The sequence below is a fragment of the Paenibacillus sp. J31R122 genome (genome assembly GCF_056269185.1).
Genome location: NZ_JBWDNM010000008.1, coordinates 115,343 through 315,634 on the forward strand (window position 1 = coordinate 115,343; position 200,292 = coordinate 315,634).

Sequence of the window (200,292 nt, forward strand, 5' to 3'; positions counted from 1 at the left end):
AATGCAGGTGAACCGTTCGGTGAGAAAGTATGGCAGCTGCCATTAGTAGATGAATACGAATCGTATATGGATAGCACATATGCAGATGTATGCAACATCAGCAGCGGTGATGGTGCAGGTGCAATTACAGCTGCGTTATTTTTACGGAAATTTGTTCACCCTTCATTGAAATGGGCACATATCGACATGAACGGTCCGAAGGATTCGTCTTCCGCTAATGGTGAAAAGGCTGTCGGAGCGACAGGCTTTGGTGCGAGAATGCTAGCTTCGTATGTAATGTCGAGGTAAAAAGGAGAGTGACACTCCTTATTAATGTTTTGTAAACGCTAACAAATACAGATATAACATAAAACAACAAGGAAGTAGGCGTTGTAGCTAAATTTATTAACCAATATATGTGGGAGGTTATTTATGTTAAGCGTGAGGAATAAAAGAATTGTTAGCTTAATTCTGGTTATGAGCTTGTGGGTTAGCTGTATCTATATCGGTTTTCCTAATTCTAGTGCTTATGCTGAAGAAAGCAGTCAGTCTGCAACGATAACCGGATTAGTTGGGGAATGGAAATTTGACGAAGTGACAACGGGCGGCATATCACCAGACACGTTGTTGCGGAATAATGCAACACTTACTGGCGCTGCATTAGGAAGCGGCAAGGTAGGTAAAGCTTTATTATTAAATGGCTATAGTAATTACGCGACTGTACCGAATCAGAATTTGATAAACACAGGCAGTGATTTCTCCATGAGCCTGCTTGTTAATTTCAATTCTACCTATACGAATCGAAACGTAGTAATTGTTCAGCAGCAAGGTGAAGGTGGAGAAACGCTGCTGTCACGTAGACCTGATGGTAGATTACAATCCTCTCTTGGCGGTGAAACGACAATTGGAGATACACTGATTGAGCCTAAGAAGTGGTACCATGTTGCCATCAGCAGAACGGAAGATCAGGTTAAGCTTTATGTCAACGGAGCACTCGAAACGGTTTCGGATGATACGTTATTAGTATCGAATATTGGTGATTTTCGTATCGGGGCTGACCGGGAGCCGGAAGTGACGAATACATGGCCGGGGTACATCGACGAATTCAAGATTTATGACAAAGCTCTGACGGATGAAGAAATGAAACAGATTCCGGGTTTTAGCTGGCCTATTATTTCATTAAAAGGTGATTCAGAAATGGAGTTATCTTTGAATGATGCCTATGTAGATAGTGGAGCAACGGCGTCCGATTCATCAGGAAATGATATTACGGACAGTATTCAAACAACTGGACAAGTGGATACGAGCAAAGGCGGTATATATAAAGTAAAATATACGGTCCCTAGCTCTGATGGAGATGCAATTTCCAAAGTGCGAACTGTAACGGTTACACCTCCCAAAACGTTATCACGCGCTAGCCGGGTATTGATCGACAAAGGGCTGCAAATGCAGACTTGGATGAGAACGGATGCTTATCCGGACCTGAAATATGCTACCAAAGAGGAATGGAAGGGAATTAACTTCACCACAGCTACTTACTACGAGGAGCCAGGCTATAATAATAAGTTTCATAAGGAAGTGCCAGAAGCCCAATGGTCATATGTGAAAGGGTTGAAGGACCCAGACGAGAATGATGAGAAGGGTTTCCTGACTGATCCGCAAATAAAAAATTTGAATAATCTCATTACGATATGTTTTGGAGATGAAGAAACCTACAGTCCGAAAATATTGGAAACATTTACAGATTGGTTCAAATTGAGCCACAAACTGTATCCAGATGTACTTGCTCACAGCAACCAACAATCGCGTCAATGGCAAAGGGACGATTATGAAACCTATATTCGTACGGCCGAACCCGATCTGCTCACTTTTGATGATTATTTATTCACGACGACGGGCTCTGACAATAATCATTTTACAACAATTGTCAATAACATCAATGATCAAAGGACGATTGCTCTAAAGGGCCATGATGGAACTGGGCAAAGTCCGATTGCTTTCGGGCAATATTTGCTTGGCTTTAAGACAGGTGGATATTCAGGAGACACAGGTACCTATATCATAACCGAATCGCAAATATATGGCGTTCCATTCGCGACACTGACGTTGGGCGGCAAATGGCTCAGCATGTTCAGATGGGAGTATGACAGTAGATACTTCTTGTTATTCGACAAGGATAGAAAGCCTACAGAGCAATATTATCAATACGCCGAAATGGCCAAACAAATTAAAAACCTCGGCCCGCATCTTGTACGGTTAAATAGTACAGATACTTCTATTGTACCTGGACAGCATAAGGATGAAAATGGAAAAGTAGTGAAGAACTTAACACCGAGAGAAACTCCAGTATTCGATAAAAATAGCCAGTTGAAGCATCCCTATTTAAGGAGTGTAGTTGCGAAAAATACTAGTGTAGCTGAAGGTGACACAAGTGATAAGGAAAAGCTTAATGGCGATGTGTTGCTTGGTTTCTTTGAGCCGCTGCCGGATACTAAAGACTTTTTCAAATCGGATGATATAGAATATTTTATGGTTATGAACGGATTGACCTTAGGTAATGGTAAACCGGTAGGGGAGCAGTATGGTAAGGGTACGGAGACAGAACAAACAATTACGGTACAATTAAATCTAGCTAAATACAGCACGGATGCTATCAAAAAAGTAAGTAGGCTTACAGGTGAACTCGAATCTGTGGTATTAAAGCCATTGGGTGGAAACCTGTATGAACTAAAAGTCGTTCTAAACGGCGGAGTAGCGGATTTATTCCAATTGGATAAAGCTAAAGTTAATGCTAGCTATATTGCTGCGCAATCGCTAAGTCTTCCTGAGGCATTTGGTATGGATGCGGGAGAAACGATAGCATTAGAGGCTGTTGTATCACCTGCAGAAGCAACTGAGAAAAGTGTGGATTGGTACACATCAAATGAGCAGGTCGCAACAGTAGATACAAATGGAAATGTAACTGCGAAAGCTGGAGGGAAAGCAGTTATTACAGCACTTAGCGTAGATGGCAACAAGAAGGCAACTGTCACCATCACAGTTTCTAGTGTTAATGTTCCTGTAACTGGGATTACGGTTACTCCATCTACTGCTAAGCTCTTTACAGAAGAAACGCTCAAGTTAAACGCTGCGGTCTTACCAAACAATGCGACAAACAAAGCATACGATTGGTCTAGCAGTGACATAAATGTAGCAACTGTAGATCAAAATGGCAACGTAAGTGCCAAGGCACCAGGTTTGGTAGATATTACGGCCAAAACGTCAGAGGGGCTTTTTCAAGCTAAAAGTACGATAACGGTATTGGATATGGAAAGCGATGCGTCATTGTCAGAGTTAATCGTCGATGACGGAAGAACAAATATTGCTTTTGATAGTGAGGTTTTCGATTATACGACTACGATCAATTCAAAGGTAGATACAATTACGCTGCAGCCACGGCTGAAAAACAATGAAGGCACGATTACAGTAAATGATACAACAATCGTCAGTGGACAGCTAGTAACTGCGGAGATACCGATGGGGAACAGCAAAATCGTCATCGTTACGTCTGCGGCGGACGGAATTACAAAGAAGACCTATACGCTAACGGTAAAACGGAATAAAAATTTAGCGCTTGAAGCTACGGTTGTAAGTGCGACATATTTAAATAAAGAAGGAGAAGCAGCTGACAGAAGCCGAAATGATTACGATAACGCAAGTGAGCATTCACCGCTGAAGTTTGCTGATGGAAAAATTGAGACTTATTTCCAAAGCGTAGAATATAAAAAGAAAGAATCGGGAGATCTCTGGGGGCTAAATGGTAAGGGGGAGTTTGATCCGGCGAATCGAATCATGCTCCAATGGGACGATGATAACCTTCAAGATTTCAATAAGCTTGTCCTAGTTGTTAACAATGCTCAGCAGCAAGGGTTAACCGTCATGGATACTCAGACAACTGTAGACGGTATTATATGGGATGAGCTCAATAAAAGTGCCTACAAACCGACCTGGCAAACAGACAGTCCGGACATTTACGAGAAAATAACGATCGATTTACCGAACTACAAGGAATTTTACAGCCAAAACGGAAAAGATTACAAAGGATTAAAAGGAATATTTTTACTGCTGTGGGCAGCGAATTTAAATGCAGATCACAAATATGCCATCAGTGAGTTCGAACTGTATAATGAGCAGGATGCGACAGAGCCTGTTAATTTGATAGTTAGCGATATACCTGCAACGGGTATTCAGATCGAACCTGGATCATTGGATCTACTGGTAAATGATACAGCGAAGCTAACTACAGTGTTCACACCAGCTAATGCAACCGATAAAAAAGTGGAATGGTCAAGCAGCGATGAGCGCGTTGCAACCGTGAGTCAGAAGGGGATCGTTACCGCAATCCAAGCTGGAAAGGCAATTATTACGGCAAAAACTAATAATGGTAACCTTACCTCAACAAGTGAAATCTCAGTAACGAACCCTAATGGTGACGCATCCTTGGCATCTCTCAAAGTAAATGGTGGCAACACGGATATATCCTTTAACAGCAGTACTACCGACTATACATTAAACCTCGATCCAAGTGTAGATACGATCACATTGGTGCCAGAGCTGAACAAAACAAACGGAACAATGAAAGTCAACGGCATTTCTGTGAGGAGCGGTCAGTTGATAACAGCCAAAGTGCCGATGGGGAACAGTAAGATCGCTATTGTGACCCTAGCGGCGGACGGATTCACAACGAAAACCTATACGCTAACGGTAAAGCGGAATAAAAATTTAGCGCTTGAGGCTACAGTTGTAAGTGCGACGTATTTGAATAAAGATGGAGAGCCAGCTGACAAAAGCAGAAACGATTACGATAACACAAGTGAGCATTCGCCGCTTAAGTTTATTGACGGGAATGTTGAGACTTATTTCCAAAGCGTAGAAAATAAAAAGAAAGAATCGGGAGATCTCTGGGGGCTAAATGGTAAGGGCGAGTTTGATCCGGCGAATCGGATCATGCTGCAATGGGACGATAATAACCTTCAAGATTTCAATAAGCTTGTTCTAGTCGTCAATAATGCACAGCAGCAAGGATTAACTGTCTTTAACATTCAGACGTCTGTAAATGGTACAGAATGGGATGAAATTGTAGGTAAGGCCTCTAAACCTACTTGGCAAACAGACAGTCCGGATATTTACGAAAAAATAACGATCGATTTACCGAACTATAAGCAATTTTACGAAAACGAAGGAAAAGACTACAAAGGTTTAAAGGGCATATTTTTACTGCTGTGGGCAGCAAATTTAAATGCGGATCATAAATATGCCATCAGTGAGTTCGAACTGTATAATGAGCAGGATGCTACGGAGCCTGTCTTATTGACAGTAAGCGATATACCAGTCACTGAGCCTTCAATAGTTGCTAACTGGGTATTCTCAGAAGAAAATGTGCAGTCCGGAACATCAATTGCAGCGGGCAATTTGGTTATTAAAGACAGGAGTGGTAATGGCAATAATCTTAGAATGGCTGTGGCTGGAAATCCGACAGACAAAAAGCTGTCTTTTACTGCCGAGGGTGCTCTTGATTTTGCAAATGCTAAAAAAGAAGGACATTATTTGACTACAGTAAAAGATGCCCCAATGAATATTGAAACTTTCAAAAATGGCTTTACTATTGAGGCGGAATTTAAGCTTGGCTCCAGTATCAATAACTGGATGGGTATACTGACTCGCCAAGGGAATAACACATTTGATCCTGGCGAACAAGAGCCGCTTTCAACTCTCTCTATTTCCAATGTTCCAGAAGTTCAGTGGGCTAGTACGCCTGGAAGCTCAAGTTCGAATGAGATCATGTCGAATTGGTCGAACTCACTAACCTCTGTTAAAGCATGGGCGAAGTCAGAAGACTACACACACGTTGCGATCGTGAATGATGGTACGAAGACGCGCATGTTCCTAAATGGTATAGAATCCATTCGCAACCCTCAAACTGAGGAGATCATTAACGGGATCGCGGTTGAAGCGGGCAAGGGGTGGAATGTAGGAGCTTATGAATGGGATGGTGCACCAAGCAGTCTCTTTTTAGGGGAAATCAAACATATTCGTGTGGCTAGTAGAGCTCTGGATAAAAGCGAATTTATAAAGACGGAGTTCAACTACACAGTAGACTATGGGACGAATAATGATCTTCCTATGTTTGCACCCGATACGTATACATTTGCTATCATCCCAGATCCACAGTATGTGGTGCAATCAAAACCAGAAATTTTGGAGAAACAGCTTCAGTTTATTGCAGACAATCAAATAAGTAAAAATATCGCCATGACGTTAAATGTCGGTGACACGACCCAAAGCAGTGCGGCCAAAGAATGGGCTTCCGCCGATAAAGCATTTAAAATTTTGGATAATGCCAAAGTTCCATACATCGTTACACGTGGTAACCATGATACTAACGGTACTGGCTATATAGACACCATGGGTCCAAAAAGATTTGCAGGTACGGAGCACTTCAAGGGTGCTTCACCTTCAGGATTAAGCACCTACTCGATCATAACCGCTGGCAGCTACAAGTATATGTTCTTAGCGGTAGACTCAGTAGGGGATGAACTTAGTAACACGAATGAAAGAAACTGGGCAAAAACGGTGCTTAATGAGAATCCGAACATTCCAACAGTCATTTTCTCGCATGATATTTTGGATATCAGCAGCAGCGGCCAAGTGAGAGAAGGCATCAAAGGCACCTTATTTTGGAACGACCTTGTCAATGAAAATGATCAAGTATTCATGATGGTAGGCGGCCATATCAGTGGTGCAGGTCTGAATGTGAAGAAGAACGCCAACGGAAAAGACGTCTTGCAGGTGTTAACTGACTATCAATCGGATATCGCTGGTGGAAACGGTTGGACATCTTTCTTTGAATTTGATGAAAAGTCGAATGAGATTCGTGTTAAGACATTCTCGCCATATGTAGACAGCATTCCGGTAGAGGAGCGTTCATACCTTGATACGAAGTTCCTGATTGGCCCCGGGGATATGTACAGCATTCCATTCCATTTCAGCAGCAGATTTAGTTTTGCGAAAAACGATATTATTGATGTAACCAATCCAGCAGAAATATCTGTCTCGAATGGTACACCATTCAGCTCGATTGATTTACCTAAAAAGATCAAAGTGAAGTTAGTGGACGGAAAAGAGCAGGATGTTGATGTTACTTGGCAACAAGGTGATTACAATGCAACTACGGCCGGTACGTATACCATTACAGGTATACTAAAACTAACGGACGATATTTCTAATACCACAGGTAAGACAGCAAGCATTGTTGTGAAAGTAGCAGCTCCAGTAACATCACCACCGGTAATAATAATTCCTGATCTGACAAACGGCAAAGGTTCAATTAAATTGAATGTACCGATCGTTGATGCTAGAACAGGAGTAGCAAAGGCAGTGATAGAAGAACGAGACTGGAACAAAGCGCTCAGCACAGCTCCAACCGATGATAACGGTGTGAAAACCATTAAAGTCGAGGTGCCGAAAGCAGATAAAGCAAAAGCGTATGATGTTGAGATTCCAAAAGCAGCACTTAATTCTGTACAAGCGACGCATACGACCGAGATTACGACTGAATTTGGAACGATAACTGTAACTGCCAATATGCTGAACGGACAGGATTTGTCCGGAGTGAAGACCGTGGCGATAGTGATTACTAAAGTAGATCAAACATCACTTGATCCGGCTTTACAGGAACAGATCGGAGCTAGACCAATAATTGAAGTCGATGTTTATATTAATGGTGCTAAGGCTGCTTGGAATAATCCGCAAGCCCGAGTGAAAGTTTCTGTTCCATATAAGGCGTCTGATGCCGAGTTGGCCGATCCGGAGCATATTGTGGTAGGTTATATAAACAATGATGGTAAAGTGAGCGTTGTAACTAATAGTAAATATGATTCGGTAACAGGAACGGTCACTTTTACGACGAATCATTTCAGCAAGTACGCTGTTATGTTTGTCCACAAAACATTCGACGACCTTGAAAAAGTAAAATGGGCTAAAAAACAAATCGAAGTGTTGGCGTCCAAGGGAGTTATCAATGGCAAGTCTGAAACAAAGTACAATCCGTCAGCTACAATAACGAGGGCGGACTTTATCGTCCTACTAGTTAAGGCGCTTGAGCTAACGGCTGCAACCGATTCGAGTTTCACTGATGTAAATTCTTCAGCCTACTATTATAACGAAGTGATGATCGCCAAGAAGCTCGGAATTACTAACGGCACTGGGGGCAATAAGTTTAACCCGCTTCAACCGATTACAAGACAGGATGCGTTCGTTCTTCTTCATAAAGCGATGAAGGTCGCGGGGATAAAATTGAGTGACGGCACTTCTTCTGAACTGGATCATTTTAACGACAAGACAAAGGTTGCTAATTATGCGGCAGAAAGTCTGGCGATAATGGTCAAGAATGGAATCGTTCAAGGAAATGGGAATTCTGTTCTACCGCTAGCTCCATTAACTAGAGCGGAATCGGCGGTAATCTTGTATAACATGATCAACAAATAGCAAAGTGAGAAGTGCCGCTCGGGTTGAACAGGGCGGCACTTACTTTTTGTATCCAATGAGTTTGAATGATGATTGCTATTAACTGAAAGGGTTTTCAATAGTTGGAGTATGGTAGACGTAAGTAATTTTTTGAGGCTATTGTCAAACCGTATAGAATCAATTATACTGACTTCAATTACTATATGATAACGATACCAGAAATCAACTTGGCCCAATTATGGTATCGGTACCATATGGATTAAGAGACAAAGTATATGAGCCTAATCTGATGATTTGTTGGTGGTCGCTATGATGTATTGTCTGAACGATAAGGAAATCATTTTCAAGCTGCGATTGATGCCTGTATTTAAAGAGGAAGAATAGAATAAGCGTGATACTAGAGGAGTGTTTATATGAAAATGATGGAGATCCAGGGTGTGAACAAGCCGATGTCCCGGTTGATCATGGGAACGGGAGATCTAAGAGTATTGGACGAGGCAAAACGGTTGATGCTTGATGCTTACATTGAAGCTGGCGGCAATATGTTTGATACCGCCCATCAGTACAGAGGGAAAGAGCAGGTTTTGGGACAGTGGCTGGCGGAGAAGAAGATCAGAGAAAAAGTAGTTATTATGACCAAAGGTGCCCATCACGATGATGGGAGTCCAGGACCACGGGTGAATCCACAAGCCATCCGGAAGGATCTGGCCGAGAGCTTGGAGAGGCTGGGTACAGATTATATCGATTTATATGCCCTTCATAGAGACGATCCAACTGTAGAGGTCGGACCGATTATGGAGGAGCTGAATGAGCAGCTTGGGACAAAGAAGATTCGGGCGATCGGTGCTTCAAATTGGTCGTATCAGCGAATTCAGGAAGCGAATGAATATGCGGCAGCACATCAATTAGTAGGTTTTACTTTTAGCAGTACGAACCTGAGTCTTGCGAAGGCGAAAGAGCCAAGGTGGGAGGGCTGTGTTTCCGCCGATGAGGCTACATGCGACTGGCACGAACGCAACCAAGTAACCTTGCTTTCTTGGTCCTCTCAAGCGGGCGGTTTTTTCTCGGGCAACTTCTCACCGGATAATCTCTCAGATGCGGAAATGGTGAGAGTATATTACAACGATGAGAACTGGGAAAGGTATCGGCGCGCAGTGAAACTAGCGGAGCTGAAACAGGTATCTCCGATTCAAATTTCATTATCTTATGTTCTTCATCAACCTTTTCCGACATACGCGATCATCGGACCTAGGAATCCTGCAGAGCTTCATGACTCGGTACTTGCTATGAATCTACCATTAACACGCGGTGAAGTTGAATGGCTGGATTTAAAAAAGGAGGAAATTGCGGAATGATCAGACATCAATTAGCGGCTCAGCTTTATACCTTAAGAAATGAAGTGAAAAAGGACTTTCCAGCAGTATTGAAGCAATTAAGTGAGATGGGCTGGGCGGCTGTACAGATTGACGGACTGCATGGATATGAAGCACGTGAAATTGCTGCGGTTATGAAGGAAGTTGGATTACGAACCGCTGGTATGCATGTAGGGCTGGAACGAATGAAATTTGATTTGGATGCTGTATTGGAAGAGGCTCGCTTGTTCGAAACCAAAGATTTCATCTGTCACTCACTGCCGGATGGGCTGCAAAATCCAGAAGGATATGCAAGCGTGAAAAATGATTTGCTTGAAGTTGCAGCCAAAGTCGAGGGTACGGGATATCGTGTCGGCTATCATAATCATGATTTTGAATTTCATACTTTAATTGATGGCAAATTTGCGCTTGAATACTTGCTAGAGGATACGGCCATTTACGCGGAAATTGATACGTACTGGGTTCGCAAAGCGGGTCAAGATCCTCTGTCCTTCATCCGGAATTATGCGAATCGTATGCCGATCCTTCATCTGAAGGATATGACTGCGGATAGCAGAGAGACGTTCGCAGAAATCGGATCAGGGGTTATCGATTTTGCACCGATTCTCCAGTGGGGATTGCAAAGCGGAGTCGAGTGGTTTGCGGTAGAGCAAGATTATTGTACGGGCAGTCCGATGGACAGCCTGGCTGCCAGCTTAGAATACTTATTGAAATTGGAAAAAAGTCTCGTTTAAAACGAAAGCCCGCATCTGAATAACTGGAACTGTGGGCTTTTTCTCATCCAATCTATAATGAACCGAGGTTTTGTTGATGAAAACGATTCGCTTGACGATGGCGCAGGCTTTGCTGCGATTTCTGGATCAACAGTATTTGTCTGTGGACGGAGAAGAGATAAAGTTCGTTCGGGGTGTTATGGGCATCTTCGGACACGGCAATGTGACAGGAATTGGTGAAGCCCTTGAACGAGAATCTGGTAATTTAATGTTCGTTCAGGGTAAGAACGAACAAGGGATGGTTCACGCAGCTACAGCTTATGCCAAACAGAAGAACCGTCAGCAAATTTTTGCCTGCACGACCTCCATTGGCCCAGGAGCGCTCAATATGATGACTGGGGCTGCAACAGCAACGGTTAATCGGATACCTGTACTGCTGCTGCCAGGCGATAACTTTGCCTCCCGCCAACCTGACCCTGTATTGCAGCAATTAGAGGTATCCAGTGATTACTCGATATCTGCGAACGATCCATTCAAGGCGGTAAGCAAATTTTGGGATCGCATCGTTCGCCCGGAGCAGCTGATGTCATCACTTATCCAAGCGATGCGAGTTCTGAGCGATCCAGCAGAGACAGGAGCGGTCACAATAGCGCTTCCACAGGACGTTCAAGCAGAAGCCTATGATTATCCTGTAAGCTTCTTCGAGAAACGTATCCATTTTCTGCAAAGTCGTCCGGCTGAGCAGGCTGCCATCATACGTGCAGTAGATTTAATCACACGCAAAAAGAAGCCTTTGATCATTGCAGGGGGAGGCGTTCACTATGCAGATGCGACGAAAGAGCTGCTTGCATTCGCAGAAGCATTTGGCATTCCGGTAGCTGAGACGCAGGCAGGCAAAAGTGCGGTTCCATGGAATCATCCGCTCAGCCTTGGCGGAGTTGGTACGACCGGCACACTGGTGGCGAATCGGGTTGCTGCAGAAGCAGACTTGATTATCGGCGTTGGTACAAGATTTTCCGACTTCACGACCGCATCCAAATCCGCGTTTCGCAACCCAGATGCAGCATTTCTGAACTTGAATGTTAGTTCTTTTGATTCGGTCAAGATGGAAGCTGAATCTGTCACGGCAGACGCGAAGGCAGCGCTTGTCGCACTGCAAAAGGAATTATCGGATCGCGGGTTCAAATCCAGCTATGCTGATGGTTATATTAATACATTGAAAGTGGAGTGGGACAGTGAAGTTGATCGACTCTACGCCCTTGAGAGCGTTGATGGGTTAACACAGACAAGAGCTCTCGGAATCATCAATAGCTTTATCGGATCGACAGACGTTGTCGTTGGTGCTGCGGGCAGCCTTCCAGGCGACCTGCATCGTGTCTGGCGTACGACTGAACCTAAGACATATCACTTGGAATATGGCTTTTCCTGCATGGGCTATGAGATCAGCGGCGCATTTGGTGTCGCACTTGCCGAACCCGAACGTGATGTGTATGCGTTAGTTGGCGACGGAAGCTACCTTATGCTGCACTCTGAGCTGATTACGGCAATCCAAGAGGGCGTTAAATTAACTATCCTACTATTTGATAATAATGGGTTTCAATGCATTCATAACTTGCAGCGCGGTCATGGAAGCGATGGCTTTGGTAATGAATTCCGCTTCCGCTCCAAAGAAACGGGACGGTTAGATGGACCGTATATGCCAATCGATTTCTCACTGCTCGCCCGTGGTTTGGGTGCAGCCTCTTATATCGCCCGTACTGCCGAAGAGCTGGAGCAAGCGCTTCATAACGCGAAAGCGGAGCAAGGACCTGTTTTGGTGGAAATTAAGGTGCTCCCGGGTACAAATACGGATGGCTATGATTCTTGGTGGAATGTTGGTGTACCTGAGGTTTCTGTGAGTGACAAAGTGCGGAAGGCGCATGAACAGATGAAGCAAGACATCGGTGCGGCGCGTCCTTATTAATCGGAAAGAAGGGATACAATGGATACGATTACTTTTGCGGACGATAGAGCTTTGGATTTTGTAGCGATCGGTCGTCTATGTATTGATTTGAATGCCAATGAAATCAATCGTCCGATGGAAGAGACGATGACATTCACTAAATATGTCGGCGGCTCACCCGCAAACATCTGCATTGGCATGTCGAGACTGGGCATGAAAACTGCGTTCATCGGCAAGATTGCTGATGATCAGATGGGTCGGTTCATCGACCAATATTTGCGAAATAACGGGATAGACACTTCAGGCGTCTCCACGGATCGGACCGGGGCGGTTACTGGTCTTTCTTTTACAGAAATCAAAAGCCCGGAAGATTGCAGCATTCTGATGTACCGCAATAATGTGGCAGATCTGCTGCTCGCACCAAAGGAAGTCGACGAATCGTTGATCGCTCGAAGCAAGGCTCTACTCGTATCAGGTACGGCGCTGGCACAGAGCCCATCCCGCGAGGCGGTACTTCTAGCTCTTCGTTACGCTCGTAAACATGGTACGAAGGTGATATTTGATATCGATTACCGGCCATATACATGGGTATCCCCTGAAGAAACGGCCATTTACTATCATATGGCAGCTGAAAAAAGCGATATTATTATTGGCACGCGTGAGGAATTCGATATGCTGGAGCGGTTCGACGGCAATACGGAGCGCAGTGACGAGGTAACAGCGGCACAATGGTTCGGTTATCACGCCGAAATCGTCGTTATCAAGCACGGCAAGGACGGATCGATCGCTTATGGCAAAGATGGGAGCTCGCAGCGGGGTTCTATTTTCCCGGCTAAGGTGATCAAAACGTTCGGAGCTGGCGACTCGTATGCATCAGGCTTTATTTATGGTCTTATGCAGGGATGGGACGTCAGCCGCAGTATGACTTTCGGCAGTGCGTCAGCTTCAATTGTTATTTCCAGCCACAGCTGCTCGGAAGCTATGCCTACGGTCGAACAGATTGAACAATATATGCTTGCTTCCAAACAAGCTTAGTTGGAGAGGAGAACGGCAAATATGTCTCAAACAAAAGCACTCGTAACCTTATCTAATTTTATTGGAGGCGAATGGATCGCTTCTACCTCAGGTAAGTCGGACCCCGTGTTCAATCCGGCGACTGAAGAAGTTTTAGCTTATGTTCCGCTATCCTCCAAGGATGATGTGGATCAAGCTGTTCAGAATGCCAAAGAAACGTTTAAAACATGGAGTAAAACGCCGGTTCCGCGCCGTGCTCGCATTCTTTTTAAATATCAGCAGCTGCTGGTTGATCATTGGGAAGAGCTTGCTCAGATCATCACATTGGAAAACGGAAAAAATTATCAGGAAGCTCATGGGGAAGTTATGCGCGGCATTGAATGCGTCGAATTCGCTGCCGGGGCACCGAATCTCATGATGGGTAGACAGCTACCAGACATTGCTACAAATGTGGAGTCGGGTATGTTCCGTTATCCAATCGGGGTTGTGGGAGGCATTACACCGTTTAACTTTCCGATGATGGTTCCTTGCTGGATGTTCCCGCTTGCAATCGCGTGCGGCAATACGTTTGTTCTGAAGCCCTCCGAGCGGACGCCGTTGTTGGCCAATCGACTTGTGGAGCTGTTTAAGGAAGCTGGGCTGCCGGACGGCGTGCTCAATTTAGTGCACGGGTCACACGACGTCGTAAATGGATTGCTAGAGCACCCTGACGTCATTGCGATTTCATTTGTAGGATCCCAGCCAGTTGCAGAATATGTGTATAAAACGGCAACTGCACAGGGGAAACGGGTACAGGCGCTCGCTGGTGCCAAAAACCATACGATCGTGATGCCGGATGCTGACATGGACGGTGCTGTGACTCAGATTATTAATGCGGCGTTTGGCTCAGCTGGTGAACGCTGTATGGCTTGCGCTGTCGTTGTTTCCGTTGGTAAAGCGTCCGAGACGTTGATCGACAAACTGGTAGCTGCAGCTGACAAGCTGATCATTGGTAATGGAGTGGATAAGGATGTCTTCCTCGGCCCGGTTATCCGTGGTCCGCACAAGGAACGCACGCTTGGCTATATTGCGACGGGCATAGAAGAAGGAGCCGTTCTGCTCCGCGATGGACGCACAGATGCGGCGTCAAGCGGCGCCGGTTATTTCGTCGGACCGACGATTTTCGATCAAGTGACGAGTGAGATGAAGATTTGGAAGGATGAAATATTTGCTCCCGTGCTGTCAGTTGTCCGGGTGGATACCTTGGAAGAGGCCATTGAGCTTGCCAATCGTTCAGAACTAGCGAACGGAGCATGTATTTTCACGCAAGACGGCAGCCATGTTCGTCAATTCCGGGAAACCATCGACGCTGGTATGCTGGGCGTAAATTTGGGCGTACCTGCCCCAATGGCATTTTTCCCTTTCTCCGGTTGGAAGAAATCGTTTTATGGGGACTTGCATGCTAACGGACCAGATGGTGTCGAGTTCTTCACGAGAAAGAAAATGGTCACTTCGCGCTGGTAAGCAGCAGGGATATAGGAGGATCGAATGATTCTGATCCTCCTGATAAAATGCTAGGACAATGGATTGCAATACTCGAAGGGAGGCATTTGAGAATGAGTGAACTGATTGTAAAACCAAGCCAAACGCCAGATCAAGAAGGTAATATCCTTCGAGTTACGCCTGAATCTGCGGGGTGGGATTATGTTGGTTTTGAAGTGTTTACGCTTGGAGAAGGGGAATCGATGAGTCGTCTGACAGGGGAACGCGAGGCTTGCATCGTCCTTCTCAATGGAAAGGCTGATGTGTCCACAGCGAGGTCGGATTGGAAAAATATTGGTCGTCGCATGAGTGTGTTCGAGAAAATTCCTCCTTATTCCGTATACATTCCTTCCGAGGACTCTTTTACCGTTACCGCGCTAACTGATCTGCAAATTGCCGTATGTTGGGCACCGGGTGAGGGAACGCACCCTGCTCGATTGATCGAGCCGGAGCATGTAGGGGTTGAAAACCGCGGAGAGGGCAGTACGCAGCGGCTCGTTCATAATATTTTGCCGGAAACCGTGGAAGCGGACAGCTTGCTTGTCGTGGAAGTGTTTACGCCCGCGGGTCATTGGTCAAGCTTCCCTCCACACAAGCACGACCGTGATTTTCTGCCCGAGGAATCGCTGCTAGAAGAAACCTATTATTATCAAGTTCAACCAGAGCAAGGATTTGCGATACAACGTGTCTATACCGACGATCGTTCATTGGACGAAACGCTGACTGTGGGCAACGGAGAAGTTGTGCTTGTACCTAAGGGCTACCATCCTGTATCTGCTCCTCCAGGCTATGAAGTGTATTACCTGAATGTGATGGCGGGACCAGTTCGCATCTGGAAGTTCTATAATGATCCGGATCACGCATGGCTGATGCCTAAGCCACGATAAGGAAAGCGATAGCTATAATGCTACCTCTGAAAGAGAGCTATGCCGTTTTTAATGATGGCTAGCTCTCTTTTTGGTACGCCCAGCACGGAAAAAGAAGAACACAAGTACCCCTCATTTCGCCAATAGTGGCACATTGTCTGAATACTGGAGCCGAGTAGTACGCCACATTACACCAAAGTGGCTCGTCCGAGTAATAAAGCCCGAGTAGTGCCTCGCAGCTAGCCAATAGCGGCACACCGTCTGAGTACTGGAAGGAATCCAAGTAGTCCCCCACATTTCGCCAATAGCAGCTCATCTACTCCGAATAGGGGGAAGGCTAACCAATTAGCGCTTTTGTGTCCATTGCCTAATTTGCTATGCCCGCGTAGTTTCATTTTTTGCAATTAACAGAGTCCGTAATAGGATGAGCTTCGATTTAGTGTCAGAAAATGAACCTAATTGTTTGTGTTAGCTCGATCCATGTCCTCTTCCGGTGCATTAGTTTCACATTCTGAATCTAAAACAACCATAATTCCTTAATGACTCTCGTTAGTTTCACAATCTGAAACTAATCTAACATCTCCTCGAAGCCGACGGTTGAAATGCACTTTCATGGCACGTACTATTAACAAATACGTGATTACTCTTGATTACTCTTGGCTACTTCTAATTACACGCTTTACCTTGTTACTGAGCAATCATTTTCGTATTTAGATACCTTATATGGGTTAATCAACAGGCATGGAAAGATAGGAACGTAGTTAGCTTAACGATCACATCAGGAGGATTTGAGCGTAGCGGGAGAAGTGAACGTTTGTATGGGATCAAAAATTAGTACTAACTCACAATTTACATGGAACTTTGCGCAAACTACAGCTATGATAGATAAGACTACTCACAAGAGTGGAGTAGTAGTTATTCATTCTAGGTGGTGTTTAAATTGGATAATATCGGACAAGCCGGAAGCAGCACTAATCGAAAGAAGTTTCATTTCGATAATGTCTATTTTAATGATCCTCAATTATATGAATCTATTCTACTATTCCAAATCGGGGATTTATCCTGTGACGCAGGCTATGTCATTGGTGAGCATGTACAGCACTGTTATGAAATAAGCTATATTGTTTCGGGGAAGGGAATATACTATCGTGATGGAATTGCCTATCCTGTTAAGGCTGGCGATATTTTTCTGAATTTGCCGGGTGAGCAGCATGATGGCAAGGCTGATCCGATTGAGCCTTTCCGTTTTTTCTATGTAGGATTTAACTTCGCTGAAGGTGCAGACGTACAAAATTCTCTTATTCATATCAAGAAAATGTTTGATCATATTCAAAATCCAGTTACAGCAGATCATATTGGTATTCACGAGCATTTTGTAAGTGTATTCAATGAGCTTATCAATCTAAATAGCTACTCAACCCTAATGATCAAAAACTATCTAAATCAGATTATTGTATTAGCCTACCGTAATTTTTTTGAAAGCTGGAAACCCGATTACTCACCTCAAAAAAAGACAGACGAAAACAAAAAAATGGTATACGAAATTATCCATTACATAGATTATAATCTGCTTAAAATGACGGAGCTCACACAAATTGCTACAGAATTACATTATAGCTACTCCTATATTTCTCATATCTTTTCAAAAGAATTAGGACTTACAATTAAAGAGTATTATAATCGTAAACGGTTCGAGAAGGCTGTTGATTGGCTTAAAACAACAGATATGAACATCACTCAAATAGCGGAGAAGCTTCACTACCAGACTATACATACCTTTAGTAAAGCCTTTAGTAAAAACTTCGGCATTTCTCCAACAGAATATCAGAGCTTATACGCAAATCGTAAATAATGAACAATGGAATAACGAAAAGGGTTAAATAAAGGCTTCATACATTCTGATAAGATAAACTCGTTAGCACTTATGGGAGGGGTTATATTATGCGGAAAATGAAAGTAGCTGTAATTGGTTGCGGTGCGATAGCATCATCTCAACATATTAAGGCATATGCCAAAAATGATCTTTCAGAAATAAAGTACTTAGTAGATATTAGACAAGAACGTGCTGTTAAGTTAGCTGAAGAGTATAATGTGCCACACACGGAAGCAGACTTTAGAGCCATATTGGAAGATGAGGAAGTGGAAGCGGTCTCGATCTGCACTCCCAATACTTCACATGCTGAGATCGCGATTGCATGCCTAAACGCAGGCAAGCATGTACTCTGCGAGAAACCCGCGGCTATTAGTATGGAGTGGGTTCATAAAATGAAGGAAGCTGCTGATAAGAATGACAGAATTCTGAGCATAGGTGTAGTTAATCGTTTTAATACCGCTGTTAACAAAATTAAAGAGATGATTGAAGCAGGAGAATTGGGTAAAGTCTACCATATCTATTGTTCCTTTCGTTCGCATCGTTCCATTCCGGGACTTGGAGGTCCGTTTACTACAAAAGCGGGTTCCGGTGGCGGTGTACTCATTGATTGGGGCGTTCATTTCATCGATTTGATTTTGTATAGTTTAAATCAGCCGAAAGTATTAACGGTATCGGGCACCGTTCATGGCGAGTTAGGTAAAGAGATGGAAAATTACACGTATTTGAGCATGTGGGCAGGTCCTCCTGATTATAACGGTACTTTTGATGTGGATGATTTTGTAACAGGCCATATCCGTACATCAGGTCCCTCTATTAGTTTAAATGGAGCATGGGCTCAAAACATTGGAGAATCTGCGATGTTTGTAGAGTTTTTGGGGGATAAAGCAGGTGTGAAATTGCAATATGGCGGAGATTTTAAGATTTACTCTGCGAAGAATGGGATGCTGCTAGAGACACAGGCCTCCTGTGCCAAAAACGATATGTTCTATGATGAAATCGATGATTTCTTGAAGTCCGCTATGAGCAATACGAAGAACAGATCAAGTATCGATCATGTCCTACAGACTTCTGAAGTAATGGAAGCTTTGTATGAGTCATCTGAGCTTGGAAAAGAAATAGTGCTATGAAAAAAATTGGATTTATCGATTACTACTTAGATGAGTGGCATGCAAATAATTATCCGAAATGGATCAGTGAAAACTCGGCACTCACTGGACGCGATTTCGTTGTTGCTTATGCCTGGGCAGAGCAGGATAAGGAAGGCGGTTTGGACACTGCAAGCTGGTGTAATAAGCATGAGGTAGAAATGCTTCATTCGATGGAAGAGCTGGTTGAAAAATCGGACTATATTATTGTTCTTTCTCCTGATCATCCCGAGCACCATGAGAGATTATCCGAAATGGCACTCAAGTCCGGGAAGCCTGTCTATATTGACAAAACGTTCTCTCCAGATCTTCAATCAGGACAAAGAATGTTTCAACTGGCAGAGGAGAACGACACGCCTTTATTCACTAGCTCAGCGCTTCGTTTTACGAAAGAGCTGTCTGAATATGTGGGCAGCAGTGAGTTCCACAATTCGTTGGAGTATATAGCTGTTACAGGACCAGGACAATTTCAAAACTATGCGATTCATCAATTAGAAATGATTGTTGCGCTATTGGGCACTGGCGCACAGAAAATAAAAAGCTTATCTTCGCTCAATGGACGTTTATTGGTTCTGGATTACGCGGATGGACGTCGTGCTTCGATGCAGCAGATACAAGATGCACCTTTTCAGGTTTCATTGCAGTTGAATAACGGTGAAGGTGTAATTATTAGCCAATGTACTGATTTCTTTCCGAGATTCATTCATGCGATGTTGGAATTTTTTGAAACGGGTATTCCGCTTGTGCATAAAGAAGAGACTTTAGAGATTATGGGTATTCTAGATGCTGGGTATAAGGCGCTTGCGAATGATGATACTTGGATAACGATTGAGAGATAATTGAAAAAGACAGTTCGATTGATTAATCGAACTGTCTTTTTTTGTCGTTTATGAATGTTAGAAGTAAGATACCGAGGTACTATTGTGACCGGGCACTACCCCCACTTTTCCACTCTGAAGGGTATACGCCAAATTTACGTTTAAATTCGCTGCTGAAATGATGGATGCTGCCAAATCCACATTCTTCGGCCACTTCTTTAATAGTCATTTCAGATGTAGCTAAATAGTTTTTGGCAGCCTTCATTCGCAACTGTAAAAGGTATTGTATGGGTGTAAAACCTGTCTCCTGTTTAAATTTCTTAATAAGGTAGGTGGATTGATAATTAGAGATTTCGGTCAGTGTTTGCAGGGAGATTGGATGCTTATAGCTTGTTTCCATATGAAGCGTGAGGGTCTTGATGACATCCTTGCTTAAATTGTAGTAGCGTGATGAGTCTGTTTCCTTCTTGTAGGAGCTTAATTGTCTCTGTATGAATAACAGAATTTTCTCGACGTCGAGCATCAACAACTCCTCCCCATACGGCTCAGACAAGAAAGATAAGTTGAGGTTTGGAGAAATACCATCGATACAATATTGCATCTCATTGGGAATTAGTTGAATATCACTACTGCACTGCAACCGGTTCCAAAGCAAAATATCTTGCAAGATCGGGAAGTGCGATTCAACATCCGTCTCTAGCAGCTCGATATACCAAAAATGAGCCTGTTGGGATAATATCGTTAAATCATGAGGGGTATTGGGTGTAATAAGAAATAAAGAGTTATGCTGAATATCGTATTCATCACCAAGCCAGCGCATCTGGTAACTTCCAGAAGATAGATAAAGCAGCTCAGCAGCAGGATGAATACCGCCGGTCTTAAATTGTGATTGGGACTTGTGAGATATGTTTCCATAGTTCCGCAACCTCATGTGAAAGCCCCTTTCAGCACAGTGTAATTTTTTACAACTAATTAGATTAAATAACGATTGCATCAATAAGATTTTAATAGTGTGTCAATCAATCAGAGTAATATTTTGTAAATACATTATAGAGCTTGATTCTTATAATTGAAATAGAAATTCGTTTACTACAGAGAGGAAAGGCTGTGCCAAATCATGAAAGTACTGCAGATTATGAATAAGCATGAAGTTGAGATTCAAGAGCTGGAGATACCGATACCTGGAGATCATCAAGTGCTTGTCGAAATTGCAATCGTTTCCACATGTCCGCGCTGGGACATCAATATGTGGGAAGGGAAAGATATGTTCAACTATTTGATTGCACCGGATTACCCGCTGCCGATTGGATTTCCTGGTCATGAAATGGCTGGCACGATTAAGGAAGTTGGACGGGGAGTTAAACATCTTAAGGTTGGAGACCGGGTAGCGGCGTTGGAGCATATCGAAGGGGCAGGCGCTTACTCCCAGTACTTATGCTATCGAGAGGAGGATCTGATCAAGCTGCCTGACACGATTTCCTGGAAGAAGGCTGCTTCCTTCGAGCTGCTTAAATGTGTAATGATCGGTATGCTCCAATTCGGTGATTTGCAAGGTAAAACAATGGTTATTGCCGGCCTTGGTCCTGCGGGTATACTAGCTTTGCAAATGGCGAGAATTTGGGGTGCTTCGCGCGTAGTAGGCATCGACGTAAGTCCCGAGCGTGTAAAATTTGCTAACTCACTAGATCTTGGAGAAGTGATGCTGGTCGATGAACTGCAGGAGGAAACCTTTGATCTTGGTTATGATTGCGTAGGAGCTGCATCCTCCGTACAAAATGTGATGAAACACACCAATGATCATGTTGTCATATTTGGTGTTCTTAGAGGGGATCTGCAATATTCTGATCAATTGTGGCTCAAAGGGTTAAAGCTGGAATCCTACAAATACCGCACCCCTAGCAAAAGAGACCGCGAGCTGCTCATCGATCTGGTTGCGAACAAATGTATGAATATCGAATGCTTGCAAACACATCACGGTTCTTTTACAGCTTATAACCAAGCGGTGGAATGGTTGAAAAATCAAGAGGCGATTAAAGTTTATTTCTATCCAGGCGAGGACTTTGGAGAAACGGCAGTTTCTGGTGAATCCCAATGAAGGGCCGTGCAGTTGTCTTCACCGAGAAGCTAAAGGTTACGTATGAGACAGTGAATCTTCCGGCACCTGAGCCGGATGACGTACTTATTGACGTAGAATATTCCTGGATTAGTATCGGTACCGAATCTTCCTTTCTACGTTGCGAAAGAATCAGTGGAGAAGTTCCGTATCGCGAAGGAGATTCGTTGCCGTTCCCACAAGTATGCGGTTATCAGAAGGTGGGGACGATTATTTGGGCAGGAGAGAATGTCCAGGGATTGGCAATTGGAGATCGTGTGTTTGCAACGATGAGTAAGGTTGAGGGAATGGTCTTTCCAAGCGGAGGGCATGTCAACCCCGCTCTCACTCATGTAAGTCAGGTGTGGAAATTGCCGGCAGGGGCGGATCCAATCGCGTATTCCGGGCTCGTCCTCACTCAGGTCGGGTATAACTGCGGCATCCGCCCTCCAGTTGAACGAGGAGATTATGCGGTTGTCATCGGTGACGGTCTCGTCGGACAATGGGCCGCGCAAACGCTGCATCATCGAGGGGCAACAACTATTGTTCTAGGCAGGCATGAAGATCGGCTGTCCTTATTAGCGGATGGGATCGAAGGGGTGAACACGAGAACAAGCTCACTGAAGGATGCCCTGCATGCAGCAGATGGGGAAATTGCTATAATTGTCGATACTGTAGGTTCTCTTGAGAGCGTTAAGGAGCTCATAGGCTTAGCGAAGCAAGACAGTCATATAGTTTCTGCTGGATTTCTGGGTGAGGAAGGCCATATTGACATTCAGATGCTCCGACATAAGGAAGTAACGCTGCATAGCCCTTCCGGCTGGAATCAGCAGCGTATGGATGCCACATTGAGTGGAGTGTCGGAAGGCTGGCTGCAGACAAGCCCGCTGATTACGCACACTTTTCCTGCTCGGGATGCAGCTGATGCTTGGAGTTTGATCTTGGATCGTAACGCTTTAAAACTTGGTGTCGTATTGGACTGGAGGAAGTGATTGAATGTATACTTTTGATCGATTGAAGCAACGCCTACGTGAAAAAGCGGATAATGTTCGAGCCCGTGCCATTACTTATGTCGCTTTCGGCGATAGCGTTACTCAAGGTTGTATGGAGGACGGAGTGGTTGAGTACGAGAATGTGTATCACCAGGTTATTAAACGCGGTATGGAGCGGCGTTATCCCTCGACGGTGGTCAATGTGATTAATTCAGGCGTCAGTGGAGATACGATCGTAGATTCCCGTCCGCGCTGGGAAAGGGATGTACTGATGTACAAGCCTGATCTTGTGACGATCTGCTTCGGTCATAATGATGCCCACGGCCAACAAGAGGGGCTTACTGCATTCGTCCAGTCGATTAGTGAAATTGTCGCGCGGATCCGTGAAGAGACAGAGGCCGAAATTCTGATTATGACTCCTTGTATGATGATGAAGCGGGCTAACTCACGAATCACTGAGGTTCACAAACCACTCATTCCTTCATTCATTAAGCTCGCTGAAGACGGCATTCTAGAGCTATATGTAGAGGCCATCCATAAGCTTGCTGAGGAGTTGGAGGTTCCTCTTTTCGACAGCTATGCACTGTGGGAACAAATGGAACGGGATCTTATCGACATTCATTCCCGTCTTTCCAACGGAATTAATCACCCAGCACCGGAATTTCATATAGCGTGGGGCGAAGCGTTGGAGAAGCGGCTGTTCTTTTAAATGGAATTCCCGAAGACTTAAGGGCACATAGCTCTATTAAGTCTTTTTTTATGAACAGAATAAGATTAATATAAAAAAATAGCTATCCAGGTAGTCGACATTACTGTTGACATCAAATGGATGTTGCGTGATAATGCAAATATACTATAAATTGGAGCGCTCCCACATTAGGAGATAAAAGATGAAGCATACATTAGAATCCATTGCAGGTTTAGCAGGTGTATCAAGGGGAACAGTATCCCGGGTAATCAATGACCAACCAGGAGTGAAACCAAAGGTTCGGGAGAAAGTACTTGAGATTATTGAACAGACCGGTTATGTTCCACACCCGCAGGCAAGAAGTTTAGCAGGAGGCAAGACCGGTAATATTGGAGTGATTGTGTTTGGTCCGAAAGCTGATTTTTTAACACATCATATCTTTTATGAGGTGATTCAAGGCATTCAAGAAGATTCTGCGGCTAACGCATATGATCTCCTATTATTCGCTAATCGCAGCCACTCGGATCAGGAATATTGGAAGAGAATCGGCACAAGGCGGAAGGTAGATGGACTTATTATTATGGGGGAGCATATTCGTGAGGAATATTTGCTCTATTACCGACAGCAGAACATTCCTTATGTGCTAATAGGGAAAAGAGTGTTTGACCCGTTGCCGCTGGCATGTGTAACCTCGGATTATCGCAGCGGGGTTTATCAAGCAACTAATTATCTTCTGAAGCAGGGAAGACGCCAGATTGTTTACATCCAAGGTTTCTTAGATACCTATCATGAAAATGAGAGATATGCCGGGTACTGTCAGGCACTGCTTGAAGCAGGAATCGAGATTAATCCAGCACTCGTCATTATCGGCGAAGCGGATCAGGAAGAAGCGCGACTTCAGACGAAGCTGCTGTTGGAGAAGAATATTCCATTTGATGCCGTATTTGCGGCAAATGATTTGATGGCTTTTGGCGCTATGGAATCGCTCTTGGAGAGAGACTATCGAATTCCAGAGGATATTTCGGTTATCGGTTATGATGATATCCAAGCAGCACGCTATTTTTCCCCTCCACTAACATCGGTGCGACAAAATAAGAAAAAACTGGGGCAGGAAGCGATCGGACTATTGCTGGCTATTTTTCGCGGTGATATCGGTGAGGATGAGTCCAAGGACATTATTATTGACAGTGAATTAATTATACGCGGAACAACGTAATCATACGGAACACTTGTAACGCGGGCAGGCAATAAAACATCTTGTCTGTTCTTTTTCACCTAAAATGGGAGCGCTCCATAAAATGAAAGGGATGAAGCCTACAAATGTACAAATTGCATAAGGAATATGATGTAGCTGTTCTCGGCGGAGGACCGGCCGGAATTACTGCAGCCATTAGTGCCGCAAGAATCGGTGCCAAGACGATCATTGTAGAGCGATACGGATTTCTTGGCGGTATGTCTACCGCAGCGATGGTTTATCCATGGATGACCTTCCATTCTGCATCTGGTGAGCAAGTTATTAAAGGCATTGCCCAGGAAATTATTGATCGATTAATGTCGCTTGGTGCGTCTCCCGGACATTTGAGAGATACCGTTGGATTTACTCATACATTGACCCCTTATCATCCCGAGGTGTACAAAGTTTTGGCCTGCGATATGTTGCTGGAAGCGGGAGTAGAGATCCTTCTGCATACATCGGCTATCGATGTTACGACTGAGGGAGAGCGAATAAACAGTATTACTTTGTATAACAAAAGTGGAATTTCGACACTTAAAGCGAAAGTATTTGTCGATGCATCAGGAGATGGCGATATTGCCTACATGGCGGGGGCTCCTTGGGAGCAAGGAAATGCCGAGCAAAAAGTACAGCCAATGACAATGAAGTTTCGCATGAAGGGCGTCGATCTGAGCAAGGTTAAGCGATATATGCAGCAGAATCCTTCTGAATTTTACAAAAATTCATTGATCGCTGATTTGGATGTATTGCCCCTTACGGGAGTAATGGGTTTTTATAAAAAGTGGGAGGAAGCTGATCTTCCTATTCAGCGCGACGGTATTTTATTTTTTAGTGGACCAAGTGAGGATGAGGTGCTCATTAATGTATCTCGAGTGTCTGGACTTGATCCAACAAATAGCGAGGATTTGACCAAGGCCGAGATTGAAGGGCGCAAGCAAGTGCTGCTATTGGAAGCTTTTTTCCAAAAAACGATTCCAGGATTTGAGAAAGCAAGTGTTACAGCGGTAGGCGCACAAATTGGTGTGAGAGAGACTAGACGGATCATTGGGAAATATGTGCTGAACGGTACCGATGTGCTGGATGGAAAAAGATTCGATGACGTTATTGCGCGAAGTGGCTATCCGATTGATATTCATAATCCGGAAGGGAAAGGCGTCACCGCTAATTTCATTCGAGAGGGCGGTGCTTATGATATTCCTTATCGCAGCATTGTTCCGCTGAACAGTCCCAACTTATTGTTAGCAGGCAGATGCATTTCAACGACACATGAGGCTCAAGCTACAACACGTTTGACCCCTAGCTGCATGGCGATAGGTCAAGCGGCAGGGACCGCGGCGGCTTTGGCCGTGTTGCATAACTGTGATACAGCAGATGTTCCTATACGTGAATTGCAGATGAGGCTGTTAGAAGGAAAGGCTGAGCTTGGGCTAAAGGGGGGAGCTTGTAATCATGAATAAGCTTATGACTTCAAGGACTCATCCTGTGCTGTCTTTCGCAGCTAAAGAATGGAGCCGACTGCTGCATGCTTCTGGCACGAGGATGACCAATAAACACCTTAAAGAAGTTTGGATCGGAACATGGGAAGAGCTAAAGGTATGGCAGCCGGATTTACTTGAAAAGATTAATGGCGGTGAATGGAAAGACACTGGCTATTCGGACGAATTCGTCATTATTGAGACGGATCAACTGCTTTTTCTATCTGGTAAATCTGAGCGAGCGGCCTTATACGCTGTTTATCAATATGCTCAAGAGACATGGGGGATGCAAAAGGTATATCCAGAATTATCTTCTGAGTGTGCAGGTGAAGCTTTCCAGAATTCATGGTCTGAGGAAACCCCAAAACCTGCGGTTAGAGATCAAGTTCGGTGGTACGCTCCGAGAATGGAGAGGAGGGGCTTTGTATTTGAAACGATCAATGAACCGCAGTATTTATTAAAAATGATAGACTGGCTTGCTCATAATAAAATCAATGAAATGTTCTTTACCTTTTCTTTATGGGATCAAGTCGGTGACGAAATCGCACCCGAAATTATTAAACGAGGGATTATGGTCACGCTCGGCGGCCACAGTATGAAGTTTTTTCTGGAAAAAGAAGAAGACAAAGCCCCTAACCCAGCAGCGGATCACCCTTATACGGCAAAAGATCAATTGAACTTCCATGATGGCGATTGGCAAACAGAAATGCTGCAGGATATTGCAGAATACTGCGGTAAAGTACCAAATCTAACTCGAATATCAATGTGGCCGGAGGATGTGGCAGATCGACAAACGGAAGGATTTCTTAAGCATTACATGCAGTTTACAGAGCAATTGAAAGAATGCATTCGTAAAACTGGGCTTAAGGTGGAGGTGGAGCATATCGCCTATAATGCAGGCCTAGCCTGGAATATGCTCGAACGGAGTGATGCAAAGCCTTCATTACATATAGATACGATATTCGCTTTCTGGGGACGGAATTATAGATATGGTTATGAGGACAGTCCACATGTTGGCGATCGCAGAGCAAGAGAGGCGTTAGAGGATTGGGTACAGGAGCTTGATCGAACAGATCGTAAGCTGACTATCTTTGAATATTATAGCGATCATTACATGCTTTCTAACCTATTTCCTTTTCTGCCGCATCGCATCATGAAAGACGTAGCCTATTACGAGAATCTGAACCTGGACGGTATGGTGAATCTTGTCGTTCCCTATCGGGGTCCAGATCCCTACCCTTGGAAGTGGGTACATGGATTTAATAGTTATATTTTTTGCAGTGCACTTTGGAGTGACAATCTCGAAAAAATCCTTAGCGATTATTACTCCTTCTATCCTGAGAATGAGAGAGCGTCAGTCAAAGCATTATTTGAAGTGATCGAAGCTAAGCTGCCAGAAATGACATCATGGAATATTCCTTTATTTCCAGCAAGAGCTGTTGATCCAGAAAAGGCTATCGCAAATAAAGAGCAAAAGGAGAGGATGCTTGCAACTTTGTCGGATATAAAAAGCAGTATTGAGATCGTCTTGCAGCAAGCTGAGCTTAATCCGGATTGTGAACCTTATCGATATGGACAGCATATTGTCGATTACTCAGAGAATCTATATCAACGTTGGCTTGAAAAATGATTAGAGATGTAGGAATGCGGATGGCGTTTCATAAAGGAGGTGAGAGCGATTCATCCGCTACTATCGTTCAGTCAGATTATCAAAGTAATAAATTGTTGTAAGCGGTTTCTATACTGTGTTCGCTCCGAAAAATACTTACAAAATTTAATTTGAGGTGATTAATATGAAGAGAAATTCATCTAAACGTTTGCTTTCAATTCTACTTAGTCTAGCGCTAGTGTTCGGAATGATTCCCATATATGCGAATCCAGCCGCAGCGGCGGATGATGTAAATGCCGGGCTCGTGAACCAAGGGTTTGAGTTGGACATGGTGGATGGCAAAATTCCAGGGTGGAGTAAAGACGCAACAACGGTAGGACTGATAGAACTTAGTACTGCTCAAGCTAAAAGTGGTTCGAAGAGCCTTCGTCTTCATGATATGGATAGTAATGCTACATCTCCAGGTTTACGAGTATTAAGTGATAAGATTAAAGTCAAACCAGGGGAGAAATACACGGTAAATGCATCAGTGTATGTCATACAGCAAACAGCAAGTATCGTGCATGAAGTTCAATACTTCAATGAAAATGATGTTGAAATCCCACCGAGACAACAAGTATTTAATGCTAAAGCCGCTTTAACATTGAACGCTTGGAATGAGATAGTAAATGTCTCAATTGCTCCAGCTACAGCATCATATGCGAGAATTGGTTTTTATTCGGGTAAAACTAGCTTGACGGATGCTTATTTCGATGATGTAACATTCATCCCAGAAACACCTGAAACACCTGAAGAAATACCAACAGCACTAACCAATCCTAGCTTTGACTTAGATTTAGAAAATGGTAACATTCCCGGTTGGGAATTAGGCACAGGAACAACAGGAGAATTCAACTTAAGCGCTGACATCTATCGCAGTGCACCGAAGAGTCTGTATTTCAAGGATTCTTCAGTTACTACGGGATTGAGAGTAGTAAGCAATAAAGTTGCGGTTACTCCCGGTGAATCGCTAATCGTTAAAGCTAATGTCTACGTTATTGAACAATCTCATAATATTGTTGGACAAATCTATTACTATAATGCCCAAAATGAACAGGTTCTAGCTATTCAAGACTTGTTTGGTGCAGTTACATTGGGCAATAAAAAATGGACTGAAATGCGTTTGTTTGGCATTGTCCCAGCGGGAGCAGCCTATGCTAGAATTGCTTTTTATTCAGGTGATCCCAGTATAACTGAGGCCTATTTTGATGATATCTCCATTGAAGTCATGCCGCTGGAAGAACCTTTAGACCGCCAATATGGAGCACCTGTTGACCTTGGGCCAATGGTAAATGTAAGCCTTGGACAATCTGGAGCTATTCAAACGAATGCCAATGGAGAAAATGAAGTATACTTCGTAACTAATGGCTTGCCTGGAACATTCTATGTTGTCGATGGTGAAACAGGAAAATTGAAGTTTTCAGAAGTCATCCCAAGCACAGAAGCAACATGGGCGATGACCGTAGGATCTGACAAAAACGTGTATTTCGCCAGCACTATGAATGGAATGCTGTATCGTTATCTGCCAGTAGAAAAGAAAGTAGAAGCACTGGGTTATAATTCTGCCGACAACTGGGTATGGGATATTGAAGAAATCGACGGTAAAATTTACGGAGGCACGTACAATACGGAATCACACGGTAAATTGTTCGAGTACGATATTGCAACAAAACAATTCCGTAATTATGGTACGGTCCAATCTGGACAGCAATATGTTCGTGGAATTGCTGTAGATGATGAATACATTTACGCAGGACTTGGAACAACTGTTCAATTGTTCAAGGTGCATCGTGAAACCGGTGTTAAAACAGAAATTAATATTCCTGGGCATACGGGCGAGACAAACACGATTGCAGATGTATTCAAGATCAAGAACAAGCTCTTTGTTTCTGTAAGTACCATTAATATGGTTGTTATAGATATGGATACAAATACGATCGATAGTAGTTTCCAATATAGCAACATGATTTCGGAGCCGTATCCTGATGATCCAAATCTTATTTATTACAAAGATGTAACGAAACTATATAAGTATAATATCAGCACAAAGAAATCGACTGAGATTCCACTTCCTTCACCGCTTCCTGATACAACACGTGTCAAAGACATGGCATGGATCAAGATGAATAGTGGAGAGAAAGCTGGAAAAACTGTATTGGCTATGGTGACTCAATATGGCGAATACATTCTCTATGATCCTATCGATCATTGGGTTTCATTCGTTGAGCTGGAAATCGACCCGCAGCCAGTTCGAATTCAAGGGATTGAAGTAGGCTTTGATGGCAGATTGTACATGGGTGGCTATCAACGTGGAATGAGTGTGTATAATCCATTCACGAACAATATTGATGTGAATGTTTCTTCTTTTGCTCAGCCGGAAGGCATTGGATTTATGAATGAAAAGGTTTACTATGGTACCTATGTTTCTGCAATTATGTATAGCTACGATCCAACTCAACCAATCGTACTGAAACAAAATCCTGAGTTAGAATATCAAATTACTCATCAGGATCGCCCATTTGCGATTACTTCTGGCAATAACAAACTATTCGTCGGTACGGTACCTGATTACGGTTTCCTAGGCGGAGCTTTAGCTATCTACGATGAAGCTGCAGATAAATGGTCACAGTATGATCAAGTTGTGAAAAATCAAAGTATAATTGGATTAGCTTACAAAGATGGATTGCTATATGGCAGCACTACTGTATGGGGTGGCTTAGGCATTGAACCTTCTGAACCTGAAGCCAAAATGTTTATTTGGGATGTAGCAAAAGGACAAAAGATCGAAGAGTTTACAATCGATATTCCAGGTATCGATGAAGCTCCTCGTATGATCAGTGAGCTTTCCTTTGGACCAGATGGATTACTCTGGGGTGCGGTAGACGGTACTATTTTTGCAATGAATGTCGATACCAAAGAAATTGTGAAAAGTAAGATGATTCGACCAAGTACGTACAATACTAGCAAGTGGATGCCTTTTCACTTAAGATGGGCACCAGACGGTTTGTTATATACGACATTATCTCGTAAAATCATTGCTATTGACCCAGATACACTGAAGTACAAGATTATTGTTAACGATTTTCTCAATAGTATGACTATCGGTATTGATGGAAGCATCTACTATGCACCGGATGCAGGTGCGAAATTATCACGAATCGCGATACCGCAAACCGATGCTACTTTATCAGCTTTAACTTTAAATGGAGAGTTGATTGATGGCTTCTCGCCAGGCGTATTGAAATATAGTCAAAAGTTATCGTCCACAGCGGTTGTAGAAGCTGTTGCTACACAAACGGGAGCAACGGTAACGATAGAAGACAGGCGTAATACAGAAAATGTAACAATCATCCATGTAACGGGAACAGACGGAAAGTCAAAGCTGGAGTATAAGCTTAACTGGCTAGAGTCTCCGATTGAACCGACATATCCAGAAGTTCCCGTAGATCCAGTTGATCCGAAAACACAAGTTATAAGTGGGGATAGCCTGCAAGCTAATGAGCAGGGAGTCATTTCTATCAAAATTGAGGAAGGGAAGACATCCGTAATACTTCCTATAAATGCGGCGAAGATCGTAGGTAAGCATTCCATTATTTTGACGAGGGATAAATTTACAGTCGGTCTTACACCGGAAATATTAAACCAACTGCAACAATTAGCGTCTTCAGAAGGATTGCAGGATGTACAGATTAAATTTTCCTTTGATGCAGAAGCAATATTGACACAGCAAGCATTGCTCGACAAAGCAGGAAAGAGCAACCATGCTAGTCTTAAATCTGCGAGTGAAGTGTATGACTTCAAATTATCGATTATAGGTAAGAATGGAAAAGAAGCGATGCCTGATGTTTTCGACGACTCAATGACCCTCATGTTAAAAGTAAAAGAAGCTTTGAAAAATGATCTAGTCGGTGTGTATATGATCGCCGATGATGGCACGCTTACTTATGTGGGTGGAAAAATAGAAAACGGCCAAATCAGAGCAGATGCTCAGTCTTCTGGCAAGTACGTTGTATTAGAATTTGAGAAATTGTTCGATGACATTCCCGCGGGTCACTGGGCAGCTAATGCAATTAAGAAGATGGCTGCAAAGCTTATTGCAAAAGGAGTGAGCGATACAAGCTTTGCACCTGACCGAACTGTTACCAGGGCAGAGTTCACCGCTCTTATTGTCCGCGCATTGGGATTAGAGCTTAAGGACACAAATTACTTTACAGATGTAGTTGCCGGAAGCTGGTATGCTTCAGCAGTAACAGCTGCCTCAGAAGCAGGAATTGTTAATGGAATGAGTGCTACGCTGTTCGAACCAGAACGCACGATTACAAGAGAAGAAATGGCGGTTATGCTGCTTCGGGCATATGAACGTCAACAAGCAGTTAAATATGATTTATCAGAAGCAGCCCAATTTACTGACCATGCTAGCATTAGTTCGTGGGCTAGCGCATCCATTAATACAGCATTCGAGCTAGGCCTAATCAACGGTCGTGGGAATGGTCGATTCGTACCAGAAGGACAGCTGACCCGCGCTGAAGCTATTCAAGCTATTGCCAATATGCTGAACAAATAGCTTAATAGTTGAACAAATAGTGTATGACATTAAACAGCCTGACTCGCTTTTTGCGAGTCAGGCTGTTTTTGTTTCACTTCAGCATTGAGCATACTTGATAGGATGAGTAGGAGTCGACTATAGTAACCTTACATTTATTTACACGTGTAAATTTACTCGTGTAAACAAATACATATGCCAGACGAATCTATGGTACCGTTGAAGAAAATGTCACAAAGCACCAACTCAGAAACTGATAGCAGTATATATGAACAGGAATAAATAATATATATAAATAGTATATTCCTTGTACGGATGGAATGGAGGATCGGGAAGAGGAACTTCGAAGCTTATTGATGGGACAAGTGGTTGGAGTTTTTCTGATGGGCCACCTTCAAGGAAGTTTCTTCGTCAGAGCATCAACCTGTCAAGACAACCCAACTAAAAAGTGATCACAAGTGGAGGTATATAGTCATGAAATCCAGCATCTCGGCTAAAGTAATGATGATATATGGGATCGTTTTTTTGGTTATTATCACTTTGACCTTTTGGTTATCTTATACAGGAACTATTGGTAAGCTGGAGAGTGATTTAGAGGATGCGAATCATGCTTTGTTGAAGCAGGTCGATCAGAAGATCGAGGTGACTTTTCGTCAGACGGAAAAGGATCTGCTAACGCTTATGGATGAGCTCGAATTTTTATATTTTATGTTAGACAGCTATTTGGATGATTCACAGAGATATAGTAATTTCTACGCATTAAATACGAAGTTGAAAAGCTTTATTAATTCTAATCCCCATCTATCCTCCATTTTTGTTTATTCAGCTGTAAGCGGTAATATTTTGACGGACAAAGCCTATTTGAAGGATACTCCACTAGTTGATAATTGGTTGGACGACTATAAGGACATGCCGGAGTATTTCAAATGGCTAACTACCCATCAGGTATGGGACGGAAACGGGAACCAAGATGTAGTTACATTGGTGCGATCCTATCCAGCTCTCAGCAAACCGGGGTACCGCAAAGGTATGATAGCCGTAAATATTAATGAAAAAGTGTTATACGATATGATTAAAGCCGTCTACGAGGATAGTAAAGAAGGCCATATGTTTATAATTGATAGCAATGGAAACGTGGTGACTCACGACGACAAGTCTCAGATCTATCGTAATCTCAAGGAGCTTACTTATATTAAAAGCGCTCTCTCCAAGACAGGCAGCGGGTCCTTCACAGGTAAGCTTAATGGAGTCAAACAATCGATATTTTATCGCGATTCCAATTATACGGGCTGGAAGCTAATTAGTATCCTTCCAGAATCACAAATCTATGAACCGATTAAGGTTACCCGGAATCTGCTGATAGCCTTTGCTATGTGGATGGTTTTACTTGCATTGATCGTACTGTTTTATGTGAATCGGTGGACATTTAAACCGCTTGATCGATTGGTCGGCAAAATGTCTGGGACATATAAGGATGACCAGATACAGGAAAGTTCTACTGCTGGTTTAACCTATCTGGAAAAAGTGTTCGACAAGCTGGTGCTGGATCGATCGGATCTTGAGCAGCATGTTCGTGATTCGAAGCCGGTACTGAAGTGGAGAATCATGATGGATATGCTAGTTGGATATCGAACGGATTATCAGGCTGTGCGCCATCATCTTGAATTTGTCGGTGTCCATTTGTTTCCAGAGAGGTACCTAGTCTGTACGGCTGAAATCAGTAAATTAGGTGCGGATTTTAAGACAAGGGACGAGACGCTTTATACCTATGCGTTCTGTAACGTGGCAGAGGAAATTATTAATTTAGAGAATGCAGGAGTTGCCATTGATTTGGGAGAGGGGCGTGCAGCAGTCATACTCAGTTTTGCGGAAGGGGATACTGAGCAGAATCACTTGCGCTCGCTTGCGATAATGGAGCAGATACTCGACGTTACGAAGAAGCAATTCGACCTCATTGTAACTGTGGGTGTTGGCCGCGGCTGCAGTGAGATGAAGGAAATTCCCCGGTCATATGACGAATCTCAAAAGGCGCTTCATTATAAGATGGTGTTCGGTAATCATTCGGTCATTTCTATTGAAGACCTACAGCCTTTAGACAGTCAGGATTATTATCGGCTGAGCAGAATGTCTGATCGGATTACGGATGCGTTGAAACAGACGGATATCGCTAAAATGAAGGCTTATGTGAAGGAAATATTCTGTGAGGCGATAGACAGCAATCTGCCACCTGACCTTATCCGTCAGCTATCCTTTGATCTCATCATGAAATCGGTGCAGTCGGTCGAATCAATTGGGATCGACTTGAAGGAGCCCTTGAGTAGACTAGACAGCATATACGATTTGATTAACCGCAGTGAGAACTTGAACGTGGTGGAAAAGATCGTAATCTCCTTTTTAGAGGAAATTGCAGCTAAAATCAATGATAAGCGGACTCAGCGTGGCAGTAACAATACCATTGATCGGATGCAAATGTATATCGGAGATCACTTTCATGAAAGCGATCTCTCATTGGATAAGCTTGCACAAAAATTCAATCTAAGCCCGACTTATATTTCCAAGCAGTTTAAAGAATACACAGAAAGCAATTTTATTGATTATTTAATCGGAATAAGGATTAGTGCCTCCCAGAAATTGCTATCGAGTAACAAAGGCATGAAAGTGAACGAGATCGCTGAAGCGGTTGGTTATATGAATGTCCGCAGCTTTCTGCGAACGTTCAAAAAGTATTCAGGGAAAACTCCGTTAGAATATCGGGATTGGGCGGCTAAGTCATTGGACGAGAATGGGAGTGAACTGTAATAATCATGAGACGTGTACCGGTGTTTCCTTCAATGTGGAGGAAGCTCCTGTACACTCTTTTTTTTTTTCGTGAGAGTAAAACCCCGCGTAATTACAAGGGATTTCGGGTGTCGCCATAAGAAAATGAACCTCGAACAAAAATGGTGAACTGGTGAATGATAAGAATTGCCATGGTGTACATAACGTGTCTATATCCACCTACCTCTTCCTGCGTTACGATCAAATTGCTTTCATGGATTGGGGCTTTCATCAACGAAAGGGTGAACGATATGAAGGATAGACGACCAGAGTTCGAAACGGCGCTGGATCATAGAAATTCGATAAGTACAAGAAAGAACTCGCTGATGCCTACTTACCGAAACCGTTTGAAACGTGATCGTCATTTGTACCTGATGCTGATGCCTGTAATCGTATTTTACATTTTATTTAAATACGCACCGATGTTTGGCGAGATTATAGCTTTCAAAGATTATCGATTAGCTGACGGCATAATCGGAAGCAAATGGGTTGGATTGAAGCATTTTCAAAGCTTATTCCTAAGTATCGATTTCTGGCGAGTTCTTCGAAATACGTTGGTGTTGAACGTATATAGTCTTGTTTTCGGATTTCCAGTACCGATTATACTTGCTCTTATGCTGAACGAGGTGCGCAAAGAATGGTACAAGAGAACGATACAAAACTTGTTGTATTTGCCGCATTTTATATCATGGGTTGTATTGGGCGGTATCTTCATCGCTATCCTTTCACCAAGTACTGGCGTCGTTAACTCGGTTCTCGAGCATGTATTCGGTATCGAACCCATTTATTTTATGGCTAGTTCGAGATGGTGGCCTGCAGCCTACACGCTGTCGGGTATATGGCGAGAAGCAGGATGGGGTACAATTCTTTATTTAGCTGCTATGGCTTCGATTGACCCTCAGCTTTATGAAGCAGCCAAGATCGATGGAGCGAATAAGCTCCGTCAAATCTGGCATGTTACGCTCCCTGGTATCCGCAGCACTGTTGCGATACTTCTCATTCTACGTATGGGCCATATGATGGATGTCGGTCTGGAGCAAACATTGATTCTACAAAATCAGTCTGTATTGGATGTAGCAGATGTAATTAGCACCTATGTGTACAGAGTTGGTTTGCAAAATATGAATTACAGCTATACTACCGCTTTGGGTTTGTTCCAGTCAGCGGTTGGCTTGATTCTAGTAATAGGTGTGAATAAGTTAACCCGAGCGTTTGGGGAAAAGGGGCTATGGTAACTGATGATAATTAAAAATAACAACAAATCTATCTGGTCTCTTTTGGGTTCGGCTGGCAATTATGTTCTGCTCGGCTTCCTTTCACTCCTTGCCTTATATCCATTTTGGTATGTCATTGCCGCATCCCTAAGCAGCAGCAGAGCGATAACAGCGGGTGAAGTTTCATTATGGCCTGTTGAATTCAACGTAGAAGGGTATGTACGGTTATTCGATGATGGTCAGCTATTGGTCGCAATGTGGAATACGGTCGAGGTCACCCTTGTAGGTACGCTGCTGAATATAGGATTGACGATATTAGCCGCGTATCCTCTTTCCAGACGGAGACTAATGGGACGTAGTGCTTTGCTTATTTTCATTATTATAACGATGTTGTTCATCTCGGGAGTTATTCCGAACTTCATACTCGTAAAATCACTGGGACTCATGGATTCCTATTGGTCATTGTGGCTGCCCGCTTTAATTAGCACTTACAATATGTTTGTCATGAAAACGTTTATGGAAGGTTTACCTGAGGAAATTGAGGAGTCCGCGGCTATCGATGGCGCAGGGGACTGGACAATTTTGGCTCGGATTATATTACCTCTATGCAAGCCGATAATTGCTGCGCTCTCTTTGTTTTATGCAGTGGGTTGGTGGAATTCCTATTTCAATGTGCTGTTATATATTACGAAGAGTGTCCAGCAGACTTTAACACTGAAGCTCTATCAAATGATCCTTCAGGTGAATCAGAGTCTATTGAATAACGGCGGTGGGAGTGAAGGTGTTGAGCAGGTGATGCTGACACCGGAAGGGATCAAAGCAGCGGCTATCGTAATTGCAGTTACCCCTATTCTAATTGTATATCCTTTCTTGCAGAAGCATTTTGTTAAAGGGGTCTTAATTGGATCCGTAAAGGGCTAATATCATCGGACTATTTGTCCTTGATATAAATATAATTATACGATAAGGGGATGAAAAAATTGAGAATATGGAAACAGGTTGGGAAATCGGTTCTGATGGCAGGTTTATCACTTTTGATGTTAGTAATGGCAGCTTGCAGCTCTAATGGGAAGTCAGGGAACCTGTCTGAATCGGCTTCGCCTGTAACAAGCCCTGCAGCTACATCAACTACAGATGCTGCCGCATCAGGTCCTAAGAAAGAAATAAGTATTTCAGCTTTTGACAGGGGAAGTGTGCCTACAGAAGAAGGGAGTTATGAAAGCAACCGTTGGACAAAATGGATCAATGAAAATTCTCCGGCAACGGTTAAATGGATTCCAGTCGACCGGGGTCAAGCTCAGCAAAAGTTAAATACGCTAATCGCTTCTGGAAGTGCTCCGGATTTGATCTGGGAATATGACAGAAACTATATCGCTCAATTGGCTAATCAGGGTGCCATTCAGCCCATTGACACTTACATCGAAAAATACAGCACGACCTTAAAGAAGTATTTAGAGGAAAACCCTGATTTGAAGTCTGCAATGACAATAAACGGAGAAATGTATGCGATTACGAGTAAAAGGAGCATAGAGTCAATAGCCAACAATGGCATGTGGATTCGGCAGGATTGGCTTGATAAGCTGCAACTGAAAGCACCTACGACTGTGGAAGAATTAATTGAGGTAGCTAAGAAGTTCAGAGACGAGGACCCGGATGGTAACGGTGAAGCCGATACAGTACCGATTGTTTTTAACGGTAACGCTGTCCAAATCATGCGCGCTTTCTTCTTCACCAATGAGAATCAATGGTACTTGGAAGATGGTCAAATGAAGTACGCGAGAACATTAGATCGCTTCATTGATTCACTTGCCTATCAGAAATCATTATTCGACCAAGGATTGATTGACAAAGAGTATATTACCGACAGTAACTTTCAGCGTGCACGTCAGCTGTGGACGACCGGTAAGGCAGGGATTTATTTCGGTAACTGGAGTATGGATAATGAAATCCGAGATCTAAAGACGAATGTTCCTGATGCCAAGTTGGCCCCACTGGAGTCTGTGTCGAGCAAATATGGGAAAAACGGTTTGTATCAAGAATTGCCTTCCAATGTCTTGGTCGCTTTCAATAGTGACATGGATGAGGATAAAATCGAAACGGCCGTCAAATTTCTTGACTGGATGCTGGAAGAGGGTTGGTACAGCATGAAGTTCGGCGAAGAGAATGTCCATTACAAGCTGGTGAACGGTGAGGTTCCGCAAAGGCTGGATGCAGATAAATATCGGCAGGAGGTAGCCTATGCTAACGAATATGCAATTCTAAGTCAATGGAACACGAAAGCGGAATGGATCCCGCTCATGGCTGCTCAGGATGCCCTTTCCCAAGAAATTGCTCAGGTCAAAGCGCAAGCATTAGAAGTAGCGCTAAAGAATGAATACCGCAGGGATATCGCGTTTAGTCCGGATCTACCGGAAGTGAGCCAACTGATTGCAACTTTCGCTCCTATTGCGACACAAATTGAAGTGAAGGTAGTAACTGGCGGAAAGTCATTAACCCCTGAAGCGGGTATGGAGCAGGTCCGTAAGGAGTGGAAACGTCTGGGCGGAGAAAATGTAGAGAAGCTAGCGCAGGAATGGTATGAAAAAAATAAGGAGTTTTTGAAATAAACAATTGTGATATCAGCTGGAGGATTCATTCGAATGAATCAGATTCAATAGAATGAGTCCCACTTGCTGATAAACCATCCTACATTAAAGGAGTGGTATTTACGTGAGCAGAAGAATGATAGCGCTTACTAAACTGATTGTTTTTACCCTCATTTTTTCTTTATTCGTAATACCTGCTTTACCGGGCATGTCAGATCTCAAGGCCTATGCCAATGTAAGCACCCCCGAATTGACTATCGGTGATTTCGAAAGCGCTGACGAGGCATGGGACTTCTTAATAGGAAGCGGTGGGGCGCTTGGAAACGGCGAATTCAGCCTGGATTCTGCGTACGCTCAGTCTGGAAGCTCCTCTGGAAAGCTGCAGCTTAATTTCAGCAGCAATTCGACGTATACGAACAGCTATGTTTCCTTAGAGAAGTACTTATTCAAACGCATTCTGCCTGTGGATGCTGTGGAACTCAGCTTCTGGGTGAAAACAGCAGATATGGCTAAATTCGATCTGATTCTGGTCGATAATTCGAATCAGAATCATCAACAGACGATCGTGCTGGCGCCGACTACAGAGTGGCAGAAAGTCACGGTTAGCTCCTTTACATCAGGGATCAACTATACAAAGTGGGGCGGGAAGAATGATGGGCTTTGGTACGGACCTTTAAAGAAGATGAACTTTAAGCTGACTAAAGCTTCGATGAAAACGGGGAAAACCGTTGGCACCCTCTTGTTTGACGACATTCGGGTTAAGGTCGAAGCCCCCGAGCTGGCTATTGCCCAAGTTCAAGTCGGTAACGTCTTCGCAGGAAGCCAATCGGGGGCTTTTGACATCCTGACGACTGGTGATTCTATTCAGTGGAGTATCTTTAATGCATGGGGAGAACCGGCATCTTCAGGAAGTGCTCCTGTAGCGGGAGGTAAGCTGCGGCTTAACGTGCCGGTTCCTGAAGACGGATATTATAGGCTGAAGTTAGAAGCTTATCTAGCGGGTACCTTGGTCAAAACGATGGAAACGACGTTAGCCACGCTTCCCGAGTTTGATCTTTCGGCGGTGACGGAGTCTCCGTTCGGCATCCAGACACATTTGGGAATCAATTGGAACAAAGAAATGATTCCGCTTCTCAAATATGCAGGAACCAAAAATGTACGTGACTCCTTCTTTTGGTCAGAAGTAGAGATCAATATAGGCAAGTACTCGTTCAATCCGAAGTTCACCCTTCCTATGCAATCTTTTAAGGAGTTCAGCATCGATCCGTTACTCTCCTTCGCGTTCAGTAATAAATATTACGACGGAGGCCAAACGCCTTATACAGAGGAAGCTCATACCGCATACGCGAACTATGTGAAGGCCATGCTGGAAAAGTTCGGCAGCCAGCTGGATTCGGGAGAAATATGGAATGAATTCAACCTCCCTCACTTCGGCGGCAATGGTCCCGCGGCCTCAAGGTCGGACATCTACTTTAATATGCTGAAGAAAGGTTATGAAGCTTCCAAATCGGTTCGTCCGGATTTTAATGTTGTTGGAGGAAGTACGGCAGGCATTCCCTTAGACTGGCTGGAAAACGTTTTCAAGCTTGGCGGGCTGGATTATATGGATACGCTTTCCGTCCATCCGTATCGCTTTCCGCAAACGCCGGAAGGGCTGCTGGAGGAGATCGACATGCTCAATCAGCTTGTGCACGATTATAATAACGGTGAGACCATCCCCCTTTGGTTTACGGAGATTGGCTGGCCAACCCATTTAAATCCAACAGGTGTTGATGAAAATACACAGGCGGCTTATTTGATCCGCACCTATGTGCTGAGTATCGCGGCGGGTGTCGAGAAAGTATTCTGGTACAACTTGATGAATACCGGAACGGATAAGCTCTATAATGAGCATAATTTCGGTGTCATCCACAATACCGGTGATGCGCTGGGATCCTATACGCCAAAACCTGCCTATGTTGCACTATCTACGCTTACGAGACAGCTAACGGGAGCTAATCCTGTGAGTCAAGATGTAGTGGAGGGCATTTATCACTATACATTCGATAAAAATAACGAAAAGATTAATGTCCTGTGGTCACTGGATAAAAAGGATGTAACCTTGAATACGCAAGCTCCCCTTACCGTGACGGATATGATGGGGCGGAAGAGCACTTTTACGCCGTTGCAAGGAAAAGTATATCTTACATTAACTGGCGAGCCTCTATTCATTCAAGGCGACATCGGCAGCGTGGTTCAAACCAGCCCATTTTCCCTGCAAAGCAAACCTGCTTTTACCGGCGATCCGGTAAAGCTTACGCTTCGGGTTAACGACTTTGGACAGCAGGATGAGCTTATCGCTAAGGTCAGCTTCCAAGGTGTAACCCAAGAAATCTCCGTGAGCGCTTCCGGCGATTATCCGGTAGAATTTCCAGGGATAGACCAGGTCGGGACCCGAATAGCGACGGCTGAGGTATACGCGGCTGGTGCTGTGATCGCCGGTTTATCCGATACAGTCAAGATACAGCAGGCCGAACAGGTATTGTCTAAGCATGTGTTGAAAAACGGTACGGACGTTATGGAAGTAACGATCGTGAACGAAAGACCAACGGAACGCCGCTTAACGCAGGTCGACTGGAGCATTGGAGCTACTACCGGTTCGGAAGTCTATGATGTGACCATACCTGGAAATACCATGCAAATCATTGATTTACCGTTGTCCGGACTGCCGGAGGGAGCGTTACTACCTTATCAATATAAGCTCTACATGGAAGATGGAGCTATACTGAGAAGCGATGGAACCGTCAAGCTTGTTCCATCCTCGGCAAGGGTTCCGCTTCCGTTCCGAACACTGGAGCATGGAGAAGACCTACAGGATTTGGTAGGCATCGATCTTGTAGCAGATGTTAATTCGAGAATTTCTGCATATAACGGCACAGAAGATTTCAGCGGTAAGCTTTGGTCCACGTATGATAACGATCATCTATATTTGTATGCTCGCGTCCATGACGATGTGTTCTCTCAGCAGAAGCAGGGTGATGCGATCTGGGAAGGGGACAGCATACAGTTCGCCATATCTGCGGGTATGCCGGGCGAGAATCTACAGTGGTACGAATATGGAATGGCATTAACCACGCAAGGTCCCGAGCTTTATAGGTGGATGGCACCGCAGGAGGTTGTGACCGGTTCCATAATGAATCCTGATCTACAAGTAACAAGAGATGAGACTGCAAAGGATACGATATACAAATTGGCATTACCTTGGAGTGACTTAGCTCCTATCGTTCCGACTGATGGATTACTTAGCATGTCCATCGTTGTCAACGAGAATGACGGTAATGGCCGTAGGGGTTATGTGGAATGGGGCAGCGGTATTGGTTCAAGCAAGCAGTCCTCTTTGTTCAAGCCGATCCAACTGGAGAATGCTGACCAAACAGTGCCCGTGATTGCGATATCCGGTGTACTAGATGGAGAGAGCTATACCGATCAAGTGACGCCTATTATATCCGTGGAGGACACGGGAAGTGGACTAAAGCAGAGGAACGTGTCGATCGACGGAGTGGAATGGACGGAAAACACCGCTATTACAGTGAGCGGAGCACACACGCTGATCGCGACAGCTGAGGATTATGCGGGGAATGTGGCAACTGAGACTGTCCATTTCAAGATTTATTACGGTACAACGCTCGAAGTATCGAATACGGAAGCACCAACCGGAGGTGAAGCAACGCTGAAGGCGACGCTTCGGGATCGTGAGGGAGTATCCCTTGTGGGGCAATCGATCACGTTCCAAGCGAACGGAACGCCAGTGGGTGACGCCGTTACAGATGCGGCAGGTGTAGCATCTCTCGCCTATCCAGTTAACAGCGGAGCTGGTACCGGCCCAGTAGAAGTGAAAGCCATATATTCACAGAACGATGATGTATTCTTACGTGGAAGTGAAGATATCGGGACGTTAACCCCGTATGTGCCTGCTTCCAATGTACCGGGTAAGCCTAGCTTATCCCACAATAACAATCATGACACCGGACTCAGAGACGGCGATTACATGATCACAATGAACATGTGGTGGGGCGAGAACGGGAGGTTATACAAGCTCTATGAGAATGGTAAATTGATTCATTCGCAAGCGTTGGAAAACGCGACTCCGAATGCTCAGAAAGCGGTTGTACAAGTGACGGGCAAGCTCAATGGAACTTATGTTTACACCTGTGAATTGATTAACGATAAAGGCATGACCGGATGTAAACCGATGACAGTGAAAGTTACGGATGCGAACCCAGGGAAACCGGTGCTCTCTAACGACAACTCGGACCATGACGGGATGTACCAGGTAACATTAAACATGTGGTGGGGGACAAACGCAACGGAGTACCGTCTTTACGAGAACGGACAGCTAATCGAAACAAAGCCGCTGACCGCTGAAACTCCTAAAGCTCAATCTATTATCACCCAGATTACAGACAGAATTTCCGGTGTTTATGAATATCGTGCTGAATTCGTGAATGAATTGGGCGTAACGGGGAGTGATGTCATGAAAGTAAAAGTAAAATAATTTTTGATGACGATAGCAGGAGAGATGCAGTCTCTATAATTGCGCAGATCTCCTGTTCTGTTACAAAGAAAGCAGAGATGAATAGTCACACGCCGGTTATAGACGAATGGTCACACGAGTGCCGATCGGTACAATTTGTGATAAAGCAACTACGTCGTCGTTATACATGCGTATGCATCCATGCGAAACCATCCCGCCAATAGAGGATGGATCGTTATTGCCATGAATGCCATAATGAGGCCTGGATAGTCCCATCCAAAAAGCGCCGAACGGACCGCCAGGGTTCGCTTGTTTGTTTATAATCGTATATTCTCCAACTGGCGTTTGGGTGAGCATTCTGCCGATACCAATAGGATAGGAATGAACAACTATATTATCATCTAATAAGTGAAGCATAAAATCAGATAGCACAACGATAATTCGATAGGTTGCCATTTTAGCGCCACTCCTTCTGATCTATATTATGTAGCGGAAGGAGTGGATGCTTCAATAAAATCAAAAGAGGCTGTCCAAGGTAATAAACCTTAAGGGACAGCCTCTTTATTTTCTGTTTTTAGTGACCGGATGCTTCGTGATCGTTAGAAAGCTTTAACACATCAAATATTTTGAACAGCAGGCTAAGTACGATAGCGACTACCGTTGCAAGAGCCATACCTGATAAGGAGAAATCTCCAATCGTAAGCTTAACTCCGCTTAGGCCAGTAACCAATACGACAGTCGTCAGGAAAAGGTTAGTTGGCTTGCTGTAATCCACTTTCGCTTCGATCAGCATTCTGAGTCCTGAGGATGCGATAACCCCGAACAAGAGCAATGAAACGCCGCCCATGACTGGTTCTGGGATTCCAGATATAAGTGCCGAAAATTTACCGGAAAATGAAAGGAGGATGGCAATTACTGCCGCGCCTCCAATAACGAAGGTTGAGTAAACCTTTGTTATGGCTAACACGCCGATATTTTCACCATAGGTTGTATTCGGCGTTGATCCGACAAAGCCTGATAGCAATGTTGAAATACCGTTACCTAACATAGAGCGGTGAAGACCCGGGTCTTTTGACAAATCTTTGTTGACGATATTGCCAGTAACAACTAAATGACCAATATGCTCTGCGATAACGACTAACGCCGCAGGGGCAATTGCCAAAATTGCCGATAACTCAAATACTGGAAACGTAAATTCCGGTGCTTTAATCCAGCCATTGTCAGCAACTGCAGAGAAGTTTGTGAAACCCATGAAGTATGCGATGACGTAGCCTGTAACGATACCGATCAAAATCGGGATGATACGCATAAAACCACGGAATAGAACGGAGCCAAGTACCGTTACTGCTAGTGTGATCGTTGAGAGCAAGACCACTTTAGGCTGAAGTACCCAGCTGGCGGGGTCCGGGTCACTGGGTTTAACGATCCAGCCAGCCATTCCTGCTGCGACTGGAATCAGCTCTAGCCCGATAATTGCGACGATTGCGCCCATAGCCGCTGGTGGAAATACGACATTGATCCAGCCTGTGCCTGCCATCTGTATAATGATTGCAACGATAGTGAATATGACGCCAGCTGCGATGAATCCGCCTAATGCTGCCGCATAATTGCCGCCGCCAGCAGACATATCGCCGATTACGGCGCCTGCAGGAGCGAGGAAAGCGAAGCTTGAGCCAAGATAAGCAGGTATTTTACCTTTACAAATCCATAAATACAGCAGTGTGCCAATTCCGTTCATCAGCAAGCATATTGCTGGATCGACACCGAGCAAATTTGGTACGAGCACGGTTGAGCCGAACATGGCAAATAGATGCTGCAGGCTAAGCATGATACTCTGGCCCATAGGAGGTCTCTCGTGAATCCCAATAGCTTTTTTCATGTTAAAGCTTGCCCCCATTTATTTTATTGTTTATGTAATAACCATTGTAGATTGTACAGATTAGAGTGGGGTTTTGGCAAGTATTATTTATAAAGCGAATATACAAATATCGACAAAATATATTAAATTAAGCAGGTCATACACCTGACATAGGCGAATACAATAAATAGGAAAGGTGTGTGAAAAGATGGAGATGTGGGTGATATGGCTTATTATCGCCGGTGTTTTAGTCGTCGTCGAAATGCTTTCGCTTACGTTTTACTTGCTTTGGCTTGCCATTGGGGCTGCAATCGCAGCGATTATCGACCTGATCTTCCCAGGGGCTATATTGCTGGAAGTAGGAGTTGGATGTGCGGCAACGCTTATTTTGACGGTATTTACTAAGCCGCTTACTCGTCGATTTCAGTTGTCGCGAGGCTATAAGGATGTTGTGGACGAGTTAGTCGGCAAGCAAGGAATCGTGCTGGAGGATGTTGCTGCAGACGCTCCTGGAATCGTTAAGGTTGGAAATGAAACATGGAGCGCAGTATCAGAGGAGCCGTTAATTAAAGGAGACTCTGTTGTTGTTATTAGTCGTGGAAATGCTGTGTTACAAGTTACTAAATGGGGAGGTTAATTGGATATGGGTTTAACAGTAACGATCATATTAGTCGTAATTGTAGTCGTATTTGTTGCGCTATCTATTAAAATAGTACCGCAGCAGAGGATTGGCGTCGTGGAACGATTGGGGAAGTTCAATCGCTTGCTTACGCCCGGTGTCAATATTCTGATTCCTATCGTTGACCATGTAAGAACATATCACGATTTACGTATTCAGCAAGCGAATGTGCCTCCGCAAACGGTTATTACAAAAGATAATGTACAAGTAAAAATCGATACGATTATTTTCTACCAAGTAACCGGCCCGGAACAAGCTACATACGGGATTTCCGATTATGTGTATGGTGTGCGCAATATTAGTACAGCTACTATGCGTCAAATTATAGGTAAAATGGAGCTGGACGAAACGCTGTCAGGTCGTGAGAAAATTTCTACTGATATCCGTGTTGCGCTTGATGAAGCAACGGAAAAATGGGGCGTTCGCATCGAACGTGTCGAAGTTATTGATATTCAGCCTCCTACTGACATTCAGGACGCGATGGATAAGCAAATGAAAGCAGAACGCAGTAAGCGGGCGTTGGTGCTGGAGGCGGAAGCAGCCAAGCAGGACATGATATTGCGTGCGGAAGGCGATAAACAAAGTAAAATTTTGAAAGCGGAAGGTGACAAGGAAGCGCGGATTCGCCAAGCAGAGGGGCAACGACACGCACAGGAGTTAGAAGCGCTTGGGGAGGCAAAAGCGATTCAGTCTATAGCAGAAGCGGAGAAAAATAGGATTGAGCTCATTCGCGCGGCTGGCTTGGATGAAAATGTGCTTACGTACCGTTCACTTGAGGCGCTTACCGATATTGCTCAAGGCCCAGCTAATAAAATATTTCTTCCAACTAGAGCCGTTGATACGTTAGGCAGTATCGGGGCTATTGGCGAAATGCTTAAAGCAGGTAAATCAGACTAACGGCTTGATGATGGTAATTACCATAAAGGGCAGGCCAAGGGGTTACACTTGACCTGCTCTTTTTACATGGAATCATAAACGATTTGCTTAGAAGGGGAGAGATGTTATTGAGCTTCATGGATCAAGACCAGAATCAGAACCAGAATCATAGTATGAGCGGCCGAAAGCAGCATGAGTTTAAACCGGGCACTATTAAAAAAATGGTTATTGGTATAGCAGCAGTAATCATTATCATTGCTCTTGGTTCATCTTCGTATTATACGGTACAGGAGCAGGAGCGCGCGGCTATTCTTACATTTGGAAAATATACGAGTGAGTCCTCGGCGGGTCTTCACTTCAAATGGCCTTATCCTATTCAACAGGTTATAACGGTTCCCGCGGAGCTGACGCAACGTATTCACATTGGCTATCGTCAAGAAGGGGACACGGCTGTTCCGGTCGAAGAAGAAGCGATGATGATTACGGGAGATGAAAATATCGTATCCGCGGACGCAGTTGTACAATGGAAAATAAGCAACATTCACGATTATTTATACAATATCGATGATCCGGAGCAGTTTCTTCGTAATGCGGCAAGCTCTTCGATTCGTGCAGTGATTGGCTCGGAGAAGCTGGATTATGCGATTACGGATGGTAAAACAGTTATTCAAGACAAGGTTAGGGAAAAGCTGCTTGAGCTGCAAGCTAAGTATAAAACCGGCATCCAAATTGTCGATATTAAATTTCAGGATATAGAGCCGCCAAGCGGACAAGTGGCAGAAGCATTCCGAGCTGTTACGAATGCGCGAGAAGAGAAAAATACGAAAATTAATAATGCCGCGAAATATGAGAATGATCGTATTCCTAAGGCTCGAGGCGAAGCGCAAGCCCTTCTTGAGAACGCGGAGGGTGAGAAAAAGTCCCGGATTTTGAATGCGCAAGGGGACGTGGCCAAATTTAACGCGATATTCAATGAGTATAAAAATAATCCAACTGTAACGGAAAGTCGGTTGATTTTGGAGACATTAGAGAAGATTTTGCCTAATGCTCAAATATTCATTACCAATTCGAATGGTGATACGGTTAATTACTTGCCATTAAATGAGCTGCTGCGCAGCGGTTCAACAAATTCCACAACTCCAACAACACCACCTGCAACAACTACTCCAGAAGGAGGCGCAGCAAAATGAAGAAAAACCAATGGATAGCACTAATCTCATTCGTAGTATTAATAATTCTGGCATCGGGTTCTATGTATATAGTCAAAGAAGGCGAGTATAAAGTCGTTCTTAGATTCGGGGAAGCGATGAGGGCAGTACCAGAGCCGGGATTGAAATTAAAAATACCGTTTATCGAAAATGTTTCTACACTTCCTAAATATCAGATGACTTATGAAAGCAGTCCAACGACGATTTTAACAAAGGATCAAAAGCCGATTGTCGTGGATAACTACACCGTTTGGCGTATTACTAACGCTTCGCAATTTTTAAGAACCGTTCAATCGGTTAGCGGCGGTATTCAACGTATCGATGAAGCGGTATATAACTCAGTTCGTCGAAAGCTTTCTGAAGTAAACTACGAAAACATCATTAGCGAGAACACGGAGCGGGGCAACATCAACGATGAGATAACGAAGGATGTTATTACAGCTTTAACGAGAGATAATTATGGGATTGAAGTAGTTGATGTACGCATCAAGCGTACCGATTTGCCAGAGGAAAATAAACAAAGCGTTTATAATCGGATGATTTCGGACCGTGAATCAATCGCTGCTCGTTATTTGTCAGAGGGTGATGAGCAATCACGGAAAATAACGTCTAAAGCGGATCGCACTGCGACGGAGCTTCTAGCACAGGCAGAAGCAGACGCTAAGAAGATCATTGCGGAGGGCGAGGGTGAAGCGGCTAAAATCTATAACCAAGCCTATGGCAAGGATCCACAATTTTATAATACCTATCGTACTTTAGAGAGCTATGTGACGACGCTGAAGAATGAACCAGTCATTATGCTGCCTATCGATTCACCGTATGCGAAGATTTTGCTTGGAAAATAAACATGAAAACCGCGTTTTATCCGATTTGTCGGATGGAACGCGGTTTTTGATTTCGAGTTCGCCAACTTTATTATTTTCATTAGGTATTTTTACTCCATCTACACATTAGCACAATTTTGTTATCTCCCTCAATCATACATTGGAGTGGAGGTGATTGATCATGTACAAGAAAAAGTACTCGAGTAAAAGTATTCGAGGAAAGCTAAAAGTATGCAGGTACTTAAAGTCAAACAAAAATCTGAAGCAATATGTACCGAAAACTGTGTCATTCAGTCGCAGTAATTTAGAGATGATGATCGATCGTTACAGTATGCTTTATGTAAAGCCTGATATAGGATCTATGGGTATAGGCGTATGTAAGATCAAAAAATCTGGTTCAAGCTATGATTTATATCAAATCATTAATAAAAAGCAAGTGCACAAACATTTCCGTTCTCTTTCAGACGTTTACAAACGAATAAAAGTATCAAAGCATTCCAATCTAATTATTCAAAAAGGGATTTCATTAGACCGCGTAAATAATGGCTCATACGATATACGTGCAATGGTACAGCGGCGCCCGGGCGGTACTTGGGTATTTAATGGTTTTTTTGCTAAGGTTGGCGTGGCTAACAAAATAGTGAACAACTATTACCAAGGCGGAAAAGTTTATACAATGCAGAAGCTTGGGAAGATGCAGGGTATATCCGCATCTAAAACAAGCAGTCGAATTAAAAAGTTGAAGCGGACCGCTCTCGAAATTGCGAATACGTTAAGCAAGAAACGCTCAGGTATGCATGAGATGGGTGTTGATTTTGCTTTAGATAATAAACAAAAACTATGGGTGCTGGAAGTGAATACGAATCATCCTCAGTTCTATCCGATTAAAAATATTGATCGTGGCGCATACAATAAAATGAAGAGTTTCGCGCTCAGCTATGGCAGGAAAGACACTTAATAAAGGATTGTTTTCATATTCATGGCAGCAGATCAAGAAATCGTTTGGCGGAGGCTGATAGCGGGACCCCTCGAAGCGTAGCAATACCAATGCTGCGCTGCGGGATAGACGGAAACAGCGGGATTTCAACAAGCTCGCCGGCTTCTAACTCCTCCGCTACATAGTTGCGAATTAAGAAGGCGAGTCCAAAGCCGCTGCAAGTGAATTGCGCAAGTAGATCAATGCTACCTAGCTCAAGCTCTGGCTCTAGTTTAACCCCCTGCGCTGATGCATAATCGTCAAGGAAGGATCGTGTGCTGCTGCCTTTCTCGAGCAATAACAGGGGATACTCACCAATATCCTCAAGCTGGAGAGCATGCTCCGCAAGTTGAGCATATGGATGTCCTCCGACTAAGCAGTCCTGCAAAACTGTGCTTTCCCGGAAATGCACCTGCTTATCTGCTGCTGGCAGGTGGACGATTCCGAAATCAATTTTCCCTTCCTTAAGCAATGCAATTGTTTCGGGTGTAGTCCGGTTGGTTACTCGGATACGGATTTGGGGATACTGTGCATGAAAGTGTTCCAAATGAGGCATTAAGTAATATTTACATAGTGTATCGCTAGCGCCAATATTGATCTCCCCGATTTGAAGGCTGTGCATTTCGGAGAGCTGTCTTTCACCTGATTGAATAAAGCTAAAGGCTTGCTCGATGTATTGGTATAATACTTGGCCCTCCGCAGTAAGCTTAACTCCTTTTGAAGTGCGAAAAAATAACTGCCCATTTAATTTTGCTTCAAGCTGCTTAATAGTATGACTAATCGCGGGTTGAGTAATATATAGTTGTTCTGCTGCTTTTGATAGGCTTCCTGTTTTGGCTGTCCAATAAAAAACACGGTACCATTCCATATTGACGGTCATAAGTCATTACCTCTTCTTATACCTGATATTAGTAATATGAATTATTCTAATGTTATTACGGTAATTATAATGATAGATGGGAGTTAAAAACAAGATCGGGAGGCGATTTTATTGACAGTTACAGCTATTGTAGGGGCCAATTGGGGAGATGAAGGCAAAGGGAAGATGACGGATGTGCTTGCAGCGACGTCTTCTTATGTTGTGAGATACCAAGGCGGCAGCAATGCGGGACATACCATTATAAATGATTACGGAAAATTTGCGTTACATATGCTGCCGTCAGGCGTTTTTTATCCAGAGGTTACTAATGTCATTGGACCAGGTACAGCGCTTGATATCGAGGTTTTGCTGCGAGAGCTGTCAGAGCTTATAGCCAGAGGGGTGCCAGAACCGAGAATTCGAATTTCGGAGAGGACTCAGGTAGTGCTGCCTATTCATCGATTATTTGATGAGTTGGAAGAAGAACGGTTAGGAGCAGGTGGATTCGGATCGACAAAAAGAGGAATTGCTCCTTTTTATGCAGATAAGTATGCTAAGCTTGGTGTTCAGGTCGCTGATTTGTTCGATCGGGAGCGTTTGCTGCAGCGTTTGGAGCAATCATTGGCATCGAAAAATGTTCTGTTAATGCATTTGTATGGACGTGACCCTATTCAGCCAAGCGATCTGATCCCTGAGCTCCTTGAGCAGGCGGAAAAGCTTCGTCCGTTTCTGTGCGATACGACAAAGCTGCTGCATGATGCTTATTCGCGCGGAGAAAATATATTGCTTGAGGGTCAGCTTGGCGCACTTCGTGATCCGGATCATGGCATTTATCCCTATTCAACGTCTTCATCAACGTTGGCAGGGTTCGCGCCTGTTGGTGCTGGATTGCCGACTTACGCTATTACGAGAGTCATGTCAGTAGTCAAGGCATACTCCAGCTGTGTTGGTGCGGGACCTTTTGTATCAGAGCTGGATGGGAGCGTGGCGGATGAGCTTCGAAGACGGGGAGGAGACGCGGGAGAATTTGGTGCGACAACAGGACGACCTCGCAGGATGGGATGGTTTGACGCCGTGGCAACACGCTATGGCTGTATGCTGCAGGGCTCAACTGAAGTAGCGTTGACGAATCTTGATGTGCTGGGTTACTTAGACGAAATACCAGTGTGTGTTGCATATGAGCTGGAGGCTGGCGAAGTAAGTGAATATTTTCCTGCTACGGCGAAGCTTAATTCAGCAAAGCCAGTGCTGCAAACGCTGCCGGGCTGGAATTGCGACATTTCAGATGTACGCTCTTTCGAACAATTGCCTGAAGCTGCTCAAAGTTATGTGTTGTTTGTCGAGTCAGCGATTGGGGTAAAGGTTGCGAGTGTTTCAGTAGGTCCTAGGCGTGATCAGCTCATCGTTCGGTAATAATGAAAAAGCAGTATCCTTTACCATCAGGATACTGCTTTTTCTTTACGCGGCCAAACGGTATAGCTGAAGCTGATTAAGAAGTCTATCCCGAGTATGAGAGACCACAATTGCATTGTTTTAAACAATGCTTTAGTAGAGCTCTCGTCACCTACAATAATAATCATCCCGTATAGTATAGCGATTCCGATAACCCAGGCCAGAAGATGATGAAGCCAAGCGATGCGCTCGTAACGGGCATGCTCCTTGCCGAATTTTGGTTTGCCAATCGGCTTTACTCCTCCTGCAAATCGATGTGCGTAACGCGCATCAGCCCACTTGATCATTCGATGTCCGAATGCGATGGAAACTCCGATATATACGGCTGCAACACTATGAATGAAGGTGGCGGTTGCTCCTCCTTGTAAATCATAAACGGTAGCGACAACGAGTACTAAATCGATAAGCGGTGTACAGAAAAGAAGGAGAGCACCGATCTTTTTTAGTCGAAAGGTGTAGCGGCATATTAATCCAGCAAGCACAAACAACCAAAACGCAATTTCGCATCCAATAATAAAAGCGGTAACCATGTGCAGTTCAACTCCTTCTGTTGAAAAATGTACAAGTTCTCATCTAGTAGTATTTCCAGCTGCGATACGTTTTTCCTTTAATAGATATACTAATTATAATGGAAACGGAAGCTGCTGTCGTGTCCGGATTATCGAGACCGTTGATAGAATGTGAAATAGATGTTTTTTTTTAAAAAAATTAGGCTTGCCAAAACTAATGGTATTAGTTTATATTAAAACTAATGGCATTAGTTTATGTGGGAGGCGAATTAGAATGAGGTTTATTCGAGAGAAAACGGTTGTTCAGTTAACTTACTTACCACGTCTGTTTCCGGTGAATTGTTATTTGATTGAGGAGAAGGATGGTTTGACATTGGTCGATGCGGCACTTCCTAACAATGTTAAGGCTATTATGCATGCTGCCGAACAAATAGGTAAGCCAATTACACGGATTGTTCTCACTCACGCGCATTCTGATCATATTGGTGCGTTAGATGGTTTGAAGGATCTGATTCCAGCAGCAAAGGTGTTTATTTCAAGCAGAGATGCAAAGCTTTTGGCAGGTGATCAAACACTTGAACCAAATGAACCTAATTTGACCATTCGCGGCGGTGTTCCAAAAAATATTCGTACCAAACCGGATGTGCTTTTACATGACGGTGATCAAATTGGTTCCTTGCTAGCGGTGGCGGCACCTGGTCACACACCTGGTTCAATGGCGTTTCTTGACACGAGGAACGATATCTTGATAGCGGGAGACGCTTTCCAGACTCGAGGCGGCGTCGCCGTTGCTGGTCAAATAAAACTTATGTTTCCATTCCCCGCAATGGCTACATGGGATAAGCGGAGCGGACTTGAAAGTGCTCGTCACCTGAATGAGTTGAAGCCGACCATACTTGCTGCTGGACATGGCAATATGATTACACAGCCGAAGCTTGTTATGGAGAAGGCAATTGCAGAGGCAGAACTTTCGTTAATGAAGAATTAACATGCGCTGTTGAGGTAACAGTTCAAATTAATTGGGGGGAATTCAAATATGTCACCTAGAAAAGGGTTGGATTTGCCGACTATTGTAGAAGCTGCTGCGCAAATTGCCGATACATTAGGCATCGAAGAAGTAACACTTGCAACACTTGCGCAAAAGCTTGGGATTCGCTCCCCTTCCTTATATAATCATGTGAATGGATTGCCTGGATTACGAGTACAGCTTGCTATATATGGCTTGAAAAAACTAACTGAATCGATAAAGGAATCTATTGAAGGAAAGACTGGAGATGAAGCCATATACGCCATTGCGGGTGCTTATATATCGTTCGCGCGTTCTCATCCTGGACTATATGAGCTGACATTACGTTCTCCTGACGCGAAAGAAGCGGATTATGCAGCTATGGGACAGTCGCTAGTAGAACTTTTAGTAAATACGCTTCAATACTATGGGCTGGACTCGGAAAGGGCAATTCATGTGGTGCGGGGTTTTCGCAGTTATTTGCATGGCTTTGCTTCCATTGAGCAAAAGGGCGGATTCGGAATGCCGCAGGATGTTGATGAAAGTATGAGGATTGTTTTGGCCTATTATTTGGCAGGGCTGCGCAGCAACCAATAACTATTGAGAACAACCAATCAGATACTGCCTTTTTCAGCAATTAAAAATAAGAGGCTGCCAACCATGTGAACGGTTATCCGCAAGCTGAACACTTTGAAGAAAGAGTTCCTCTTGCGGTTAACTGTTCAGTTTGCATGTTCGGCAGCCTATTTTTTAAGTCGATTTTCAGGAGGAAATGGTCAGTATGCCCGTTGGACTAAAGCGGCAGCTCCGATAAGACCAGCATCCTGCTGCAGCTGCGCTGGGACAATGGCAGTTTGCTTGCCAGAAGGGTTCAAGGCATATTTGGAAACATAAGATTGAACAGCAGTGAATAAGGTCTCTCCTACTTGCGATACACCGCCGCCGATAACGATTTTGTTCGGATCAAGTACGTTGATTAGCGATACGCAGCCCATTCCGATATAAGTGAAGACACGATTAATGAGTGCTGACATTTGTGGATCGCCTTGCGCCGCGAGTTCAAAAGCTTCTTTAGAAGAAGCTTCACGTCCAAGGATTTCTGTTGCTTGCCTTGCAATGGCGGTGCCAGAAGCAATCCATTCCCAGCATCCCGCTTGTCCGCATGAACAAACACCGCCAGTAGGATCAACAATCATATGACCAGCATCACCGGCATTACCGGTCGCACCTGTTAGCAGCTTGCCATGCAAATAGATGCCGGCCCCAATTCCAGTGCTTATAGTAATGAAAATGAAATGCTCGGAGTCCTGCGCAGCCCCCAGCCACTTCTCTGCTAGCGCGGCTGCGGTCGCGTCATTTTCCATTTTGATAGGTAATGGCAGTTGTGCTTGTAGTGCTTCCACAACAGGGAAGTCCCACCAGCTTTTAAGGTTTGGCGGACAGCTTAGCTTGCCGGTTTGCGTATCGAGCGGTCCTGGAGCTCCAACACCTATTCCCTTCATTTCTGCTAACGACAATCCTTGCTGCTCTGCGAGCTGTCTGACAGCATCGCCGATTCGCTTGATCATCTCCATAGGTGAAACCGATAAATCGGTTTTTAGAGAGCCTTTGGCTATAACAGTTCCTTGCTCATCTACGAACCCGAATGCTACTTTTGTACCCCCGATGTCTATACCAATTGCTATACTCACTAGTAAACCCTCCGATGAATGTTATGATTTTCAGCTGTAATAACGGCTTAATATAATCTTCTGCATGTTCATTTCTTTCATTAGAAAGTCTACCATAGTCCTGTTATAGTGGGAAGATGGCTGAATAAATAGAGCTTGAGACCGGCCAGGACGCTTGGTATTTTATGGCCGCAACTAATGCTGTACAAATAATTGTGAGTGTAGTAATATCCAAACAAATGAGATGCCAGTTTGACAGGATCCTTTGCCCCGCAAAGGATCTTCACGCATGTATGCCACTACACAGAAGAAGGTAGCAGAACAGATGGAGCCGGAAATGAAATCGAGTCCCCGTATTATTAAATTTGGACTTCCGATGACCACGAATGTTTGGAGAAACGCCCGGATAGACCTCGGAGCATCCTGTTTATTTAGTTTGTTTAATGTCGTAATGAATCAATTTTACGTCGCGTTTGCCATACAGCAAGGCGCAAGCAACCTTCAAGTTGGCTTGTTGTCAGCGGCTCCGGCAGTAGGTTTGTTGTTTTCCCCTATTTGGGCTAGCTGGATCGAGAAAGCGAATAATCCGAAACCATTCGTTATGATTCCGAATGCGATTGGAAGGATGCTGCTACTATTGCCTGCATTTTTTGCATATCCATCGGTTTATGTAGTTGTTGCACTCGTTTTCCAACTATTAATGGGAGTACAAGCACCAGCATATGCTGCGATGATCTCAAGAATGTATCCTTCCGATTTACGAGGCCGCTTAATGGGATATGTACGGATGGCAATGGGTATTATCATGATACCGCTGGCTTATTTTGTAGGGAGTTGGTCGGAAGCTTTTGGACCATCGGGGCCGCTAATTGCAGCTTCTATCGCAGGTATGATATCAATTGGTTTGTTCAATACATTGAAGATCCCTAATCAAATAGATACGAAGCCAATTATTGCTAAGGGCTCCAATAAGTTTCCACTTCAAGAGCAATGGAAGCTTGTCAAGGAAAATCGAACATTGGCTGTGTTTCTAGCCGCGACAACATTTGCTGGCTTTGGAAATATGCTAGCCATTCCGCTGTATCAGATTATTCAAGTTGATGTATTGGAATTATCTAATGTGCAGATTGGTTATGCGAGGGTCGCGTATTTTACAGCTTTGCTCTTAACCTTCTGGATAGCGGGCTGGATGATTGATCGCATTCCTATTAAATATACGTTATTATGCGGTATTGCAGCATACGCTATAGTGCCGATGCTTTATGGACTATGGGACAGCTATTCCGCTGTTATTGTGGGAAACGCAATTCAAGGTATTGGTGAAGCGATTTGGGATATTGGCATACTGGCGTTTGTATTCCGTCTTGCGCCCGGCCGTGAGGCGATGGTTTTCGGGCTGCATTTGATGGTGTTTGGAATTAGAGGCACACTGGGACCTGTCCTTAGTACGACGATGTCAGCTAGTGTTTCTCTAACGACTCTGCTTATAATCGCATCGTTGTTTGGTTGGATAGGAACATTTTTGTTTTTTAAAGGAAATTGGAAGCAAAAACTAACGGGTTAGGATGCATTTCTAGGGAATACTAGAATTGATAACTATTTTTAGGGGTGCTAATAAATTGAATACCGAAACATTGCGTTTGTTCGTTGCAATTCCTATCGATGAAACATGGAGAGAGCAACTGACTAAACAATCCACTTTACTCAAATCTAAACTTCTTTTTCAAAAATGGACACATCCAGAGGATTATCATATAACTCTAAAATTTTTTGGGGATACCCCAGTAGGACAATTGCAACAGATTGAAAAGTTATTAGTCAACGTTACTGAAAATACCAGTCCTTTTGAATTAAAGGGAGAAGGATGGGGAACATTTGGTTCTCAAGCTTCACCAAGTATTCTTTGGGCTGGTGTGGGTGGAGATCTTAATTCACTTAGAAACTTACACCACAAAATAGAAGATAGTTTAGCTGGACTTTTTCCCAAAGAAAACCGTTTATTTAATCCTCACTTAACAATTGCTCGTCGTTATAAAGGGAAAGAACCATTGTCAACTTCAATAGGTGAATATGTACCAGCTGCCTCAGAGTCAATGATCAGTTGGTCAGTTAAAGAGATTAAACTTTATCGAAGCTATCTCCAAAAAATACCAATGTACGAACCTGTCGCCTCATTAAAATTTGGCTTCGATTAAACCATGCTTAGTATGAAACATACACTTGAATATCTTGATTATAATTGCCGAACTGCTTGCCGAATATGCTAAGGCCCCCGCTATGATTGGCTGTCTCAGGCACACTGATGCGGAATTGAATGTCTTCACCATAACCGATTGCAAGATTATTGACCGTGCAATCCGACATGCGAACCCCATCGATGTAAGAGCCTTCCTCGTTAACCGTGATTTGTTTTAATAAACCGTGCTGGGTTCCGAAATCCCACCAAGATGGCGTATAAACGCCCTTTACTGATCCGAAATCCCCGGGGCATGTCCATAAGCCTAAAAAAGTACCATTGATATAGAAGGACAGATCAGATGGCCAATTTTCGTTGTAGTGAGGTGCTTCCGAGCAGATCTCCAGTGAGATGGATAGGCTTCGTACGGTTTGCTTGCCAACCAAATAATTAGGGATGCGATATTCAATAAAACCATTTGTAAACCACAAATGACAAGCTTTAACATGATCGGGATCAGAGAAATAGCGAGGGTCATCGAACATGCCTATTATTTTCGTATCGGAGGTTAATCCGCAGGTAGGCTTTACCTCATACGCGGAATATTGACCGATAGGTATAGAAACGGAATAGCGGTTTAGGTTAGGTTGTTCTTTCACTTTAAATTGCAGCGTGGCAGTATCCAGCGATAAGTGACATATTTTTTGACGTCCTCTCGTACTAGGTACACTTTCAGTCGTTATAATAGAAGCTTCCTCGAGTTTTTGTACATGCTTCGTTACAATGGCTGACGAGACCCCGAGCGCTTCAGCAAGCTCTTTAATATTCATCGAGCGATTATTTAATAATTCGATTATTTTCACTCTGCTATCAGATGAAAAACACTCAAGAAATTTCATATTGCTGCTATTTACCTCAATGTTCATGGAGTGCTCCTCATTCCGTCCGTTTTCTCTAACTATATAACTCAAAAGTTAATTATACAACTTTGTAATTTATTAAAACGATTGAAAATAATAAACAGAAAAAAGGACAGACATTGGTGTTGGCACCGAATTAGTCTGTCCTTTCACTATTTAAAAATATATTTGAGCTTAGTAGAGGGAGATAGTTAAAGTATCGCGCTCGTAGTAAGAGTGAAGCGTAGCTTCGCTGCCTACAATTTCAACGCTTATTAAAGATTTTATACAGGTTTTAAGTGCATTTTTACCAGTAGTCAATTTACGATTTAGCACCGTGGTCAGCTTCTCGATTGCTTGTTTATTCGTATCGGTTAAATATACTGGTATTGTTTTGTTTTGAAACATAAACATTGTCTTCATAGTATGAACCTCCATCCCGTGAAGGAATTTTTTATTATCATAACGTAGAAATATTAAATAAGTCTTAAAAAAGAGTGAGTATTTGGTTAAAATGTTGTTACTTTTGTTTAAAAACAGTACGTTTAACAGCTATCTGGCCACATGATGATTATCTTTTATCTTGTAATTCTTAGCGATATAATACTGCGAGCATAAGGCGCAGTCAACTGTTTTTTATAGAGCCGTTCACGTTTGCTGTGAAAGATCTTGGACAAATTGCTTCGATTGAAGGTATGGCTGCTGAAGTGAAAGGTAATCGGTTCAAATCAGCTTTTGACCAAAATCGCATAAGAAAATACTAATAAAATAGCTATTTTAAAGTTAGGGTTGTCTATATAATGAAGCTCATAAAGCAAAATCTAATACAAAAAATTAACGATATAAGGGAGTGCGACTCACATGGGAAGAATGGGTATCGGTTTACAGTTATACACGCTTCGTGATGCAACCGCAGTAGATTTCGAAGGTACGCTTCGAAAAGTAGCGGCAATGGGCTATGAGGGTGTTGAGTTTGCGGGTTATGGAGATATCAAGGCTGAAGACATGCGCGACTTGCTGCAGGAGCTCAATCTGCAAGCAATTGGCAGTCATATTGGACTTCATCTTCTAGAAGGGAACTTGGACGCTGAAATTGCCTATCTTCAAACGATCGGCGCTAAATACGCGATTTGCCCATGGCTTCCTGTAGATTCTCGCGATTCGGATGCATTCCGTCAGCATATTACAAATTTTGAGCAATATGGAAAGAGATTCAGTGAAGCTGGGATTCAATTCGCTTACCATAACCATGATTTCGAATTTGTAGTGAAAATTGATGGTCAAATCGTGTTTGACGCGATGTACGAGCGAATCGATCCTAAATATTTGCAGGTTGAAATGGATATTGGCTGGGTGCAATATTCAGGAGTGGACCCGCTGGCGTATATCGCAAAATATGCTGGACGTTTGCCGCTTCTGCATTTGAAGGATTTCTTGAAAGGCGAAGCAAGTAAGCAAATCGATACTGTAGAGCTAGGCCGTGGAGACCTGCCATTGCTGCCTATTATCGATGCAGCAGCTGCTGCTTCTGTCGAGTGGTTGATCGTAGAACAAGATACTTGTGCTAATCCGCCGCTTGAAGCTGTTGCTGAGAGCATGGAATGGATGAAGAAAAACTTTTTGAAAGTATAAGCTAGAATAATCAGTTGTACCTAATCCAACATAAAAAAAGGCAGGGAATTATAATGTCAAAAGTACGTGTAGCAGTCATTGGATGCGGCTCTATCTCTAAACACCGTCATATCCCAGAATATGCAGCTCATGAAAATGTAGAGTTTGTAGCATTTGTAGATCCAATCATCGAGCGCGCGGAGCATTATGCAGAACTGCATGGCGGTAAAGCATTTGCAGATTTTGAAACGATGCTTGCAGAAGTAAAGCCCGACGCAGTTAGCGTATGTACACCGAATGCGCTGCATGCTCCTATGTCCATTACTGCAGCTAACGCAGGCGCTCATGTGCTTGTCGAGAAGCCGATGGCGGTCACAGATGCTGAAGCTGAAGCTATGATCGAAGCGGCTAAGAAAAATGGTGTGCATTTGATGGTTGGCCACAACCAACGCTTCATGCCGCCGCATGTGAAGGCAAAGCAAATCTTGAAGAGCGGCGTACTAGGTAAAGTACTTACGTTCCGTACTTCCTTCGGACATCCAGGTCCAGATGGCTGGAGCATCGATGGAGCAAACAGCTGGTTCTTCCGTAAGCAAGAGGCTATTATGGGCGCAATGGGCGACCTTGGCGTTCATAAATCCGACCTTATTCGCTGGATGCTTGATGATGAAGTGTCTGAGGTTGCCGGTTTTGTCGGAACGCTTGATAAGCAAACGGATGTGGACGATAATTCTTCCTGCTTGCTTCGTATGAAGAGCGGTGCTATTGGCACCCTCGTTGCTAGCTGGACTTACTACAAAGGCGAAGACAACAGCACAATTCTATGGTGTGAAAATGGCGTAATGAAAATCGGTACGCATCCTGACGATCAAGTTATTGTGGAGCTGCGCAACGGAACTGTTGAAAAGCATAAGGTTGGCAATATTTCGACCAATGACAAACAGGAAACAAGCGGTGTTATAAACGCGTTCCTAGAAAGCATTTTGACAAATACGACTCCTGCTGTTAGCGGTGAAGATGGCCGTGCTTCCTTGAAAGTAATTTTGTGCGCGTTCGAATCACAAGCAACTGGTAAATTTATTAGCGTAAACTAATTTCTTATCGAATACCTCTGACAAACGAGCGAGAGCCGGATGACAGGGGTATTCTTTTTTGAACACTATCTTGCAATGAAGAATACTATGTGGTAAATTATGTTTAGTGAGAAAAGGTGCGGCAAGCTATTCTACATTAAACACTAGTAAGTATTAAAGTATAGTGGCTTGCGAAGTAAGTTTTGCATTCGCAAAACTAAGCTAATGCTTACGAAGTAAGTTTTGCATTCGCAAAACTTTTAAGAAAGGGGGAAATAAATTGAACATCCAGTTTAAAAAGGGAGTACTTGAAGTTTGCGTCCTCGTTCTGGCTACTCGGGGTGACCGTTATGGTTATGAGCTAGCCGTAAAAATATCAGAGAAATTCGAGGTGGCGGTTGGCAGTGTTTATCCGCTGTTGAATCGATTGACGCAGGAGGGGTATTTTACAACCTATTTGAAGGAATCGTCTGAAGGCCCGCCGCGTAAATATTATCATTTGTCACAAGAGGGCTGGGATCATATGCGTCGCTTGATTGCAGAATGGGATGATTTTACGAAAGCGGTCAACGAAATTATAGAGGAAGGAATTAAACCATGACTATTAAAGACAATTATATGCTAGAGCTTGAAAGCTTATTGAAGGTTATACCGGAAGCGAAACGCAAGGAATGGTTATACGATTATTATATTCATTTTCAGCAGGCCGTGGAAAATGGACAGAGTGAGGCCGATGCCGCACGCGAGCTAGGAGATCCTAGACTAATTGCAAATGAACTGCTACTTAGCTATAGAGTTGTTGAGGCAGAGACGAATAAAAGCTTCGGAAAGCTGTCTCGTGCTGTATTTTCCACTGTGGGCCTAGGTCTTTTCAATATTATTTTTGTCATTGGACCGTATATCGGAGTTGCAGCTGTATTGTTTGCCTTATGGGCTGTAGCAGCGTCACTTGCGATAGCAGGCATTGCTGTTGTCTTTGAAAGCTTATGGACGGGTACGCTTTCGATTGCGCAAGCATTATCCATTGGGCTCATTTGCGCTTCAATTTCAATGCTGCTTCTATTAGCGTTGAAAGTATTAACGAAGAAATTTTTTGCAGCTACTTTAAAATATTTACAATTTAATACTCGTATCATTAGGGGGAATTCTAAGTGAAGAAGCTTGTAGCGATAGCACTAATAATGCTGGGAGTAGGTATTATAGGAGCATTTTTATCTTTTGATTGGAAGAATATAAGTTCTTTCGGGACAGAGCCCATTATAATTGAGAAGACGATTCCTGCTTCTTCTTCAATAAAGTCATTAAATATTTATAGTTCGAGCATTAATACAGATGTCGTTAAAGGAACTACGGATGACATTAAAGTACGTATTGATGGCAGAGCAAGTAAAAAATATTTGGAACGCTTTAAGCTGGAAACTGAAGTTGAAGGGGACACAGTAAATATAGATGGTTCTTTTTCAGAAGCTTTCTCTTTCTCCTTTGGCATTAATATTGTAGACGTAGATATGGTTGTTGAGCTGCCTGATCGTCTTTGGGAAGCAGTAGACATTAAATCAAAGAGCGGAAATATAGACGTTGAGAGCCTGCAGGCCGATTCGGTAACGATAAAAAATAGCAGCGGCAATGTAGATGCCGATAAGGTGCAAGCGGAGTCGGTAACAATAGAAAACGGTAGCGGTAATGTGGATACTGAGCAAGTGCAAGCGGGTTCGTTAACAATAGAAAACAGCAGCGGTAATGTAAAAGCAAATGACGTATCTGCCAAAACGATATCACTGCTCTCTAAGAGCGGAAATGTAAAAGCGGAAAATTACACCGCTGAGCAAATTATCGCTAAGTCGCATAGCGGCAATATTAATATGGAGGACGGAACGGGAATTGTGGATGGTGAGTCAAAAAGCGGTAATATTCGTATCGAGGCGGTTGAATTGCTGCATGATGTTAAGTTGGAAACGCAAAGCGGAGAGGTAAGCATTAGCGTAGAGAAAGAACCAAAGTCAGCCGCGGTTCAATTCCGGACCAATTCAGGAGGCCGAAACATCAAATGGAAGTCGTATAATGTAGAGAATGACAATGATGATCTTTTTAGCGGAGTAATTGGAGATGGTAAAATAAAAATAGATGTACAAACGTCTTCAGGCGGCTTAAAGCTCACTGGAGGTTAATATTGAAAAGAGCTCCTTATTTGCTGGCTTCGGACAGCGTTTAGGGAGCTTTTTTTTATTGTTAAAATTGATGCGCTTGGTACAAGCAACCGGTTCGAATCTTTATAATTACGCATAACATATAAGAACTTTTGCTATGAAAGGAAGTGCAGCTTTATGGTAGTCGAACGTAAATACTTCCGAAGGTTCACTTATGCGGAATATGTAGAGTATTTGAAAACGCATACATCGAAGGTTAAGTTCTCAGAGGTTCATGTACACGGGACATGGAAGCCAACCATTGCGGACTACAACAAGGCGACGGATAAGATGAAAATTATTCAGGGTATGTGGAGATTTCATGCTGTCACGAATAATTGGGGTGATATTGCACAGCATGCGACCGTTGATCCTGACGGCTATATTTGGGAGGGGAGGTCACTGCTGATGCCTCCTGCCTCCTCAATTGGCTTAAATGATTCCGATGCAGATGTCATTCATCCTTTTATGTTTGAAATGATCGGTAACTTCGATATCGGTGCAGAGAAGCTAGAAGGCTCACAGCTCGCAACCGCAGTCAAGCTGACAAACGCCATTACAACCTTGTGGAAGCTGTCTGATGAAGACATCAAGTTTCACCGCGAGATGAATCCTCAAAAAACATGTCCGGGTAGTGCAGTAAATAAAGCCTCTTTTTTGAAGTTAGTGCGGGAGTGGAGGAGCTCAGAATTGAGCGTAGCTGACGCGAACACAATCATAGCTAATTGGCTATCGCCGGCATGGTTTGCTGCTAGTACGAAAGGGGAGAAGGATGAAATACATCGATTAGCAAATGAGTTGCGTAAAGCTAGCGGTCAACAGGTATAAGCGGCGATTATGTATGATTAGCACATTCTCATAAAGCAGTCATAGTGCTAGTTTGAGACCTATTTTTGCGTATTTACCAGTTATTGTGTCATGAAACACTCAAAATCCCATGATAAGATAAGTGGCGTCGGGAAGAACGATGCGCATACAAAACAAGCGCAACGCTCAACAAGAGCACATGTGCTAAACGTTTTGTATAAAAAAACATACTATCTAGGAGGATGATTTCATGAATATGCAACCAATACGTGTAGGTGTCGCTAGTATAATCGCAGCAACGATGATCGGTGTAGGTTTTACAGCTCCAACGGCAAGTGCTGAAGCTGCTGTGAAAAAGGACTCCACAGTTCAACTATTTTCTTTCAATAATGATGCAATTAAACAAATTGCTCTAAAATATGGTGTGGACTTGAGTAAGTTGAATCTTAACGGAATTACGTTTAACTGCCCGCAATTTGGCGGAACGAAGCCCGACGGAGGAACAAAACCTGAAACAGGTACTAAGCCCGACACAGGAACAAAGCCTGAAACTGGTACTAAGCCTGATACAGGAAATAAGCCCGATACAGGAACAAAACCTGATACAGGAGTAACTAATCCTAAGCCGACTACTCCACCGAACACTGGTTCAAACAACGGCAATACGGGAACTGACAGTGGATCGAATGCTGGTCTTAGCGCATTCCAATCCCAAGTAATAGATTTAGTGAATCAAGAACGTGCTAAAGCTGGTTTGACAGCTTTGAAAAACGATACGCTTCTGACTAAAGTAGCAACTGAAAAAGCAAGAGACATGGACGTCAACAATTACTTCAGCCATACTTCACCGACTTATGGCTCGCCTTTTGATATGATGCACTCATTTGGAGTGACTTATTCCTATGCTGGCGAGAATATTGCATCCGGACAAAGAACACCGCAAGAGGTTATGACAGCTTGGATGAACAGTTCAGGTCACCGCGCAAATATTTTAAACGGAAACTTCACTAAAATTGGTGTTGGTTATGTAAACGGTGAATGGGTTCAAATGTTTATCGGCTAGTTAAAGAGCAAGCATGATGAAATAGCTAAGCAAGCGTTAAGGGCGCATTGTTGGCCCTTAACGCTTTTTTATTAAAACGAATGGTTTACGTACATAAATTTGAGGAGGACTTTAAAATGAAAAAGACTACATTTGCGACAGCTGTAATAGGCTTGTCTTTAATGATGGCGGCAGGAACGGCGAACGCAGCTGCAAAAACACATGTAACGACCGATACGGATACATTTTGGAAGGTATCCAAGCAATATAATGTATCTCTTGATTCATTACTTGATGCAAACTCGACAATTGACCCGCTAAACGTATATAAAGGACTAAAGCTAACGATTCCGACAAAGGATATATCAGCTTCATCAAACTCGAATGCAACGGTGTTGAAACAAGCAGCTGGAGCAGGAACTACCGTAGAGGGTGTGGATGGCAAGACCTATTCCTACTCGAAAGCGCTTAATGTACAAGCTACAGCGTATACGGCAGCTGCTTCAGAAAATGGGAAATGGGGAGCGGTTGATTACTTTGGCAATAAGCTGAAGGTTGGAACGATTGCGGTTGACCCTAAAATGATTCCGCTTGGAACTAAGCTTTATGTTACTGGTTATGATTATAACGGCTTGCCAGCAGGCGGCATGATTGCGACTGCAACCGATATTGGCGGTTCCATTAAGGGCAATCGAGTAGATTTATTTGTTCCAGGTACAACAAGCCAAGCTCTTAAGTTTGGGATACAAGACATCAAGGTTTATATATTAAAATAATAGAAAACCCGGGAGCTTTTCCATTAGGACAAGTTCCCGGTTTTTATTATGTCTGAAATATGTCTACTATTAACGTTGCGCTGATTGGCTAACCAGCTCGGGTAGTGTAACCAGCTCATACCCTTTGCTGCGAAGCAGCTTAATAAGCCGGGGAAGTGCTTGGATGGTGCCGGATAAATCTTGCGTACTTCCCCCCCCAGCATGCTGCAAAATGATGGATCCAGGCTGCAATGTTTTTTTGATATTCATAAGAACGATATCACTGCTTGGATTGTTTCTCCAATCATTAGAGTCAACATCCCAATTAACGACTGTAAACCCGGCTTGCTTACTCCATTTCACCTGCTGAGGAAGCATTTCACCATATGGGGGTCTTATAAAATGCGGCGAATAACCAATTAGATTGTTAATAATCGTGTCGGTTTGCCAAATTTGTTTGCGATAATTAATGAGAGATAGCTTTGACATTACAGCGTGATCATAAGAGTGATTGCCAATGATATGTCCTTCATTATGTATTCGCTTTAAGAGCAAAGGATTTTTGACCGCGCGGTTGCCGACAACAAAAAATGTGGCGCACACATCATATTTAGCCAAAATATCAAGAATAGCGGGTGTCACTCTTGGATCAGGAGCATCATCAAAGGTTAAGGCAACACGCCTTTTATCACGCGGTCCATTCAAAATGTATGCGCTGGGAAACTGCTTGTGAAGCGTAACCCAGGACATGTCAGAGGCACGTTTCTTCTTTGTTGCTTTAGTGGGTTTTGATTGCTTTTGTTCTATATCGTTTGCGAAAACATTGGACTTTGCGATATGTGGATGATTCATAGTCGGTAATCCAATCAACAAAACGATTACAGCTATTGATGACATTACTTTACGAATTGTTGACCGCATGCTGTATCATTCCTAACGCAGGATTGTTTTGGCGCTACGCCGCTATTTTACCCAAGAAGATTACTTTCATACACTTTACAAGGATTTACAGGTGGCGTAAGATTAATACGATTAACATTTATCATGAAAAGGGGATTGTAAGATGCCAGCATTAGACATGCCAATCGAGCAGTTATACAACTATGAGGGGGTTAACCCGCGTCCTACTGATTTCGATGAGTATTGGGAACGAGCATTGGAAGAAATGAAAGCGGTTGATTCAAATGTTGAGCTTATACCAAGCAGCTTTCAAACGCCGCTTGCTGATTGCTTTGATCTCTATTTTACAGGTGTTCGCGGTGCTCGTATTCATGTGAAATATGTTCGTCCAAAAGGAATAAAAGAAGCACACCCGGCTGTTGTAATGTTTCATGGCTATACAGGCTCTGCTGGAGATTGGACGGATAAGTTATCCTACGCTTCGCAAGGCTTTTCAGTGCTTGCTATGGATTGCCGCGGTCAAGGAGGCACATCTCAAGATAGCGGTAATGTAATTGGAACGACGTACCAAGGACATATTATTCGGGGGCTTGATGATGCGCCCGATAATTTGCTATTCCGCCATATCTTTCTTGATTGTGCGCAGCTGGCTGGTATTGCGATGAATCTACCTGAAGTCGATGCCGATCAGGTGTTTGCAACGGGTTGGTCTCAGGGCGGTGCACTTACTGTAGCTTGTTCAGCGTTAGAGCCGCGGATAAAGAAGCTTGCGACAGTCTACCCATTCCTTAGTGACTATAAGCGGGTATGGGATATGGATTTGGCGAAGGATGCTTACCAAGAGATCCGTACTTATTTCCGCAATTATGATCCTCAACATAAACGTGAGAACGAGATTTTTACGAAGCTAGGTTATATCGATATTCAACATTTAGCTAACCGAATTCAAGGTGAAGTGCTGATGGGTACAGGTCTAATGGACTCGGTTTGTCCACCTTCCACACAGTTCGCTGCTTACAATAAAATCACTTCCGCCAAAAGAGTAGAAATATACCCTGATTTTGGGCATGAGGGTTTACCAGGCTTGCAAGACAAGATCATTACATTTTTTCTTGACGGACAGAATTGATCATGAGGATACTTCAGTTTAATCAAAATAATGAGGTTTGTTTGGGTATTAAAGTAGAAGCCGGTATTATTGATGTTGCTGCAGCAGCTGCGGCATTGAATATACGAGCGCCGAAGTCGGTTGATGAAGTGATTAGGGGCGGTGCAGTGCTAATTGCTGAACTCGAAGCTTTAACGGTCGAAGTCAGCCGAGACCACAAGCAAGCATCATATATACTGGATGAATCATCTCTTTCTTTTGCACCGTCTGTAAGTAATCCTCAAAAAATTATTTGCATCGGCCTTAATTATCGGAAACATGCAGAGGAAACGAAAGCTGACATTCCAACTTCACCTATTCTATTTAATAAATTTGCTAATGCACTTAATGCGCATGGTGGTTATGTACAGCTGCCGCATACGAGTAAAGAAGTAGATTATGAAGCGGAGCTTGCAATTGTTATTGGTAAAGAGGCGAAGGATGTGGATGAAGCGAATGCGCTGGAGTATATTTTTGGCTACAGCTGTGCAAATGATCTTTCTGCACGTAATTTGCAGCGCCGAACCTCGCAATGGCTGCTAGGCAAAAGCTGTGATGGCTTTGCACCGCTTGGTCCGTATATTGTGACTGCTGACGAAATTAGCGATCCAGATCATTTGTCAATTACCTGTCACGTAAATGGTGAGCAGCGTCAGAATTCCAATACGTCAGATATGATATTTTCCTGCAGAGCGATCATTAGTTATATTTCAAAGCATATGACATTAGTTCCTGGAGATGTGATTTTAACAGGAACGCCTGAAGGAGTAGTAATAGGTTATCCAAAAGAGCAGCGTGTATATCTAGCTCATGGAGATGTCGTGACTGTACAAATAGAACAGCTTGGTGAGCTAGTAGTAACGATGAATGGATGAAATTCATAATCATGTCGTTCCATGTATAATATAAGCAATTAGCTATATTACATGATAAATATGAAAAAGCCTACTCGTTCCGATATTCTCGGAGAAAACGAATAGGCTTTTTTTGTAGCTCTATTTCATTTTGAAAACTTGAATAGTGCGTTGAAGCTGAGTGGACATCGTGAGCATTCGCTCAGTTTCTTCAACAACGCTTTGGACTGAGGAAATTTGCTCGTTCATAGATGCGGATACTTGTTCTGTTCCAGCAGCTGATTGCTGAGTGATAGCCGAAATGTTTTGGATAGCTCCGGAAATTTTACGAGCACTTTCCAACATTACATCGCTTTCTTCTGAAAACTTATATATTTGTTCCGTAATGAATTGAACACTATGTACGATTTCTACGAATACTTGCTCGGACTCGCGAATTCGTTCCGATTGCAGATGAACAACCTCTTCGTTAACCTTCATGTTGGTGATCGTATGTTGTATACCATCATCAATGCTTTTGACAAGCTGGTATATTTGTTTGGTTGATGCTGATGATTCTTCGGCCAGCTTGCGAACCTCTTGGGCAACAACCGCAAAGCCTCTGCCATGCTCGCCTGCTCTTGCTGCTTCAATAGATGCATTAAGTGATAGTAAGTTCGTCTGTTCAGCTAAATCAGAGATCGTTTTTGTAACTGCGGATATTCCCTGCGCCTTACGAGCAAGTTCTTCAATCGTTTGTGACACTTTAGAGGTTGCCTCAACGTTGCGGCGCATGCCTTCTGCTTGTACTTCCAGCGCATGACGGCCTTTGTCAACAAGTTGAAGCGCTTGCTCTGAGCGTACGTTCATTTCCTTCGTTGAACTGGCGTATGCCGCTACCTTCATTTCAATCTCATTAATGGATTCGCTCATGTCAGTGACATCTTCTGAAATTTCATTAGCGCCTGTAGCCAGCTCATTAGAAGAAGCGGCAACCTGTTCCATTGCTGTCTTGATGTTATTGTTTTTGTCGAAAATACTCCGGCTTGTTTCCGCTACATGACGGGTAATACTAGAAGTTTCAGTTAAAATGTCACGCAGCTTGTCTACCATGCTGTTGAAAGCATGTCCTAGCTCACCTAGAGCTACAGAGGATGTAGTATCAATTTTTTGTGTGAAATCACCTTTTGAGATGCGGAAGGCTGCCCCAGACATTTCATCGAAGGATTGATTAATCGCCTTTTCTACAATGGAAGTAATTGGGTAAGAAACAATTGCAAGAACAACGATGACGATAATGCCTGCGACTATAGAACCACCAGAAAGCAATAAAACAAGAACCATTGCGATTGCAAAAAGGAATAAATTGAAATAGGTCGTGATTAAAATCTTATTGCGCACCGATAACGAATAGTAATATTGGATCATTATGTAAGCGCTCCTTTTATTAAGATTATCCATATTATAGCACTGGCTGCGAAATTGGTCTATCCTTGTCGATTTAATAATTTTTTATTTTAATTTAGTGACCGCAAACGGTTTTTCGGAAAATACGAATAACGTTTTCGGTGTAATTAGAACTAGGAAATGATACCATTATTTATGACATTACAAAATTAGGGTTGTAAAACATACATCATATTACAGTTACATTGATTCAAGTATGGTTTTTTGCCACAATTTTAAATACTTTTGTGGAAAATACATGTAAAAAGTGTGCAGGAATATGATTTGTATGGCCATTTCTGACGAATGGAGTCGAAATAATTAGAAAATTAGAAAAAAATATCGAAAACATATTGAAAATGATAAAAAGTACCTATATAATATGCTTCAAGACCTATATGGTAACAAATGCTAAATTTGATTAAAGGAGGAATTAAAGTATGGAAATGGATTCTTTGTCATTGGCTCGGCAAGTTGATTTTGTGTTTAGGCAGTTAGAGGTAGAATTAACAAATGCTACTGCGGGTACTGTATTAATTCACATTCGTAATAATGCTGTGGGTAAGTTCGGTCTAAGGCACCACCCAATTGAGAGCAAAAATGGGAAGTTTGAAGGAGAGAGTCAAGGATTGACGACGACACAGGTACAAGCCTTTCGCCAAATGGCAATTGATGCTCTGAAGTACAGACGCGATTGGTCGCATGGTGAAATTATGTATGATTTCGCGGTTCGCTCAAGCGCAAACTCCTGGTCGGCGAGTGTTTTGTATGAGTCAAATTACAACATGGCTAACTGGAATTCCCGCTATTATCCAAAACAGCAAGGGTTACGGGATTATAATTAAATATGGAGAGGGGGTGCTTTAAGTAGACAATTTACTTAAGGCACCCCCTTTTTTCTTATTATTTTCTCCAGGCATCATGCTGAGCAGCGTTATCCGATGAATGCAATCCATTCTTAGAAGCAGTGGCATCGCTTGAAGTATTAGTTGGTACAAAAATCCCAAGCAATAAAGGCAAAATAAACAATCCGTAGATGATTATATTTTTGATGATGGAGGGTGATGGCTCATGCTCGCAATCACAGCCTGCTGTCTTATTGCCCATACGCTTCTGAATCGCGGCATAAACCTGATAAACAGCAGTTGTATATAAACCAATTGCAGACAGCTTAACGTAGAGCTCCATACTAGGCTCAATATAGAGCATTAACTCACCAGATCGATCCAAATAAACGATAAACATGGCGAAGCCCGTTAAAATAGCTGCACGTAAAAGATGATGTGTCATAGGAGAGCCTCCATTATCCAAGCCCCGATAAACGTGAGGGGCGCTGCTAAAGCGATTAGTAAAAGAACAATTTTAAAGCGAAATGTAGTCAGCAGCATTAATGTATTTTTCAAATCAATCATTGGTCCGAAAACAAGAAATGCAAGCAATGGTCCAAAGTCGAACATACCGCTAAAGGAGGAGGCAATGAAGGCGTCGGACGTTGAGCAAATCGATAATATAAAAGCAAAGCTCATCATAAACACGTAAGCGAAAATAGGCTGCTCCGCAAAAGAAGTAAACGTACTTTTATCAATAAGGGTCTGAATTATAGCGGTAAGAAGGGCACCGAAAATAAAATATTTTCCCATTTCGAAAAATTCATCTGTGGAATGAGCCAAAATCGTTGCGAACCGGTTGCGAAAGCCTTTTTTGCTTCCACCGTGATTATGGTTATGTTGATGCTCATGAACATGTTCGTGATGAAGAATCTTTAATGTAGCTATTTTTTTAAGAGGACTTTTACGCATAAACTTGTACAAAATTAAGCCGATTACAACAGAAATTGCAAAGGCAAGTCCTATACGCAAATAAGCCATCTCGGGTGTTTCCCTGAAGGCGGTGAATGTTGATGCGTAGACGATGGGATTAACGATTGGACCAGCCAGCAGATAGACGATTCCTATGTATGCTGGCATACCTTTACGGATTAATCGCCTGACGACTGGTATCATGCCGCATTCGCAGAGAGGGAACAGCAGCCCAAGCAAGGCGCCAAACAGTACGCCTGCAACAGGATTCCTAGGTGTGAATTTTCGAATCGTTTCATCGGTTACGAATACTTGAAGGAGTGCCGAGAATAATACACCAAGTATAATGAAAGGAAATGCTTCTAATATGATGCTTATAAATAATATTTTGAATGAATACATGTTCGCTTCATTAAATAGATGCAGGGGCAAATCGCGCTGTGTAATAATTAATGCAAGCATAATGAGACATCCAACGGCAATGGAAGGTGTGCCAAACTTGAATATAAATTTTAGCATGCTTATTAATCCTCTCGTATTGTAAAGATTACGATTATGAATTTAGCTTATGCTGGTAAATTTAACATTAGGACAACTTTCTAAAATCTTGACATCGCTTCTTCTGAGAGTATAATTATTTTAAATGCAATGATGGGAACAAGTAAGCTCGAATGGACTGCGTACAGAAAGCCGGTGGTTGCTGCGAACCGGTGCAAGCCTCGATGCTGAATGGGCCCCGGAGCCTATGAACGGAACTCGGCAGCTGCTGAAGATGTTTGTACGGATGCTCTCCGTTACAGAGCAATTAAGGCTTATAGACAATCACTGCTGAGCAACAGTTGGTGAACTATAAGCGAATTAGGGTGGCACCACGGTCCCTCGTCCCTTGCGGCGGGGGATTTTTTGCGTTTTTTTAACTATAAAATATGAAATAAAAGGGGTAGAGGGACAATGAAAAAAGTACTTTCCGGTATTCAACCTAGCGGTCAGCTTACACTTGGCAATTATATCGGAGCGATGCAAAACTTCGTAAAGCTTCAAGAAACAGAAGAATGTTATTTTATGGTAGTTGATTTACATGCGATTACCGTTGCTCAAGATCCAGCAGCTTTAAGGGAGCAAACAGAAACAGTAGCCGCATTGTATATCGCTGCCGGTATTGATCCGCTCAAAGCAAATGTATTTGTGCAGTCCCATGTACGCGCGCATGCGGAGCTTGGATGGTTGCTCACGACATTGACTAATATGGGTGAGCTAGAGCGAATGACGCAGTTCAAAGACAAATCGGCTGGAAAGGATTCAATAGGAGCTGGCCTGTTCGTTTATCCGTCTCTAATGGCTGCCGATATTTTAGTTTATAATGCTGATCTTGTTCCTGTTGGCGATGATCAGAAGCAGCATTTGGAGCTAACGCGTGATTTGGCTCATCGCTTCAATTCCAGATTTGGCGATTACTTTACAATCCCAGAGCCTTATATTCCAGAGGTAGGCGCACGTATTATGTCTCTAGATGATGCGAGCAAAAAAATGAGCAAAAGCAATCCGAATGAAGGCAGCGCTATTAAGCTTCTTGATCCGCCGGCTGTCATTCGCAAAAAAATAAGTCGGGCTACAACAGATTCAGGAAGAGAAATTAAATATGATCCAGCAAATAAGCCGGAGATCAGTAATTTAATGAGTATCTACGCGCTTTGCGCTAACATGACAACCAATGAGATTGAGGCTAAATATGAGGGTCAGGGCTACGGTCCATTCAAGAAGGATCTTGCTGAGCATGTTGTAGCTGTTATCGAGCCTTTACAAGCTAGGTATAGTGAAATCCGCAATTCAGGGGAGATTCATAACATTCTGAAGCAAGGTGCGGAGCGCGCATCAATCGTAGCTGAGCGCACCTTGGCTGATGTAAAAGAACGAATGGGGTTTTTATTGCCACGCGGCTAGCAGTCTGAAATTTAACAGAGCTGATGCGATTTATCGCGTCAGCTCTGTTGTTTTCTGCGCATGCGAGCACGTACGATAAAACCAGCTCCGGTCGTTAATAGCGTTAGAATACTGAATAGTAAAACGAGCCAACCACTGTGACTAATTGATATAGCGGTGGCGCACATAAGTAGAGTAACTATTACGGCAAATAGTAAAGAAAGCGGTTTGGACATGGTGTCGTCTCTCCCTCACAAATCGTCAACATATTTTTTTAGATTGAAGCATAGATTCCCGTCACGTGCGCATAATAAGTTTGCAAGCTTGCAACACACATTAAAGTGCAGAGGACGAAAGGAGAAATACCTAATGGCAGGAAGCAGAAATCAACTTATTGTTCCACAAGCAAGTCAAGCTCTTCAACAAATGAAACTTGAGGCTGCTCAAGAGCTAGGCGTACAAATTCCTCAAGATGGCTATTACGGTAATGTTTCAACTCGCGATGCAGGCTCTCTTGGAGGCTATATCACGAAAAAGCTAGTACAAATTGCTGAACAACAATTGTCTGGCGGATCCCGTTAATCGCTTCTCATACACAATGATTAATCGAAGCCCAAGGCGTGCCTTGGGCTTCTTTTTATATTACACGTTTCGGAGCAAAAAAAAAAGGAAAGCCGTATCCCATTTAAAGGGAAGCGGCATTCCGATGATTTGTGCTAATAAGTATCCATACGCAATCTCTTCATTAAACGTTCATCACTGAGCCAACCGACATAGGAACCGATCGTTTCATGCTGCTTATTCATGAGCAGCACGCCTACAAATGGATATTGCTTTCGGTGGCGATAGCGGACATCAGACCATCTGACTTCATAGCCCCATTGATGTTCAAGCACATCGGCACATGCGAAGCTTGTAAAGTATAAGAAGGCGCGAATAGCGGGATCGTTTTTAGATTGCGCAACAGCGGGATGAGAGGAGCATTTCACATGATCGAGCCATTGTAAAGCGCCATTGCGCAAATTACCAATAATGAAGCTGCCATCCTTGACTTGCTTTACAACGTTCCAAACCGATAATGAAATAGTTGGAATTGCAAAATATATATCGCCGGCTTGGTGTTCTTTATCTATGGCAATGAGCTTCCGACCGGTGAATTTTGCTGCCAAGGTCCGCCACACATAGTAAATGGCAAGAAATACATACATGAGCGGAAATAATATGGCTGGATTTACGAAACCACCTGCCCAGAGTAAAATAGCTAGTACATGCACGGTGAAAATGATTGGATCGAAAATATGGATGATGTTCCAGGATATCCATTTTTCCGTAAACGGCCTCATTGCTTGAGTTCCATACGTGTTAAACAAATCGGTAAATACGTGAAGACAAACCGCAAGAAGCACCCAGCTTCCGATATGAAGCCAAGGCAATCCACCTTTATAGAGAAGCTGGATAATGCCGGTAATAAGAATTGTCCAAATGGCTATAGCAGGCAAGGAATGTGATATACCGCGATGATTGCGGATATAAGTGGCATTTCCTTTGAAACGAAGAAGAGTGTCTAAATCAGGCGCCAAGGAACCGGCAATAGTACCAATAAGGACGGCTGTCAGAATGGTTTGATTTGACGCGACAATGGGATCTACTGTTGCAAGTCCAGCAAGTCCGATACCCATGACAAGATGCGTACCTGTGTCCATGTGGGGTTCCTCCTAATTGAAATCATTAGGTGTAGTATCTTCGATTCGAGGGAATTTTATCATTCTAATTTAAAGGAGACTAGGGCAAATGTACATTTGTTTCGCGGAATATAAAATCATGTCTGAGCATCGAGATTCCTTCCTTTCCTATACAAAGAGCTTAATTGGTTTAACTGCAAGCATACATTTATATGAAGGAACTGATCAGTCAAACTTGTTTGTTGAGGTATGGCACGCGGATACGTTGGATGAGGTTGAACGAATCAAAAAAGAACGCTGCAACGAGCGTTCTCCTTGGTATCGTATATCGGACTGGATAGATGGGGGTACGGATAAATTACATATTTGGACGTTTAAGCCCGCACATGACTAACGTTCGGATATTAACGACTTGAGTTCGCGGTGCCAAGTGTTGCCATGCCGAGTGGAGTACTAGAGCTTACTACAGTACCTTGGAAAGGATACTCGTATGCAATTGGCTCATCAAACGTTACGTAATCTAAATTTAGAGTTAATAGTAAGTAGCGCATACCCGTTGTAGGATCGCTAATAATAATATGGTCGCGACCGGCCGCTTCAATAATTCCTTTAAAGATTTTAGCATTCCATTCGCGGTTATTTTCATAAGTCATATAGAAGGTGGCCATTTTGCCGCGATTAAGACGTAAAATATTTTCTACATAGGATTCCTCAACATTTGGTAGCGTAACGATGTTGCCTCCTTGCGGTGTAACAAAGGAGCCGCTTGGTACGTTTGGCGGCATCATTGCTGCTTGCATCATACCGGTCGGCATCATTCCTGTTTGCATCATACCGGTCGGCATCATTCCTGTTTGCATCATACCGGTCGGCATCATACCTTTTGGCATTACCGAGCTTGGCATAACTGAATTAGGCATTGCGGCAGTAGGCATCATTGCAGTAGGCATCATAGCATTAGGCATTACTGGATTTGGCATCGTCTGAGCTGGCAATGTAGTCGGGAAATTGCCGCCCATTTGCTGTGGATAACTGCCGTAGCCTCCATAACCTTGACCGTGCTGAGGAGCTATGTTTGCTGGACTTACCTGATTTTTGTGGCCATAACCGTTAGACATTCTGTTGTTCCTCGCTTTCGCATTTTAGAAAAATTGTAGGTTTAATAAACAGCAGGACAGTCGCCAGGTGTTGGGATAAAGAAGCAATGATTTTTAAAGCGACCGCTATTTGCCTGATCGTACCATGTATCAGGACAATTGCCTGCTGGCCGGAAAAACCAAAGCGCATTTGATGCGGGGTGTTGACGTTCGCCGTTAATAACCCGCTCTGCCAATCGTATATCTTTGTCGCGAGCAGACTGATAAAAGTAACCTTTTTGTGTAGCTTCGAAACCGCCAGGACTTTGATATACCATATCTGGGATAGAGCGAATGTTTCTGAAATCTAGACAATTACCAAGAATACGATTTACGCCGACATTGCCAACCATAAGCATTCCGAGCTCACCTTCACCCTCTGCCTCGGCACGCATGAGCCGAGCGAGCATTTTCGTATTCTCGGAATTTGTTTTAATGACTGCCATAAACGGGATGGTTCACTTCCCTTCGTAAACTTTTTTTGCAATTTAAGACGTGGAAAGTTATAGGCTTCTAACTACATTGTTATTGTATTGAACGTCAGCCCATTTGGTTACAAACGATTTGTCACAATTTGCGTGGCAATATGATGAACAAAAACTATGTACGTTGTCATTACCATCTTTTTTCGGTATGATTAAGAACGATTCATCAATGAAAGATAGACGCAAACGCGTCTTGTCGCATAACTCGGGAGGCTCGCTTCGTGCTGAAAGACTTAATTGATCTAACTAAACCAGGGCTGCTTCGGCTAAATATGTTCGCCGCATTAGGTGGTTTCTGGGTTGCTTCCAAATGGGATATTGATTTTATCCTGCTCATATGGGTGCTTATCGGCTCTACACTGATTATTGCATCCGCAACAGTTACGAATAACTATTGGGATCGTGAGCTTGACTTGAAGATGGAGCGCACGAAAAACCGTGCTTTGCCAACTGGTCGAATGGAGCCAGGAGCGGTACTCGCTTATGGTATTATTTTGGGAATTGCTGGCCTGGTTGTTTTATTTTCCATTCATCCATTAACAGGATGGCTTGGTCTGTTAGGATGGTTTGTTTACATTGTTATTTACACGATGTGGTTGAAGAGATCTTCGACCTGGAGCACGTCTATAGGTGGAATTTCCGGTGCCATGCCGCCTGTAATCGGCTATTGTGCAGTGACGAATGAAATAGACATTGGTGCTTGGTTATTGTTTGCTTTGCTGTTCTTATGGCAGCCGGCCCATTTCTGGTCACTCGCCATTCGCCGTGTTGAAGAATATCGGGCTGCGGGCTATCCGCTGCTGCCTGTTGTGAAAGGTATTAAACGGACAAAGCTGCAGATGATCCCATATGTTGTTTTGCTTCTTCCTGTTGTGGTTTTAATGTATACGTACGGATATGCCGGCATCTACTTCTTGATCATTTCTGTAATTGGAGGAATAGTGTGGCTGGTTCATACTTTGAAGGGAACTTCAGCTCCAGATACTGAGAAATGGGCGAAGACAAACTTCCTTATTTCTGTGAACTACTTAATGGTTGTATTTTTAGCTATGATTCTTAATACGACATTCTCATAATAGGTTTGATACCATATATCTTTCATAATTTTAAGGAGTGAATGTAGTGAGCTTCGCAAAAAAGCATGGCTTTAAAATTGCAGTATTGGCGCTTTGCGCAGTTATGGGCATTTATTTATTTTTTACTTACGTAATGGAACCGAAGCAGCCGCTTCCGAAATTAGGAGCTGCACCTGCATTCGAGCTTGCCGATATTGATGGGAAACAGGTATCACTTGCTTCTACTAATGGAAAAGCGCGAATCGTATATTTCTATTTTGCTAATTGTCCAGACGTATGTCCGCCAACTACCTTCCTCCTCTCACAGGTGCAGGATCAGTTGGAAGCGGAAGGTAAGCTGGGTAAGGAAGCGGAGCTCATATCCATAACATTCGACCCAGAGCGTGACACGCCTGAAGTTATTCGCAAATTTGCCAACAAAGTAGAGGCTAGCTTTGATAGCTGGCACTTCCTGCGGGGTGAGGAAGCTGCGACCGCAGAGTTAGCCAAAGGGTTTGGTATAATTGTGCAGAAGGCTCCGGATGGCTCCTTTGTCCACTCAAACGTTATTACAATCGTAGATAAAGATGGAGAAATTCGCAAACAATTTAATGGCAGCGACGAGGAATTAACGGCCGATCAAATTGTAAAAGAATTAAACAAGCTTCTCTAAAATTCGTCTTTACTCCATACAGAAGCGGGACTCTGCGCAGGATAGATAATAAGCGTATCGAGACCCGCTTTTTCTAATTGCAAGATCAAGTAATCCTCAGGTGTGTGCTCGACTCCAGAATAACCTTTTCGTGTGTAAATATGTTCAGCGTCAGGAAAGCTGTCACGAAGGAGACCGCGAATTCGTTTACCTGACGAATCGTTATCTGTAAATATGTATACCTGTTTATATCCGACTTGCATGCGCAGCTTCTCAAGCTGCTCAGTGCCTGGTGTTCCGAAAGTGCAGTAAATAGGGACCTCAGCTTGTAAAACGCGTCTCAAGCGGCTTTTATCATTTTTTCCTTCTACAATTATGGCAATATCCAAGGGGTCACCTCCGGTTGTACAAGCTCCTTCTATTTTACCACCAAATTTTATTTTTACCGATACAAAAAAACGGCATGCGTGACGCAGGCCGTTTTCCTGTGTTTTTGGTGTTGATAACTTATTAGTACATCCAAGCGCAAGCGATGATTACAAGTAATATGAAGAGCACAAGGATAGTGCCGATGTTTGAGTTGCCGTTATATCCATTACCTCTGCTTGCAGATTCTACATTTCCAGACATGCTAGGAGTCACCCCTTTTCCATTCACCAGCTTATGTGCCAGAAGCAGTGAGACGATAGTCATTACTGGTCATCTGCCATACGCTATTGTATGTGCATGTGAGGCGATAGCCCTGTGCTTCTACCCAATTCATGAAAAATGGGTGCGAGACGGCAGTGAACGAGAAATATAGAGCGGTAGTATAGTAACTGCAATCATAAGGCCGATAAAGGCGAGATAGTAGGGGGAAATATGATCTCGCAGCTGGCCTGCAGCCATAGGTCCAATGAAAGCTCCGATCGAGAATGCGATCGATAAGACAGAGAATGTTCTCCCATAACGCGCGCCGCCGCTTAGCTCAATCAGCAGCGTGGATAAGGCTGGCAGGATGACGCCCTTGGCCATACCGACAAAAAGCAGCATTACCGCAAACGGAGCGGGAGTGCCTGATGCGATGCAAAAGTAAACGATAGCTAAAATAAGTGAGCCCCATAATGTACGTCCAAATGCGGATACGCGGTTTAAGAAAAGCATGCTAAGCGTGACGAGTGCGCCGATGCTTACAACGGAGAACAGTAATCCGGTTGTCAGCATGGCTTCCTGTGTCTTGGCAAGCAACGGAAGCTCGAAAGATAGTATGCCTTGAGCACAGCTGATCGCTGCCGGCAGCAGAAATATAAGCCATGGGATTGGAGCAGCAGGCTCAAGCGGCAGCTTCGGTTGGTTTTTGGCAAGAGCTGCCGCGTCGTCTTCTGACAGCTGGGGCTTCAAGTGAATTTCCTTAATGAAGAAGAGAGCGCATATTGCCGTTACAATTAATACCCAGCCTAGTAAGCTAAAGGCGGTTGTAAATCCGATTTTAGCGACCAAGTAGGCTCCAGCAGCCGGAGAGACGACAGATGCTAATGTATGGACAAGTCCGTTACCGGCCATGAGCTTGCCCTGTTCGATCCGGTCGCTTGTAATTCGAGCGAGCAAGGAAAGACACGCTGGAGATAAAAAGGCAAGTACAAACCCGCTGATAGAACGCAAAATAAGAAGCTCCCATGGATTGGTAACATGCGATTGGAAGAGAAGGACAACGCCTGCTGCAAATAAACTAAATACGATAAAAAACCTGCTGCCATATCGATCAACGCCAAAGCCGGCAATGAGATTGCCGGGCAAATGTGTGATAGAGTACATCCCCATCATAAGACCGATAAAGGAAGGGGCAGCTCCGATAGAGATTGCGAAGGGAGTTAAAATGGGATATTGAGCATGTAAATCAAAAAATGCGATAAACAAAAATAAGTAAAGCCATATAGCTGTTTTCACAGGGCTGTTCCTCCTTGCGTAATACCTTCATACCTACTTGTACGTTTAAGTTGGACAGGATATGTCTGTTAAAAGGGTGGCAAGCGTTTACGCCCTGTAACTGGTAGGTTATAATATTTTGTAATGGGGTTACGCGCGAGTTATAATGGAGGGGATTGTATTGGATTTTTTGAATTTTTCATCGTATGACGTAGACACCTGGACGACCTTTTTCAAAGAGCATTGGCTCATATTAGTAATTGCACTCGTCGTACTATTTCTCATTATCCGTATTGTAAAGACTGTCGTGAAATGGGCGCTCGTTGCTGTAATTGTACTAGGTATTGTCGTTTATAGCGGCTACAGCATGGATGATTTGAAGGAAATCGGCACTAAGGTTGCAGGAACAGTGAAGCAAGAGGCGGTTAGCGCTATGGTAGGCGAAGCAAAGGATGCTACCTTCGAGTCGAATGCGGATGGTACCTTTACAGTAAAAACAAATAATGTAACGCTTATTGGTGAACCAGGCGTGAACGAGGTGACTGTCTCGTTCCGTGGAGCTCCTCTCGGCAAATGGGAGCTTGACAGCACGATACAAACCTTCATCGATCAAGCCAAGAAGAACGGGCAATAGAAATGAATAATTGGGATCAACTATTTCGAGAGCCGGAACCAGTTGCGATTATTGTTCTTTTACTGTTGCTTGGCTCGCTTGTGCAAGGGATGAGGAGAGGCGCATCGGGTTCTGCGAGGCGTCTTTTCTTTTTTATTTGGGAAGGTGTTGTCATTGTTGCTTGCTTATTGCTGGCGGGTCAGCTAGCCAAACGGTTATCACCATTGATCGCTGATTGGCTCGTTAGGACTGTAAACCTGCCGACGCGTGAGCTTGGCTCCTTCGAGCAAGCGTGGTTTACAATGCTAACGAGTATCCGTGACTTTGCACTGCTTCGGTATGGCGTACTATTCCTTCTAAGCTATTTGCTCCTGCGCGCATTTGCATCTTTCATCGAGCCGCTGCTAGAGAGGGTTGTTGAGGGGGCTCTAAGGAGCGGCAGGCATGACAATGAGCGTCAAATGTCAGGTCAGAAGCTCGCAAGCCGCGCTGTCGGTGCTATAATTGGCGCTGCTCATGGTGCGGGGCGATCATTTGTTTTTATCGCATTATTGTTCGTTTATGTTTCACTTCTGCCAAACGCATGGTATGCAGATCGAATAGCAGCATCTCCGCTTTATAAGCAGGCAGCCGCTTTGCTTGAACCTGTAGCAGGCAATGTGCTGGCAGGACAGGGACCGGTATTAACAGAAGCAGTACAAGCACAATTCCAGCAAATTTTGCAACGCAAGTATGAGATTATTGACTATGCTGTACCTGAAGAAATTGAGCAAGCCGCATTATTCGTAACGAAAGATGCGCAAACGAACGAGGAAAAAGCGCGCAAGCTATATGAATGGCTGGGTACTCGAATCGCGTATGATTGGGATAAAGCTAACAATTATGAAGAGCAAGGCATATGGAAAGAACAAACACCGTCACAGACATTTGATACGCGCAAGGGCGTATGTATAGATATAGCACGTTTATATGCAGTCATGGCTCGCTCAGCGGGCTTGGAGGTTCGGGTCGTTACTGGTATGGGGGCGGATGGCCGAGGCGGCTATGGTCCGCATGCTTGGAATGAAGTAAAGATTGGTGTGGGAGATGGCGATTGGATTCCGCTCGACGCGACGTGGGCGAGTTCGGGAGATTGGTTTAACCCGCCTCAGTTTGATAAAACACATATTAGAGATGCTTAGTTAACGAAATGCAGTAACTTTATTTTTAGATACGAGGATATGAGGTGATAAGCTTGCAAGATGATCCGCAAAAACGTGAAATTATAAATCGACGACATTTTTCATTTCGCTTAAACTTTTTCTTTTTTGTTACCTTTGCTTTGTTTAGTATATTGATTGTACAGCTTGCGATCTTGCAGTTCGTTGAGGGCCCTAAGCTTGCGGCTGAAGGAAGTAAGAAGGGGACTAGAGAAGTGCCTATCCCGCCAATACGGGGCAATATTTATGATTCTACTGGTTATCCAATCGCTTATTCAACATCAACACAATCTTTATATTTCACCATTCAATCACAGCCTGACAATTCTAAGGATAATTCATGGGCCAAGGTTGAAAAGGAAATGGCGAAAAAATTGGCGAAGGTGTTTGCTGAATACGGTGATCCGTCCAAGTCGATGACGGAAGATGATATTATACGCCAAATGGATCTTGATTTCCGGATTAATACGATATCCACACCGCGCCGGATCAAATCCGGTCTGACAAACAAGGAAATTGCTTATTTTATGGAAAATCGATCGTCCTTAAAGGGCGTAGATATTTTGGAGGAAAGCGTCAGAAATTATGATGATAGCTCCATAGCGGTTCAATTGGTCGGATATCTCAAGAAGTATAAGGGCGGTGTCAGGGATAACTTCAGCTTCTATAAGGAGAAGAGCTTAGAGAAGGACGCGAAGCTCAAATACTTGGAAGAAGAAGACGTTGGCGTAGATGGACTGGAATATATGTATCAGGACGTGCTTCGGGGGAAAAATGGATTGAAGTCCTATCCCGTCAACAATGCAGAACAAGTAATCGGTCCAATGCAGATTACGAACCCAGAGAAGGGTTCAGACCTTTATTTAACGATCAATAAAAATATGCAGTTGAAGACAGAAGCGGCAATTATGGAACATTTAAAAAAGATAAGAACCTCCTCTAATAGCTTTGAGAGAGCTCCTTATGCGGAAACTGGCTTTGCAGTCGCTATGGAGGTTGATACAGGTAAAGTAGTCACAATGGCAAGTATGCCGGATTACGATCCAAACATTTGGGCAGGCGGTCGAATTAGTCCAGCAGATTATGAAAACTTTGGGAACGTATTGAAAAATGGGACGATTAGTACGGTGTACGGCAAGTATTCAGATGCGGAGCGGGATAAGCATCCATCGTCTATTGTTCCGTCTGGCTCAGTCATAAAACCATTATCCATTTTAGTTGGATTAAATGAGGGATTGTTTACACCGACGACCATTTATAAGGACACAGGGGTATTTTCTTTCGGTAAAAAAGGGTATGAGACATTTATTCGAAATTCTCAAAACCACGTGTATGGGAACATTGATGCTGCGAAAGCTATCGAGCATTCATCCAATACCTTTTTGGCTTCGATGGTCGCTAATAAGCTTTATATGCGTGGCACGCAGAATGGCAAGAGCAGTATTGAAATTTGGGATGATTACATGAAGCAATTCGGTCTTGGAGTGTTAACGGGAAGCGGTTTGCCAAATGAATCAAAAGGTGTTATCGATTACTTTAACGAGGCTGAAAAAGCCAGTCCCCAGTCAGCACTTGTTTTTGCTTCTTTTGGCCAACAGGGACGTTATACGACGCTGCAGCTAGCGCAGTATGTTACTATGCTTGCTAACCATGGTAAACGATTGAAGCCGCAATTCGTTAACGAAATTAAGGATTCGGATGGGAATGTCATTCAAGGCTATACGCCAGAGGTTTTAAATTCGATCGATCTTCCAGAAGAATATTGGGAAGAAATTGAGGCGGGTATGTCGAAGGTTAGCTCGAAAGGCTTTGAAAATTTCGGTTATTCCTACATGCGTAAGACAGGTACATCTGAGCAAGATGTAGCGACTCGTCGAGCAGAGAACGCCGTCTTTATCGCTTACGCGCCGGCAGATAATCCAAAGCTTGCGGTTGCGGTGGTCGTGCCGGACGGAGGCTATGGTAGCTATGGTGCATCGCCAATCGCACGTCAAATCTTTGATGCGTACGATGAGGAGATTGGACTAACAGGAGTTCCGAAAAAACCAGCGGATAACACGGCTAATAACGCTGATAATGCGGTTACTGGCGGTGCAGCACAATAACTTTTTAAATAATTGATTTTAATTAAATGAGCTGTCCTTTAAGTAGCTATTGCTGCTTGAGGGCAGCTTATTTGTGTTTAAATAGGCACTCCGGGAACGGAAATAAATCAGCATCAAAAATAAATGTTGCACTAGAGAAACATTTTTGTGTATTATTAAAAAAAAGGCTTGAGGTAAAATAATGTTCATAAGGGCAAAAAGTTAATCATACTAATAGGCTATTACGAGGAGGTTTTACAATTGCGCAAAGAGTATAAGATGAATTCTGCTTTCCGTAGATTTATTATGACCATCCTTCTATTGACGCTAACTGTGATGCTTGCAACAGCATGCGGGGATAAGCAAGCAATGACTGGCGGGGATGGAAAGCTGAAAATTACAGCTACTACGGGGATGATCACCGATGTTGTTCAGCAAGTCGGAGGAGAATATGTTGTGGTTAGCGGCTTGATGGGTGCGGGAGTCGATCCCCATCTTTATAAAGCATCACAAGGCGATGTCAAAAAGCTCGATGATGCGGATGTTATTTTTTATAACGGTTTGCATTTGGAAGGGAAAATGGCTGAAATGTTCGAGAAGCTAGAGCAGCGCAAGCCGACGGTTGCCGTCTCCAAGTATTTGAAGGAGGAACAGCTTCATGCTAACCCGCAGCAAGGACAGGGCGGCCATGATCCGCATATATGGTTTAATGTGAAGCTATGGATCTCCGCTACCGAAGTTATTCGAGATACTTTATCTGAGAAGGATCCTGATCATAAAGATTACTACAAGAACAGAGCGGAAGCATATATCAAAGAGCTCGAGGAGCTTGATAAGTACGCGCGCGATCAAATTGCACTCATCCCGGAGAAGGATCGGATTCTAGTTACAGCACACGATGCCTTTGGTTATTTCGGAGAGGCTTATGGGTTAACTGTCACGGGTTTGCAGGGCATGAATACGATGTCTGAATACGGATCTAAAGATGTAAGCAAGCTGCGGGACTATTTGGTAGAAAACAAAATTAAGGCGGTTTTCATTGAATCGAGCGTTCCAAAAAAATCGATCGAGTCGGTCATTGAAGGCGCAAAGCAATTAGGCCATGAGGTTAAGATCGGCGGCGAGCTGTTCTCCGATGCGATGGGCGACGCTGGAACAGTGGAAGGTACTTATATCGGTATGGTGAAGCACAATGTCGATACGATTGTGAATGCCTTGAAATAAGCATGGAAAGTGAGTGATGAAAATGAGTCAAACACATACAGTTAGGACAACGAACATCGAAGCGGCTGCGCCGTTGACTATTTCTGGTTTAAGTGTTGCTTATCAGAAAAAGCCGGTATTACGAAACGTATCGTTTCAAGTGAAAGAGGGAGAGTTAGTTGGCGTTATCGGTCCAAATGGAGCCGGTAAGTCAACTTTGATGAAGGCGGCGCTGGGCTTAATACCAAGCATTGGCGGAGATGTGCTTGTATATGGCAAGCCCTATAAGCAGCAGCGGAAGATGATCGGCTATGTGCCGCAGCGTGAATCAGTTGACTGGGATTTTCCAACGAATGCGCTTGATGTTGTATTAATGGGCAGATATGGACATCTCGGTTGGTTTCGCAGACCTGGAGCGAAGGATAAAGCAATTGCACTAGAGTGCTTAAATAAGGTTGGAATGGCCGACTATGCAGGCAGGCAAATCAGCCAGCTGTCCGGTGGACAGCAGCAGCGGGTATTTCTCGCCCGCGCGCTAGCACAAGACGCGAAGCTGTATTTCATGGATGAGCCGTTTGCAGGCGTCGATGCCGCGACCGAGAAGGCGATTATTACGCTGCTGCAGGAGCTGAAGCTCCAAGGGAAGACGGTTATTGTTGTCCATCATGATTTGGCGACCGTACAGGATTATTTTGACACCGTTCTGCTGCTTAATGTGGAGCTTCAAGCCTTTGGTCCAACGGCGGAGACTTTCACTCAGGAGCAATTGCAGCGCACATATGGCGGTAGACTTGCCTTTCTTGATCGCAGCCTGCAAGCCCCGCTATCTACTGGCGGAAAGGGTGTGTGACCGATGGAAACGATATGGTCCATGCTGGCTGACCCGAATATGCAATGGATTTTCCTCGGTTGTACCTTACTGGGATTGAGCAGTGGAGTTATTGGCTGCTTCTCTTATTTGCGTAAGCAAAGCTTAATGGGAGACACGCTCGCGCATGCCGCCTTACCTGGAATTTGTATCGCGTTCATGTTAACAGGCATTAAATCGATCGCACTTTTTCTAGTTGGCGCAGGCATTGCAGGTTTAATTGCTACGTTTGGAATCGGGTACATTACTCGTCATTCCAAGTTGAAACAGGACGCCGCTATGGGCATCGTATTATCTGGATTTTTTGGACTTGGCATTGTGCTTCTGACTTTAATACAGCACGGGAATTATGGGAATCAAGCAGGTTTGGATAAGTTTTTATTCGGGCAGGCTGCTTCAATGATCGGATCAGACGTTATTACGATGTCAATTGTGTGCTTGGCTCTCGTCTCGATCTGCACCTTGTTGTTCAAGCAGTTTAAAATCATTTCGTTTGACCCTGGCTTCGCGCGAGGAATCGGCTATCCTGTCGCTTTACTAGAGCAGTTGCTTATGCTGCTGATGGTCGTCGCTGTAGTAGCAGGCATACAGGCAGTTGGTGTTGTGCTTGTTGCGGCATTGCTCATTACACCTGCTGTTTCGGCGAGATATTGGACGGATCGCCTTAGTTTAATGGTAATGCTGTCCGGCCTATTCGGTGCAATAAGCGGAGGGATTGGCACGTGGATAAGCGCTTCCGTTTCTAATTTGCCTACTGGGCCGGTAACTGTGCTGGCTGCGACATTGCTGTTTTTTGTATCGATTTTATTCGGTCCACAACGAGGCTTGTTAGCGAAGCGTCTGACCCGCAAACGGGTGAAGCAGCGTTATAGTCGTGACGTGGAGCTCCGTATACATGAGAACGCGAAAAAGGAGGCCGCGCTATGAGCGAGTTTTGGATCTTGTTGACAGGTACGCTCGTTGCCAGCTGCTGCGGTATATTAGGAGTATTTCTTGTATTACGTAAAATGGCTATGATTGGCGACGCTATTAGTCACTCGGTCATGCCGGGTATTGTTATTGCCTTTCTGATTAGTGGATCAACTGATTCGATGCTTATGATGTTTGCTGCGCTAGTCTGCGGTCTGCTGGCGACGTTTCTGATCCAAATGTTTCAAAACAGCGGGATCCAATCTGACGCTTCGATTGGTGTTGTATTCACGTCGCTATTTGCGATAGGTGTCGTACTTGTAAGTTTGTATGCTCGGCAGGTGCATTTGGATCAGGACGCAATTCTTTATGGTGAAATTGCTTATGTGCATTGGAACATATGGGTGCTCGGTGGAGTAAACATGGGACCGAAGGCCGTATGGTTGCTTGGATTTACATTACTGGTTATCGTTGCGGTAATCGGCATGTTCTATAAACAATTTAAGCTATGTGCCTTTGATTCAGCGCTGGCTGCTGCAATCGGCATTCCCGTCGCCGTGTTCCACTATTTGTTGATGGGTCTTGTATCTATGGCAACGGTCAGTTCATTCGAAAGCGTCGGTTCCATTTTAGTTGTTGGCTTGCTTATCATTCCAGCTTCAACAGCTTATCTGCTGACAGACCGACTTGGTGTTATGATTGTACTTAGCGTTGCGGTAGGAATCGCCAGTACCTTTATCGGTTATGGCGCTGCAGTAATGCTGGATGCTTCAATTGCTGGCTGCATGGTCTGCGCGGCATCTGTGTTGTTCGTCGTGGCCTTTCTGTTTTCACCTTCGCATGGAATCGTTATTAAGAAGCTTCGGTTGAGACAATTAGCATAGATTTGGTATGTATATATTTCCACTAAATATTCGTTTAATGGGAGAGATGAGGATAAAGACTCCTCAATCTCGTTCCATTAAACGAGTATTTTTTTTGTTTACATTTATAAAAATATAAATTATTGGTAACTTTTTCTGAATAGATTACGTATTATATTTGGGACATATTGGTTTTTATGTCTAATGTTATATAGAGTGATGGAGGAGGGCAGAGGAATCGTATTCAACAGCAATATTTAATAATCGAAGAGAGGTTGAATTTTACATATGAAATCATTTATCAAATTTGGTTTGTCGACTGCATTAATTGCCGCTTTGCTGACAGGATGCAGTTTTGGGGCGGGCAAAGATGGTTTGGACAAGAAGAAGGAAGCGACGTTAACAATAATGTACTACGATGAAAGTAACTTCTATCAGGAGTACGGGATGTTGTTCTCCGCGTTATATCCTAACGTTGATATTCAGATTAAATCGACCTCAGGTATTTATGCGGGAGAAAATGTAGATTATGAGGCTGCAACAATGAAGTTTATTGAAGATGAAAAGCCTGATATTGTATTGCTGCAAGCAGAGCAGTATAAGAAGCTTGCAAGCGAAGGTAAACTATACGACTTAGATCCTTCAATTGAAAAGGAAAGATATAATACAGAAGGCCTTATACCTGGTATGATCGATTATTTGAAAGAGCTGGGCGGCGGCAAGGTTTATGGCTTGACTCCAAATTTTTATAGCCAAGCTGTCTATTATAACAAGGATCTGTTTGAAAAATACAAAATACCATATCCTACTGACCAGATGAGCTTTAACGAAATGATACAGCTGGCACGGCAATTCCCAACGGAAGGGGAAGAGAAAGAGCGCGTATACGGGCTGAAATTCGGTTACAGTGACAACCTTTTTGAACTTGCAAATATGCTGGCTACTTCAGAGGGCATTCAGTTCGTTAATCCAACTAAGAAAGAAATGACGATTAACTCGGATGCTTGGAAAGATGTGTATCAGACAGCGCTTGACGCAGTAAATTCGAAAGTTCTTTATTTTGAAAGCCAAAATCAAGATATGGCGATGAGCAGCAGCACTAGCTATGAGGATCACATTCTGAGAGATCCGTTTATAGCCGGGCGTTTGGCAATGGTTTTTGGTGATAACAATTATATCGATCAGATTAAACAGGCCGAGGATAATGTTAAAGATAAATCACTAATCGTCAAAAATTGGGATCTAGTTACTGTACCCGTGAGTAAGCAGTATCCAGATCAAAGCAGTTATATGTCGTTTAACAATTTATTTGCAATAACGGAGCAATCACCTAATAAGGAAGCTGCTTGGGAATTTCTACAATATGTGACTAGTGATGAATACGCGAGAGTGAAGTCGAAATCAAGAAACTACGGTGGCTTCCCAGTGCGAACGGATTATATAAAAGATGACGGCGGGCATAATTTTGCGGCCTTCTATAAGCTAAAGCCGAGCACAATTAATGTCTACAAGGATTTTGATAAGCTGCCGAAAAACTTCTGGATGGGGTTTAATGGAGCGGCAGAACAGGAGCTTAAGCCGCTTAAGGCTGGCACGGCTTCAATCGAAGAAGTGCTTGGTAAGCTGCAGATAATTGGGCAGGAGCTGCTCTTGAAAGAAGATGCCGCAGCACCCGCTGAAGGAACTGAAATAAACAGTGCCGCTGGAGCTGAAGTTGAAGTTGAATCCCAAGCCCAATCCGAAAGCGTGACGATAACTCAGTGATTAGTTTTAACATTTTTTATTTATGACTTTTAAAGGAGCAGGTTTCGCCAACAGGCGAGGGCTGCTCCTTTTAATATATATGACTTTATAAGTTTTCACTTATAAATAGGCTTTATATATACCCGCGATACGAATGCTTTTGCCGCAAGGACGGTGATAGTTGTTTACGTTTGTTTGTTGATCTTGAAAAAGACTGCGGCTTTCATTTAGAATCTGCTATAAGTGTGCTAAAATAATTAATCAGTTGGAGTTAATTATTGAAGCGGAAATGCTGCGAGGAGGCACATTAATGGAACAATATAAGCTAATTGCACTTGACATGGATGGAACTTTGCTGAATGAGACGAGTGAAATTAGTACGGAAAATGCAGAGTGGATTCAAAAAGCAATGGATGCAGGCGTCACAGTCAGTTTTTCGACTGGACGGGGATTTCGAAGCGCGCTGCCTTACGCCGAGCAATTAAAGTTGGACACTCCGATGATTACGGTAAACGGCAGTGAAATATGGCATCGGCCGCATGTGCTTCATAAAAGAACACATATGAGTCCGGTTCATGTGAAAAGGCTGCATGAGCTTGCATTGGCTCATGGAGAGCCGTGGTTTTGGGCATATACGACTGAAGATATTTTTAACAAAGAGAAATGGATTAGCCCGGTGGGTGATTATGAGGCGCATCATTGGTTGAAATTCGGCTTTTATACGGAGGATGATCAAGCAAGGGACAAAATTTTAGCAGAGGTGGAAAGCTGGGGCGCGTTTGAAATTACGAACTCTTCTCCATCGAACCTAGAGCTTAACCCGCTTGGCGTGTCCAAGGCAAGCGCGCTGCATGAGCTGTGCGGAGTGATGAACATTGAGATGTCGCAGGTCATTGCTGTAGGCGACAGCTTGAACGATATAGCGGCTATTCGTGAAGCAGGGCTTGGTGTAGCTATGGGCAATGGACAGGAAGCTGTCAAAGAAGCAGCTGATTTTATTACTTTGACAAATAACGAGCACGGAGTAGCCGAAGTAATTAAACGATATGTTTTGAAAGGGTGATAGCGTATGGATATATTAGGGTGGGTATTGGTCATCTTGTTATTCGTAATCGGTATGGCGGGTACCATTTATCCCATTTTGCCAGGCGTATTAGCGATTTATCTCGCATTTTTTGTATATGGATGGTTTTTCTCGTTTGATGAATTTGGGATCTTTTTCTGGATCATCCAGACCTTAATTGTAATTGTGCTCTTTATAGCAGACTATGCGGTCAGTGCTTGGGGGGTCAAGCGATTTGGAGGCTCCAGGGCGTCTATTATCGGCAGTACGATTGGTTTAATATTAGGACCGTTCGTTATACCTGCTTTTGGTCTCATCATTGGACCATTTGCAGGAGCGGTAATTGGTGAAATGATTGTCGGTACAAGCATGGAACGCTCGCTAAAGGTTGGTCTTGGTTCAGTTGTCGGTCTATTTACGAGTGTAGTCGTGAAGGTCATTTTACAATTGGCGATGATCGTACTATTTATTTTGTGGCTCGTATTCTAATCGTTAAAGGGAGAGTTAAGCATGATTAAAGTTACAGTTTGGAATGAGTTTTTGCATGAGAAACTACATGATGAGGTAGCGAAAGTATATCCGGATGGTATTCATCAAGTGCTAGCTAAAGGTTTGGCCTGCGATGACATTGAGGTAGCAACCGCCACTTTGGAAGAGCCGGAGCATGGACTGACAGAGGAACGTCTTGCAAATACTGACGTGCTGATCTGGTGGGGACATATGGGTCATGACAAGGTTGAGGACGCCATTGTTGAACGGGTTCAGAAGCGGGTATTGAACGGTATGGGTTTAATTGTACTGCATTCAGGACACTTTTCTAAAATTTTCAAAAAGCTTATGGGTACTGGCTGTGACCTGAAATGGCGCGAAGCCGGTGAGAAAGAACGGATTTGGGTTGTAAATCCAGCACATCCGATTGCCGCTAACTTACCTGAATACATTACGCTTGAGAACGAAGAAATGTATGGTGAGCACTTTGACATCCCAGCGCCGGATGAGCTCATTTTTGTAAGCTGGTTTGAGGGTGGAGAGGTGTTCCGCAGCGGCTGTACCTTTAACCGCGGCCAGGGTAAAATCTTTTATTTCCGCCCTGGGCATGAAACTTATCCAACATATTATAATCCGCAAATTTTGCAAGTCATTCAAAACGGTATACGCTGGGCCGCTCCTTCTAACACGGCGACTCCGGTTCGCGGCAATCATCAGCCGCTAGAGCCAATTGCGAATAAAGAATAGGAGTGGGCATCATAGCTTCTCAGAGATTAGTAAAAGATTCGTTGATCAAAGGGACACTCATACTCGCGGCAGCAGCGCTGACGGCACGATTTCTTGGGCTGTTTCAGCGCGTACCGCTCGATTATATGCTTGGCAAGGATGGCCAAGTTGCATTTAGTGTAGCAAATCAAGTTTATCTGCTGCTGCTTATTGTCGCTACAGGAGGCATTCCGAGCGCGATCAGCAAGATGGTATCACAGCGTTATGCATTGGGAAGACCGGAAGAGGCTAAACGGATCTATAAAGCGGCGTTAGTATTCGGAGCCGTAACAGGAGTAATCCTTGCGGTACTTATGTTCACCCTAGCTCCGATGTATGCGGATATCGTGAAGAAGCCGAGTGCTAGCTTGGCAGTTCGAGCAATTGCGCCAGCTTTGCTGCTGTTTCCGATTATCGCGATGATGCGCGGTTATTTCCAAGGCAGACAGCTGATGGCTGCTGGTGGAGTATCACAAATCGTTGAACAAATTTTACGGGTATTTACCGGTATTGGTCTTGGTCTTATCGTGCTCGCTTGGGGTTGGGGCGATGCTTGGGGTGCTGCAGCGGTTACATTCGGCGGTGTGTTCGGAAGTATAGGCGCTTTTTTAGTCATGCTGTGGTATGCGCGCAAGCTCAAGAGGCAAGATTTAGCTGAAAGTAAGCGGAATGATCATGCTGGCAGCGATAGAGCTGTGCAAATGGGTTCTGTTATACCTTTCAGATCCATCTATAAAGAGATTTTCAGTATGTCTATACCGGCTGTCGTAACGGCGATGACCGTTCAGTTTCTATATACATTTGATTCAACCTTGTTCATGCGCCTAACTGAGGCGTTTTATAGTGAAGATATGGCCACCCATGTGCTCGCTGACTATACGATCAAAGCGATGTCGCTAGCCGGCATTCCACCTATTTTGGCCATTGCGTTGGGAGCTTCTATCATTCCAGTCATCTCGTCAGCCTATTCTGTGAAAAACATGAACGAGGTACAGCGGCAATCATCGCTTGTTATGCGAATTGTTTGCTTCACAGGTGTACCGATCGCGTTGCTGCTAACTGTTGCCGCTTATTCTGTTACGGGCTTTCTATTCAGCAGTCCAAGCGGAAGCGGAACAGTAGCTTTGCTTACAGCGGGTACGATTTTTCAGATTACGATGATGACAACTAACTCGATCCTTTATGGACTTGGCAAGCCGAAGCTGCCTATGAATCATACTTTCATCGGGCTCGGTCTCAAGGTGGTGCTTAGTATCGCTCTTGCACCGCTGCTCGGTGTATATGGGCTTATAATTGGATCGACGGTTTGTTTTATCGTCATTACGATTTTAAATGTAAGAAAAATCAACAAAGAAGTAAAGCTGAATGTGCTCGGACGCCGCTGGGCTGCTTACCTTGTTGCTATTGCTGTACCAGCTTTAGCAGGTTGGGGCGCCGAAAATGGCATTCTTGCTCTGACAGGCTCATGGCCGGATAAGCTTGCCTATATGGCTGCCGGAGCTGTAACTGCGCTTGTGGTCGGAGGTTTATATGTGGTATTGCTTGCTGCACTTCGAGTTGTAACTCCTGAGGATATCCGTTCGTTCCCAGGGCCGCTTCGCAAGCTGCTGACGCTGCTGCTTAAGCCGTTTTATAAGAAATCTCTCTAATGAGCATTATACATCGAAGCGTCTAGTGGACTTCTCAAACTTTTTACAAAACAAGTGCTTTCCAGTCATTTACAATAGTTAGAGTCTCCTGTACAATGAATTAAGTTTGTCAGTAATGAAGGCTTATTTCATTCATACTAAGGGGAGAAATGACGTTGATGAGAAAATTTGGTAGATCAAGCAGACTGATAGCTTTGCTGCTTACGTTCACGTTAGTATTTGTTGCAGGCTGTCAAGCCGTTGCTAACCTCGACCTGAACACCGTATTAAAAAACGCGATTAAAGTAACATCGAGTGAGGGGAAGCAATCGGTTGAGCTGAATCTGCAATTGGATGAAGCGGCATTTGACGATATGACTGAAGAGGAAACCGCACTTATAAAAATGATAACCAGTTTGAAGGTAGAGCTGGACAATGTAAAGGTTCAGGATAATTCACATGTTTCTCTGAATGGCAAACTGACACTTGGAGATGCAACAGCTATTAAATTCTCACTCAAGACATCTGACAAGGTTGCAGTTATTGAGCTTGAAGGGGCGAAACAGCCTTACGTGCTGGATTTGACTGGAGAGAGCATGAACGCTTTGTTGGATGATATGGGACTACCTACTGAGGCGTCGGAAGAAGCTGCACCAGTAGTGGATCAGGAAGCGTTAACTGTTATTGGTAAGCAAATGTTGGATTCAATAGCTGCTTATGCGATTAATGGCTTGCCGAACCCGGAACGCATTAAGGTAACAACTGTAAACGAACCTATTAATGGTATTTCTACATCCCTCATGCAGGTTCATTTTGACATGAATGGTCCTGAGCTTTGGACGTGGGTGAAGAAATACGTTGATGTGCTTGTAGCTGATCGCGCTGGTCTAGATGCTATGGTTGCTGGGGTAATCGATTTATTGGAGAAAAACCAAGAGCTATGGGCTGCTGCAGGTATGGTTAATCCATTCGAAGAGGGCGAAGATGAAGAGGCTCTAACGAAGGAAGAAATGGTGGCGGAAGCGACGGACGCGATTGCTGAAATGCTTGTAGAGCTGCAAGATCAGCTTAAAGCACTCGAGAAAGAAGATAAAGAAACCATTGATCAACTATTTAATAAGGATCTAACGATTAAGGCGGATGTTTATGTAGATAGCAAGCTTGATATCCGTAAGCAGGCGTATGAATTGAATTATACACCGGGCGATCAGGATGCACTCGACCTTTTCCCTTTTAAAGGTATATCCGTTAAATTTAATAGCGAGCTCTGGAATGTAAATGGTACAGTTAAAGCTGAAGAAGCTGTTGCACCAAATTCTGTATATGCTATAGAAGAAATGTACGGGATGCAGGGCTACCAAGTACTGAAGCAGTTCGATGAGAAATCAGCTATCTATGATATATTGAAAAACAAGCTGCATATTACGAAACAAACAGTTAGCTCGTTCTCTGACGATTATCATAACCCACCGATTATTACACCCGGTTATGTAACGATTGTTCCTCTTCGTGATACAGCGGAGGAGCTTGGCGCTGTTCTAGAATATGACCCGAAGACTAGAAGCATCGAAGTGTTCGATGAAGCGACTAATACGACAATAGTGGTGAAGGTCGGCAGCGACAAGGCGATCATAAACGGAAAATCCGTAAAATGGAATTTTCCTGTCACGACAATTAACAGCGTAACTTATGTGCCTGCGCGCAGCTTTGCTACAGCACTTGGAGCAACAGTAGCCTGGGAAGAATTTTATGATGATGTGAAAATATTTACGATCGAACGGGAACTATAATCTAGTCGGAAGAGCTCATTCATACTGACATATAGTTAATCAGTTAGGAGTGCTTTAAAATGAATAAATTAACGACGGATGCGGATTTTCGCGAGGCGATAGCTAGCGAGGGACTGACGATAGCGGTATTCAAAACTACCTGGTGCAAGGACTGTCATTTTATCGATCCATTTATGCCTGATTTGGAACGGCACTATGAAGGGCGAGTAAAATTTGTCGAGATTGACCGTGACGATTTGCCTGACCTTTGCTCGGAATTGAATATTTTGGGCATACCAAGCTTTATAGCCTTCCGTGAAAATCAGGAATTGATTCGATTCGTAAGTAAGCTTCGTAAGACGCGTGATGAGATTGAACAATTCGTTGAGCGCGCGATTCAGGTCAGCGATACACTGACACAAAACTAATCATTAGTCCGCACTGAATGAGGGTAAAACCTCTCTCAGTGTGGACTTTCCTTTTTTTGAGGCGGCCAATACCGGAAGTGTCACATTTTCAACATGGCTTTTGCTGTTTTTTATCGATATAATTGAATTGTTATAAAATGATGGAAACAGGTGATTTTATTATGGTAACCGGCCGTTTTCGCACGTTAGCTCTTGCTGCGTGCATCGGAATGCTTCTTGTACTACTGGGCGGGGCACTCGTTACAAACACGGACTCAGGCCGTGGCTGCGGTGATGATTGGCCATTATGTAATGGTAAATTTGTACCTTCTTATACTTTGGAATCATTAATTGAATATTCGCATCGTCTTGTTACAAGCTTTGAAGGAGTTCTAGTCGCAGCTACCTTAGTATCTGTAGTTAGAAAATACAGAAAAAATAGACAAGCTTTCAAAGAACCTCTTTTCTATGCTGGTGGAGCAATGCTCTTTACGATTATTCAGGCGCTAATGGGAGCTGCGGCAGTTAAATGGCCCCAGTCACCGGCAGTTATGGCCATTCACTTTGGGATTTCGTTAATTGCCTTTGCAGCAACTTTTCTTTTAGTTATTTGGAGCTTTCGGGTCAAGCATGGGCCTATGCCCATCATGCAAGTACCACGATCAATATTTCCACGAGTGCTCCTTACCTCTATTTATTGTTATATTGTCGTTTATTTGGGTGCCTATATTCGTCATACCGATTCCGGTGGCGGCTGCGAAGGATGGCCCTTATGTAATGGTGAAATCGTGCCTGAAATAAGTGGAGCAGCAGGGATCGTATTTATCCATCGTCTAGCCGCTCTTCTTCTAGGAATATTTCTAACTATGCTGTTCTTGCATATTCGTAAAGTAAGCACTAGCGAAGCTGGTCTAACGAAGCAGGCAGGTTGGACGCTCGGACTTGTAGTAACACAAATATTTAGTGGAGCACTACTTACGATTACAATTACCAATGAGGATTTATTTATCTTTACAAATTTATTGCATAATTTGATTGTTACGGGCTTGTTTGGAATATTGATAGATATATTAGTTCGTTCCTGGCGGCTAAGAGAAGGTAGCGGAAAATAGTTGCCATAATAGTCAAGCTGCTGCTTGCCTCGCTAATTAAGGAGGCAGGCTTCCTTTTTTTAGAGGAGAAAGGTTCATACTGTTCAAAATGTTGATTGGCGGAAAGCCTTATTTCTTTGAGGGAAGCGCTCACATTTATAATGCAGTACATAGGAGATTTTCCCGTTCAGACAACTCATTTTTCAATTCAAGCTGAGGATAGGATATGTTTACAAAATAGGCTATACTTTATAACATCTAGATTATTCTGTATGAGTAAGCTGCGTTTTTTAATTTTATGGAGGAAGGACTGTTCAATTATGCTGCGTTTCCTGTTTGACGAGCCTCCGAGAGACGCGAAAGGAACCCTTGCAGAAACGTTCCGTTTAATGGAACAGTTTGTGTCTATGCTGCCTAAAAAAATTACGGCAGGAGTAATTAGCGATCCGAAGTATTCGAAATATGAGATATGGACGCTTGGACTGAAATCGTCGCTTGACGAGCTGGAGCAAAGCCATTACGCTGCTATTAGGTATGAAAACTTAATCGCATCCGCTTCTATTCAGCAAATGTCAGAGCAGGAATTAACGAATTATAATCGATATATTTATTTTGATAAAAATGCGTTTATTCGAGTGTTCTCTTTGCTTGATAAGCTAGGCACGCTTTTAAATGAATTACTTGATATTAAGGCGGAACGCATCAAAGCTCATTTCTCTTATTTTACGGTATTACGTGCTATGCGAGAGCGGAATGTACATCCGGAATTAACCTGGAAGCTGAACGATGTGAAGGAGAAATACAAGGAGCCCATGAAAAGGCTGCGCAATCGCAGAAATACCGAAATTCATTATATGAATTCAGAAATGCAGGATGATCTAATTCAAAGTCAGCGTATGTATGGAGAAGAAACGAAGCTGGAAAATATTGATAAGCAATCAGCTGATTTGACACAAGGTTTATATTTGGCAATGGAATCATTGCTGCTCACGTTTCAATATGCATGCGGTTTAATGCGTAAAAGGCAACCATAATCACGGGGGGTGGGGAATGCTCGTGGATCTAAAGGGTAGAACAGCATTAGTAACGGGCAGCGCCAAAGGATTAGGTAAACGAACGGCGCTGCAGCTTGCGGGGCAGGGCTGCAATATCGTAATTAATTACTTCCAGAGCGAGCTGGAAGCACAACAGGTGAAACAGGAAGTTGAGAAGTTAGGCGTAAAGGCGATAGCGGTTCAAGCTGACATTTCGACGCCAGAAGGTGTAGAAACGCTTGCGGAGGCAACTGAAAGCTGGGCTGGCGGCGCTGACATTCTCGTGAATAACGCGGGTCCATTTGTACGAGAGCGACGCTTATTTAGTAATTATGATGAAGCGACGATTATTCGACTGCTGAATGGTAATTTATTAGGAGTAATGCTCCTCGACCATCGTCTATTGCCGGAAATGAGACGGAGAAAATGGGGTCGTATTATTCACTTTGGCTTTGGTCATGCGGGTGAAGCTAGGGCATGGCCGCATCGCGCGGTTTATGCGGCGGCCAAGACAGGTCTTGTGTCTTTTACGAAATCACTGGCCGTTGAAGAAGCGCCATTTGGTATTACTGTCAATTTGATTGGACCTGGTGATATTCGCGGCATGAACAAAGAACGCTCCATAGCTGAGGTTGAGGGCGAATATGATTCGGAATCGCCGATTGGCCGTCCGGGAGCAGGCGAAGATGTCGCGCGTGTCATTCAGTTTTTGTGTGAGATGAAATCAAATTTTTTGACTGGTAACGTGATTGATGTAACTGGCGGATTCGATCCGATTGTCGCCAATATTAAAGGGGTACACTGATATCACATACAAAAAAAGAGTCTTATCGATTAGCGAAGGAGCGAGACTCCTTGCATTCGATAAGACTCTTCGTCATTTCAACGGTTGAACTAGCGCTATCTTGCGACACTTACTGAGCTTAACCGCAATGACATATAAGCACCGTATAATGGTGTGTCTTATAGGTTCTTATATTTTTAGAATACTTGAACGACTTCAACTACACCTTCAACTTCTTCAAGAAGCGCGCGTTCGATACCCGCTTTAAGTGTAATTGTTGAACTTGGACAGCTGCCGCAAGCTCCCATCAGACGAAGTTGGATAATGCCGCCTTCGACATCAACTAATTCAACATCGCCACCGTCACGTTGTAAAAACGGACGAAGCTTATCTAAAACGTCTAACACTTCATCATACATAGTGCTTTGTGTTTGTTCACTCATTGCAATCATCTCCTTTCTCCCCTATTATAGTACAAAGTGAAGCAATTGAAAATGGATAGTAACTAAGTAAAGTTAGGTGAAGCATAGTGTTTAAAACAATGATCGAGTTTTGTGCCAGCAATATGCATCATGGTACAGACCGTATAATGAAAAAATTCGAAGAGAATGAAGATTTCGAAGTCATCGAATACGGCTGTCTAGGCAATTGCGGTGAATGTTATTTAAAACCGTTTGCGCTTGTAGACGGCGCCATCGTAGCCGTTGAATCGGTAGAGCTGTTGTATGATCAAATTTTAAAAGCAATCGAGCAGCAGGAAGCTGACCGTGAAGCGTTAGATAAGCTTCTTGAAGATTTGTAGTAGACTTAGCCTAAATGACGCTTGGAACGCCAGAGCACGCCGCTCTTAACGAGCCGAGGTACACGACCCATTATAGGCGTGCCGCCCATAATTCCGAAGCCGCTTTTTTTGCCAAGTGAGCCAAGCACGCCCTTCAGCTTAATCTTACCTAAACGTGGCGTTTTATTATGCCAAATAGCTTGCATAACCTCGGCAATTTGTTTTCCTTGCGCACCTGCCGCTTGCCCGCTCGGTGATAGCGGCAATGCTGCGCAATCACCAACGATAAATACATCCGTGTAGTCTGGCAATTGGTGATACTCGTTAATAATTAATCTTCCTTGATTATCCTTAGGTAAATTTATGCGCTGAACGAGCGGTACAGGCTGGATGCCTGCAGTCCACACCGTCACATCGCTATAAATAGGAGCAGTTGAATTACCATCATGCAAAATGCCGCCCTCCAGCTTTGTTAAGCCGATATTTCCGAGCATCTCTACATGATGTTCGGAAAACCATTCCGCAACATAAGATTGAAGCTTTCCAGGGAAAGCGGATAACACGCGAGGCCCGCGATCCAAAATCCGAATATTAAGGTCGGGGCGGCTCTCCCTAAGCTCGGCTGCGACTTCAACCCCGCTCAATCCGCCGCCAACAATTGATATTTGGCCGTATGGTTTAACTCCATTAAGCATGGCATACGTTTGTCTTGCTGCAGAAAAGGTTTGAATGCTTGTGGAGAATTGTTCAGCACCATCAATACCGTGGTACTTATCCGTGCAGCCAAGTCCAATGACGAGCCATTCATATTCAAGTGACTCCTCATCTTGAATATGAACGAGTTTTTGCTCCATATCGACGTCTAAAACTTCTCCATAAGTAATTGTGATTCTTGGGTCTACAGGAAATTTGACTCTAAGCTCCAGATCCGAAACGGTACCGGCAGCTAATGCGTAATATTCTGTTTTCAAGCCTTGAAAGGGCATTCGGTCAATCAAAACAATGGAAACGTCCTGTGGCAGCTGTTTCTCTAACAGATCGTTCGCGATAGCAAGTCCACCATAGCCTCCACCCAAAATAATAAGTTTTCTCATATTCGTTCCAGCTCCATAATTCTTGATGATAACTCTATAATGTGCTTTAAGGGTACTGATTACTCAATCATATATTTTTATTTCATTGTAAAATGTATCACGCTCAACCGGGATTCGACCAGCGCCTTTAATTAGCCAGATCAGATCCTCGCGCGTAATGCCTTCCGGTGTCAGCGCGCCCGCGGCATGACTGATCTTTTCCTTTACAATCGTTCCATGCGCATCGGAAGCTCCCATAGTTAGTGCAACCTGTGTAAGCTGAACGCCAATATTTATAAAATAAGCTTTAATATGCTGAAAGTTATCAAGCATTAACCGACTGATCGCAATCGTCTTCAAGTCCTCGAAGGCCGAGTTGCGGCGGCGGATACCAGCTTTTGGATTGATAGGCTGCATGGACAACGGAATGAACACGAGAAAGCCGTTCGTCTCGTCTTGAAGCTCACGAATGTGAATTAAATGGCGAATACGTTCTTCCTTGGTTTCAATCGATCCATATAGCATTGTCGTATGTGTTCTTAATCCAAGCTCATGCGCAGTCCGGTGCACCTGTAAATATTGTGAAACATCTGCTTTATCAACACGCATTTTTTTGCGATAGTGATCGGATAAAATTTCCGCGCCTCCGCCAGTTAGAGATTGAAGTCCTGCTTTAATAAGCTCTTCAAGCACTTCCTTATAGCTGAGTCCGCTAATACGGGAGAAGAAATCAATTTCCGCGGCCGTGTAAGCTTTAAGTGTCACTTCAGGGAATCTTTCTTTTAATGCTTTAAGTGAATCGACATAATATTGAAAAGGCACGTTCGGATTATGTCCGCCGACGATATGGAATTCTCTAACGCCAGGATGGTAATGCTTCTCCACATATTCAATCATTTGCTGACCGCTTAACGTGTAAGAGCCTTCTTCGCCCTCGTCTCTGCGAAAGTTACAGAACGCACAGTGCGCTTCGCACACGTTGGTGAAGTAGAGGCTCATGTTTTCAATAAAATAAACCTTTTTACCATTTTTGCGCATTGCGACCTCATTAGCGAGTTGTCCGATGGTTAGCAGATCATCCGATTGATATAAGAAAACGCCATCCTCCAGCGTTAGCCGCTGGCCATGACGAACTTTTTCAATAATTTGCTGCATCTGTTTGTCTTCAGTTGGGATAACGACATTCATGACGCTGCCTCCTTAATAAATGTAGTTTGTGAAAAAAATAACGTTCTTTTCCGAACAAGAAGCTGTAACTATTATAAACCTCATACGAAGTGCGGGCAATAAGAAAAGTCTTTTCGTATGACATAGGCTAGCAAATAAGAGCTTTAGGCATACTTATCTTGAGCGGGCAAACAAATTGGAGTATACTATTTATAAGTAAGTGAGCTTCATAGTGGAACAGATATTGATAAGCGGAGGGATGTAACATGATCACAATTAGTGATACAGCATCTGATAAAATAAAAGAAATGCTGGCAGAAGAAGGCGGCCCTGAGATGTTTTTGCGAATCGGCGTCAAGGAAGGCGGCTGCACTGGCTTCTCATATGGCATGGGCTTTGATGATGAAGAGCATGAAGGTGACAAAGCGATCGAAATGCAAGGTCTGAAGGTAGTCGTAGACGCGGATAGCATTCAATATTTAAATGGTCTAGTTATCGATTTTAAGGAATCGGGAATGAGCGGCGGATTTACGATTGAGAATCCAAACGCAAGCGCGACTTGCGGCTGTGGCTCTTCTTTCCGTACGGCGACTGCTGCGGGCAAGCCAGCTGCAGCGGGCGAGTGCTAATTGTTAAAGCTCAGCAAAATATAATGCAATTAAGGGTGAAGATGTTCTTCACCTTTTTTTGTGTCTTCAAGTCAACTAACGCAATAACATTTTTCGGATGATGTGAGGATACGTTGACGCAAAAAGAAAAAGGAGCCCTTTTACAGGCTCCTCTTCGACGGTGTTTGATCGTTCGAGTATCTTCAAATGACACACTTCACATGAATAGAAATACTTGGGCACCGCTGTTCACTTTCCGTTTTAATGGAATGCTACTTGGCGTGTGTGTTCAGAGATGCTCTGCGACACAACCCCTCGCTTTCATTTAGCTTAGTGATTAGTTAAATTCCTCTTGTAGTCCTAGCACCAAATGGTCCAACGGAACCACACCTCTCTTCACACCGTCAAATATATCATGCACAGGTTTCGAGCATCTTATACATCATACACACAACGAATTATGAAAATAATAAATTTCTTTCATTTATGTTGCAATTATGACGGTTAGGTTTGATTGGATGCTCCGTTCCTGCTATGTTAATAAAAGTTGGAATGAACAAATAGGAGGCACAACATGTATCGAATTTTCATCGTAGAGGACGATGTGAAAATAGCGGCGATTTTAAAAAATAATATGGAGAAATATGGATTTGAGGCAGCATCCGCCATTAACCTTCGCGAGCTGATGTCAGAGCTGGAGGCTTATGAGCCGCATTTAGTATTGCTTGATATCAATCTGCCGTATTTTGATGGCTTTTATTGGTGCAGACAAATACGTACCCGTTCGAGTGTACCGATTATATTTATTTCCGCTCGCGCTGGGGAAATGGATCAGGTAATGGCGATTGAGAACGGCGGGGATGATTATGTGACGAAGCCCATTCATTTGGATTTATTGATGGCGAAGGTGAAAGGCGTATTAAGGCGCGTATATGGCGAGTATTCGACTGAGGGTGCGGGTATATCAACAAGAGGTGATGCCGGTAGTGGGGCTGGAAGCGTTCATGGTGAAATAACTGCGAATGGACTTCGCTTGTTTTTAAGCCGTAATGAGTTGGAATGGGAAGGGCAGCGGGTCGAGTTGACCAAAAATGAACAGCTGCTGGCAGAAAGCTTAATGAAGCAGCCTGGACAAGTTGCTTCACGCGAGGAGCTGCTCGAGTCGTTGTGGGATGATGTGCAATTTGTGGATGATAATACGTTGACTGTAAATGTAACGAGGCTTCGCAAAAAGCTGGAGGAGCTCGGTCTGCCGAAGGCGATCGAGACCATTCGCGGAAAGGGATATAAGCTTTCCATAGGTAATGCCAAACAGGAGGAAGCATCATCATGAGGGGGATGTCGGCCCTTATTTTCTTGCGTGATCGGTTACTGTATTTACTTGTGTTTGCTCTTATTATTGGTATATTTATTGTTCTCATGCTGCTGGAGCGTGAACGAAATCCTGGTTTTATTGATCTAAATACGATTTATTATTTTGTTGTGTTGTCTATTGTTTTTGTATTGATGTGGATTGTAGCTGATTATATACGTCAGCGAGCTTATTTCAAGCAGCTGCTTGAAGCGATAGCTCGTTCAGGTGAACTGCAAGCTTCTTCAATCGTGCGCAGTGTGGTTACGAAGGAGCAGCAGCTCGTTACACATTTATTGGAAGAGCAGCATCGCTCCTATTTGAATGAACTTGGCAAGTATCGTCGCCAGCAGGAGCTGCATAATCACTTCGTGCTTCAATGGGTTCACCATATGAAGACTCCGGTATCGGTCATTGATCTACTGGCCCAAGACGCACTACAGGAGAAATTGATTCAGGAAGAGCAGAAACAGCTTGTTGTAAGTGTACAGGAGGAGACGGATCGTTTAACAAGAGGACTTGAGATGATGCTTTACACCGCGCGCTTGGATAAATTCGAGATCGATTTACATAGTAAAAAGCTTGCCCTGCATGAGCTCATCCGGACGGTTATTAACGCGCATAAACGGCTATGTATCCGCCATTCGATTTTCCCTCGCGTAGATGGTGAGTTGTGGGTAGAGACGGATGAGAAGTGGATGACGTTTGTGCTCAATCAATTTGTGAGTAATGCGATTAAGTATAGTAAAAGCAAGCTAGGCTCCAAGTCAATTGTATTTCATTTATTGTCTCACGAGGACGGAGGTGGAAGACTGGAGGTCATCGATGAGGGCATTGGCATCGCTTCTTATGATCTGCCGCGTATCTTTGATCCGTTCTTCACAGGTGAAAACGGACGAGCTGAAGGGGAGTCAACGGGTATGGGGCTCTATTTGGTTAAGCAGGTATGCAATCGGCTTGGACATGTATTAGGCGTGTCATCTGAAATTGGTGTGGGTACGAGGTTCATGATTACTTTCGAATCGCGCGGCATACATCGTTTGAACAACAAAGCTGACGACAATACTCGCCTATAGTGACAACTTTGTAACATTCCATACAGAAATGAAAGGGTAATCGATGGGTTCGAAGCCTCCCCTGGGCTATACTAGCATTATGAAGCAACCATAAAGATAGATTTGGGGAGGAAATATGGAATGAGCGTACTAAGAGCGCAAGGGTTAGGCAAAATATACAGCAGTAAAGGAAATGTAGTTTACAAGGCATTAGAAGACATTGAGCTGACGGTAGAGGCAGGAGAATTTGTCGGCGTAATGGGTCCTTCAGGAAGCGGGAAAACGACGCTGCTTAATATGCTGGCGACGATTGATCGGCCAACTTCCGGTCAACTCGAAATTAATGGCGTGAACCCAAATAAGCTGACGGATAAGAAGCTGGCGTTATTCCGTCGCCGCGAGCTTGGATTCGTATTTCAAGATTTCAATTTGCTTGATACGCTATCCATTAAAGAGAATATTATTTTACCGCTCGTATTGGAAGGCATGGCGCCAAAGCTAATTGAACAAAAGCTAATGCCGCTTGCAGAGCTATTGCAAATAACGGCTATACTAAATAAACGAACGTATGAAGTATCTGGCGGGCAGAAACAACGTGCTGCAATCGCCAGGGCTATCGTACATCAACCTTCGCTTGTACTGGCGGATGAGCTTACTGGTAATCTGGATTCCAAGTCGGCAAAAGACGTTATGGACTCGCTAAAGGATATGAACGAACGATTTAAAGCTACCGTTCTTATGGTCACGCATGATCCGTTCTCGGCAAGCTATTGCCAGCGGATTGTCTTTATAAAAGATGGCAAGTTTTTCTCTGAGATCCGCCGCGGCTCGAATCGACAAGCGTTCTTCCAGCAAATATTAGACGCGCTCAGCGTACTGGGAGGTAATTTCGATGACATTCCGTTCGCTCGCGCTTAGTAATATACGGGGAAATTGGCGGTCCTACAGCGCGTTTTTTCTGAGCAGTGTTTTTTCTGTCATGATCTTTTACATTTATGCGGCGTTTCTTGCACATCCAGACGTGGTGAGCGGTCATATTATGGCTGCATCGAAAATTCGTCAAGGTATGCTGTTTTGTGAATACATCATTGTGATCTTCTCATTCCTGTTTGTGCTTTACTCCAATTCGGCTTTTCTTAAGACAAGGCAGCAGGAGTTTGGTTTATTTTCATTATTCGGAATGACAAGGGCACAGCTGAGAGAGCTAGTTATCTATGAAAATGCAGCGATAGCCGTGCTTGCTATTGCATCAGGCATTGGGCTTGGGATGTTGTTCAGCAAGCTATTCTTCATGGCGCTTGCTGTTCTTCTCAAAATGAATGAGACCATTCCTTTTGCAGTTCCATTAAAAGCGGTAGGGTTGACAGCAGGAGGTTTTTTCGCTCTATTCATGCTCATCTCCATATGGACGGCGCTAAGAATCGGTCGTACGGAAATTATTGATTTGTTGAAGGCTGCACGTAAGCCAAAAGGCCAGCTGCTATTTTCACCTTGGCTGGTGGCAGTTGCGATTGTATGTTTAGCAACCGCATATGGATTGGCATATATCATGGACGTAAATACTTTTATGATTTTTACTCTTCCGATATTGGTTACAGTTATTGTTGGGACCTACTTCTTGTTTACACAGCTAAGTATTCTGTTGCTGCGTTTCATTCAGAAGCGTTTTGCTATTTACTACAATCGTACAAATATGATTATCTTCGCGCAGCTTGGTTATAAAATTAAGGATAATGCTCGCATTCTCTTTGTTGTATCGATACTAAGTGCCGTTATTTTGACAGCATTGGGTACCGTATATATTATGCAAATAAATGGTAAGGAAGGCATGCTTCAGAACTCACCTTTTTCTCTTGCCTATGTGGAGAAGGGGGTAAAAACGCATGAAGTTATCGATCCTTCCGAGTTGAAACGAATTGTAGCTGCGGATGGTTTTCGATTCGAAAAAGAAGCGAGGGTTGTAGGTCTTCCATTATTAAAATTCACAATTGATACGGATGGTGAAACAAGAGACTATAACTCGGATTCGATCATTATTTCGGCAACCGATTATAATAAACTGGCTCAATCACTTGGTCAGCCTTCAATTCAGCCGGAGAGCGGCAAGCTGACCCTCGCACAGCAAACCTATAGCACTAGAGGGATGGGCGAGGGTATTGTCAAAGGAAGTCTCAATGGAGCTCAAATCGAACTAGCGATGACAGGCACGGTTAATGCAAAGATTATGAACTGGACGGATAGCACCTTTTACACTTTCGTCTTGGATGATTTCTCCTATATGAAGCTGCAATCAGATATTCCAGAGGAGAAGCAGCTCGTTATGTACGGCTATGAGCTTAGTAATTGGGAGCGTTCTGCAAATACAGTAGCAAAACTAGAGAAGCTGGTTCCCGATAATATGAAAGGTCAAATCGATTTTAGACGTGCATCCAATTATGAGGAAATGAAAGAGACAGTCGGATTGACCTTATTCATTGGTATGTTTATTAGCCTACTGTTCTTTATTGCTTCTGGCAGTATGATTTATTTTAAACTCTTTACAGAGCTGCAGGACGATCAAGCACAGTTTAAGGCGCTCACCAGAATCGGAATGACCAAGGGAGAAATTCGTAAAATCGTTGTGACACAGGTCGGTATGGTGTTTTTCGTTCCGGTAGTTGTGGGAATATCCCATGCCCTGTTCGCGATGAAGGCGCTGGATAACATACTGGAATCTTCAAATTGGACGTACTCCTTCGTCGTAATCGGTATTTATATTGTGATGCAGACGCTTTATTTCCTCGCTGCATGCAGCAGTTATATGAAGAGCATGCTCCGTGGTGCGACAGCTTAAGCAGATACGCTAGAGAAAGGGATGATTTCGAGTCCCTTACATAATGGTTAGAAACCAGGCGATACTAACACAGACTGATTTGAACAACTGTGGAGGTGTTATCGTCATGAAGCACTTGATCGTATATTGTCACCCTAATCCGGATAGCTTCAATAACGCGATAGTAGATGCGTTCACGGAGACATTGAAGCAGCAGGGGAATGAAGTCGTCATTCGCGACTTGTATAAGATGGGATTTGATCCGGTCCTTAAAGGCAGTGATTTTGAAGCGCTCCACCAAGGTAATCCACCAGATGATATTAAAACAGAGCAAGAGCATCTGAAATGGGCAGACGCCTTCACGATGATCTATCCCATTTGGTGGACAGGTCTGCCTGCCCTAATCAAAGGTTACATTGATCGGGTGTTTTCATATGGCTTCGCTTATGCCTATGGAGAGGATGGCAGCATAAACAAGCTGCTTACTGGTAAAAAAGGTCTTATTATCAACACGCATGGCGCACCTTCGGAAATCTACAGCAAGAACGGCATGTATGACGGACTCAAATTGACATCGGATACTGGCATTTATGAGTTTTGCGGCATTTCGCCGGTAGGTCATTTATTTTTTGGGAGTGTGCGACAAATCGATGACGCAGCTCGTCTGGAAATGCTCGAGGAAGTCCAAGAGAAAGCCAAAACATTATTTGAATAATCGTAATGATAAATTGAATCGCAAAAAGCCCCATCTCGATAAAAATAGAGATGGGGCTTTTTGTTACAAGGGCTATTTTTTGCTGGAACAGGCAACAATAATAATGATTACATAAATAATCCGATTGGAATGATTAATATGATGAGTATCCATTGGCGGTTAGCCGAGCTTTGGGTGTTAAAGCAAAATAGAGAGCTGCTAGAGGACGAATTATTAGAATTAGAATGCTGTATGAAGCTTAATGCCAATTATGCGTTAAAGGTTGCTGAACAATATAATATGGCACTTATGGCCAGCATGACAAATGATTGGAGCTGGCTGCATGACATATCCGCTAACATTGAAAAATTAGAAAACATATATAAAGATAAGAAACCGCATTTTTTTGAAAGATGACAGTAATCTTTAGCTAGTCAGTTTTAGAAGTAATTCTTTTTTTCAGAAACATCAATTGGGGAATTTCTAGTGATTTCTCAAGTGCGTGTAGGATGGATACGACGACTATAAGTCCAATTAACGCTCCTGTAACGGATAATGGAACAGTCCATAGTACAGGAGATTGAGAAAAAAATGGAATAAGGGAAACAGCTACAATAGGTGGTGCATTCCATTTGAAGCGATGAATGAGCCAGAAGGTAATTAGTGTCGTAATAAGCATAGAAATAATGCCGTGATGGAGAAAAAACAAAGCGGATCCAATGAAAGAAGCAAGTAATGCACCAAAAGAAATCTTCACTAACGATAAAAAGTCAAATGGACGTGTAATACAAATGAACCCAAAGGCTCCGAGTGTTGGAAAAAAGATCATGTTGAGCTCAGGAACTCGTAATGAAATCCAATAGAGGAGCATAATGTAGGAGCCAATGGCTAAAGATTTAACAATCATTGAAAAGGACCCTTTCTTTGTGTTAATTATAGTTGAGTAAACTCCACCTCGATGTGTACAACCTCCGATCGGCTGCCAATGCGTATAGGAGGTCCCCATGATCCGAAGCCTGATGATACAATCGCATGAAGCCCGCCTTTGCGCAAATAACCCCAGTCAAGTTCAAACAAGCGTCGTGTGATGAGATGGTTTGGTGCCATTTGACCGCGATGCGTATGGCCGGATACGGAAAGATCAATACCATTTTCCGCAGCATTCGCAATATCGGATGGCTGGTGATCAAGCATAATCATTGGAAGGGACGTATTGATGGACGAGACTAGCTCGCTTATCGGAAGTCTTTTGTCAGAGGATCGGAAGCCGCTTGAAGCTTTATCCTTTCGTCCGATAATATAGAAGCTGTCATTGATCAGTACGGACTCATCCATCAGAACATGTATATCAATGGCTCGCATAGCATCAATAAACTCAGGTACTTTTCCGCCGATATACTCATGATTGCCAGTGACTGCATATACACCAAGCGGAGCTCTAAGCTTGCCAAGCACATCAGCCATATTTTTGCGAACAAAAGGTTCAATGTCATCGTCCAAAATGTCACCTGGAAGTAAAATAAGATCCGGTTGAATATGCTTCACCTTAGCTACTAATCGTTCCAAATGACGCTTGCCTACGATATTGCCGAGATGCAAATCGGAAGCCATCGCAATCCGCAGCTTATTCATAGCTCCAGCTTGCTTCGGAATTTGCACATGATACGTTCGAATGACGGGACTCCACGCATTCCAAGAGCCGCGGGCCAGAAGGGCAATCAATAATAATGAAGTTGCGATCCCCACGCCAACTATGTAAATAGATTCAGAAGCGCCAAGCGCTTTAAGGATCAACCCGAGTATATTAGCAATTGGCAAAATTAACACGCCATATTCCAGAATGGCAAACCAATACGAGCCAATCACCTTTAACGCTTCCGCAATAGGTTTAAGGAATGAGGAATAAAGTGAGCGGCCAATCAAATAGGAAAATGCGAGCAATCCGAAGCATGCTGTATATATTCCTGAATGACTCCAATCGAATAGGGTAGATAGAAATAACCAACCGTTCCAACCTATGTACCAAGTAATTCCGGAATACACAAGCAAAACACCTATAATAATAGCTACAAAACGAAGTTTCATTCTTCAACGCTCCTTGATTGCTCATCTGTTCGTACATAAGCTGAAACTACTATATCATATAGAGAAGATAGCAGCCAAATGGATACGAGCAGCAGGAACATGACGCATAAAGGCGAACGTATATATACGATAATTACATTTAATAGTAGACAGAGCAAATTGTAATAGACAAAGTTAATAATATTGAAGTTGTATGTAGCCTAGGAGGAGAGAATACAATGACGAATCCTGTTGTATCAAAGGAACAATTAGAACGAGCAGTTCAATTTATAAAAAATGAAGGAAGGCTGCTGGAGAAAGCTTTATATGCTTTTGAATTTGAACGGGGCTCTGCAGAGGCTGTAACGAGAGAACTAGCCGAATATCAAAATGTGGATGGCGGCTTTGGAAAAGGGCTAGAGCCGGATATTCGATCAGACGTATCCTCCGCTATCGCAACGACTGTCGCGTTGCAGTATTTGAAAACGGTAGAAGCAGGCAGTGATTCGCCGCTTGTTAAGGCCGCGATTAGCTATCTGGTTGATACCTATAATAAGACGCAACGAGCAGGCTGGGATATTGTGCCTCCAGAAGTGGAGCAGGCTCCTCGTGCTCCGTGGTGGAATTATAATGCGGCGCATGACGGATGGGGAAATCCAGCGCTTGAAATTGTCGGTTACTTTCATAAGTACGCAGACCTGGTGCCGGCGAATTTACTCGATGAGCTGACACAGCATGCCATTACCTATATTAATGAAGAATCAACGCGAAAAGATTTTCATGAGCTGCTCTGTTGTTTGCGTTTCGCGGAGCTTGTACCTGATTCGGTGCTGCGTGAAGTTAAATCGGCACTCGATGAAATGGTAATTAACTGCGTTACAATTGACCCAGATGGGTGGAACGGCTATTGTCTTATACCCTTACAGGTGGCTGAGTCACCAAAGTCGATTTATTATGAAAAACTAAAAGACAGCGTGACGTTGAATCTGAGACATTTAGTATCGAAGCAGCAGGCAGAGGGTTCATGGTCGCCGCCTTGGGGATGGGGGCAATATGAAGATGTTTGGCCGCAGGCTGAACGAGAATGGAAGGGCGTCTTGACGCTTGATGCGTTGCGCAGACTGAAAGCCTATGGTATCGTGTCGTCATAGATGAGTAGCATTTGAATAGGATGATTTTTGCGCTTTCGAGTGTGAATGTGCATCAATGGAATGGAGCGTAAAGCCTGATGAAATCATTGGTATTAGCAGAAAAACCGAGCGTGGCGAAGGAAATTGCTCGTGTTCTCGGATGCGGTCAGAAGCATAAAGGTTATATGGAAGGCCCTAAATATGTAGTAACCTGGGCTTTAGGTCATCTAGTAACGCTTGCAGAGCCCGAGGATTACGATAAGAAATATAAGACTTGGAATTTAGAGGATTTGCCACTGCTTCCTCCTAAAATGAATTTGAAAATAATGAAAGAAACCTCCCAACAATATAATTCGGTAGCACAGCTTTGCAAGAGGCAGGATATTGGCGAGCTTATCATTGCTACCGATGCGGGACGTGAGGGTGAGCTGGTTGCGCGCTGGATTATGGAGCTTGTTCGTTGGCGGAAGCCGTTTAAGCGGCTGTGGATTTCATCGCAGACAGATAAGGCGATTAAGGATGGCTTCAACAACCTGAAGCCTGGCAAGGATTATAATAATTTGTATGCTTCAGCTGTTTGCCGAGCGGAGGCTGATTGGCTAATCGGTTTGAACGTTACCCGCGCTCTAACGACCAAATATAACGCTCAGCTCGCGGCAGGGCGTGTTCAGACTCCGACGCTATCGATGATGATGGAGCGTGAGCAGGAGATTCAGTCGTTTCAATCGCAGCCTTATTGGACCGTAACAGCAGATTTTGGGATGTTCACGGCGCTATGGCGTGAGCAGGAGACGCATGACGGCAGACTTTGGGACAAAGCAGGCGCTGATGCGGTAGCAGCTCGTATCCAAGGTGGAAGCGCTAAGGTAGACAAGCTTCGTACGGTAGAGAAGTCGGAGTCACATCCGCAAGCGTACGATTTGACGGAGCTGCAGCGTGATGCCAACAAACGGCTGGGCTTCTCTGCCAAGCAAACGTCTAATGTGCTGCAGAAGCTTTACGAGCAGCATAAGCTAGTCACGTACCCGCGTACGGATTCACGTTACTTGTCCAGTGATATGGTTTCTACATTAAAAGGTCGTCTGGAGAGCATAGCGGTTGGTCCCTACACGCAGCTTGCGCGCAAGCTGCTAAAGGGACAATTGCAAGTGACAAAGCGAATTGTCGACGACAGTAAAGTAACGGATCATCATGCTATTATACCTACTGAGCAATTCGTTCAATTAGGAGCGCTCAGCAATGATGAGCGGAAGCTCTACGATTTGATAGTACGGCGTTTTATCGCATTATTTTATGGCCCCTACCGCTATGATGAGACGAGCGTAGTGCTTGCAGTAGGCAAAGATAGATTTTATGCGAAGGGCAAAATAGAGAAGGATGCGGGCTGGAAGGAGCTTTATCAGTCAGACTCCCGTTCGTCAAGTGAAGAGGAAGACGAAGAGGATGATAACAGTAATTCCGGGAGTAAAACCGATCGACAGCCATCGCAGCTCCTTCCCGCGTTAACCTTAGGACAAGCATTGCCGGTGAAGCAAGGGAAGGTGAAGGAGCTTCGTACGATGCCGCCTCCGCGGTACACTGAGGCTACATTACTTACCCGAATGGAGAAGCATAGCTTAGGTACTCCCGCGACACGAGCTGATATTATAGAAAAGCTGCTAGGAACGGATACTATTACGCGTACGCAAAATAGACTTATGCCGACTGGCAAGGGGAAACAGCTCATTGAGCTCGTTGTTAATGAGCTTAGAAGTCCGGCTTTGACTGCCAAATGGGAGCAGGAGCTAGAACGTATTGCTCAAGGAAAAGGCGATCCGACAGCTTTCATGCGAAATGTTCGCGATCAAGCGTCGAAATGGGTGTCAGAGGTTATAAGCGAGACAAAGGAATATAAGCCTCATAATCTGACTCACTCACGATGTCCGGAATGTGAGAAGCCATTGCTTGAAATTAACGGCAAACGCGGGAAGTCACTCGTTTGTTCGGATCGTGAATGCGGCTATCGACGCGCGGCGGAGCCGATGCTGTCCAACAAGCGTTGTCCGCAGTGTCGCAAGAAGATGGAAATTCATGATGGCAAGGCAGGGAAATACGCGCAGTGCCGTCCTTGTAATGTGATTGAGACACTCGGCGATAAGCCGGGCGGCAAAGTAAACCGCAAGCAAAACCAGAAGCTTATTGAGCAATTTAGCGATAACACGTCTCTATCAAACAGTATGGCGGATAAGCTGAAGGAAGCGATGGCAAAGCTGTCTGATAAATGATAAATAGCGTAGAAGGATTAAAGCAGATGAGCAGGCCGTTATAGGTCAGCTTATCTGCTTTTATTATTCTTTCAGCTAATAGGTTTAATTTCTAGGGTAATGTTTTTCGGGGAATCTATCAATTTGGCTGGCTAGGAGCAGTCTCATTAAGGACGTTAAATTAATCATTTAATAGATTACTAGATTGCGATTAAAGTTTTTTATGGAAATGTGAAAAAATTGCCCTGTGGATAACACTGTCCACATTATCCACGTTGCTATGCCTTGCCATACGACGTATATCCACACGGTATTCACACCGTATCCACAAGATGATGTGCACAACTAGGGCTGTTGTCCATTGAATTGCTCCATGCTACTATGAAAAAGAATTAACCATAAGATGGAAGAGAGGATGTGTAGTAATGGAGCTACTGTCTGACGAACTGCTGGTTGACACTTATTATGCAGCTATTCAATTCAAATTGGATACAGAATTTATTAGAATGCTGGCGATTGAATTGAAACGTAGACGTGTCAACCCAGAGGCTCGTAAAATTACTGCATAATTATAAAGTTGTGCAATAACTGTCGAAGTCTAGGTCCATTCCGTAATTGAAACCTCAGCTGTTAGATTGCATGTCGAACAAAATAGTATATGTTTGCAATCACAATCACTTTTACTTTGTAGAAAGCCATTGCTTAATGTTTCTCCTTCCTCAATTGGCTGATAGGGTGCATAAGGCCCCGTCCAATCCGACACACGACCACAATCGTTCATTGTTCCCTTGCAAGAGGTGCAGCTTTTTTGCAAGGAATGAATTCCGTTGCACACTGGACAAAACATAAGGGTATCCTCCTAGGCGCGCCTCGCATATGAATGCAAGAGGTGCATGAAATGAATCGCCAAGGATAGGATACCCTCTTATTTGTTTTTAAATAGGCAAATTTACAGCTTCATGTTGCTGCTATGTCCAGGAGACAGCTTTGCCGCTGGATCAACATAGACCTTCGCGTTATTTATAGCAGTTGGAGCCTCTCCAAATCCGACAGCAATAAGTTTAAGCTTACCTGGGTAAGTCGTTATATCGCCTGCGGCAAACAGTCCCGAAATATTTGTCTCCATCCGTGTATCGACAACGATCGATCCGCCTTGAATGTCAATGCCCCACTCTGCAATAGGTCCTAGCGAGGATACGAAGCCGAAGTTTACGATAACCGCGTCGACATCCAGCTCAATGGTTTCTTTTGTTTTGACGTCGCTTAAGGTTACTTTATTAATTCTGTCTTCCCCATGAAGAGCAGTAATTTCTTTTGGCGTAAGTACTTGGACCTTAGAATTCATAAGGTTTTCTACACTATGCTCATGCGCTCGGAATTTATCACGGCGATGAATGAGTGTTACACTCTCCGCGATAGGCTCCAACATGAGTGACCAATCAACCGCAGAATCGCCGCCACCGCTGATCAACACCTTTTGGCCTTGGAAGCGATGTAAATCACCTACAAAATAATGCAAGTTCTTCTTCTCATACTGAGCTGCTTCCGGGAGTTCAAGACGACGAGGCTCAAAGGCGCCGACTCCTGCTGTTATAATAACTGCTTTCGCAAAATGTGTTGCTTTATCTGTAACAATTTCGAACGATCGCTCGTCATGTTTAATGACGGCAGTAACTTTCTCTTCCAAGCATATTTCAGGCTTAAAGTGATTAAGCTGCTCGACCAAACGGTCTACTAGCTCTTGGGCAGTTACTTTAGGAAATCCGGCAACATCATAAATATATTTTTCAGGGTAAAGTGCAGCAAGCTGTCCGCCTAGCTGGGGCATGCTTTCAATAAGCTTGACCGATGCTTGGCGCATTCCGCCATAGAAGGCTGCGAACAATCCTGTAGGACCGCCTCCAATGATGACGATGTCGACAGGTGATTGTGACGTTTCATCGTTATTCAACTTTTCCACCTCCACTATAAGTATACGGTTTTCATTATAAACTTTTGCCCCAGAAGAAGGAAATAATTAATTTGTATAGAGTTCTAAAGTTTTTCGTTATTTTAGCACTTGAACTTTGTTTGAAAACTATGTAATATTTCTGATGTATGTTAAGTACGGAACTTATTTCGAACGTTGTCGAAAGATGTCGTGGTTCTGCTTGGATCAGGTTGATAAAATAGACCCATAGCGCACAAACTATAACCATTATAAACAGATATCGGTTAAGGCTTGTGTAATTTTTCACAATACAAATACAAAGATAACGGAATGGATGGGATCATACGATGAGCAACATACCCAAAATCGTGATTCTTGGAGCAGGATACGGTGGAATATTAACCGCTCTTCGTCTGCAAAAAGAACTGAACTACAATGAAGCGGATGTAACCTTAGTCAATAAACATGATTATCATTACATTACTACTCATCTGCATATGCCAGCTGCTGGCACGGATAATCCTGAAAATGCTAGAGTGAGCATTTCTAAATTAATCGATGAATTTAAAATTGATTTCGTAAAATCAACCGTTGTACAAATTCGCCCACAGGACAAAAAGGTTATTCTTGAGGATGGTACGCTTTCATATGATTATTTGGTAATTGGACTTGGCGGTGAAACGGAAACATTTGGTATTCCTGGTCTAAGCGAACATGCAATGAATATTCGCAGCATTAACTCGGCTCGTTTAATCCGTGAGCATATCGAATACCAATTTGCTCGTTTCAAGCGTGAGCCTCACCGTACTGATTATTTAACGTTCGTAATTGGCGGAGCGGGCTTTACAGGCATTGAGTTTATTGGAGAGCTGTCTGATCGCATTCCAGAGCTGTGCAAGCAGTTCGATGTGGATCCATCGCTTGTGAAAATATATAATGTTGAAGCCGCTCCAACAGCGCTTCCTGGCTTTGACCCTGAGCTCGTAGAATACGGCATGGACGTATTGACTAAAAAAGGCGTTACATTCCGCATCGGAACAGCGATCAAAGAATGTTCAGCTGGAGGTGTTATTGTTGGCGAAGGGGAAGAAATCAAATCGGCAACAGTAATATGGACCGGCGGTATTCGCGGTAACCGCCTGATTGAAGAGGCGGGCTTCGAAACCATGCGCGGCCGTGTGAAGATTGATGAATTTCTTCGCTCGCCAGGCACAGAAAACATTTATATCTTAGGGGACAATTCCCTTATGTTTAATCCAGAGGGCCGTCCTTATCCACCTACTGCTCAAATCGCGATGCAGCAAGGCGTAGTTTGCGCACATAATCTTGTTGCTTCGATTCGCAATCAACCGCTGAAGAGCTTCACATTCAGCAATAAAGGTACGGTAGCATCGCTTGGTAAAGGTGAAGCAATCGGAATTGCTTTCGGCAAGAAATATAAAGGCCGTACTGCGGCGTGGCTGAAAAAATTAATTGATATTCGTTACTTGTTTATCATCGGCGGAATTCCACTCGTATTGCGCAAAGGTAAATTTCTATAATGAGACACTGCAGCGTACAAGTACGCGGTTTGCTGACTAGAGATGAGCTTGATCGATACAACGCATTGATGGAAGTGGGTTCATTTCTAGAATCGCAAACTCGTTACGACTTGGCTTATACGGTGCAAAAGGAAGTTGACCTGCTCATTCAGCCTGCTATTGAGAGGCTGAAGGAAAAGGGACGAGAGCGCGATAGAGCTACCCAACAGTATTTGGAAGCGAAGCGGCTCGGCTTAGATGATAACGACGATGATGACGATGATGCTTAGATAGCTTCAATTTGTAAACCATATAAGGGCTTTCGCTAAGCAACAGTATACGGTTGTCTGGCGGAAGCCCTTCGTCATCAGTCGACAAAGAAGAGCGCCTCATGTGAGACGCTCTTCTTTGTCGTTAAAGCTTTGTCCTATTTATTGCTGTTAGATGCTAAGCAGCTCAGCAAATTTATCGGCGTTCAGCAGGTTGCCAACATAAAAATCACCGAATTCAGCATAACGTGCGCTAACCTCGTCGAAGCGCATTTCATAGATAAGCTTCTTGAACTGCAAAGCATCGTCAGCAAATAATGTGACACCCCACTCCCAATTATCGAAGCCGACGGAGCCTGTAATAATTTGTTTTACTTTGCCTGCATATTGACGACCGATCATGCCGTGGCTGCGCATCAACGTCTTGCGCTCGTCCATTGCAAGCATGTACCAATTGTCGTTGCCGTCGCGGCGTTTATTCATAGGATAGAAGCAAATATGGTTAGCTTTCGGCAATGTCGGCTTTAGTCTAGCTATAATATCCGGATTTTGCATCGGATCACTGCCAGGCTGTCCCATATAGTTGCTTAGCTCTACGATGCTTACGTATGAAAACATAGGGTAGGTAAAGCTGGCAAAGGTAGTCTTGTTGAATGCTGTTTCGATCGCATTTAACTCTTCTAGCGTTTCACGCAAATGCATGAACACGAAATCTGCTTTTTGACCGATAATAGAATAGGTAGCGGTGCTGCCTTGTTTATTTTCCTCTTGTACAGACCATTGCTGTAAAAATGTTTGAAGTTCATCAAGCGCTCTTGCGCGTTCGCTCTCATCGGCTAATCGCCAAGCTGTCCAATCCATGCTGCGGAAATCATGCAAGGCATACCAGCCTTCTAATGTTTGTGCTGCTTCACTCATAATTTAAATACTCCCTTCAAGCTCTTTAATAATGTTGCAACCATTGTAACGTAATCGAGCTGAGCAGAGCAAATGACGGTCTTGTGACATTTGATCCTATCTAATTGACTTCCTTATTAGCATTAATTAAACTAAGAATCGAGAGTCTGAAAGGGGAAGTTTGAATGCTTCAATTAATAATCGCAACCGTATTGTTTTTTGTTATGATGTTCGGTATTGGCTTTATTTTAAATATGCTTTTGAAAACAACCTGGTTACCGATTATTTTATTTATTATTTCGTTAGTACCGCTCGGCATATGGGCACCATGGGATAATCAGGCGACGCCGACTATTTCCAATTTTGCTCACTATACGATCGTTGATTACATACCCGTTATTGGAGCGTTAATTGGAGCTTATGTAAGTGGCTGGACTATTCAAGCGCTGCGAAAAGGCGGCTACAAAATGTTTTAAATGAAAATCCTCCAATCGGGGGATTTTTCTATTTTTCCACACGTCCGAGCGAACGTTTTTTATGCTAAAATGGTAGGATAGAAAGTAGTATGGGATGGAGTCGTTGTAATGCGTATTAGTAATATATTGCAGTTCACGGAACATCATCGTTATTATATATTCCGTGACTTTTCTTTAAGCAGCCTTGATTATAAAATGTTATCTCTTATCTACCAGCCGATGATTGGCGCATTTGCTGTCGCGTTCTATCAACAGCTATATCATGGTATAGCAGAGGGCTGCTCGGGATATTCGTCCTTAGAGCCGCAGCGGAAGTTGTTTCTCGGATTAGGGCTTGAAATGAATGAGCGGAGTCGCAAGCATTTAGTCGAACAAGCATCTAAACTCGAAGCAGTCGGTCTGCTGCAGACGTCGAGGTTAGGGATGCAGGAAAATGCGGACGTAATATATGAATATGAATTGGCGCAGCCCATGTCGCCTGCAGAGTTTTTTCGGAACATGCATTTGACTATGCTGCTGCGGGATAAAGTAGGCAAATACGCTGTGATTTCATTACGTGAATCGTTTGGCGCTAATGAACCGGATGAGCTGGCAAATGCGCAGCTGACGAAGGAAAATATATCGATGCCGTTTTATGAGCTGTTTAAGCTGAACATGCAATCGGTCGATAATGAGCTGGAGCAAGCACTTACGGAAGTTGCGCCTACACGGCAAGCTGTTGCTCGTCCTGCTCTAGCTACAGCAGCAATTCCGTATGGAGAACTTATATTGCGTTTCCCGCGAAACTCGGCGAATCGCCGCTATGTAGAGCGGCTGCGGGGTGATGAAGAACAGCTGGCGCAAGTAAATTATGTTGCTTACAAATATAACCTAACCGTAGCGGATATATGTCGTCTGCTCGACGAGGATAGCATTTTCAGCGATAACGGAGAGCTTAATATCGATGAGCTGCAGCTGAGAGCCAATCAGTTCTACCGTCAGGACAAGAAGCGAGAAGGAGACAGGCAGCGGACGCTTGCCCGTACTCAAGTCGTATCGAACGAGCCGGTAGATTCAGACGAGCTGACTGAAGAATTCGAAGTGCAGGAGCAAGATTATTTGCCGGTACCGAATCAACTGCTAGGTCGATGCGATATTCAACAATACAATATGCTGATGCGCAATGAGCCTCATACCCGGTTTTTGCAACGCTTTTTTCCAGGCGCTGTACCAGATTGGATCGAACGAGTATTTGAGCGGATTGATTTGAACTATAAGCTTGCAGGTCCTGTTATTAACGTACTTATTCATTATGTAATCGGAGCGAATGACGCTCAGCGCGTTACGAAAACATTCCTAGATGCTGTGGCATCTAACATGCTTGTGAAGCAGATTGATAATTTTGAGAAGGCAGTTCAGTATGTGCGAGAGCAAGCACAGGTCGAGCTGGATAAGGAGCGCCGGAAGGAATCGGCGAGCTTCGGCGGATCGAACGGAGCGTATAATGGCTCCAAAGGTGGAGGACGCGGCGGCAATAGCCGTGGTACGTCACGTAAGCCTTCCATTCCGATCGTACAGGATGGAAAGCCTGCCGCAACAGTATCTGCCGATGAGCTGGAAGAACTGCGCAAGCTGGCACGCAAATTAGACGGAAAATGATAAAGAAAAGATAGAAAGCTGACATATAAATTAGACGATTAATAGTAGAGGCGGGGTGAGCAGACGATGGAATCAATGGGCGAATTGCTGAAGGCTTGGCCTACAGGACATGCGATAACCGAACAAGCGGAGCAGAAAATGGCGGAGCTGCTCGCGGAACCACTTGTCGAGAAGCTGCTGGTGAAATATCCGGAGCTTGATGAACAGGTCATTCGTCTTAATTTGAATCGTGTTTATCAATATGTAACGGAGTATCGCAACTGCTCCCATTGTCCAGGACTGGATAAGTGCCCAAATGACTTTGAAGGTCATTATACTTTGCTTCAATCCGAGACTGTAAATGGGTATACACAGCTTTATGACCGAAAAGTAGCATGTAAGAAGTTTATGGCTCGTCAGAATGAGGATCACATAAGAAGCCGCATACGCAGCTTTTACGTTGACGAGACTGCTTTGCAGCGTGGCTATTCGTCCGATGAGATTTTGACGAATGATTTAGAGCGCGTGAAGGCGGTTGGTCAAGTACTGCGCTACATCGATCGAACGAAGGAAGAAGGGCTTCAGCAGGAGGGGTTATACTTAGCGGGACGTTTTGGAACGGGAAAAACGTTTTTAATGTGCTATTTGCTGCATGAGCTGGCGAAGGCCGGATATTCTGGCGTTATTGTCTATATGCCTGATTTCGTTGAGGATTTGAAAACACTTATGCATGAACCAGGAAAGCTGAAGGAAACGGTCGAGATGATGAAGGAAACTGATTTGCTCATCTTTGATGATATGGGAGCGGAAAACTTAAACCCATGGGTACGCGATCATGTGCTGGGCGCGATACTAAATTACCGCATGCAAAGGAAGCCGACGTTCTATACATCCAATTATGAGCTGGAAGCGCTGGAGAAGCACTTCAGCTTCACGAGCAAGGATGGTGATGAGCTGCACAAGGGTCAACGGATAATGGACCGCATCCGTCCTTATGTTGAGGTTGTCATGGTAACCGGTGAAAATAAACGCGGACGCAAGTAACAACGAACTCTTCTATACTTATAAACGAACGCCCCTCTGCAGGGGCGTTTTGCGTTTTTTACACTTCAAAAAGCTTTATCAATATTTTTTATGATTCTTATCATTTCCGTTTAAATTAACTATTGACAGTTTATGGTGCGCACTGGTAAGATTCTTTAATAACCAACTAAACAGGTAGGAATAATAAAATAACTACCGGACAACCGGAGTCAACACCTATTAGCGTAGAAACACAAACTGCTACTTTCATAAGCACAAACGTGTTTCTGCGAGCCTGTTAATACAAAATAGGGGTGTATGAAACTATGAAGAAAATGGCTCATCTCCGGTATGCTGTTATTATCCTGACTCTAGCGCTTGTACTCGCAGCTTGCGGTACCAATAACTCAGCTAATAAATCATCAAATAAACCTTCAAACGCATCGAACACGCCAACTACGGAAGAGACGGCCAAGGTAGAGCCTAAGCCGCCCGTAGAGCTCCTCAACGTATCCTACGATCCGACTCGTGAGCTTTATGTAGCTTTTAATGAGGCATTCTCCAAGCACTGGAAAGAAGAAACAGGCCAAGTGGTAACTATCAAGCAATCGCATGGCGGTTCAGGCAAGCAGGGCCGCGCGGTAATAGATGGTCTGAAAGCAGATGTTGTAACACTAGCGCTTGGTTACGATATAGATGCTATAGTTGAGCCTGGTTTGATCAACGCGGATTGGCAGTCCAAATTCGAGCATAACAGCTCGCCCTATACATCTACTATTGTGTTCCTTGTTCGCAAAGGAAATCCGAAGGGTATTAAAGACTGGAATGATCTCATTAAGGATAAGGTAGAAGTCATTACTCCGAACCCTAAAACCTCGGGTGGCGCCCGTTGGAATTACCTAGCGGCATGGGGCTATGCTTTGAAACAAAATGACAATGACGAAGCTAAAGCGCAAGAGTTTGTCGGAAAGCTATTCAAAAACGTACCTGTACTGGACTCCGGGGCGCGTGGATCAACGACTACTTTCGTTGAGCGTGGAATTGGCGATGTATTGCTTGCTTGGGAAAATGAAGCCTTCTTGTCGATTAATGAGCTAGGTCCGGACAAATTCGAAATCGTATATCCATCTCTAAGTATTCTAGCTGAGCCTCCTGTAGCCGTCGTTGACAAGGTGGTTGATGATCGGGGTACTCGTGAGGTGGCGGAAGCGTACCTGGAATATCTCTATACCGAAGAAGGGCAAGAAATCGCAGCAAAAAACTATTACCGTCCGATATCCGAAACAGTAGCAGTGAAATACAATGAACAATTTAAAAAGCTGGAGCTGCTGTCCATTGATAAAGATTTTGGTGGCTGGAAAGAGGCGCAAACGAAACATTTCGCTGATGGCGGCGTTTTCGATAAAATTTACACACGAGGATCTTAAGTTGCGATTAGAAGAAGAGTGGAGCTGACCTCACATGAAAGGTTCCAAGTCCCGTAACGTACTGCCGGGTTTTGGTTTGTCGCTCGGATTTACACTATTTTACTTAAGTATTATCGTATTGATTCCGCTAGCTGCCGTTTTTTTTAAAACGGCAGAGCTGAGTTGGTCCGAGTTTTGGAGTACCGTTACGAATGCTCGTGTAGTTGCTTCATACCGTATTAGCTTCACAACCGCTTTTTTAGCCGGATTAGTTAATGCTGTATTTGGCTTATTAATTGCTTGGATTTTGGTGCGATATCGTTTTCCTGGTAAAAAGATTATTGACAGCTTGGTTGACTTGCCATTCGCGCTGCCTACCGCTGTTGCCGGAATTGCATTAACAGCCATTTATGCTCCGAACGGATGGATAGGATCCATGCTGGAACCGCTTGGCATTAAGGTTGCCTATTCACCGATCGGTATTACGATTGCACTTATTTTTATCGGTTTGCCGTTTGTCGTCCGGACCGTACAACCGGTGCTGCAGGACATGGATAAAGAGACGGAAGAAGCTGCGGTTATGCTGGGAGCGCATCGGCTTCGAACCTTTTGGAAAGTCATATTGCCCGAGCTGCTGCCGTCGTTGTTAACAGGGTTCGCGTTGGCATTTGCAAGGGGGGTTGGGGAATACGGCTCAGTCGTCTTCATATCAGGCAATATGCCGCTGAAAACTGAAATTACACCGCTGCTAATCATGACCAAGCTTGAACAATACGATTATGCAGGAGCCACAGCAATTGCGTTAGTCATGCTCGTCGTGTCCTTTCTAATGCTGCTGGTCATCAATTTACTGCAATGGCGCATGAATCGCCGTACAGTGTCTGACTAGCAATAGGCTTACGAATGAAATCGTGTTTCGTAGAACCAATAGGAGGGGGCACAACCATGGCTGGAGCAATTACCGTACACACGACTGAAGAATCATCGAAGCGTCCGCAACATATAACCGAAACAGCGCCTGTTCGATGGCTGCTTATCGGAATCGCAATGCTGTTTCTCGCTTTTATTGTCGTTTTGCCGTTAGCATCTGTATTTGTCGAGGCGCTTAAGAAGGGTGTTGGCGTCTATATCGATTCGATAACGGAGCCGGACGCGATGTCAGCACTTAAGCTTACCTTGCTGGTAGCAGTGATTGCTGTACCAGTTAATACTGTTTTCGGCGTGGCGGCGGCGTGGGCAATTAGCAAATTCCGTTTTCGAGGCAAAAATATACTCATTACTTTAATCGACTTGCCGTTTGCGGTATCGCCGGTTATATCTGGGTTAATCTACGTGTTAATGTTTGGTGCGCAAGGTTTTCTCGGCCCTTGGTTCGATGAGCGGGGTATTCAAATAATATTTGCGCTGCCGGGCATTGTGCTTGCAACCGTTTTTGTAACCGTACCGTTTGTTGCTCGTGAGCTTATTCCGCTTATGCAGGCGCAAGGTGTGCAGGAAGAGGAAGCGGCAGCAAGCCTTGGAGCGAAGGGCTGGGTAATTTTCTGGAAAGTAACTTTGCCAAATATTAAATGGGGACTGCTTTACGGAGTCATCCTTTGTAATGCTAGGGCGATGGGCGAGTTTGGCGCTGTTTCTGTCGTATCTGGTCATATCCGAGGTGAAACGAATACATTGCCGCTTCATATTGAGATTTTGTATAACGAGTACCAATTTTCCGCATCATTTGCGGTTGCCTCGTTGCTCGTTATGTTAGCTGTTCTAACTTTAATTGTGAAAAGTATTGTGGAATGGAAGTCGTCTCAGCAAAAATCGTTAATATCCGAATAAATGAATATAATTGGAGGGGTTCAGCAATGGCAAAACCGCTAGAAGTTGATCAGCAATGGCTGGAGAGAATCGTGGATCAGGTAAGCGGGATTAGTTATGGGCATGTGACGATTACTGTTCATGATGGCAGAATCGTGCAAATTGACCGGACGGAAAGAACAAGATATGAAGGTCCCTCTCAAAAGCAGGCTCCGTCCGTGCAACAGCCCAAATCTCATGAAAGCCAATCCGTCGCTGAGGCACTGCGCATCGTTCAGTAACAAGCAGAAAAAAACTCCGTATCTTCGGCGAAAGCCAAGAGTACGGAGTTTTTTTCCATTCATTACGAGATGAGGAATTTGATTATAACAGCTGCGGCGAATATAACAGTCATTAGACCAAGCATACCACCGAAACCGAATACAACATCCATCAAATCGTGGCGCGGTTCTTCATTGAAGTGCTCGCGCGGATCTCTAATATTTTCCATCGTTGACGTCCTCCTTGAAAGACCGATTGCTTCAGCCACAACCATAAGCGGTCGTCTCTATTCAGTATCGGTTAATTCAGCTTTTATTAGTATACCCAAACTGAAGAACAGTTGTAAAGCCAATTGAGGTGACAATTGTAAGACAAAATACGTCTCAATTATGCTAAAATGTGAACAGGATCGAATGGTATTCGGAGGTGAGAGCATGGATGAGCAGCAAATGGTGCGGTCGCAGGAAGAACAGCTAGCGGCAGCTAAAGAAACGATACGTAATAAACTGGCATTGCTCCCGGATCAATCCGGTTGTTATTTAATGAAAAATAGCGAAGGCATCATCATATATGTCGGCAAGGCGAAGGTACTTAAAAATCGTGTACGCTCTTATTTTAATGGTAGCCATAATGGAAAGACACAGCGATTAGTATCAGAAATTCGCGATTTCGAATTTATTGTTACTTCCAGCAATATGGAAGCCCTTATCTTAGAATGTAATTTAATTAAACAGTACCATCCGCGCTATAACGTGCTTCTAAAGGATGATAAATCTTTTCCCTATATTAAAATAACAAACGAAAAGCACCCGAAATTAGAGGTAACACGGCGTATTGTAAAGGATAAAGGCAAATATTTCGGCCCTTACCCGAATGCGTACGCAGCGCAGCAAACAAAGAAGCTGCTGGATCGCTTGTATCCGCTGCGTAAATGTAAAACGTTGCCGGAAAAAGTATGTCTCTATTATCATTTGGGGCAATGTATCGCACCCTGCGAATTTGATGTGGAGCAGGAGTCATACGATAAAATGATTCAGGAAATAACTCGTTTCTTAAACGGAGGACAGGATGTTGTCAAGGTAGAACTGCAGCGTAAAATGGAAGAAGCGGCTGAGCAGCTCGAATTTGAACGGGCTAAGGAGTTTCGAGATCAGCTCATTGCTATTGAGGCGGTCATGGAGAAGCAGAAAATTACAATGTCTGACGCGCTCGACCGTGACGTGTTCGGATACGCGGTAGATAAAGGCTGGATGTGCGTTCAAATTTTGTATATGCGGCATGGAAAGCTTATTGAGCGTCATGGAACGACCTTCCCTTATTACGGAGAAGAGTATGATGATTTCATGACATTCGTGACGCAGTATTATAGCGATAATCCAGCGCTGCCAAAGCAAATATTACTGCCTATTCCACCGGAGCTGGTGCGAGAGGAGCTTTCACTAGAGACAGTTGCGGCAGAGGGGGAGGACGCTGCTGACTCTCGTGCAGATGATGCAATTGCTTCCTTGCATAACTGGCTGAAGGTGAAGGTGCTTATGCCTCAGCGTGGTCGTAAAAGCGAGGTAGTAACGATGGCTATAGACAACGCAAGGGTGATGCTTGATGAGAAGTTCCGATTAATCGAGCGTGATGAAGAACGAAGCGTCAAGGCATCCGAATCACTAGCAGGATGGCTCGGCTTGGAAGAGGTACATCGCATTGAAGCGTTTGACAACTCGAACATTCAGGGGACAAATCCAGTATCAGCGATGGTTGTGTTTACGGATGGGAAGCCTGATCGCAAGGAATATCGTAAATACAAGGTGAAGACCGTACAAGGTCCTGATGATTATGAAACGATGCGTGAGGTTATTAGGCGCCGTTATGAGCGAGTGCTGAAGGAGGAGCTTGCAGCACCCGATCTAATAGTTGTCGATGGAGGAAAAGGGCAAATATCGGCGGCTCTTGATGTGTTGGAGAATGAGCTCGGTCTATATATACCTGTTTGTGGTCTAGTAAAGGATGCGAAGCACAAAACAGCTCAGCTAATGACAGGAGATCCTGCAGAGATTGTACCGTTGCCGCGCGACAGCCAAGAATTTTATTTGCTGCAGCGCATTCAAGATGAAGTGCATCGATTTGCGATTACATTCCACAGGGAGCAGCGCGGCAAGTCGATGGTAGAGTCCAAGCTCGATTCCATTCCAGGTATAGGCGAGAAGAGGCGCAAGCTGCTCCTTAAACATTTTGGCTCCATCAAAAAAATAAAAGAGGCCTCAGTCGAAGACTTCCGGCCTCTATCTATAGGTGATAAGCTAGCTTCACAAATTATTGCCGCTCTTAGGGAAGAGCCGTTGTAACCAACGGTTTCGACCCTTTTTTTTATATGAAATATTCTTGATTATCTCTGCTAAACGAGCTTACACCGCCCTAGAAGGCGACACTTGTTTACGCTTGTTGTGGAAATGCTTAATGAAATAAGCGATCGGAATTGGAAGCAGTGTGAAAACTACGGCTGATATAATGTTTGGAGCTGTTCCAATCGTTATTAACGAGATTCCAACTGAGACACTGTTGAAAATAGCATGTGTGAACATCGATGTAATTAATCCGTATCTCACAAAGATGAAGCTGAATATAAGACCGATAATCATCAGCTCAATCAGACGAGTGGAGGACGGATAAAAAGGATAGGTGACATGGCCAAGCGCCCAGAAAAGTGTTGGCAAAAGTGCCGCTGCGAAAGTGTTTTTGAACCATTTGCGGAACAATCCGATGCCGAAAAATCGGAATACAGCTTCCTCTGAAATGGCGGCAGCCCAAGCGAGTACGGGCATCAGCCATAATATTCCCATATTATAAGGGGACTGTGTAGCGTCACTGGTACCCCAGGTTCCAATTAAGAGTTTTAATGCAATAAAGATAACCGCTTGTAATGCGAACAGAATAATGGCAAACATGTAGGACAAGCCCATGCTTCGCCATACATAATCACCATATCCCGGCTGACCGAAACGGGGCCAAAGATCGCGTCCTTGTGCTTTCCAAAGACCGTCCCCAGCGACAAGAGCGATATAAATTGATCCTGCCATCGGAATGGTAAACAATACGGTAAAGATAGCGGTAATAACGACCATTTGATCACTAGCATTCTCGCCCATAGAAGCTCTTATACCATCAAGCATATTGAGATTCATTATAATATAAGTAATGAAGAATATGATGGTGAGTATGATTCCAAACTTAAAAGAAGTGAATTTTCGATACAGCACCGCATAAATAATTGATAATACAAACAAGGCGAAGCTCATGAACATATAGCCAAATCCGGTAAGTAATCCTGCTAGTTTGTCTTGACCTTTCACATATTGGATATAATCAGCCGGTGCTTTAAAAGCAGGTTTATAGGTGGTGATGATGGACTCACCATTAACAGATTGTACTTTTACGTCTACAGCAAGCTTAGCATTATCAATTGTATAGCCTGTGGGGGCCACACTCCATTCACCATTTGGGTGAAACTTTTTATCAGCTATTTCTTCTGTGCAGAAACCTTGCTCGTTCAAGAAGGAGGTCACAAGTTGTTCATCAGCAAGCCCATCTCCACCAACAAGCAGGTTCCAAGAAACAACCTTCTCATCTTGCATATGAACATGGACGGCAGCTCTTCCGCCTTGAATGAATTTAAGGTCAACCTGATAAGTATCTGTTGGAAAACGTTTATCATATTGGTCAGAGTACGTTTTAACAAGCTCTTCCTTCGCTAGATAACCATTCATTATTTTATCGGTTTGATGGATAGCCTTAGCAGACTTTACCTTTAATCCGGTATATTCTTCAATAAAGAGAGTTGCCTTTTCCTCTGCTGCAGATTTGTCGATCACATGGGTTTCAAACTCGCCGGATGAAATGGAAGCAAGCATAGGAACAATTTCTATACTTACAAAAATAATGAAGCAAGCAATTGCTGCCCATAAAAAGCGTTTCCATTCATTTGGCTTGATGGAATCAATCATTGGTTCACCTCAACTGGTTAGAATAGATAGAGCTCATTCCATTACCATATCACATTGATCCCTGAATTATCCAGTCACTCCTTATGGATGATATCTGAATGGAACTGCAAGAATATATGGATACAGTTGAAAACAAAAGAAATAATGATGTTCTTCAAGTAAGCAGGCTGTTACCTAACAACATTGCCCTTTTTTGGCTCAAAATCATTGCTTTTGAGCTTTATGCAAGCTATGATCCTCTCCTGCTTTTGGATTATAATCGTGTAGCAATTGAGAATACAGACGAGAAGAAGGCTGATGGATGAAATTTAATTGGAATATATTGAAATGGTCGCCGCCGCGAATACTGGTTAGTGGATTCGCCCTTATTATATTAATAGGTGCTTTGCTGCTTTCTATGCCTTTTGCATCGGCCTCTGGTGAGCGTCTTCCTTTTTTGGATGCGCTGTTCACTGCAACATCGGCAACCTGTGTAACCGGCCTTGTCGTTGTCGATACAGGAACGTACTTCTCTGTGCCTGGTCAAGTCATTTTAATGATACTTTTTCAGCTTGGCGGACTCGGCTTTATGACGATGGCTACACTTGTTGCGCTTGTGCTTAGAAAGAGAATTTCATTAAAGGAGCGGCTTTTGCTTCAAGAGGCGATGAACCAAACGAGTATGGAGGGGATCGTTCGATTGATTCAACGAGTCATCCTCTATTCTTTATCGATTGAGCTAATCGGAATGTTCCTATTTGCTTCGAGATTCGCATTTGATATGCCGATTGGCAAAGCGTTATACTTCGGCGCGTTCCATGCTGTTTCATTGTTCAACAACGCGGGCTTTGACATTTTCGGCGGTTTTAGAAGCTTAACAGTGTACGTAGATGACCCAATTGTAACTTTTACGGGTATGCTCCTTATTATAACCGGAGGATTAGGATTTGTTGTAATGGCTGATCTTATGGAGTTTCGTAAAACACGCAAGCTTTCTCTGCACAGTAAAGTCGTACTTTCAATGACGGGATCATTAATTGCAATCGGAGCTATAGTTATATTTATATTTGAGTTTTCCAATACGAAGACACTTGGTTCATTGGATTGGAGCGGCAAAATTTTGTCCTCCTTGTTCCAGTCGGTTACACCTCGTACAGCTGGAGCCAATACACTTGATTATACGCAATTGCGTCAGGCGACCGTATTTTTTACCATTATTTTAATGTTCATTGGTGCTTCGCCAGGCTCCACGGGCGGCGGTATCAAAACGACTACCTTCATGACCTTGGTCGGTGCAGTTTTTGCGATGATTCGCGGCCGTGAAGATATAGTACTGTTCCGCTATAGACTGGGTAAAGATCGTATCTTCAAAGCTTTGACCATTACATTATTATCTCTGGCACTCGTTATAGTCGTAACCATGCTGCTATCGATGACAGAGGAACAACAATTTATTAATCTCTTATTCGAAGCAACATCGGCATTCGGAACAGTCGGTCTTTCAATTGGGGTGACACCTGAACTATCCAATATCGGAAAAATTATAATCGCAATAACGATGTTTGCCGGGCGGCTTGGTCCTTTGACGCTCGCTTATGCGCTTGGGCCTCGCACAGAAAAAGAGCTATATCGGCATCCAGAAGGAAAAATCACAATTGGATAGGGGTTTAAGCAAGTGGCGACGAAAAAAAGTCAGTTTGTTATTATAGGTTTGGGAAGGTTTGGGTCCAGTTTAGGGCGAGAGCTCGTCCAGCTTGGTTATGAGGTGCTCGGGGTCGACAAGGATGATGAGGCTGTGCAAGAAATGAGCAGTGTCTTAACCTATGCTGTAGCTGCGGAATGTACCGATGAAGAGACGCTTCGATCACTGGGCGTGCGTAATTTTGACTGTGGTGTCGTAGCTATCGGAGACGACATTCAAGCTAGTATTTTAACTGCTATCTTACTTAAAGATATAGGTGTGAAGAAGGTTGTGGCGAAGGCAATAAGTGAGCTGCACGGACGTGTGCTGGAGAAAATAGGCGTTGATCGAGTCGTATATCCGGAGAGGGACATGGGTATTCGGGTAGCGCATCAACTCGTATCACCAAATTTACTCGATTATATTGAGCTGTCGAAAGAATACACGATTGCCGAGCTTGCAGTGCCGAAGTGCTTAAACGGCAAATCGCTGCATGACTTGAATCCGCGCGCTCGATTTGGCTGCAGCATTGTAGCCATCAATAAGCCAGGTGGAATCATTATCGCTCCTACGGCAACTGATGTTCTAACAGAGAGTGACGTAATGGTCATAATCGGTACAAATGAACAAATCGAGCAATTCGAGGAAACTGTTATTCGTTAATTGATAAAGTACAGCACGGATTCAGAAGCTTATTATTGGAAATGATGAAGGAAAGCAGCTATTTTATATGCTGCTTTCCTTTTGATATGGAAATCTCGCAGCCATTTCATTAATCCATAGTCTAATTGAGGGACTAAGCGCTACAGAATCGGCGTGAATTAGCGACGTCGTACGTTTAGTATCTTGGAGCTCGCGAATAGGCAGTACAATGAGATCGTTATCTTCTAGTAACTGATGGCGCATGTAAGATTGAGGAAGCAATGTCGCTGCTCTGCAAGTATGCAGAAGTCTCAATATCGCTTCGAATGAATCGATTTCCATACGTACATCCGGTTGAAGATGATATTTATCGAATAGCTCATCAGTTAAAATACGATACCAAGTTCCTTTGGAGAACAAAATCATTGGCATTCCAGTTAAGTCCTGTATACCGAGTGCTCCTTTATCCGTTATCAATTGATTTCGCGGCAATACGAGCGACAGATGATCCTCAAATAGGGGAACGCATCGTACAGTTGAGTCTTCGATGCTTGATGCGACGATTCCAATATCTACTTTATGGTCTCGGACAAGCGATACGATTTCATGCGTTTTACCGGTAATCGCTTTAATATCGATTTCGGGATGCGTTGCCGTTAACGTTTGAATGAGATCAGGCAAAGTTGTTTGCAATGTCGTTAAGCTTGCGCCAATTGTTAGTGAGGTTCGACCAGTAATTGTAAATTCGGAAACGGTTTGCAAATACTTCCGATGCAGCTGACGCAATTCAATTGCATATTCGTAAGTTAGCTGACCAATTCGAGTGAGTTCCAGCCTTTTGCCGATGCGGCGAAACAGCTCAACACCAATCTCCTGTTCGAGCTTAGCAATTTTTCGGGATAAGGCCGGCTGCGACAAATTAAGCAGTGCTGATGCCTTGTTCATACTGGATTGCTCAACAATTACTGTGAATACATGCATTTCCTCATTCATCGAAAGATCTCCTTATGTTAATTTGTTATAAGAAATTATAAAAAATAAGCAATTCCATTATAAGATGAAATGGGGTAGGATGGGAAGTGTGGCAAAAGTGTGTCGAGATTTGTTGACGAAGGTACATGCTGGGGTTACAATGTAGAATGATTTGTTAAGATTATCGCACTCACAGTTTTGAAAGGAGAAGGAATCAAATGAAAGAAAATTCGTATTTCGCGCGCAAGCTCCACTCGCTTCTCGGGATTATTCCACTTGGTGGTTTTATCCTTGTGCACGGGCTGACTAACTATCAGGCATTTGAGCGCGGATCTGAAGGCTTTAGCAAGGGCGTAACTTTTATTAACAGTATGCCAATTTTGCCATTGCTAGAGATTTTCGGGATTTACCTCCCGCTATTGTTCCATGGTATTTACGGTTTATACGTCGCTTACCAATCAAACAGCAATACGGGACGCTTTAAGTACGGGAGAAACTGGGCATTTACAGCACAACGGATTACGGGGGTAATTACCTTCATATTCGTTTTCTGGCATATGTATCAGACTCGTATGCAAGTTTACCTTGGCAATATTACGCATGAGGAGCTAGGCTCAACGATGAATTTAATCGCAACCAGCCCGGTCTACTTCACGCTTTATGTAATCGGTGTTCTTGCAGCGGTATTCCATTTCAGTAACGGCCTTTGGTCATTCCTAGTTAGCTGGGGAATTACAATCGGTCCAAAAGCGCAACGTATTTCTTCCTATATTTGTATGGGTGTTTTTGTTGTCGTATCTGCGCTGTTTATTCTTTCGCTTATCGCGTTTAGCGGCGATGAATTTAAGGAAGCTGCGAATGCTGCATTGGCATGGACGAATATCGGATAGAATGAAGACAAGGAGAGCGAAACGTTATGTCTAAAAATAAAATTATTATCATTGGCGGCGGACTAGCTGGTTTGATGGCAACCATTAAAGCAGCGGAAGCAGGCGTGCATGTTGATCTGTTTTCTCTTGTGCCAGTTAAACGTTCTCATTCCGTATGTGCTCAAGGCGGAATTAATGGGGCAGTTAATACAAAAGGGGAAGGCGATTCTCCGTGGGAGCATTTTGACGATACCGTATATGGCGGAGACTTTCTAGCGAATCAGCCGCCAGTTAAAGCAATGTGCGATGCCGCTCCTGGCATTATTCACTTGATGGACCGTATGGGCGTTATGTTCAGTCGTACTTCTGAAGGCTTGCTCGACTTCCGTCGCTTTGGCGGTACGAAGCATTCCCGCACAGCGTTCGCGGGTGCAACGACTGGCCAACAGCTTCTGTACGCACTGGATGAGCAAGTTCGCCGCTGGGAAGCAGCTGGTCTCGTAAACAAGTTCGAGCACTGGGAATTCCTTGGCGCTGTACTTGATGACGATGGCGTATGCCGCGGTGTATCAGCCCAAGATTTGCGTTCGATGGAAGTACACACGGTTCGTGCAGATGCAGTAATTTTGGCATCAGGCGGTCCTGGTATTATTTTCGGCAAAACAACAAACTCCGTTATTAATACAGGTACAGCTGCTAGCGCGGTTTACCAGCAAGGTGTTAACTATGCGAACGGCGAATTCATTCAAATCCACCCGACAGCTATTCCTGGCGATGACAAGCTTCGCTTGATGTCAGAATCAGCACGCGGTGAAGGCGGTCGTATTTGGACGTATAAGGATGGCAAGCCTTGGTACTTCTTAGAGGAAAAATATCCGGCTTACGGAAACCTTGTTCCTCGTGACATCGCGACGCGTGAAATTTTCAGCGTATGCGTTGACCAGAAGCTTGGTATCAATCAAGAAAACATGGTTTACCTAGACTTGTCGCACAAAGATCCGAAGGAGCTTGATGTTAAGCTCGGCGGTATCATTGAGATCTATGAGAAGTTCATGGGTGACGATCCGCGTAAAATTCCGATGAAAATTTTCCCTGCGGTTCACTATTCAATGGGCGGCATGTGGGTTGATTATAACCAAATGACGAACATTCCAGGTCTATTCGCGGCTGGTGAATGCGAGTATCAGTATCACGGAGCGAATCGACTAGGCGCCAACTCCTTGCTGTCTGCTATCTATGGCGGTATGGTTGCTGGTCCGAAAGCGGTAGAATATATTAAAGGCTTGAAGAAGTCAGCTGAAGATCTTCCATCTTCCGTATTCGATCGTGAGAACAAACGCCAAACCGATAAATATAACAGCATTCTAGCGATGAACGGCAACGAGAATGCGTATGTTATTCACAAAGAGCTAGGCGAAATAATGACAAACAACATGACTGTTGTTCGTTTTAACAATAAGCTGGAAGCAACGATCGTTAAGATCAAAGAGCTGAAGCAGCGTTATGCGAAAATCAATATTAACGATACAGCGCAATGGAACAATGCGGGAGTGGCGTTTACGCGTCAATTGTGGAATATGCTTGAGCTCTCCGAAGCGATGACACTTGGAGCTTTGCTGCGTAACGAAAGCCGTGGCGCGCATTATAAACCAGAATTCGCGGAACGTGATGATGATCATTTCATGAAATCGACAATTGCGAAATGGACGAAAGAAGGACCTCAAATTTCATACGAGGACATCGATGTTAGTCTGATTACACCTCGTAAACGTGATTATTCTACGGACAAGAAGAAAGGAGAATAACGATGGCTACAACGACAGTCGCTTCAAAAACGGTTAAATTTATTATTACCCGGCAGGACTCTCCAGAATCTCAGCCTTATACGGAAGAATTTGAAATCCCATACCGCGCGAATATGAACGTCATAAGCGGCCTTATGGAAATTCAGCGTAATCCGAAGACTGTAGACGGCAAGGGTACTGCACCAGTATGCTGGGATTCAAACTGCTTGGAAGAAGTGTGCGGCGCATGTTCTATGGTTATTAACGGCAAGCCGCGTCAAGCATGCAGCGCGTTGATTGATAAGCTGGAGCAGCCGGTACGTCTTGAGCCAATGCGTACATTCCCTGTTGTCCGTGATCTTGTTATCAATCGTGAGCGGATGTTCGGTGCTTTGAAAAAAGTAAAAGCATGGATTCCAATTGATGGCACATACGATCTAGGTCCTGGACCTCGTATGGCTGAGTCGAAGCGTCAATGGGCGTACGAGCTTTCCAAATGTATGACATGTGGTGTATGCCTCGAAGCATGCCCTAACGTCAATGATCGCAACAGCTTTATCGGTCCAGCAGCCATTTCCCAAGTTCGTTTGTTTAACGCGCATCCGACGGGAGAAATGAATAAAGAAGAGCGCCTGGATGAACTGATGTCTGATGGCGGTATTGAGGGCTGCGGTAACTCGCAAAACTGTGTTCGCTCATGCCCGAAAGGTATTCCGTTAACAACATCAATCGCTGCGATGAACAAGGATACAACGAAACATTTATTCAAGAAATGGCTTAATGCTTAATTAATTCAAGCCTATGAATGAATAATAGGAGCCCTCGAATAGTTCGGGGGTTCTTTTTTTTGTTATCATGATACTGATTATTATTATCAATAGTAACGGATTGTAATTTCATTGTCAATTGGATATCAACCAAGATGTCAGCGGAAAGAACAAAAAAACCGCCTAGGCGGTTTTCTGATTTATATCCTTACATCCATTGTTCTCCCCACTTTTGAATGGACTCAATAACAGGCTGGAGCTCGTGACCCCTACAAGTAAGCTCATACTCTATTCGTACGGGCATCTCAGGATATACTTGACGCTTAATTATGGCTAACGCTTCCAATTCTTTCATTCGATCAGTGAGCATTTTGTCGCTCATTTCAGGAATTTGTTCTTTAATTTCTTTGAATCGTTTTGGTCCTCCAAGTAAAACCCTTATAATTCTGCCAGTCCATTTTTTTCCTAATATGTCGGCCGCGGCTTCGTATTTTGGGCACATTGTCGAATAATCCAACCGTATCACCCCGCTTTTTGTATTACTATTGTAGCATATGAACGAACTAAAAGTAAGTTCATTTCAAAATGCGTGCAAAAATATATATTTACTTTATATAAGTTAGCTTTATTGCAACAGCTATTTAAAATGTAGTTTGTGTATTAGAACCATTTTATAGCCGAATGATTACTAAGCCGATAATTGTAAAAGCAAAGGCTGCCCACTGCAGAGCGGAAAGTTTTTCTTTATAGACCGCAATGGCGCCGGCCGCAACAACCAAGCTATTCGTTGCGAAAATAGGAGCAGCCAGGTTTGCCTGACCAGTCGAGAGCGCGATCGCATACAGCTGTAACCCGCCGTAAGAGAACAAGCCTGCTATGAGCCCGTACCATAATCCTATACGCTTAGAAGCTCTAGAATCCGATCCTCGTATGGGTAGCAGGAACCAGAGAAGTGAAAGTGCATAAGCAATAAACAGAATAGGAGCACTAGGAAGCCCAAGCTCTTCCGTCACCTTCAAGCCGCCATTACGCAAAGCAAACATGAGTATAGCAGCTCCTACAAGTATAAACCAACGTTTTTCCGTAATGGTGAGCGGTTCCTTGCGTTTGTGGGCAATAAACACGACTGCGAGCAGTAGGAGGCAGATACCGACAGCTTGTGATACGGAGAGTGGCTCCCTATACCACCAGGTAGCCAATGCTATGACTAATACAATGTTCATATTGGTAAGCGGGGAGGTTAAGCTTGCAGGTCCGTAATGGAGTGCTTTCATAAATAACGCGTTCCCCCAAGCGGAGCCAGCTCCAATAATGATACCGGCAATCCATACGTCAGCATTCGCGAGCATTGGCAAAGTTCCTTCAAGCGCTGCGTGAACTCCGAAGCCGAGCGATCCGGACGCATATAGACCAAGCAGCAGCAGCCGAGTTGATCCACCTCGCATTTGCGAAACTTTCATCCACCACCCAGCTAGTCCAAATAAAATTGCGCTGCTGATTGCCGTGATGAGCCACATGATGTCCAACTCCTTAAATTTGTTACACAAATGAAATAGTACTGTGATCGTCCCATTACATTAATGGGCTATTATAATAAACAAGACCCCCTTTTAATATATCTTTTGGGACCTGCAACGTGCAGGTCCATTTTTTTGTTCATAAATAACAATTTATATAGGGACGATTATTTGCTGGCGCTGACGGTAAAATACCCACTGTGAGAAACCTATTTCCTTTAAACGTTTTTCAACGAGCTCCCATTCATCTCCGACTCTGCTTGGCAAATGCGCATCAGAACCGAAAGTAACATTCACTCCGTAGTAAAGAGCGCGCTCCAAAATCTGATCAGAGGGATACCAGCCGCCGACATCCTTCGTGCTGCCGGACGTATTGATCTCAATGGAAACTTTGCATTCCGCAATGATTTCAAGTGTCTTATCGATATGGGACTCCGCAGGTATGTCCGAAAATGCTGGGTAGTACCCTTTCATCGCATCGATATGTCCTAAAATATCGAACATACCGCTGCGTGCTGATTGCTGGATAAGTTCGTAGTAATTTTGTTTTTGTTCAATCTTCTGAGCCTCGTTTAACCCTTTCCAGCGCTTTCGATTGAAAATGCTGACACCGCTTACTTGATGGACGGACCCAATTAAGTAGTCGAAGGGTATGTTCTTATAAGCCGCGCGATAAATATCTGCGTATTCCGGATAATAGTCGGATTCCATTCCAAGCAGTACCTCAATTTTACCTTGATATTTCTCTTTTAATCGCAGTACCTCATCCACATAGTTAGCAAAATCACTTCTCGCCATCGCTATGCCAGGTGAAGGTTGATCCTCTTCATGATAGAAGTAAGGAGAATGGTCGGATATTCCTATTACTTGTAGACCTGCATTTATCCCTGCAACAATGTAATCTTCAATATTGCCGTCGGCATGACCACATCTGAAATGATGTGTATGTAAATCGAATTTCATTGTCAAATCTCCTACCTCTTAGTTAGTATGGGCTTTGATCTTTTATTCGCTGCTAATAAACTGATGCTCAGGCATTCCCTTCAAGTCACTGAGAAACTGCTGCATAGCCGTATTTAAATAACGACTGGATTTATAGACGACTCCAACAGGATGGCTTGTTTCCAGCTCATGCACTTTTATAATCTTTAACGTGCCTAGTCGAAGCTCGTTCGCGATCGATAGCTTCGATACAACAGCAGCACCGAGATTAATTTCAACCATTCGTTTTACTTCCTCGCTGCTCGATACTTCCATAACAATATTAGGGTTGAGATTATATTTACGGAAAATTCGATCAACAAATCTGCGGCCAAGCGTATCAGGTGAGAGCATGATCATGGGAATGTCTTTCAGTGTATCTACTGTAGTATGCGTTAAATGGCTCATTGGATGCGCAGGAGATACAACGAGCTCGAATGTATCGTAATACAGAACTGAGGATTTCAAATGAGGGTTTTTTTCATTTAGATAAGTGATGCCAATGTCGACAGAACCGTTTTCAACGCTAGCCATAACCTGAGATGAGGGCATGGAATGTATAGTCGTTTTAATTAATGGAAATTGGTTCTGAAAATAAGATAAAACGCGCGGTAAAATTTGGATCGCGATCGAAGCAGTTGTGCCAAGTATAATATGACCTTGCGGCGTTAAATTTAAATCAGAGAGCTTTTGCTTCAGCTCTTCTACGATGGTCAGCATTTTTTCCGCGTGTTCGAGAAAAACTTGTCCGTGATCGGTTAAAGTGACGGGCTGATTACGATCGATAAGGACCGTCTTGAACTCATCCTCCAAACTTTTGATTTGCGCGGATACAGCTGGCTGAGTTAAATTAAGCAGCTCCCCGGCTTTTCGAAAGCTCATCGTTTTGGAAATGGTGAGGAGTGTTTCAAGCTGGCTAATGTTCACGTCGACGTCAATCCCCCTTTCAAGGTTCAGACTGTTCCAAGAGTTATTTTTTCATTATAAAGGATTGCAATCATTACAGCAAAATAGGGACGAAAAATGTTCGATAAGCGCTGCGGACTCTTTATAAATAAAGAGGCTGCAGCTCGACAAGGCATAAATGGCCTGTGGAGCTGCAGCCTTTAAGTTAAAACGCGTATCAGGCTTCTATAGCCATTCCTTCTTGCGGAAAATAATAAACATGCTAATACCTAGCAGCAGCATGAAGCCGAGTAAAATGTAAGATCCAGCTTGAAAATGGAGACCAGGTATGAAGTCGAAATTCATTCCGTAAATACCTGTAATAAATGTCAATGGCATAAAGATGGTCGTAATAGCGGTGAACACACGCATAATTTCATTGGCTCGGTTGGAGACGCTTGATTGGTAAGCTTCTCGCAAGTTGCCCATCAGGTCGCGGTACGTATCGAATGACTCGGCTATTTTTAGAGCATTTTCATAAATATCGCTAAAATACTTTTGCAGCTGGTCATCGATAAGCTTTAAGTCTTTCTTATTTAAAGTAGCAATGACATCCCGTTGTGGACCCAGCACTTTTTTTAACCACAGTATTTCACCGCGCAGTCCGATGATTTCGTTCAGATGTGATTTTTTTGTATGCATGAGAATATCTTCTTCCAGCGTTTCGATTCGAGTATCGATGCGATCTCCAACGAGGAAATAGTTATCAACGACAATATCGACAAGGTGATATAGGAAGTAATCGGGTCTATTAACTTCTTGCTCCCATAAAACGGGCTTTAACGAGCGGAGCTCATTAATTTTTTGTTTAGTAACGGTTATTATAAAGTGGCGGCCAAGAAAAATATTAAGCGCGCGCAGAAAAATTTCTTCATCATCAAATCGAATGCTATTGATTACGATAAAATAATGGCTTTCATAAATCTCGATTTTTGGACGCTGCTCATCCTCGCTAAGGCAATCCTCTACAGCAAGATCATGCATGCTGAACAAGGGCTGCAAAACAGCTAAATCTTCAATGTCAGCATCAATCCAGTAAAATCCCTCTGGAGCAGGGACAAGTGTTTGTGTAATATCTTCGATAGGTGTAAATACACCATTACTAACGAGACGAATTTTCATCATCAGTCACTCCTTCTCTTCTTTAGAGGTGACTGCCGACTGAAGCGTAGGCATTGAGCATAAATCCGCATCAACTGCCTTATTCAGCTTTCAAAACTGAGCGTACGGCATAGATAGTGGATAGAGCTTCAGCCGCGTGTTCAACCGGCAGTAACCGTATTCGGTATTTTTCGGGCTTAGGTCTATCTCCGTCCATGTCCGTTTGCACTCCTTTGTTAGTCAAATAGGCGAAATAATTCTTGTCTAGTATACTCCCGTATTAGCTTTACATTCAAGCATTAATACAATGATTTTCGACCCCTATCGCTAACATATGCAAAGTCATTTATGTTTTGTGATAAGAAGACAGCTGAATGTAAAAATAAACAATCAGACGATGAAAAGATGGAAAATGCATCTGGATCTTGACTCTAATTAAAGAATGCATTAAAGTTATCGGTAAGTGAATCGCTGAAAATTGAATAGACTTACTTTCTTATCAAGAGCAGGCGGAGGGACTAGCCCGATGAAGCCCGGCAACCGGCATAACTATGCACGGTGCTAATTCTTGCGGAAACATTTATGTTTCTGGGAGATGAGAGAGGCGGATGGCTTCTTTACTGAGCATACGACCTTTTCTCACAGCAGAAAGGGTCTTTTTGTTGTTAAAGCGGTCATATCGCCTAGCTTACTTGTCCTTTAGAAGTAAGCCGTGGTAACTAAACATTTGGGAGTGATGGAAATGCCTATCAAAGTACCAGACAACTTGCCGGCTAAAGAAATACTTAATAATGAGAACATTTTCGTAATGGATGAAAGTATTGCCTATCACCAAGATATTAGACCATTGCGCATCGCTATATTGAATTTAATGCCAACTAAAGAAACAACAGAAACGCAGCTGCTTAGACTTATTGGCAATACACCGCTGCAAGTTGAGTTTGTACTTCTGCATCCTAGGACGCATATATCAAAAAATACGTCACCTGACCATCTGGAGTCATTTTACAAAACGTTCGATGAAATTTCAGATCAATATTATGATGGACTAATCATTACAGGCGCGCCAGTGGAGCATTTGCCCTTTGAGGAAGTGACATACTGGGAAGAGCTGAAGGAAATTATGGAATGGAGTACTAGACGTGTCACTTCAACATTCCATATATGTTGGGCTGCACAGGCTGGCTTGTATCATCATTTCGGAGTACCGAAGTATAGCTTGGATAAAAAGGTGTTCGGCGTATTTCCTCATACGATCGAGAAACGGAATGTCAATTTGCTAAGAGGCTTTGACGAATTGTTCTTTGTGCCGCAGTCGAGACATACGGAGTTCCGCAGAGAGGATATTGATCAGATTGATGATCTGCACATTTTGTCTGAATCACCTGACTCAGGTGTATATATTGTAGCTACAAAGGATGGTAAACAAATTTTTGTAACAGGCCACTCAGAGTATGATCCGACATCACTTAAGTTTGAATACGATCGTGATAAGGATAAAGGCCTTCACATAGATCTGCCAAAAAATTATTTCCCGGGAGATAATCCAGCAAATCTGCCGCTCTCGACATGGCGTGCTCATGCTAACCTTTTGTTCTCCAACTGGCTTAACTATTACGTATATCAACAAACACCTTTTGATCTAGGCGCAGACATTTAACGATTTTGGAAGGAGTACAAAATTATTATGAAAATCGAAAGTCATTTAGCTCAGATCGGTACTCTACATGAACCGGTTACGGGTGCGGTAAGCTTTCCTATTTATCAAGCTACCGCTTTCCGTCATCCTCAATTGGGGCAAAGCACAGGTTTTGACTATTCACGTACAAAAAGTCCTACAAGATCTGTGCTAGAAGAGGCGGCTGCACAATTGGAATCAGGTGATGCGGCATTTGCGTGCAGCTCAGGCATGGCTGCTTTACAAACGGTTTTCGCTTTATTTAGCCAAGGAGATCACCTGATTGTCTCGTTGGATCTGTACGGAGGAACATACCGTCTGCTTGAAAGAATCATGAAGAGATTCGGCGTAACGGCATCTTATGTAGATACTAATGATATCGATGCAATGTCATTGCTGTGTACAGAGAATACGAAGGCAATACTGATCGAGACGCCAACTAATCCGCTTATGATGATAACCGATATTGAACGTGCTGCTAATTGGGCCAAATCGAAAGGATTGCTCACAATTGTTGATAATACGCTGCTCACACCTTTCTTTCAACGTCCAATAGAGCTGGGCGCGGACATTATCATTCATAGCGCAACCAAATATTTGGGCGGACATAACGATGTGTTGGCTGGTCTAATTGTGACGAAGGGTAAAGAGCTATCAGATGAAATGGCATTTCTCCATAACTCGATCGGTGCGGTGCTTGGACCTCAAGATTCGTGGCTGCTTATGAGAGGGATGAAGACGCTGGCGCTTCGGATGGAACGTCATGAATACAACGCGACTCAAATTGCTAAGTATTTGATGGAACATGAGGCGATCGAGGATGTTTATTATCCTGCGCTTCCGCACCATCCAGGTCATGACATTCAGAACAAGCAATCATCAGGCAATACCGGCATTTTCTCATTCCGTTTGAAGGATGCTCGTTATGTTGAGCCGATCTTGCGTCATATACAATTAATTTCGTTCGCTGAAAGCTTAGGCGGAGTTGAATCGTTAATGACTTATCCTGCGGTTCAAACACACGCGGATATTCCGCTTGAAATTCGTCAAGCAATCGGTGTGGATGACCGACTGCTGCGTTTCTCAGTAGGTATTGAGCATGTAGATGACCTGATCGGCGATTTAGCGAATGCGCTGGCTGAAGCAAAGCGTGAGATTGCGGAGGGACTTTAATAGATGAGTGATCACGATAAAAAACAACTAGATGAGCGTAAATTTGCAACAAAGCTGATTCATTTCGGAGCGGAAATTGATGAGCATACGGGTGCTTCAAGCGTACCTATCTATCAAGCATCGACGTTCCATCATCACGATATATTCAACCCGCCGCAATATGATTACAGTCGTTCCGGCAATCCAACGAGGCAAGCGCTTGAGGATTACATCGCGTTACTGGAGGGCGGAGCGCGCGGCTTAGCATTCGCATCAGGCATGGCTGCAATCTCAACATCATTTTTGCTGCTATCCGCAGGTGAGCATGTTATTGTAACAGAAGACGTATATGGTGGTACGTACCGTTTGCTTACTACTGTTTTGGACCGTATGAACATAGAGACGACATTTGTGGATATGACCGATTTTGCTTCGGTCAAGTCGGCTCTGAAGCCGAATACAAAGGCCGTTTTTATGGAAACACCTTCGAATCCAACGCTAAAAATAACCGATATTGCCGAGATAACCGGTTGGGCAAAGGAAAACAACTTGCTAACTATGCTTGATAACACGTTTATGACGCCTTATCATCAACGTCCGATTGAGCTTGGTGTGGATATTGTTTTGCATAGCGCAACCAAGTTTTTAGGCGGACACAGTGATGTGCTGGCAGGTCTTGCGGTAACGGCTGATGAAAGTCTCGGAAGACGTCTGAAGCAGCTGCAAAATGGTCTTGGAACGGTGCTTAGCGCACAGGAATCATGGCTGTTAATGCGTGGAATGAAAACATTGAAGACTCGTATGGAACAAAGCGAGCGCAGCGCGCAAAAACTTGCTAAATGGTTGTCAGAGCATCACGAGGTGACAGCTGTTTATTATCCGGGCTTAGAAGATCACCCAGGCCGCGCGATCCACGAAAAGCAATCGCTTGGTTATGGCGCTGTTGTATCCTTCGATGTCGGCAGCGGCGATCGTGCGAAATCATTGCTGAGCAAAGTGAAAATCCCACTAGTAGCTGTAAGCTTGGGAGCGGTAGAAAGTATTCTTTCCTATCCTGCGATGATGTCTCATGCGGCTATGCCTAAAGAAGTTAGGCATGCGCGGGGAATTACTGATGGACTGGTTCGTTATTCAGTTGGCTTAGAGGACATTGATGATTTAATTGCGGATTTGGAAAATGCCTTGCGTTCATAAACTGCATTAATTGAGAGGAAACATGGATGTTCTTGTGAACATTCCATGTTTTTCTTCATTAATGGACAGATTGAGCATCATATGGCGGGTGACTTCTCTTATATATTTATGATAGGATAAATTGATTGCTATACTACTAGAACGGAAATAAGGAGGTCTTTCGGAATGGGAACGTTGGACCGTATTTTGGATAAAGCGTTACGCGGTGAACGAGTAAATTTTGAAGAAGGCATGGAGCTGTTAGCCTCGGATCAGATTGAGAAGATGGGACATGTCGCAAATCAGATTATGTTAAAGCATCATCCAGATCCGATCACGACTTTTGTCGTAGGCAGAAACGTTAACTATACAAACGTATGCGATGTATATTGCAGGTTTTGCGCTTTTTATCGCGCGCCGGGTTCGAAGGAAGGCTATGTGCTTCCGGATGATACCATATTGACGAAAATTCAAGAAACATTAGACGTCGGCGGTACTGAAATATTAATGCAAGGCGGAACAAATCCAGATTTGCCGTTTACTTATTATTTGGATCTACTTCGCAAAATTAAACAGCAATTCCCGGAAATTACGATGCACTCCTTTTCTCCTGCGGAAATTCAGAAAATGAAGGTTGTATCGGATGGTCTCTCGCTTGATGAAGTCATCAGACAACTGCATGAGGCTGGGCTGGATTCGCTGCCTGGCGGCGGAGCTGAAATTTTGGATGATCGTACTCGCCGGAAAATTAGCCGTATGAAGGGCTCTTGGACCGATTGGATGGATGTCATGAAGTCAGCGCACCGTCATGGGATGAATACGACAGCAACGATGGTGTATGGACTTGGCGAGACGGTGGAAGAGCGTGCGCTCCACATGATGCGCATTCGCGATGCTCAAGATGAATGCATTGCTAACAAATATAAATCTACGGGCTTCTTAGCCTTTATTTCATGGCCTTTCCAACCGGACAATACGAATCTGAAGCTGGAGAAGGCTAAGCCTGAGGAATACCTCAGAATAGTTGCTGCCAGCCGGATAATGCTGGACAATATTCCTAACTTCCAATCCTCATGGGTAACAATGGGTCCTGAAATGGGCAAATTGTCATTATCCTATGGTTGTAATGATTTTGGCAGTACGATGATCGAAGAAAATGTCGTATCAGCAGCGGGCACAACACATAAAGTAAACATTGATCTTATCCTTCAGCTCATTCGTGAATGCGGCAAAATTCCTGCTCAGCGGGATACCAAATATAATATTTTGAAGACGTACCATGAGAATGAAACGGCTGAGCTTGATTTTGTTATGCAGAATTAAACGAGGTAGTACGGTTACGGTTCAAAAGTTATGTATACTATGCTTTGATCGCTACTAACCAAAATGCTTCTCGACATTACTCCGCTTTTTAAGGCGGATTAGTGATCGAGGGGCATTTTTTGTTTTTGTTAATGAATTTACGTATATAGGCAGAACTCATTCCAATCTCTTCATCGTATATCCCAAGACGTGGGACCATATACTGATAAGGAAGGAAAGGAGTGAGCTAGCTTATGGAGCTGTTTACAGTATCATTATCTTCAAGCCACAGTTATTCGGTGGATAAATTAGTGAAAATGTTGACGGAACAAGTGGTCGTCGATTTACATAACGGCTCAAAAGCTGAACAAGCTGCTGCAATAGAATTTCAGATCATTTCCGCTCAAGAAATTCAATGTCAGGCAGTACTGCCATATTTTCAGCTTCAACTACATGGTCCAGCAGTATATAAGTCAACCTCGAATGTCATTGCGGAGTTTATAGTAAGTGAAATGGAGCCAGAGATGCTTGCTTCCATTATTCGCAGGAAATATCAGAAAAATAAATCAGCGGATGCAACGGTAATCGAGAAGTATTGTCATGATTTACTGCATGGTAAAGAATGGGATGGTCTTGGGTCTAAATTTCTAGATGCGGATCGCCAAAGACGAAAGGGCAAGGTTGCCAATGAAGTTGAACGATATTTGCATGAAAATACCGAGCTTAACGTGAATGGTTTTACAACTTTTAGGCTTGAGCCATATAGGAAGGAATTAGTTGAGGTTGTTGAATACGCGTTAGATGAATATATGCTTGATAAGCAGTATCAGGAGTTTATTTCACTATTGAAATATTTCGTATTCCTCCAAGATACAAAGGTGCCAATGGTGCATTTGTTACATAAGGGGGGGCATGAGTTTATACTGTATGACGAAAGCTTTCAACTGCTTGACCCCAAACCGCCTTCTGATCGTATTGTGGCTGAGATGCTTGAAACGGAAATAAATATTGAGGATATGGTGATCAGCTCTTTGATTTCTGTCTCACCTAAGCAAATCACCATTCATACAAGGCAGCCGCATATGCAAGTAATCCGTACTATTGAAACGATATTTGAACAACGCGTAACGGTATGTGTACAATGCTCATCATGCAACAGCAGCTTGGATGAACAAATTCAACCATAGCTTAACTGATATCGTAATGGCCATATTGTCCTTGACCAATTACTCAAGTCAGGCTATAATGATCCACATATAAGAACTAATCAGCGATGACAAAGATATGTGTCTGCATGGTATGTCCGGTACAGAGAGAGGAAACTTGGCTGTAATTTCCTTCCATGACGTTTGCAGATGTACCCCTTTGTAGCTGTACGGCCTAACCTATTCCGTACTCGTTTTCGAGTTTGTTATGGAAGTAAGCTGTACCGGATTTCTCCGTTACCAGATATTACGAGGACTGTGCAGCGCGAAAGAAGTTGCGGTTACAGTCGAAGTAGGGTGGAACCACGAGTATACAAGCACTCGTCCCTTTGCGGGATGCGTGCTTTTTTTGTGCTTTTTTTGAGGTATAGGATAGCACAGCGGCTTGGTACGACCAGTAACGCATAAGAAAGCTGATTGACTAACAGGAGGATGAAAGAGAATGTCTATTCAAGTGAAATTTCCAGACGGGGCTGTAAGGGAATATGCGGCAGGCACTACTATTGAAGAGGTAGCGGGCTCCATTAGCCCAGGATTGCGGAAAAATGCGATTGCAGGGAAATTAAATGGTAAAGTAGTTGACGTGTATACACCGATTGACAGTGATGCTGCTGTTGAAATCGTTACAGTTGATTCGGCTGATGGGCTAGAAGTATATCGTCACAGTACAGCGCACTTGCTTGCACAAGCGATTAAGCGTTTGTATGCTACATCGAACGTTAAGCTTGGTATTGGTCCCGTCATTGAGGACGGTTTTTATTATGATATCGATATGGAGCATTCAATTACGCCTGAGGATCTGGTAAAAATCGAGAAGGAAATGGAGAAGATTGTTCAGCAAAATCTAGAAATTCGCCGCCGTGTTGTATCTAGGGACGAAGCGCTCGCGATTTTCACTGAGCTGGATGACAATCTCAAGCTTGAGCTAATCCGTGACCTAGCTGAGGATTCAGTCATTACGATGTACGATCAAGGTGAGTTTTTTGATCTTTGTCGTGGACCGCATTTACCTTCGACTGGCAGAATTAAAGCTTTTAAACTGCTTAGCGTGGCTGGCGCTTACTGGCGCGGCGATTCTAAGAACAAAATGCTCCAGCGTATATATGGAACAGCTTTTCCTAAGAAAGCGCAGCTCGATGAGCATCTGCATTTCTTGGAAGAAGCTAAGAAGAGAGATCATCGGAAGCTAGGACGCGAGCTGAAAATGTTCACATTCTCGCGTGAGGTAGGTCAAGGCTTGCCGCTATGGCTTCCAAATGGGTCAAAGGTACGCAGAACATTAGAGCGCTACATCGTTGATATGGAGGAAAAATTGGGTTATGAGCATGTCTATACTCCTGTATTGGCTAACGTAGAGCTTTACAAAACATCCGGACACTGGGAGCATTATAGCGAGGATATGTTCCCGACAATGGTTATGGACAATGAGGAGCTTGTTCTGCGTCCGATGAACTGTCCGCATCATATGATGGTGTTCAAGAGCGATATGCGCAGCTATCGCGACTTGCCGGTTCGTATCGCTGAGCTCGGTACGATGCATCGGTATGAAATGTCGGGAGCACTAACTGGCTTACACCGTGTGCGTGCTATGACGCTTAACGATGCCCATATCTTCTGTCGTCCTGATCAAATCAAGGAGGAATTCTCACGGGTTGTGAATTTGATCCGTAAGGTTTATGAAGATTTCGGCATCAAAGATTATCGTTTCCGCTTGTCCTATCGGGATCCGCAGGACACAGAGAAATATTTCCAAAATGATGAAATGTGGGAAATGTCTCAGCGTATGCTTCGTGAAGTAGTTGAGGAGCTGGAATTGCCGTTTTTTGAGGCGGAAGGCGAAGCAGCATTTTACGGTCCGAAGCTCGATGTTCAAATTAAAACAGCACTTGGCAAAGAGGAAACACTCTCGACTGCACAGCTTGATTTCTTGCTGCCAGAGCGCTTTGAGCTGGAGTACGTAGGCGAGGATGGAAAAAAGCATCGTCCTGTAGTAATCCACCGCGGCATAATAAGCACAATGGAGAGAATGACAGCATTTTTGCTTGAGAACTTTGCCGGTGCGTTGCCGCTTTGGCTATCACCGGTTCAAGCGAAGGTTATTCCGGTATCGACAGCGTACGAGGACTATGCGCGTAAAGTCGCCGAACAGCTTCAATTAAGCGGTATCCGTGTTGAGAGTGATTTGCGAAATGAGAAGCTTGGTTATAAAATTCGCGAAGCACAGATCGAGAAAGCGCCTTACATGCTCGTTGTTGGTGAGAACGAAATGCAGGCCGACGCTGTTTCAGTTCGCAAACGCGGTGAAGGAGACATTGGCGCAATGCCGATTGCAGACTTGATCGCGCTTCTTCAGAAGCAAATCGCGGACAAGGAAATATAAGGCTGGACGCATAAAGCTTGGACGATCGGGGTATTATTCTTCTGAGGAGGAAGTACCCAGATGGTTACAAGCTTTTTTTCTATTACAAAAGGAATAACGTTATCACTGCTCGTGTTTGTTCTGGTCTTTGGTATAAAGGATAGCATCTGCTCAGCGCTTAATGAAGCAGCAGTGCAGCAGCCCAGCTCTCAAAGCAGTTCGAAGAAGAGCATTGCTATAAAAACAAATGGCGACAAGTCAGAAGCTGCAAATCATGTTAAAGAATCAACAGAGCCTAAAACGATCGAGGTCATCGCCACGGGTTATACCGCAGGCGTTGAATCGACGGGCAAGCGTCCAGGGCATCCGCAATATGGCATTACCTATTCGGGCGTAAAGGTTCGAAGAGATCAGGTTTCAACCATTGCAGCAGATCCAAAGCTCTTCCCGATTGGAACGCTGCTATACATTCCCGGTTATGGCTATGGCGTCGTGGCTGACACAGGATCGGCTATAAAGGGAAACCGTATCGACTTGTACTTCGAAACGATCAAACAAGTGTACGAGCAGTGGGGGAAGAAGACGGTCAACGTACAGGTGATTAGAATAGGAAATGGCAAGCTTTCACAGGCGTGGTTAAACAAAATTAACGTTGCTTTTGAGGTAGGAAAGCCATTCCCGCAAACGTATTTAGAATCGTAGAAGTTCGAATAATAAACGACAACAATGCCATACTATTGATGAACACGGGAGGTGAATATCATGGCTAAAAACAAAAACAACAAAGCTCAAAACAATAAAATGAATGCAGAATTTGCAGAAGAATTTAACCAGGGCAACGCTGCTGCTGGAAAACAAGCTTTGAACAATCAACAACAGAAGAATCAGAAGTAAATGTAACGATATAAAAAGAACCGCCTTGGAGCTTTCCTAGGCGGTTCTTTTATTGTCCGAAAACATTCGTTTAGTGTCATTAAACGATTTATTTGGCTATTTTTAGAATCAGCTCAGTCTAGAGACTGATTGATAATTCAATCGGACGTCCCTTTATCAATGAAGGACTGTCCGTTATACTAGATCTATCAAACTAAGATGGATGCATAAGGAGCTGATGCTGCTTGAATGGAAATTTCGCGAATCGGTTGTTCACCGGATTGATCATCATAACAATTGGCGTATTTTTTTTGTTACGGCAAACTGGACACGTGACTTTTGATTTGGGTGATTTAATATCTATTTATTGGCCTGTCATACTTATTATCTTCGGAATTAAGGGATTGCTTTCAGGTTGCTCTAATGGATCAGGCAATAGCTGGTGGGGAGCCATTATGATTGTTGTCGGATGCGTTTTCTTGGGACGGAATCTTGATTTATTCTCATGGTCCGTCGGAGATATAGTTCCTTATATTTGGCCGGTCATTGTAATTTTAGTTGGAATAAATCTGATTTGGAAGCCAAAGTCACGAAAACAAAAGCCGCCAGGCGAGGACTGGGAATCCTATCGACCGTACCCTGATCAATCATCCGTTCCGCCTGCTCCGCCGCTTCATCCTGATCCAACAAAGTCACCTTCGGAGCCAGAGGGCCAGCAGCATGCGAATGGCATTAATTTAAAAAAGGATTATGATAAACATACCCAAGACGATGCTTCTCATTATAAGAAATCTGCTCATGGGTGGAAAGATCAACAAAAAGAACATGTTGAATGGTGGCATCAAACGGATTCAAGAACACAGAATCGCTCAGGTTTTATTGGCGATATTCATATCGGTCATGATTATTTTGACCTTAGACCGCTCAATGTCTCCCATTTTATTGGAGATACCGTTTTAGACTTAACGAAAGCACAAGTGCCATTCGGAGAAACGAAAATCAACATTTCTTCTTTTATAGGCGATGTGAAGGTGTACGTACCGAATGACTTTGAGGTTGGCGTTCAAGTCGTATCAAGCGCTTTTATCGGTGATGTGAAGATTTTAGGCCGAAAGGAGGGCGGTATGTTCACGAATATAAACATACAATCGCCTTCCTACAAGGAATCTGAAAAGCAAATAAAATTGGTCGTGAGCACATTTATTGGTGATGTTCGTGTCACGAAAGTAGGGTGACCTCCGAATGATGGTTCGATTCCTTAGAAGCGGGAAGTGGGAGCTAATTGGGATGTTTGTTATAACATCCATCGTATCGTTGCTGCTTGCGGGTGCTGCTTGGCTTGGATTAGTAAATGAAATGGGACAGACGGAAACGCGCCTTTGGGCAGCCTCCGTCTTCCTGCTTGTTAGCGCGGCATTTGGATATTGGGCAGCACAGCGTATAGGGAGGCGCATCGATACGCTGCATTTGTCACTGAAGCAAGCCGTGAATGGCAATTACGCGGTTCGGATTACAGAGGAAGGCCATAATTCGTTTATAGAGGTTTTCCGTGAATTTAACGAGCTGGCAGAGAAAATGGAAGAAAAAATGAAATGGCTTCAAATAAGAAGTGAAGAATATATTATGACGGAATCCGCTTCTAATGAAGCTGCTGTGCTTGAGGAACGTAAGCGGCTTGCTCGTGATTTGCACGATACAGTAAGTCAACAGCTGTTTGCTATTCATATGTGCGCCTCATCACTTCCAAAGCTTCAACAGGTTGATCGTGAACGTGCCGACTCTGTTCTTGATCAGCTCGTTAATATGTCCAATCTGGCTCAAAAGCAGATGCGTAATTTCATTGCTCAGCTGCGTCCAATGGAGCTCGAGGGACGAACGTTATACGAAGCGCTGGGTAAGTGGTTCCCTGATTATTGTCGACAAAATCATTTGCAAGGCGAGCTTGAGTGGCGCTTGAAGGATCAATTATCGGAGGCTAAGGAGCATCAGCTCTTCCTGATCGTTCAGGAAGCAATGGCGAATATCGTAAAGCATGCTGGTGCCAGCAGCTGTACATTGACCTTCGCAGATAATGAGAGGCAGATTGTAATGATTTTGCAGGATAACGGAGCAGGATTTAAAGCAAATGAGGTGAAGCATGGGTCTTATGGGCTTTCGACAATGCAAGAGAGGGCGCAGAAGCTTGGCGGAGCAGCAGAAATTTTGAGCAAGCCTGGCAGCGGAACTAGAGTGAAGGTAACCATACCAAATATGGTGGGGAGAGCATAAATGATGAGTGGTTCTGAGCTAATAAAAATAATGATTGTCGATGATCATGATATGGTAAGAATAGGATTACGCACTTATTTGATGTTGGAGCCAAAATTTCAAGTCATTGCAGAAGAAAGTAATGGACAATCGGCCCTTGATAGACTGGCGGCAAGCTCGGAGGAAAGCCATCCTGATATTATTTTGATGGATTTAATGATGCCGGGAATGAATGGTATTGAAGCTACTAGAGCAATCATTGCAAAATATCCAGCTATGAAAATAGTTATGTTGACAAGCTTTCTTGAGGATGATAAAGTATACGGCGCTATTGAAGCGGGTGCGGTGAGCTACGTGCTCAAAACCGTTTCAGCGGAAGAATTAATCTACGCAATCAATGGTGCTAATAAAGGGATGCCGGTTATGACATCTGATGTATCACAAGCATTAACAAGAGGCTTGCGGCAGCGCAACGCACAATCAGGCGATGAAGGCTTAACGGAGCGGGAGAAGGAAGTGCTTCTTCTAATAGCGGATGGACAGTCTAACAAAGAGATTGCTGAAGAGCTGCATATTAGTGTGAAAACAGTAAAAACTCATGTCAGTAATTTACTAATGAAATGCGAGCTGGATGATCGTACGCAGCTGGCTGTGCTTGCTCATCGAAAAGGCTGGGCAAATCGCACATAATGAAGAAGGTTTCGGTTATACTACCTACTATTGAGTTTCCAATTGCGAGAACAAAGGAGTAAGGAGTATCTCATGATACCTATATCATCTGCGCTGCAATCCCAGGATCTTATGTATATTGAAACCAAAAGGTTAATGGAGTCCCAGCAATTTAGTCTTGGAGGCAATTGGGAGTATGAGAATGGCTCATTTGACCGTGCCTTGGAAAACGAGAATAAGGTTTGGCTGCGAATTCCATTTGAAGTTATTAACGGCCATATAGACAGCGAGACGGCAGATGATAACACAATGATCCGAATAGGCACACCGTATGTGCTGAAGCATCTCTACAATGAAGGAAATGACCCAACTGCCTCAGTACGCGTAATGGGTGCGATGTTTGATCAGTTTCAAGCGCCAGATAATCCAGACGCCGATATTGAATCGAAATGGGTCAACGATGCCAACAAAATTATACATGAATTAGAACGGATATTTTCAAGCTAACTGTTAAAAATGCAAACCATAAAAACGTTTCCTTTCACAATGGAACGTTTTTTTTATTTCAGTTTAAATTCCTTTTAAGTTTGTTTTAAGGTAAAATGTGCATGATAGATCTATATTAACTAATACGTATATGAAACAGAAGTTTCGTATGCATTATGCAATAAGATTCAAGGAGGAGAACTTACATGGATGATCAAAACAATAAAAATGGGTATGATGATTTTTTTCGCAACAACGAGGAAGAGAAAGACGGGTCTGATAAAAGCGTAAACGAAACAAGTTCGCAAGCTAGCTCACAGGATAGTGGCCCATCCGAATCGCAAGAGCAATCGGTTAAGCCATCCTACTATTATTCTTATGGACCGAGTAAGGCAAATCCACAGCAGGAAGGTCATACATTGAATCCGCCTCCAGTTACAGAGCAGGCTCAATTGATTCAAGATCAACCTTATGGAACAACAGCTGCAAGACCGTATAATGAAATTAACGGGAATTTTGAAGAGCGGCCTGAACAACAACAGACTCCGCAGCCGCAGCAGCAACAAACACAGACGAGAGCCTTCACACCATCGCAGACATCCGGGAAAGGATCTTGGAAAGTAAAAGAGCCACGTCGGACATCATTTCTACCTATATTCGCTTCCTTCTTAGTTGGTGTTGTTCTCGTAGGATCACTTATGTACACGTCGGATACGCGTAATTGGTTTACGGATGAATCAGCTATGGCAACTCAAACCGAAGGCGGAGGCTCAGGAAGTGCAGCAGCCGGTTCTGCAAATACGAATGGCAATGGTGAAACAGTTGCCGCGCGTCCGGATAATATCGCTGGATTATTTGAAAAAGCAAGTCCAGCAGTCGTTAAAATCGAGACCTATGTAAACGCAGCAAAACAAAACAGCGGTGGCGGCAGCTTGCTGGACGATCCGTTTTTCCGACAATTTTTCGGAGATGATTATCCAGAAACGAAAGTACCTGAGAAAGGCCAAGAAGGTAAAATGCAACAGAACGGAATTGGTACTGGATTTTTCTTTGAATCATCAGGATACATTTTGACAAATCAGCATGTTGTAGGTGAGTCTGACCAAATCAAAGTGACAGTACAGGGCTATAAAGAGCCATTTACAGCGGAGCTGCTCGGTTCCAGCTACGAGCTGGATTTAGCTGTATTGAAGATTAACGGCGATAAAGCGTTTCCTACATTGCCGCTAGGCAACTCTGATAATATTAATATTGGCGATTGGGTTGTAGCTATTGGCAATCCATATGGCTTCGATCATACGGTAACCGTGGGTGTACTAAGTGCGAAGGAGCGTCCAATCGATATTCAGGATGCACAGGGTGAGCGCAATTACGAACATCTACTGCAAACAGACGCCTCGATTAACCCAGGTAACTCTGGTGGACCGCTGCTTAATGTTAACGGGGAAGTCGTAGGGATTAATACGGCCGTTAGCTCGCAAGCGCAAGGCATTGGCTTCGCCATTCCGACAAGCACGATTCAAGGCGTATTGGATAGCTTAAAGAGCAACGTTAAAATTCCAAAACCGTTTATCGGCGCAGAGCTTCAAGATGTAACGGCAGATTTTGCTAAGCAGCTCGGCATGGATAAAGTAGAAGGTTCAATCGTAAGAAACGTTTATTATAATTCACCAGCTTATTTGGCTGAACTGCAGCAATTTGACGTTATTGTCGGAATTGATGGCAAGAAATACAATACGACAGCTGAGCTTATTGCGGAAATACAGAAGAGAAAAGTAGGCGAAAAAGTAAAATTGAACATTTTGCGTAAAGGCAGCGCGATGGATTTGCAAGTCGAGATTGGTGATAAAAACACTTTTAGCGGTGAATAGTAATAAATAGTTAAGTTTTAAACAAAAAAGCGCAGAGAGTCAGCATGCTCTGCGCTTTTTTACTGAAGAGCGGGGGACAAGTAGATGAGACAGCATATTGTAGTAGTAGATGATGATGATAAAATTATCTCATTGCTCCGGAGAAGCTTAGCATTCGAAGGTTATGAGGTAACTACCGCGTCAAATGGTATGGAAGGGCTAAAGCTGCTGCTGACGACCGACCCGGATCTGCTTATTTTGGATGTCATGATGCCGCAGGTGGATGGATGGGAAGTGTGCAGGCGTGTTCGGGAGAGCGGCAGTACGGTGCCGATTATGATGCTAACAGCTAAAGATGATATAGTTGACCGAGTAAAGGGACTTGATCTCGGAGCTGACGATTATTTAGTGAAGCCTTTTGCGCTTGAGGAGCTTCTTGCGCGGGCAAGAGCGCTGCTGCGGCGCAAATCCGATAAAATTGAAGAATCCAGCAATCAGATCGTTTTTGATGATCTAATATTGGACATGGATGCGAGGGAGGCTATACGCTCCGGTCGTCGCATTGAATTAACATCCAAGGAATACGATTTACTGCTGCTGTTCATGCAAAATCCAAGACGTGTACTGACACGTGACGCGATTATGGAAAAAATATGGGGCTATGATTTTAGCGGCGAATCCAATGTGCTTGAGGTATATATCGCGATGCTTCGGCAGAAGGTAGAGAATGGCAGTGATAAACGTATCATACAGACGGTGCGTGGAACGGGTTACGTGCTTCGCGGAGAGGCGGGGTAATTCTATGTCAATCCGACTTCGACTCACGCTATGGTACTCCGGTTTATTAGCTGTGACTATGTTTGCTTTCGGCCTGTGTATCTACTTATTTGTTAATTGGAATACGTACGCTGATTTGAAAAATCAGCTTAAATTGCAGAATAGTAAAACGCCAATTATAGGTACCTTAAATTTTTGGGATCAGCTGGAATTAGGTGTTGATCCTCAATATCAGTTCAGATTCGATCAGAAGAATATGTATATTCAATTGGTTAACTACAAAGAGGGTGCTATCACACAAACTCCAAATCTGATGGAACAGGATATTATTATTCCTTATCCGGAGCTTAAGAGTAAACCTAATGATGGATTTGTTAAGGTAAAGGTCGAAGTGGACAAAAAGAAGTATGAGATGCTGACGTATCAGAGAGTAATTCGACTGACGGCAGACAACAGCACAGTTGGCTTATTGCAATTTGGTGTGTTCTCCTATAATGAAGCCCGCTTCATGAAAGGTCTTCTTAAAATACTTATTTATTCATCATTAGTTGTTGTCTTAATTGCGTTCACTGTAGGTTTATTTATTGCCAGGAAGGCGTTGCATCCTATTGAACGAGTTATTCGAGCGACGGAGCAAATTGAAAAGGGTTCTGATTTGAGTGTTCGCATACCGGCTATCGGTCCAAATGATGAAATTGGCAAATTAGTCAGCACATTAAACATGATGCTCTCACGGCTCGAAATGGCTTATAATGAGCTGGATGAAGCTTATAAAGCACAGAGGAGATTCGTCTCTGACGCTTCGCATGAATTACGGACGCCTCTTACTACGATTCGTGGAAATATTGAGTTACTGGAGCGTATGTGGACTAAGGTGAAAGAAACGAATTTGAAACAGTCCACTGGTGAGTGGCTGCCGCTGGATTCGAATCACTGGGAGCTGTCGAAGGAAGCGATGAGTGATATATCAGCAGAAGCGAAGCGAATGAGCACGCTTGTTAATGACTTGTTGGCACTAGCAAGAGCTGATACAGGTTACACAATGGAGAAGGTGCCGCTTGAGCTTCTTCCTTTGACAGAAGAGGTTATACGCAGAGCACAGCTGCTGCCGCGCACTGCTGAATGGAAAATAGGGGACTTGTCTGCTTTGAGCGATGTGCGGGTAAACGCGAATCATAATTATTTGCAGCAGCTGCTCTTCATTTTCATAGAAAATGCTTTTAAATATACGCTGGAAGGTTATATTGAGCTGAGCGCGGTTCGTAATGAGCAGCAAATCGGTTATGTCATTCAGGATACAGGAATAGGAATGAATCCGAATGAGATTCCACATATTTTTGATCGATTCTATCGGGCGGATGAATCTAGAGGTGTAACAGTAGGAACAGGCCTGGGCTTATCAATAGCGAAATGGATTGTTGACGAGCACAAAGGCACCGTGGAAGTCGTGACTAGAGAGGGAACTGGCACGAAGTTTACAATCTGGCTGCCAATAACCTTTGCGGACACGAGCGATTGGTCTATAATAGAATCATCAGATCGTATATTTGATTAGGAGATAAGATAAGATCTATCTCTGATCAGAAAGCAGGTGCAATAAATATGGAAATAGTTAAAATATCGCCTCGCGGTTACTGTTATGGAGTTGTCGACGCGATGGTGCTGGCTTTACAGACAGTTAAAAACTTAGAACTGCCGCGTCCTATATATATTTTAGGTATGATCGTTCACAATGCTCATGTTACAGATGCGTTCGAGCAGGAAGGAGTCATTACGCTAGACGGTGCTAATAGACTCGATATTTTAGATCAAGTGGATTCAGGAACTGTTATCTTCACCGCGCATGGTGTATCGCCTGAGGTTCGTCAGCGTGCGCGTGAGAAGGGATTGTCTGTAGTGGACGCTACATGCCCAGACGTGACTCGTACACATGATTTAATTCAAGTGAAAGCAGCTGAAGGTTATCATATTATTTATATTGGCAAAGATGGCCATCCAGAGCCGGAGGGTGCTATTGGCGTTGCGCCGGATCGTGTTCATTTGATTGAACGTGAAGAGGACATTGCCGCTCTTCAAATTCCAGAAGGCAAAACGATTATAACGAATCAAACAACAATGTCACAGTGGGATATTCGTCATATTATTAATCGTCTAGTTGAGCGTTTTCCGAATGCTGAGGTTCATAATGAGATTTGTTTAGCTACGCAAGTACGCCAAGAGGCGGTAGCCGAGCAAGCGGGAATTGCGCAGCTATGCATTGTCGTTGGAGATCCACGCAGCAATAACTCCAATCGTCTAGCACAGGTTTCTGAAGAAATCGCAGGTGTTAAAGCATATCGTGTGTCCGATGTATCAGAAATCGAGCAGGAGTGGCTGAAGGGCATCGACCGTGTTGCGGTAACTTCAGGTGCATCTACTCCAACGCCGCTTACCAAAGAGGTCATTAACTATTTGGAGCAATACGATCATAACAATCCGGATACTTGGGAAATTCGACGTACAATCAACATGAACAAGCTGCTTCCGAACATTCGAGTGAAGTCAGTCGTTGCTGCTTCAGATACAGATACAGCAGCTGCTGCGGCAGACTCGACAGCGACTTCAACATAAGCTACAACTAGTAGCGTTAGCAGTGACGTAGTAGTAACGTCAACATAAGCTACAACTAGTAGCGTTAGCAGTGACGTTGTAGTAACGTCAACATAAGTAACAAAAGTAGCGTGAGCAGTGACGTCAGTAGTAACGTCAACATAAGTTACAAAAGTAGCGTAAGTAGTTACGTCAGTAGTAACGTCAACATAGGTTACCAAAGTAGCGTAAGTTGTGACGTCAGTAGTAACGTCAACAGCAACGTCGGCATTATCGTCAATAGTAACATCAATAGTAACGTCAGCAGTAACTTCAAAAGCTACTTCAAGAGTGACTTTAACATCAGACTCAACAGTAACGTCAAACGCAACTGCTGTTTCAAAGGAAGCGGATGTTGAAAAGACGGAGTAGCTTAGTTTGAAACAGTGGCTGGAAGACGAGGTAGCTCGTCTTAGCCGGCTGAGGAAGTTACGTTACAGTTATGTACCATAATGTTGCTTAGATTGAGACCGACTGAGGAGCCCTCACTAATTAGTGATGCTAATCTCATTATGTCGTCTTTAAACTAATTTGTTTTTTTATTAGTGAGGCAAACCTCACTCCCCGTGAAGAAATCCTCATGGCGAGTGAAGTTTGCCTCACTATTTATTGATTTCAAACTTTTGCAGTCGAATGAGTGAGGATTATCTCACTAATTAGTGAGTCTGCTTCATAAGAATAAACAGCCCAGTCCAACCTTCATTTTCCAAATTAGCGTTTAATAGCTTATTTACATAGAAACCTAGTTGCTTATTTACAAAAAACTTATTTACTAAGAAACCTAGTTGCTTATTTACAAAAAACTTATTTACTAAGAAACCTATTTGCTTATTTACAAGAAACTTAATTACAAGAAACTTAGTTACTTTGTTACTTTGTTACTTTGTTACTTTGTTATTTTGTTACTTTGTAACCTATAAGCTCCTATAGTAACTATTAGACGGGGACAGAAATTATTTGAATTTTTTATTTTGTGATGTGGGTTGACGTCATGCGTCTTTTCTTGTATATTTACTTTAGTGATTAAAAGCGTAGAAGCCACAAAGCATAAAAGCTATAAAGCGTATAAGCGTTGCAGTGTGAAATTATGGATAAAGGTTTAAAAAGATGAATAAAACTGGAGAAGTCTAAATGAGTCCGAAACAGTATGAAGTAGCCAAAAGTAGCAAGAAAAAGCTAGAAGAGGAAATGAGAGGGAAAAATGGCGACAAAAAGCTAGGGAATGTTAGAAAAAGAAGTAGAATCTAAAAGAATCTAAAAGAATCTAAAAGAATCTAAAAGAATCTAAAAGAATCTAAAAGAATCTAAAAGAATCTAAAAGAATCTAAAAGAATCTAAAAGAATCTAAAAGAATTTAGAAGAATCTAAAAAAATCTAATGCAAATTTTAGTTTTATACAAATTTATAAAAAACAAATTAGGAGTGATCGATATGATCGTAATTACAAACCCAAACATTGCTGACGAGCGGATTACAGAAATTGTAGCCCAAATTGAGAAGACAGGTGTGCAAGCGCATGTGTCAAAAGGTACTGATCGTACCGTTATTGGAATCATCGGGAAAGCAGAGCCTACTCTTGCAGAGCATTTGCGTCAATTGAAAGGCGTAGAGAACGTTATCAAGATTTCGAAATCATATAAGCTTGCCAGCCGTGATTTCCATCCAGATGATACGGTAATCGATATTAAAGGTGTTAAAATCGGCGGAAGCAATCTTGTCATTATGGGCGGACCATGTGCGGTTGAGACTCCTGAACAAATAGACGAGATCGCTCGTCTCGTCAAAGCGGCAGGCGGGCAAGTATTGCGCGGAGGCGCATTCAAACCTCGCACAGGTCCGTACAGCTTCCAAGGAGTGGGCGTTGAAGGGCTTGCCATGATGGCGGAAGCGGGCAAGAAGCATGGATTACTTACCATTACGGAGGTAATGACACCAGAGTATGTTGACGTTTGTGCGGAATATGCGGATATTCTTCAAGTAGGAACGAGAAATATGCAAAACTTCGATTTGCTGCGCAAGCTAGGAACGATTCAAACACCGGTTTTACTTAAACGAGGTTTTAGCTCCACCTATGATGAGTTTTTAAATGCCGCGGAATACATTTTGGCAGGCGGTAATCCAAATGTTATGCTTTGTGAACGCGGTATACGAACATTTGAAACCTATACACGCAACACGCTAGATTTGACTGCGATACCAGTATTGCAATCTCTCAGTCATCTTCCGGTTATTTCCGATCCAAGCCATGGTACAGGACGTCGTGAATTGGTAGAACCAATGTGCAAAGCATCGGTAGCGGCTGGAGCAAATGGATTAATCGTAGAAATGCATACCGACCCGGATAACTCCATGACAGGAGACGGTGTGCAATCCCTATTCCCAGATCAGTTTGCAAATTTATTAAAAGATCTAGAACAGCTAGCTCCAATTGTAGGTAAACAATTTAATACGCCTAAAGCACCTGCAGAAGCGTTTAAGGAATGGAAAATTTAACAGGTAACCAAAACCGCGGAATCCTTGATTTATAAGGGATTACGCGGTTTTTTTATTTAAATAATCAGAATGATTTGTGAACGATCCTTCGAATTTGTGAGTAAACCTGACATGGTTTCAAAAAATACCTGACATAGCTATTGACGGAGATTGAAGCCAAGTTTTATAATAACGACATGGTTTTACAGCAATTATTGAACATTACTTGTTCAACACTACGCTAACGTTCGGAAATGGAGGAATATCTAATGTCAGTTCAAAATGTTTTGGCTAATATTGAAGAAAATAACATTATGTTTGTAGATTTCCGCTTTGTGGACCTGCTTGGTCGTGCACACCACATTACACTACCTGCTGCTGAGGTTGACGCAGATACTTTTGTTAACGGGGTTGCATTTGACGGTTCATCAATCCAAGGTTTCCGCGGAATTGAAAACTCCGATATGGTTATGATGCCAGATACAGAATCGGTATTTATCGATCCTTTCACTGATCATCCAACACTTAACATCATGTGTAACATTCATACACCTGATGGTGACCGTTATGACCGCGATCCACGCAGCATCGCTCAGAAAGCTGAAGAGTATCTTCAAACAACTGGCGTTGGTACGACAGCATTTTTCGCACCAGAACCTGAATTTTTCATTTTCGACGAAGTTCGCTATCAAAGCACAATGAATTCTTCTTCCTACTTCGTTGATTCAGAGGAAGCAGGCTGGAACACGAACCGTATAGAAGAAGGTGGTAATCTAGGTTCCAAAGTCCCGGTTAAAGGCGGCTACGTACCTGTAGCTCCAGTTGACTCACAGCAAGACGTCCGCAGCGAAATGGTTCGTCTTTTGCAAGAATCGGGTCTTCGCGTTGAACGTCATCACCATGAAGTTTCAACAGCTGGCGCCGCAGAAATCAACTTCCGCTTCGACACATTAAAGAAATCAGCTGACAATCTTATGAAATTCAAATATATCGTTCACAACACAGCTCGCCAATATGGCAAAACGGTTACTTTCATGCCGAAGCCATTGTATGGTGACAACGGAAGCGGCATGCACCTGCATACTTCCATTTTCAACGGCGACATTCCTTTGTTTTACGATAAAGGCGCTTATGCTAACCTGAGTGAAATGGCGATGCACTATATCGGCGGCGTCCTTTACCACGCACCGGCATTGATTGCAATTACTAACCCAAGCACGAACTCGTTCAAGCGTCTTGTGCCTGGTTACGAAGCGCCAGTTAACCTTGTATTCTCCAAAGGTAATCGTTCTGCTGCGATTCGTATTCCGATTGCTGCTGTAACGCCAAAAGGCTGTCGTATTGAATTCCGTACACCGGATAACACAGCTAACCCTTACCTCGCTTTTTCGGCTATGTTGCTTGCTGGTTTGGACGGCATCAAGCGTAAACTTGATCCAGTAGCTCTGGGCTATGGTCCTTTCGACCAAAACATTTACGATTTGCCGGAAGATGTGAAGAAAGAAATCCGCAGTGTTCCTGGAACTCTTGACGAGGCGCTTAACGCGTTGGAAGCTGATTCTACTTTCTTGACTGAAGGCGGCGTATTCTCTCAAGACTTTATCGACAACTATGTTGCGATCAAACGTCAAGAAGCAAAAGCAGTTGCAATTCGTATTCATCCGCATGAGTTCAGCCTTTACTACGATTGCTAAACCAAATGCTACTATTCCTAAAATGAGGGTCCCGATGGGGCCCTTTCTTGTTTTTGTACTAGAATTTGCTTGAAAACCGAATGTATAGTGACAGTATTTCGACATACGTTCGACTTTTTGTTGTTCGAATATGTGAAATACACTTGATGCATCTCTTCAAAATTGCTATCATAACCATATCAGATATCAAGAAAATGAGGTGGGTACCCTAATGACTAGAGCATTTAATTTTAATGCAGGACCAGCTGCTATACCTCTTGAGGTGCTAAAGCAAGCACAGGAGCAATTTGTTGATTATGAGGGTGCAGGCATGTCCATTATGGAAATGTCACATCGGAGCCCATTGTACGAGCAAGTGAATAACGATGTACAAGCCATGATGCGTGAATTGTTCGGAATTCCGGATAATTATCATGTTCTTCTGCTGCAAGGGGGAGCAAGCACACAGTTCGCGATGCTGCCGCTCAACCTAGTGCGTCCTGGACGTCCAGGAGCTTATGTCATGACTGGAGCTTGGGCTGATAAAGCTCTTAAGGAAGCGAAGCTTGTTGGCGAAACAGTGATTGCTGCATCTACAGAAGCAGACAAATTTATGCGTATGCCAGCAATGTCGGAAATTAAAGTGCCGGATAACGCGGCGTATTTGCACCTTACGTCGAACGAAACAATTGGCGGAACACAATTTTTCGAATTTCCGACAACAGGAAATGTTCCGCTTATAGCGGATATGTCCAGCGATATTTTGTGCCGACCGATTGATGTGAGCCAATTTGGTATGATTTATGCCGGTGCCCAAAAAAATCTCGGCCCATCTGGTGTCACAGTAGTTATCATCCGTGATGACCTTGTTCAAGAAAGTCCAAAAACGATTCCATCGATGTTCCGTTACGATACCCATGCTAAGGCTAGCTCGCTTTATAATACACCGCCATCCTTCTCAGTTTATATGATGAAATTGGTGCTTCAATGGATTAAAGATAAAGGCGGGGTTGCTCAAATGGAGCAATTCAACCGTGATAAGACCAAATTGATTTATGACGCTATCGATCAAAGCAATGGTTTCTACATCGGTTGTGCGCAGCCTCAAAGCCGCTCACTTATGAATATTACATTCCGTATTCATAGTGAAGAGCTAGAGAAGCAATTTATTAAACAATCGGAGCAAGAAGGTTTTGTTGGCTTGAAAGGCCATCGCGATGTTGGCGGACTGCGCGCATCGACATATAATGCGGTTCCGCTCGAGAGCTGCCAAGCATTGACGCAATTTATGAATGATTTCATGAAGCGTAACGGCTAATTCATTTGTTGCAGCTTAGAAAGAAAGACCGCGTTCCCTTTATAGAGGAACGCGGTCTTTCTTGTATTATGCAAATGACGATTCCATAACCGCAGGTCCATGAAGCTTATATCCGACATTGCGTACGGTCATAATATATTCAGGGGTCCGTGCGTTTCTCTCAATTTTATCGCGCAAATGGCTGATATGAACATCTACAATTCTTGTGTCGCCAAGGAAATGATAATCCCAGACCCCATGCAGCAGCTGTTGTCGGCTGAGTACTTTGCCTTTGTGTCGGCATAAAAACAGGAGAAGCTCGAATTCCTTTGGCGTAAGCTCGACCGATTTTCCATCGAGGAATACTTCACGCTGTTCAACACGCACATTCAAGCGACCAATATCAAAGGCAGTGTTATCTATGTTCCCAGGCAATGACTGCATACGACGGAAAATAGCTTGAATTCGGGATACAAGCTCTTGAGGGCTGAATGGCTTGGTCATATAGTCATCAGCGCCATTATCAAGGCCAGCTATTTTATCTGAGACATCCTGAAGGGCTGTCAGCATGACGATGGGTACCGCATTATTTTGTTTTCGAAGCTCACGACAAACTTGAATACCGTCCATTTTGGGCAGCATGAGGTCGAGAACAATTAAGTCAGGACGAAATGGCTTTAATAAGTCAAACACTGCTTCTCCATCGCTTACACAGCGAACATCGTAGCCAGCGAGCTTTAAATTGAATTCGATTAACATGGAAATGGAAGGCTCATCATCAACTACCAATATCTTTTTTCTCATTTGTTCAACTCTCCTTCATGTTTTATAAGGTCGTGGTTTGGTTGAAAATTGTTATTATACCGACTATTATGGTCTCTATTATGACGCCTGAATTTATGCAGCAGATTAACGGTACGTAAAATGGATGTAAAATGTGGTGTAATTTCGTGTATAATAGTCAAAATGAGAGGTGAGATAGACAACCATGCCATTTCATATCGTATTGGTAGAGCCAGAGATTCCGGCAAACACAGGTAATATATCACGCACATGTGCTGCTACAGGAACACATTTACATTTAGTTAGACCGCTTGGATTTAATACAGATGATCGCAGCCTGAAGCGCGCAGGACTAGATTACTGGCATTCTGTACATGTAGAGTATCACGATTCCTTCGAAGAATTGCAGCAGCTGCACCCTCAAAGCCGTTTTTTTTATGCGAGTACAAAAGCTAAAAAGATATATTCGCAATTTGAATATAAGGATGGAGATTTCTTTGTATTTGGCAAAGAAACGAAAGGGCTACCGCAATCATTAATTGACGCGAATATCGAAACATGTATAAAAATGCCGATGACTAGTGCAGTTCGTTCGCTTAATTTATCGAATTCTGCAGCGATCATTGTGTTTGAAGCACTTAGACAAAACGGCTTCCCAGGGCTTGAATAGCTAATCATACTAGTGATTGATTAGTAGTTTCTTAAATGTGAACGAACTTTTTTGCAGTATATTAAGAAATTATTGATATGGGAAGGAAAATGTCGAATTACCATCGAAAGATTATAAAGCAGAGGTTTCTCAAAAATACTTGCGAAACTAGACACAGAAGAGGTGAAAATGATGAAACCAGCAGGAGTAGTAAGAAAAGTAGACCAACTAGGTCGTATTGTACTTCCAAAATCATTACGTAAACGTTATCTGATGAACGAGGGCGATCCCGTTGAAATTTTCGTCCAAGGTGACCATATCATTTTGGAGCGTTACCGTCCGAAATGCGTATTTTGCGGTTCAATGACTGAAGTTAAGGATTTTAAGAATCGTTCCTTATGTTCCGTTTGTATGGAGGAAATGGCACAGCTGCAGCGTTAATCAGCGTTTCAGAGTGCTATTTTAACGAAATGAAGCTTCCCGTCATGAGCAAAGTGCTCTACGGGAAGCTTCATTTGTTTGAATCTAAGCTCTAAACGCAGCTTATAATCCTTTTGTTTTGTCTTCATTATACGAACTGGTTAGCATCGCCGTAATGAACAAGACAAACACGGTCATCACAATAATAAAGTTCATCCTTTGGACACCTCCAATAAGCTGTCTTTATTATAACCAAGGTTCGGTAAAAAGAAAACTTTAAAAGTTGTGAACACATTGTTAACATAGGATATATACGCAAATGATGTGGTCTAAATTACGAGGAGGCGCACACACTATGAATTACCGATTTTCTTCAAGAGTCGCACAATTGCAATCGTCCGCAGTCAGAGATATTTTGAAGCTGACACAAGGTAAAGACATGATTTCGTTCGCTGGGGGACTTCCTGCAGAGGAGCTGTTTCCCGTACAAGCCGTACGAGAAGCGGCTAACCGCGTATTCGATGCAGGATCAAACGCTTTGCAGTATGGCTTGACTGAAGGTTATTTGCCTTTGCGTGAGCAGCTATGCAAGCGGATGGCGGCAAAGCAAATGTATGTCAATCCGGAACAAATGATATTGACTACCGGTTCACAGCAGGCCATTGATTTATTAGTTGGGGTGCTGACTGAACCTGGCGATACGATTTTGGTGGAGAAGCCTACCTACCTGGCAAGTCTGCAGGTATTTGCTTTGCACGGTTTAAAGGTTGTAGCAGCTGAAAGTGACGAAGATGGTATGATTCCAGAAGATGCTGAGCGCCTTATTCGTGAGCATAGACCTAAGCTAATGTACGCGGTGCCTACATTCGGTAATCCGACTGGTAGAGTATGGAGCGTAGAACGTCGCCGCAAGATGCTGGATCTTTGCAAGCAAAATGATATACCGATTATTGAAGATGATCCATATGGCGATATTAAATTTGATGATTATGAACAATTTCCTTCTTTGTTCGCGTTGAACGGCTCGGCTGAAAAAGGTGCAGTGCTATACACAAGTACATTTTCCAAGACAGTAGCTCCAGCTCTGCGTACAGGATGGGCTATTGGTGACAGCAGTGTAATTAGAATGGTAGCGAAGGCGAAGCAAGCAGCAGATCTGCACTCAAGCACGATGGATCAACAAATATTAAGTCAACTGCTCAGTGGATTTAATTTGGATGAGCATATTAAGGTTATTTCAAAATCGTACGGACAACGGATGAATGAAATGGATAAGCTGTTGAAGCAGCAAGCGAGACAAGATGTATCCTGGGTTAAACCAAAAGGCGGCATGTTCCTCTGGATAGAGCTGCCTGACGGATTGGATGCGGAAGCACTGCTTCGTTGCGCCGTCCAAAAGGGCGTTGCATTTGTTCCGGGAAGCTCCTTCTATTCGGAAAATCCGAAGCGCAACACCGCTCGTCTGAATTACACCTATAACACAGGTGCTAGAACCGAGCTAGGGGTTGCGCGTTTATTTGAGGCCATTGAAGAATTTACGGTGCGGAGCTAGTAGTGCTAACGGTACTAACGGTACTGACCCAATCAGCAATGACATCGCTATTTTCGGTTAATGCAGCTACACCTTCTGGACGGAGCATATACTTGCCTCGCCCGATACGGTCAAACCAATTATAGTAATTGCTGCGGAGCGTTTCACCACTGCGACTGTAGCCGGTAATAGAGGCAACCTCACGTGGAGCGAGCGGGCCGGATGTATGGAGTGCGTAGGCGCAGCGTAGCGCCTTTTCACGGTAGGCGGTCATAATCTTTCGCCGGGTGCTTCCGCCTACGTTATAGTCGCCGCTCCGCTCCTTAAACTCCATATGGAGCTTTGCTTGCTTCTTTCGTCTAACACCGCGCTGCGGTGGATCGCCTGGCTGGCAAAGCATTTCGATAACTGGCTTTTTTGTTTTGTAAAAGGTAACGGTCATTAATCCGAGTCCAAGCATTCGGCAAAGCTCGGTTAAATCACCGAATCGTTGATTATGAGCGCCGCTTTTTTTTCGATTGCGTTCAACGGCAAGCACGACCTGGTTATTCAAACGTAGACGTTCAATTCCTTGCAGCAGCAAGGCTAGGTTGAACGTTTTTTTCATTTCGACGATAATCGTATCCGAATTTTCTGGATGGATAGCTACCAAATCGCAATGGAGCACTTCACTTTTGACTTCGAAGCCAAGCTGCTCATAATGCTTCTTTATTGGCTCGTAGAGCTCCTCTTCCCTTGTAACAGCCACTGATTGTTATTCCCCCCATGCCGTTCTGACCGACTTGTATATACCCATTATAGCAAAGGATTATACGGACCTGTCGTAATTTGATGGATAGTGGACTAAAATAGTGGTCAATTTCCTTCCCGAATAAGCATAGAAATGTAATACCTCAATAAAAGTTGGCTCCACTCGATAGAGCGTCTAGATACAAATCCCGGGCGTAGTTAGATTAGTGGAATGCGGAAGCGATGGGAGGAGGCACGGTATGGATATTTTCAAACGAATATCGGATTATCAGGCTGAGAGCGAGAAACTTGCATGGACAGGATCAATTAAGGACTATGTTGCATTGTTGAGGCAGGACCCGTCACCGGCTATGACCGCACATTCGCGTGTTTATGAGATGATTGAGTCTTATGGAGTAGAAGAGGTTAATGGAAAGAGGAAGTACAAATTTTTTGAACAAGAAATTTTTGGGTTGGACCATGCGGTAGAGAAGCTTGTTGAGGAGTACTTTCACTCCTCGGCTCGTAGGCTTGATGTTCGCAAACGGATTTTATTATTGATGGGGCCGGTCAGCGGAGGAAAATCTACAATCGTTACGATGCTCAAAAAAGGTCTAGAGAAGTTCTCAAGAACGCAGCGCGGAGCGGTCTATGCGATTAAGGGCTGCCCGATGCACGAAGATCCGCTGCATCTTATCCCGCATGAGCTGCGCCCAGAAATCGAAAAGGAGCTTGACGTTCGAATTGAAGGCAATTTATGTCCTTCCTGCCAAATGAGGCTGCAGACGGAATACAACGGTATTATTGAAAACGTGCTCGTAGAGCGTGTATTTATTTCAGAGGATAACCGCGTTGGAATTGGCACGTTCAGTCCTTCCGATCCGAAATCTCAAGATATTGCAGACTTAACCGGCAGCATCGACTTTTCAACTATTACTGAATTCGGCTCGGAGTCTGATCCACGCGCGTATCGTTTTGACGGTGAGCTTAATAAAGCGAATAGAGGCTTGATGGAGTTTCAAGAGATGCTGAAATGCGATGAGAAATTTCTATGGAATTTGCTTTCGCTGACACAAGAGGGAAATTTCAAAGCGGGCCGATTTGCTTTAATTAGCGCGGATGAGCTAATCGTCGCTCACACGAACGAAACGGAGTACAAATCATTTATAAGCAACAAGAAAAATGAGGCGCTGCAATCACGGATGATCGTCATGCCGATTCCTTATAACCTGAGAGTGTCGGATGAGGAAAAAATATATACGAAGCTGATCGCACAAAGTGATATGAGGCATATTCATATTGCACCTCATGCCTTACGAGCTGCTGCCATATTCTCTATTCTGACGAGATTGAAGGAAACGAAGAAGCAGGGTATGGATTTAGTGAAAAAAATGCGGATGTATGATGGCGAGGAAATTGAAGGGTTTAAGGAAGCTGATTTAAAGGAAATGCAGAATGAATATATCGAAGAGGGAATGACTGGCATCGATCCGCGTTACGTCATAAACCGTATTTCGAGTGCTTTAATCAAGCAGGATATGCACTGCATTAATGCGCTTGATGTGCTTCGGGCGTTGAAGGATGGACTTGATCAGCATCCTTCCATTACGAAGGAAGAGCGGGAGCGGCATCTCAATTTCATTTCGGTCGCTCGGAAAGAGTATGATGGACTTGCGAAGAAGGAAATTCAGAAAGCGTTCGTATATTCCTTCGAGGAGTCTGCGCGAACGCTGTTTGAGAACTATTTAGACAACATTGAGTCGTACTGCAACTGGGCCAAAATAAAAGATCCTTTGACTGGCGAAGAGATGGATCCGGATGAACGTCTGATGCGTTCGATTGAAGAACAAATCGGTGTATCGGAAAATGCAAAGAAAGCTTTCAGAGAAGAGATTCTGATCCGAATATCTTCCTATTCACGCAAAGGGAAGAAATTTGATTTTACAAGTCATGAACGACTAAGGGAAGCGGTTGAGAAAAAGCTGTTTACCGATTTAAAGGATATTGTGAAAATAACAACATCAACAAAAACACCGGATGAGAGTCAATTGAAACGAATTAATGAGGTTACGAAGCGCCTTATTGACGAGCATGGGTATTGCCCGGTATGTGCGAATGAATTACTTCGTTATGTAGGAAGCTTGTTGAATCGTTAATTTAATCATGAAGCTAAGATGCAGGCAAAGTCATACTTAGCATAGCCGACGGACAGTTGTCTGTCGGCTTTTGTTCAAATTTCATGAAATATATATATTTGAATTTATAGAAATGTTCAAAACTAATATAAAAAAAGAAATTAATCCGATATACTGTATATGACAGTGATTTGCATCACACATCGAAGGAGTCGGGCTAATTGATTAAGGTATCGGCAGAACGCAAGAAGCAACTAGATTACATTGGGATCTCGGATCAGGATTTACAGTGTCTGGCTGATTGCAGAACTATATTCCAAAAAGTAGTAGAAGAAGTGGTTGAGCGATTTTATGACAATGTGGGTGGGCATCCTGAACTAGTTGCACTTATAGCAAGAGTAAGCAGCATTGAAAGGCTGAAGGAGACACAACGATTGTATTGGATGTCTCTCACAGATGGAGTAATTGATCAGGCTTACATAGATAATCGGATAAAAATCGGAGCCGTACATTCCCGAATTGGCTTAACGACGAATTGGTATTTGGGAACTTATATGACCTATTTGGATATTGCAACGATTGTGCTGAAGCAGATGATGCCAGAGCAGTGGCGAGAAGTGGTATATGCTTTGACCAAGATGTTTAATCTCGATGCACAATTTGTTCTAGAAGCTTATCAACAGCATGAACAATTAAAAATACAAGAGCTTGCGGATACGAAAACAGAGATGCTGTCTACTGTAACGAATGCGGTGCAAGAGCTGGCATCGCTTATGATTGAGCTGGACGAGGGCGCGCAATCTATTGCGGCTACAGCTATTTCGACTTCACAATCCCAGGATAAGACGCACACCTTGTTAGAGGGGCTTCGAAAGGAACTGGACGGTATTACGGAAATGGGTACACTCATTCGCGGATTTTCGGATCAAACGCACCTGCTTGGGCTCAACGCCGCGATAGAAGCGGCTAGGGCAGGAGAGCATGGACGCGGTTTCGAGGTTGTAGCGAATGAAGTAAGAAAGCTGGCTGCTTCGTCGCGTAATGCACAGGAGGGTATCCAAACAAAGCTTGTTGAAATCGACAAAAAGCTATCCGAGGTGCGATCTGAATCAGAGCAAACATCCGCCGAGGCACGCAATCAAGCAGCACGCTCTAAGGAGCTGGCTTCATTCGTTCATATGGTGGATAAGGTAACAACGGATTTGCAGCAGCTTAATAAGAATTAATTACACTTCATAATGAACGGGAATTCTCACAACAGGAGGATTCCTGTTTTTATTTTGTGTGATTTTTATCGCTTGTCTGGTTTAATTACATGATTCAGATTGTTTTCCCATGTATGCAACTTCGAATTTAGTTAACCTTATCAATATCAAAACGGAGGTGTAAACGAGTGAAAAAACAACTGAAACCAATAATTACGTCAATTATGGTGCTTACATTAGGCTTATCGTTATCCGCATGCAGTCAAGGGTATTCAGCGAAGCAAAATACATTGCGAACAAAAGATAATGTTAGCCGTATGGAACATAAAACGACGCCCTACAATAAGGAAATAATCGATGGCAATTTAAGCACAAAAGACAATAGGTTCAATTCGATGAATAGTAAGGCGAATACGTTAAACCCTAAGCAAGAAGCGGATGAATTGGCGAAGCGGGCTCGAAAAGTTATCGGTGTTAAAGAAGCGACTGCCGTTGTGAATAACGGACAAGCTGTTGTTGGCATCGATGTAGACAATACGGGGAAAAAATCAATTATAGAGAAACAAGTGTATGCCGCGTTGAAAGGTCAATATCCGCAGTACGAAATTCACGTAACATCTGAGCCAAAATTACATGATAAAATTAGATCACTGAATACAAACATGTCAACAGGTCATCCTATTAAAACGTTAGGAAATGATGTTGCTCTTATCATCCGAGATATCGGAGAAGCAGTAACAATGCCTTTGCGATAAATACATGATTTAATAATGGGTCGGCAGCTCAATATGAACTGTCGACTCCTATTCTCTTTCTAAGGAGAGTTTCAAATTGAAAAAATGGCGATCGTTTTGTTTTACAGGATGCAGCATGTTGCTAGCTGTTATTCTTTTATGCGGATTTGGATATCCGGTTAAGAAAGACCGTCTTTTTTATGAAAAAAGCGGGGAGGTAATATGGGAGGTTCCGACGGAGGATAAGAAAATAGCGCTGACCTTTGACGACGGACCTTATCCTGAAACGACAGAGAAAATACTTGATTTGTTGAATAAATACAATGCAAAAGCAACATTTTTTGTGCTTGGAAATAAGGTTATTCGCTATCCCGAAATGATAAAACGGGAAGTGGCTGAAGGTCATGAGGTTGCGAATCATACGTACAACCATGTTTATTTTTTACGATCAATTAGTTCCGACACCATTCGGCAGGAAATATTGAAAACGGAGAAGGCCTTAGAAGAATTAACGGGAAAAAAACCTCATTTATTTCGTCCCCCTGGTGGTTACTATAATGATCAATCGATACATATCGCCACTGAGCTTGGTTATAAGACGATTTTATGGTCCTGGCATCAGGATACGAATGATTGGAAAAGCCCAGGCGTGAATCAAATTATTAATAAAGTGCTCAATAACGCTCGAAATGGAGATATTGTGCTGATGCATGACTATATACCGGGCTCGATGCAGACGGTTAAAGCGTTGGAAAAGATTTTATATGAGCTTGACCAACGAGGGTTCGAATTTGTTACTGTTTCTGAATTAATGCAAGGCAAGAAGAGTATACCGATTACAAAATAACAAATTCGAATAATTTTTCAAAATATAGGATACTCGAACTACTCTCAGCATTAAAGTATAGAATTATATAAAAGCCGTTAGGTATAAATACCTGACGGCTTTATAAATTCACTATTGAGAAATCAACTTTAATGGTCGCTCTGCTGGCCCTTCCACAACATCTCCAGTAATTGAAAATCTTGAACCATGACAAGGACAATCCCATGTCCGGTCCCCATTATTCCATTCAACTTCACAGCCCATATGTGTACATGTTGTATCTACGAGAAATAGATTACCATCTTTATCCTTATACGCACCTGTTCTACGACCGTTAACTTTTACGATGCTTCCTTCGTCATTAGCTAGATCCTCTGGCTGCTTATGGATAATTTCCAGCTTACCTTCAATGAGATGCTTTGCTACATCTGCATTATCTATAATGAGATTCTTCATTGTGTTCAACGACATGGAACGGGAGGGCGAATAGAGCTCTTCAAACGGATTCTGTTTTTCTAAAATCAAATCACGAATAAGCAATGCAGCTGCGGTACCGTTTGTCATACCCCACTTTCGGTAGCCGGTAGCAACGATAATATTGGGTGAGGAGGCGGTAATTCGACCGATGTAAGGGATTTTGTCACCTGTTACTAGATCCTGAGCGGACCATCGATATGCGATTTCTTCCAATTGAAATTGTTCTTTAGCATATCTCTGCAGCTCTTCATAATGATTGATTGTGCATATACCTTGACCTGTTTTATGGCTCTGTCCGCCGACGAGTATGAGCTTAGTTCGATCCTCTAACTCAACATAACGAATTGAACGCTTAGGATCCTCAGCACTTAAATACATACCGCTTGGGTAGTCCTCCTTAACCTTGATCCCTAGTACATAGGAGCGATCCGCATGCATCCTTGCAAAATAAAAGCCAAGGCCATCGTAAAATGGAAAGTGTGTGCATGACACTACATGCTTGCAAGTAATCTGGTGCCCGCTGCTCGTCATTACTTTTGGCAATGACCCTGTCTCAACGTCAATTGCGGTAGTGTTCTCATAAATGATGCCTCCCGCATCAACTATTTTTTTGACTAGAGCGCTTAAATAATGAAGAGGATGAAATTGGGCTTGGTTCATCATTTTAACGGCAGCTTTAGCCGGTACCTGTAAAGGAATGTGGTCCATATATGTACCTGGTATCTTAAGCAAATCATATGCTAACATTTCATTTTCTAATTTAGTTATGTAGCTTTCAGAATTGGTAAACATATAAGCATCTTGAGCAGAATAGCCGCAAACGATATTTAATTTTTCAATAGTACTTTGAATAAATCGAAGGGCGTCATCATTAGCTTTGTAATAGAGGGATGCTTTTTCATTTCCTTCACGTTTCATCAATTCATCATAGATTAAATCATGTTGTGCTGTTATTTTTGCAGTCGTATGACCGGTTGTTCCATTCAGTAATCTGCCGGCTTCTAATAGAATAACTTTGAATCCTGCTTGATTAAGCAAATATGCAGTTGTTATCCCGGTTAGGCCTCCACCGACTATAGTAACGTCTGTCTCAACAGATTGTTCAAGCTTTGGGAAGGCTGGTATTTCAGTTGAATCAATCCAATAGGATTCTGGAAATTGTGGAAACTGAATGGGGCTAGTCATAATTTGTATCCTCCTCGATTAATGGCATCATTAATGTTTACGATTTTAAAAATTATATTCCGTTTAAGCGGTATTACTTGAATGAGTTGGAAAGCTCATTCGAAAATATCTTAATGCCATGAACCCCTGTCTTATCTAGACAGGGGTTCATGGTTAGTATGAAGAAAATCAAATCAGTTTCTAAGCGCGGTCACCATCGCGTCCACGGCTTCTCATGCCTGCTAATCCAAAAAGGCCAAAAAGACCAATCCAACCCCAATTATAGCCTCTAGTTCCTGTCGCTTTTGCTTTATAATTATTTGTGTGCACATTTGTTCCAGTATAACCAGTTGCATTTGTTCTGTAATTATTATAGTTCATGTTCGTTCCAGTATAGCCAGGTGTAGTTGTTCTGTTGTTGTAGTTGTAGTTATTGTAGTTATTTGGATTCACTTCTGTTCCTATTGCACGAGTGACATCGTTCACGCCTCGGCTGACATCATTGATACCGCGATTCACATCGTTTTTAATATCAGTTGCAGGTGTGTTAGTGCTGTAATTCATGTTGTTTGCAAAAGCAGGAATAGCGGAGAGCAGCATCAAGCAAGCGATAAAACTGAATGACAGTATTACTTTCTTCATTTACTTACCCCACCTCAATTAGATTTAAGTACGAGCTTATTTTCTACATGGGGGGGATGATTTATACGATGGATTCAAGTAATGAACACACTTGATATTGTAATTTCAGCTTATTAATTACCAAACTTAATTAATTTAGGCTGGCGAAGCAGACCTGATTCCGTAAACTCTAATGCAGTAACAAGGCATGGAAAATGAACACTCAGCCAGACGATATCTGACTTCTTCATCCCTTGCGAAAGTGTTTGAAATGGACAAACCCCGGGATGCTCCTGCATAAATTGCATCAGTACCTTTTTTGATGCGTTGTCCAGCCCTGATACATGACCTATGTATCGATCCTCGAACTGCAGCACAAGGCTGGAAACTTGTCCATTCCTTAATTTAATGCCGACAACGTCTGCGATAATTCGTAATTCCTTTCTCTTTTTAAACCAATCCTTATGTTTTTTTCCTTCCGTATAAGGACTGTCTAATCGCTTCGAAATGATCCCTTCCCATTCACGTTCATTAAGCCATTCCCATAAAGACTGCCCGTCGAAAAATAAATCACTAACGAATAGTCGAGGATTCTTATGCGGGAATTTAGCGGCAAGCAGATCGTATCGTTCTTGGAAAGGGAGGGAGCGCAGATCCAAGCCATTATCATTTAGAATGTCGAATGCGACGAAAAGCAAGGAGTCATCGAAAGAGCGTTTCCTTACGCCTAAGCGAGCTCGTTGGAAGTTTGGCCTTGTTCCATCGAAATATGCGATCTCACCGTCAAGTATACAAGCACCGAGCCTTAATGTCTTAAGCAGCGCTACGATTTCAGGGAAAGTATCGTTTCGAGGCTCAAGCCGTCTGGAAAATAGTTCTACGCCTCCGTTGCCATCGAGCCGCACTAAAGTGCGAACACCATCCCACTTTACTTGGTATCCCCATTCAGGTCCCGTTGGGATATCAGGAGAGGTAACGGGAGCCATAGGTATGGAGGGCAGCGGCATTAGTGTCATGATACATGATCCTCAGCCTTCTTGTTTGGGCTTTTCCGCTTTCTTTTGGGCGCATCAGTAACTGGAGGTGCTTTTGTAGCATCGAGACTGGCTTGCAGCGCGGCCATAAGGTCAATGACATTGGAGCGAGAAGCGGCTGATGGTGCAATAATATCTATGCTCTCGCCAGTAATTTTCTGTTCAATTAATTCGATTAAGGCTTTACGGTAATCGTCTGTGTATTTCTCAGGCTCAAATTTATCACTTAGTTGATTGACAAGCATAATGGCCATCGACAGCTCTTTTTCACTAACGTTCGTTTGACCTGGCAAATTAGGAACTTGTGATATCGACCGGATCTCATCAGGAAAAAACATGGTTTCCAAGCATAAGCAGTTATCAACGATGCGAATCGCGGCTAGGCTGCTTTTGCTGCGAATCGATATTTTAGCGATTCCAATTTTTCCAGTTTGCTTGATTGCCTCCAATAAGAGACTATAAGCACCGGAGCCTGCCATATCAGGCGAGAGATAGTAGGCTTTCTGAAAATAAAGCGGATCGATATCTGTAAGGTCTACAAAATCGATTATTTTAATTGTTTTCGCCGATTCCGGCTTGATAAGATCAAGCTCTTCTTCTTTGATAATAACGTACTTATCCTTCTCGTATTCAAAGCCCTTTACAATCTCATCGAGCCCAATTTCCTTATCACAATGACGGCATGTCTTTGCGTAAGATATCGGCATACCGCATTCTTTATGAAGGCTGCGGAAGTGAATATCCTTATCTTCTGTCGCTGAATGCATTTTAACTGGGATATGTACGAGTCCAAAGCTGATTGCACCTTTCCAAACAGTATGCATCTATTTCCCGCCTTATCTTTTTTCGATTAAGATGCTCAAAAAAGGTACGAGTTATACGGAAATAGATTGATTTTATTTAGCCTGCGTGCACATATCTAGCAACAATAATTAAGATTTATTTAAGTTATTGCTGCGTGTGTGTTAATAAGATGTTAAATTTTCATTTGTAGAATAGGGTTTATTGATATTGATAAAAACAAATGATTATTGTAGGGCAGAGGTGCAGATTGATGATGCGTAAATGGATGTTTGTAGTGCTGGTCGTTGTGATGATAGCTGCAGGAGGTTGTTTCTCGTCAGACTCACAAGAGGGACAGAGTGGTGCAAAGAAGCAAGAGCTTACGAAAGTGAATTCGGTGGACAAGCTTCAGGAAAGCTACGATTTAATTGTTGTCGGGACGGATCCGGAAGGGATCAGTGCGGCTGTTTCCGGTGCGCGAAATGGTTTGAAAACATTGTTGGTAGATAGTAGAGATCGTGAAATTTTGGGTGGTTTAATGACGATTGGATGGTTGAACAGTATTGATATGAACTGGGTTAAGCCGAAAAAAAGCTTCTCCACTAAGGAACAAGAGCACTTAAATCAAGGTATTTTTACTGAATGGTACAATAAAATTGAAGGACATTCCTTTGATGTTACGACAGCAGCAAATGAGTTCAATAAGCTGGTCAGCACAGAGGAAAATATCGATCTTTATATGAAATCGCAGGCCATTGAGCCAATGGTCAAGCAGGACGATAAATCGATGTTGGTGGAAGGCATTATACTTACAGATAAAGACGGGAAAAAGCAAAACATATTAGCAAAAGCAGTTATAGACGCTACTCAGGATGCTGACATTGCGGCTGCTGCCGGCGTTGCATTTACGATCGGACGCGAGGATCAGGGGGACAAGGAATCAGCGATGGCAGTGACTGCCGTCTTCCGCTTGAAAAACATCGATGACAAAGCTTGGAAGCTTATTACCAAGCGACTTAGTGATGATGGGGACGAGGGTACGGGTTCCGATAAAATGTCAGCGTGGGGATACGGCAAAGAAATGAAACAATATGTGCCGCTTAACAAGGAGCGCGCGATGATGCGGGGTCTGAATATAGGCAGACAAAATGATGGTACGATTCTAATTAATGCGCTGCATATTTTCGGAATAGATGGATTAGATCCGGACTCGCATAAGGAAGCTTTAGAGATTGCGCGTGATGAGCTGCCTAATGTCGTGAAATTTTTAAATAAACTCCCTGAATTTAAGCATGCTGAGCTGGATGGAATTGCTTCTGAGCTATACGTTCGTGAGACGCGGCACATGATCGGTCTATACCGATTGAGTATTGTTGATCTGTTGGAAAATCGTGACCAGTGGGACAGAATCGCCCTCGGTTCTTATCCAGCCGATATTCAGAAAACTTCACCAAGCGATAACGGCGCGATTCCCGTAGACCCACTAAGGTACGCGGTTCCTTTCCGAAGCATTGTGCCGCAAAATGTGGACGGTTTGCTTGTTGTGGGACGTTCTGCTAGTTACGATACACTTGCTCATGGAAGTGCCCGCGTTATTCCTACTGGAATGGCGGAGGGTCAGGCCGCTGGCGCTGCAGTCAAATTGGCTGTAGACAAGGGGATAACCTTTCGGCAATTGGCCGAAAATAAATCATTTATTACCGAACTGCAGAAGCAACTTACGGAACAGGGTATGGTCCTTGAGGAATATACGTTGAAGCCTCAGTCTTTTATGGAGCACAAGTCATATCAAGGGCTCAAGGCTGCCGTTTCTATGGGAATTGCTTATGGGTCTTACGGCAACACTGCATTTAATTTGGATGAAGCATCCAATCCACAGCGTATGGTGAATAAGGTCAGTGGGATGAGGAAGATGTATCCGACTTTTTTTGAAGACGACTTAGCCGCGTCGTTGAAAGATGTGGCAAAGCCAGCAAATGCAGAACTTACTTTGCAGCAAGCAAGCTTTACAATAGCTAAAGCATTGGATTTAGATATAACACTTGATGAATCACAGGCTGCATTGCAGAGTAAAGGTTTTTTAAGTGAAGCTACCATTGACGGCATCAAAAATAAACAAAAATTAACGGATGGCGATACCTTTATGATGCTGAAGGAAGTAGCTGAAAATGTTGTTGGAGTGAAATTCAAGTAAATAGGAATGCAGCTAATGCAAGGGCTGCGACGCTTATTTTTCCTTAGTTAAAGTATACCCGAAAAGCGGTGAGACCAATTGAACCAGCAAAAGAAGCTGTGCGACGATCGAAATCCATAGACCATAATTTCTTAGTCGTTTTTTATAGGCTTTACTCGCCATATGTCAGCACCTGATTGATTAAGGCATGGATGCCTTACCCTCTCTCATATACTCCTAGTGTTTAATGTTGGCATGAATTTGGAGGAGAAGGAGGGGATAGGTATCCAAAGTCATGAGGATCTGCTCTTTTATTTGAACTCACTTGAGAATGAGATCAATCAATTGATGATAACAGCTATTAACGCTCCGGAAGGAATAGAGCTTCTAAGTGAGAAGCTGGATCATCTTTGCCAATTTATTGTTTGCGAGGAAAATGAGAAACGATGGAAACAATGGGGAGGCCGTGAAGACATCAAGCACAGCTCGGAACGCCTAAGAGAAACATCCGCTAATGCATTATGTATGATTGAAAAAATGAGATCAATTGGAGCATACACTGAAAAAAGGAATGTGAATCAGTATATGTCGCTTCTATCTGCATCCGTTAAAGAAGAATGGAGATATGCGCATATTGACCGGACATCCAAAGTTTTATTTATCGGCGCCGGCGCTTATCCTATGTCAGCTTTTATTATTGCGAGGGAAACGTCTGCGGAGGTGATTTGCACGGATATTGACGATGAAGCCGTTCATCACGGAAGAAAATTAGCTAGCTTTCTGGGGTTGCAAGGGATCGTTCATTATTCGGACAGTCACTTGAGAAACTCCGAATTTCTGAGGGCGGCCACACATATTTTTATTGCATCTCTTGTTGCAGAGAAACTTGAGATTATAGAGGAACTAAAATCTGGAGTCCATCCTGATTGCAAAATGATCGTACGATACGGGAACGAATTGAAGTCTTTGTTCAATTATCCTCTGGATCTAAACCTGTTAAAGGAATGGAAGGTGAATTCGATATACCAGGACAAATGTATCTATAATACGCTCATCCTAGAAACACAAAAGACGGCAGCTGGGTTTGCTTGTAATCGTTGAACGTAGTACATTCCGGTGAAAGCGTCATATGGACACTTAATCAATCTGCCAGCCTGTTTGAATCTATTTGTAACATACGTTCGTTTGCTATAAAAAGTCACTTTCACAGTATGAAGACCCTCTACATTGTGGAGGGTCTTCGTGCTGTTTAGAGGAAATAACCAGTATCGTATTCGTCTAATGGAAGAGGGTTGAGTAACTATTTGCTTGGATTTCGTTCTTGACACACAGTTGTCAACAAGGGTGGCTTATGATTGCTTCAGATACGGATTCACTAGTAAACTTAAACAAAGAAGGGAACGGGATTCAAATGAAAAAAGCACAGAACAAAATAGGGGTTATCGTTGCAGGGCTTCTGCTCGCCATTCTAATGGCTTCTATGGACAACACGATTGTGGCGACAGCGATGGGAACGATTGTAGGAGAGATTGGGGGTCTCGACAAATTCGTATGGGTCACATCTGCTTATATGATTGCGGAGATGGCGGGCATGCCGATATTCGGAAAATTGTCTGATATGTATGGACGAAAAAGCTTTTTTATATTCGGAATCGTTGTGTTTATGATTGGCTCTGCATTATGCGGATTAGCTGAATCAATTGTTCAGCTCAGTGTTTACAGAGCAATTCAAGGTATTGGCGCCGGCGCTATGGTATCGATAGCATTCACGATCATGTTTGATGTCGTCGCACCTGAAAATAGAGGAAAGATGACGGGAATGTTCGGAGCCCTATTTGGTTTGTCGAGTATTGCCGCTCCGTTGCTAGGTGGCTATATAACCGACCATATTCAATGGTCTTGGATTTTCTACATCAATTTACCGCTCGGTTTAATTGCTTTCGTCTTAATTGTATTCTTTTACAAAGAATCCAAAGAGCATTCCAAGCAGAAGATTGATTTTCTTGGTGCTTTCCTATTGGTTGGGGCGATCATCTGCCTCATGTTCGCGGTTGAGCTCGGAGGTAAAGAATATTCCTGGGGATCCCCTCAAATATTGGGCTTGTTTGCGGGTTTCGTAATTCTCACAGTTCTACTTGTGTATGTGGAAAGAAAGGCTGCTGAACCGATCATTTCATTCCAGATGTTCCGAAACAGACTCTACACAACAAGCAATCTGGTTGCTATGCTTAGTGGAGCAACGTTCATGACCGCATCGATGTTTATACCGATTTACATTCAAGGCGTATTGGGCGGCTCTGCGACTAGCGCAGGACTTGTGCTCCTTCCAATGATGGTTGGTTCGGTAGTGACAGCGACTGTGGGAGGATTTTTGATGTCTAAGCTGCCGTACCGTTCGATCCTGATTCCAACGCTCATCATCCTGATCGCTGGAATTGCACTTCTGGCAGCGCTGACGTCGGAATCGCCGCGGTTCCTCATTACGGTTTATATGATCCTGATCGGACTTGGCATTGGAGCTTCCTTCTCAGTACTCAGCAGTGCTGCAATACATTCGTTTCCGGTTACGCAGCGGGGAGCGGCGACCTCTACACTGAACTTCAACCGGTCGCTCGGCATGACACTAGGGATTACGATATTTGGCATTATTCAGAGCCATTCACTGACTGACAAGCTGACGAGGGCGTTCGGTAGCAATGGAGCGGCAAAAATGCCCACGGACGTCAACTTCAGCGACCCGTACGTGCTGATGAATCCCGCAATCCGCCAATCTATGGACGGGAAAGCGCTGAGCACGATTACGGAGGGACTATCGTCTTCGATCGTCGTGACCTTTGCATGGAGCCTCATCCCTGCAGTACTAGCGCTGGCCGCCGCATTCATCATGAGCAGAGAGAAGCTGGACCCAGCCGTACAAGCGGACGGATACGCGTCTTCGCATTAATCACCAACAATTAATTATTCTGGAATGGAGGTGCGGGAATGAAACTCGAACGGCTTATGGCCATCACGATACTTTTATTGAATCGTAGGCGCGTACAAGCGCAAGAATTGGCTGATCGGATGGAGGTATCTTTGCGTACGATTTATCGTGATTTGGAGTCTTTGAGTCTCGCCGGAATTCCCATAGTATCGTATACGGGAGGGGAAGGCGGCTATGAAATTATGGATAGCTTCCGTCTGGACCGGCAAATGCTTTCATTTGATGAGCTTATTTCCTTATTTACCGCACTGCGAGGTCTCCAGTCGACTCAAGCGATGAATCATTCAAGCATGGAACGTTTACTCGATAAGGTTGGTGCACTGGTCTCACAAACGGAACAAGGACGACTGGCGGACAGCGATCAAATTCTTATCGACTTTACCCCATGGAGAAAAAGTGAGGTAGAGCGAGACAAGTATGAGTCGCTGCAAAAAGCCGTCATTAATAAAAAGCTGATCCGGTTTACCTATACGGACGGCAAAGGAGGAGAGACTGAACGGTGCATCGAGCCAATGGGGCTTGTGTTAAAAAGGTACGCGTGGTATCTGCATGGTTATTGTTTGAACCGCGAGGATTATCGGATTTTCAAACTTTCCCGTATTCGGGATCTGCAGACTCTTGCAGACTCCTTCAACCGTAAAACAATAACGCTCACTAAATTGAATGAACGATGGGGGATGCCTCGAAATCAACAGACAGTTGATCTTGTCCTTCGATTCACAGGTGAGGCTATAGTTGCGGCTACGGACCATTTTGATGAGAGTGTGATTGAAAGGCTGCCAGACAGCTCACTTCTTGTAAGAACTACATTTCCTAATGAGAAGTGGATAATCGGCTTTTTACTTCAGTTTAAGACGGGTTTACTTATTCTTGAGCCAGCCCATATTGCTGCAGAAATAAGGAAAATAGCATTAGAAATATCGACTTTGTATCTCGATTCTGGACACATTGCTGACCAAAACATAGGTTATGATTAAATATAAAGACCATTAATAGCGCACGTCTGAAAACGAATCACTAATGCTATGAATAAAAGCTTAATCAGGGAACATCATATACGTGTTAAGCAAATTATGAATAGGTTGGTGATTTTAATTCACACAAAAAAACTCAGTCATTTTTTTCTGATCTTCATTATACTGATTACTGCTACGGGCTGCCAAAAACAGGGATTAACACATAAAGAACAAGATTTAGTCCGAGTAAAATCGATAAACGGTGATCACAAAAAGAAAGTCGTTTTACTGCTTATCGATTCTTTAATGGCTCAAGCAATTGATAGAGGCATAAAGGAAGAACAACTTCCCACCTTCCAGTTTCTAATTGAACATGGCCAATATTATAAAGATATGGTCAGTTCTTTTCCTACTATGTCCGTGACGATAGATAGTTCTCTGTTTACAGGTACATATCCGGATGGTCATCGTGTGCCTGGCTTGATCTGGTATTCGACGAAAGAAAAAAAACTCGTTAATTATGGAACCGGGCCAATGGAGGTGATCAAGCAAGGCGTTGACACGGTATTGGTTGACGCGTTGATCAACTTGAATGGTAAGCATTTAAGCCGACAGCTGCCTACCATTTACGAGGACTTGGCAAAGCGCGGGTTGAAATCCGGCAGTATTAACGGTTTGATTTATCGTGGCAACGCTGATCATACTTTATCAATCCCACTCTGGATACAAGGCCCTGCTTCGTTACCAAAAACAATTCCTGTAAAAGGACCGGATTTTTTAGCGCTGGGTTCATTGTCCGATCCACTTAAAGGCACTCAAAAGCTGCCTGACGGTTTAACCAATCGCATGGGTTTAAACAATCGTTTTTCTGTTGAAACCGCTAATTATTTAATAAAGGCAAATAAATTACCTGATTTTTTATATGTTTACCTACCTGACCTCGATCAAAAAATTCATAAGAAAGGCCCTAAGGAGCTAGATGGAGTCAAAGAAGTAGATGGACAGCTTCAATCTATATTACAGAGCTTTGGTTCGAGAGAGGAAGCATTAAACAAGGCGATTTTTATTGTCGTTGGAGATAGTGGAATGACCCAAATATTTTCTGAACAAAATAATCCGAAAATCGATTTGCCTTCCTTTTTCAGCGACTATCAAATGTTGCGTCAAGGCGAAACAGTAACGGATGAAACGCAAATCGTACTCGCAGTCAATGAAACCATGGCTTATATCTATAATCTTAAAGCGGATAAACCACTATCAGACATTGCCAATATATTAAAAGCCGATCCTCGTATCGATTTCATTTCATGGAAAGAAAAGGAGTGGATTTACGCAATTCAAGGAAAAACTTCCAAGGTGCTCAGATTTAAAGCCAATGGAAAGTTTATTGATCCATATCGACAAAAATGGACGATCGAACAAAATGCAGAGGTATTGGACTTGAAAATAAATGCTGTGAAACATACATTGACTTATGGTCGGTATCCTGATGCATTGCAACGGTTGTTCGGAGCACTACATTCTCACGAAGGTGATTTTTTAGTTGTCACTGCAAAGCCGGGCTATGAATTGGCAGCCAGCAGCTCTCCGACGCATAAAGGCGGCGGAGGCCACGGATCTCTAGGTCAAGCGGAATCACTAGTTCCCCTTATTGTTAGTGGAACCGATCAGAAGCCGCAATATTTGAGGATCATAGATTTAAAATCATATATGATTAAGCTGTTAACAAAATAGCGATTGGCGAAAGGCAGCCTAATCCGGGCGGGAATTTACCGGGCAAGGCTGCCTTTTCTCGTGAAGGCATTAGGCTTACTCGTTCTACTGTCCGCCGCCGCTGTGCGCTTTGCGCCACTCGGTCGGCGTAACGCCTATGAAACGTTTAAACACAGTAGCAAAATGCTGACTCGATTGATAGCCAAGCTGATGCGTAATGTCTGTTACAGAATCTTGGGATTCCGTAAGCTGCCGGCAAGCTTCCTTTACGCGAAGCCTCTCGACGAAGGTGATTGGTGGCTCGCCGGTGTATTCCTGAAACGTTCGGTAAAAATGGGATGCGCTAACGCCGGCAAATGCGGCCAGCTCCTCAACGGTTGGCCGCCACTCCGGTTCCATGCTGATTTTGTCGATCAGCAAATCGAATTGACGCAATAAATCAACCGCTACTGTGCTGCTGCCAGTACCAGGTTGGATAAATGCAAGCAACAAGTCTAGAATGGCATGTCTAATGGCTATCCCTTGCAAAGGACTTTCTTTCATCAACGTTTTTTTTAGCTTCTTGAAAGAGTCAATAGCATTTAACCCGATATGAACCACACGCGGCAATTGAGATAGCTCGTGTTCAATTAACTTGCTTTCTTCAGGAGGGAGTTGAAGCCAGCCTTGATGATGGGGGGCGGTTATGATGATCCACCAAAATTTGCAAGGCTCTATGACGTCGAAGCCGCCACGGTGTCTCTCTCCAGGGCGTGTATAGAATAAATCGCCAGCCTGTGTTTCGTGAAGGACATTATTGAGCTCCCAGTAGGCCTTACCCCGCTCTACGAGAACGAATTCGTAGCATCCGGGGTGTTCATGCTCGAAGAGGGGCAGCGCTTTGCGTATCTCGTCGCTTCCAAACAAGACGAACTCCGGCACCGGTCTGATTGGAGGGTTGTTGTATATATCATAAGTCCAACGCGCGTTTCGGGTAGCAGCAACGGCCCCGTTTTTTTTGGGAATCAGGCTACTATCAGGAGGTTGCTGATTATCCGTCAAAATGATCCACTCTCTTTCTAGATGTTTCTATACATGTTTTTATGTTTCTCATCCTACTTCATATTAATAAGAACGTCAAACGAGGCCATCAAGAGTTAAGATGACAATTGTGAGAACAATATCAACAACATCAACAGCAACACACTTTAAGGGGGATTACAAATGACATTAAAACCAGATCGCCAGTATAAAATTACTCAGCAAGATAAGGATACATTTAATAGAGACGGGTATTGGATCAGTCCGAAGCTAATTGATGATGAGCAAATCGAACGTTTGCGTATAGCACAAGACCGTATCTACTCGGGTGATTATGATGGGAACTTTGGGCCTATGCATCCATTTAAGCTTAGCGACAATCCAGATGCTCTTCGTAAGTTTGACAATGGCTGGTGGGTCAACGATGAGGTATTCAAAACAGTTACCGATCCGCTCATCGGAGAACTATCTGCTGATTTACTTGAGGCGAATGAAATTCGACTTTGGCACGATCAGGTTCTTTCTAAGCCTGGTATCGGGAACAAAACTTCCGTAAGTGGCAATGTTGGCTGGCACCAAGACTATGGCTACTGGCAGAGTTCGGATACACCAGAAATGATCACCGTTTGGATCGCGCTTCAAGATACTGATTTAACGAACGGTGCTATGATGACCATTTTGGGGTCGCATAAATGGGGATTGATACCTGACAGTGCTGCATTCTTCGAACAGGATATGGAGTTATTGAAAAATAAATATTCAAATGGCCGCGACTGGGTCGAGGAGCCTTGCATCTTGAAGGCTGGTCAAGCGAGCTTCCATCATGGCCTTACATTCCACGGTTCTGGACCGAATCATACGAATGATCCAAGACGAGCGATAGTAGCGCATGTCATGCAGGGCGGAACGGGCTACAGTGCCAGCCCTCAGAATCATGGCAACGTTCGTCTACTAGGACCGCGTCCTGTCAAAGGTCAACTATTCGATAACGGATTTTTCCCAGTGTTGTACAAGCGATAGAGTAAGGAACTAGCGGGAATGTGCCGGGCGACAAGGAAAAAAGAGTAGTCAGGAATTCTCTTCTGGATCTCTATTGAACGATAAGATATCGCTGTGAGAGGATATATTCATCTCTGACAACTTATAGGCAATGTTAAATAAGTTCAAAATGTGAAACTAGTGAGTGATTCTGTTCGGAGATACGTTCCGGAGATAATCTGTTATTTGTGCGAAACACCTCTTCTACTTGGTAGTTGATTGCTTACAACAATCACTATATCAAGTGGGAGCGGTGTTTTTTATTTCGCAAATCTTGCCTATTAGAGTCGGCGTTTGACTGAATCCTCAAAATATTTACCAAATTTTCGCGCTGCAAAGTTTCAGTTTAGAAGGATTTTCCACCATCGCTGTCGAAATACGTAGAATATGTTTTTGAAATGGGGGAAAGTATCCTTTGAAACTACGTAATCAATTATTGGGTGGAACCGTCCTATTTGTTTTATTATCCGGAGGAGCAAATGCATCATATGCGTCCAGTCAGAGCTTATCGCCAGAAAAGTCCACTAATATGAGTGCTGAGCATGTCGAGCGGAATAAATCCATTTCAAATAAAGCAACTGTTGCAAATATTGTTGATATTACCAATCTGCGCAAAGGGCCAGGTCTTGATTATGAGATTGTCGCTAGGGTAAAGGCGGGTGATTCATTTCCAATCGTTGGCTTTAAAGGGGAATGGTATCAGTTATCGCTTAAAAGCGGTGGTACTGCTTATGTTGCTAATTGGGTCGTGGAAACTGATGTGATTGACACCAGCGAACCTACTTCAAATGGTGAACAAAAAACAGAGAGTAATGAGGGGAAAAATAGCAATCAAGCTAAGAAAACAGTTGTTAACATTGAGGACACGACTAATTTGCGAAAAGGACCAGGTCTTGATTATGAGATTGTCGCTAAGGCGAAACCGGGTGAATCGTTTCCGCTTGTTGGGTCAAAAGGGGATTGGTATCAAATATCCCTTCCAGGTGGAGCTACTGCTTATGTAGCCGATTGGGTCGTGAAAACTGGAGATATTAGCCAAAGCGATAGTAAGGTGTACATCTATCATACCCACAATCGTGAATCTTGGAAAAATGTTGCTCGTAACACAAAGGGAAGCTCCTTCGATGACCCAGAATTGAATATTACTTTGGTAGGCAAGCAGCTGGCGCAGCATTTACAGAAAAAAGGAATCCCTTCATTCGTTGAAGAAGCTGACTTTGCAAGCAAACTGAATGAACAGAAATTAGGCTACTCGCATGCTTACTCAGAGTCACGTAAAGCTGTGAACAAGGCGATCGTGTCTAATTCTTCACTGTCCTACTTCTTCGATATTCATCGAGACGCCGATATTCCGCGTAACAAAACAACGGTTACTATTAATGGGAAAACATACGCACGCATTATGTTCATCATAGGCGGCGGTAATCCAGCCTATAAGGAAAATAAGAAATTCGCCGAACAGTTGCATACACTGTTGAACAAAAAATATCCGGGAATATCGAGAGGCGTTTTGCTAAAAAGCTCCCAGCAAGGAAATGGGGAATACAACCAGTCTGTCTCTAACGGGAGTTTACTGCTGGAATTTGGGGGCATAAACAACACACTACAAGAAAACCTGCAATCAGCAGAAGCCTTCGCCGGTGTGTTCGCGGAGTATTATAAATCAATAAAATAGATGTGGAGGCAATGCAGCGGGTAAGAGCTGCGTTGCCTTTTATTTTGGAATTAGCGCTGAGCGCGGCTTTTTTTATTTTATGAGTAAGTAATCAGAGTTGCTGATTGTATATTTTACATTTACTATTGGTTACAATGGAACTAGGCAACTATTAATTCAATAGTATTTAGTGTATAAAAGCATGCTTATCACATTAACGAATAAGGCTGATGAAAAATGAACGTAATCGAAGAATTTGAATTCAAATCAACATCATATCCGATCATGAAAGATCAACAACTCCTAGAATTATATACGTCAAACTTACGGTATACGAATATTTTTTGTGATTTAAAAACTTCATAAGACAAGGCAACTCCGAAACAGAAAACTGCTTAAAGACCTTTGAACCATTCGCTCATTGCCGCTCGGGCTAGACAAGCATAACAGTTCCGAATATGAGGGAGGAAAGCTCTTATATTTTCTTCATATATCTGATGTTTTGTTTTCCCGAAGCTCCAATGCCTTTATATCCGAGGTTGTCATAGTTGAACCTCCTTTGAATTTTGTTACGTGAGACGCTCCTTATAACTGGTAATACTGATTAAAAGGGGAACAGAAAATAACAACGGTCAGCGTGAACATGGTACTGACACAACGCTAATTATGATATAATTCAAGAATAAAGGAGGGTGATGATCATGCAATTTAGTCTAAAAGGTCCTGATGGAACTGTCATTGAGTCCTATCATAAAGACCGTAAAGAATTCATTCGTATCGCAGGTATGGAATATGAAGTGTACAATCCCGTTGACGACCTGGATTCAGACCCTGAAATTAGACAGATGATCGAAGCTTCTGAGAAAGACATTAAGCAAGGGAAAGTTTATTCGACAGATGATCTGGTTGAAGCGATAAAGCGTGGTGAATTGTAATTGATTGTTCAATGGACCGAAACGGCAGTGCGCCGACTCCAGCAGATCAAGAGCGATCATTACACACAACAAGAGACGATGGAATATAAGATCAATCTAATTCGGCGGGTGGAAGAAAAAGTAGTCAGTATGGGAACGATCATGCCATCGCGTGAATATCGCAGCACCAATTATTGCATCGTCGATCGTTATGTTGTGTCCTATAAAGTGTTGGATCAGGGCGAGCGATATGTGATTACTTCTTTCAAACATGGCGCAATGAAACGCAATCTTAAATATTAATTAGAAGCCGATTCATACATGAGTCGGCTTTTTTGTGTTTGATGTTATACTCATTGCTAATTCGAAGTTTAGCCTGCGTTATTTGTTGGGTGAAATGAAAGTAAGGAGTATTTAAAAATACAGAAATTTCGAAGGTTTTTGGGCTAATCATGTCGAATATTGCAAATTATCAGCGTACGAAGAATTTCTTTGCATGGAGGCTAGTATCAATGAGTCAATTATTAGGAAGTAATTTTAAAAGCTCTATTATTGATCAAATAAAAAATTGTACCCGTTCCATCACAATTATCTCACCTTATGTTACTTTGCCAGCTGTTATGGAATTAACAAAGGCTCTTCCTGCTACAGTAAAAAAAGATGTCTTGTCACAGTGCCACCTGGTATAGAGTATGTGACAGGCAGTGTGGATATAAAGGCTTTGGAAATGCTTAGGCAGATAGGGTTTGAAATACGGTGTTTACCAAATCTGCATGCCAAGATTTATTTACTTGATGAGAAGAATGCGTATATAGGCTCTGCTAATTTCACCTCCAATGGCTGGGAATTGTCTGAGTCATCCGTAAAGGGGAATGTAGAGGATATGATCATGATCGAGACAAGTAAGAGAGATCGAGATCATATCAACTCACGTTACATAACCAATTCAGATATACTTGACTTAAATGGAGATTGGAAAATTGACGTTGAAAAGTATAAAGCAACTTATCTAAAGCAATATCAGAAACTTATGAACTCAATTGTTATCAACTATTCAACTCAGGAGTTCTCAATGTATTCAGATTATCAAAATCCGCCTAAAGGGTTTGAATATCACTTTAGGTTTACATTATCAAAAACGACTGGAAATAAAATCAAAAAGGAAAAGAAAGGCATTGTTTTAAAATTAGGCGGTGAAAAACAAACGCCTCATGCAACACTTAACATCCCTTTTAATAAATTCAGGAAATTCTTAACGAGCAAATATTCAACAGATAAACGCGAAGATTGGCAATTTCGATTATATATTGATGATGCACAAAACATTACACTGAAAATCAAAAATGAAGTAATTGTGATTGCTAATAATAAACTAAATGGAATTCTTAGTGTTAAGTTTACTAAGGTTCACAACGCAGAGTAATGTACAAATTCTTACCAGTTCCCATATATCAGGTTAGTCAAGCAATGTCTAAGATGATTGAGTTCTAGCCGGTTCTCGTGGGGGAACACGGTTTGCAAAGTTGCAAATATGTAGGTTTTTCACCCGAAACCTCCCAATAGAATGAAAAACCTGCAGTTTCAGGTTTTCCTTAGGAACAATAGTAAAAGCTCGGTGCCGGCTGTGACGGTCCTCAGCGGCCACAAAGATAGATAAGTAGATTTATATAAGCGTAAACTATAAATTCTATACAAAAAAAGACACCTGTGAGGTGTCTTTTCATATGGATCCACTTATATATTTAACTAAACAAACTTCCTGCTCGTCTTCTTCCCATCACAGCTAAACACAATTTTCTTATCCTCAACCATCGTCTCAAGATGGACGTTCTTGCCCCAAAGCTGCACGACGTAAGGAAGAGTCCGCTCCACATATTTTAAATCCAATTCCGTACCCTCGTATTGATGGATTAAGTACAACTCTCCAGCGCGGTTGAAGTCGCCGTCTTTCACCATAAGGCTTGGGAAACCGCCGTTTACCTTGGAATATACGAGCTGCTCGCGGATGTTCTCCCATGATTTATCGGTAATTTTCCACTCGGGACCTTTCTTCTCGAAAATATAGAGATCAAGATCATCAACTAGAGGCTTCGTTAAATAGTTGCGGAGAAAGGAGATATCGGAATCATTTTCCCTGACCTCGAACATTTTCTCTCTTCCTTTGCCAGGCTGACGGCCGAAACGCTCCTGCTCCTCTTTCGTTGGATTATCCCAGCGCTTCTCGATATCCTCAAATATTTTCAAACCTAAATAATACGGATTTAAGCTATGGCGCGATGGCTGCACAACCGAAGAGTTGAGACTGGCAAATTCAATCGTCTCGTCACTTGTGAGATCAAGCTCTCGAATGATGCGTTGATGCCAATAGGAAGCCCACCCCTCGTTCATGATCTTGGTTTCGATTTGCGGCCAGAAGTAGAGCATTTCGTCACGCAGCATCGTCAAAATATCTCGTTGCCAATCCTCTAATACAGACGAATATTCCTCAATAAACCAGATGAGGTCTTTCTCCGGCTTCGGAGGGAATCGTTTAAGCTCGGCAGCAAGAGCAGCCTCCTCGGCTTCAGCATCGGGGTTTGGCTCTAAGTTCCACAAATCCTCATACACCGAAGGAAGTGGTGGGGTTATTTTGGAGGAACGCTCCGTTTCTTTGCGAGCCATCTCGATATAACGCGCTTTATCAAGCTGGTAAGGTTTAATTAATGTCGGGTCCACATGCTCCTGAATGGAAAGTACAGCATCAATAAATTTCTCAACAGCTTCTGTGCCATGATCCATCTCATATTGATGGATGCGATCCGCGGTAGCGGACATGCTCTCGACCATGTTGCGGTTCGTTACACTGAAGCGGGAGTTATTTTTGAAGAAATCACAATGCGCGAGTACGTGTGCGACGATCAGCTTATTCTGGATAAGTGAATTGCCTTCAAGCAGAAAAGCGTAGCAGGGGTTCGAATTAATGACTAGCTCGTAAATTTTGCTTAAGCCAAAGTCGTATTGCATCTTCATTTTATTAAACGTTTTTCCAAAGCTCCAATGACTAAAGCGAGTGGGCATACCATAAGCACCGAAGGTGTAAATAATATCTGCAGGACAGATCTCATACCGCATTTGGTAAAAGTCGAGTCCAAAGCCTTGTGCAATTTCTGTTATTTCATCGATGGATCGCTCCAATGCGCGAATCTCATCCTGGTTCATCTGTCATCCCTCCGTATTTGCAAATACGATTCATATCATATGTATGATTGGATGGCAAAGGTTATGACAAAGCACGGAAGAGATCATGTTTCAAATCTAATCAGTTATTTATTTTTTATATCGTACATGGCATTATCCGCATCTTTGATTAGTTCTTTCAGACTTGAGCTGAATCCAGGGGTAGTACTTATTCCAATGCTCGCTTTAATAGTGATCGTTTCACCATTAATGATAAAGGGGTCAATGAAGGAATCTTTAATTTTTCCTGTAACGAACTGGATATCCTGATTGTCAACTAGATGTTGAAAGCATATGAGGAACTCATCTCCGCCGTATCGGATCAAAATATCAGATTTTCTCACGTTATGTTTAAGCCTTGCAGCAATATCATGCAATAGCAGATCACCAAAATCATGCCCAAAAGAATCATTAACATCTTTGAAGTCATCAATATCTATGAACATTACACTAAATTGCTTGTCTGATCCGCTCTGATGTAAATGCTTCAAATAATGTCGGTTATACAGTCCGGTTAAGCTATCTGTAACGCTATCATTCTCAAGCTCAATGATATATCCAAAAAATGTAGCCATGGATTTCATAAATGCAAGCTGATTCTCATCTAATTGAATGGGTTCTCGGTCCATAAGGCAAATTGTGCCGAATGATGACTTGTCCAATGTTTCGATGGCTATACCCACAAAGGAGCATGCTCCAAGCTGATCACGATTGGGTAAAGCGGTGGTCCGATTGTCCTCTAAGATGTTTGGAATAATAAGAAGGGAATTTGATTGATTATATACGAGGTTGCAGTAGTACTGAAGCTCTGGGGTGCCGATATTAATTAGATCTTCCTGGTGATTAAGTACCTTTAAGACACGATTAAAAGATCCGTCATTTACTGTTAAAAATATCGTATTCAATTTTAGGAAGTTTTTGAGTACATCAATTATATGTCCGGCTGCATCTTCCAGTGAGCGTATATGGCTGCTCATGTTACTCAACTCCTGCCGTAGTGTTGAAGCAAATAAATTATAAGCTAATAGTTCCATAGTATTCTAAAAAGAGAATGAACTCAATCATTAATTAAGATTTTTTAGGAAATTTGAACTAGTTATTATTTTAAAATGCCATTTCCGACCAAAGCAGATATAATATGACCAAAGACCACTCGGAGGAAATGCGATGCTCACAATGTTTTCTTTTCTAAAAAAATATCGATTCACAGCTAGTATTGCATTGATGCTCATGCTTATGGAGCTTATGGTAGAGCTGCTGCAGCCTTTTATAATTTCGAAAATTATAGATGATGGAATCAGTCGGAACAACGTGTCGATCGTAGCGGGCTGGGGCAGCGTACTAATTGGCTGTTCACTATTTGCATTTGTTGTAGGTATTTTAAGCTCCTTCTACTCCTCCCATGTTAGTCAAAGCTTTGGCTTTGACATAAGAGAGCGTTTGTATGAAAAGGTCCAGTCGTTCTCATTCGCAAATTATAATCGTTTTCCAGAGGCGTCGCTAATTACAAGACTTACAAATGACGTCATGCAGCTTCAAAATACAGTGTTTATGGGCTTGCGCATTATGATGCGTGCTCCATTACTTGTTATTGGCAGTATCTGTATGGCTTTTATTATCAATCCGAAGCTTGCCATCTGGCTGACTGCAGCTGTACCGTTTCTTGGTGTATTTCTGATCTGGGTGCTAAAGAAAGGCTCGAGATTGTTCCAGGCCGTACAAGAACAGCTCGATCAGGTTAACGGCGTCATGCAGCAAAATTTAATCGGGATGCGAATCGTTAGAGTTTTCGTACGAATGAAGCACGAATCCAAACGATTCTCGCAGTCTAGCGGACAATTGAAGGACCGTACCGTCGCAGCCCTGAGGCTGACGGAAGCGACGATGCCGATCATCTTGCTCGTTATGAATACGTGCGTTATGGCTGTATTATGGTTCGGGCGTTTCGAGCTTGATACGAACGGAGCCAGCGTGGGCGAGGTTGTGGCGATCGTTAACTATGCCACAAGAACAACTGCGGCATTGTCGATCATGTCAATGATCATAGTCAACTTCTCACGCGCGCGCGCGTCGGCACAGCGGATTGAAGAGGTATTGCTTACAGCTATCGATCTGGAGGACGCGAAGGAAAGTGATGAAGCGGTAGAGCTTCGTCATGGATTTGTATCCTTTGACCAGGTATCCTTCCAATATCCAGATACGCAAGAGCATGTTTTAGATGATATATCATTTCAAGCAAATTCTGGTGAGACAATCGCTATTATGGGAGCTACGGGATCAGGGAAGTCTTCGTTAATTCAGCTTATTCCGAGGTTATATGATGTCAATGGGGGAACGGTAAGTGTTGACGGTACAGATAACCGAGCATTTAAGCTTGACCAGTTACGAAGGCATATCGGTTATGTTCCTCAAGAGACAATGCTATTTACAGGTACAGTCGAGCAAAATATTAGGTGGGGCAAAGAGAATGCCACTTTTGAAGAAGTGATAGAAGCGGCAAAGCTGGCGCAAATTCATGATACGATTATGAAGCTTCCAGACCAATATGAATCCATTGTCGGACAGAAAGGTGTAAATTTGTCAGGCGGACAGAAGCAGCGTCTGACGATAGCGCGCGCACTTATACGTAAACCGGTTATTTTACTGTTAGATGATAGTACTAGTGCTCTAGATTTGCAGACTGAAGCAGCTTTAATGCTAGCGATTAGACAAATGAATTGCACAACCTTTCTAATTACCCAGAAAATAAGCACAACTATAGGAGCAGACCGGATATTGCTGTTGGATGATGGCAAGTTGATCGCACATGGCACGCATGAGCAATTGTTACGGGAATCGACTTTGTATCGGCAAATTTTTAAGTCGCAGTTTGGGAAGGAAGGTGTGTTCCATGCTTAATCAATGGAAAGATCCTTTCGTTTATCCGAGGGCTGAGCGGACAGAGACTAATATGTATGATACTAATGCTACCACATCTAAATCAAAGCGTAAGCCTAGAGCTCAAAATACATCACGTACATTGAAGCAGATGTGGGGGTATCTTACCGAGTATAAAGGCAGGCTTGCGGCGGTCATCGTGATGGTACTGCTCAGCTCAGCATTTTCGTTATTGGGCCCTTACTTAGCAGGAACGGCGATTGATCATTTTTTAATTAATCGTGATAGCGGATTTATTGTCTTTCTAGCCGGGATGGCTATTGTCTATGTTCTTCATTCGATTACGATGTGGCTGCAAAGCATATGGATGATTACGATATCACAGCAGACGGTATATCGAATGCGCCTACAACTGTTCGAGCATTTGCATCGGCTTCCTATTCCCTATTTCAGTAAGCGTCAGCACGGTGAACTTATGAGCCGTGTTACAAATGATATTGATAATGTAAGCTCCTCATTAAACAGCTCAGTGATTCAAGTGTTTTCGAGTATGCTTATGCTAGTTGGTACAGTAACCGTCATGCTGTCACTTAGTCCTCTACTTACTTTGCTAACTTTTCTAGTTGTTCCGGTTATGGTGTTTGGTATGAAATGGATTACGAAGCAAACCGGTCGATTATTCAAAGCACAACAGCACAATCTAGGCGATCTGAACGGTTATATTGAAGAGACCTTATCCGGACAGCGGATTGTTAAGGCTTTTTCACAGGAGAAAACGGTTATTGAAGAGTTTCGTTTACGCAACGAGCGCATTCGCGTATCCGGCTTTTGGGCACAGACGATATCAGGCTTTATTCCGAAGCTCATGAATGCATTAAATAATTTGAGCTTCGCAATTATAGCTGGTGTAGGAGCTATTTTCGTATTAAATGGAGCTCTGTCAGTAGGTGTTATCGTTATTTTTGCGGAGTATTCAAGGCAATTCACAAGGCCGCTTAATGATTTAGCCAATCAATGGAATACTCTGTTATCCGCGGTAGCAGGAGCTGAGCGTGTGTTCGATGTACTTGGTGAGGAAGAAGAGAGCAAGGATGAGTCAGCTGCTATCGAGCTGACTAAGGTGAGAGGCGCTGTCGTATTTGAAGACGTGACCTTCTCTTATGACGGACGTTCTTCAACGCTAAGTCATGTTAGCTTTACGGCGATGCCTGGTGAGACAGTAGCATTTGTTGGTCCAACAGGAGCGGGCAAGTCGACACTAATTCAGCTGTTATGCAGGTTTTATGATGTGGAAAGCGGTCGAATCATGATTGACGGTCATGATAGCCGTACGATAAAACGTGAGAACCTGCGATCACATATGGCCTTTGTACTGCAGGATCCTTTCTTGTTTGAAGGGACTATTCGTGAAAATATTCGTTACGGCAAATTAGACGCAACGGATGTTGAGGTGGAGCAAGCAGCAAAGCTGGCGAATGCCCATTCTTATATCGTTCGATTACGGGGCGGCTACGATTCCGTGCTTAAAGCTGATGGGAGCGGAATAAGCCAAGGGCAGAAGCAACTGCTCGCTATTGCAAGAGCTATTTTGGCTAATCCTTCTATACTTGTGCTTGATGAGGCAACCAGCAGCATCGATACAGTGACTGAAATTAAAATTCAAGAAGCATTAAATCGATTGATGGAAGGCCGTACAAGCTTTGTTATTGCTCATCGACTGAATACCATTCAGCAGGCTGACCAGATCATTGTATTGCAAAACGGCACGATTACAGAAAAAGGCTCGCATGCAGAGTTGCTTAATGAGCAAGGTTTTTATAGCAAACTGTTTAATGGGCAATTAGATCCTGTTTTGTTGAACGAGGAGTAACATGCATTTTATTAGCGAAGAAGGTTGAAACTATTCGAATGGCAATGGAGTATAAATGAATATGACGAAGGAGGTGGGAGCATGACAACCATTGTATGTACAAACTGTGGAAGTAACAATGATGTTCATGTGGACAAGCTGTTTGAAGCAAAATGCTCAGCTTGTGGAGATAAGCTTATAGAAGAAGCCGTTCCCTACGAAGTATCTGAAAACGAAATTGAAGCTTCCTTAAACTCAAACGTTCAGAGTGTTGAGCCGAAGGATTTGGATATAAATAAGTGGATTCAGAAAATCGGAGACCATGATAAGCAAACCAAATATGTGAATGAAGGTTTTTGGGCGAAGGTAAAACGGTACGCGGCGAAAGTTCCTTTTGCTAAAGAAGTTGTTACACTCTACTACTGCTCTATTGATCCGAAAACACCGATAAAGGCTAAAGTAACTGCAGTAGGAGCATTAGCTTACTGGATCATGCCATTAGATTTCCTTCCCGATTTCTTGCCAGTAGCCGGGTTCGTTGATGATGCGACCGCGGTATTCATTGCCTATAAGGCACTAAGCGGACAAATAACCGATGAACATCGAGATAAGGCTGAACAGTTTTTTGTATTGAGTAAAGATATTAAGCTAGTCGATCAAAAGCTTTAAGCTGCGCGAAGTGAAAAGAGGGGCTGCCCGGAGTCGATGACTCATGTGGACAGCCCCTTATTAATTGTAATAGTCGATATTTAAAATAAACTCCAATCAAAATCACGAGATAGCGACTCCAGAAGAGCAACGCCTGCTATGCTATTTCCTTTACGGTTAAGAGAAGGGCCGACTATGCCGATGCCGTAACGTCCAGGAACCATGGTTAAAATCCCACCGGAAACTCCGCTCTTTGCGGGCAGCCCGACTTGGATAGCAAATTCACCGGATGCGTTGTACATGCCGCAGGTTGTCATAAAGGTTTTGGCGATCTGGACATAGCGGCGCGGAATGAGAGATTGTCCCGTCGCTGGGTTGACGCCATTGTGTGCAAGTACTAAAGCCATCTGCGCAAGATCAGCACAAGTGACATTAATGGAGCAATGGCGGAAATAAACCTCAAGAACATCCTCAACCTGTCCAGCAAGAACGCCGTTATCTTTTAGAAAATAAGCCATCGATCGATTAAGATTAGCTGTCTCCGATTCTGAACGATAAACATCCAGATCATAATTCAGCATGTCATTCCCAGAAATAGAACGGAAAAAGTCTAATACTCGAACAGATTTATTGTCGGGACTGTCGCCGGTGATTAAGGAAGAAATAGCTATCGCACCTGCGTTGATAAGTGGATTAAAAGGGATTCCGGGCTGTACAAGCTCGAGCTTAAGCATCGAATTAAAGTTATCACCGGTTGGTTCCATGCCTACTTTGTCAAATACCGCTTCCTCGCCATTGTCCATTAAAGCCAATATGAGAGTAAATACTTTCGAGATGCTTTGCATCGTAAATGGCAGGCCGTAATCACCAGCAGAGATGGAATCACCATCTGCATCTAGAATATGGATGCCTAATGCCTCGATCGGCGATTTAGACAATTCGGGTATGTAAGATGCAACCATACCATGCTTACATTGTTGACGGCTCGTTTCGAGCAAGGAAGGTAGAAGTGAGCGGATACGGTTTATTTCCATTGAAGACATTACATTTCTACCTCCTTCATAAAGTGTTTTCTTAAGAATATTTGGATGTATGCTATTAGTTTATAACAATAGAAAGGTTGATTAAAAGATATTGTTTGCGATAATATACAGTTATCGTTTGAATGTTTTGCACTTATAAATATGCGTTTTTAATAATTATAAAACTTTTTTAAATAAATGCTTGACCAAATAGAAGTATACATGATATATTCTAATTCCGGCCGAGAGATAAACGCGGACGGCAAGCAAAACACGAAAGACAAGATTGCTCTTTGAAAACTGAACAACGAGTATTAAACTGCCCTAACGATCCTAACGGATCATTAGAAAAAGCGATAAAAAGTAATGAGCAAGTCAAACACCAATTTGGAG

General features: G+C 43.4%; 178 protein-coding genes, 1 riboswitch and 1 other annotated feature (1 of these 180 running past the window's edge). Of the genes, 133 read left to right on the forward strand and 45 right to left on the reverse strand.

Features of this window, described 5'->3' with window-relative positions:
• The 11 genes from AC0YN7_RS14980 to AC0YN7_RS15030 all read left to right on the forward strand — a co-directional run.
• Nucleotides 1–288: the final stretch of a leucyl aminopeptidase family protein gene (locus tag AC0YN7_RS14980; RefSeq protein ID WP_475810811.1), read on the forward strand. The gene continues 1,170 nt to the left of window position 1, outside the view; the window shows 288 of its 1,458 coding nt (coding positions 1,171–1,458); its start codon lies off the left edge, out of view; its stop codon occupies nt 286–288.
• A 123-nt stretch (nt 289–411) separates the two neighbouring features.
• Complete coding sequence (locus AC0YN7_RS14985; RefSeq protein ID WP_475810812.1) at nt 412–8,505, forward strand: Ig-like domain-containing protein; 8,094 nt, start codon at nt 412–414, stop codon at nt 8,503–8,505.
• Between the two features lie 392 nt (nt 8,506–8,897).
• Entirely contained in the window at nt 8,898–9,839 is a 942-nt protein-coding gene (locus AC0YN7_RS14990; RefSeq protein ID WP_475810813.1) for an aldo/keto reductase, read from the forward strand.
• Nucleotides 9,836–10,591, forward strand: coding sequence for a sugar phosphate isomerase/epimerase family protein (locus tag AC0YN7_RS14995; RefSeq protein ID WP_475810814.1), 756 nt, complete (start codon nt 9,836–9,838; stop codon nt 10,589–10,591). The genes AC0YN7_RS14990 and AC0YN7_RS14995 overlap by 4 nt, the downstream gene beginning before the upstream one ends.
• Nucleotides 10,592–10,667: 76 nt before the next feature.
• A complete protein-coding gene (iolD, locus tag AC0YN7_RS15000) occupies nt 10,668–12,533 on the forward strand; it encodes a 3D-(3,5/4)-trihydroxycyclohexane-1,2-dione acylhydrolase (decyclizing) (protein ID WP_475810815.1) in 1,866 nt (621 codons plus the stop codon).
• Nucleotides 12,534–12,551: 18 nt separating this feature from the next.
• Complete coding sequence (gene iolC, locus AC0YN7_RS15005) at nt 12,552–13,547, forward strand: 5-dehydro-2-deoxygluconokinase (protein ID WP_475810816.1); 996 nt, start codon at nt 12,552–12,554, stop codon at nt 13,545–13,547.
• 21 nt (nt 13,548–13,568) lie between these two features.
• On the forward strand, nt 13,569–15,029 hold the full coding sequence (locus AC0YN7_RS15010) for a CoA-acylating methylmalonate-semialdehyde dehydrogenase (RefSeq protein WP_475810817.1): 1,461 nt from the start codon (nt 13,569–13,571) through the stop codon (nt 15,027–15,029).
• Between the two features lie 92 nt (nt 15,030–15,121).
• The gene (gene iolB, locus AC0YN7_RS15015; protein WP_475810818.1) at nt 15,122–15,934 is read left to right on the forward strand and encodes a 5-deoxy-glucuronate isomerase; all 813 of its coding nucleotides are present in this window, start codon (nt 15,122–15,124) and stop codon (nt 15,932–15,934) included.
• Between the two features lie 919 nt (nt 15,935–16,853).
• A complete protein-coding gene (locus AC0YN7_RS15020) occupies nt 16,854–17,765 on the forward strand; it encodes an AraC family transcriptional regulator (RefSeq protein WP_475810819.1) in 912 nt (303 codons plus the stop codon).
• 89 nt (nt 17,766–17,854) lie between these two features.
• Nucleotides 17,855–18,913 (forward strand): Gfo/Idh/MocA family protein, encoded by a 1,059-nt coding sequence (locus AC0YN7_RS15025; protein WP_475810820.1) that lies wholly within the window; start codon nt 17,855–17,857, stop codon nt 18,911–18,913.
• On the forward strand, nt 18,910–19,770 hold the full coding sequence (locus AC0YN7_RS15030) for a Gfo/Idh/MocA family oxidoreductase (RefSeq protein ID WP_475810821.1): 861 nt from the start codon (nt 18,910–18,912) through the stop codon (nt 19,768–19,770). Before AC0YN7_RS15025 ends, AC0YN7_RS15030 begins: the two co-directional genes overlap by 4 nt.
• 79 nt (nt 19,771–19,849) lie before the next feature.
• Here the strand turns inward: AC0YN7_RS15030 and AC0YN7_RS15035 are convergent, their stop codons facing one another.
• Nucleotides 19,850–20,680 carry a helix-turn-helix transcriptional regulator gene (locus tag AC0YN7_RS15035; protein ID WP_475810822.1) on the reverse strand — a complete coding sequence of 277 codons (831 nt, stop codon included), beginning with the start codon at nt 20,678–20,680 and terminating at the stop codon, nt 19,850–19,852.
• A gap of 186 nt (nt 20,681–20,866) precedes the next feature.
• Between AC0YN7_RS15035 and AC0YN7_RS15040 the strand changes: the two genes are divergently transcribed.
• The 12 genes from AC0YN7_RS15040 to AC0YN7_RS15095 all read left to right on the forward strand — a co-directional run bounded on the left by AC0YN7_RS15040 (nt 20,867) and on the right by AC0YN7_RS15095 (nt 43,571).
• Nucleotides 20,867–21,844 carry a zinc-dependent alcohol dehydrogenase gene (locus AC0YN7_RS15040; RefSeq protein ID WP_475810823.1) on the forward strand — a complete coding sequence of 326 codons (978 nt, stop codon included), beginning with the start codon at nt 20,867–20,869 and terminating at the stop codon, nt 21,842–21,844.
• The gene (locus tag AC0YN7_RS15045; protein WP_475810824.1) at nt 21,841–22,833 is read left to right on the forward strand and encodes a zinc-binding dehydrogenase; all 993 of its coding nucleotides are present in this window, start codon (nt 21,841–21,843) and stop codon (nt 22,831–22,833) included. Before AC0YN7_RS15040 ends, AC0YN7_RS15045 begins: the two co-directional genes overlap by 4 nt.
• Nucleotides 22,834–22,837: 4 nt before the next feature.
• Nucleotides 22,838–23,542, forward strand: coding sequence for an SGNH/GDSL hydrolase family protein (locus AC0YN7_RS15050; RefSeq protein ID WP_475810825.1), 705 nt, complete (start codon nt 22,838–22,840; stop codon nt 23,540–23,542).
• A gap of 181 nt (nt 23,543–23,723) precedes the next feature.
• Nucleotides 23,724–24,737, forward strand: coding sequence for a LacI family DNA-binding transcriptional regulator (locus AC0YN7_RS15055; RefSeq protein ID WP_475810826.1), 1,014 nt, complete (start codon nt 23,724–23,726; stop codon nt 24,735–24,737).
• Nucleotides 24,738–24,841: 104 nt separating this feature from the next.
• The gene (locus AC0YN7_RS15060; RefSeq protein ID WP_475810827.1) at nt 24,842–26,212 is read left to right on the forward strand and encodes an FAD-dependent oxidoreductase; all 1,371 of its coding nucleotides are present in this window, start codon (nt 24,842–24,844) and stop codon (nt 26,210–26,212) included.
• Entirely contained in the window at nt 26,205–27,860 is a 1,656-nt protein-coding gene (locus tag AC0YN7_RS15065) for a hypothetical protein (protein WP_475810828.1), read from the forward strand. Before AC0YN7_RS15060 ends, AC0YN7_RS15065 begins: the two co-directional genes overlap by 8 nt.
• Nucleotides 27,861–28,023: 163 nt before the next feature.
• Nucleotides 28,024–32,442 carry an S-layer homology domain-containing protein gene (locus tag AC0YN7_RS15070; protein WP_475810829.1) on the forward strand — a complete coding sequence of 1,473 codons (4,419 nt, stop codon included), beginning with the start codon at nt 28,024–28,026 and terminating at the stop codon, nt 32,440–32,442.
• 453 nt (nt 32,443–32,895) lie between these two features.
• Entirely contained in the window at nt 32,896–35,220 is a 2,325-nt protein-coding gene (locus tag AC0YN7_RS15075) for a cache domain-containing protein (RefSeq protein WP_475810830.1), read from the forward strand.
• Nucleotides 35,221–35,489: 269 nt separating this feature from the next.
• Nucleotides 35,490–36,473 carry an ABC transporter permease gene (locus tag AC0YN7_RS15080; RefSeq protein WP_475810831.1) on the forward strand — a complete coding sequence of 328 codons (984 nt, stop codon included), beginning with the start codon at nt 35,490–35,492 and terminating at the stop codon, nt 36,471–36,473.
• A gap of 3 nt (nt 36,474–36,476) precedes the next feature.
• The gene (locus tag AC0YN7_RS15085; protein WP_475810832.1) at nt 36,477–37,373 is read left to right on the forward strand and encodes a carbohydrate ABC transporter permease; all 897 of its coding nucleotides are present in this window, start codon (nt 36,477–36,479) and stop codon (nt 37,371–37,373) included.
• Between the two features lie 50 nt (nt 37,374–37,423).
• Nucleotides 37,424–39,058, forward strand: coding sequence for an extracellular solute-binding protein (locus AC0YN7_RS15090; RefSeq protein WP_475810833.1), 1,635 nt, complete (start codon nt 37,424–37,426; stop codon nt 39,056–39,058).
• Nucleotides 39,059–39,161: 103 nt separating this feature from the next.
• On the forward strand, nt 39,162–43,571 hold the full coding sequence (locus AC0YN7_RS15095) for a sugar-binding protein (protein ID WP_475810834.1): 4,410 nt from the start codon (nt 39,162–39,164) through the stop codon (nt 43,569–43,571).
• A gap of 96 nt (nt 43,572–43,667) precedes the next feature.
• On the opposite strand, the gene AC0YN7_RS15100 is transcribed toward AC0YN7_RS15095, so the two are convergent.
• A complete protein-coding gene (locus tag AC0YN7_RS15100; protein WP_475810835.1) occupies nt 43,668–44,006 on the reverse strand; it encodes a L,D-transpeptidase in 339 nt (112 codons plus the stop codon).
• Nucleotides 44,007–44,124: 118 nt separating this feature from the next.
• Nucleotides 44,125–45,429, reverse strand: coding sequence for a uracil permease (uraA, locus tag AC0YN7_RS15105; protein WP_475810836.1), 1,305 nt, complete (start codon nt 45,427–45,429; stop codon nt 44,125–44,127).
• 187 nt (nt 45,430–45,616) lie between these two features.
• On the opposite strand from uraA, the gene AC0YN7_RS15110 reads away from it, so the two are divergent.
• From AC0YN7_RS15110 to AC0YN7_RS15130, 5 genes are all read left to right on the forward strand, one after another.
• Nucleotides 45,617–46,045 (forward strand): NfeD family protein, encoded by a 429-nt coding sequence (locus AC0YN7_RS15110; protein WP_475810837.1) that lies wholly within the window; start codon nt 45,617–45,619, stop codon nt 46,043–46,045.
• A 6-nt stretch (nt 46,046–46,051) separates the two neighbouring features.
• On the forward strand, nt 46,052–46,984 hold the full coding sequence (locus AC0YN7_RS15115) for an SPFH domain-containing protein (RefSeq protein ID WP_475810838.1): 933 nt from the start codon (nt 46,052–46,054) through the stop codon (nt 46,982–46,984).
• A 116-nt stretch (nt 46,985–47,100) separates the two neighbouring features.
• Entirely contained in the window at nt 47,101–48,153 is a 1,053-nt protein-coding gene (gene hflK / locus AC0YN7_RS15120) for an FtsH protease activity modulator HflK (protein ID WP_475810985.1), read from the forward strand.
• Nucleotides 48,150–49,016, forward strand: coding sequence for a protease modulator HflC (gene hflC / locus AC0YN7_RS15125; RefSeq protein ID WP_475810839.1), 867 nt, complete (start codon nt 48,150–48,152; stop codon nt 49,014–49,016). Before hflK ends, hflC begins: the two co-directional genes overlap by 4 nt.
• 160 nt (nt 49,017–49,176) lie before the next feature.
• On the forward strand, nt 49,177–49,953 hold the full coding sequence (locus tag AC0YN7_RS15130) for a YheC/YheD family protein (RefSeq protein ID WP_475810840.1): 777 nt from the start codon (nt 49,177–49,179) through the stop codon (nt 49,951–49,953).
• 19 nt (nt 49,954–49,972) lie between these two features.
• On the opposite strand, the gene AC0YN7_RS15135 is transcribed toward AC0YN7_RS15130, so the two are convergent.
• On the reverse strand, nt 49,973–50,851 hold the full coding sequence (locus AC0YN7_RS15135) for a LysR family transcriptional regulator (protein WP_475810841.1): 879 nt from the start codon (nt 50,849–50,851) through the stop codon (nt 49,973–49,975).
• Between the two features lie 111 nt (nt 50,852–50,962).
• Between AC0YN7_RS15135 and AC0YN7_RS15140 the strand changes: the two genes are divergently transcribed.
• Nucleotides 50,963–52,243, forward strand: coding sequence for an adenylosuccinate synthase (locus tag AC0YN7_RS15140; RefSeq protein ID WP_475810842.1), 1,281 nt, complete (start codon nt 50,963–50,965; stop codon nt 52,241–52,243).
• A 26-nt stretch (nt 52,244–52,269) separates the two neighbouring features.
• Here the strand turns inward: AC0YN7_RS15140 and AC0YN7_RS15145 are convergent, their stop codons facing one another.
• Nucleotides 52,270–52,812: a hypothetical protein gene (locus AC0YN7_RS15145; protein ID WP_475810843.1), complete on the reverse strand. Its 543-nt coding sequence runs from the start codon at nt 52,810–52,812 to the stop codon at nt 52,270–52,272.
• Between the two features lie 253 nt (nt 52,813–53,065).
• On the opposite strand from AC0YN7_RS15145, the gene AC0YN7_RS15150 reads away from it, so the two are divergent.
• The gene (locus AC0YN7_RS15150) at nt 53,066–53,779 is read left to right on the forward strand and encodes an MBL fold metallo-hydrolase (RefSeq protein WP_475810844.1); all 714 of its coding nucleotides are present in this window, start codon (nt 53,066–53,068) and stop codon (nt 53,777–53,779) included.
• 48 nt (nt 53,780–53,827) lie between these two features.
• The gene (locus tag AC0YN7_RS15155; protein ID WP_475810845.1) at nt 53,828–54,394 is read left to right on the forward strand and encodes a TetR-like C-terminal domain-containing protein; all 567 of its coding nucleotides are present in this window, start codon (nt 53,828–53,830) and stop codon (nt 54,392–54,394) included.
• 179 nt (nt 54,395–54,573) lie between these two features.
• Here AC0YN7_RS15155 and AC0YN7_RS15160 read toward each other — a convergent pair whose 3' ends face one another.
• A complete protein-coding gene (locus AC0YN7_RS15160) occupies nt 54,574–55,488 on the reverse strand; it encodes an ROK family protein (RefSeq protein WP_475810846.1) in 915 nt (304 codons plus the stop codon).
• Nucleotides 55,489–55,756: 268 nt separating this feature from the next.
• On the opposite strand from AC0YN7_RS15160, the gene AC0YN7_RS15165 reads away from it, so the two are divergent.
• Together AC0YN7_RS15165 and thpR are read left to right on the forward strand one after the other, a co-directional pair.
• Nucleotides 55,757–57,031 carry an MFS transporter gene (locus AC0YN7_RS15165; RefSeq protein WP_475810847.1) on the forward strand — a complete coding sequence of 425 codons (1,275 nt, stop codon included), beginning with the start codon at nt 55,757–55,759 and terminating at the stop codon, nt 57,029–57,031.
• Nucleotides 57,032–57,086: 55 nt separating this feature from the next.
• The gene (gene thpR / locus AC0YN7_RS15170) at nt 57,087–57,662 is read left to right on the forward strand and encodes an RNA 2',3'-cyclic phosphodiesterase (protein WP_475810848.1); all 576 of its coding nucleotides are present in this window, start codon (nt 57,087–57,089) and stop codon (nt 57,660–57,662) included.
• A 7-nt stretch (nt 57,663–57,669) separates the two neighbouring features.
• On the opposite strand, the gene AC0YN7_RS15175 is transcribed toward thpR, so the two are convergent.
• Nucleotides 57,670–58,569: an ArsR/SmtB family transcription factor gene (locus tag AC0YN7_RS15175; RefSeq protein WP_475810849.1), complete on the reverse strand. Its 900-nt coding sequence runs from the start codon at nt 58,567–58,569 to the stop codon at nt 57,670–57,672.
• 168 nt (nt 58,570–58,737) lie between these two features.
• Nucleotides 58,738–58,965: a 3-dehydroquinate dehydratase gene (locus AC0YN7_RS15180; protein WP_475810850.1), complete on the reverse strand. Its 228-nt coding sequence runs from the start codon at nt 58,963–58,965 to the stop codon at nt 58,738–58,740.
• Between the two features lie 438 nt (nt 58,966–59,403).
• Between AC0YN7_RS15180 and AC0YN7_RS15185 the strand changes: the two genes are divergently transcribed.
• From AC0YN7_RS15185 to AC0YN7_RS15220, 8 genes are all read left to right on the forward strand, one after another.
• Nucleotides 59,404–60,174 carry a sugar phosphate isomerase/epimerase family protein gene (locus AC0YN7_RS15185; RefSeq protein ID WP_475810851.1) on the forward strand — a complete coding sequence of 257 codons (771 nt, stop codon included), beginning with the start codon at nt 59,404–59,406 and terminating at the stop codon, nt 60,172–60,174.
• A 53-nt stretch (nt 60,175–60,227) separates the two neighbouring features.
• Nucleotides 60,228–61,247 carry a Gfo/Idh/MocA family protein gene (locus AC0YN7_RS15190; protein ID WP_475810852.1) on the forward strand — a complete coding sequence of 340 codons (1,020 nt, stop codon included), beginning with the start codon at nt 60,228–60,230 and terminating at the stop codon, nt 61,245–61,247.
• Between the two features lie 259 nt (nt 61,248–61,506).
• A complete protein-coding gene (locus tag AC0YN7_RS15195; RefSeq protein ID WP_475810853.1) occupies nt 61,507–61,827 on the forward strand; it encodes a PadR family transcriptional regulator in 321 nt (106 codons plus the stop codon).
• Nucleotides 61,824–62,381, forward strand: coding sequence for an HAAS signaling domain-containing protein (locus tag AC0YN7_RS15200; RefSeq protein ID WP_475810854.1), 558 nt, complete (start codon nt 61,824–61,826; stop codon nt 62,379–62,381). Before AC0YN7_RS15195 ends, AC0YN7_RS15200 begins: the two co-directional genes overlap by 4 nt.
• Entirely contained in the window at nt 62,378–63,394 is a 1,017-nt protein-coding gene (locus AC0YN7_RS15205) for a DUF4097 family beta strand repeat-containing protein (RefSeq protein WP_475810855.1), read from the forward strand. The genes AC0YN7_RS15200 and AC0YN7_RS15205 overlap by 4 nt, the downstream gene beginning before the upstream one ends.
• Nucleotides 63,395–63,550: 156 nt before the next feature.
• Nucleotides 63,551–64,240 carry a peptidoglycan recognition protein family protein gene (locus tag AC0YN7_RS15210; protein ID WP_475810856.1) on the forward strand — a complete coding sequence of 230 codons (690 nt, stop codon included), beginning with the start codon at nt 63,551–63,553 and terminating at the stop codon, nt 64,238–64,240.
• A 229-nt stretch (nt 64,241–64,469) separates the two neighbouring features.
• Complete coding sequence (locus tag AC0YN7_RS15215; protein ID WP_475810857.1) at nt 64,470–65,282, forward strand: CAP domain-containing protein; 813 nt, start codon at nt 64,470–64,472, stop codon at nt 65,280–65,282.
• Between the two features lie 116 nt (nt 65,283–65,398).
• Nucleotides 65,399–66,037, forward strand: coding sequence for a 3D domain-containing protein (locus AC0YN7_RS15220; RefSeq protein WP_475810858.1), 639 nt, complete (start codon nt 65,399–65,401; stop codon nt 66,035–66,037).
• 69 nt (nt 66,038–66,106) lie between these two features.
• On the opposite strand, the gene AC0YN7_RS15225 is transcribed toward AC0YN7_RS15220, so the two are convergent.
• On the reverse strand, nt 66,107–66,937 hold the full coding sequence (locus tag AC0YN7_RS15225; protein WP_475810859.1) for a polysaccharide deacetylase family protein: 831 nt from the start codon (nt 66,935–66,937) through the stop codon (nt 66,107–66,109).
• Nucleotides 66,938–67,079: 142 nt separating this feature from the next.
• Here AC0YN7_RS15225 and AC0YN7_RS15230 point away from each other — a divergent pair, with 142 nt between their 5' ends.
• Together AC0YN7_RS15230 and AC0YN7_RS15235 are read left to right on the forward strand one after the other, a co-directional pair.
• A complete protein-coding gene (locus AC0YN7_RS15230; RefSeq protein WP_475810860.1) occupies nt 67,080–68,045 on the forward strand; it encodes an alpha/beta fold hydrolase in 966 nt (321 codons plus the stop codon).
• 2 nt (nt 68,046–68,047) lie between these two features.
• Complete coding sequence (locus AC0YN7_RS15235) at nt 68,048–68,938, forward strand: fumarylacetoacetate hydrolase family protein (RefSeq protein ID WP_475810861.1); 891 nt, start codon at nt 68,048–68,050, stop codon at nt 68,936–68,938.
• 120 nt (nt 68,939–69,058) lie between these two features.
• Here AC0YN7_RS15235 and AC0YN7_RS15240 read toward each other — a convergent pair whose 3' ends face one another.
• On the reverse strand, nt 69,059–70,321 hold the full coding sequence (locus tag AC0YN7_RS15240) for a methyl-accepting chemotaxis protein (RefSeq protein WP_475810986.1): 1,263 nt from the start codon (nt 70,319–70,321) through the stop codon (nt 69,059–69,061).
• Between the two features lie 461 nt (nt 70,322–70,782).
• Between AC0YN7_RS15240 and AC0YN7_RS15245 the strand changes: the two genes are divergently transcribed.
• Nucleotides 70,783–71,187: an O-methyltransferase gene (locus tag AC0YN7_RS15245; protein ID WP_475810862.1), complete on the forward strand. Its 405-nt coding sequence runs from the start codon at nt 70,783–70,785 to the stop codon at nt 71,185–71,187.
• Nucleotides 71,188–71,245: 58 nt separating this feature from the next.
• On the opposite strand, the gene AC0YN7_RS15250 is transcribed toward AC0YN7_RS15245, so the two are convergent.
• Together AC0YN7_RS15250 and AC0YN7_RS15255 are read right to left on the reverse strand one after the other, a co-directional pair.
• The gene (locus tag AC0YN7_RS15250; RefSeq protein WP_475810863.1) at nt 71,246–71,632 is read right to left on the reverse strand and encodes a DUF1980 domain-containing protein; all 387 of its coding nucleotides are present in this window, start codon (nt 71,630–71,632) and stop codon (nt 71,246–71,248) included.
• Nucleotides 71,629–72,660 carry a permease gene (locus AC0YN7_RS15255; RefSeq protein WP_475810864.1) on the reverse strand — a complete coding sequence of 344 codons (1,032 nt, stop codon included), beginning with the start codon at nt 72,658–72,660 and terminating at the stop codon, nt 71,629–71,631. The genes AC0YN7_RS15250 and AC0YN7_RS15255 overlap by 4 nt, the downstream gene beginning before the upstream one ends.
• A gap of 120 nt (nt 72,661–72,780) precedes the next feature.
• Nucleotides 72,781–73,031, forward strand: a binding site (T-box leader).
• 61 nt (nt 73,032–73,092) lie between these two features.
• On the opposite strand from AC0YN7_RS15255, the gene trpS reads away from it, so the two are divergent.
• Nucleotides 73,093–74,082, forward strand: coding sequence for a tryptophan--tRNA ligase (trpS, locus tag AC0YN7_RS15260; RefSeq protein ID WP_475810865.1), 990 nt, complete (start codon nt 73,093–73,095; stop codon nt 74,080–74,082).
• A gap of 38 nt (nt 74,083–74,120) precedes the next feature.
• Here the strand turns inward: trpS and AC0YN7_RS15265 are convergent, their stop codons facing one another.
• A complete protein-coding gene (locus AC0YN7_RS15265) occupies nt 74,121–74,297 on the reverse strand; it encodes a DUF5325 family protein (RefSeq protein ID WP_475810866.1) in 177 nt (58 codons plus the stop codon).
• Nucleotides 74,298–74,430: 133 nt separating this feature from the next.
• On the opposite strand from AC0YN7_RS15265, the gene AC0YN7_RS15270 reads away from it, so the two are divergent.
• Nucleotides 74,431–74,643 (forward strand): small, acid-soluble spore protein, alpha/beta type, encoded by a 213-nt coding sequence (locus tag AC0YN7_RS15270; RefSeq protein WP_475810867.1) that lies wholly within the window; start codon nt 74,431–74,433, stop codon nt 74,641–74,643.
• Between the two features lie 134 nt (nt 74,644–74,777).
• Here the strand turns inward: AC0YN7_RS15270 and AC0YN7_RS15275 are convergent, their stop codons facing one another.
• Entirely contained in the window at nt 74,778–75,764 is a 987-nt protein-coding gene (locus AC0YN7_RS15275; RefSeq protein ID WP_475810868.1) for a metal-dependent hydrolase, read from the reverse strand.
• A gap of 88 nt (nt 75,765–75,852) precedes the next feature.
• On the opposite strand from AC0YN7_RS15275, the gene AC0YN7_RS15280 reads away from it, so the two are divergent.
• On the forward strand, nt 75,853–76,137 hold the full coding sequence (locus tag AC0YN7_RS15280; protein WP_475810869.1) for a hypothetical protein: 285 nt from the start codon (nt 75,853–75,855) through the stop codon (nt 76,135–76,137).
• A 10-nt stretch (nt 76,138–76,147) separates the two neighbouring features.
• On the opposite strand, the gene gerQ is transcribed toward AC0YN7_RS15280, so the two are convergent.
• Entirely contained in the window at nt 76,148–76,621 is a 474-nt protein-coding gene (gerQ, locus tag AC0YN7_RS15285; protein WP_475810987.1) for a spore coat protein GerQ, read from the reverse strand.
• Between the two features lie 281 nt (nt 76,622–76,902).
• Nucleotides 76,903–77,325 carry a cell wall hydrolase gene (locus tag AC0YN7_RS15290; protein WP_475810870.1) on the reverse strand — a complete coding sequence of 141 codons (423 nt, stop codon included), beginning with the start codon at nt 77,323–77,325 and terminating at the stop codon, nt 76,903–76,905.
• 239 nt (nt 77,326–77,564) lie between these two features.
• On the opposite strand from AC0YN7_RS15290, the gene cyoE reads away from it, so the two are divergent.
• Entirely contained in the window at nt 77,565–78,440 is an 876-nt protein-coding gene (cyoE, locus tag AC0YN7_RS15295; RefSeq protein ID WP_475810988.1) for a heme o synthase, read from the forward strand.
• Nucleotides 78,441–78,486: 46 nt separating this feature from the next.
• Nucleotides 78,487–79,092: an SCO family protein gene (locus tag AC0YN7_RS15300; protein ID WP_475810871.1), complete on the forward strand. Its 606-nt coding sequence runs from the start codon at nt 78,487–78,489 to the stop codon at nt 79,090–79,092.
• Here AC0YN7_RS15300 and AC0YN7_RS15305 read toward each other — a convergent pair.
• The 3 genes from AC0YN7_RS15305 to AC0YN7_RS15315 form a co-directional block, all read right to left on the reverse strand.
• Nucleotides 79,089–79,460, reverse strand: a complete 372-nt coding sequence (locus AC0YN7_RS15305) for a ribonuclease M5 (protein ID WP_475810872.1) — start codon at nt 79,458–79,460, stop codon at nt 79,089–79,091. The two genes, AC0YN7_RS15300 and AC0YN7_RS15305, sit on opposite strands and share 4 nt — an antisense overlap.
• 121 nt (nt 79,461–79,581) lie before the next feature.
• Nucleotides 79,582–79,764 carry a hypothetical protein gene (locus AC0YN7_RS15310; protein WP_475810873.1) on the reverse strand — a complete coding sequence of 61 codons (183 nt, stop codon included), beginning with the start codon at nt 79,762–79,764 and terminating at the stop codon, nt 79,582–79,584.
• A gap of 66 nt (nt 79,765–79,830) precedes the next feature.
• Nucleotides 79,831–80,997, reverse strand: a complete 1,167-nt coding sequence (locus tag AC0YN7_RS15315) for an MFS transporter (protein ID WP_475810874.1) — start codon at nt 80,995–80,997, stop codon at nt 79,831–79,833.
• Nucleotides 80,998–81,157: 160 nt separating this feature from the next.
• On the opposite strand from AC0YN7_RS15315, the gene AC0YN7_RS15320 reads away from it, so the two are divergent.
• From AC0YN7_RS15320 to AC0YN7_RS15400, 17 genes are all read left to right on the forward strand, one after another.
• The gene (locus AC0YN7_RS15320; RefSeq protein WP_475810875.1) at nt 81,158–81,610 is read left to right on the forward strand and encodes a hypothetical protein; all 453 of its coding nucleotides are present in this window, start codon (nt 81,158–81,160) and stop codon (nt 81,608–81,610) included.
• A 2-nt stretch (nt 81,611–81,612) separates the two neighbouring features.
• The gene (locus tag AC0YN7_RS15325; protein ID WP_475810876.1) at nt 81,613–82,770 is read left to right on the forward strand and encodes a transglutaminase domain-containing protein; all 1,158 of its coding nucleotides are present in this window, start codon (nt 81,613–81,615) and stop codon (nt 82,768–82,770) included.
• A 44-nt stretch (nt 82,771–82,814) separates the two neighbouring features.
• Nucleotides 82,815–84,893: a peptidoglycan D,D-transpeptidase FtsI family protein gene (locus AC0YN7_RS15330; protein ID WP_475810877.1), complete on the forward strand. Its 2,079-nt coding sequence runs from the start codon at nt 82,815–82,817 to the stop codon at nt 84,891–84,893.
• A 240-nt stretch (nt 84,894–85,133) separates the two neighbouring features.
• Nucleotides 85,134–86,096 carry a metal ABC transporter solute-binding protein, Zn/Mn family gene (locus AC0YN7_RS15335; RefSeq protein WP_475810878.1) on the forward strand — a complete coding sequence of 321 codons (963 nt, stop codon included), beginning with the start codon at nt 85,134–85,136 and terminating at the stop codon, nt 86,094–86,096.
• 22 nt (nt 86,097–86,118) lie between these two features.
• Nucleotides 86,119–86,925: a metal ABC transporter ATP-binding protein gene (locus AC0YN7_RS15340; protein ID WP_475810879.1), complete on the forward strand. Its 807-nt coding sequence runs from the start codon at nt 86,119–86,121 to the stop codon at nt 86,923–86,925.
• Between the two features lie 3 nt (nt 86,926–86,928).
• Entirely contained in the window at nt 86,929–87,870 is a 942-nt protein-coding gene (locus tag AC0YN7_RS15345; protein ID WP_475810880.1) for a metal ABC transporter permease, read from the forward strand.
• The gene (locus AC0YN7_RS15350; protein WP_475810881.1) at nt 87,867–88,736 is read left to right on the forward strand and encodes a metal ABC transporter permease; all 870 of its coding nucleotides are present in this window, start codon (nt 87,867–87,869) and stop codon (nt 88,734–88,736) included. Before AC0YN7_RS15345 ends, AC0YN7_RS15350 begins: the two co-directional genes overlap by 4 nt.
• Nucleotides 88,737–89,003: 267 nt before the next feature.
• Nucleotides 89,004–90,479, forward strand: a complete 1,476-nt coding sequence (locus tag AC0YN7_RS15355) for an ABC transporter substrate-binding protein (RefSeq protein ID WP_475810882.1) — start codon at nt 89,004–89,006, stop codon at nt 90,477–90,479.
• 289 nt (nt 90,480–90,768) lie between these two features.
• Nucleotides 90,769–91,521, forward strand: coding sequence for a Cof-type HAD-IIB family hydrolase (locus AC0YN7_RS15360; RefSeq protein ID WP_475810883.1), 753 nt, complete (start codon nt 90,769–90,771; stop codon nt 91,519–91,521).
• 6 nt (nt 91,522–91,527) lie between these two features.
• Nucleotides 91,528–92,010, forward strand: a complete 483-nt coding sequence (locus AC0YN7_RS15365) for a DUF456 domain-containing protein (RefSeq protein WP_475810884.1) — start codon at nt 91,528–91,530, stop codon at nt 92,008–92,010.
• Nucleotides 92,011–92,031: 21 nt separating this feature from the next.
• Nucleotides 92,032–92,757, forward strand: coding sequence for a ThuA domain-containing protein (locus AC0YN7_RS15370; RefSeq protein ID WP_475810885.1), 726 nt, complete (start codon nt 92,032–92,034; stop codon nt 92,755–92,757).
• 41 nt (nt 92,758–92,798) lie between these two features.
• Nucleotides 92,799–94,424 carry a putative polysaccharide biosynthesis protein gene (locus AC0YN7_RS15375; protein WP_475810886.1) on the forward strand — a complete coding sequence of 542 codons (1,626 nt, stop codon included), beginning with the start codon at nt 92,799–92,801 and terminating at the stop codon, nt 94,422–94,424.
• Between the two features lie 158 nt (nt 94,425–94,582).
• Complete coding sequence (locus AC0YN7_RS15380) at nt 94,583–96,193, forward strand: copper amine oxidase N-terminal domain-containing protein (protein ID WP_475810989.1); 1,611 nt, start codon at nt 94,583–94,585, stop codon at nt 96,191–96,193.
• Nucleotides 96,194–96,252: 59 nt separating this feature from the next.
• Nucleotides 96,253–96,600 carry a thioredoxin family protein gene (locus AC0YN7_RS15385; RefSeq protein ID WP_475810887.1) on the forward strand — a complete coding sequence of 116 codons (348 nt, stop codon included), beginning with the start codon at nt 96,253–96,255 and terminating at the stop codon, nt 96,598–96,600.
• A 161-nt stretch (nt 96,601–96,761) separates the two neighbouring features.
• Nucleotides 96,762–97,691, forward strand: a complete 930-nt coding sequence (locus AC0YN7_RS15390) for a COX15/CtaA family protein (RefSeq protein WP_475810888.1) — start codon at nt 96,762–96,764, stop codon at nt 97,689–97,691.
• Nucleotides 97,692–97,990: 299 nt separating this feature from the next.
• A complete protein-coding gene (locus AC0YN7_RS15395) occupies nt 97,991–98,704 on the forward strand; it encodes a Cthe_2314 family HEPN domain-containing protein (protein ID WP_475810889.1) in 714 nt (237 codons plus the stop codon).
• Between the two features lie 16 nt (nt 98,705–98,720).
• Nucleotides 98,721–99,509, forward strand: a complete 789-nt coding sequence (locus tag AC0YN7_RS15400; protein ID WP_475810890.1) for an SDR family oxidoreductase — start codon at nt 98,721–98,723, stop codon at nt 99,507–99,509.
• 176 nt (nt 99,510–99,685) lie between these two features.
• Here AC0YN7_RS15400 and AC0YN7_RS15405 read toward each other — a convergent pair whose 3' ends face one another.
• Entirely contained in the window at nt 99,686–99,931 is a 246-nt protein-coding gene (locus AC0YN7_RS15405; protein WP_475810891.1) for a NifU family protein, read from the reverse strand.
• Nucleotides 99,932–100,017: 86 nt separating this feature from the next.
• On the opposite strand from AC0YN7_RS15405, the gene AC0YN7_RS15410 reads away from it, so the two are divergent.
• A complete protein-coding gene (locus tag AC0YN7_RS15410; protein ID WP_475810892.1) occupies nt 100,018–100,290 on the forward strand; it encodes a YuzB family protein in 273 nt (90 codons plus the stop codon).
• 5 nt (nt 100,291–100,295) lie between these two features.
• Here the strand turns inward: AC0YN7_RS15410 and AC0YN7_RS15415 are convergent, their stop codons facing one another.
• Both AC0YN7_RS15415 and mqnE read right to left on the reverse strand, forming a co-directional pair.
• Nucleotides 100,296–101,363: an NAD(P)/FAD-dependent oxidoreductase gene (locus AC0YN7_RS15415; protein ID WP_475810893.1), complete on the reverse strand. Its 1,068-nt coding sequence runs from the start codon at nt 101,361–101,363 to the stop codon at nt 100,296–100,298.
• A 63-nt stretch (nt 101,364–101,426) separates the two neighbouring features.
• The gene (gene mqnE / locus AC0YN7_RS15420) at nt 101,427–102,530 is read right to left on the reverse strand and encodes an aminofutalosine synthase MqnE (RefSeq protein WP_475810894.1); all 1,104 of its coding nucleotides are present in this window, start codon (nt 102,528–102,530) and stop codon (nt 101,427–101,429) included.
• 245 nt (nt 102,531–102,775) lie between these two features.
• Here mqnE and AC0YN7_RS15425 point away from each other — a divergent pair, with 245 nt between their 5' ends.
• The 7 genes from AC0YN7_RS15425 to AC0YN7_RS15455 all read left to right on the forward strand — a co-directional run bounded on the left by AC0YN7_RS15425 (nt 102,776) and on the right by AC0YN7_RS15455 (nt 109,446).
• Nucleotides 102,776–103,138, forward strand: a complete 363-nt coding sequence (locus AC0YN7_RS15425; RefSeq protein WP_475810895.1) for a HesB/IscA family protein — start codon at nt 102,776–102,778, stop codon at nt 103,136–103,138.
• Nucleotides 103,139–103,691: 553 nt separating this feature from the next.
• Nucleotides 103,692–104,450 carry a response regulator transcription factor gene (locus AC0YN7_RS15430; protein ID WP_475810896.1) on the forward strand — a complete coding sequence of 253 codons (759 nt, stop codon included), beginning with the start codon at nt 103,692–103,694 and terminating at the stop codon, nt 104,448–104,450.
• The gene (locus tag AC0YN7_RS15435; RefSeq protein WP_475810897.1) at nt 104,447–105,544 is read left to right on the forward strand and encodes a sensor histidine kinase; all 1,098 of its coding nucleotides are present in this window, start codon (nt 104,447–104,449) and stop codon (nt 105,542–105,544) included. The genes AC0YN7_RS15430 and AC0YN7_RS15435 overlap by 4 nt, the downstream gene beginning before the upstream one ends.
• A 120-nt stretch (nt 105,545–105,664) precedes the next feature.
• A complete protein-coding gene (locus AC0YN7_RS15440; protein ID WP_475810898.1) occupies nt 105,665–106,441 on the forward strand; it encodes an ABC transporter ATP-binding protein in 777 nt (258 codons plus the stop codon).
• Complete coding sequence (locus AC0YN7_RS15445) at nt 106,416–108,356, forward strand: FtsX-like permease family protein (RefSeq protein ID WP_475810899.1); 1,941 nt, start codon at nt 106,416–106,418, stop codon at nt 108,354–108,356. Before AC0YN7_RS15440 ends, AC0YN7_RS15445 begins: the two co-directional genes overlap by 26 nt.
• A gap of 106 nt (nt 108,357–108,462) precedes the next feature.
• Entirely contained in the window at nt 108,463–109,050 is a 588-nt protein-coding gene (locus AC0YN7_RS15450) for an NAD(P)H-dependent oxidoreductase (RefSeq protein ID WP_475810900.1), read from the forward strand.
• Nucleotides 109,051–109,110: 60 nt separating this feature from the next.
• Entirely contained in the window at nt 109,111–109,446 is a 336-nt protein-coding gene (locus AC0YN7_RS15455; RefSeq protein WP_475810901.1) for a DUF7667 family protein, read from the forward strand.
• 13 nt (nt 109,447–109,459) lie between these two features.
• Here the strand turns inward: AC0YN7_RS15455 and AC0YN7_RS15460 are convergent, their stop codons facing one another.
• A complete protein-coding gene (locus AC0YN7_RS15460; RefSeq protein ID WP_475810902.1) occupies nt 109,460–109,936 on the reverse strand; it encodes a hypothetical protein in 477 nt (158 codons plus the stop codon).
• Between the two features lie 26 nt (nt 109,937–109,962).
• Nucleotides 109,963–111,114, reverse strand: coding sequence for a metallophosphoesterase (locus AC0YN7_RS15465; protein WP_475810903.1), 1,152 nt, complete (start codon nt 111,112–111,114; stop codon nt 109,963–109,965).
• A gap of 218 nt (nt 111,115–111,332) precedes the next feature.
• On the opposite strand from AC0YN7_RS15465, the gene AC0YN7_RS15470 reads away from it, so the two are divergent.
• From AC0YN7_RS15470 to sda, 3 genes are all read left to right on the forward strand, one after another.
• Entirely contained in the window at nt 111,333–112,244 is a 912-nt protein-coding gene (locus tag AC0YN7_RS15470; RefSeq protein WP_475810904.1) for a hypothetical protein, read from the forward strand.
• Between the two features lie 77 nt (nt 112,245–112,321).
• Nucleotides 112,322–114,487, forward strand: coding sequence for a DNA topoisomerase III (locus AC0YN7_RS15475; protein WP_475810905.1), 2,166 nt, complete (start codon nt 112,322–112,324; stop codon nt 114,485–114,487).
• A 404-nt stretch (nt 114,488–114,891) separates the two neighbouring features.
• Complete coding sequence (gene sda, locus AC0YN7_RS15480; RefSeq protein WP_475810906.1) at nt 114,892–115,035, forward strand: sporulation histidine kinase inhibitor Sda; 144 nt, start codon at nt 114,892–114,894, stop codon at nt 115,033–115,035.
• Nucleotides 115,036–115,415: 380 nt separating this feature from the next.
• On the opposite strand, the gene AC0YN7_RS15485 is transcribed toward sda, so the two are convergent.
• Complete coding sequence (locus tag AC0YN7_RS15485) at nt 115,416–116,417, reverse strand: NAD(P)/FAD-dependent oxidoreductase (RefSeq protein WP_475810907.1); 1,002 nt, start codon at nt 116,415–116,417, stop codon at nt 115,416–115,418.
• Between the two features lie 326 nt (nt 116,418–116,743).
• Between AC0YN7_RS15485 and AC0YN7_RS15490 the strand changes: the two genes are divergently transcribed.
• Nucleotides 116,744–117,937, forward strand: a complete 1,194-nt coding sequence (locus tag AC0YN7_RS15490; protein ID WP_475810908.1) for an NAD(P)/FAD-dependent oxidoreductase — start codon at nt 116,744–116,746, stop codon at nt 117,935–117,937.
• The gene (locus tag AC0YN7_RS15495; RefSeq protein ID WP_475810909.1) at nt 117,937–118,206 is read left to right on the forward strand and encodes a hypothetical protein; all 270 of its coding nucleotides are present in this window, start codon (nt 117,937–117,939) and stop codon (nt 118,204–118,206) included. Before AC0YN7_RS15490 ends, AC0YN7_RS15495 begins: the two co-directional genes overlap by 1 nt.
• Nucleotides 118,207–118,356: 150 nt before the next feature.
• Here the strand turns inward: AC0YN7_RS15495 and hemQ are convergent, their stop codons facing one another.
• Nucleotides 118,357–119,103 (reverse strand): hydrogen peroxide-dependent heme synthase, encoded by a 747-nt coding sequence (hemQ, locus tag AC0YN7_RS15500; RefSeq protein ID WP_475810910.1) that lies wholly within the window; start codon nt 119,101–119,103, stop codon nt 118,357–118,359.
• A 164-nt stretch (nt 119,104–119,267) separates the two neighbouring features.
• Between hemQ and AC0YN7_RS15505 the strand changes: the two genes are divergently transcribed.
• The 7 genes from AC0YN7_RS15505 (at nt 119,268) to AC0YN7_RS15535 (ending at nt 125,691) form a co-directional block, all read left to right on the forward strand.
• On the forward strand, nt 119,268–119,558 hold the full coding sequence (locus tag AC0YN7_RS15505; RefSeq protein WP_475810911.1) for a YuiB family protein: 291 nt from the start codon (nt 119,268–119,270) through the stop codon (nt 119,556–119,558).
• A gap of 108 nt (nt 119,559–119,666) precedes the next feature.
• Nucleotides 119,667–121,196: a replication initiation and membrane attachment family protein gene (locus AC0YN7_RS15510; RefSeq protein WP_475810912.1), complete on the forward strand. Its 1,530-nt coding sequence runs from the start codon at nt 119,667–119,669 to the stop codon at nt 121,194–121,196.
• Nucleotides 121,197–121,262: 66 nt separating this feature from the next.
• Nucleotides 121,263–122,219, forward strand: a complete 957-nt coding sequence (dnaI, locus tag AC0YN7_RS15515; protein WP_475810913.1) for a primosomal protein DnaI — start codon at nt 121,263–121,265, stop codon at nt 122,217–122,219.
• 305 nt (nt 122,220–122,524) lie between these two features.
• A complete protein-coding gene (locus AC0YN7_RS15520; RefSeq protein ID WP_475810914.1) occupies nt 122,525–123,625 on the forward strand; it encodes a sulfate ABC transporter substrate-binding protein in 1,101 nt (366 codons plus the stop codon).
• Between the two features lie 34 nt (nt 123,626–123,659).
• Nucleotides 123,660–124,493 carry a sulfate ABC transporter permease subunit CysT gene (cysT, locus tag AC0YN7_RS15525; RefSeq protein WP_475810915.1) on the forward strand — a complete coding sequence of 278 codons (834 nt, stop codon included), beginning with the start codon at nt 123,660–123,662 and terminating at the stop codon, nt 124,491–124,493.
• 56 nt (nt 124,494–124,549) lie between these two features.
• Nucleotides 124,550–125,431 carry a sulfate ABC transporter permease subunit CysW gene (gene cysW / locus AC0YN7_RS15530; protein WP_475810916.1) on the forward strand — a complete coding sequence of 294 codons (882 nt, stop codon included), beginning with the start codon at nt 124,550–124,552 and terminating at the stop codon, nt 125,429–125,431.
• Nucleotides 125,432–125,457: 26 nt separating this feature from the next.
• Nucleotides 125,458–125,691 (forward strand): YezD family protein, encoded by a 234-nt coding sequence (locus tag AC0YN7_RS15535; RefSeq protein WP_475810917.1) that lies wholly within the window; start codon nt 125,458–125,460, stop codon nt 125,689–125,691.
• A 62-nt stretch (nt 125,692–125,753) separates the two neighbouring features.
• On the opposite strand, the gene AC0YN7_RS15540 is transcribed toward AC0YN7_RS15535, so the two are convergent.
• Nucleotides 125,754–125,900, reverse strand: a complete 147-nt coding sequence (locus AC0YN7_RS15540) for a YqzM family protein (protein ID WP_475810918.1) — start codon at nt 125,898–125,900, stop codon at nt 125,754–125,756.
• A 205-nt stretch (nt 125,901–126,105) separates the two neighbouring features.
• Between AC0YN7_RS15540 and uvrC the strand changes: the two genes are divergently transcribed.
• Complete coding sequence (gene uvrC, locus AC0YN7_RS15545; protein ID WP_475810919.1) at nt 126,106–128,010, forward strand: excinuclease ABC subunit UvrC; 1,905 nt, start codon at nt 126,106–126,108, stop codon at nt 128,008–128,010.
• Nucleotides 128,011–128,070: 60 nt separating this feature from the next.
• On the opposite strand, the gene AC0YN7_RS15550 is transcribed toward uvrC, so the two are convergent.
• Complete coding sequence (locus AC0YN7_RS15550; RefSeq protein ID WP_475810920.1) at nt 128,071–129,666, reverse strand: CPBP family intramembrane glutamic endopeptidase; 1,596 nt, start codon at nt 129,664–129,666, stop codon at nt 128,071–128,073.
• A gap of 98 nt (nt 129,667–129,764) precedes the next feature.
• Here AC0YN7_RS15550 and AC0YN7_RS15555 point away from each other — a divergent pair, with 98 nt between their 5' ends.
• Genes AC0YN7_RS15555 through AC0YN7_RS15565 form a run of 3 tightly spaced genes read left to right on the forward strand, consistent with a single transcriptional unit; the run spans nt 129,765 to nt 131,989 of the window.
• Complete coding sequence (locus AC0YN7_RS15555) at nt 129,765–129,971, forward strand: hypothetical protein (RefSeq protein WP_475810921.1); 207 nt, start codon at nt 129,765–129,767, stop codon at nt 129,969–129,971.
• Nucleotides 129,968–131,308: a TrkH family potassium uptake protein gene (locus AC0YN7_RS15560; RefSeq protein WP_475810922.1), complete on the forward strand. Its 1,341-nt coding sequence runs from the start codon at nt 129,968–129,970 to the stop codon at nt 131,306–131,308. The genes AC0YN7_RS15555 and AC0YN7_RS15560 overlap by 4 nt, the downstream gene beginning before the upstream one ends.
• 12 nt (nt 131,309–131,320) lie before the next feature.
• A complete protein-coding gene (locus AC0YN7_RS15565) occupies nt 131,321–131,989 on the forward strand; it encodes a potassium channel family protein (RefSeq protein ID WP_475810923.1) in 669 nt (222 codons plus the stop codon).
• A 63-nt stretch (nt 131,990–132,052) separates the two neighbouring features.
• Here AC0YN7_RS15565 and AC0YN7_RS15570 read toward each other — a convergent pair whose 3' ends face one another.
• On the reverse strand, nt 132,053–132,961 hold the full coding sequence (locus tag AC0YN7_RS15570) for a LysR family transcriptional regulator (RefSeq protein ID WP_475810924.1): 909 nt from the start codon (nt 132,959–132,961) through the stop codon (nt 132,053–132,055).
• A gap of 197 nt (nt 132,962–133,158) precedes the next feature.
• On the opposite strand from AC0YN7_RS15570, the gene AC0YN7_RS15575 reads away from it, so the two are divergent.
• Genes AC0YN7_RS15575 through sdhB form a run of 3 tightly spaced genes read left to right on the forward strand, consistent with a single transcriptional unit; the run spans nt 133,159 to nt 136,381 of the window.
• Nucleotides 133,159–133,830: a succinate dehydrogenase cytochrome b558 subunit gene (locus AC0YN7_RS15575; RefSeq protein ID WP_475810925.1), complete on the forward strand. Its 672-nt coding sequence runs from the start codon at nt 133,159–133,161 to the stop codon at nt 133,828–133,830.
• Between the two features lie 26 nt (nt 133,831–133,856).
• Complete coding sequence (gene sdhA / locus AC0YN7_RS15580; RefSeq protein ID WP_475810926.1) at nt 133,857–135,614, forward strand: succinate dehydrogenase flavoprotein subunit; 1,758 nt, start codon at nt 133,857–133,859, stop codon at nt 135,612–135,614.
• A 2-nt stretch (nt 135,615–135,616) separates the two neighbouring features.
• Nucleotides 135,617–136,381: a succinate dehydrogenase iron-sulfur subunit gene (gene sdhB, locus AC0YN7_RS15585; RefSeq protein ID WP_475810927.1), complete on the forward strand. Its 765-nt coding sequence runs from the start codon at nt 135,617–135,619 to the stop codon at nt 136,379–136,381.
• Nucleotides 136,382–136,568: 187 nt separating this feature from the next.
• Here sdhB and AC0YN7_RS15590 read toward each other — a convergent pair whose 3' ends face one another.
• The 5 genes from AC0YN7_RS15590 to corA all read right to left on the reverse strand — a co-directional run bounded on the left by AC0YN7_RS15590 (nt 136,569) and on the right by corA (nt 140,925).
• A complete protein-coding gene (locus AC0YN7_RS15590) occupies nt 136,569–136,877 on the reverse strand; it encodes a winged helix-turn-helix transcriptional regulator (RefSeq protein ID WP_475810928.1) in 309 nt (102 codons plus the stop codon).
• A 154-nt stretch (nt 136,878–137,031) separates the two neighbouring features.
• Nucleotides 137,032–137,877: an EamA family transporter gene (locus tag AC0YN7_RS15595; protein ID WP_475810929.1), complete on the reverse strand. Its 846-nt coding sequence runs from the start codon at nt 137,875–137,877 to the stop codon at nt 137,032–137,034.
• A 153-nt stretch (nt 137,878–138,030) separates the two neighbouring features.
• Nucleotides 138,031–138,840, reverse strand: coding sequence for a histidinol-phosphatase (locus AC0YN7_RS15600; RefSeq protein WP_475810930.1), 810 nt, complete (start codon nt 138,838–138,840; stop codon nt 138,031–138,033).
• Nucleotides 138,841–138,882: 42 nt separating this feature from the next.
• Complete coding sequence (locus AC0YN7_RS15605; protein WP_475810931.1) at nt 138,883–139,785, reverse strand: LysR family transcriptional regulator; 903 nt, start codon at nt 139,783–139,785, stop codon at nt 138,883–138,885.
• 204 nt (nt 139,786–139,989) lie between these two features.
• On the reverse strand, nt 139,990–140,925 hold the full coding sequence (corA, locus tag AC0YN7_RS15610; protein ID WP_475810990.1) for a magnesium/cobalt transporter CorA: 936 nt from the start codon (nt 140,923–140,925) through the stop codon (nt 139,990–139,992).
• 472 nt (nt 140,926–141,397) lie between these two features.
• Nucleotides 141,398–141,506: riboswitch (SAM riboswitch) on the forward strand.
• Nucleotides 141,507–141,646: 140 nt separating this feature from the next.
• Here corA and metA point away from each other — a divergent pair.
• The 19 genes from metA to serC all read left to right on the forward strand — a co-directional run bounded on the left by metA (nt 141,647) and on the right by serC (nt 164,766).
• Nucleotides 141,647–142,564: a homoserine O-acetyltransferase MetA gene (metA, locus tag AC0YN7_RS15615; RefSeq protein WP_475810932.1), complete on the forward strand. Its 918-nt coding sequence runs from the start codon at nt 141,647–141,649 to the stop codon at nt 142,562–142,564.
• 27 nt (nt 142,565–142,591) lie between these two features.
• Nucleotides 142,592–143,755 (forward strand): PLP-dependent transferase, encoded by a 1,164-nt coding sequence (locus AC0YN7_RS15620; protein WP_475810933.1) that lies wholly within the window; start codon nt 142,592–142,594, stop codon nt 143,753–143,755.
• A gap of 3 nt (nt 143,756–143,758) precedes the next feature.
• The gene (locus tag AC0YN7_RS15625) at nt 143,759–144,928 is read left to right on the forward strand and encodes a trans-sulfuration enzyme family protein (protein WP_475810934.1); all 1,170 of its coding nucleotides are present in this window, start codon (nt 143,759–143,761) and stop codon (nt 144,926–144,928) included.
• A gap of 165 nt (nt 144,929–145,093) precedes the next feature.
• The gene (mqnC, locus tag AC0YN7_RS15630) at nt 145,094–146,230 is read left to right on the forward strand and encodes a cyclic dehypoxanthinyl futalosine synthase (RefSeq protein WP_475810935.1); all 1,137 of its coding nucleotides are present in this window, start codon (nt 145,094–145,096) and stop codon (nt 146,228–146,230) included.
• Nucleotides 146,231–146,463: 233 nt separating this feature from the next.
• The gene (locus tag AC0YN7_RS15635; RefSeq protein WP_475810936.1) at nt 146,464–147,396 is read left to right on the forward strand and encodes a putative sporulation protein YtxC; all 933 of its coding nucleotides are present in this window, start codon (nt 146,464–146,466) and stop codon (nt 147,394–147,396) included.
• Between the two features lie 460 nt (nt 147,397–147,856).
• Nucleotides 147,857–149,794, forward strand: a complete 1,938-nt coding sequence (gene thrS / locus AC0YN7_RS15640; protein WP_475810937.1) for a threonine--tRNA ligase — start codon at nt 147,857–147,859, stop codon at nt 149,792–149,794.
• Between the two features lie 60 nt (nt 149,795–149,854).
• Entirely contained in the window at nt 149,855–150,475 is a 621-nt protein-coding gene (locus AC0YN7_RS15645; protein ID WP_475810938.1) for a 3D domain-containing protein, read from the forward strand.
• Between the two features lie 60 nt (nt 150,476–150,535).
• Entirely contained in the window at nt 150,536–150,667 is a 132-nt protein-coding gene (locus AC0YN7_RS15650) for a hypothetical protein (protein ID WP_475810939.1), read from the forward strand.
• Between the two features lie 224 nt (nt 150,668–150,891).
• Nucleotides 150,892–151,881: a cell wall-active antibiotics response protein LiaF gene (gene liaF, locus AC0YN7_RS15655; RefSeq protein ID WP_475810940.1), complete on the forward strand. Its 990-nt coding sequence runs from the start codon at nt 150,892–150,894 to the stop codon at nt 151,879–151,881.
• A gap of 7 nt (nt 151,882–151,888) precedes the next feature.
• The gene (locus AC0YN7_RS15660) at nt 151,889–152,914 is read left to right on the forward strand and encodes a sensor histidine kinase (RefSeq protein WP_475810941.1); all 1,026 of its coding nucleotides are present in this window, start codon (nt 151,889–151,891) and stop codon (nt 152,912–152,914) included.
• A 3-nt stretch (nt 152,915–152,917) separates the two neighbouring features.
• Nucleotides 152,918–153,583 carry a response regulator gene (locus AC0YN7_RS15665; protein WP_475810991.1) on the forward strand — a complete coding sequence of 222 codons (666 nt, stop codon included), beginning with the start codon at nt 152,918–152,920 and terminating at the stop codon, nt 153,581–153,583.
• 72 nt (nt 153,584–153,655) lie between these two features.
• Nucleotides 153,656–154,069, forward strand: a complete 414-nt coding sequence (locus AC0YN7_RS15670) for a YugN family protein (RefSeq protein ID WP_475810942.1) — start codon at nt 153,656–153,658, stop codon at nt 154,067–154,069.
• Nucleotides 154,070–154,254: 185 nt separating this feature from the next.
• Nucleotides 154,255–155,919: a S1C family serine protease gene (locus AC0YN7_RS15675; RefSeq protein ID WP_475810943.1), complete on the forward strand. Its 1,665-nt coding sequence runs from the start codon at nt 154,255–154,257 to the stop codon at nt 155,917–155,919.
• Nucleotides 155,920–156,003: 84 nt separating this feature from the next.
• Nucleotides 156,004–156,696 carry a response regulator transcription factor gene (locus AC0YN7_RS15680; RefSeq protein ID WP_475810944.1) on the forward strand — a complete coding sequence of 231 codons (693 nt, stop codon included), beginning with the start codon at nt 156,004–156,006 and terminating at the stop codon, nt 156,694–156,696.
• Nucleotides 156,697–156,700: 4 nt separating this feature from the next.
• A complete protein-coding gene (locus AC0YN7_RS15685; protein ID WP_475810945.1) occupies nt 156,701–158,230 on the forward strand; it encodes a sensor histidine kinase in 1,530 nt (509 codons plus the stop codon).
• Nucleotides 158,231–158,277: 47 nt separating this feature from the next.
• Nucleotides 158,278–159,285, forward strand: coding sequence for a 4-hydroxy-3-methylbut-2-enyl diphosphate reductase (locus AC0YN7_RS15690; RefSeq protein ID WP_475810946.1), 1,008 nt, complete (start codon nt 158,278–158,280; stop codon nt 159,283–159,285).
• Between the two features lie 1,449 nt (nt 159,286–160,734).
• Nucleotides 160,735–161,796, forward strand: a complete 1,062-nt coding sequence (gene aroF / locus AC0YN7_RS15695; protein WP_475810947.1) for a 3-deoxy-7-phosphoheptulonate synthase — start codon at nt 160,735–160,737, stop codon at nt 161,794–161,796.
• A gap of 248 nt (nt 161,797–162,044) precedes the next feature.
• On the forward strand, nt 162,045–163,469 hold the full coding sequence (gene glnA, locus AC0YN7_RS15700) for a type I glutamate--ammonia ligase (protein ID WP_475810948.1): 1,425 nt from the start codon (nt 162,045–162,047) through the stop codon (nt 163,467–163,469).
• A 211-nt stretch (nt 163,470–163,680) separates the two neighbouring features.
• Nucleotides 163,681–164,766, forward strand: a complete 1,086-nt coding sequence (gene serC / locus AC0YN7_RS15705) for a 3-phosphoserine/phosphohydroxythreonine transaminase (protein WP_475810949.1) — start codon at nt 163,681–163,683, stop codon at nt 164,764–164,766.
• Nucleotides 164,767–164,832: 66 nt separating this feature from the next.
• Here the strand turns inward: serC and AC0YN7_RS15710 are convergent, their stop codons facing one another.
• Nucleotides 164,833–165,549 (reverse strand): response regulator transcription factor, encoded by a 717-nt coding sequence (locus AC0YN7_RS15710; protein ID WP_475810950.1) that lies wholly within the window; start codon nt 165,547–165,549, stop codon nt 164,833–164,835.
• Between the two features lie 184 nt (nt 165,550–165,733).
• Here AC0YN7_RS15710 and trmL point away from each other — a divergent pair, with 184 nt between their 5' ends.
• From trmL to AC0YN7_RS15725, 3 genes are all read left to right on the forward strand, one after another.
• Complete coding sequence (gene trmL / locus AC0YN7_RS15715) at nt 165,734–166,198, forward strand: tRNA (uridine(34)/cytosine(34)/5-carboxymethylaminomethyluridine(34)-2'-O)-methyltransferase TrmL (RefSeq protein ID WP_475810951.1); 465 nt, start codon at nt 165,734–165,736, stop codon at nt 166,196–166,198.
• 171 nt (nt 166,199–166,369) lie between these two features.
• Nucleotides 166,370–166,618 carry an AbrB/MazE/SpoVT family DNA-binding domain-containing protein gene (locus tag AC0YN7_RS15720; RefSeq protein ID WP_475810992.1) on the forward strand — a complete coding sequence of 83 codons (249 nt, stop codon included), beginning with the start codon at nt 166,370–166,372 and terminating at the stop codon, nt 166,616–166,618.
• 334 nt (nt 166,619–166,952) lie between these two features.
• On the forward strand, nt 166,953–168,149 hold the full coding sequence (locus AC0YN7_RS15725; protein WP_475810952.1) for an aminotransferase-like domain-containing protein: 1,197 nt from the start codon (nt 166,953–166,955) through the stop codon (nt 168,147–168,149).
• Here the strand turns inward: AC0YN7_RS15725 and AC0YN7_RS15730 are convergent.
• Entirely contained in the window at nt 168,133–168,876 is a 744-nt protein-coding gene (locus AC0YN7_RS15730) for a DUF2161 family putative PD-(D/E)XK-type phosphodiesterase (RefSeq protein ID WP_475810953.1), read from the reverse strand. The genes AC0YN7_RS15725 and AC0YN7_RS15730 overlap by 17 nt on opposite strands.
• 241 nt (nt 168,877–169,117) lie before the next feature.
• On the opposite strand from AC0YN7_RS15730, the gene AC0YN7_RS15735 reads away from it, so the two are divergent.
• The 4 genes from AC0YN7_RS15735 (at nt 169,118) to AC0YN7_RS15750 (ending at nt 173,778) form a co-directional block, all read left to right on the forward strand.
• Nucleotides 169,118–171,013 carry a PrkA family serine protein kinase gene (locus tag AC0YN7_RS15735; RefSeq protein WP_475810954.1) on the forward strand — a complete coding sequence of 632 codons (1,896 nt, stop codon included), beginning with the start codon at nt 169,118–169,120 and terminating at the stop codon, nt 171,011–171,013.
• 200 nt (nt 171,014–171,213) lie between these two features.
• Entirely contained in the window at nt 171,214–172,218 is a 1,005-nt protein-coding gene (locus tag AC0YN7_RS15740; RefSeq protein WP_475810955.1) for a protoglobin domain-containing protein, read from the forward strand.
• Nucleotides 172,219–172,385: 167 nt separating this feature from the next.
• Nucleotides 172,386–172,952 (forward strand): YhcN/YlaJ family sporulation lipoprotein, encoded by a 567-nt coding sequence (locus AC0YN7_RS15745; RefSeq protein ID WP_475810956.1) that lies wholly within the window; start codon nt 172,386–172,388, stop codon nt 172,950–172,952.
• A gap of 76 nt (nt 172,953–173,028) precedes the next feature.
• Nucleotides 173,029–173,778, forward strand: coding sequence for a polysaccharide deacetylase family protein (locus AC0YN7_RS15750; protein ID WP_475810957.1), 750 nt, complete (start codon nt 173,029–173,031; stop codon nt 173,776–173,778).
• A 111-nt stretch (nt 173,779–173,889) separates the two neighbouring features.
• Here AC0YN7_RS15750 and AC0YN7_RS15755 read toward each other — a convergent pair whose 3' ends face one another.
• The 4 genes from AC0YN7_RS15755 to ku all read right to left on the reverse strand — a co-directional run bounded on the left by AC0YN7_RS15755 (nt 173,890) and on the right by ku (nt 177,877).
• Nucleotides 173,890–175,419 carry an FAD-dependent oxidoreductase gene (locus AC0YN7_RS15755; RefSeq protein ID WP_475810958.1) on the reverse strand — a complete coding sequence of 510 codons (1,530 nt, stop codon included), beginning with the start codon at nt 175,417–175,419 and terminating at the stop codon, nt 173,890–173,892.
• Nucleotides 175,420–175,599: 180 nt separating this feature from the next.
• A complete protein-coding gene (locus tag AC0YN7_RS15760) occupies nt 175,600–176,040 on the reverse strand; it encodes a WGxxGxxG family protein (RefSeq protein WP_475810959.1) in 441 nt (146 codons plus the stop codon).
• Between the two features lie 113 nt (nt 176,041–176,153).
• The gene (locus tag AC0YN7_RS15765) at nt 176,154–177,035 is read right to left on the reverse strand and encodes an ATP-dependent DNA ligase (protein ID WP_475810960.1); all 882 of its coding nucleotides are present in this window, start codon (nt 177,033–177,035) and stop codon (nt 176,154–176,156) included.
• On the reverse strand, nt 177,032–177,877 hold the full coding sequence (gene ku, locus AC0YN7_RS15770) for a non-homologous end joining protein Ku (RefSeq protein ID WP_475810961.1): 846 nt from the start codon (nt 177,875–177,877) through the stop codon (nt 177,032–177,034). The genes AC0YN7_RS15765 and ku overlap by 4 nt, the downstream gene beginning before the upstream one ends.
• Nucleotides 177,878–178,107: 230 nt before the next feature.
• On the opposite strand from ku, the gene AC0YN7_RS15775 reads away from it, so the two are divergent.
• Nucleotides 178,108–180,030 carry an FAD-dependent oxidoreductase gene (locus AC0YN7_RS15775; protein WP_475810962.1) on the forward strand — a complete coding sequence of 641 codons (1,923 nt, stop codon included), beginning with the start codon at nt 178,108–178,110 and terminating at the stop codon, nt 180,028–180,030.
• A 33-nt stretch (nt 180,031–180,063) separates the two neighbouring features.
• Here AC0YN7_RS15775 and AC0YN7_RS15780 read toward each other — a convergent pair whose 3' ends face one another.
• Nucleotides 180,064–180,192 (reverse strand): phage holin, encoded by a 129-nt coding sequence (locus tag AC0YN7_RS15780; protein WP_475810963.1) that lies wholly within the window; start codon nt 180,190–180,192, stop codon nt 180,064–180,066.
• A 72-nt stretch (nt 180,193–180,264) separates the two neighbouring features.
• On the opposite strand from AC0YN7_RS15780, the gene AC0YN7_RS15785 reads away from it, so the two are divergent.
• From AC0YN7_RS15785 to AC0YN7_RS15800, 4 genes are all read left to right on the forward strand, one after another.
• Complete coding sequence (locus tag AC0YN7_RS15785; protein WP_475810964.1) at nt 180,265–181,110, forward strand: nicotianamine synthase family protein; 846 nt, start codon at nt 180,265–180,267, stop codon at nt 181,108–181,110.
• A 310-nt stretch (nt 181,111–181,420) separates the two neighbouring features.
• Nucleotides 181,421–182,953: an MDR family MFS transporter gene (locus AC0YN7_RS15790; RefSeq protein WP_475810993.1), complete on the forward strand. Its 1,533-nt coding sequence runs from the start codon at nt 181,421–181,423 to the stop codon at nt 182,951–182,953.
• A gap of 38 nt (nt 182,954–182,991) precedes the next feature.
• The gene (locus tag AC0YN7_RS15795) at nt 182,992–183,969 is read left to right on the forward strand and encodes a helix-turn-helix transcriptional regulator (protein ID WP_475810965.1); all 978 of its coding nucleotides are present in this window, start codon (nt 182,992–182,994) and stop codon (nt 183,967–183,969) included.
• A gap of 96 nt (nt 183,970–184,065) precedes the next feature.
• A complete protein-coding gene (locus AC0YN7_RS15800) occupies nt 184,066–185,682 on the forward strand; it encodes an alkaline phosphatase family protein (protein WP_475810966.1) in 1,617 nt (538 codons plus the stop codon).
• Between the two features lie 84 nt (nt 185,683–185,766).
• On the opposite strand, the gene AC0YN7_RS15805 is transcribed toward AC0YN7_RS15800, so the two are convergent.
• Nucleotides 185,767–186,702, reverse strand: coding sequence for a helix-turn-helix domain-containing protein (locus AC0YN7_RS15805; RefSeq protein WP_475810967.1), 936 nt, complete (start codon nt 186,700–186,702; stop codon nt 185,767–185,769).
• 162 nt (nt 186,703–186,864) lie between these two features.
• On the opposite strand from AC0YN7_RS15805, the gene AC0YN7_RS15810 reads away from it, so the two are divergent.
• The 6 genes from AC0YN7_RS15810 to AC0YN7_RS15835 all read left to right on the forward strand — a co-directional run bounded on the left by AC0YN7_RS15810 (nt 186,865) and on the right by AC0YN7_RS15835 (nt 191,710).
• A complete protein-coding gene (locus AC0YN7_RS15810) occupies nt 186,865–187,701 on the forward strand; it encodes a phytanoyl-CoA dioxygenase family protein (protein ID WP_475810968.1) in 837 nt (278 codons plus the stop codon).
• Nucleotides 187,702–188,134: 433 nt separating this feature from the next.
• Nucleotides 188,135–189,394 carry a stage II sporulation protein P gene (gene spoIIP / locus AC0YN7_RS15815; RefSeq protein ID WP_475810969.1) on the forward strand — a complete coding sequence of 420 codons (1,260 nt, stop codon included), beginning with the start codon at nt 188,135–188,137 and terminating at the stop codon, nt 189,392–189,394.
• Nucleotides 189,395–190,074: 680 nt separating this feature from the next.
• Entirely contained in the window at nt 190,075–190,308 is a 234-nt protein-coding gene (locus AC0YN7_RS15820) for a hypothetical protein (RefSeq protein WP_475810970.1), read from the forward strand.
• Nucleotides 190,309–190,590 (forward strand): hypothetical protein, encoded by a 282-nt coding sequence (locus AC0YN7_RS15825; protein WP_475810971.1) that lies wholly within the window; start codon nt 190,309–190,311, stop codon nt 190,588–190,590.
• Between the two features lie 209 nt (nt 190,591–190,799).
• Nucleotides 190,800–190,976 carry a hypothetical protein gene (locus tag AC0YN7_RS15830; RefSeq protein ID WP_475810972.1) on the forward strand — a complete coding sequence of 59 codons (177 nt, stop codon included), beginning with the start codon at nt 190,800–190,802 and terminating at the stop codon, nt 190,974–190,976.
• Nucleotides 190,961–191,710, forward strand: coding sequence for a phospholipase D-like domain-containing protein (locus AC0YN7_RS15835; protein ID WP_475810973.1), 750 nt, complete (start codon nt 190,961–190,963; stop codon nt 191,708–191,710). Before AC0YN7_RS15830 ends, AC0YN7_RS15835 begins: the two co-directional genes overlap by 16 nt.
• Nucleotides 191,711–192,033: 323 nt before the next feature.
• Here the strand turns inward: AC0YN7_RS15835 and AC0YN7_RS15840 are convergent, their stop codons facing one another.
• Together AC0YN7_RS15840 and AC0YN7_RS15845 are read right to left on the reverse strand one after the other, a co-directional pair.
• The gene (locus tag AC0YN7_RS15840) at nt 192,034–193,485 is read right to left on the reverse strand and encodes a SpoVR family protein (RefSeq protein ID WP_475810974.1); all 1,452 of its coding nucleotides are present in this window, start codon (nt 193,483–193,485) and stop codon (nt 192,034–192,036) included.
• A 104-nt stretch (nt 193,486–193,589) separates the two neighbouring features.
• A complete protein-coding gene (locus tag AC0YN7_RS15845) occupies nt 193,590–194,480 on the reverse strand; it encodes a sensor domain-containing diguanylate cyclase (RefSeq protein ID WP_475810975.1) in 891 nt (296 codons plus the stop codon).
• 190 nt (nt 194,481–194,670) lie between these two features.
• On the opposite strand from AC0YN7_RS15845, the gene AC0YN7_RS15850 reads away from it, so the two are divergent.
• The 3 genes from AC0YN7_RS15850 to AC0YN7_RS15860 all read left to right on the forward strand — a co-directional run bounded on the left by AC0YN7_RS15850 (nt 194,671) and on the right by AC0YN7_RS15860 (nt 198,898).
• Complete coding sequence (locus tag AC0YN7_RS15850; RefSeq protein WP_475810976.1) at nt 194,671–196,401, forward strand: ABC transporter ATP-binding protein; 1,731 nt, start codon at nt 194,671–194,673, stop codon at nt 196,399–196,401.
• A complete protein-coding gene (locus AC0YN7_RS15855; protein ID WP_475810977.1) occupies nt 196,394–198,250 on the forward strand; it encodes an ABC transporter ATP-binding protein in 1,857 nt (618 codons plus the stop codon). The genes AC0YN7_RS15850 and AC0YN7_RS15855 overlap by 8 nt, the downstream gene beginning before the upstream one ends.
• Nucleotides 198,251–198,331: 81 nt before the next feature.
• A complete protein-coding gene (locus tag AC0YN7_RS15860) occupies nt 198,332–198,898 on the forward strand; it encodes a YkvA family protein (protein ID WP_475810978.1) in 567 nt (188 codons plus the stop codon).
• 80 nt (nt 198,899–198,978) lie between these two features.
• On the opposite strand, the gene glsA is transcribed toward AC0YN7_RS15860, so the two are convergent.
• Nucleotides 198,979–199,920 carry a glutaminase A gene (glsA, locus tag AC0YN7_RS15865; RefSeq protein ID WP_475810979.1) on the reverse strand — a complete coding sequence of 314 codons (942 nt, stop codon included), beginning with the start codon at nt 199,918–199,920 and terminating at the stop codon, nt 198,979–198,981.
• Nucleotides 199,921–200,292: the final 372 nt, after the last annotated feature.

Excerpts from the sequence above, each read along its gene's own strand:
- AC0YN7_RS15280 (WP_475810869.1), top strand. The coding sequence starts at position 75,853 with ATGTACATTTGTTTCGCGGAATATAAAATCATGTCTGAGCATCGAGAT.
- AC0YN7_RS15830 (WP_475810972.1), top strand. The coding sequence starts at position 190,800 with ATGAGTCAATTATTAGGAAGTAATTTTAAAAGCTCTATTATTGATCAA.
- AC0YN7_RS15415 (WP_475810893.1), bottom strand. The coding sequence starts at position 101,363 with ATGAGAAAACTTATTATTTTGGGTGGAGGCTATGGTGGACTTGCTATC.
- AC0YN7_RS15845 (WP_475810975.1), bottom strand. The coding sequence starts at position 194,480 with ATGAGCAGCCATATACGCTCACTGGAAGATGCAGCCGGACATATAATT.
- serC (WP_475810949.1), top strand. The coding sequence starts at position 163,681 with ATGACTAGAGCATTTAATTTTAATGCAGGACCAGCTGCTATACCTCTT.
- hemQ (WP_475810910.1), bottom strand. The coding sequence starts at position 119,103 with ATGAGTGAAGCAGCACAAACATTAGAAGGCTGGTATGCCTTGCATGAT.
- AC0YN7_RS15465 (WP_475810903.1), bottom strand. The coding sequence starts at position 111,114 with ATGAAACTTCGTTTTGTAGCTATTATTATAGGTGTTTTGCTTGTGTAT.
- AC0YN7_RS15135 (WP_475810841.1), bottom strand. The coding sequence starts at position 50,851 with ATGACCGTCAATATGGAATGGTACCGTGTTTTTTATTGGACAGCCAAA.
- thrS (WP_475810937.1), top strand. The coding sequence starts at position 147,857 with ATGTCTATTCAAGTGAAATTTCCAGACGGGGCTGTAAGGGAATATGCG.
- AC0YN7_RS15595 (WP_475810929.1), bottom strand. The coding sequence starts at position 137,877 with ATGTGGCTCATCACGGCAATCAGCAGCGCAATTTTATTTGGACTAGCT.
- AC0YN7_RS15350 (WP_475810881.1), top strand. The coding sequence starts at position 87,867 with ATGAGCGAGTTTTGGATCTTGTTGACAGGTACGCTCGTTGCCAGCTGC.
- AC0YN7_RS15800 (WP_475810966.1), top strand. The coding sequence starts at position 184,066 with ATGAATAGGTTGGTGATTTTAATTCACACAAAAAAACTCAGTCATTTT.
- AC0YN7_RS15785 (WP_475810964.1), top strand. The coding sequence starts at position 180,265 with ATGAATTTGGAGGAGAAGGAGGGGATAGGTATCCAAAGTCATGAGGAT.
- AC0YN7_RS15310 (WP_475810873.1), bottom strand. The coding sequence starts at position 79,764 with ATGACTATCGTCTCACTGCTTCTGGCACATAAGCTGGTGAATGGAAAA.
- AC0YN7_RS15520 (WP_475810914.1), top strand. The coding sequence starts at position 122,525 with ATGAAGAAAATGGCTCATCTCCGGTATGCTGTTATTATCCTGACTCTA.
- AC0YN7_RS15540 (WP_475810918.1), bottom strand. The coding sequence starts at position 125,900 with ATGGAAAATATTAGAGATCCGCGCGAGCACTTCAATGAAGAACCGCGC.
- AC0YN7_RS14990 (WP_475810813.1), top strand. The coding sequence starts at position 8,898 with ATGAAAATGATGGAGATCCAGGGTGTGAACAAGCCGATGTCCCGGTTG.
- AC0YN7_RS15090 (WP_475810833.1), top strand. The coding sequence starts at position 37,424 with ATGAAAAAATTGAGAATATGGAAACAGGTTGGGAAATCGGTTCTGATG.
- AC0YN7_RS15510 (WP_475810912.1), top strand. The coding sequence starts at position 119,667 with ATGCGTATTAGTAATATATTGCAGTTCACGGAACATCATCGTTATTAT.
- AC0YN7_RS15080 (WP_475810831.1), top strand. The coding sequence starts at position 35,490 with ATGAAGGATAGACGACCAGAGTTCGAAACGGCGCTGGATCATAGAAAT.
- AC0YN7_RS14995 (WP_475810814.1), top strand. The coding sequence starts at position 9,836 with ATGATCAGACATCAATTAGCGGCTCAGCTTTATACCTTAAGAAATGAA.
- AC0YN7_RS15755 (WP_475810958.1), bottom strand. The coding sequence starts at position 175,419 with ATGACTAGCCCCATTCAGTTTCCACAATTTCCAGAATCCTATTGGATT.
- AC0YN7_RS15070 (WP_475810829.1), top strand. The coding sequence starts at position 28,024 with ATGAAGAGAAATTCATCTAAACGTTTGCTTTCAATTCTACTTAGTCTA.
- AC0YN7_RS15735 (WP_475810954.1), top strand. The coding sequence starts at position 169,118 with ATGGATATTTTCAAACGAATATCGGATTATCAGGCTGAGAGCGAGAAA.
- AC0YN7_RS15085 (WP_475810832.1), top strand. The coding sequence starts at position 36,477 with ATGATAATTAAAAATAACAACAAATCTATCTGGTCTCTTTTGGGTTCG.
- AC0YN7_RS15855 (WP_475810977.1), top strand. The coding sequence starts at position 196,394 with ATGCTTAATCAATGGAAAGATCCTTTCGTTTATCCGAGGGCTGAGCGG.
- AC0YN7_RS15355 (WP_475810882.1), top strand. The coding sequence starts at position 89,004 with ATGAAATCATTTATCAAATTTGGTTTGTCGACTGCATTAATTGCCGCT.
- AC0YN7_RS15055 (WP_475810826.1), top strand. The coding sequence starts at position 23,724 with ATGAAGCATACATTAGAATCCATTGCAGGTTTAGCAGGTGTATCAAGG.
- AC0YN7_RS15175 (WP_475810849.1), bottom strand. The coding sequence starts at position 58,569 with ATGAACATTGAGGTAAATAGCAGCAATATGAAATTTCTTGAGTGTTTT.
- AC0YN7_RS15010 (WP_475810817.1), top strand. The coding sequence starts at position 13,569 with ATGTCTCAAACAAAAGCACTCGTAACCTTATCTAATTTTATTGGAGGC.
- ku (WP_475810961.1), bottom strand. The coding sequence starts at position 177,877 with ATGCATACTGTTTGGAAAGGTGCAATCAGCTTTGGACTCGTACATATC.
- AC0YN7_RS15765 (WP_475810960.1), bottom strand. The coding sequence starts at position 177,035 with ATGACACTAATGCCGCTGCCCTCCATACCTATGGCTCCCGTTACCTCT.
- AC0YN7_RS15405 (WP_475810891.1), bottom strand. The coding sequence starts at position 99,931 with ATGAGTGAACAAACACAAAGCACTATGTATGATGAAGTGTTAGACGTT.
- AC0YN7_RS15275 (WP_475810868.1), bottom strand. The coding sequence starts at position 75,764 with ATGGACACAGGTACGCATCTTGTCATGGGTATCGGACTTGCTGGACTT.
- AC0YN7_RS15670 (WP_475810942.1), top strand. The coding sequence starts at position 153,656 with ATGATACCTATATCATCTGCGCTGCAATCCCAGGATCTTATGTATATT.
- cysT (WP_475810915.1), top strand. The coding sequence starts at position 123,660 with ATGAAAGGTTCCAAGTCCCGTAACGTACTGCCGGGTTTTGGTTTGTCG.
- AC0YN7_RS15635 (WP_475810936.1), top strand. The coding sequence starts at position 146,464 with ATGGAGCTGTTTACAGTATCATTATCTTCAAGCCACAGTTATTCGGTG.
- AC0YN7_RS15645 (WP_475810938.1), top strand. The coding sequence starts at position 149,855 with ATGGTTACAAGCTTTTTTTCTATTACAAAAGGAATAACGTTATCACTG.
- aroF (WP_475810947.1), top strand. The coding sequence starts at position 160,735 with ATGATCGTAATTACAAACCCAAACATTGCTGACGAGCGGATTACAGAA.
- AC0YN7_RS15075 (WP_475810830.1), top strand. The coding sequence starts at position 32,896 with ATGAAATCCAGCATCTCGGCTAAAGTAATGATGATATATGGGATCGTT.
- AC0YN7_RS15650 (WP_475810939.1), top strand. The coding sequence starts at position 150,536 with ATGGCTAAAAACAAAAACAACAAAGCTCAAAACAATAAAATGAATGCA.
- trpS (WP_475810865.1), top strand. The coding sequence starts at position 73,093 with ATGAAAAAAGTACTTTCCGGTATTCAACCTAGCGGTCAGCTTACACTT.
- AC0YN7_RS15190 (WP_475810852.1), top strand. The coding sequence starts at position 60,228 with ATGTCAAAAGTACGTGTAGCAGTCATTGGATGCGGCTCTATCTCTAAA.
- AC0YN7_RS15165 (WP_475810847.1), top strand. The coding sequence starts at position 55,757 with ATGTATGCCACTACACAGAAGAAGGTAGCAGAACAGATGGAGCCGGAA.
- AC0YN7_RS15230 (WP_475810860.1), top strand. The coding sequence starts at position 67,080 with ATGCCAGCATTAGACATGCCAATCGAGCAGTTATACAACTATGAGGGG.
- AC0YN7_RS15380 (WP_475810989.1), top strand. The coding sequence starts at position 94,583 with ATGAGAAAATTTGGTAGATCAAGCAGACTGATAGCTTTGCTGCTTACG.
- AC0YN7_RS15045 (WP_475810824.1), top strand. The coding sequence starts at position 21,841 with ATGAAGGGCCGTGCAGTTGTCTTCACCGAGAAGCTAAAGGTTACGTAT.
- AC0YN7_RS15215 (WP_475810857.1), top strand. The coding sequence starts at position 64,470 with ATGAATATGCAACCAATACGTGTAGGTGTCGCTAGTATAATCGCAGCA.
- AC0YN7_RS15025 (WP_475810820.1), top strand. The coding sequence starts at position 17,855 with ATGCGGAAAATGAAAGTAGCTGTAATTGGTTGCGGTGCGATAGCATCA.
- corA (WP_475810990.1), bottom strand. The coding sequence starts at position 140,925 with ATGAAAATTCGTCTCGTTAGTAATGGTGTATTTACACCTATCGAAGAT.
- AC0YN7_RS15775 (WP_475810962.1), top strand. The coding sequence starts at position 178,108 with ATGATGCGTAAATGGATGTTTGTAGTGCTGGTCGTTGTGATGATAGCT.
- AC0YN7_RS15395 (WP_475810889.1), top strand. The coding sequence starts at position 97,991 with ATGCTGCGTTTCCTGTTTGACGAGCCTCCGAGAGACGCGAAAGGAACC.
- AC0YN7_RS15360 (WP_475810883.1), top strand. The coding sequence starts at position 90,769 with ATGGAACAATATAAGCTAATTGCACTTGACATGGATGGAACTTTGCTG.
- sdhB (WP_475810927.1), top strand. The coding sequence starts at position 135,617 with ATGGCTACAACGACAGTCGCTTCAAAAACGGTTAAATTTATTATTACC.
- AC0YN7_RS15795 (WP_475810965.1), top strand. The coding sequence starts at position 182,992 with ATGAAACTCGAACGGCTTATGGCCATCACGATACTTTTATTGAATCGT.
- AC0YN7_RS15850 (WP_475810976.1), top strand. The coding sequence starts at position 194,671 with ATGCTCACAATGTTTTCTTTTCTAAAAAAATATCGATTCACAGCTAGT.
- AC0YN7_RS15155 (WP_475810845.1), top strand. The coding sequence starts at position 53,828 with ATGTCACCTAGAAAAGGGTTGGATTTGCCGACTATTGTAGAAGCTGCT.
- gerQ (WP_475810987.1), bottom strand. The coding sequence starts at position 76,621 with ATGATGCCGACCGGTATGATGCAAACAGGAATGATGCCGACCGGTATG.
- AC0YN7_RS15665 (WP_475810991.1), top strand. The coding sequence starts at position 152,918 with ATGAGTGGTTCTGAGCTAATAAAAATAATGATTGTCGATGATCATGAT.
- AC0YN7_RS15570 (WP_475810924.1), bottom strand. The coding sequence starts at position 132,961 with ATGAATGAGGAAATGCATGTATTCACAGTAATTGTTGAGCAATCCAGT.
- AC0YN7_RS15535 (WP_475810917.1), top strand. The coding sequence starts at position 125,458 with ATGGCAAAACCGCTAGAAGTTGATCAGCAATGGCTGGAGAGAATCGTG.
- AC0YN7_RS15840 (WP_475810974.1), bottom strand. The coding sequence starts at position 193,485 with ATGAACCAGGATGAGATTCGCGCATTGGAGCGATCCATCGATGAAATA.
- AC0YN7_RS15680 (WP_475810944.1), top strand. The coding sequence starts at position 156,004 with ATGAGACAGCATATTGTAGTAGTAGATGATGATGATAAAATTATCTCA.
- glnA (WP_475810948.1), top strand. The coding sequence starts at position 162,045 with ATGTCAGTTCAAAATGTTTTGGCTAATATTGAAGAAAATAACATTATG.
- AC0YN7_RS15450 (WP_475810900.1), top strand. The coding sequence starts at position 108,463 with ATGAAGCACTTGATCGTATATTGTCACCCTAATCCGGATAGCTTCAAT.
- cysW (WP_475810916.1), top strand. The coding sequence starts at position 124,550 with ATGGCTGGAGCAATTACCGTACACACGACTGAAGAATCATCGAAGCGT.
- AC0YN7_RS15200 (WP_475810854.1), top strand. The coding sequence starts at position 61,824 with ATGACTATTAAAGACAATTATATGCTAGAGCTTGAAAGCTTATTGAAG.
- AC0YN7_RS15040 (WP_475810823.1), top strand. The coding sequence starts at position 20,867 with ATGAAAGTACTGCAGATTATGAATAAGCATGAAGTTGAGATTCAAGAG.
- AC0YN7_RS15325 (WP_475810876.1), top strand. The coding sequence starts at position 81,613 with ATGAATAATTGGGATCAACTATTTCGAGAGCCGGAACCAGTTGCGATT.
- AC0YN7_RS15145 (WP_475810843.1), bottom strand. The coding sequence starts at position 52,812 with ATGGTTACCGCTTTTATTATTGGATGCGAAATTGCGTTTTGGTTGTTT.
- AC0YN7_RS15660 (WP_475810941.1), top strand. The coding sequence starts at position 151,889 with ATGATGGTTCGATTCCTTAGAAGCGGGAAGTGGGAGCTAATTGGGATG.
- AC0YN7_RS15245 (WP_475810862.1), top strand. The coding sequence starts at position 70,783 with ATGGAAATGGATTCTTTGTCATTGGCTCGGCAAGTTGATTTTGTGTTT.
- AC0YN7_RS15425 (WP_475810895.1), top strand. The coding sequence starts at position 102,776 with ATGATCACAATTAGTGATACAGCATCTGATAAAATAAAAGAAATGCTG.
- AC0YN7_RS15690 (WP_475810946.1), top strand. The coding sequence starts at position 158,278 with ATGGAAATAGTTAAAATATCGCCTCGCGGTTACTGTTATGGAGTTGTC.
- mqnC (WP_475810935.1), top strand. The coding sequence starts at position 145,094 with ATGGGAACGTTGGACCGTATTTTGGATAAAGCGTTACGCGGTGAACGA.
- AC0YN7_RS15150 (WP_475810844.1), top strand. The coding sequence starts at position 53,066 with ATGAGGTTTATTCGAGAGAAAACGGTTGTTCAGTTAACTTACTTACCA.
- AC0YN7_RS15505 (WP_475810911.1), top strand. The coding sequence starts at position 119,268 with ATGCTTCAATTAATAATCGCAACCGTATTGTTTTTTGTTATGATGTTC.
- AC0YN7_RS15225 (WP_475810859.1), bottom strand. The coding sequence starts at position 66,937 with ATGCGGTCAACAATTCGTAAAGTAATGTCATCAATAGCTGTAATCGTT.
- AC0YN7_RS15385 (WP_475810887.1), top strand. The coding sequence starts at position 96,253 with ATGAATAAATTAACGACGGATGCGGATTTTCGCGAGGCGATAGCTAGC.
- dnaI (WP_475810913.1), top strand. The coding sequence starts at position 121,263 with ATGGAATCAATGGGCGAATTGCTGAAGGCTTGGCCTACAGGACATGCG.
- AC0YN7_RS15180 (WP_475810850.1), bottom strand. The coding sequence starts at position 58,965 with ATGAAGACAATGTTTATGTTTCAAAACAAAACAATACCAGTATATTTA.
- mqnE (WP_475810894.1), bottom strand. The coding sequence starts at position 102,530 with ATGAATGTCGTTATCCCAACTGAAGACAAACAGATGCAGCAAATTATT.
- AC0YN7_RS15290 (WP_475810870.1), bottom strand. The coding sequence starts at position 77,325 with ATGGCAGTCATTAAAACAAATTCCGAGAATACGAAAATGCTCGCTCGG.
- AC0YN7_RS15760 (WP_475810959.1), bottom strand. The coding sequence starts at position 176,040 with ATGAAGAAAGTAATACTGTCATTCAGTTTTATCGCTTGCTTGATGCTG.
- AC0YN7_RS15820 (WP_475810970.1), top strand. The coding sequence starts at position 190,075 with ATGCAATTTAGTCTAAAAGGTCCTGATGGAACTGTCATTGAGTCCTAT.
- AC0YN7_RS15110 (WP_475810837.1), top strand. The coding sequence starts at position 45,617 with ATGGAGATGTGGGTGATATGGCTTATTATCGCCGGTGTTTTAGTCGTC.
- uvrC (WP_475810919.1), top strand. The coding sequence starts at position 126,106 with ATGGATGAGCAGCAAATGGTGCGGTCGCAGGAAGAACAGCTAGCGGCA.
- AC0YN7_RS15780 (WP_475810963.1), bottom strand. The coding sequence starts at position 180,192 with ATGGCGAGTAAAGCCTATAAAAAACGACTAAGAAATTATGGTCTATGG.
- AC0YN7_RS15790 (WP_475810993.1), top strand. The coding sequence starts at position 181,421 with ATGAAAAAAGCACAGAACAAAATAGGGGTTATCGTTGCAGGGCTTCTG.
- trmL (WP_475810951.1), top strand. The coding sequence starts at position 165,734 with ATGCCATTTCATATCGTATTGGTAGAGCCAGAGATTCCGGCAAACACA.
- AC0YN7_RS15490 (WP_475810908.1), top strand. The coding sequence starts at position 116,744 with ATGAGCAACATACCCAAAATCGTGATTCTTGGAGCAGGATACGGTGGA.
- AC0YN7_RS15130 (WP_475810840.1), top strand. The coding sequence starts at position 49,177 with ATGTACAAGAAAAAGTACTCGAGTAAAAGTATTCGAGGAAAGCTAAAA.
- glsA (WP_475810979.1), bottom strand. The coding sequence starts at position 199,920 with ATGTCTTCAATGGAAATAAACCGTATCCGCTCACTTCTACCTTCCTTG.
- AC0YN7_RS15550 (WP_475810920.1), bottom strand. The coding sequence starts at position 129,666 with ATGATTGATTCCATCAAGCCAAATGAATGGAAACGCTTTTTATGGGCA.
- AC0YN7_RS15265 (WP_475810866.1), bottom strand. The coding sequence starts at position 74,297 with ATGTCCAAACCGCTTTCTTTACTATTTGCCGTAATAGTTACTCTACTT.
- AC0YN7_RS15600 (WP_475810930.1), bottom strand. The coding sequence starts at position 138,840 with ATGAAATTCGATTTACATACACATCATTTCAGATGTGGTCATGCCGAC.
- AC0YN7_RS15035 (WP_475810822.1), bottom strand. The coding sequence starts at position 20,680 with ATGAGGTTGCGGAACTATGGAAACATATCTCACAAGTCCCAATCACAA.
- AC0YN7_RS15235 (WP_475810861.1), top strand. The coding sequence starts at position 68,048 with ATGAGGATACTTCAGTTTAATCAAAATAATGAGGTTTGTTTGGGTATT.
- AC0YN7_RS15710 (WP_475810950.1), bottom strand. The coding sequence starts at position 165,549 with ATGAGAAAAAAGATATTGGTAGTTGATGATGAGCCTTCCATTTCCATG.
- AC0YN7_RS15555 (WP_475810921.1), top strand. The coding sequence starts at position 129,765 with ATGGAACTGCAAGAATATATGGATACAGTTGAAAACAAAAGAAATAAT.
- AC0YN7_RS15255 (WP_475810864.1), bottom strand. The coding sequence starts at position 72,660 with ATGCTAAAATTTATATTCAAGTTTGGCACACCTTCCATTGCCGTTGGA.
- AC0YN7_RS15065 (WP_475810828.1), top strand. The coding sequence starts at position 26,205 with ATGAATAAGCTTATGACTTCAAGGACTCATCCTGTGCTGTCTTTCGCA.
- AC0YN7_RS14985 (WP_475810812.1), top strand. The coding sequence starts at position 412 with ATGTTAAGCGTGAGGAATAAAAGAATTGTTAGCTTAATTCTGGTTATG.
- uraA (WP_475810836.1), bottom strand. The coding sequence starts at position 45,429 with ATGAAAAAAGCTATTGGGATTCACGAGAGACCTCCTATGGGCCAGAGT.
- AC0YN7_RS15620 (WP_475810933.1), top strand. The coding sequence starts at position 142,592 with ATGAAAATCGAAAGTCATTTAGCTCAGATCGGTACTCTACATGAACCG.
- AC0YN7_RS15340 (WP_475810879.1), top strand. The coding sequence starts at position 86,119 with ATGAGTCAAACACATACAGTTAGGACAACGAACATCGAAGCGGCTGCG.
- AC0YN7_RS15560 (WP_475810922.1), top strand. The coding sequence starts at position 129,968 with ATGAAATTTAATTGGAATATATTGAAATGGTCGCCGCCGCGAATACTG.
- AC0YN7_RS15400 (WP_475810890.1), top strand. The coding sequence starts at position 98,721 with ATGCTCGTGGATCTAAAGGGTAGAACAGCATTAGTAACGGGCAGCGCC.
- AC0YN7_RS15625 (WP_475810934.1), top strand. The coding sequence starts at position 143,759 with ATGAGTGATCACGATAAAAAACAACTAGATGAGCGTAAATTTGCAACA.
- AC0YN7_RS15475 (WP_475810905.1), top strand. The coding sequence starts at position 112,322 with ATGAAATCATTGGTATTAGCAGAAAAACCGAGCGTGGCGAAGGAAATT.
- AC0YN7_RS15100 (WP_475810835.1), bottom strand. The coding sequence starts at position 44,006 with ATGGCAACCTATCGAATTATCGTTGTGCTATCTGATTTTATGCTTCAC.
- AC0YN7_RS15445 (WP_475810899.1), top strand. The coding sequence starts at position 106,416 with ATGACATTCCGTTCGCTCGCGCTTAGTAATATACGGGGAAATTGGCGG.
- iolC (WP_475810816.1), top strand. The coding sequence starts at position 12,552 with ATGGATACGATTACTTTTGCGGACGATAGAGCTTTGGATTTTGTAGCG.
- AC0YN7_RS15675 (WP_475810943.1), top strand. The coding sequence starts at position 154,255 with ATGGATGATCAAAACAATAAAAATGGGTATGATGATTTTTTTCGCAAC.
- metA (WP_475810932.1), top strand. The coding sequence starts at position 141,647 with ATGCCTATCAAAGTACCAGACAACTTGCCGGCTAAAGAAATACTTAAT.
- AC0YN7_RS15345 (WP_475810880.1), top strand. The coding sequence starts at position 86,929 with ATGGAAACGATATGGTCCATGCTGGCTGACCCGAATATGCAATGGATT.
- AC0YN7_RS15365 (WP_475810884.1), top strand. The coding sequence starts at position 91,528 with ATGGATATATTAGGGTGGGTATTGGTCATCTTGTTATTCGTAATCGGT.
- AC0YN7_RS15860 (WP_475810978.1), top strand. The coding sequence starts at position 198,332 with ATGACAACCATTGTATGTACAAACTGTGGAAGTAACAATGATGTTCAT.
- AC0YN7_RS15250 (WP_475810863.1), bottom strand. The coding sequence starts at position 71,632 with ATGACACATCATCTTTTACGTGCAGCTATTTTAACGGGCTTCGCCATG.
- AC0YN7_RS15720 (WP_475810992.1), top strand. The coding sequence starts at position 166,370 with ATGAAACCAGCAGGAGTAGTAAGAAAAGTAGACCAACTAGGTCGTATT.
- AC0YN7_RS15810 (WP_475810968.1), top strand. The coding sequence starts at position 186,865 with ATGACATTAAAACCAGATCGCCAGTATAAAATTACTCAGCAAGATAAG.
- AC0YN7_RS15440 (WP_475810898.1), top strand. The coding sequence starts at position 105,665 with ATGAGCGTACTAAGAGCGCAAGGGTTAGGCAAAATATACAGCAGTAAA.
- AC0YN7_RS15460 (WP_475810902.1), bottom strand. The coding sequence starts at position 109,936 with ATGATTGTTAAATCTTTAGCCATTGGCTCCTACATTATGCTCCTCTAT.
- AC0YN7_RS15390 (WP_475810888.1), top strand. The coding sequence starts at position 96,762 with ATGGTAACCGGCCGTTTTCGCACGTTAGCTCTTGCTGCGTGCATCGGA.
- AC0YN7_RS15050 (WP_475810825.1), top strand. The coding sequence starts at position 22,838 with ATGTATACTTTTGATCGATTGAAGCAACGCCTACGTGAAAAAGCGGAT.
- AC0YN7_RS15185 (WP_475810851.1), top strand. The coding sequence starts at position 59,404 with ATGGGAAGAATGGGTATCGGTTTACAGTTATACACGCTTCGTGATGCA.
- AC0YN7_RS15370 (WP_475810885.1), top strand. The coding sequence starts at position 92,032 with ATGATTAAAGTTACAGTTTGGAATGAGTTTTTGCATGAGAAACTACAT.
- iolD (WP_475810815.1), top strand. The coding sequence starts at position 10,668 with ATGAAAACGATTCGCTTGACGATGGCGCAGGCTTTGCTGCGATTTCTG.
- AC0YN7_RS15220 (WP_475810858.1), top strand. The coding sequence starts at position 65,399 with ATGAAAAAGACTACATTTGCGACAGCTGTAATAGGCTTGTCTTTAATG.
- AC0YN7_RS15470 (WP_475810904.1), top strand. The coding sequence starts at position 111,333 with ATGACGAATCCTGTTGTATCAAAGGAACAATTAGAACGAGCAGTTCAA.
- hflC (WP_475810839.1), top strand. The coding sequence starts at position 48,150 with ATGAAGAAAAACCAATGGATAGCACTAATCTCATTCGTAGTATTAATA.
- iolB (WP_475810818.1), top strand. The coding sequence starts at position 15,122 with ATGAGTGAACTGATTGTAAAACCAAGCCAAACGCCAGATCAAGAAGGT.
- sda (WP_475810906.1), top strand. The coding sequence starts at position 114,892 with ATGGAGCTACTGTCTGACGAACTGCTGGTTGACACTTATTATGCAGCT.
- sdhA (WP_475810926.1), top strand. The coding sequence starts at position 133,857 with ATGTCTAAAAATAAAATTATTATCATTGGCGGCGGACTAGCTGGTTTG.
- AC0YN7_RS15685 (WP_475810945.1), top strand. The coding sequence starts at position 156,701 with ATGTCAATCCGACTTCGACTCACGCTATGGTACTCCGGTTTATTAGCT.
- AC0YN7_RS15495 (WP_475810909.1), top strand. The coding sequence starts at position 117,937 with ATGAGACACTGCAGCGTACAAGTACGCGGTTTGCTGACTAGAGATGAG.
- hflK (WP_475810985.1), top strand. The coding sequence starts at position 47,101 with ATGGATCAAGACCAGAATCAGAACCAGAATCATAGTATGAGCGGCCGA.
- AC0YN7_RS15115 (WP_475810838.1), top strand. The coding sequence starts at position 46,052 with ATGGGTTTAACAGTAACGATCATATTAGTCGTAATTGTAGTCGTATTT.
- AC0YN7_RS15060 (WP_475810827.1), top strand. The coding sequence starts at position 24,842 with ATGTACAAATTGCATAAGGAATATGATGTAGCTGTTCTCGGCGGAGGA.
- AC0YN7_RS15210 (WP_475810856.1), top strand. The coding sequence starts at position 63,551 with ATGGTAGTCGAACGTAAATACTTCCGAAGGTTCACTTATGCGGAATAT.
- AC0YN7_RS15435 (WP_475810897.1), top strand. The coding sequence starts at position 104,447 with ATGAGGGGGATGTCGGCCCTTATTTTCTTGCGTGATCGGTTACTGTAT.
- AC0YN7_RS15030 (WP_475810821.1), top strand. The coding sequence starts at position 18,910 with ATGAAAAAAATTGGATTTATCGATTACTACTTAGATGAGTGGCATGCA.
- AC0YN7_RS15725 (WP_475810952.1), top strand. The coding sequence starts at position 166,953 with ATGAATTACCGATTTTCTTCAAGAGTCGCACAATTGCAATCGTCCGCA.
- AC0YN7_RS15430 (WP_475810896.1), top strand. The coding sequence starts at position 103,692 with ATGTATCGAATTTTCATCGTAGAGGACGATGTGAAAATAGCGGCGATT.
- AC0YN7_RS15575 (WP_475810925.1), top strand. The coding sequence starts at position 133,159 with ATGAAAGAAAATTCGTATTTCGCGCGCAAGCTCCACTCGCTTCTCGGG.
- AC0YN7_RS15270 (WP_475810867.1), top strand. The coding sequence starts at position 74,431 with ATGGCAGGAAGCAGAAATCAACTTATTGTTCCACAAGCAAGTCAAGCT.